We start from the raw sequence: 227,198 nt of genomic DNA, 5'->3' as shown, positions 1-227,198 counted from the left end.
TCGTTCAGATAGAGCTCAAGGATCCGATCCTTGGTAAAGGCGCGCTCGATCCGAAAAGCAAGAATTGCCTCCTTGATCTTCCGCTCGACCGAGACCTCGTTGCTCAAGAGAAAATTCTTGGCGACCTGCTGTGTGATGGTGGACGCGCCCACAGGCCGCGTGCCGCGAAACGAGTTCATCGTGTTCGTGACGAGGGCACGCACGATGCCGAGAAAATCGACCCCGGGATGAGAATAGAAATTCTTGTCCTCGGCCGCGAGAAAGGCCTTGATGATCCGCTTGGGCATGGCCTCGATCGGCACAAAGCTGCGCCGCTGGCGTGCGTATTCGGTGACGAGCCGGCCATCAGCGGCGTGAATCCGGCTCACCGTCGGCGGCTCGTAATGGGCGAGCTGGGCGTAGTCGGGGAGATCGCGCCCAAAGGAATACAGCACGTACAGGGCGCCGCCCGCCCCGAGAAGGGCGAGCAGGATGAAGACGAGAAAAGTGTTTTTCAGAACGCGCATCGCGCTCCCCGGAGACGCCGAGCGAGGCCAGGCTGGGCAGAGCCTCTGCCCCCTGCCTTAAAATCTCATTATGGCCGGTTTATGACCGGTTGAGCGCGGTTTTCCAACTGAAATAGCTGTCGATGCCGCGCACGAGGCCCTCGGCGATACCGGCGCGATACCGGGCGCTGCCGAGGTTCTTTTCCTCGCTCGGGTTGGACAGGTAGCCCATTTCCACGAGGATGGAGGGCACGTCCGGCGCCTTGAGCACCGCGAAGCCGGCGAATCTGTGGGTCCGGTTGAGCAAGCGCACGGATTTGGACAGTTCCTTGACCGCGAACCCGGCGAACCGGGCCGAATTATTCATGGTCTCGCGTTGCGCCAGGTCGATCAGGATCCCGGTCACGTCATCCGTCTCGCGCGAGAGGTCCACGCCCGCGATGAGGTCGGCCTTGTTCTCCCGCGCCGCCAGCCGGGCCGCCTCCCGGTCCGACGATTTCTCCGACAGCGTGTAGACCGACAGACCGCGTGTGGAGGATTTCGGGTGGCTGTCGGCATGAAGCGAGACGAAAAGATCGGCATTGGCCCGACGGGCCCGGGCGACCCGCTCGCGCAGGCGCAGAAAGACGTCCGCGTCGCGCGTCAGCACCACTTCGTAGCGCCCGGTGGCGTCGAGCTGGCGGGCCAGCTCCTTGGCCATGGCCAGCGTCACGTATTTTTCCTTGGTGCCGCCCTTGCCCAGTGCCCCCGGATCGACCCCGCCATGGCCGGCGTCGATCACGATCACGGGCCGGGCATTCTCGGCCCTGGCCTTGTCGCCGGGCCGGATCCCGAGCGGCCGCGGCGGGACCGGCGTGCTCGTCGCCACCGCTGGCGGATCGCTTCCGCCCAGGATTGTCGAGCCCGCCTCGCGCATGAAAGCGGCCTGGCTGATCTGCTCGAGATCGACGACGAAGCGGTACGGGTAGCCGCCATTGGGCTTCAGCGTGAACACCCGGTCTACGCGAACCGGCTTCTCAAGATCGAGAACCAGTCGCGATGTCCCGGGCGTGAAGAGGCCGAAGCGCAGGCCCGAGACCATGCCACCCGCCGCTTCCCCGGTCTTGTCCGACAGATTCCAGGCCAGCTCGTTGAAATCGAGGACCACGCGGTATGGCTCCGCCAGGGTGAAGATCTTGTGCGATATCTCCTGGCTGACATCGAGGACGATCCGTGTCCGGGTGCCGTGATCCCCGATGCGCAGGCTCGTGACCTCGGGCGCGCCGGGCGGGATCGGCTCGGCCCCGCCGTCGACCGGCACCGCCAGGCCAAGCACCGCCGCGGTCATCAGGATTGCCAAGCGCCTTAGAACACCGAACATTTGGGTATCTGCCCCCACTGACCCACTAGATGCAGCCCAGATATACTCCGTCGCTGGTCGGGGAAGCAACACTCGATCCGCCGTGGCCGCCCGAAAAACCCCTAAGAGTCAATCCCTTGCTCAGCTTATCCCCAGCCGGCCGCGGATGAAATAACTGATTGTGGAATAAGCCAGGAACGGGCTATGGTAACGGCGCGGACGCGGAACCGCCCGGCAGGCCCCCAACCTGGGGCCGGCGGCGGCCCGGGACAGCGGCTCACCCCTTTGATTCTCTTTGATATTTGGCTCCGCCACTATCGACAGACCAAAACCGGGGTGATCGGAACCGGGCGCCAGAGGCGATTCCGCAGCGAAGAAATTGGGGTATTTGCCCATCTTTAGGCACCGGGCGCCGCGTCGGGAATTCCCCCGCCGCCGGCGGCCCCCGGAGCAAAGACCCCCACATAAACCCGGCGCCCCTTCGAGCTTCCGCAGCTCGGGGGCCGGCGCCCAGGAGACATAAGCCTGATGGCTAAGCGGATGCTGATCGACGCCGCGCACCCTGAAGAAACCAGGGTTGTCGTAGCGGACGGAAACCGGCTCGAGGAATTCGACCTCGAGGCGTCAACAAAGAAGCAAATCAAGGGCAATATCTATCTCGCCAAAGTGACCCGGGTGGAGCCGTCGCTCCAGGCGGCCTTCGTATCCTACGGTGGCAACCGCCACGGCTTCCTCGCCTTCAGCGAAATCGATCCCGACTACTACCGGATACCGGTCGCCGACCGGGAGGCGCTCATGGCCGAGCAGCGCCGGTTGCACGCCGAGGACGACGAGATGGCCGAGGCTGGCGTGGCCGAGCCGAGCGAGTCGGGCTCCTCACCCTCCGGGGAAGAGGACGGGGACGACGAGGCCGGCGGACCCGCCGAGGCGGATAGCGGAGAAGCGCGCGAAGATACCGCCGAGGATGGCGGTGACGAAAAAAGCGAAGAACCGGACGAGGAGAGCAACGGGGGCGAAGCCGCCCTCGAAATCGTGGGCGGCGACGACGCCATCGACGAATCCCAAAGCAGCAAGCCCCGCCAGGTCCGGCGCTACAAGATCCAGGAAGTCATCAAGCGCAACCAGATTCTCCTTGTGCAGGTCGTCAAGGAGGAGCGTGGGACCAAGGGCGCCGCGCTGACCACCTACATCTCGCTGGCAGGGCGTTACTGCGTGCTGATGCCCAATTCGCCGCGCGGCGGCGGCGTGTCTCGCAAGATCACCAGCCAGCGCGACCGGCGGCGGCTGAAAAGCCTGCTCGAGCAACTCGACGTGCCGGAAGGCATGTCGGTGATCCTGCGCACGGCTGGCCTCAACCGCTCCAAGGCAGAGTTGAAGCGCGATTTCGATTACCTTTTGCGTACCTGGGACCAAATTCGTGAGAAGACGCTCGAATCGACGGCCCCATCCCTGATCTATGAAGAAGGCACGCTCATCAAGCGGGCAATCCGGGACCTCTACACACGCGACATCGACGAGGTCATTGTCGAGGGCGAAGAGGGTTACCGGACGGCAAAGGACTTCATGAAAATGATGACCCCGAGCCACGCCAAGCGGGTCCAGCAGTACAAGGACGAGACCGTCCCCCTTTTCCACCGCCACCAGATCGAGGATCAACTCGACGCAATCCACAGCCCGGTCGTCAACCTGAAATCGGGCGGCTCGGTGGTGTTCAATCCGACCGAGGCGCTGGTTTCGATCGACGTCAATTCGGGTCGGTCGACGCGGGAACGCAATATCGAGGAAACCGCGCTCAAGACCAATCTCGAGGCGGCGGACGAAATCGCCCGGCAGCTAAGGCTGAGGGACCTGGCCGGACTCGTTGTCATCGATTTCATCGACATGGAGCAGAACCGCAACAAGCATGCGGTCGAGCGTCGCGTCAAAGACGCGATGAAAGCGGACCGGGCCCGGATCCAGGTCGGCCGGATCAGCCCGTTCGGCCTGCTTGAGCTGTCCCGCCAGCGGCTCAGGCCCAGCGTTTATGAAAGCAGCGGCTCCACCTGCCCCCATTGCGGCGGCACAGGCATCGTGCGGTCAACCGAATGGTCCGCCCTGCAGATTTTGCGCGAGATCGAGCGCGAGGGCGTGCAGCGCCGGAGCCGCGAACTCACGGTCTTTCTTCCCGGACGGGTTGCCCTCTACCTGCTGAACGAGAAACGCCACGACCTGCTCACCATCGAACAGCGTTACGATTTCAAGGTGCATGTGGAAACCGATCCCGAACTAATCCCGCCGGCCTTCCGGTTCGATCGGGTGAAGGCAGAGCCGGACAGCGCGCGTGCGCCCAGAGACAAGCGCCGGGAGCGCGGCGCTCAGCCCAGCGAGGCAAAGGAAAACCAACCCGCAAAGGCGACCGAGGCAGCATCGGAAAAATCCGGGAGCGAGGATGCCGATCAGGCATCGCGGCGGCGGCGGCGCGGCAAGAGAGGCGGCCGGCGGCGGTCGCGGCGGCGCCCGGCCGAGGAGGGCTTGGCGGCGGCCACGACGGACGAACGGACGACCGAACCGGAGAGCAGCCAGGACGACGCACCGGACACCTCGGTCAGCGCGCCCGCACATGACGAAACCGCCACGACGACTGCCAGGTCGGCCGAGGCGGCCCCGGTGGTAAAAGCCGAGCCCGAGCTTGAGTCTGGTCCCGAGCCTGAGCCCGGGCCTGAGCCCGGGCCGGAGACAGAGGCGACGGCGGAAGAGGCGAAGCCCAAGCGCCGCAGCCGGAAATCGGCGAAAAAAGCCCCGGCGGCGCCGGCTGCCCCGGCGGCCCGGACTGCCAAGCGGCCGGCACGGAAGCGGCGCACGAAGAGTGCCGGAAAGGATGCGGATGCGGAGGCCAAACCGGGGACGGCAGAATCCGGGCCCGCAGCTCCCGACAAGCCGGCCGAAACGGGATCCGGCAATGGCCGGGACCGGGATATCTCGACCCCGGCGGATAACGGGTCGTCCGAGCCCGTCGTGGTCAAAAACGACGAGCCCTTGCCGACAACCGAGGACCGGGGGCCTAAAAAATCGGGCTGGTGGAACCGCGGAACCTAGGCCGCCGACCGGCTAGGGTTTCTGCCAGTCAATCAGGCGGCGAACGGCGCCCGCGACCACCTCGAGGGAGGTCGAGAAGGAAAAACGGACATAAGCCTGTCCGCGCTCCCGATCGAAATCGACTCCGGGGACGATTGCCACGCCGGTCTCATTGAGGATCCGCTCGCAGAACGCGACGCTGTCGTTTGTCAGATTCGACACGTCGGCATACAGGTAAAAGGCCCCCTGCGGGGCAGCAAACTTGTTGAAGCCCGCCTTCGGCAATTCGCGCAGCAGCAGGTCGCGCCGTTCCCGGTAACCGGCCACGATCCCGTCCAGTTCTGCCCGGCAGTCGAAGACCGCCAGCGCCGCATCCTGGGACAGTGTCGGCGGCGAGATATAGAAATTCTGGATCAGCCGACAGATCGGCGCCACGAGGTCCTCGGGCACAACCATCCAGCCAAGCCGCCAGCCGGTCATCGTGAAATATTTTGAAAAGCTGTTGATCACGATGGCTTCGTCACTGAGTGCGGCGGCGGTTGCGGCCGCGGCCTCATAAGTGATCCCGTGATAGATCTCGTCCGAGATGAGCCGGATGCCCTTGTCGCGGCAATACGCGGCCAACGCCGCCATCTCGTGGGGCGCGATCACGGTGCCCGACGGATTGCCGGGGCTGGTCACCATCAGACCCTGGATCGGCTCGCCCACCGCCTCCAGGAGAGCGACAGTCGGCTGAAAGTTTTCTGCCGGCCCCGCCTCGAGCAGCACCGGTTCTAGGCCAAGCGTGATCAGGGCATTCCGGGCCCCCGGATAATTCGGCGTGACCAGCGCAACCCGGTCACCCGGGTCGAAGGCAGCCAGGAAGGCGAGCATCAGGGCTCCTGACGAGCCAGTGGTCACAATGACGCGATCGGGCGAAAGATCGAGGTCGTAGAATTCGCCATAATGGCGCGCGATCCGCTGGCGCAGCTCTGGGTAGCCCGCTTCTTCGGTGTAGCCGAAACGCCCCGATTCGAGCGCCCGGGCGGCCGCGGCGAGCACGGGCGCGGGGGGACCCTCGCTGGGCTGGCCCAACTCCAGATGCAGGACATCCTTGCCCGAGACGGCCCGCCGATTGGCCTGGCGCAGCACCTCCATCACAATGAAGGGAGATACTTGCCTGCCACGGGAAGAAATCTTTACTGTCATGCCACCGTTCCGCCTTGATTGCGGCCTATACGACGTGAGGGGGCTAGGGTCAATCTCGACCAGCAGCAACTTGCGGGCCCGCTTGCCGGATACCCTGCGCGAGACCCGTCAAACCCAGGAGTACCCGACCCATCCAACCGGCCGAGACCAAATTGTGAGCCACGTCCGTCAACCCTGCGCCATCCTCCTGCTGGCGGCCGCGATCGTCGGCGCCCTGCTCACATCGCTGCCGCGAACGGCGGACGCCCAGGAAGGCATCGGCCTCGTCCGGGATGCGGAGATCGAAAACGCGCTCGAGAGCTATCTGGCGCCGATCCTGCCCGCCGCCGGCCTGAATCCGGAAAGTGTCGGCCTCTACATCGTCAACGATCCGCGGCTCAACGCCTTCGTCACGGGCGGGCAGAATATTTTCGTCACCACGGGCCTCATCATGCAGGCGGAAGACCCGAGTCAGGTGATGGGCGTGCTCGCCCATGAAGCCGGGCATATCGCGGGCGGGCATCTGGCCCGAACCGGTGACGCCTTGCAGGGCGCCACCGTCGTCTCCCTGCTGGGGCTGGTGCTGGGCGCCGCGGCCGCGGTCGCCGGCCGGCCCGACGCGGCGCAGGCACTCATTCTTGGCGGACAGGGGCTCGGGCAACAGGCCTTTTTCAGCTATAGCCGGGTCCAGGAATCGGCGGCCGACCAGGCGGCGCTCAAATATCTCGACCAGGCCGGCATCTCGACCAAGGGTCTCTATGAATTCATTTCAGTTCTCGCCCAGCAGGAACTTCGCCTGCCGGGGCGCCAGCACCCGTACATGCGCACCCATCCGGTAACGCAGGAACGCGTCGATATCATCCACAACCATTTGCAGAAATCCCCCTACAGGGACGAGTCGTTGCGCCCGGAGCTGGTTGAAACCCACGAACGAATCCGGGCCAAGCTGCGCGCCTTCATCGAAGACCCCGAGACGACGATCCGGCGCTATGAGGACGACCGCGGCTTCAACGGGCGATATGCCCGCGCCATCGCCTATTACCGGGACTCCAAGATCGACCGGTCCATCGAGATTACCGACGGCCTGATCCGGGAAAATCCCGAAAATCCGTATCTGCATGAATTGCGCGGCCAGATCCTCTTTGAGAACGGCCGCATAGCCGAAGCTGCCGAGTCCTACCAGCAGGCGGTGGCGCTTTACCCCCGGAACTCGCTCCTGCGCACAGCGCTTGGCCAGGCGCAGGTGGCGACAAACGATCCGGCGCTGGAAGCCAAGTCGGTCGTCAATCTGCGCGAGGCCGTACGCCTCGAGCAGGACAACGCCATGGCCTGGTATTTCCTCGCTGTCGCCGAAGGACGGAGCGGCAATATGGGCCTCGCCGCACTGGCCCAGGCCGAGCACGCCTTGCTGATCGGCAAACCGGGTGACGCCCGCTCGTTTGCGACCCGCGCCCAGCGCCATCTGGACGAACACTCACCCGCCTGGCTCCGGGCCGAAGACATCCTGACTGCCCTCAAGGCAGGCCGCGGGCGGCGCTAGGCTTCCGTCAGATGTAGTAGGATTTCAGTGGCTCGAAGCCGTTGAAACCGACCGACGCGTAAGTCGTGGTGTAGGCTCCCGTCCCCGGCAGGCGCACACGATCACCCGTCTTGAGCGCCCGCGGCAGGCGGTAGCCGGCCTCCCGGTAAAGCACATCGGCCCCGTCGCAGGTGGGGCCAGCGAGAACCACCGGGCCGGTATCATCCGCTTCGGGTGTGTCATCGTAGGGAGTCCTGATCGCGTAGCGGATGGCTTCGCCCTCCGTCTCGGCCAGGCCGCCATACTTGCCGACGTCGAGATAGATCCAGCGCACGTCACTCGCATAATCCTTCCTGGAGACGAGGACGACCTCCGCTTCGAGAATTCCGGCATCGGCGACCAGTGCGCGCCCTGGTTCAAGGACCACCTCCGGGAGGTGGTTGCCGAAATGAGTTCGCAGAGAACGATCGATAAGCTCGGCGAAATCGTCAAGCGGTGGCACGGGGTCGCGATAGGCCGCCGGCAGGCCGCCGCCGAGATTGACCATTTTGAGTTCGATCCCCCGCTCGCGCAGATCGGTAAACATGAGTGCCGTCTTTGCGATCGCGAGATCCCACTGAGCCGAATCGCGTTGCTGCGAGCCGACATGGAACGCGACACCGTATGGTTCGAGCCCCAGCTCCCGCGCCTGCGTCAGGAGATCCTTCGCCATCTCCACGGAACAGCCGAATTTGTCACCCAACGGCCAGGCAGCGCCGGGATTGTTGATCTGGATGCGGCAGAAGACGCGGGCGCCCGGCGCCCGGCGTGCCAGTTTCTGCAACTCCGCCTCGCTATCGAAGGCGAAAAGCGCTACGCCGCGCTCGAAGGCGCCGGCGATATCGGCTTCTTTCTTGACCGTGTTGGTATAGGCGATCGAGCCGGCCGGGGCACCCGCCGCCAGGCAATATTTGATCTCGGCCAGGCTGGCGGCGTCGAAGCTGCATTCGAGCCGGGCGAGCGTGACCAGAATTTCCGGCGCCGGATTGGCCTTGACCGCGTAGAAGATATGGGCACCCGGAAAGAGTGCGGTAAGCCGCCGATAGTTGCGGGCAACCACGTCAAGGTCCACCACGAGGCAGGGCGTGGCCGGCCTGCGCGTCGCCAGGAATGTGTCGATTTTGCGAGTCATGGGGCGGCCTCAACATGCCCGAACAGGGCCCCGATTTCAAATCAAGGGGCGCGGTATATACGTATCTGCCCCCGGATAAAAGCAAAATCCTCATCGACCGAAAGCCCGGCCGGCCGGGCCTTTCCTCGGAGCCCGGCGGCGATTGACGCTCGCCTCCGCCATTGCGCATCTGAGGTCCCGTGTTATAAATCCGGGCCGTGCCGGAAGCCGCCAGGCCCGCGCGACGGCCAGGGTGAAGACGGATGATCGAGCGTTCCTCACACATTTCGGGTAGCGAGTAAGGGCGGCCGAATCTCATGTCTTTCGACCTTCTCGTCCTCAACGGCCCGAACCTCAATCTTCTCGGCCAGCGCGAACCCGAGCATTATGGCGCGGAAACCCTGGATGACATTGCCCGCCGCACCGGGCGCCGGGCGGCCGAGTTGGGGGCCGAAGTCACTTTCCGCCAGAGCAATGACGAGGCGGAGCTTATCGGCTGGATTCAGGACAGCCGCAACCGCTTCGACGGGCTGGTGGTCAATGCCGGCGCGTTCACTCACACGTCCCTCGCCATACTCGACGCCCTCCAGTCCTTCGATGGCCCCATCGTCGAGGTACACCTGTCCAACATCTTCCGGCGCGAGGAATTCCGTCATCGAAGCTATGTGTCCCAGGTGGCGACGGGTGTGATTTGCGGGTTTCGCGGGCAGGGTTACATCATGGGCGTCGAGGCACTGGTGGCGCTATTGACCCAAAACGAACAGACGGACAAATAGCAAATGGCGCGATTCGAGCTTGATAAAACACTGATCCGCGAGATGGCGGACCTGTTGGAAGAGACAGGCCTCAGCGAGATAGAAATAGAGATATCCGGCCGCCGGGTCCGTGTTGCACGGGGCGGAGGCGCGACCGTCGTGGCCACCGCGCCGGCGCCCGCCAGCACCCCCCCCGGGGCTGCGCCCGGAAACGACGACATTGGCAGCGAGGCGGCCGACGCCGCCCATCCGGGCGCCGTCCCCTCGCCCATGGTCGGTACCATCTACATGCAGCCCGAACCGGGAGCGCCCGCCTTCGTCAAGGTCGGAGACGACGTGGAGGAAGGCCAGACGCTCCTGATCATCGAGGCCATGAAAACGATGAACCCGGTCATTGCACCGCGCGCAGGCAAGGTGACCAAGATTCCCGTCGCCAATGGGCAGCCGGTCGAGTTCGGCGACGTCCTGATGATCCTCGAGTAGCGGACAGCGATGTTCGAAAAGATTCTTATCGCGAACCGCGGCGAAATTGCCCTCCGGATTCACCGTGCGTGCAAGGAAATGGGGATCAGCACCGTCGCGGTCCACTCCACTGCCGACAGCGAGGCGATGCATGTGCGACTGGCGGACGAATCGGTCTGCATCGGCCCCCCCGCGCCGGCGGAAAGCTATCTGAATATTCCCGCCATCGTCTCGGCCGCCACGATTACCGATGCCGACGCCATTCATCCGGGCGTGGGCTTTCTCTCGGAAAATGCAAGCTTCGCCCAGATCACGGAGGACCACGGGCTGACCTTCATCGGCCCGACGCCGGAACAGATCGCCGTCATGGGCGACAAGATCGCAGCCAAGACCAAGGCCGTCGAACTCGGCCTGCCGGTCGTGCCGGGCTCTGACGGCGCTATTCGAGATCTTGCCGAAGCCAAGAAATTCGCGAGCGAAATCGGCTACCCGGTGCTGATCAAGGCCGCAGCCGGAGGCGGCGGGCGTGGCATGAAGGTGGCTAACACGCCCGAGGAACTGGCCGCCGGCCTGTCCACAGCCAAGAACGAGTCCAAAGCGGCCTTCGGAGACGACACGGTCTATCTTGAAAAATACCTGGCCGCACCCCGCCATATCGAGGTGCAGGTCATCGGTGATGGCCAGGGCCATGTCGTCCATCTCGGCGAGCGGGACTGTTCACTCCAGCGCCGACATCAGAAGGTGCTCGAGGAAGCTCCCTCGCCCGCACTCAATGATGCCGTCCGGCGCGAAATTGGCGACGTCGTCGTCCAGGCGCTCTCGAAGTTCAAGTATCTCAGCGCCGGCACGGTCGAATTTCTGTTCGAGGATGGCCGGTTTTATTTCATCGAGATGAACACGCGCCTGCAGGTGGAGCACCCGATCACGGAAATGGTCACGGGCGTCGACCTTGTGCGCGAGCAGATTCGTGTCGCGGCCGGCAACCCGATCAGTTTTTCGCAGGACGAGATTACTATTAACGGCCACGCGATCGAGTGCCGCATCAACGCCGAAGACCCCGAGACCTTCACGCCCGCACCGGGCACGGTCACGGACTACCATCCGCCGGGAGGGCTGGGGGTGCGCATGGATTCGGCCCTCTATGCCGGCGCGACGATCCCGCCTTATTACGACAGCCTGATCGGCAAGCTTGTCGTTCACGGGGCCACACGCAACGAATGCCTGCTACGACTGAAACGCGCCCTCGGCGAATGCGTGATTGGCGGCATTAAGACCACCATCCCGCTGCATGAGCGCCTGATTGCCGAACCCGACTTCATTAACGGCGACTATACAATCCACTGGCTCGAAAAGCTGATGAAGGAAGGCAGCCCGTAAGCGTTCTGGCCATCGCGTGTCTTCCGGGGACTGGCGGCCATGATAATTACGCCTGAAATCGTGCTGAAAGCCTACGCGCTCGGCGTCTTTCCCATGGCGGAAAGCCGCGAGGACGAGGATCTCCACTGGATCGACCCAAACCTCCGGGGCATCCTGCCGCTCGATGATTTTCACCTGCCGCGCCGCCTGGCCAAGACCTGCCGGCAGGGCCGGTTCACGGTGCGCATCGACCATGCCTTTCGCGACGTGATCGAGGCCTGCGCCGAAGCGACCGCCTTGCGGCCGGGAACGTGGATCAACCGCGACATCGTCGATCTTTATTCGCGTCTCCACGACATCGGGCACGCGCACAGCGTCGAATGCTGGCGCGACGGGCGGCTCGTGGGCGGGCTTTACGGCGTTTCCCTGGGGGCGGCGTTTTTTGGTGAAAGCATGTTCTCGCGCGAGCGCGATGCCAGCAAGGTGGCTCTCGTTCATCTCGTCATGCGGCTCAGATACGGCGGCTTCGAGCTACTCGACACCCAGTTCGTGACGCCTCATCTGCGCCAGTTTGGCGCCATCGATATTGGCCGCGACGCGTATCACCAGCTCTTGGGCAGGGCGCTGGCACGCGCGGCCGCCTTCCCGGCCGAGCTGCCCCAGGGTTTCGAGGCCGGTTTTCTGCACTCGATGACCCAGACATCGTAGACGGGATGCTCGAGCGCAGAGAGGGCGGGGCTCGAGGCGAACATCCACCCCTCGAACAGCCTGACCGCGGGCTCGCCCGGCCGCACATCCTCGATCACGAGAAAGGCAGCGCTTTCGGGCGGCTCCTCGGGCGGACGTTTCAGGCACCGTTCCACCCTCAGCCTGAGGCTGCCGAAACGGGTGTCCTCGCCGATCGGCGCCTCGAATTCCGAAACCCGGGCCGTCACCTTGTCGAGCCCGCCGAGCAGCGCGATCTCGGTATCGAATTCGTTGGCCGCCTCGGGCGCGGCCGGTGCCAGCACCGCAATGGCAATCGCGGGCAGCGCCGCAAGCGCAGAGCGCATCCCCCGGGACCAGGTCAGCCGGTTCATTTCTTCCCAGCCCCGGTCCGGTAGGGATTGTGCAGTTCGCTGATCAACTCGGCCAGAACGGCGCGGACCTGCGCCTCGTCGCAGCCCATCAGCAGGGCGTCCTCCAGCGCGTCCTGCGCCAGTTGGCGGATCTCCTCGATATTCTCGTCGAGCACCTTGAGCTTTTCCACGCACGAGAGCGGGTCGCCAGCCGGCGTGCGCCAGAAGGCGGTCTTCGGTTCATAGCGCCGCGTCCGGTCGGTAGGTGGCTTGTTCATCCGGCGATTCCAGCGTTCCTGGCCGGCGCGCGATTGCCCGCGGCCTCACCTCACAATAGGCATACCCAATGTGGCGAAAAAGAGGTTTTGCGGCGCTCGCGCGTCAGGGACAGACGGCCGCGAAGCGCAGGCGCACATAATCGACCCACCAGAGATCGGCCCCGTCCGCGCCCCCGCGGCGGCAGAGCGCCGGGGCCAGACCATCGCTCACCTCCTTGACAACCACCGGCCGGTCCGCCTCGGGCAGGGTCGCCAGAAACGCGCCCGCGAAGATTTCGAGCCAGTCCGCAAGCGTGCCTGGCAGATCGGTCGGCCGTTCGAACAGGACGCAGTCCGTGACGCGAAACCCGGCTGCCTCGAGCTGCCGACGGTACGCCTCGGCGTCGGGGAAATACCAGGGGTCGACGGTGGCCGCGTCAATTCCCCGGGCCTTCAGCGCGGCGTAAAGCGCCTGATGAACCCGTCCGACATTTCCCGCACCACCGCATTCAGCGACAAACCGCCCGCCCGGAACCAGCGCCCGGCGCACGCCGCGGACGACGCCAGCCGCATCCTTCATCCAGTGAAGCGCGGCATTGGAGAAGACGGCGTCGAATTCCCCCTCGAAATCAAGGTCCTGGGCGTCCATTTGGCGGACGTCCAGGCCGCGCGCCCGGGCGGCGTCGACAAATTCGGGGCTCGAATCGACGCCCACCACCTTGCACCCCGCCGCCGCCAGATCCATCGTCAGCCGGCCGTCGCCGCAGCCGAGATCGAGAATGCGCTCGCCCGGCCGGGGCGCCAGCAGTCCCACCACATCGCGCCCCAGCGCGCTGACGAATCCGGCGTCGCGTTCGTATTTTCCCGGATTCCAGGATTGCCCGGTCATTCGGGGACGCTATCACCCTCTTTGTCGTCGGCGGAATTGGAAAAGATGAACTGCCCCACGAGATCCTCAAGCGAGAGCGAGGACTGGGTAAACCGAATCTCGCCGCCCGGCTGGATCATGTCTTCCGCCCCGCCGGGATCGAGCGCCATGTATTTCGATCCCAGGAGCCCGTCGCTCGTCACTTTGGCCACCGTGTCGCTCGGCAGCCTGACCGACGGATCGATGATGAGCTCGGTCACAGCCTGATAGAACTCCGGATCGAGCGCCATGTTTGAGACCGTGCCGATCTTGATTCCGCCGATCCTGACATCGCTGCCGACCTGAATTCCATCGACCCGGTCGAACCGGGCGGTGACCCGGTAGCCATCGATATCGCGCACGTCGGCCGACGTGTAGGCGAAGACGCCGAACAGGACGGCGATCGCCAGGACCAGCGCGCCGATGACGGTTTCGATCACATTTCTACGCATAGCTTACCTGTTCTATTCAAGGCACGGGTTGGTGTGTCGCCGCTTCCGCCAAGTCGGGGCGCCCCGCTCAGGACGGGCGCCAAGGCTCGTAATCGCCGGTGGCGGACGCGTGCGCACCCTTGTTGAGGACGTGGCCCTCCGGCCGATAGGCCTCGGGCGATCCGGTGAGATTGGGCAGGTGTTCCTTCTGCCAGGGACGCTTGGCAGCCGCGGCCTCCTGCAGTGGCTCGTCGGTGATGTTGTGCAGCCATGCATGCCATTCCGGCGGCACTTTCGAGGCCTCGTCGCCGCCCCGATAGAGCACCCACCGGCGGCCGCGGCCGTAGCGCTTGAAATGGCGGCTTTCATAATAACGGTTGCCGAAACGGTCGGTCCCGACCTGGCGGCCGTAAATCCACGTGAAAAGATGTGTTCCCCAGCTCATACCCGTCCGATTCCGTTCCAATCCATGCGCGCGATGAAGCCCGAGACCCTGCGCCCGCGCCCGGGCGGGGGGAATATGGCATTCACCCGAAGGCAGGTCCATAGCGCACGGTGCCGCCATCAGCCCGCTCCTGGCTGACCGGCCCGGCCGCGCCCGGCGCCTCACCCGCCCGTCAATGACAGAAGCATTAAAATTTCACTACATCTCGCGGGTAAATTGGCCAATCACGCAAGATATTGTTGAAGCCACCATATCTTGGAGGTACTCTCGCGACTCCGGCCCAGCCATAGGGGACTTCTTGGGGATAACTCTGTGGAAAACCGCGGGACACCCGCGACGGCACGGATAAACCGGACCACGCGCACGAGTTGAGGGGGATGATTGGCCATGAAGATTGAACGCCGCTTTACGACCGCAGGCAGGGATCCATACGAAGCGATTGCCTTTCGCAGGACGTCGAGTGAAATCAAGAACCCGGACGGTTCGCTCGTCTTTCAACTCAGTGAACTCGAAGTCCCTGAATCCTGGTCGCAAGTGGCGAGCGACGTTCTCGCGCAGAAATATTTCCGCAAGGCGGGCGTTCCGGCCCGGCTGAAACGCGTGGCCGAGCCCGGTGTCCCGACCTGGCTGCAGCGCCATGTGGCGGACGAGGCGGCACTCGAGGCGCTCGATCCCGAAGCCCGCTATGTTGGGGAAAGTGCGGCCACGCAGGTTTTCGACCGGCTCGCGGGGACCTGGACTTACTGGGGCTGGAAAGGCGGCTATTTCGATACCGAGGCGGATGCGCGCGCCTTTTTTGACGAAATGCGCCACATGGTCGCGACCCAGAAATGCGCCCCCAACTCGCCCCAATGGTTCAACACGGGCCTGCACTGGGCCTACGGTATCGATGGGCCGGGCCAGGGCCACTACTATGTCGACCCCCAATCGGGCGAGCTCGTCCGCTCCGCCTCGTCCTACGAGCATCCCCAGCCCCATGCGTGCTTCATCCAGTCGATCGACGACGATCTGGTCAATGACGGCGGCATCATGGATCTCTGGGTACGCGAGGCGCGCCTGTTCAAATACGGCTCAGGCACCGGGACAAATTTTTCCAATCTCCGGGGAGATGGCGAGAAGCTTTCAGGCGGTGGAAAATCCTCCGGGCTAATGAGTTTTCTCAAGATCGGCGACCGGGCGGCGGGCGCCATCAAGTCGGGGGGCACGACACGGCGCGCGGCCAAGATGGTGATTGTCAACATCGATCACCCGGATATCGAGGACTTCATCAACTGGAAAGTCATCGAGGAACAGAAGGTCGCGGCACTCGTCACCGGCTCCAAAATCAATAACGAGCAGCTTAACGCCATCATGGCCGCCTGCAGCACCGAGGAGGTGGCGGAGGACGAGCGGTTCGATCCCAAGAAGAACCCGGCGCTGAAGGCGGCGGTCCGGCGGGCGCGCAAGATTGCGATCCCGGAAAGCTACATCGCCCGGGTGATCCAGTTCGCCCGCCAGGGCTACAGCCGAATCGAGTTCAAGACCTATGACACCGACTGGGATTCGGAAGCCTATCTCACGGTATCGGGCCAGAACTCGAACAATTCCGTCCGTGTGACGGACGAATTCTTCTCCCGCGTGCGCGAGGATGGGGAATGGGACCTGATCCGCCGGCTCGATGGCAAGACGGCGCGAACCTTGCGGGCGCGCGATCTCTGGGATCAGGTGGCACACGCCGCCTGGGCGAGCGCGGACCCCGGAATCCAGTACGACACCACGATCAACGCCTGGCATACCTGCCCCGAGAGCGGCCCCATCAACGCGTCCAACCCGTGCTCGGAATACATGTTTCTCGACGACACGGCGTGCAACCTGGCGAGCCTCAATCTGTTGACCTTCTGGTCGCGCGAAGACGGGTTCGACACTGAAGCGTTCGAACACGCGGTCCGGCTGTGGACCATCACGCTCGAGATTTCCGTCGCCATGGCTCAGTTCCCGTCCCGCGAAATCGCGCGCCTTTCCTACGATTACCGTACGCTGGGTCTCGGCTTCGCAAATATCGGCGGACTCTTGCTCGCCTCCGGGCTCGGATATGACAGCGACGCCGGCCGCGCCGTCTGCGGCGCGATTTCGGCCATCATGACGGGCGCATCCTATGCGACCTCAGCCGAGATGGCCGGCGAGCTGGGACCGTTCCCGGGTTTCGCGGCCAATCGCGAGGCCATGCTTCGGGTGATGCGCAATCATCGGCAGGCCGCCTATGGCGAGGCGGCCGGCTATGAGGGCCTCGCCAACGCTCCCGTCGCGCTGGACGCGGCCGCCTGCCCCGATGAACGACTGATCGCGGCCGCACGCACGGCCTGGGACCAGGCGCTCCGTCTGGGCGAAGCCCATGGCTACCGGAACGCCCAGGCCAGCGTGATTGCGCCCACGGGCACCATCGGACTTGTCATGGATTGCGACACCACGGGGATCGAACCCGATTTCGCGCTGGTCAAGTTCAAGAAGCTGGCCGGCGGTGGCTACTTCAAGATCATCAACCGCACCGTGCCGGTCGCGCTCGAAACACTGGGCTACGCCCCGGAAGAAATCGAGAAGATCATCCGTTACGCCGTCGGCTACGGCACGCTGAAGGACGCGCCCGGCGTCAACCACGAAAAACTCCGCGCGCTGGGCTTCACCGAGGCAGCGCTCCAGACAGTCGAGGATGGACTGGCGACGGCGTTCGACATCAAGTTCGTCTTCAATCGCTGGACGCTCGGGGACGAATTGTGCAAGCGGGTCTTCGGTTTCACCGACGAGCAGCTCAACGACGTCTCGTTCAACATGCTGGAGGCGCTCGGCTTTTCCAAAGCCGAGATCGAGGCGGCGAACACCTATTGCTGCGGCGCGATGACGCTGGAAGGCGCACCGGGGCTGAAGGACGAGCACCTGCCGGTTTTCGACTGCGCCAATCCCTGTGGCCGGATCGGCAAGCGCTTTCTGTCCTATGAGAGCCATATCCGCATGATGGCCGCGAGCCAGCCCTTCATTTCGGGCGCCATCTCGAAGACCATCAACATGCCCAACAACGCCACGGTCGGGGATTGCCGCGACGCGTACGACATGGCCTGGAGACTGGGCCTCAAGGCCATCGCGCTTTACCGCGACGGCTCCAAGTTGTCGCAGCCGCTTTCGGCCACCTTTGATCTGGGTGAGGAAGAGGACGAAGAGGCGCTTGAGGAAATCCTCGAGGCACCGGCCGGCGCGCGAGGCGCCATGGTGGCCGAACGCATCGTCGAGCGGATTATCGAAAAACGCGCCCGGCGCGAGCGCCTGCCGGCCCGGCGCAAGGGCTACGCGCAGAAGGCCACGGTGGGCGGACACAAGGTCTATCTTCATACAGGCGAATATGCCGATGGCAGCCTCGGCGAGATTTTCATCGACATGCACAAGGAGGGGGCGGCCTTCCGCAGCCTCATGAACAATTTCGCGATCGCGATCTCCATCGGGCTGCAATACGGCGTGCCGCTCGAGGAATTCGTCGACGCCTATACTTTCACGCGCTTCGACCCCGCCGGTATGGTGGAGGGGAACGAGGCCATCAAGATGTGCACCTCGGTACTGGACTATATCTTCCGCGAATTGGGGATCAGCTATCTCGGCCGCAACGACCTCGCTCATACCGAGCCGGCCGAGACCTATCCGACCACGCTGGGCGGCGGCAGCGACGAAGGCCGGGCGCCCGCGAACGCGGCTGATCTGCCCGTCAGCACCGGCTATGTGCGCAAGAATCTCTACGTTCTTCACGGCGGCGCCACCAAGGGCGCGGCAACGGCCACGGCAGCAGCGAGCGATATCGCTGAAACCGCCGGCTATGCCGCGAGCAGGGTGGAACAGCACGCCGCGACCGCCCTGGCGGGCGGAGGCACCACCGAAGTCTCCGCCGTCGGTGTCGCATACGCCCATGTGGAAACAGATTCCCGCGACCGCGTGCTCGAAGCGCGCATGCGGGGATACGAGGGGGACCCGTGTGGCGAATGCGGCAATTTCACCCTGGTCCGCAACGGGACTTGCATGAAGTGTGACACCTGCGGCGGCACCAGTGGCTGCAGCTAGTTCAGCAGCCTGGCTGCGGCTTTAGTCCTCCCTGGTCTTGAGGGGTGCGGCGGTGGCGCGCCCCTCTTTTTTGCGCCGGCGCTATCGCTTGCGCCATGATGAAAAGCTGAAGAGGACCCGGGCTTTACGTCTTGTACGGTCCGGCAGGACAGCTATGCTGGGCCGGTATCCGGACCTGGCTTGTGATCGAAGGAGACGACGTGACCGGAAAAATCGATGCGCGACTGAAAGAGCTTGGAATCGAGCTCCCCACCCCGGCCGTGCCCCGGGGAAATTATCTGCCGGTGGTGCTCTCCAACGGGTTTGCCCATGTCGCGGGACAGGTCCCGTTCTGGAACAATGAACTGCAATTCGTGGGGCAGGTCGGTACGGATTTCACCGTGGAAGAAGGTCAGCAGGCGGCCAGGTTGTGCGGCCTCAACATGCTGGCTCAGCTCAAGGTGGCGCTCGAAGGCGATCTCGACCGGATCAAACGCGCCGTGCGCCTTAACGGATTCATCCGCTGCGGGCCGGATTTTGACCAGCATCCGATGGTGATCAACGGTGTCAGCGATTTCATGGCGGAGATTTTCGGCGAGTCCGGCCGCCACGCACGGAGCGCTGTCGGTTGCGTCTCGCTCCCGCTGGGCGTCGCCGTCGAGGTGGACGGCACGTTCGAAATCGACTGAGGCCGGAGGCCCTTTCACGCCCCATTCATGCATGTGACCCCCGCCGTGCCTGACGGAAGCGACCTACCCACCGCACATACACTCGCCGGCATCTCGGAAATCGATGAGGCGGTATGGGACGCCTGTGCCGGGGGTGACAACCCCTTTGTCAGCCATGCCTTCCTCTCGGCGCTGGAGGAAAGCGGCGCCTGTGCTCCCGATACCGGCTGGCAGCCCCAGCATATGGTGGTCGAGGACCCGTCGGGCGAGGTCATCGCCGCCGCGCCCCTTTACCTCAAGGGACATTCCTACGGCGAATACGTCTTCGATCACGGCTGGGCCAATGCGTTCGAACGCGCGGGCGGGCGCTATTATCCCAAACTGCAATGCGCCGTTCCGTTCAGCCCGGTGACCGGGCCGCGGCTTCTGATCGACCGGGCACCGGACAAGGCGGCCGCCGCCAAAGCCCTCATCGCCGCCCTGGTACAGGCGACGCGGCAGTTCGAGGTATCTTCCCTGCACGTGACCTTCTGCCCCGAAGGCGAGGCACGCCGGTTCGCCGAGGCCGGGTTTCTGACCCGCGTGGGCGAGCAGTTCCACTGGCGGAACGAAGGCTACGGGAGTTTCGATGATTTCCTCGCCTCGCTCGTCTCACGCAAACGCAAGGCCATCCGGCGTGAACGACGCGAGGCGCGAGACGCCGGGCTTGAAATCCGTGCCCTGTCAGGGAATGACATCCGGCCGGAGCACTGGAGCGCCTTCCACCGCTTCTATCTTTCGACCGTGGACCGTAAATGGGCGCATGCCTATCTGAACGAGGCATTTTTTCATCTATTGGGCGAAAAACTGGGCGACAAGGTCGTTTTGATGGCCGCCTTCGATGGTCGCGAGATGGTTGCGGGCGCGCTCAACCTGAGGGGCACGAACGCGCTCTTTGGCCGCAACTGGGGCGCGCTTCGCCATTACCCGTTCCTGCATTTCGAGCTTTGCTATTACCAGGCCATAGAATACGCGATCGCGCACAAGCTCGACTGGGTCGAGGCGGGTGCGCAGGGCGAACACAAGATCCAGCGAGGCTACCTGCCCAGAAAGACCTACAGCGCCCATTGGATTACCAACCCCCAATTCCGCGAAGCGGTGGCGCATTATCTCGAACGCGAGATCGAGATGATGGATCACGAGATCGAGATGCTGAGCAGCTACTCGCCGTTTCGCCGGAAGGAAGACTGAAAGCCGCCGGTGGCGTCGCCGGTGACAGTGGAAAGGCCCCGGCAGGAACCGGGGCCTTTCCATCTCAAGTCATTGTTTTGTGGTGTTTTTACTCGACCAGCGCCGGTTCCCGCCGGCCGCCCTTGCCTGACCCGCCGGGCTTCTTGCCCTTCTTGTCCTTGGCGCCCTCGATCAGTTCGAAGACCGGCTTATCGTCCTTGATATCGACACGCACGAGGCCGCCATTGACCAGGTCGCCAAAGAGCAACTCTTCGGCCAGTGGCTTCTTGATGCTCTCCTGAATGACGCGGGCCAGCGGCCGCGCGCCATAGCGCTTGTCGTAGCCTTTTTTGCCAAGCCATGTCCGCGCTGCGTCGCTCAGCTCGATCGACACGTTGCGATCTTCAAGCTGCTGCTCGAGCTGCATCACGAACTTGTCGACCACCCGCGCGATGACCTCAGGCGGGAGGGAGGCAAACGGGATGATGGCATCGAGCCGGTTGCGGAACTCCGGTGTGAACATGCGGTTGATCGCTTCCGTGTCATCGCCTTCCCGCTCATCCCGGCCAAAGCCGATCGCCGGCTTCGCCAGATCCGCCGCGCCCGCGTTGGTGGTCATGATCAGGATCACATTGCGGAAATCGATGGTCTTGCCGTTATGGTCGGTCAGCTTGCCGTAATCCATCACCTGCAACAGGATGTTGAACAAATCGGGATGGGCCTTCTCGATCTCGTCCAGCAGCAGCACCGCGTGCGGGTGCTGGTCGATGGCATCGGTCAGGAGGCCGCCCTGATCGAAACCGACATAGCCCGGCGGCGCACCCAGAAGGCGCGAAACCGTGTGGCGCTCCATATATTCCGACATGTCGAAGCGGATGAGCTCGATGCCCTGGATCCGGGCGAGCTGGCGGGCAACCTCCGTCTTGCCGACGCCCGTCGGGCCCGAGAACAGGTAGCAGCCGATGGGCTTCTCACCATCACGCAGCCCGGCGCGCGCCAGCTTGATGGCGCTGGAGAGCTGGGTAATTGCCTCGTCCTGTCCGAACACCATGGTCCGGAGATCGCGTTCCAGGTTGGCGAGCCCCTCACGGTCGTCGCGCGAGACGCGCTTGGGCGGAATACGCGCCATCTTGGAGACGACCGCCTCCACTTCCTTGACGCCGATCGTCTTGCGCCGGCGGCTTTCAGGCAGCAGCATCTGCGCCGCGCCCACCTCGTCGAGCACGTCGATTGCCTTGTCCGGCAGCTTGCGGTCGCCAATGTAGCGCGAGGAAAGTTCCACCGCCGCCTTGATGGCTTCCGCCGTGTAACGCACCTTGTGGTGCTTTTCGTAGTACGGCTTCAGGCCACGCATGATCTTGATCGAGTCCTCGAGCGATGGCTCCTTGATATCGATCTTCTGGAACCGCCGGACCAGCGCGCGGTCTTTTTCAAAGTAATTGCGGTATTCCTTGTAAGTCGTCGACCCGATGCACCGCAGGGTGCCGGCCTGCAGGGCCGGCTTGAGCAGGTTCGAGGCATCGAGCGAGCCGCCACTGGTGGCGCCGGCGCCGATCACCGTGTGGATTTCGTCCACAAACAGGATCGCATCCGGATGCTCCTCCAGTTCGGAAACGACGGCCTTGAGCCGCTCCTCGAAGTCGCCGCGATAGCGCGTGCCTGCGAGAAGCGCTCCCATATCGAGCGCGTAGATCGTCGCGCCCGACAGCACGTCCGGCACCTCGTGCTGCGTGATCCGGCGGGCCAACCCTTCAGCGATGGCGGTCTTGCCGACACCGGGATCGCCTACCAGCAGCGGATTGTTCTTGGACCGTCGGCAGAGTATCTGGATCGTGCGCTCCACCTCGGCCTCACGGCCGATCAGCGGATCGATCTTTCCGTTGATCGCCTTCTGGTTGAGGTTCACGCAGTAATTGTCGAGCGCCTCATTCGACTGTGCCTTGCCGCCACGTTCGGTTGCCGTGGCCGTGGGACCGGCCGGCTTGTCCTCGTTCACGCCGGCGACCCGGCGCGGCTCCGAGCGGCCCGGCACCTTGGCGATTCCGTGAGCGATATAATTCACGGCGTCCAAACGGCTCATCTCCTGCTCCTGCAGGAAATAGACGGCGTGAGATTCGCGTTCCGAGAACAGCGCCACGAGCACGTTGGCACCCGTGACCTCCTCGCGGCCGGAAGACTGGACATGAATGGCGGCGCGCTGCAGGACCCGCTGGAAACCGGCGGTCGGCTTGGCATCGTCAACGCGGTTGGAGACCAGGCCGCTTAATTCGTCCTGCAGATACTGGCGCACATCCTTGCGCAAGCGGTCGAGATTGACGCCGCACGCGCGCAAAACGGCAACAGCGTCGTCATCCTCCGTCAGGGCGAGAAGCAAATGCTCCAACGTCGCGTATTCGTGGCGATGCTCGTTCGCGAAGGAAAGGGCGCGATGGAGGGTCTGTTCTAAATTACGCGACAACATGGACGCCTACTCCTTTTCCAAAGTCATTTGCAGCGGGTGCTGGTGCTTTCGCGCGAAATCCATCACCTGGGTAACCTTGGTTTCGGCCACCTCGTAGGTGAAGACGCCGCAGATACCGACCCCCCGTCGGTGAACGTGCAACATCACCTGAGTCGCGCGGTCCTCGTCCATTCCGAAGAACCGCTGCAGGACCATTATGACGAACTCCATCGGCGTATAGTCGTCGTTGAGCATCAAAACTTTGTACATCGATGGCTTTTTGGTCTTGGGCTTGGCTTTGACCACGACCCCGAGATCGGTGTCGCCATCGCCTGGAATCGATGGATCGCTCATAGGACAACATTATGCTCGTAGCGTTGCGATTTCGTTAGCCGGGCCAAGACGTAAGCAGCACGACCACATGATATGGGATACTACCTGCCGAAAAAAGGCTTATATGGTATCCAAAAGGGCCATTCCTGCCCTTTCCGCGGCGCCGTCTCGACTATCGGCCGCATCGGACGAGCCTTCAGGCCCGACTTATCGCCCGTGAGCGGCTCCTGGCCGCCCCGAGTTCCTCAATCATCATAGTATATGGGAAGGTCCCCCGGGGAGCGCAACGTGCGGCGGCGTAAACTTTCCGGGACCGGCGGCTCGAAGCCTCTGCCAGGCTGCGCTGGCGGCGATTTCCGGAACAGGCCCGCTCAGTCCTCTCCGGCCAGGGCCCTGTCCACGCCATGGGCCATGGCGACCCAGCTATCTGTCGCCATCTGGAACGCGATTTCCGACAGGCGGGCGTTACGCACGAGCGCGCGATCGATGCTGGCCTGGGCGAATTCGGCCTGCAGGCGCAGATAGGCGGCCGGCGTCACTTGCTCGAGGCCAGCCCGCAGATTGGCGGTGCCGGCCTCGACTGTCTCGCGCGCATGACTGGCGCATTGCTGCGACATTTCGGCCGTGCCCTGGAGCAGAGAATCGGTAATCCGGGCCAGAATCTCCAACTGGCGGCGCTGAGAGACGGCCATCGTGGCGAGCCCCGGGACCGATACGGAAGGCGCGGGGCCCATTGCTGGCGCGGGGGTTTTCTCGGCCGTCTTCCGGGCCGGTTTGCCGGCGGGGGCCGGTTTGCCGGCGGGGGCCTCTTTGCCGGCCGGGGCCGGCGCGCTGTCGGGCGCCGATTGGCCGGCCTTGCGGGCCCGCATCGCTTCGGCTTTTTTGGGCGCGGCCTTGGATTTGGCCTTGTTCGCCCGGCCGTTCGGGCGGGCGCGGCCCTTGGCCGCACCGCGCTTTGGAGCAGAAGTCTTCGAGGTCATGGCACTTTCCTCGGGTCGGTTGCCGATTCTATCGCACTGCAACAATTCCACGTTATCAAGCCGACGAGGAAAAGGGAAGGTTTATGTTGCAATGCAATATTCCGAGCGAAAATCAGGCCCGGATCCGGTTCGGTCGGGCGATGGCCCCGGCAGTCATCCCAGGGGCAAGAGCTTCGAGATAGGCTGGCTTGTGAACGCGTTGCCAGGTCTCGAGGTCCCACTCACCGCCCAGTCCCCGGCGTCGGCGGAAGACAAAGAGCCCCACCTGACAAATGCTCCCGTCGCCGAATTCGGCCATTACACTGCGAAAAAGGTATTCGGAGCCTTCGTAGCGCGTCAGACGCGCCCGGTCGCGGACGCCGACGCCCCGGAGAACGGCGCCGGAAAGCGTAGCGCCCCGATCAGGAACGGCGCCGGGATAGGGCCGGCCCGGCACTGCCAGGCGCCGGTAATCCGCCACGCTGGCCGGGATCAGCCGATCATCGGGAATGGCGCGGCCCAGAACCCGGTGCCGGATATCCGCGTCGAGTAATGTCCCGTAGAAAAAAAGATCGATCGCCATTTCACGCCCTTTCTTCCGGCCGCGCCCTTTCTTCCGGTCAGGCCCTTCCTTGCGGCCCGGGCGATATCAGGCCGGTTTAGAAATCGGGCGGCAACAAACCGCTCTCGGCCAGTCTGGCGCCAAGCTGCGTCTTCAGGCGGACGAGCCCGGCTTCGTCCGCCGCCTCGCAGCGGGCGACCAGAACCGCCTGGGTGTTCGAGGCCCGCAATAGCCACCAGCCGTCTTCCGTCGTGACCCGGACACCGTCGATATCGTTGACCACCGCCCCCTCAGCCGCGAGCCGGCGGGCGACATCGGCGACAATTTCAAATTTCCGCCCCTCGTCGCAGGGGAACCGGATTTCAGGCGTATTGACGCGTTGCGGAAGCCCGTCACGCAGGACCGACAGTTTCTCTTTGCCACGCGCCAGCACATCGAGCAGCCGGATCGCGACATAGAGCGCATCGTCAAAACCGTAATACCCGTCCTTGTAGAAGATATGCCCGCTCATTTCGCCCGCCAGCGGCGCGTTCGTCTCGACCATCTTGCTCTTGACAAGGGAGTGACCGGTTTTCCACATCAACGGCTTCCCGCCAAGCCGCGTAATCTCGTCAAACAGGACCTGGCTGGCCTTGACGTCAGCGATGATGGTCGCCCCCGGATGACGGGCCAGAACATCACGGGCCAAAAGTGCCATGAGTTGATCACCCCAGAGTATACGGCCCCGGTCATCGACCACGCCGATACGGTCGCCGTCGCCGTCGAAGGCGATGCCGAGATCGCAGCGATGCTCGGCCACAGCGGCCTGAAGCTGGGCCAGATTTTCGGGCACAGTAGGGTCCGGGTGATGGTTGGGAAAAGTGCCGTCGATTTCAGCATTGAGCGTGACATGGCGCCCCGGCAGGGCGGCCGCCACGCGGGCCATCGCGTCCCCGGCCGCGCCATTGCCCGCGTCCCAGGCGACCGTGAGCGGACGATCCGCCCGGTATCCTTCGAGAAGCCGGGCCACGTAGGACTCGAAGATTTCGAGATCCTCCGCCTCTCCCCGCGCGTCTCCCGCGAGGGCCTCATCCCAGTCACCCCGGGCCGCGATTTCGCCCAGGGCGCGGATGCGCTCGCCGAAAAACGAGGACCGGCCGAGCATCATCTTGAACCCGTTATGGTCGGGCGGGTTGTGCGACCCGGTGACCTGAATGCCCCCCGCCACGCCACATTCATGAACGGCGTAATACAGCATCGGTGTCGGACCTCGCCCGATACGCCGGATATCGACGCCGCTGTCGGCGAGCCCCTCGGCCAGGGCCGCTGCCAGCTCGGGCGAACTCAGCCTGCCATCGTAGCCCAGGGCGACGGCCGGCCGCCGGCCGCCGGTCCCGGGCTGCGCCGGCTGCTGTCGCACGATATGGCCGAACGCCCGGCCAATGGCGCGCGCATCGGCCGGATGCAGAGTCTCGCCGACGATGCCTCGAATATCGTATTCGCGCAGGATGCTCGAATGAAACTGGTGGCGGTCGGTCATGATCCGGTCTTATCGCCCATGGGCCGCCGGCCGATACCGACATAATCAAATCCCGCCTCGATCAGGGCGGCGGCATCGAAAATATTGCGGAGGTCAACGATGACGCGGCCTCTGAGGGCGGCGGCGATGCGCCTTGCGTCGAGCCCGCGAAACTCGTTCCATTCCGTCAGGACCACCAGCGCATCCCCCCCCGTCATCGCGGCCTCGGCCGACTCGCACCAGGTCACGCCCGGCAGAAGCGGTCCGGCCTCGCCCATGCCTTCCGGATCATAGGCCCGGATCCGGGCGCCCCTTTCCTGTAATCCCGGCACGATCACCAGGCTGGGGGCCTCGCGCATATCGTCCGTATTGGGCTTGAAGGTAAGTCCCAGGATCGACAGCGTCTTGCCCGAGACCGACCCGCCGCAGGCCGCCTCAATCTTGTCCACCATGGCTGATTTCCGCGCCGTGTTGGCCTCGATCACGGTTTCAACGATCCGCATCGGCGCGCCCGCCTCGCGCGCGGTCCGCGTCAGTGCGAGCGTATCCTTGGGAAAGCACGACCCGCCATAGCCGGGGCCCGGGTGGAGAAACTTGCGCCCGACCCGGCCATCGAGCCCGAGAGCGCGCGCCACATCGTGCACGTCGGCACCGACCTTCTCGCACAGGTCGGCAATCTCGTTGATGAACGTCACCTTGGTCGCAAGAAACGCATTGGTCGCATATTTGGCCAGTTCAGCCGTCTCGATACTGGTAAACAGGATCGGACGCTCGATCAGGTAAAGCGGACGGTAAAGGGCACGCAGGACCTCGACCGCGCGCGGGCTGTCGGTTCCGATCACTACCCGGTCGGGCCGCATGAAATCGCCGATGGCCGATCCTTCCCGCAGAAACTCGGGGTTCGACGCCACGTCGAACTCGGCGTCCGGCCGTGTCTCGCGAATAATCCGCGCCACCTCGCGCCCGGTGCCGACCGGCACGGTCGACTTGTCCACGACCACCGTATAGCCGTCGAGCGCGCCGGCGATCTCGGCCGCCGCGCCGTAGACATAAGACAGGTCGGCATGGCCGTCGCCGTGGCGCGAGGGCGTCCCGACAGCGATGAAGACCGCGTCGGCGCCGGCCACTGCGCTGGCCAGGTCAGTCGAGAATTCAAGCCGGCCGGCCTTGACGTTTGCATCTACCAGGTCCTCGAGGCCCGGCTCGTAGATCGGCATGCGGCCCGCCCTGAGGGACTCGATCTTCTTGTCATCCTTGTCGACGCAGACGACATCGACCCCGAATTCCGAAAAACAGGCTCCCGACACCAGGCCGACATAGCCCGTGCCGATCATCGCGATACGCATTTGTCTCCCGTTCCCCCACTCTCAGGCCAGATAACGCGGCCGGTCCCAGCCGGCACGCTCATCCACCGCCACCATAGGCCGCGAGCAGCCGTCGGGTCTGGTCGCGCATGTCGGGCCGCTCGAGCGCGACGGCAATATTGGCTTCGAGAAAACCAAGCTTGTTGCCGCAATCAAATCGCGTCCCCTCAAACCGGAGTCCGTGAAACGGTTGAACGCCGATCAATTTGGCCATCGCATCGGTGAGCTGGATTTCACCACCGGCGCCTTTCTCAATGGCGGCCAGGTGGGAAAAAATTTCGGGCTGAAGGATATAGCGTCCGATCACCGAAAGGGTGGACGGCGCGTCGGCCGGATCGGGCTTTTCCACGAGGCCTTTTATCGCCACCAGATTGCCCGCCGCCTCGCCAATGTCGAGGATGCCGTAGCGGCTCGTATGCGCGCGCGGCACATCCATTACCGCGACGAGGTTGCCACCGGTTTCGGCATAGGCCCCGGTCATCTGCGCGAGGCACGGGCGCGCGCCAGTCACGAGGTCATCCGGCAGGATTACGGCAAAGGGCCCGTCGCCCACGAGGTCGCGCGCGCACCAGACCGCATGGCCGAGCCCCAGCGGCGCGTCCTGATGCACCACGTGAAGACGCTCGTCCGGCAAAACGCAGGCATTGACCGCCTCCAGCGCCTCGCGCTTGCCGCGCACCTCGAGCACGACATTGAGTTCGCCCGCCCGGCGGAAATGATCCCGTGCGCCCGAGGGATGGCTGCCCATGACGAAGATCATCTCTTCGATTCCAGCCGCCAGCGCCTCCTCGACCCCGTACTGGATGAGAGGCCGATCCACCACCGGCAGCATTTCCTTGGCAACGGTCTTGGTGGCCGGCAGGAAGCGCGTCCCCAGCCCGGCGATCGGAAAAACGGCTTTTCGGACAGGTGCGGTCATCATGACGAGGCCAGTCGCGGTTGGCGGACCCGGTGTCGAGGCGCGCCGGTTGTTGTGACGACGTGGCGCCGGGTTTCCGACCTTGTGCCACAGTGTCGGGGACCGGGCAAGCTAACGCCCCAGCAGAACATCCTTGGCCTGATTGATGAGCGCGGCCAGATGGGAAGAGCCGCCGCGGTCGGGGTGGAGGTTCTTCTGCAGCCGCCGGTGAGCGTCACGAATAGCGGCCTCATCGTCGCCCTCCTCAAGGCCGAGAATGTCGAACGCCTGGGCCCGGCTCATGGGGCCGGACGAGGCGCCATAACCTGGTGGCTCCTGTCCCGCGGACTCGTTCCCGCCCCGCCAGCCCGGGCCCAGCCGCCGGTCGAGATAGGCTTCGAGGACCGCGACGGAGCGCGGATCGGCGGCCCGGCATTCATCGAACAGGGTCAGGAGTTCCTGGTCAGCGAGATCACCCAGATCGCGTCCGGCAAAGCGCCCCTTGATGACCTGCCCCGCGAGAGCCCCCGTTTCGTGATCCAACGCCATGTCGAGGAACCCTGTCCTGACCCGGGACGCGCCGCCGGGCGTCGGCCCCTTGCTCGCCTTGTATCGATTGTAGAAGGCCTGGCCCATTTTGAGGCGCCCGTACCAGTTCCAGGCGAGGCTCGCGAGACCAAGAAGCGCGGCCGCCGCGCCGACCAGTTTGCCGGTCATGAAGAGGTAGAGGCCGAGCCCAGCCAGCAGCGCGATCACCAGGTTGCGTGACAGCCGCTTGAACGTCTCGGGACGGGCCGTGGCAAGCCCCCGTCCGGCCAGCCAGATCACCAGCAAAAGCCCGATGCCAAGCGCAAGGAAGAGGATCACATTCACGACTTCGGCCCACCGATCAGCTTGAGCTGAGCCGCGATTTTCGCCACATCCGGGTCCGTCTGCCCTTCCAGGGCCGCGAGCCCGCCCGCTGCATAGGCCGCGACCGCGCGCAGCAGCGCCGTCAATTGCCGCGCGCTTCCCTGATCAAACGGCGCGTAGGCGCCGCCCGACAGGCGCGCAATCTGCCTGAAGGTCTTGGCCGCGACCGGATCATGGCCTTCGTGGAAGATAAAGGCGGGCAGGCCAAGGATCCCTAGCTCGCCCGCTTCGGCGCACAATGTGTCGATATCCTCCTCCATCGCATCCCCGATAAAGACGAGCGCCCTGACGCCCTGATCCGATTGCCGCGCCTGGCGCGCGTGGCGCAGCACCTTGCCAATCTGTGTCTGGCCACCGAGGCAGCGGACACGCAGCATCTTTCGCAGCAGTTCGTCCGAGCCGCTGAGCCAGGGAGTGGATTTGCATTCGCCGAAGCCGCGATAGAACACGAGCTGAATTTCGAGGCCGCCGAGAGACGCCGCGGCCGCGAACATTTCGCCCTGAATCTGGCACGCCATGTCCCAGCTCGGCTCGCGGCTCGCTGTTGCGTCGATCGCCATGATGAGCCGCGCCGGCGTACCGGCAGGACCCACCGGGCGGTTCGAGACGGCATGGAGGAACCGGGCGATCTCCTCGTCGGTCGAGACTGGCGGCCGCCCCGCCGGATCCTCATCGCTGGCGGGCACGTCGCGCCGGGCTCCGCGCCGGTTGTGGCTGGCTTGGTCGTCCCTGGCCATGACGGTGACGGGTGCTTCCTTTCCTCGCGAGGTCCGCGACCGGGTCAATCAGCGTCCTTTTTAGCGGCTTCCCGCGCCCGTCGCCAATCGTCTGCCGAGAGGCACGAGAGAAAATTGAACTGCCCCGCCCCCTTCAGCCATTCACCCCCGTCCAGCGTCACGACCTCGCCATTGAGATAAGCCATTTCGTCGGCCAGCATGAAGGCCGCCAGGTTCGCGAGCTCGTCATGCTTGCCCGCGCGGCCGAGCGGGTTTTGGGTCTCGAACATGCGGGCGAGGTCTGGGCCGCCCTCGAGCTTGGGGACCAGGCGCTCCCACGCGCCCTCGGTCGGAAACGGGCCCGGGGCGATGGCGTTGAACCTGACTCCCCGTCCGCCCCACTCCACCGCAAGGCTGCGCGTCATCGCCAGTAGCGCGCCCTTGGCCATGGCCGAGGGGACGACGTAGGCCGAGCCGGTGAAGGCATAGGTCGTAAGGATGCTGAGGACCTGCGCCTGCTTCTCCGCCGCCAGCCAACGCCGGCCGCAAGCCAGCGTGATATAGGCGGCGCCATGCAGCGTGGGAGCGAGAACGGCGTCGAGTGCCCGGTATGACAGCGATTCGGTCGGTGCGGCGAAGTTCCCGGCCGCGTTATTGATGAGGATGTCGAGACCGCCGCCGGCAAAAAGCGTGTCGGCCAGATCGTCCACCGCGGCCGGGTCCCGCAGATCGCAAGGGTGAGTGCCGATCGGCCCCCCGGTTTCGGCGCCGAGTTCGTCCGCTGTCCGACGAAGCACGTCGGCCCGGCGCCCGCAGATGGCGACACTCGCGCCGAGGCCCAGGAAACGCCGCGCCATGCTGCGCCCCAGCCCGGTGCCGCCGCCCGTGACCAGGATGCGCTTGCCCGCCAGAAGGTCAGTCCGAAACATCCGCCGGCTCCCCGCCGGACCCGGGCGCGGCTAGTCGTCCGACTGAAGCTGGATATAGTTTTGCAGGCCCATCTGCTCAATCCGGGTGAGCTGGGTTTCGAGCCAGTCCACATGTTCTTCCTCGCTCTCGAGAATTTTCTCGAACAGCTCGCGCGACGTGAAATCTTCCACTTTCTCGCAATGCCTGACGGCCGCGCGCAAATCCGGGATCGCTATTTCTTCCTGCTTCAGGTCGCATTTGAGAATCTCTTCGACATTCTCGCCGATCAGCAGCTTGTTCAGCGCCTGGAGATTGGGCAGGCCTTCGAGGAACAGGATTCGCCTGATCAGCTCATCCGCGTGCTTCATCTCGTCGATGGATTCCTTGTATTCGTGCGCCCCCAGTTCTTTCACGCCCCAGTCATCCAGCATCCGGGCATGAAGGAAGTACTGATTGATCGCCGTGAGCTCGTTCTTGAGGACCTTATTGAGGTGTTCGATAACCTCGCGATCGCCTTTCATATTCTCGTCCTTTCGTTAACCCCTGCGAGTGAGAGCCATCCGCAGCACGTTTGTCAGAAATGCGACGTCCCCGACTCGGTTTTCACCGCCCGGGGACTGGCTGATCTGTTGGCAGGATAGACGAGGGAAGGCGCGATCGCATCCAAAATTCGGCCCCTGGCCGAGAGATGGCGCGGGATCAGGCGACTCGCGGCGCGGCCCTGTGCATCGCGTCGCTCAGCTTGCGCTCGATATGGGTGTCGCAACTCCGGCACGAGGGTGTCGAGCCCAGCCGATGATGCACGGCTGACACGCTGTCAGCCCCGTCACGGATGGCTGCCTCGATGTGTTGGTCCTTGATCGCGTTGCAAAGGCACACATACATGGCGTCGCTCGCTCCTTTCCGGCCGGTCAACGGGGCTCGCCAACGAGCCCGCCCCGAGCTTCCGGATAAATATCGTCCTAATGAGAATGATTGTCAATTGCATAATTCTCAGTTTAGAAGCGGGATTCCCGCGCGGTGCCGGCCCCACGTCCGAATTTCCGGTCGCCTCGCCACCCGCCCCGCTCCTATAGTCCGGCTACCCGGCGCCGGGGACGGCCGGGGCCCGATCACCGAGGACGGCCAGGCCAGCATGTGCGGCATCACAGGGATCTTGGAGCGCGCGCCGCAAAGCAGCGCCGATGCGCTGGCGGCCCTGACGCGGCGGATGGCGGGCACGCTGGTCCATCGCGGCCCTGACAGCGACGGCGTCTGGACCGACGCGGCGCAGGGCATCGCGCTCGGCCACCGGCGGCTATCCATCATCGATCTGTCCCCGGCCGGACATCAGCCGATGATGTCGGCGAGCGACCGGCTCGTCCTCTCCTACAATGGCGAAATCTACAATTACCGCGCGCTCCGCCGCGAGCTCGAAGCTGAAGGCGTGCCGTTTCGTGGCAATTCCGACAGCGAGGTCCTGCTCGAGGCGATCGCACACTGGGGACTCGCGCGCACCCTGCCCAGGCTGGTGGGCATGTTCGCCTTCGCCCTCTGGGACCGCGAGACACGCGTGCTGACGCTGGTCCGGGACCGGCTCGGCATCAAGCCGCTTTACTGGGCCGAAATCGGCGGGCGCGTGGTTTTTGCTTCCGAGCTGAAGGCATTGCGCGGCGTTAAGGGCTGGACCGGCGAGATCGACCGCCAGGCCCTCGCCGCCTATCTGCGACACAATTACGTCCCGGCCCCGCACACCATCTACCGTGGTGTCTTCAAGCTCGAACCCGGCAGTCTTATGCGGTTTTCGCCCAGTCAGGCCAGCCCGGCGGATCAGGCCGAACGTTATTGGGACCTGCGCGCCATCGCGCGCAAGGCGGTCGACGCGCCGCCCGACATCACGGAAGCCGCCGCCATCGAGCGCGTTCATAACCTGATCCGCGAGGCGGTCAGCGCACGCATGGTGGCTGATGTGCCGCTGGGCGCGCTGCTGTCGGGAGGACTTGATTCCAGCGCGGTCACGGCCGTCATGCAGGCGGCGAGCGACCGACCGGTTCGCAGTTTTTCCATCGGATTCGGCGAGCGCGATTTCGACGAGTCCGATCGGGCGCGGGCCATCGCCGCCCATCTCGGCACGGATCACACGGAAGTCCGCATCGAGGGGCAGGAGGCGCTCGATCTGGTGCCGCGCCTGCCCGAAATCTGGGATGAGCCATTTGGAGATTCCTCGCAAATCCCGAGTTTCCTGGTAAGCCGCGTGGCGCGGCGTGACGTGACGGTGGCACTTTCGGGCGATGGTGGGGACGAGGTGTTCCTCGGCTATAACCGTCATCGCTGGGCCCCCGATTTGTGGGACCGGATCGAAAAAATGCCCCTCTGGCTGCGCCGGATGGCCGCGCGGGCGGGTGGCGTCCTGCCAGCCGATGTCTGGCGGGCCCTGGCGGGACTGGTCCCGGAGGCGCGCCGCCCGCGTCAGGCCGATCTCAAGATGATCAAGCTGCTCGGCGTCCTCGACGCGCCGCATCCCAACGCGATTTACCGTCGCCTGGTCAGTCAGTGGCCCGATCCCGTCGCCGTGATGCGCGGCGCGCGCGAGTATCGCGGCCTGATCTGGGACGGCGATGTGAACCGAGACCTTCCCGATTTCACGGACCGCATGCAATTCTGGGACATGGCAACATATCTGCCGGACGACATCCTCACCAAGGTGGATCGCGCCAGCATGGCGAACAGCCTCGAGGTGCGCGTGCCGCTTCTTGATCACCGGCTGGTCGAATTTATCTGGTCCCTGCCCCGCGCGATCCGCCATAGACGCGATCACAGCAAGTACCTGTTGCGCCGCGTGGCGGAAAATTACCTACCAGCCAATCTTCTCGACCAGCCGAAATCGGGCTTCGCCGTACCGCTCGGCGCGTGGCTGCGTGGCCCGCTGCGCGACTGGGCGGAAGAACTGCTGGCAACGGACAGGCTGGCCGAGGAGGGATTCTTTTTTCCCGATACGGTGCGCGAGGCCTGGGCCGGACTTCTGGCTGGCGATCCGGCCGCGGAGCAGGGGATCTGGGGTCTCCTCATGTTTCAGGCCTGGCACGAGAAGGAAAAGGCCGAAGGGCCCGAAGGGACTGCACTGTGAGCGGGACGCGGCGTGGCGTGGCGCGGGGCCCCGCCCACGCGCCGGGAGGCGGATCAGCCCGGCCTCGGCTTCTCTATGTCGTGACGGAGGACTGGTATTTTCTCTCACACCGCCTGCCCATGGCGCGCGCAGCGCGCGAGGCCGGGTTTGACGTGATCGTGGTGGCGCGCGATTCGGGTCGTGGCGAGGAGATCGAGCGTGCGGGGTTCCACTTCGCCCCCCTGCGCCTCGCCCGCCGGGGCCGCACGCCCTGGGGCGAGGCGCGGGCGATTCGCGACCTTGCAAGACTCTATCGCCTGCTGCGCCCGACCATCGTGCATCACGTGGCCCTCAAGCCGGTGCTGTATGGCTCCGTCGCCGCTGCGGCAACGCGTGTGCCTCATGTCGTCAACGCGCTCACGGGGCTGGGATATGTTTTCACGTCGCCCAGCCTGAATGCGCGGGTGCTCGGCGCCCTGCTGAAACCGGCGCTCCGCTGGGCGCTTCGCCGACGCGGGACGCGGGTCATCCTGCAGAACCGGGACGACCTGACGCTCCTGGAACGGCTCGGTCTGGTCGATCCGCGGCGCGCCACGCTGATCCGGGGCTCGGGCGTTGATACGGATTTTTTCCGTCCCGAGAAACGCGTTGCCCCCGAGAAACGCGCTGCCAATGAGGACGACGCATTGAAACCCGTTCGCGTGGTGATGGTGGCGCGGGCGCTGCGCGACAAGGGAGTTTTGGAATTCATCCGGGCGGCCGAAATCCTGGCCCGAGACGGCCTGCAACCGGCGGTCGAAATGGTCTTCGTCGGCGAACCGGATCCGGCCAATCCCGCGAGCGTCACCGAGGCGGAACTGCGCCACTGGGCCGGGTCGGGGACGTTTCGCTATCTTGGCAGTCGCGATGACATGGACCGCGTTCTGGCGGAAGCCGATATAGCGGTCCTGCCCTCGTACCGCGAAGGCCTGCCCAAGACGTTGCTCGAGGCGGCGGCCATGGCCCTCCCCCTTATCGCCACCGATGTGCCGGGCTGCCGCGAGATCGTCCGGCCGGACGAGACCGGTCTGCTGGTTCCCGCGGGCGACGCGCCGGCCCTGGCTGACGCCATTCGCGAACTTGCGAGCGATCCTTCGCGCCGCCGGCGGCTCGGCGACAATGCCCGGCGACTCGTAACGCGCGAATTCAGTGACGATGTCGTAGGTGAACAGACAGCCGGCCTGTATCGGCAATTGCTGGAAACGGCCGCTCAGTAAAAATCATGGGAGCGAAGCCGGATGGCTTCATCCGTCATGTCGTCCGCCTTCGCTGCCCCCATACGCGACACGGTCGCGAGAAGCGGCGTCATGTCCTCGAGACGCTCGACGATCACATGAATGACCAGCCCCTCGCGCTGCACCCGGCCCACTGCCCGCACCATGGCGGCACCGATCACCACGCGGCGAAACTTTTCCATTGTTCCGGGCCAGACAATGAGATTGGCGACGCCGGTTTCATCCTCGATGGTCATGAAGATCACACCCTTCGCCGTGCCCGGTCGCTGACGCACGAAAACCAGCCCCGCCACCTCGACACGGCTGTTGTTCGGCACATCGGCCAGCCGCGCGGCCGGGATCGTTCCGCCCGGCATGCGCGCGCGCAGCAGCGCCACGGGATGCGGGCGAAGCGACAGGCCCAGGCTGCGATAATCGCTGACCACATTTTCCCCCTGAGTGAGAGCAGGCAACGTGACGGCGGGCTCGGACGATCCGGCCCCGTCCCCGGCTTCTGCCGCGCCCCGTGCCTCCGCCGCCCGAAACAGGGGGAGCGGCCGGGGACCGAGCCCCCGGACCGCCCAGAGGGCCTGGCGCCGGTCCATCTCCAGCGAGGCCATGGTATCGGCCTCGGCCAGGCGGGCCAGCGTGGCCGGACGGGTCCCGGCCCGGGACCATATCTCGCGAATGGACCGGAACCGTCCTTCGGGTCTGGCTGCCCGGGCGGCAACCAGAGCCCGCGCTTCCTCTTCGTGCATGCCCCTGACCTGGCGAAAACCCAACCTCAGGGCCGCGTCCCAGGGCGCCGGGCCGATCCATTCAAGCGTGCAATCCCATTCGGAATGATTGACATCGACCGGGCGGATTTCGACTCCATGGCTGCGCGCATCGCGCACGATCTGGGCCGGGGCATAGAACCCCATAGGCTGGCTGTTCAATAGCGCGCAGGCAAAATGGGCCGGATGGTGGCATTTGAGCCAGGCCGAGACATAGACCAGAAGTGCGAAGCTGGCGGCATGGCTTTCGGGGAAACCGTATTCACCGAATCCCTCGATCTGGTTGAAGCAGCGTTCGGCAAAATCCCGCTCGTAACCACGTGCGATCATGCCCCTGATCATCTTGTCCCGAAAACCGGCCACCTGACCCGTACGCTTGAAGGTCGCCATGGCGCGCCGCAACCTGTCGGCCTCGGCCGGCGTAAAGCCGGCGGCGACAATGGCAATCTTCATCGCCTGCTCCTGAAAGAGCGGCACGCCCAGTGTTTTCCCGAGGACGCGCCGCAATTCCTCCGACGGGTAGGTGACGCTTTCCTCGCCATGGCGCCGGCGCAGATAGGGATGGACCATGTCGCCCTGGATAGGACCGGGGCGGACGATCGCCACCTCGATGACGAGGTCGTAGAAGTTGCGTGGCTTCAGACGCGGCAACATGGTCATCTGGGCGCGGCTTTCCACCTGGAACACGCCCAGCGAATCACCCCGGCTCAGCATTTCGTAGACGGCCGGATCCTCCGCCGGCACCGTCGCGAGGTCGTGGTCGAGCCCGCCATGCCAGCGCAGCAGCCCGAAGGCCCGGCGGATGCAGCTCAACATGCCGAGCCCGAGCACGTCGATCTTCAGCATGCCCAGCGCGTCCAGATCGTCCTTGTCCCACTGGATCAGCGTGCGATCCGCCATCCTCGCATTTTCCACCGGCACCATGTCGGCGAGCGCGCCACTGGCGATTACAAACCCGCCCACGTGCTGGGACAGGTGGCGGGGGAAGCCGATCAGCTCGCGCGATAATTCGAGGGTCAGGGCAAGGCGCGGGTCTTCTGGATCGAGGCCGAGATCGCGGATGCGTGCGGTGTCGAGCCCCCGCGAACTCGTCCCCCAGACCGTGCCCGCGAGCGCGCCCACCACGTCGAGGGACAGTCCCAGCGCGCGGCCGACGTCGCGAAGCGCGCTGCGCGTGCGATAGGTGATGACCGTCGCCGCCAGCGCGGCACGGTCGCGGCCGTATTTCGCATAGATGTACTGGATCACCTCTTCCCGGCGCTCGTGCTCGAAATCGACGTCGATGTCGGGTGGCTCGTTGCGCTCCGTGCTGACGAAGCGCTCGAACAGCAGATCGATCCGGTTCGGATCCACCGACGTGATGCCAAGACAGAAGCACACGGCCGAATTGGCGGCCGAGCCGCGTCCCTGACAGAGAATTCCCCGGTCCCGGGCAAAACGGACGATATCATGCACCGTCAGAAAATAGGGCGCGTAGCCAAGCTCTTCGATGAGCGCCAGTTCGTGGCTGATCTGGCGTTCCACTTTTTCCGGCACGCATTCAGGATACCGCTCGGCCGTGCCCTTCCCGACCAGGTGGACAAGCTCCTCCTGGGGAGTGCGTCCGGCGGGAACGGGATCGACGGGGTAGTCGTAACGCAACCCGTCGAGGGAGAAATCCAGCCGATCGGCGATTTCCATCGTGCGGCGGATCGCGTCGGGAAATTCGGCGAAGAGCCGGGCCATTTCAGCAGGCGGCTTCAGATGACGCTCGGCATGGGCTCCGAGGCGAAGGCCGGCCCGATCGATAGTGACGCGATCGCGAATGCAGCTCACGACATCAAGCAGGCGACGGCGCGCGGGATCGTGCAACCGCACATCATTCACGGCCACCAACGCCGCCCCGGTCCGGGCGGCCAGCGCGTTCAGCGCAGCCAGGCGGCGCCGGTCATCGCCCCGGTACAGGCAATGGGCGGCAAGATAGCAGTTGCCCGGGAACCGCGCGGCGAGATGTGACAGGGTTTTGCGAAACACCTCGCCCGCCGCGCCGTCCGACAGTTGTGCCGCCGGCAGATCGGGCGGGATGACGACGAAGATCTGCCCCTGGCCCCATTCCGCCGCGCGGGCCCGCAGGTCGGCAAGATCAAGCCAGCATTCCCCCTTGGGCGCGCGCCGGCGGCCCAGTGTCAGCAGGCGGCACAATCGCCCATAGGCTTGGCGGTCCTGCGGGAAGCACAGCGTGTCAGGCCCGTCGCGAAAAACCAGCCGGCAGCCGACGAGGAGGCGGATGTTCGCCTGCTTCGCTGCAATATGGGCGCGCACGATTCCGGCCAGGGTATTGTGATCGGCCATCGCCACCGCCCGGTAACCCAGCCGGGCAGCACGGGCCACCAGCTCTTCCGGGTGAGAACCCGAGTTGAGGAAGGTGAAATTGCTCGTCACTTCGAGCTCGGCATAAGCGGGCTCGAAAGGAAGCGCATCGGGTGGCTCGGGCTGGACGCACGCCATGGCTAGCCAAAGACGCCGTGGAGATACCAGCGCGGTCCGCCCCCGGGATGCGCGGCGCAATCGTCACCATACACGCCGTTGCGATAGACCCAGAAGCGCCGGCCGGCCGTGTCCTCGACCCGGTAATAATCTCGCAGCGCCGCCGTGTCCGCGCCGTCCGCCCGCCACCACTCGGGAGCGATGCGTTCCGGCCCCTCGGCCGCGCGAATGCGGTGCGTGGTGCCGCGCCACCGGATCAGGGCGGGCGGGCCGTCGGGGATGGGGGCCACCGCCTCGATGGCTTCGGGGCGGGCGAAAAGGCGCAGGGGACGCGGCTGCCCCGCCCCGCCGGGCGGCACACCGCTTTTTTTCGCGGTCCTGGACATGGAGCCATGGGCGGGGATAGCGATTTCCGCCCGCTCGGGAATATGGCTTTCCCGCTCCCTCAGCGCCGCCACCCGGTTGCGCCCGAGCCGGTTGGCCAGCCGGTCCACCAGAGCGTCGCATTCGCCCGTCCCGGGGCGATCCGGACGCGGGCTGTTTCTTGTCCCGAAATCGAGCTGCGCCGGTGCCAGCTTTTCCGTTTCGACGGCGGACAGAACCATCACCTCGATCCCGAAGCCGGGCGTCACGCGCTCCAGATGCATGCGCAGCAGATCCAGCAGATGCGCCCCGTCACGGCTGGCCCGTCCGGTGCCGACAGTGATGTGCTGCGCCTTGTTGTCGACACGGTAAAAGGCCAAATCCACCTGGCGCAATCCGCGCCCTTCCTGCCCGAGACGTCGGACGAGATCCGCCACGAGTTGCGCCGTTGCTCCCGCGATATCCGACGCCATCGCGATCGGCTCGGCAAAGGCAAGGCGACTGCGAAAGGGGGCGACGGGCCGGCGCGGCGTGATGGACTCGTCCCGACGGGCGAGAGCCTGATCGATCCGCATATTGAGAAGAGGGCCGAAACGGTTGGCGAGGGGCGCGCGGGCAATGGAATACAGCTCCCCGATGCGGCGCAATCCCATCCGGGCGAGCCCGTCGGCGATCGCTGGCGGCAGGCGGAGCGCCCGCACGGGCAACGGTGCCAGGGCGCGTCGAACACCGCCGGGGGGGATGATTGCGATTTCTTCCGCACCGAATCGCGATATCGCCCAGGCGGCCCCGGCAGAATCGGCAATGGCCGCGCGACAGGCGAAGCCGGCCACGCCGAAACGGCGAATGATCTCGAGGCCGAGCGCCTCCTCGCCGCCGAACAGGCCGGCCACACCCGTGATATCGAGCCAGATTCCCGGTGTCAGATAAGGCGCAAGATAAGGCGCGAGATATCCGGCCGCATCCTCGCTTCCTCCCGCCGCTGTTTTCCCTTCCCCCTCGCCCTCCAGCGAGACCCAGGGCGAATACCGTCCGCAACCATCGGCAAAGCGCGCCAGCAGATCGAGATCGCCTGCCGGATCGGCCGGATGCACCCGGAGACCGGGGACAAGCGCGCGGGCGGCGCTTAGCGCCATGCCCGGACGCAGCCCCGCCCCGAAGCCGCTGTCATCGACGGCGCGCAGCAGAACCTGGCCGCCGTCTTCCGCAACCAGAACCAGCGGTGGTCTGCGCGGCTTACCCGGCCCGGGAGAACCGGCCCGAGGCAGGCAATGCGTCTCCCTCGGGCCGGGCGCCGCCTGTGCCTTCCGGTGTTCGCGGCAATTGAAGCGGTCGATCGCCAAGCGGGGGAACCACAGCGAAAGAATCCGTCTCATTTTCGATGCTCCGGCATGACCATTGAACCGTCCAGCTGCCGGGCACGCCGCCCCGGCAGCGCGTGAGATCGACCCGCCAGCGCACATGGCCGGGCAGGCCCGACAGTGGCACGTCATCCCCGCTGGGGGCGGGCGCGATCCGCCAGGCCGTGACGGCGGCGGTGGGCGAAGTGGCGCGCGCCGGTATCTCTTCGTGCTTTTGCCGGTTTCTGCCCGGGTGTTTGCGGAACTCCCGCTGCGGAGTGCGCAGCAGGAAACCCGGCACGCCCCCCGCCTCCGCCGCCAGTTGCAGCCGGCGGCTGGCGGTGAGATCGAGGCGATCAAGCTCTCCCACCACGGCAGCCAGACCGCCCGCGCGCAGTCCTTCCTCCATCGCCCAGAGAGTTTCCGTCCGGTTGCGCCCGCGCACCAGGATCAGTGCCGCCGGGTCAAGCCCGAACGCCCTGAGACCGGGACCGTAGGGACGCGCCCGGTCGAGACACCAGAGAATGTGTCGCCCGCTCCCTTCACCTCCGGGCCTTACCCGCGGCGCCGGATGGCGCAACAGATTGGCCAGAATTACGGTCAGGAATCCGGCGGCGGCGCCGTCCCGCGCGCTTCCCCGGATATCGTGCAAGGCACCCAGCGGCAGCCCACCCCAGGGCAAGGCGGCATTGAGCCGCTCGTCGCCGAACGGCAGGATGGCTGGTATCCCCCCCTCTCCCGCCGCCAGGGGCGCCGTGCCGTCAATCGCGGCGATCCGGGCACGCAATTCCGCCAGCACGGCAGCGCGGCGGGAAGAAGAAGACGGCGCTTCGGCAAGGGATGTATCCGGGGGAAGCGAGGCCGCCATGCATCTGCCCGTTCAAGCGAGGTTTCGGGGGAGCCGGCCCCCGCCGCTGCCGCCGATCCTTCCAGGCCGTTTGGCCGGGACAGTGACGCCCCGGCTGGGGGAGCCGGGGCGTCGTTGGGGGACAGAGCCGGGAGGGGAACCGGCTGTCCGGGGGATCGGTTTCGACGGCGGGCGACGGGGGCCGGCCTGTTCGAGTGTCCCGTCAAATGTTCTGGTTTTGTTCTAGTCAGCACGCCGACCGGAGTCAAGCCGGAATCTGCACCGCCCGCCCGCCGCCCGCCGGCGCGCGTCAGCCGCCCGTCAGCTCTGGCGCGGGACGGTCGTGGCAGACGGCCGGGAACCTGTCCGGCGGGTGACGAAAAGGATTCCGGCGACGATCAGGGCAAAGCCGGCGAGCAGCGAGGGGGCCAGGGTCTCGCCCAGCAACAGGGCCGATCCCAGCATGCCCACCGCCGGCACGCCCATGAAGACCAGCGAGGAGGTCACCGCCGGCAGCGCCCGCGTCACGGTGACCGCAACCCAGAAGCAGAATGCGGTCGCAACGGGGCCGTTATAGAGGAGGATCACCACCAGTTCGGCCGACCAATCGATGGCCAGCGCCATCTCCCCTTCCAGCCCGCGGGCGAGCGGGATCAGTACGAGACTGGCCAACACCATCTGCCAGAACATCATCTGGAGGGGTGAACTGTCCCAGCGATGACCGCGCACATGCAGGATCGCCAGCGCCCAGGAGAACGCCCCGACAAGGATCAAACCGTTACCAAGCGCGAACCTCTCATCCGTCCAGTCGAAGCCGAGAGGGTTGAACAGCGTGGCCAGGCCCAGAAGCCCCAGGGCAAGTCCCGCGAGGGCCCACCGGTCGAGCTTTTCGCCGAGAAAGAGGAGCGCCCCCGGCGCGACCCAGAGCGGTGTCGTATAGGCCAGTACGGCGGCGCGAGCCGCGCCCACGAGATCAAGCCCGAGATTGACCAGCCCCACATAGCCCGCCAGTTGAAACAGGCCGACACTCGCGACCACCGCCAGGTCACGCCGGGTCGGCCAGACCAGCCGGCGCGTGACCAGAAGCAGCACCAGGATGCTGAGCGCCCCCAGCCCGAAGCGAAGGCCGGCGAACCAGAGCGGGGTGATGGACTGAAGCCCGATCTTCATGATCGGCCAGTTCATGCCCCAGATCAGGATCATCGCGACGAAAAGCGCGATCAGAACCGCCCTGCTGTGGGGCGCCGGCACAACTTCGGATCGGGACATGATCAATCCGACGCGGCCTGAAGGCCGGAGATGGTGAAGTTTGGCGTCAGGATATCGGGATCGGTGACGATTTCGATCAGCGCTGCCTTGCCGCTTTTCCGCGCGGCCCTGAAGGCGGGGCCGAAATCCCCTGTCCGCTCGACACGCACGCCGAAGGCGCCGAGACTTTCGGCCAGCGCCTTGAAATCAGGATTGACGAGATCGGTGGCGATGGGACGGCGGGGAAAGGCGCGTTCCTGATGCAATCGGATGGTGCCGTACATATTGTTGTTGATGACGAGGAAAATCGGTCTCGCACCATATTGCACCGCAGTCGCCAGTTCCATCCCGTTCATCAGCATGCCGCCATCGCCGATCACGCCGATCACCAGACTGTCGGGCCGGGTCAGTGCCGCCGAGACGGCGGCCGGCCCGCCGTAGCCCATGGCGCCATTGACCGGCGCCAGCAGCCTGCCCGGTCGTTTATACGTGAGATAACGCTGTGGCCATGCAGTGAAGTTCCCCGCATCCAGCGCGATGATCGCGTCCTCGGGCAGACTTTCTTCGAGCTCTTCCATGATCCGGCCAAGATCGGCGAAGTCGTCGCGCGCCGCCGGGGCCGGCCTGAGGCTTTCGAGATATTCGGCCCGTGCCTCTTCGCGCTGCGCGGCCCAGCCCGCACCCGGCGTGATATCGAGCGCCGCGAGCGCGGCCACGAATGGTTCGATGTCGCATTCGACGGCGAGGGTGGGTGTGAAGACACGGCCGAGTTCCGCGCGGCTCGGATAGACGTGAATGAGAGCTCGCGCCCGCGCGTCGTCCAGAAGGCGAAACCCCTGTGTGGTCGGCTCGTCGAGCCGCGCCCCGATCACCAGCAGCACGTCGGCCCCGCCGACGCGGCGAAAAAGTCGGGGGTCGGCATTGAGGCCCAGATAACCGGCATAGGCCGGATGGTCGTTGTCCAGAACGTCCTGCCGGCGAAAGGAACAGCAGGCAGCAAGTCCGCTTGTATCGAGGAAACGCACGAGATCGGCCCGCGCCGGATCGGTCCAGACGCTACCGCCGATCATGACCATGGGGCGCCTTGCGCGCGCAAGCGCATCCCGGATTGCGGCCAGCGCGTCCGGCGCGGGGGCGCGGGGCGGCTCGGGCACAGCCGGGACGAGGTCATCCGCCTGCGCCTCTTCGCGCAGCACGTCTTCCGGCAGGGCAATCACCACCGGACCCGGCCGACCCGTCGTCGCAAGGCGAAAGCCGCGGCGGACGGCCTCCGCAATATCCGACGCATCGTCCACCTGTTCCACATGCTTGGCGATCGGGCCGAAGAAGGCCGCATAGTCGACCTCCTGAAACGCTTCGAAGCCCAGATGGCGGCGCGGCACCTGTCCTACGAACAGGATCATTGGGGTCGAGTCCTGACGCGCCACATGAACGGCAATGGCCGCGTTCGTCGCCCCTGGGCCACGGGTGACGAAACAGAGCCCTGGCCGGCCGGTCAGCTTGCCATAGGCTTCCGCCATATAGGCCGCGCCGCCATCATGGCGGCATACATGGAGCGTCAGCCGGTCCCGGCAGTCATAAAGCGCGTCGAGAACGGCGAGATAGCTCTCGCCCGGCACGCAGAAGGCCCGATTTGCGCCATGGCGAAGCAGGGCTTCCACCAGAATCTCTCCCCCTCGGCGCAACGTGGTCAACTTTCTATTCACCCTTGAAATCGGGTTTGGTCTTGGCCACGAACGCGGAGATGCCAGTGCGGTAATCAGCCGTATCACACAGCACATAGCCGAGCTTTTCGTCCTCCCGGCCGAGGGGGGTGTGATCGCGCAACCGCCGGAGCAGCTTTTTGTGCATGCGATTGACGAGTGGCGCGCCCTCGAGAATGCGCGCGACCGTGGCGCCTGTCTCGGCCTCGAGCGCGTCATCGTCCACCACACGATTGACAATTCCCAGGCGCAGCGCGTCGTCGGCATCCAGAATCCGGCCTTCGATCAGAATTTCGCTGGCGCCGGTCGGGCCGACGAGATCGACGAGGGCACGCATTTCCGCCACCGGCATGGTGGAACCGAGCCGGCTGATCCGGGCGCCAAAACGCGCCCCCGCCCCCGCGAGGCGCAAATCGCACCGCGCCGCGATGGCCAGTGCGCTGCCCATGCAAGGACCGTGGATCATGGCCACCGCCGGATGGGGACATGCCTCGATCGCCTCGATCGCGGCCGTAAGCGGCTTGTTATAGGCGCGCGCCTCCTCGGCATTGCGGCGGATCTCGGGAAATTCCGTAATATCGGCGCCGGCAGCGAAGGCTTTTCGACCCTGGCCGCGAAACACGATGCAGCGGCAGCTATCGTCGGCGTTGATCTCCGCCACGACGCGGCCCAGTTCACCCCACATGGCCTGGCTGAGGGCGTTCATGCGATCCGGACGGTTGAGGACGACTGTCCGGATCGGGCCGTCACGTTCCACCAGAACATCGGACACGGTTTGCCTCTCCCTTCGGTTGACCGGGCCGCCGGCCCTCCATGACCGGACCCACAATCCGACCCATGATCGGCGCGGCGGCGCCCTGTCGCGGCCCGGGCCCGGACGCGACCGAGTATTGGATTGATTTATCGCAATAAAACGCCCTTGAAGCCAGCCGCCAATTCGTGATGATGGGGGCGTTTCCAAGAGCGGGCGTTATCACCTGCCACCAACGGAGTAATCATGTCGGACTTCCCCTTCAATCCCGTCACGAAAGCCAGGTTCCACGTGGGGCAGATCGTCCATCACGCGCTGTTCGGATATCGCGGCGTGGTGTTCGATGTGGATGCCTTTTTTTCGGGCACCGACGAATGGTACGACGAAATGGCTAAATCCCGCCCCCCCAGGGACGAACCCTGGTACCACGTCATGGTACATGACGAAGGCCACACCACCTACGTGGCCGAACGCAATCTCGAGGCCGACACCTCGGGAGAGGAGATATTTCACCCGGCCCTCGACGACGAGTTCGCGGCTTATGAAAACGGGCAGTACACCCCGCTTTTCAAGCCCAACTAAGCCGGACCATGGGCACCGTTGCAGATGACCGCGGCGCACGAACGGCGCGCATCCTCCTCGACATCAAGGCCGTCAACTTCAAGCCTGACGACCCGTTTACCCTGACCTCGGGCCGTCTCAGCCCGACCTATATCGATTGCCGCAAGATCATCTCCTATCCGGCGGCGCGGCGCGATGTAACGGCGATGGCGGCGGCGCTGGTCCGGGAGAAAATCGGCGCCACCAATCTTGACGTGATCGCCGGCGGCGAGACAGCGGGCATTCCCTTCGCCGCCTGGATCGCCGATGCGCTCGACCTGCCGATGGTCTATGTGCGCAAGAAGCCGAAGGGGTTTGGCCGAATGGCCCAGATCGAGGGTGATCTGGCGGAAGGCGCACGGGTGCTGCTGGTAGAGGATCTCGCAACCGACGGCGGCAGCAAGATCCATTTCGTCAAGGCGCTCCGCGCCGCCGGCGCGGCGGTAACGCACACGTTCGTGGTTTTCCATTACGGCGTCTTTCCCGAAAGCATCGGCGGACTGAGGGAGATCGGCGTCGATCTTCTGGCGCTGGCGACATGGCGGGATGTCATCGCCGAAGCCCGCAGGGGCGGTGACTTCCCCGAGACGGATCTCGCCAAGGTGGAGGAATTTCTGGCCGACCCGGTGGGCTGGCAGGACGCCCGGCAGTGACGGCCTAGGCGGTTTCTCCGTCAAGGGGAGCGATAAGTCCGGCGTCGCTGGTGGAAGCGCTCGCGTAGCGGCGCCGGGGCATGCGGCCTGCCTCGTAGGCAAGCCGGCCCGCTTCCACCCCCGCCTTCATGGCAGCCGCCATGCGTACCGGATCACGGGCGAGCGCGACGGCGGAATTGAGCAGCACCCCGTCGCAGCCGAGTTCCATGGCGAGGGCCGCGTCCGAAGCCGTCCCCACCCCGGCATCGACAATCACCGGCACGCGTACCTGCTCGCGGATAATCCGGATATTGTAGGGATTGCGCAGCCCCATCCCCGACCCGATGGGCGCGCCCAGCGGCATGACCGCGGCGCAGCCGATATCCTCGAGCTTGCGGGCTGTCACGGGATCGTCGTTGCAATAAGGCAGAACGATAAACCCGTCATTCACGAGTTCCTCCGCTGCGGTCAGCAGGTGCTCGACATCCGGAAAGAGCGTCTCGTCGTCGCCGATCACCTCAAGCTTGATCCAGTCGGTGCCGAGCGCCTCGCGCGCGAGCTTGGCGGTCAGCACGGCATCCTTCGCCGTGTAACAGCCGGCGGTATTCGGCAAAAGATGGAACCGCTCGCCCAGCAGGTCGAAAAACCCCTCGCCATCGCCGGCCACACCCACCCGGCGCATGGCGACGGTCACGACCTCGGCGCCGCTGGCATCAATCGCATCCAACATCACCTGCATGTTGGGATAGCGCGCCGTGCCGATAAAGAGGCGCGACGAAAAGCGCTTGCCCGCGATAACGAGGCCATCGGTCGGACGAGTCTCGGCGGAAGTGGAAGTGGACATGGTCAGCCGTTTCGCAATTCAGGTCAGTTTCTCAACCGCCCGCCAGCGGCTGGACGATTTCGACACGGTCGCCCGCTTCGATTCGCGCGCCGTCCCAGTCCGAGCGGGTGACGAGGGTCCCGTTGACAGCCACGGCGAGCCCCCGCCGGTCGGCCGCGATTCCAAGTTGATGGAGCAGCGCGCCGACGGTACCACCGTGAAACGCCACTGCGTCACCATTGACCAGCAATGTCGCATCCGTGGGCAGGGGAGATGTGTTTTCTTTCATGGCGATTGACCCTCAGGCGGCAAAACGATCGATCGTGAACGGCTGGATTTCGGGCAGAAGCTCTCCCGTCAGGACGAAATGGGCGATGCCCTGGGCGGTGATCGGCGCCAGCAGGATGCCGTTGCGGTGATGGCCCGTCGCGTAGACGAGCCCCGGCAGCGGACCCGGCCCCAGCACCGGCGCATCGTCGCGGCTCGTCGGCCTGAGCCCCGCCCAGCTTTCGGCGAGCGGCAGGTCGTGGATCCCTGGCAGGGTTTCCCAGCCGGCGCGCAGCAGATCGAGCATGCCACCCGCGGTCAGGGTAGTACTAAAATCGAGTTCTTCAACCGTGGCGCCGATCAGGAGGCGCCCATCATCGCGGGGAACCAGATATACGTCGGGCCCCCAGACGATGTGCGAGATCAGGGGCCGGTCGGGCGCGCCCTCCAGCGCCAGCATCTGGCCCTTGACCGGCCTGACAGGCGGGCGGGCATTCTCGGGCAGGCCCGGCAGCTTGCGCGACCAGGCACCGGCGGCGAGGATGACCTGATCGACCATGACGGCCTCACCCGCGACGCGCACGCCCGACGCGCGGCCATTCTCGACCAGGATCTCGTCCACCGCCGCATTCTCGCGCAACCGGCCTCCGGCCTGCCGGAACACCTTTTCCAGCGCTTCCATGACCCGCCGGTTATCGACCTGATGATCGCGCTCGCTGAGCATGGCGGCCTGCACCCGGCGCGACAGGTGCGGCTCGAGCTCACGCGCCTCGCGGCCTGATAGCCAGGCAACCGGAAGCCCCAGGCCGCGCTGATAATCGTAAGTGAATTTGAGCCGCTCGTGGTCATCCCGGTCGAGCGCCACGACCAGGATTCCGTCTTCCCGGTACCCGACCCCCTCGCCCGTCGCAGCCGTCAGCTCGCGCGCGAAGCCGGGCCACATCTCCTGGCCGAGACGCAGCAACGGCAGGAGGCGCTCTTCGCCCGGCTCCGCCTCGGCATTCGCCGCCAGCATGCCGGCGGCCGCCCAGCTCGCGGCGCGGCCCGCCTTGTCGCGCTCGAACACAGTGACGTCCCGGCCCGCCTGCGCGAGGCGCCAGCCGATCGAAAGTCCGCATATGCCACCACCGATGATGGCGATCATGTCATCGTCCCTGACGTCAGTGTCGCTGGGGTGGTCCGGGGCGGGAAAACGGCACCTGGCAAGCCGGTCGGCATGCGGCGCGCGGCTCCCTCCGCCGGTATCACCCGGATCAGGTTCATGGGTCTGCTCTCAGTCCCGGGCACGGCCCGGGACACCCCAGCCTTACGCGCCCCTAGACTGCGCCCGGACGACGGCCGGGTCAACTCGGGCGAAAGATGGGCTAAGCTGGCAGCCATGATCCGCTCCTGCTCCCCTCTCCCGGGCCTCGTCGCGACCGGTCGCCGGCCACGATGGGCCTTCCCCGTCATCCTTAGCCTTTTCCTGATTGCGGGCGGCCCCGCCGGCGCGCGCGACCTGCCCCCGCCGGCGCGGGAAGAGATCGTGATGGGCATTACCCAGTTCCCCCATACCTTTCATCCCAACATCAATTCCATGCTGGCGAAGTCCTACCTGCTGGGCTTCGTCATGCGCCCGATCACGGTGCACGGGCTGGACTGGCAGATCCGCTGCATGATGTGCACCGAACTGCCCAGTTTCGATAACGGCCTGGCACAACGGACCACACGGAAAGACGGCAGCACGGGCATGAAAATCACCTATCGCCTCGCGGATTGGGCCGTGTGGGGCGATGGCAGGCCGGTGACGACGAAGGATGTCCTGTTCACATGGCGCGCCGGCAGTCATCCGGAAAGCGGCGTCTCGAATTTCGAGCTCTACAAGCGGATCACCGATATCGAGGTGGTGGACGACAAGACCTTCACCATGCATATCGACCGGGTGTCCTTCGATTACGCGGCGATCAACGACTTCATGCTGCTGCCCGCCCATCTCGAGAAACCGGCTTTCGAGAAACCGGCCGAATACCGGAACCGCACGCTCTACGACACGGACATCACCAATCCGGGCCTGTTCAACGGCCCCTATGTCATCACCGACGTTCAGCCGGGCGCCCAGATCGTGATGGAGCGCAACCCCCACTGGCGGAAAACGCCGGGCCCCTTCGGGCGCATCGTGGTGCGGGTCATCGAGAACACGGCCGCGCTCGAGGCCAATCTGCGTTCGGGCGCGGTGGATTATATACCGGGCGAGCTTGGCCTCTCGATCGATCAGGCGCTCGCGTTCGAGAAACGGTTCGGCGCCGATTTCAATATCGTCTACAAGCCCGGGCTGATCTACGAGCATATCGATCTCAATCTCGACACCCCGATCCTGGCCGATCGTCGCGTGCGCCGCGCCCTGCTGCACGGGATCGATCGGGTCGCCATCAGCGAGCAGCTCTTCGGCGGGCACCAGCCGGTCGCCCACAGTTTCGTCAACCCGTCGGACTGGATCTATACCGAGGACGTGCGCCGTTACCGGTTCGACCCGGCCCGCGCCCGCGCCCTTCTGGAAGAGGCCGGCTGGCGTGTCGGTCCCGAAGGTATCCGCCACAACGCGCGAGGCGAGAAACTCGGCCTGGAACTGATGACCGGAACCGGGTCGCGGATTCGCGAACTCGTACAACAGGTCCTGCAAAGCCAGTGGCGGGATATCGGTGTTGAGACGCGCATTCGCAATCTGCCGCCCCGTGTCATGTTCGGTGAAATCACCAATCAGCGGAAATTCACCGGGGGCGTCATGTTCGCCTGGTTTACGGCGCCCGAGAACGTGCCGCGGACGATCCTCCACTCGGAAATGATCCCGAGCGAGGAGAACGGCTGGGGGGGACAGAATTTCACCGGCTTTAGCCACCCGGAGATGGACCGGCTGATCGACGAGACGGAAACCGAGCTCGACCCTGCCAGGCGAAAGGAAAACTGGGTACGCATGCAACAGATCTATGCCGAGGAGCTCCCCGTGCTGCCACTTTATTACCGGGCAAATGTCTTTATCTTTCCCAAATGGCTCGGGAACGTGCAGCCGACGGGGCACCAGTATTCCACCTCGCTCTGGGTCGAGACCTGGCGCGTGCTGTCGCCGGGGGGCACTGACTGACGTGCCGGCCATTCTGCCCGCGGATATCCAGGCACCCCTTCTCGAGGTCGAGAAGCTGCGCGTGACGTTTCCGACCGAGCAGGGCTTTTCGACAGTCGTGCGCGATCTCGATTTTCGCCTCGAGGCCGGCCGAACCCTCGGCCTTGTCGGCGAAAGCGGCAGCGGCAAGTCGGTCACGGCGCTCGCCCTGATGGGATTGGTGCCGCCTCCGGGGCACGCGACGCACGGCCGCATCCGGCTTGGCGGCGTGGACCTGCTGGGGGCGCCCGAAAAAGCGCTTCAGAAGATTCGAGGCCAACGGATGGCCATGATCTTCCAGGAGCCCATGACCTCCCTGAACCCGGTGATGACGGTGGGCGAGCAGATTGCGGAGGTTTTCCGGCTGCACCGCAAACTCGACAAGGCCAACAGCCGCGCAGCGGCCATCAACGCAATGAGTCGCGTCGGCATCGAGGCCGCGTACCAGCGATGCGGTGACTTTCCACATCATTTCTCGGGCGGGCAGCGCCAGCGGCTGATGATCGCGATGGCCGTAGCGGCGCGGCCCGATCTCCTCATCGCGGACGAGCCCACCACTGCGCTCGACGTGACGGTGCAGGCCCAGATCCTTGCCCTGCTGAAGGAGCTTCAAGCCGAAACCGGCATGGCGATGATCTTCATCAGTCACGATCTCGCGGTCGTGGCGGAGGTGGCCGACGAGATTCTGGTCATGCGTGACGGCGCCAGGGTGGAACATGGCCCGGCGCAACACGTCCTGCGCGAGCCCGAGGCCGACTACACGAAGACCCTTCTGGCCTCCCGTCCCCGGATCGGAAGCCATGGCGAAAAGAGCCGCCAGGCGGCGACGCCCCCGCTGCTGATCATAGAGGATGTCATTTTTCGCTATCGCGGCACCCGCAACCCGGCTGTGGACCTGACGGATACCGGACCGCTCACCGTGGCGGCAGGTGAGACGCTCGCGCTGGTGGGCGAAAGCGGCTCGGGCAAGACGACGCTGGCACGGCTCGCAGCCGGGCTATACCGGCCCGATTCGGGGGACATATCGTTTGCCGGCACGCCCGTCGGCCAGAACCGCGAGGCGGCGCGGCGATACGGGCGTGAGGTGCAGATGGTGTTTCAGGACCCGTACGGCTCGCTCGACCCGCGTATGAATATCGGCGCGCTCGTGGCGGAGCCGCTCGATATTCACCGGATCGGCTCACGCCAAACTCGGCGCGCGCGGGTCGCGGAGGTCCTCGCCCAGGTGGGGCTGACGCCCGAGATGACCGATCGTTTTCCGCACGAGTTTTCGGGTGGCCAGCGCCAGCGGATCGCCATCGCCCGGGCACTGGCGATCGGCCCCAGGCTTGTCATTTGCGACGAGGCGGTCTCGGCGCTCGACGTGACAGTGCAGGCGCAAATCCTGTCGCTCCTGATCCGGCTCCGGGAGACCTACGGCCTCGCCTATCTCTTCATCACCCATGACCTGGCCGTGGTCGACCGCATCGCGCACCGGGTCGCGGTCATGAAGGACGGCCGGATCGTGGAGCAGGCACCAAAAGACACGCTCTTCAGCAGCCCGGCGCACGCCTACACGCGCCGCCTTCTGAGTGCGGTGCCACGCCTTGCCATCGCGGAGGACCCGGCATGACGGGCTACGCGCTCCGCCGGTTCGTCGAGATGGCAATCGTGCTCGTCCTCATGTCCTGGGCGATCTACACGCTGATTGGCCTGATGCCGGGTGACCCCATTGACGTGATGATCAATTCCGATCCCAACCTGACTTCGGCCGATGCTGCGCGCCTGCGAGCGCTTTACGGGCTCGATCAGCCGCTCTGGCAACGCTATCTGAACTGGGCCACGGCGGCGCTCTCGGGCGACCTCGGCTATTCGCGCCTGCAGGCCTTGCCGGTGCTCGAGGTGCTGCCGCCCTATTTGTGGGCCAGCCTCAAGCTGATGGGGCTGAGTTTCGCGTTCTCTGTCGCTATGGCCATTCCCCTTGGCGTGTGGGCCGCGACCCGGCCGTATTCCAAACTGGACTACGCGATCAACCTGTTCTGTTTCGCCGGCATTTCCGTCCCCGCCTTCTGGCTGGCCTTGCTGATGATCATCTGTTTCTCGGTCTGGCTTGGCGTATTGCCGGCGGGCGGGACCCCGCCACCGGGCAGCCCGGGCTTATGGTCCGAAGTCAGGTACCTCGTCCTGCCGGTGGCGACGCTGACTCTTGCGCATGTCGGAAGTTACACGCGGTTCGTGCGTGCCAGCATGATGGAGGTGCTGCGCCAGGACTTCATTCGTGCCGCGCGAGCGAAGGGGGTCCCGGCGCGGCGTGTGATTTGGGTGCACGCGCTCCGCAATGCCATGATTCCGGTAGTTACCGTCATCGCGCTGAGTTTCGGCACACTGTTTTCGGGGGCGCTCATCACCGAGACGATCTTTGCCTATCCCGGCATGGGCAAGCTGATTTTCGATTCGATCCTCGGCAATGATTACAACCTCGCACTGACAGCACTTCTCTTCGCCACATTTCTCACCCTTGCCGCCAATTTTATCGCCGATCTGGTCTATGCCTGGCTGGATCCACGCATATCCCTGACCGGCCCCGGAGGCCAGCCGTGAGCGCGCGCGAAACCAGCCCTGGTCTGACAGGCGCCGGGCTGTCCGGTCGCGCCATTTTCTGGATGCGTTTCCGCCGCCACAAACTGGCGCTTGCGAGCCTGGCCGTTCTCGTCGTCCTCAGCGCCCTGGCCGCCCTGGCGCCGGTCCTCGAAGTGCTGATGGGGCTCGATGTGGCGCGCGTCGACCTCTACGCCCGGCTCGAGGGACCGTCCCTGGCGCACCCCCTCGGCACGGACGAGCTGGGCCGAGACGTATTCGTCCGGCTTCTGTATGGCGGCCAGATTTCGCTCGTCGTCGGGCTCGTCGCCGCGCTTGCCGCCGCCGTTCTCGGGACAGTCATCGGCCTCTGGGCCGGGTATTACGGGGGGCGCGTGGACGCCTTCCTGATGCGCCTCACCGATGGCGTCATCGCCCTGCCGCTCCTGCCGCTCCTCATCGTGCTGGCCGCGATCGACCTGACCAAGCTGGGGCTCACCGAAGAGTTTGCCCAGTCGCCCGCGGCGGGAATCTATCGCCTGGTCGTGATTATTTCGCTCGTGGGCTGGACCACGGTGGCCCGGCTGGTGCGGGCCGCGGCACTCAGCCTGCGTGAACGCGAGTTCGTTCTCGCCGCCCGTATCCAGGGGGCCTCCGATTTACGGCTCATGTTTCGCCACATCCTGCCCAATGTGGCCTCGCCGATCATCGTGGCCACCACCCTCTCCATCGGTAACGTGATCCTGTTCGAATCGATCCTCAGCTTCCTCGGCCTGGGCATCCAGCCGCCGCTGGCGAGCTGGGGCAACATGCTCACCAGCGCCCAGGACCTGATCTGGAGCGCGCCGCCCCTTGCCGTTTATCCCGGCCTCTTTATCTTTGTGACCGTGATCGCTTTCAATTTCCTGGGCGACGGGTTACAGGATGCCCTGGATCCGCGTTCCGGTATCGGGGGGCGCTTCGTGAAAAGCGGGGCCGGGCGGCACTTTCTGCGCCGACGTTAGCAGACCCGCCGGAAAGTCCGGGCCCGGCCGCCGCCCGCAACAAGAACAAGAGGGGGAAAAGATCGTGGCGCCGATTATTCCGGTAATCCTGTCGGGAGGATCGGGCAGCCGGCTCTGGCCATTGTCGCGCGCCCATTACCCCAAGCAGCTTCTGCCCCTCGTCTCCGACCGGAGCCTGTTGCAGGACACCGGCCTCAGGGTGTCGGACGCCCGGCTTTTCTCCCGCCCGCTTGTCATCTGCAATGACGAGCATCGTTTCATCGTGGCCGAGCAACTGCGTCAGGTGGACATCACACCCGAGGCGATCATCCTTGAGCCCGTCGGCCGCAACACTGCGCCCGCGATCGCCGTTGCCGCGCTTTTCGCGCGTGAAACGGCGGATGACGCGATGCTCCTTGTCCTGCCCTCGGACCATATCATCCGCCAGGAGGAGGCCTTTCTCGGGGCTATCGAAACGGCGGCGCGCGCGGCCGAAACCGGCGCGCTGGTTACGTTTGGCATCGCGCCCGACAGGGCGGAAACAGGATATGGCTATATTCGGGCGGGCGAGGAACTGGCGGCGGCACCGGGCTGCCGGCGTGTGGCGGTATTTCGCGAGAAGCCCGACCAGGCCACGGCCGAGTCCTATCTCGCCGAGGGCGACTGGAGCTGGAACAGCGGCATGTTCCTCTTTGACGCCGGACGTTACCTCGAGGAGCTTGAGCGGTTCGAGCCCGCAATCCTTGCCGGTGCACAGGACGCGTTCGCGGCGCGGCGCCAGGATCTCGACTTCCTCCGCCTGGACGAAGACGCATTCAGCCGGATTCCGGGCCTTGCCATCGATCACGCGGTGATGGAACGCACCGACCGGGCGGCTGTCCTGCCGGTGGAGCTGGGGTGGAGCGATGTCGGATCCTGGACCGCGCTCGCCGAGATCGCGGAAACGGACAGCGCCGGCAACACGGTGCTCGGCGATGTGCAATTGAGGGATGTGCACGACAGCTATGTCCGCTCGGACAAGCGGCTGGTGGCGGCGCTGGGCGTCCGTGATCTTGTTATCGTCTCTACCGATGATGTCACGCTGGTCGCCCACAAGGATCATGCCCAGGATGTCAAACAACTGGTCGAGGACCTCCGCAGGTCAGGCCGGCCGGAGGCCTCCTTCCATACGCGGGTTTACCGACCCTGGGGGTACTATCAGGGGATCGACGACGGGCCCCGTTTTCAGGTCAAACAGATCATGGTCAAGCCCGGCGCCAAGCTCAGCCTGCAGCGCCACATGCACCGCGCCGAGCATTGGGTGGTAGTGGCAGGCACGGCCTATGTCACCAATGGCGAGAAAGAATTCGAAGTGTTCGAGAATCAATCGACCTTCATCCCGATCGGCACCGTCCATCGGCTCGAAAACCGGGGCAAGGTGCCGCTGAAGCTGATCGAGGTCCAATCGGGCGGCTATCTCGGGGAGGACGATATCGAGCGTCTCGATGACACCTATGGCCGGGACTGACGCCAGCGGGCCGGATGAGCCCGGACGCGCCACAAAGACAGCGCTGCCTAGTCGCGCGGCGGTCCCTTTGCGTCGTGGGCCGGTGAGCCGGCGCAGCGGTCTTGCGGTTGCGGGGCCGCTTTCGCGACGGCCGCCGACTCGGCGCCGAGTTGGGGCAGGATCCGGCGCCGGTATTCGGCGTCGTGCATGGCCCGTTCGATATCGATCTCGGATTCTGTCATCGCCCTGTCCCGTGCCCTCGCCGACCATTCGCAAGCGTGTCTGGCAGGAGACTAATCCTACGGACGAATATGGCTCAAACAAGGCCGGGGCCTGCCGTGGCGGCCAGATTCTTGTGGAAAAAACGGGGGAAAACCTGTGTCCAATTTGGGGGAGTTGACACTTGATGTCAGCGCTGGCGCAGGCCTCCGCCCCGGCCTAACGTCTCGAGGGATTTTGATAAAGTTGAGCAACCAAGGTGCACCATGACCCAACCCGGAAATTCTCTCGCCAGCCGCGATCTGCGCAACCTGCTGCATCCGCAGACGAACCTGAAAATGCACCTCGAAAAAGGGCCGTTCATCGTTGTCCGAGGCAACGGGGTCGAGGTTTTCGACGAAGACGGCAAGGCCTATATCGAAGGGCTTGCCGGATTGTGGTGCACGTCACTCGGCTTTAACGAACCCCGGCTGGTGGCCGCCGCCACGCGCCAGCTCGAGACCCTGCCCTACTACCATAATTTCGGCAGCAAGGCGCATGATGTCGGGATCGAGCTGGCCGAAAAGCTCATCGACTATATCCCGGCCGACATGTCGAAGGTCTTTTTCGCCAATTCGGGATCCGAGGCCGTGGACACGGCGATCAAGCTCGCCTGGTACTACAACAACGGCCGGGGCCACCCGGAAAAAAAGAAGATCATTTCGCGCCAGCGGGCCTATCACGGGGTCACCGTGGCCAGTTCCAGCCTGACGGCGCTGGCGCCCATACAGCGCGATTTCGACGTGCCCATCGCCAACATCCTGCATACCGACTGCCCGCACCATTACCGTTTCGCCGAGACAGGCGAGGACGAGGAGGCCTTCGCGACGCGGCTGGCGGAAAACCTGGACAAGCTGATCGAGGCCGAGGGCCCCGAGACCGTCGCGGCCTTTTTTGCCGAGCCGGTCATGGGGGCGGGCGGCGTGATCGTCCCACCCAGAACCTATTTCGACAAAGTGCAGAAAGTGTTGCGCAAGCACGATGTGCTTTTCGTCTGCGACGAGGTGATCTGCGGCTTTGGCCGGACAGGCAACAAGTTCGGCTTCGAGACTTACGATATTCGCCCCGACATGATCACCATGGCCAAGGCGTTGTCGTCCGGCTACGCGCCGATCTCGGCCCTCGCCATTACCGAGGACATTTTCGATATCCTGGTCGAGCAAAGCGGGAAAATCGGCGTGTTTGGTCATGGCTTCACCTATTCCGCCCACCCGCTTTCCGCCGCAGTGGCACTGGAAACCCTGAAAATTTACGAGGAGCGGGACACCCTGTCCCATGTGCGCGACATCATCCCGCATTTCCAGGCCCGCTTGCGGGCCCTCGGCGATCATCCGCTCGTGGGCGAGGCGCGCGGGGTCGGGCTGATCGGCGCGGTGGAGCTGGTGGCCGACAAGGCCGGCAAGACACCCTTTGATCCCAAGGCGTTGACGGGCCTCCAGGCGGCAGCGGCCGCACAGGCGCGCGGGGTCATCGTTCGGGCCATTGGCGACGTTCTGGCCATCTGTCCGCCACTCATCATCGAGCCGGGACAAATTGACGCGCTTTTCGACCGGCTCACGCAAGGTCTCGACGATATGGGCGCAAAATAGGCAAAAAAGCCGGCCCAACGCGGCAAAATCGGGGCGCAGCGGGACACAACCTGGCCGAATTAAGCAAATCTTTGCCCTGTTGCGTCAAAACATTGGAACCGGGGCGCCTTGGCCTTATAAGTTAGGCTCTAGGCCAATCGGGAAACCGTCCATGGATCGGGCCATGGATTTCCGCCGGGTTTCGGGGCTGGGGCAGCCTGGAATCACGGCCGCGGGCACGAAACGGACGGGTCGGACGAATCGATGATGGATTATGAGGCGTTTTTCGCCGAAAAGATCGACGCACTGAAGCGCGAGGGCCGTTACCGCGTCTTTGCCGATATCGAACGCCAGGCCGGCCACTTCCCGAAGGCTGTCAATCACCACCGTGACGCGACCCGCCCGATCCGGGTGTGGTGCTCCAACGACTATCTCGGCATGGGCCAGCATCCGGTCGTGCTGACGGCGATGAAGGAAGCCATCGACCGCGCCGGCGCCGGCGCCGGCGGCACGCGCAATATCGCCGGCACCAACCATTACCATGTGCTGCTCGAGGAGGAGTTGTCCTCGCTGCACAACAAGGAAGCCGCGCTCCTGTTCAATTCCGGCTACATGGCGAACGAAGCGACATTGAGCACGCTGGGCGGCCTGCTGCCCGACTGCATCCTTTTTTCAGACGAGTGCAACCACGCCTCCATGATCCACGGCGTGCGCTATAGCCGGGCCGAAAAAAGGGTCTTTCGCCACAACGACGTAACGCATCTGCGCGAGTTGCTGGCGACGGCGGATCCGGACCGTCCCAAGATCATCGCTTTCGAATCTGTCTATTCGATGGATGGCGACATCGCCCCGATCGGCGACCTCATCGAGTTGGCAAAGACCTATAACGCGCTGACCTATCTGGACGAAGTGCACGCGGTCGGGCTTTACGGGCCCCAGGGTGGTGGCATTGCCGAGCGCGACGGCCTGGCGGACGAGATCGACATCATTCAGGGGACGCTGGCCAAGGCCTTCGGGGTGATCGGCGGCTATATCGCGGCCTCCGCCAGCCTGGTGGATTTTGTGCGAAGCTATGCGTCAGGCTTCATCTTCACCACAGCCCTGCCGCCCGGCATCGCGGCCGGCGCGCTCGCCGCCGTTCGCCATCTCAAGGCTCACGATGAATTGCGCCAGCACCATCAGGAGCGGGCGCAGATGCTGAAGGACCGGCTGGCGGGCGCCGGAATTCCGGTGCTGCCGTCGGCCAGCCATATCGTGCCGGTGATGGTGTGTGACGCGCGGCTCTGCAAGCAGGCCAGCGACGAGTTGCTGTCCGATCATGGCATCTATGTGCAACCAATCAATTATCCGACGGTGCCACGCGGCACCGAGCGGCTTCGGTTTACGCCGAGCCCGCTTCACACCGACGACATGATGGACGAGCTGGTGGACGCGCTGCAGCACGTCTGGACACGGCTCAGGATCGAAAAAGCGGCGTAGCCACTCGGGAGCAAACAGACAATGCTTCGTGACAATACGCTCATACCGACGGAAGCCATCCGGCTGGCAGCGCTTGGCATGCTGACGCAGGGGCCCCGCAGCTACGCCGAGCTCGCGGCCGAAGTGCGCTATTTCATCAGCCGCGTAATGGGGCCATCGCTCGAACTGCTGGGCACGTCCATCGAGCTTCTCAAATACGAGGGTTTCGTCGCGGCCAGGGACGAGTCGGCAGATGCGCCGCTGGAGCTCACGGCCGACGGGCGGGTCGAGCTGATACGCCTGCTCGGGTCGAACGTGCGCCCGCTCGCTAACGACCTCAACAAGCTCGTCATGGGACTCAAGATCAGATTCCTTCACCTGCTGCCGGACGGAGAGCAGGCGGCACAGTTCGATCTGATGGCAGAGGCTTACGAGGGCGAGGTCGCCCGACTGTCCGATCTGCGCGCTTGCGATGCCGGCGACGGCGGCCATCTGGGTGCCTGGCTGGATCACGAAATCGCCTTCGCCGAAGCACGACTGGCCTGGCTTTGCGAAGCCGCCCGGCGCAAGGGCGGGCAGTAGCGCGCCGGGACATCCCTCAGTACAGGTGCTGGCCGCCGGTGACAAAAATCTCCGAACCCGTGACATAGCCGGCATCGGCCGAACACAGATAATAGACCGTCCCTGCCACGTCTTCCGGCGTCCCCAGCCGATGCATCGGAATTCGCGGGATCAGGACCTCCGTTTCGGGCGACAGCATCTCCGTTTCGATTTCGCCCGGCGCCACCGCGTTGACCCGCACGCCCAGCTCCGCCATCTCGACCGCGAGTTCGCGCGTAAGCGCGGACAAGGCAGCCTTGGATACGCTGTAAGCCGATCCCGCGAACGGGTGGATCGCATGTCCCGCGATCGAGGTGATATTGACGATCACACCCTTGCCCTCCCTAAGCGGCTTGGCCAGGCGCCGCGCCAGAATGAGAGGCGTGAAGAAATTCAGCTCGAACACTCGCCGCCATTCCGCAATATCACCGTTCAGGCAACCGAGCCTTTCCTGATACGGGGTCTTGGGCGAGACGGCGGCATTATTGACCAGCGCATGCAGCGGCGCGCCGGCCAGGTGCTCGCCCACCTCCGCGAGAAAAGTCTCGATCCCCGCCTCTTCGGAAAGATCGGCCGAGATATGATGCGCCCAGTTCGGGTCCATCTTGCATTCGGGTGGAACCGCGTCACGACTGCAGGTGATGATACGCCAGCCCTGACGGCTGAACCGCTTGACCGTGGCATGGCCGATACCGCGGCTGGCGCCCGTGAGCACGATGGTCTGAACGCCGGGCGCGTTCCGGGCCGGCGCCGGCTGATCGGGGGATGTGGTCATGGGTCCTCCTCGGCCGGTCTAGCGCCGGCGGTCGCGCAGAAAGGACTGATGCGGCTCGAATATACCTGCCGGATCCTCGTGAATGATGACTTCGGCGTTGGGGAACTCGCGCAAGATCTCTCGCTCCACCCGATCGGCGATGTCATGTGCCCTGATCAGGCGCAGGTCGGGCGGCATTTCCAGATGAAACTGAATAAACACGTCGGGGCCGGCGGCGCGGGTTCGCAGGTCGTGCAGAGCCATTACTTCGGGATGGGACATGGCGATGGCGCGTATTTTATCGCGATCCGCCTCGTCGAGCTCACGATCGAGGAGCATCTGGAAGGCGCGCACCGCGATCCGCCACGCATTGTAGAGAATGTAGCCGGCAATCCCGAGTCCGAAAATCGGATCGGCCATATGCCAGCCCAGCTGGGTGGTCAGCAGAATGGCGATGATGACCGCCGAATTGGCCAGCAAGTCCCCTGTGTAGTGGAGAGAATCGGCGCTGATCGCGAGCGATTTTGTCCGGCGGACCACGTGGCGCTGAAACCATACCAGCGCAACCGTTGCCACGATTGAAAACAACATGACGGCGATCCCGAAGCCGCCGGCCCGTATCGGTTCAGGCTCCACCAGGCGTTCGATCGCTTCCGAGAAAAGAAGCAAGGCGGAGCCGCTGATAAAGGCCGCCTGAAACAGACCGGCCATCGGCTCAAGCTTGCCGCGGCCGAAACGGTAGGCGGCGGTGGCCGGCCGCAGCGCCTCACGCACGGCAATCAGGTTCACGGCCGAAGCCACCGCGTCGAGCAGACTGTCGATGAAGGACGACAGCAGGCTGACCGACCCGGTCAGGAACCAGGCGACCGCCTTGACCGCGGCCAGGAGCAGCGCGACGCCGACCGCCAGATAGGTGGCCCGGCGCAACAGCCGCTCGCCGGCGCGGGGATCGCCTGGCCCGGCATCGTCGGCCAGATCGGTCATGGATAAAGCCGCTCGCTGAGCCAGCCGCCCACCGGGGTCGCGCCGGCCGGATCGGGATCGCCCTCGGCCGTATAGAGGACGCGATCATGAAGGCGGGATGGGCCTTCCACCCAGAACTCCACTCTTTCCGGCCGAATGCGATAGCCCCACCAGTAAGGTGGCCGGGGCACCCGGTCCGATTGCGTTTCAGCTTTGAATCTGTCTCTGACGTCCGCCATGCGCGCATCGAGTGCGGCACGGCTCTCCAGTATGCGGGACTGGTCCGATGCCCAGGCACCCAGCTGCGAGTCGGGATGACGGCTTTGGAAATAAGCGTCCGCCTCGCGGTCGCTGACCACTTCAACCGTGCCCTCGATGCGGATCTGGCGCTTCAGCGCTTTCCAGTAAAAGCACAGGGAAGCCCGCGGGCGCGCCGCCAGCTCGCGCCCCTTGCGGCTTTCGCTGTTGGTGTAAAAGACGAAGCCGCGCTCATCGAGGCCTTTGAGCAGCACCATCCGCACCGACGGGTTGCCCGCCTGATCGGCCGTGGCCAGGGCCGCCGCATCGTAATTATAGGGCTCGGCCGTCCTGGCCTCAGCGAGCCAGGCCTTGCTGAGTTCAACGGGATTAGCGTCCATGGGAATAGACATGATATTCCGGTGACTACCTCGAAATTGACACGAGCCTACCTTGATTTGGTCAAATTTGCCGCTGACCCTGATTGTCAGGAGAATTCGGGGCGGCCCCCCATAATCCGGCTGACCTGTCTTTCGCCTCTTTTTCTACCCGATAGACGGAAGAGGAGACCAGAGCCGTTATTAAGCCCTGAGCAGATTCCTTCAGGCACGCAAAGCGCCGCCGCCACGCCCGGCCGCCCACCGCCTCGCGTTCGCGGTATCCCCAGGATCCCACATCGAAGAGGAACAAAAGCCATGAACCGCCTTTCCAAAATCGCCACGATCGGCGTCGTTCTCGTCTCCCTCACGGCCCTTGGCGCCTGCCAGCGCGGCTCGGAAAAACAAACCCTCGGCACGGTCCTCGGCGGCGCTGCCGGCGGGTGGGCCGGCTCCCAGATCGGGGGCGGCAGCGGCAAGATCGCGGCCGCCGCCGCGGGCACACTGCTGGGCGCCCTGATCGGCAGCGAAATCGGCAAGACCATGGACGAGGTTGACCGCCAGAAAGCGGCGCGAGCGACTCAGACGGCCCTCGAGACCAACCGGACCGGCGCGTCGAGCACCTGGTCGAACCCCGACACGGGTCATTCCGGATCGGTCACGCCGACCGAAACCTATCGGACCGACGACGGCCGTTATTGCCGCGAATTTCAGCAGACCGTTACGATTGGCGGCGAAACCCAGAATGCGTATGGCACTGCCTGCCGGCAGCCCGACGGGAGCTGGGAGATCGTCAGCTGACCCCCACTCTCATTTGAGAGGTTGGCAAAACATGGGCGGCGGCCCTGAACCCGGCCGTTACTGGGCCGCCTCTTCCCCGGCCGTCCGGTCCTTCGCCTGCCGATCGAGGAGTTCGGCCACGCTCATGCCCAGGGTTTCCTGCTGTGAGCGCCGCGCCTGATCGAGGACCGGATGCAGGGTCTGGCGCCAGGCGTCGAGCTCGGCCTGGCGAGACTGGAAGGGGTGGAAACTGTCCTCGGGGATGCCCATGCCGAGTGCGACGCAAAGATCGTTCAACGTGACGTCGCCCAGGTCGCGGGCCAGCATCCAGGCGCCCGCCGAAAAGCCGCGCGCCCAGTCGATTTCCTGCAGGGTCTCAAGCGTCCGTTCCGCCACCCCCCGCTTGAGGCCGGAGGCCGCCGCCACACCCGGCACCCGGATCTGCCGGCCGGCCCGGTGCGCCTGACGCAAGGCTCCCAGCACGGCGAGAGTCCGCTCGAGCCTGTCGGCATAACGCCCCGAGATATCGCGGCCGGCATATTTCTCGATCCGCCATTCCGGCACCGAGGCGGTGACCACGGCACCAAGCAACACCACCGCCCAGGACAGATACATCCAGATCAGGAACAGGGGCAGGGTCGCCAGCGCGCCGTACACGGTTTCGTAAGAGGCGCCGCGGACATACTGGCCGAACCCGAACTTGAGAAGCTGGAAAAATACTGCCGCCACCACCGCGCCCGAGACCGCGTGCAGCGCAGTCACACGCCGATTGGGGAGCAGAATGAAAATGACGCTGAAGGCGGCTATCTGAAGAGCGAGCGGGATAAGCTGGCGCAATACACCCTGTGGCCCGAGGCCCGCCGCCGTGGCGACCTGGTCCGCGCCCAGGACACTGGCCGCTTCCTGCAACTGGCCATTCAGTGACAGGCTGGCTCCGATCAGAAGCGGCGCCAGAGTCAGGATTGCCCAGAAAGTGGTGAGCCGGAACAGGATCCCCCGGGGGCGCTTGACCCGCCAAATTCGATTGAAGGCGTTCTCGATCGTTACGAACAACAAGAGGGCCGTGACGCCCAAAGCAGCGATGCCGACCCCGGTCAGCTTGCGGGTGTTGTCGATGAAAGCGGCAACGTGGGAATCGATATTGGCCCCCGCATGGGGAACCAGAACGCCCAGGATCTCGGTGCGGACCTGCGCCTCGACCTCCTCGAAGACGGGAAAGGCCGAAAAGATGGCGAACGCAATTGTCAGGAGCGGCACCAGGGCAAGCAGCGACGTGTAGCTGAGAGAGGCGGCGACGCGCAGGCAGTCATCCTGCCCGAACCGCCGCAGGACGAAGGCGGGGAAGGACAGCCCGTCCCTCAGGCGCTCTTTCCACCGCTCATGCATCGGCTTGTCTCCCCTGGCCAGGCTTCCAAAATTTTCTTGTTTATAAACGATTTAGGCAAAATGCCGCAATCATGCCGGAGGCCGGTCAGGGGGTTCCGCCCCCGCAGCTTTCGTGTAGGATGCCGCGCAATCCATCCAACAGGGCCGGTCGGGCTCTCAGACAGGGGAAAATCGGGGACGACATGAGCGACGGACGCGGAATCATGGCGGGCCGCAAGGGCCTCATCCTGGGCATAGCAAATGATCGCTCTATCGCCTGGGGCATTGCAAAGGCCATCGCGGAAGCGGGCGCCGATCTGGCCGTGACGTTTCAGAATGCGGCGCTCGAAAAACGCGTCCGCCCCTTGGCGGAACAGCTCGGCGCCAGTCTGGTGCTGCCCTGCGATGTCGGCGACGAGACCAGCCTCGACCAGCTCTTTGCCACGGTCGAAAAGGAATGGGGCAAACTCGATTTCCTGGTTCATGCAGTCGCATTTTCCGACAAGGAAGAACTGAAGGGCGGTTATCTCGATACCACGCGAGAGAACTTCCGCCAGACGATGGATATCTCGTGTTATTCGTTCACCGCCTGCTGCCGGCGCGCCGCGCCGCTCATGCGGGACGGCGGCAGCATGGTCACGCTGACCTATTTCGGCGCCGAACGGGTCATGCCGCATTACAATGTGATGGGCGTGGCCAAGGCGGCACTCGAGGCCAGCGTCAAGTATCTGGCCATGGATCTCGGCGATCGCGCGGTCCGCGTAAACGCGATCTCTGCCGGTCCGATCAAGACCCTGGCGGCTTCGGGCATCGGTGATTTTCGCTATATCCTGAAGTGGAACGAATACAACTCACCCCTGCGGCGCAATGTCTCGATCGACGAGGTGGGCGGCAGCGCCCTGTATCTCGTGAGTGACTTGTCCTCGGGCGTTACCGGCGAAATCCACCACGTCGATTGCGGCTACAACATTGTCGGTATGAAGCGCACGGACGCCCCCGACATTTCGGTGGTTTAGAAAGGCGCGGCCATGCCCGGCAACACATTCGGCCAGCTTTTCCGCTTCACCACCTGGGGCGAAAGCCACGGGGAGGCGATCGGCTGCGTCGTTGATGGCGTCCCGCCCCGGCTTTCGTTAAGCGAAAAAGACATCCAGGTCTGGCTCGACAAGCGCCGGCCGGGACAAAGCAAATTCACCACCCAGCGGCAGGAGCCGGACCGGGTAAAAATCCTGTCCGGCGTTTTCGAAGGACAGACCACCGGCACACCCGTCAGCCTGCTGATCGAGAATACGGACCAGCGCTCACGGGACTACGGCGATATCAAGGACCGCTTCCGACCGGGCCACGCCGATTACACTTACGATGCCAAGTACGGAATCCGGGATTACCGGGGCGGCGGGCGCAGTTCGGCCAGGGAGACCGCGATGCGCGTCGCCGCCGGCGCGATCGCGCGCAAGGTTCTCGGCGATGCGCTGGGCACGAAGCTGAAAATCCGGGCGGCCCTCGTCCAGATCGGCAAGCACCGAATCGAGCCGGCCAACTGGGATTGGGCACAGGTAAACAAGAACCCTTTCTGGTCTCCGGACGCCGATATCGTTCCCGTCTGGGAAAAACATCTGGAGCGCGTACGCAAGGCGGGTTCGAGCGCGGGCGCCGTGATTGAAGTCCGGGTCAGCGGCATGATTCCCGGCCTGGGCGAACCGGTCTACGACAAGCTCGATGCCGATATCGCAAAGGCACTGATGAGCCTGAACGCCGTCAAGGGCGTGGAGATCGGCAACGGCTTCGGGGCGGCGCTGCTCTCGGGCGAGGAAAATGCCGACGAAATGCGCGGCCGGCGGGGGAAGGTAACGTTCCGCACCAATCACGCGGGCGGAGTTCTGGGCGGTATATCCACCGGCCAGGACCTCGTGGCGCGGTTCGCGGTCAAGCCGACCAGCTCGATCCTGCATCCGAAGCAGTCGGTCACCCGCGACGGGCGGAATGTCGATGTCAGCACGAAGGGCCGGCATGACCCGTGCGTCGGCATCCGCGCCGTCCCGGTGGCGGAAGCGATGTTGGCCGTGGTGCTGGCGGATCACTGGCTGCGCCACAAGGCGCAGTGCCGCTAGCCCACCCGCTCGGCGCCAATCAGGAACTCGCGATTGCCTTCCGGCCCCGTGACGGGGCTTTCGGTCACCCCCCTGACCGCCCAGCCAGGCCGGGCCGCCAGCCAGGCCTCGATATCGGTACAGACCGAACGGTGCAATTCGGGGTCACGGACCACGCCCTTCTTGCCCACCTTGTCTCGGCCGACCTCGAATTGGGGCTTGATCAGCGCCACCAGCCAGCCACCCGGCGTGACCAGGTCGAGCGCTGCGGGCAAGACTGTTTTCAGGCCGATGAAGCTGGCGTCGCAGACGAGCGCCTCGATGGGCTCGGGGACTTCCCGACGGCTTAAATAGCGCGCGTTCACTCCTTCGAGCACTATGACGCGCGGATCGTTGCGCAGACCCCAGTCGAGTTGACCCCGCCCGACATCCACCGCATAAACCCGTCGCGCCCCGTTTTGCAGCAGGACATCGCTGAAACCGCCCGTCGAGGCGCCAATGTCGAGAGCCGTGCGCCCGCTCGCGTCGAACCCGAAATGATCGATCGCGTGGGCCAGCTTGAGCCCACCGCGCGAGACATAGGGGAGCGCCGCCCGGACTTCCAGGTCGAGGTCCTCGCCCACGCCATGTCCCGGCTTGTCGAGGCGGACCGTCCCGGCAAACACCTGTCCCGCGCGGATGAGCGCCTGCGCCTTGGCCCGGCTGGGTGCGAGGCCGCGAGCGACCAGCAACTCGTCCAGACGTGTTTTCCGGGGCTTATGAGCGCCCGAACGCGAACGGCCCCCGTCCGGGGGCCGTTGTCTGGAGGAAGGCGTCTTTCTTGTCGCCATGACGGCGAGGGCGCGCCGGCTACTTCGCGGCCGCCGCCTTCAGCAGGCTTTCAACTTCGGCCTCGCGACCGAGCGCCGCCAGAGCAGTGCACACGATGTTGGGCGCCCTGAGCCCGGCATCTTCGTACATGCCATCGGGCTTGCCGTGATTGATGAACCTGTCGGGAAGCGTCATGGGACGGAACTTGAGGCCATGGTCAAGCTCGCCGTTCAAGGCCAGGAATTGCATGACGTGGCTCGCGAACCCGCCGATGGCGCCCTCCTCGATCGTGATCAGCACTTCGTGCTCGCGCGCCAGCCGGCGCACCAGATCCTCGTCGAGCGGCTTGGTGAAACGGGCATCGGCCACCGTGGTGGACAATCCCTTCGCGCCAAGCTCTTCCGCCGCCACGAGCGCCTCCTGAAGCCGCGCGCCGTAGGACAGGATCGCCACCTTGCTGCCCTCGCGCACGAGCCGCCCCTTGCCGATTTCGAGTGGCACGCCGAATTCCGGCAACTCAATGCCGATCCCCTCGCCGCGCGGATAACGCAGGGCGGACGGCCGGTCGTCGATGGCCGCCGCCGTCGCCACCATATGCACGAGCTCCGCCTCGTCACTGGCGGCCATCAGAACGAAGTTCGGCAGGCAACCCAGATAGGCGATGTCGTATGAGCCCGCATGGGTGGGACCGTCGGCGCCCACCAGCCCGGCCCGGTCGATGGCGAAACGCACCGGCAGGCTTTGAAGGGCGATATCATGCACGACCTGATCGTAGGCGCGCTGCAGGAACGTCGAGTAGATTGCTGCAAAAGGCTTCATGCCTTCCGTGGCCAGGCCGCCGGCGAAGGTTACCGCGTGCTGCTCGGCGATGCCGACGTCGAAGGTGCGATCCGGAAAAGCCTTGCCAAACTGATCGAGGCCGGTGCCCGAGGGCATCGCGGCCGTGATCGCAACGATCTTCTCGTCTTTTTCCGCCTCCTTGATGAGAGACTGGGCGAACACCTTCGTGTAGGCCGGCGCGTTGGCCTTGGCCTTCTGCTGCTTGCCCGTGACCACGTCGAACTTGCTGACGCCGTGATACTTGTCGGCCGATTCCTCGGCCGGCCCGTAGCCCTTGCCCTTTTGCGTCACCACATGGACCAGGACCGGGCCTTTCTCTTTGGAATCCCTGACATTTCTCAGGACCGGCAGAAGGTGATCGAGATTATGGCCATCGAGTGGCCCGACGTAAAAGAAACCCAGCTCCTCGAACAGCGTGCCGCCGGTCACCATGCCGCGCGCATATTCCTCGACCCGCTCGACCGCTTTTTCCAGCGGGCGGGGGAAGCGCTTGGCGACTTCCTTGGCCGCGTGACGGATCGAACGATAGGGCTTTGACGAAATCAGGCGCGAAAGATAGGCGCTCATTGCGCCGACCGGCGGCGCGATGGACATGTCATTGTCATTGAGGATGACAACGAGACGCGAATCGGAATCGCCCGCATTGTTCATCGCCTCATAGGCCATGCCCGCGCTCATCGCCCCATCGCCGATGACGCTGATAACGTTGTTGGTCTTGCCGAGAAGATCGCGCGCCACCGCCATGCCGAACCCGGCCGAAATGGATGTGGAACTGTGCGCCGTGCCGAAGGGATCGTATTCGCTTTCGGCGCGCTTGGTAAAACCGTAGAGCCCGCCGGGCTGACGCAGCGTGCGAATCCGGTCGCGCCGGCCGGTCAAAATCTTGTGCGGATAGGACTGGTGACCTACGTCCCAGATGAGCCGGTCATCGGGCGTGTTGAACACATGATGTATGGCAACGGTGAGTTCCACCACACCAAGGCTGGCACCCAGATGTCCGCCAGTGACCGAGACCGCGTCGACGGTTTCGCTGCGAAGCTCGTCGGCGAGCTGTTTCAACTGGTCGTGGCTGAACGTCCGGGTGTCGGCGGGCGTCACCACCGTATCCAGGAGAGGTGTATGTCCGGTTTTCAACGTTCGCTCCTCTTAGCCGCGGCGATCGACCACATACCGGGCTATATCCCTTAGAAGGTCGGCCTTTTTTCCGAATAAATCAAGATGTTCCACTGCCTGCTCGGCCAGCATCACCGCCTGTCGCCGCGCCCCCTCGACGCCCAGGATCGAAACGAAGGTCGCCTTTCCCGCGGCCGCATCCTTGCCGACGGCCTTGCCCAAATCGGTTGCGCTGCCGGTTTCGTCCAGCAGATCGTCGGTGATCTGAAAAGCCAGACCGAGATCATGGGCATAGGCATGCAACGCCGTGCGCGCCTCGGCTGGAGCCGCCCCCAGTATCCCGCCTGCCTCGCAGGAAAACGCGATGAGCTCACCGGTCTTGAGCCGTTGCAGACGGGTAATGGCACCAACGTCGAGTTCCTGATGTTCCGCGGCCAGATCCATCATCTGGCCACCGACCATGCCCGATGCGCCGGCCGCCCTGGCCAGCGCAGCCACCAGCTCGGCGCGAACATTGCCATCCGGGTGAGTCTCGGGCTCCGCCAGAACGCCAAAAGCGAGCGTCAACAGCGCGTCGCCGGCGAGGATCGCCGTGGCCTCGTCGAACTGAACGTGACAGGTAGGCTGCCCGCGGCGGAGATCATCGTCATCCATGGCCGGCAAGTCATCGTGGACGAGCGAATAGGTATGAACCATCTCCACTGCGGCCGCGACCCGGCGCGCCCAGGCCTCCGGGACCTCGAAAAGCTCGGCCGATGTAAGAACGAAGAACGGGCGTAACCGCTTGCCGCCCGCAAACAAGGCGTAGGTCATGGCCTCGAAGACGCGGGAATCGAGTCCATCACCGGCCGGCAACAGGCTCTTCAGCTCGCTCTCGACGGACTCCACCGCCTGCGTCAGCGCTTCCCTTACCCGGGACACGTCCCCTCCCGTCGTCGGCTGAACCTCAGTCAATGTCGGCCGGCTCGGCGGCAGCCTCGCCCCCGGCACCAAGGACGATTTTTTCCACCTTGGCCTGAGCCTCGCGAAGCTTTTCCTCGCAATGCTTCTTGAGCGCCGCTCCCCGCTCGTAGGAGGTGATGGCGTCATCAAGCCTGGAATCCCCGCTTTCCAGTGCCTGGACGATCGCATCCAGTTCCTTCAAGGCGTCCTCGAAGCTCATTTTCGCGATATCGGCAGGCACCGTCTTGGTATTGGCCATTACTTTTCGCTCAAATTGCCCGGAGTCCCCGCCTGGCGGGAACGGGGGGTGAATGGGCGCGGAGTGTACTGATCGGGCCCCGCCCGGGCAACCGGAAACCCCCCGGAAATTGGCCGGAATTGAGGCAAAATCCCGCTAAAACACAAGCTGTCGCAAGAAGGCCACACTGCCGCCCGGCCCGGGCGATGTCACACGGTGGTGCCGGAGGCGCCGGCCGCAAGAAGAGCCCCCACATGGGCGGCCGCGCAATCCGCAAGGGCATCGAGATCGTAGCCCCCCTCGAGGGTGGACACGACGCGGCCGGCGGCCGGGGACGCGGCAACCTCGAGGATGCGGGCCGTCGCCCAGGCGAAATCCGCGGCCTGCAAATCGAGCATGGCGAGCGGATCCGCCGCATGGGCGTCGAAACCCGCGGAGATCAGCACGAGTTCCGGGGCGAACGCAGCAAGCGCCGGGAGGATGGTCGAGGTCATCGCGTCACGGAAATCGGCCGATCCCGCCATGGCTGGCAGGGGCATGTTGACCACGTTGCCGACACCGCACTCGTCGCGCGCACCGGTGCCGGGATAGATTCCTCCCTGATGGGTCGAGGCGAAGAAGAACGCCGGATCGCGCTCGAACATGTGCTGGGTACCGTTGCCGTGATGCACGTCGAAATCGACCATCGCGACACGCGCAAGGTCGTGTTCGGCGCGCGCATGATGGGCCCCGATCGCTATGTTATTGAACAGACAGAACCCCATGGCGTGCCCGGCTTCCGCATGGTGACCGGGCGGGCGCACGGCACAAAAGGCATTATCCGCCTTGCCCGCCATGACCGCATCGATCGCCTGGCATACTGCCCCCGCCGCCAGCAACGCCGCCTCGCCCGAGGCGGGCGAGAGAAACGTGTCGCCATCCAGGCCGATCCGGCCGGATTCGGGCACCTGGTCGAGCAGCCAGTCCACATAAGCCGCGTCATGCGCCCGTGCGACGGCCGCGCGCGTCGCCGGCGCCGCCTCGCACCAGACGAGTTGCGCAAAATCCGGCTGGCGCAACCGTCGGAGCACCGCGCGCAGACGGTCGGGCCGTTCGGGATGGCCCGGGCCCGGATCATGGGCGATACAGGAATCGTGCGTATAAATCGGGGTCATCAAGATTTTACTGCCTTTCCGCGATCAGGGGTGGAGCGGGTGAGGACCCGTCGGCACTCTGGACCGACCCCGCCGGTCCTGCCTGTTACGGGACGGAAAATGATTTTCGAGATTATCCCCTTGCGTCACGTAACGGGGTGTGGCAGAGTCTGGGGCACCATGCCGGACCTTCCATCAGCGACCATAGCAGTTCCGTTGGGGTTTGCCATTTCCGCATGGCGATGGCTGGCGAGGGTTTTCATGCCTAAGCCAGTATTTTCGCGTGATGTGAAGAAATCGCAATGGGTTGGCGCGAATAATGGCACGCAATGGGCTGTGAGTCTTTCGGTCAGAACCGGGGTGCTATTTTGGAAGAATAAGATCGAGAACTGCCGCCTCTATCTAATCCGTGGGGATTGGGGGCCGTCGGGCGAGCCAGAAGGCATATGGTTGAAATGGATTAAAAATGGCCAACCTATAGACGACCTCAAGGTCACATTGGATGCAAACGACAGTTACGAGGCAGTTGTTGTTGTGCGTGATGAGACTGAAGCCTCGGCATATATAGCTAACGAGCGCTTTATAGATACTCTAGGTGCTGAAAAAAAATGGGAACTAAAACCGGGGCGTCCGTGTGGAATTAATGATCCTGTAGGGCGATACACATTCTGGTTGGAAGTGCGGTCTGGACAAAGAAGACGATGGAGGAGTGAGCACTATTACATTGTCACTGTTCCGCCGTTGGGAACAAACGGCGGTCAGTTCGTTTTAAGCACCAAAATTCCACATGAGGAATAAATATGGCGCGCGGCAAATACTTCAGCCTCGAAGAAGCCCGCCGCACTGGGAAGATCGACCAGTTCTGCAAAGAGCATCCTTCGCGCGGCGATTGGAAACTGTTCGATGCAATGATGGATTCGATTGTTGGCCCCGATGCTAAAAAGACATCAAGAGCCGTGCGAACATCATCTCGGGCGCGTGGCGCGAATTCCAGCGGAACTCAAACTCGCCGAGGTACTTCGAAAGATGCTGACGGCTGACATGAATATGCGTGCCCCGGATCGACCGCTTGAGCATGGACCAGAAGCCCTCAATCGAGTTGGTGTGGTGGATACCGGAAACCCATTGATCGCGGGAGTGATCGACCCTGCCATGCTGGTAGCCATGACGCGCCAGTTTGCGATAGGCGATCCATTCGTCCGTGCTGATAGTTGTGCCGGAGTGGACATGCTCAAGAATGTGCCGCTCAAGCGTTGCCTTGCGGGCATTCGGAACAACGCGGGTCATAACATCGCCACCACGCTCAAGCATGCCGAAAACGATAGTCTTACCCGCCGCCCCGCGACCGCGTTTGCCGGGCCTGTATCCGCCGATCATGGTTTCGTCAACTTCGGTATGCCCGCCAAGCGGCGGATCGCCGTCAACTACGCCCATGTACTTGCGAAGTTCATGGCCCATGCGCCACGCTGTCTTGTAGGTCACACCCAACTGGCGCTGCAGTTCCTTGGCTGGAACGCCATGCCGGGAGGTCGTGAACAGATACATGGCATAGAACCACTTTGTAAGCGGCGTATGGGTCCGCTCAAAGGGCGTGCCTTCCATCGGACTGATCTGGTAGCCGCACCATTGGCAGCTATAGACAGGGCGCTTTTTCAGGCGATGAAACTTGCCGTGAACGCCGCAGCCTGGGCAGTCCAGCGACTTGCCATAGCGTACGGTCATAAGGTGATCCAGGCAGGTATCGTCGTCCGGGAAGCGCTGGAAGAATTCGTGAACCGTAGGTGCCTTGGCCATGTTCGTGCCCTCCTACCCATGAATATGGGGAGTGCGCCTACGTGAGTCAAGGGGATAATCGCGATGATTTTTTTCAATTATGCCACATCCGGGCCGAAGGTCCGACATTACACTGTATGTGGGGCCTAATTCGGTGTACGTCACGAATAGCGGGCTCCGAACGGGGCGCGCGCAAACCTCGGAGATCACGACCACCGGAAACGGGCAATCAGCAGAGTCATGACATTACGCATGCGAATTTCAGCCTTGGCAACGACCATCCTTCTGGCAGCAGCGGCGATCCTCCTGCCCACAAATCACACTCGGGCGCAGACGGCAAGCAGTGGTCCCACTAAGGTAGTGGTTGATGCGGTGATCAAGGAGGATGCGGCGCAGACGGCGGCCGTGATCGGTCGGGTCGTAGCGCGCGAAGCCGGCGATGTAGCGGCCCGGACGGGCGGACCGGTCGAGAGCGTCATGGTCCATGTCGGGGACCGGGTCAAGAAGGGCGACGTGCTGGTCTCGCTTGACGCCGATGTGCTGAACGCCTCGCTCGATCTGGCGCGGGCCGAGTTCTCGAGCGCGGTGGCACGGGTGGACACCGCCAGGGCAGGGCTTGCGCTTGCCGAACAAACCCTGGCCCGGCTTGAAGGACTTAAGGACTCGGCCGCGTTCTCCCAGGCTCGGTACGAGGATCAGCTGCGCGAAGTCGACCGTGCCCGGGCGGCCCTGACCGCGGCCGAAGCAGATGCGCTCAGGGCGCAGGCGGACAAGGATTTGGCCGAAATCGCACTGTCCTACGCCAAGGTCCGGGCGCCCTATGCCGGCGCGATCACGATGCGCCATATTTCGCCCGGCGACTATGTCGTCACGGGCGCACCCGTCATTACCATGATCAATGACCGCGATCTCGAAATCGAAGCCGATGTGCCCAATGATCGGATCTCGGTCCTCTCCCCCGGCATGTCGGTTGATATCGAGATCTCGGCCGAGCGCCGCTTTTCGGCCACGGTGCGTGCGATCGTGCCGGAAGAGAAGGATCGGACCCGCACACGGGCCGTTCGCTTCCAGCCGTCCGGCGGAGAACAGGTGCTTCACAACCTCGCGGTAAACCAGAGTGTCGTGGTTCACGTCCCCGTCACAGCTGGCCGGATGATCCTGACAGTCTCGAAGGACGCCATCCTGAACCGCCAGGGCGGCACCGTTGTCTATGTCTTTAAGGAGGGCACGGCCGAACTCCGGCCGGTTGAACTGGGGATCTCGCTCGGCAACCGTTTCGAGGTGCGGCGCGGGCTGTCCGATGGCGAACTCGTTGTCATCCGGGGGAACGAACGCCTGCTGCCCGGCCAGGAAATCCGCGCCGAAGGACACTCCTGATGGACCTCATCCGGATCGCCATCGACCGGCCCGTGGCAGTGATCGCCGGCGTCCTGATCGTCGTGGCGCTCGGTGTCGTCGCCCTGTTCAGTATCCCCATCCAGCTGACCCCTGACGTGCAAAAACCGGTCATCGTAATCGAGACGATCTGGCCGGGTGCGGCGCCGGCCGAGGTCGAGCGGGAAATCATTGTCCAGCAGGAAGAACACCTCAAGGGCCTCGAAGGCCTCACGCGCATGACAAGCCGTTCGCTGAATGGTCGCGGCGAGATAGAGCTGGAATTTGACATCAATCAGGACATGAACCGCGCGCTCGTACTCACGGCAAACCGTCTGAACCGGGTGCCGAGCTATCCGCAGGAGGTGGACGAGCCCACGCTCGACACCTCCAGTTCGGAGGACAGGCCGATCGCATGGTTCTATACCACCCGCCGCGAGGGCATAACGCGGCCAATCGACGAATTCGGGGATATCGTCGAAGACGTGGTCAAACCGCGGCTCGAACGCGTGCCTGGCATCTCCTCCGTCAATTATTTTGGCGGCAGCGAACGTGAGATGCGCGTCACCGTCGATCCGGAGCGCATGGCCCGCTTTCAAATCACCATCCCGGAAATCGTCACGGCGCTGCGCCAGGCGAATGCTTCTGTCTCCGCCGGGGATATCGACGAGGGCAAGCGCCGTTACGTCGTCCGCACAGAGGGGGATTTCGAAAATCCCGAGCAGGTCGAGCAGGTGGTCGTCCGCTCGATCGGCGGCGACCAGTCGGGCCGGATCGGCCGCGTGACCATCTCCGATATCGGAACGGTCGATTTCGCCTACAAGGAGCCGCGCGCCAATATTCGCCGCATGGGTGTCCCCGGCATCGCCGTGAACGCGGTCCGCGACAGGGGCGCGAACGTGATCGAAACAATGGAAGAACTGCGCGCGGCGGTCGCCGAACTCAACACCGTCACCCTGCCCGATCTCGGCCTCAAGATGGTCCAGGTCTATGACGAGACCACTTACATCAATTCCGCGATTGACCTGGTCCAGACCAATATCTGGATTGGCGGCACGCTGGCGGCGATCATCTTGCTGATCTTCCTGCGCTCGGGACGGGCGACCCTTGTGGTGGCCCTCGCGATTCCGGTCTCCGTCGTGGGTGCCTTCGTCGCCATGGCCTCGCTCGGCCGATCGCTCAACGTCATTTCGCTGGCCGGTCTTGCCTTCGCCGTCGGGATGGTCGTGGACGCGGCCATCGTTGTACTGGAAAACATCTATCGGCTGCGGCAGGAAGGCCGACCTATCCGGGAAGCGGCCTACCGGGGAACGCAGCAGGTCTGGGGAGCGGTACTGGTTTCGGCCATGACGACGGTGCTGGTTTTTGTGCCCATCCTGATCATGAAGCTGGAGGTCGGTCAGCTTTTCCGCGATATCGCTGTCGCCATTTCCGTCGCCGTCGTGCTGTCGCTTATCGTCTCGGCCACGGTAGTGCCGGCGCTCGCGAACTGGCTGCTGCGCGGATTCAATCCGGAAAAATCCACCAATATCCGGCTTCCCGGGATCGACGCTTTCGCCCGCTGGTTCTCGACCACCGTCGTGGGGATCACTCGGAAGGTCATCGCCTCGCGAAGCCAGTCTATCGGGCTGGTTTCGACTGTCACGCTGGCCGCGGCACTGGCGACCTGGGCGCTCATGCCCAAGCTGGAATACCTGCCCGAGGGCAACCGGAATCTCATATTCGGATTTATCATCCCGCCGCCCGGCTACAATCTTGAGACCACGACGAATATCGCCAACCGGATCGAAGGGGCCGTGGCGCATCTTTTTGTCGCGAACGCCGGCGATGAACCCGAGGGGACCGACCTGCCGGGCATCGTGCATTTCTTTTTCGTCGCTTTCGAGAACCAGACTTTCATCGGCGCCCGCAGCGCGGACAACAGCCGCGTCAAGGAACTCATCCCGATCATTTCGAGGCCCGCCTTCGAGGAACCCGGCACATTCGGCTTCGTCAACCAGCCCTCTCTTTTCGGCCGCGCCAGCAGCGGCACACGCCGGATCGAACTGAATATCTCCGGCACCGATCTCGAGGCCAATTTGGGCGTCGCGGTAAGGGCCGTGCAGCACGTCCAGAAGATTCTTCCCCGCGAGGAAGGCACGCAGCTTCGGCCGCGGCCCGGACTGGAGCTGGGCGCGCCGGAAGTCAGAATCGTCCCCGACCGGCTGAGTCTCGCGGATAACGGGGTTACGGCGACCGAACTGGGCGCGACGATCGATGCTTTCAATGACGGGCTCAGGGTCACCGAAATCACTGTCGACGGCGATCGCATCGACCTCATGGTCCAGGGGCCGGATCAAGGCCTGACAACGACCCAGTCGGTCGGAAATCTGCCTGTCGTCACGTCATCCGGCGTGATCCTGCCCGTCCAGCTTCTGGCCGATGTGGAAGTCACGGTCGGGCCGACGGAAATCCGCCACCTCGAGCGGGAACGTACGGTCACGCTCGATATCATTCCGCCGCCCCAGGTCCCGCTGGAACAGGCGGTTGAACTTATTCAGGAAAGCGTCATCGACCTGCTCACGCAGGAAGGGATCCCGCCGATCGTAAACCTGTCCATTTCCGGCACTGCCGATGAGCTTACCAAGACCTGGAACGAAATGGTGGTCGACCTGATTCTCGCTCTCGTGATCGTCTATCTGGTCATGGCAATCCTGTTCGACAATTTCCTCTACCCCTTCATCATCATGTTTTCCGTGCCCGTGGCCGCGGCCGGGGGCATCATGGGGCTGGGCGTCCTCAATTTCTTCGTCTATCAGCCGATGGACATGCTGACATTGCTCGGCTTCGTCGTGCTGATCGGGATCGTGGTCAATAACGCGATTCTGCTGGTGCACCAGACGCTGCTTCATCTGCGCGAGGAGGGAATGGCGCCTCTCGACGCCATTCTGACGGCCACGCGCAACCGCATGCGCCCGATCTTCATGTCGACCCTGACCAGTATTTTCGGGATGCTGCCTCTGGTGGTGTTTCCGGGCGCGGGCTCGGAGCTATATCGCGGGCTCGGCTCCGTCGTGGTTGGCGGCCTTAGCCTGTCGGCGCTGTTGACGCTGATGATCATTCCACCGCTTCTTTCGCTTTTCATCAGCCTGGGTGAACGGGCGAGTATCCGCGTGCGCCGGGAAAACGCGCCGATCCAGCCCGAAGCCGCCTGACCGGGCTTCAGGATTTCCGGATCACGAAACGGTAGCCGCCGTCGGTAACCTCGGCCGCCAGCAGCTTATCGCCCGTCATCTCGCAAAAAGCCGGGAAGTCCTTTTCCGCTGCCGGATCGGTTGCGCGAATTTCGATGGTTTCGCCGGCCGCCAGGTCTTTCATCGCCTTGCGCGCGCGCAACACCGGCAGGGGGCATTTGAGACCCGAAGCGTCGAGAAAGTGATCCGCCAAGCCGCCCCCTCGCCTCAGGACCGAAGCCGCCCGAGCCCCGCGAGCAGTAGCGCGAGCCAGCCGATCATGAAGCTGGCGCCGCCAACCGGCGTCAGGGGGGCAAGCCCGGCCGGGCCGCCAAGCGCGCTGGCGTAAAGACTCCCCGAGAACAGCACGATCCCCAAGACGAAACCGATCCCCGCCAGGGTCGGCAGGACCCCCGCCCGTGCCTCGCCCGGCGCCAGGGCCAGGGCGAGAACCGCCAGGCCGTGCCATATGTGGTAGGTGTGCGCCGTCTCGAAAAGGGCGGCCGCGGCCGGCTCCCCGTCGAAGCGGCCATGCGCGCCATACGCGCCCAGGACCACGGCACCAAGACCCAGAATGCCCGCGAGACCGAGCCAGACGCCCTGTCTCATACGCCCCTCCGCCTAGACCACCGCGGCCTTTTTAGGGCCGGCAAGCAGCCAGATGATGAAACCGATGAACGGCAGGATCAGTACCAGGACGATCCAGAGCACCTTCGCCCCCGTCCCCGCGCTGCTTTGCAGGATGCTGACAACGGCCCACACGACCAGAATCAGCAAAATCAATCCGACAAGACCACCCCCGAAATCACCCATCATTTTGTCCTCCCGAACCGCTGGCGGGCCGCATCCCCTGGCGCCCCGGTCGCGAAAACTCTGCCGGAACGGCGGCAATTTCGCAACGCCGCATGTGGAAAGATCCCGCCGCCGGGTCGTGCGTCCCTCCAATGGGCTGCCGCGGCGTTAAGAAATTATTGTATGATTTGTTTCCAAGCTTTCATCGCAACACACCGTCGGCGCAACTTGGGGAGGAAGCTCATGGCCGGCATTTCGGCACGGCAGACGGCACGCGGACACGGCCGACGCAAGGAGGCCGCGCTGACCCGCAACGACCAGATAGCGCTCAAGCTGATCCAGCATCTGGGCGTGGCGGGGGCCGAGGAGACGTGCGAGAAAAATCGGTGGGACAGTGTCCTTCGGGCCGTCCGCAAGCAGAAAGAACACGCTCTCGCTGCGGAAAAAGCCCGCCGGCTCCACTAAGCCCGCCCCCGATCCTGCCCGGACTGGCCCCGGCGCGGCGCGGACGGGCGCCCCTAAATGCAAAACGGGTCAGGTTTGCTGCTGTTTCTCCGGCCAGGGCCGTTGGTAAACTGCCCCCGAACCCCGTTTCCATCGCCACCCGGTTCATGGCAGCAAAGGGGAGAGGCGTCATGCACGTCGCGCAAATCATCGCCGAAAAAGGGGCGTCGGTCCTGACCGCCGGCGCGAACGACAGGATAACCCGGCTCCTGAAGTTGCTGGCATCGCGCAATGTCGGGGCCATCGTCATTTGCGACGCGGCTGGTGCCGTCATCGGCATCGTCTCCGAACGCGACATCGTCCGCGCCTTCGCAGACAACGGAGCCGCCGTGCTGGACATGACAGCGGCTGATTTGATGACCCGCGAGGTTGTGACCTGCAGCAAGGAAGATACGGTGATCGAACTCATGTCCGTCATGACCGAACGCCGTATCCGCCATCTGCCGGTCATCGACGACGGCGTGCTGGCCGGGGTCATCAGCATCGGCGATGTCGTCAAGTACCGGATCGCGGAAGCGGAGAGCGAACTGACGGGCCTCCGCGACTACGTAATGGCGCAAGGCTAGACGGGCAGGCCGTCGGGGATGGGGGCCACTGATACCGGCATCCTCCGCGGCCCGGGTACGCCCGTTTGCACATGCGGTGCATTGGGCTAAGCTCGGCACTCAACCCCGATCGGCTTTTCCGCCCATGCCGCCCGACACATCGAACGCCGGACTCTGGCCCTACCTGATCGATCCCCGCCACGCCCCGCCGGCGACGGAAGAGTGGCGCCGCCTCACCGCGCTCGCAGATCGCCTGGCCATGCTGACGAGCCCTCAACTCACGGCCCACCTTCTCGCCGCATTTCCCGAACTCCTGGCTGGCCGGCGGCTTACGGCCGACCGTCAATCGGCCAACCGCCTGATGACGCGCTTTTTTCGCCAGCGCGCGCTTCAATGGGTTTCGCGTATCGCCGCGCTGGAAATCGAAGTCGTCTATATGAAGGGGCTGGCCACCGCCCTCACCCTTTATCCCGATCCGGACCTTCGCAACATGTCCGATATCGATCTGCTCGTGCGCGAGGCTGATCTTGCGCGGTTCGTCAAGGCGATGACAGCGGCCGGGTTCACATTCCGCCGTTCCCGAAATCATGCCTGGGGACTGATCGGCGACGCCAGTTTCAAGCCTCTCGTCTCGCCGGACGGACACACGAATTTCGATATTCATGTCTACCCGGACAACTTCCCGACCCATCTGGGCCTATCGACCGAGGAGGTATTCGCTGCGTCCCGGCCGGTCGAGACGGGCCGCGTCGAATTAAGGGTGCCCGCGCCTGACCATACGCTCCTCATCGCCCTGATGAATGTCGTACGCGACAAGTTTCATCCCGGGGCGATCAACAGTCTGATTGACGCCATTCTCCTCATTCGTGAGCCGCCGGCGCCCGACTGGGATGGCATCATTGCGCGGGCCGAAAAAGGCGGGTTCGTGAAAGGCCTGGCCGCAGCTGTCACCCTGTTTGCCGCGCTCGGCATGCCCGATGGCAAGCTGCCACCAGCGCTGATCCGGGAGTATCGCGGCCCGGCCCGGCTGGTCTTCGATGCCACGCGGCAGGAATTTGCGCGTATGTTTCCGCGAAAGCCCCGGTTGATCCACGAGCTTCTTCGCGAGGTGCTGCTCTGCGCGGAGCCTCGTACGGTGTGGTGGAAAAATTATCGTCGGATCTCGGGGCTGGTCCAGCCCCGGCGGGGCGAGCCGGTCATGCCGGCCCGCTGACCACCAGCCCCCGCTTTTCCAGATCGCCCATCAGTTCCCGGACCTGATGGGCGACATCCTCACGGGGCTGGTCGGGAAAGGCGTCGCTGACCACCGCCGCTACCGCGTCGATCGATTGTGGCGCGGCCAGGAGATTCCAGATTCCCGCCCCCACCGCATTCAGATGGAAGATGCCGTCGGTGCGCGGATCGACAAGAAACATATCGTCTTCCACGGACGTGATCTGGATACCTGGCGCGCGGCGATACTGGGTCATCGCACCTGTTCCAGCGATTCCGGCGGCCGCGTCAGCGCCGGATCGCCAAATCGCGCCATCAGCAACCGGGCGGCGGGCGCCGCTTCTTCGTAAATCAGTGTATAGACAGGTATCCGCGCGACCAGGGCGTGAAGGCGCCGCATCAGCGTGCTGCTCCCCATCCTGATTCCCATGTTCTGTCCAATGACCTGTTTGAGGGCCTCCACCCGGGAAGCGGCTTCGAGCCGTGGCGGCGTCCCCGGCCCGGCGGCCTGCCGGTCGAGAATGACGATCGCGCCCGCCGGCGCTCGTGTCCCGAAAGGCGCGAGACGGTCGGCATCAAGCGTGACATAGGCATACCGCGTGCCGTCCGGCGGGGAATGGGACGCGATGTGGCGCGCGAGCGGGCTATCGGCCGGACCGGGCAGCGGCAGGCGCAGACGCGGCGCTATCCCGAGAGCGACCGCCTCCAGCGCTTCCCCGGCAAGCGGCACGACGTCATCCGAAAAGATGCGGCCGCCTGCCAGGCCCAGCTCCGCCGTCAGGGTGCTTTTGCCACTGCGCCCCTTGGCCGGGAACAGGACAGTCTTGCCACCAATCTCGACCGCGCCTGCGTGCAGCGACAGCCAATCCGGATCGCGATCGCAAAGCCAGGTCATCAGGTCGGCGAGGAAGGCGCAGATCGTCTTGATTGGCTGGTTGTATTTCTCGACCGGCCCCTCGAGGATTGCGCTCAGAAGATAGGAATGGGGACCGCCGTCACAATCGCGAGCGATAATGATCCCGGCTTCCGGCGCCGGCCCCTCCCAGAGCCGCGGACGCCAGCCCTGCAGAAGCGGACCGATATCCAGAAGAAAGGAATTCCAGCCGACGATTTGCACCGGGAAATCGATGGGTTCGAACCGGATCAGCATCGTTTGGGCAATTCCACAAATGCGGAAGATCGCGCCGGCATGGCCCGATCAGTGCCCGGGGCCGCCACCGCCGGAACCCCGCGAACCGCTGGGCCGGCTCGAGCGTGATGGCCGGCTCGAACGCGATGGCCGGCTCGAGCGTGACGGCCGGCTCGAGCGGGTCGGCCGCGTGGGCTGTGCCCAGGGCGGCGGCCCGCTTCCCCCGCCGCGGGCGTCAGCCGTATTCAGGGACAGGAGGACCGGTGCGGTATAGGCGACAGAAACGCCGATCCCGAGACGCCCCAGGGCGGCCCGGCGGGTCAGTGCACCCCCCTCGGCCCCCCCTGCAGGGCCGGCGTTATTTTCCTTGCCCAAAGGGGGCATGGTATCCTCTCAATCCGTGTCCCCCGCCGGGCCCTATTTGGCCGGGCGGGCATTTCCCTTACAGCCTTTTTAATCCGGCGTTTCAATACTATGCGGCCCATTTCCCAAAGGTAAAGCCCGAAGAGGCCGTCGGTGCGATGCTGGACGCCGGATGTCGCGGAAGGGATCCACGTGATACCCGCCTTGTCTCTAGGGACGGGACGGCTCGGATGATTTCGACGGCTTGGATGATTTCGACGGCTTGGTCGGCTTGGTGGGCTTGGTCGGTTTGGTGGGCTTGGTCGGCTTCACCCAGGGTGGCGCGCTGGCCGCCGACGTACCCTTCAGTGACAGCAGCACCGGGGCGCCATAGACCACCGAGGCCCCCAGCCCCAGCCGGCGCAGGGCGGCGCGGCGGTCGAGCCCGGAATTCTTGCGGTTTTCCGTCCCGGACGCTCGGCTGCCGGAATCGACGCGATGCATGATCTTCTCCCGAGGAAGTGGCGGCATTGTCGAATTATCTTTATCGAGCCGGCACCTTACAAGCCACCGGGCCCGCGTTCCCGACCACCCCTGTATAGAAAAAAGCCGTGGGCGGCCATCCCAATCGGGATCCCACTCCCCTTGAATAAAATCCCAAACTCTGGATGGATAGCCCCGAAACACGATCCGGGCGGCGGCCTGCGCGCCGCAATTTCCCGGATTTTCGGGGGGAGAGGGACTTCCGGCGGGGATGGCGAGTAGGTAGAGTGCGCCACCAAAACAACATATTGCGGTTTTATGGCGAGCATGGCGGGCATGCCGCTGCTCTCGGTCGAAAAAGGGAAGTTGGAATGAAATTTTGGAGTGGACGAACCCTGAGCCGGACCGGTGCGGCCTGCCGCGCACCATCGGACCGAAGCCGGGAAAGCCGCTTGGCCCGGAACCTGGCCTTTGGGCTGATCGCCCTGCTGGTACCGGGATTGGCGGGCTGCGGCGTCTTTCACCGAGGCACCGGCCAGCCCGATATCGTCGAAATCGTCTGGGAACAGGGCGAGCAGTATGTCCGGATCGAAAAACAGGACGAGATCGATGACCGCTCCCCCCCACCCAACAGCCATCCTGCCAACTTCCAGTCCATGCAGATCCGTAACGCGCTGAGCCGGGTCTTCTATCAGCCGACCGGCGATTCCATGTCAAAACTCTTCAATCCGCCCGAACTGAACTCGCTCAGCGTTCAGCTCGCCAACGCCCTGCGCGAGGCAGGTTCCGACGAGGATGTGACATTCCTCATCCATACCCGCGCCAAGGGCTGGATCGGTGGATATACCGGCCCGCCCCAGATCACCACCGGCCGTGTCTTCGTGAAGGACCGCGTGATCAACGTGATCTTCGGCGCCGTCCGCGTGTCAACTTCCAGCCAGCGCTTCGGGGAAAAGCAGGAAATCATGCCCGTCGGCTTCCGGCAAAAGGCGCTGGCCTCGAATACGGGACTGACGGCCGAACCCGATAGCGGCGTGTATCGCCCGCGCGGCCTGACGCATCGCAAGGACTGGCTGGTATTCTTCCCCACCGCTTATGAAAGTGGTCCGCTCCAGCCAGATACGTTCCGCGAAACCGCGCCGACAGTCTCGGCCGATGATCAACCAGCCACCGGCGGCGCGCCTGCGCGGCGCGCCCCGGCGCAGATTTCAGCCGAAGAGCGGCTCAAACAGCTCGAACGGCTGCGGCGCGACGGTCTCATTACCGATGAGGAGTATCAGTACAAGCGGGCCCAGATCCTGCAGGGGCTCTAGACCCGGCGCGGGCCGACGCTTTCACGACTCGCCGGGTCGCCCGAACTGACGATCGAGAAAATTCTCGAACCACTTGGACACGCCCGAGTCGAACTGGCGACAGCGCGCCACCTGCTCGGCCCGGGTCTGCGCGCCGGGCCGCGTCAGGCGGTCGCCCGCCGCGCGTGTCCATAGCAGCATCATTTCGCGCGTCACCTCGGGATGGAACTGAATAGCGGTAACGTTATCGCCGTAGCGATAAGCCTGGGTTTCGAAAATCTCACCTGTCGCCAGAAGCTCCGCGCCCGATGGCAGGCCCAGGGAATCGATGTGAAACTGATAGACGTGGAAGTCGGGATCGACGAACCCCGCGCCGGCCGGCCGCACATTGAAATAGCCGACCTCGGCCATACCCTCGGGATGGGGCGCAACCTCGGCCCCCAGCGCCTTCGAGACGAGCTGACCGCCAAGACAGACGCCGAGAAGCGGCGTCCCGGACTCGATGACGGTCGGGATCCAGTCCATTTCGGTTTTCAGAAAAGGCTTGTCGTTATCGTAGACGCTCATAGGGCCACCGAAAATGATGACCCCTTCGTAGTCCTCGAGCGAGGCCGGCAGGGCGTCGCCCTGAGCCGGGCAGCGCGCTTCAAGCAGGTAGCCCCGGCCGGACAGGATTTCGCCCGCCCGGCCGGGCGTGGACCGTCTCGAATGGACGACCGTCAGTATCCGATTGCCCATGATATGCGAACTCGAGCAGCGCGCCGGGTCAGCGTGCCTGGTATTGCGACTTCCCGAACAGCAGCTCCTTTGCCTTGTCGCTCATCGGCCCTTCCTGGCGAGATTCCTTGAGCACCGCGAGGCCGCGCTTGACGGCCGGACGTTTCTCGATACGTGCCAGCCATTTCTTGACGTTCGGAAATTGTCCGATGTCGATTTCCTGACCTTCATGCAGCCGCATCCATGGGAATATCGCCATATCTGCGATCGAGTACTTGTCACAGACGTAATCACGACCCTCGAGCCGCTTATTGACGACCCCGTACAGACGCTTGCCCTCATTAGTGTAGCGGTCGATGGCGTAGGGAATTGTTTCGGGCGCATAGCGTCGGAAGTGGTGCACCTGGCCCAGCATCGGGCCGACACCGCCCATCTGGAACATGAGCCATTGTATGACGTCGTAGCATCCGCGCACGTCCTTGGGCATGAACTTGCCGGTCTTTTCGGCGAGATAGATCAGGATTGCACCTGATTCGAACAGCGAATACGGCTTCCCGTCGGCTGATTCCTGATCGACGATCGCCGGCATCTTGTTATTCGGGCTGATCTTGAGAAATTCGGGATCGAACTGATCGCCTTCGCCGATGTTGATCGGGATCACCCGGTAAGGGAGGCCGGTTTCCTCGAGCATGATATGGACCTTGTGCCCGTTGGGCGTGGGCCACGTGTAAAGATCAATCATGGGTTTCCATTGGATTAGGGGTTGGGGGATCGGCGGCCGGGCAAAGGACGCTTGACCGCGTTTTCTCCCGGCGCACTCGGCCGGGCCCGCTTTCATAGCACAGGCACGCCTGCCCACGCCAACGGGAGCAGGGCAGCCCCGCCGGCCTGACGGGCCCGATCAGCCCCGATACTGACTTTGACGTGGCGGAACCCGGCCTGATAATCTCCGGTCCAGCCGTTTCACCCCAGAAAAAGGATAATGCCATGAGCCGGCCCGATGACACGCCCGCCCCCGGCGGATCGCCAGACCCCATCACGGAAACGCCCGGCGTCGGACGCGTCGATCTCTGGGCCAAGGTCATGCCCGCCAGTTGGGTGCCTGCTGTCATGCTCGGGCTTGCCGCCCTGTGCTACGGGGTGGTGCCCTCGATGAACAAGGTTGTCGGCGAGGCGGGGGTCAATCCGCTCGTCTACGCTTTCTGGTTCTCCTTCCTGGGCGCCACGGTCGCCGGCGCCATCTGCCTGTTCAGCCGGCGGCGGCCGCGTTTTTCCGCCGCACATATCAAGGCATATATCGCGACGGGATTTTTCGGCATTCCCCTGCCATTCATCTTCCTGACGCTGGCCGCCCCCCATCTGCCGGCCAGTGTCGTGGCGCTGCTGCTCGCCCTGGTGCCCGCCTCGACATATGTCATGGCTCTGATTTTCCGCATGGATCGCTTCCGCTGGCTCAGCGTGCTGGGGCTGACGACCGGCCTGGGCGGCGTGCTGTTTCTGGTGATCCCGGAAGGCGCGCTGCCTGAGGGCGACGCACTCGTCTGGATCGCGGTCGCCCTCGTCGCTCCGCTTTCATTTGCGATGTCGAACGTGCTGGCCGTTATCTTCCGGCCACCTGATTCGCCCTCCATCACCCTCGCCTTTGGCCTGCTGCTGGCGTCGGCCTTGGCCATGCTGCCGGCGGCCCTTTTCTTCGGCAGCGGCTACGCACCTCTGCCGCCCGTGACCGACGTGGATTTCGCGGTTCTGACCGTGGGCGGTGTCATGGCACTTTTCATCTTCTTCTTCTTCGAAGTGATCCATCGCGCAGGCCCCGTGTTTTTCTCCCAATTCAATTATTTTACGCTGATCACCGGCATCGCCTGGGCGAGCGTGATTTTTAATGAAGTGCCGAATTTCTGGTTCGTGCTGGCCCTGATCGCCATGCTGGCAGGGTTGGTCATGGTCAACGCCGGGACGCGCGCTTCGCGGAAAGCCGCCGGGTCGGCCGAGGACGCGGCGGAATCCTGACGGGTCCCTGGCGGAGCTGTTCATGGCCCGGTTCGCAGCGTCTTCCTATCCGCCGGCGCGGCCGATTATTCCCAAACCGCGGCGCGAGATCGGGTTTTTCGAATTTCTGCGTCAAAGCCAGGAAAATCCGCTGCGGAACTGGACAGCGGAAGCCTTCGAAGAAGGGGTCATCTATAACCGGCTCTTGTTCACCCGGTTCATTTTGCTGAACGAGCCCGAATGCATCCGGCACGTCCTGACGGACAATGCCGCCAATTATCACAAGAGCGTTATCGGGCTCCGGCTTCTGAAGCGCGGCCTCGGCAACGGCCTGCTGACAAGCGAAGACGACGTCTGGCTTCGCCAGCGGCGGATCATCAATCCCGCTTTCCATCACAGCCGCCTCAAGATCATGGCCGAGATCATGGTGGCGGAGACAGAAGAGACTGCCCGCCTCTGGGACGCGACCGCGGCCCGCGAGGAGGAACGCGACATTCTCGAAGACATGATGAACCTCACGCTTCGGATCATCGTGCGGACGATGTTCTCGAGCGATATTGGCCCGGCCGCGGCAGACGTGCATACGCACCTCTCGCGCATCCAGGAGCTGACCGGCCGGCCTGCCATCAGCGATTTGTTCGGCCTGCCCGACTGGATCCCCCGCCCCCGGGCGCGGCGGGCCGAAGCCTCGCAGCGGGTACTCGACGAGATCGTCGGCCGCCTTATTCGCGCGCGCCGGGACAATCCGGGCGAACAGGGCGACCTGCTGGACATGCTGATGTCGGCCCGCGACGAAAAAACGGGCCAGGGAATGAGCGACCGGCAGATTCGCGACGAGGTGATGACAATTTTCGCGGCCGGACACGAAACCACCGCCAACGCGCTCACCTGGACCATGTATCTCGTCTCCCAGCATCCCGAGGTCGAAGGCAGGCTTCTTGCCGAATGGGACGGGGTTCTGGGTGGCCGGCCACCTCTGTACGATGACGCGCGCAACCTGGCATACACGCGCCAGGTGATCGATGAGGCGCTCAGGCTGTATCCGCCCGCCCATACCTTTGGCCGCCATGCGCTCGGGCCAGACCGGGTTGGATCATATGACATTCCCCGGGGCGCCGAGGTGATGATCGCGCCCTGGGTCCTGCATCGACACAAGAGACTCTGGGAAGCGCCCGAGCGATTCGACCCCGACCGTTTCCGGCCGGAGGCCGTCAGGGCGCGCCACCCGTACGCGTATCTGCCTTTCGGCGGCGGCCCGCGCACCTGCATCGGAAAGAACTTCGCCCTCGTGGAGGCGCAGCTTGCACTCGTGAGCCTGCTTCAGCGTTACCGCGCCCGGCTGGCTCCCGGATTTCCGGTCGAACCTGTCGCGCTGATCACCCTCCGGCCGCGCTGGGGCATGGTCATGCGTCTTACCCGGCGCGCGTGAAAGCGCGCCTAATGGACCATATTCGAGCCCGGGTCGCCTTCCGTGTCCGAGCTCGAATCGTCGTCCATCGCCAGCTCACCCGGCACCATGTTGGCGGGCCCGGCCTGGTGATGCACCATCCGCCAGCGTCCGTCTTGCTTGACGAAGCCATTGCAGGCGACGAGCACGGTGCCGTCCAGAACCTCGTAGCAGATGACAAGCGCTGACTCGCCATATTGCTGAACTTCCGCGTGCCGGCATTCGATCTGGCCCCCGCTGCCATGGCGCAGGATGGCGGACCAGCCGCCCATGACGCGCTCCCGGCCGGTCAGCGCGGCCCAGCCGGGATGAATGCAGGACACGGGCGCGCGCTGCGCCCAGAGCGCATCCATGGCTGCGAGATCGCCTGTCCGGAAAGCGAGATAGAAGGCTTCGTTCGCGAACAGGACGGCGTCGCGTTCCCCGCTCATCCGTCTCCCTTCTAGGCTTTCGCCTGTTTGAGGGCCGCCACGATTTCGTCCGGCTCGAGCCGCGATGTGTAATCGGCGTCCACATGGGACAACAGCACGGCCCCGTCTTCATCAATCACGAAAGTCGCCGCCATCGGCAATTCATAATCGTCGGTCCCGTTGAACGCGGCAAGATCGACCCCCAGCTGCTTGTAGACCGGCTTGAGGTCTTCGCTTAACGAGAATGTCAGCCCGTATTTCCGTGCCACGGTGTTGCCAACGTCGCTCAGCACGGCGAAGGAAAGATTGTTCTTTTCCGTCATGGACAGGGAATGGTCGGGTGTCTGGGGGGATACGGCGACCAGGCTGGCGCCCAGCGCCTCGATTTCAGGCAGTTTCTTTTGCAGCGCGTTAAGTTCCAGATTGCAGAAAGGACACCATTCGCCGCGATAGAACGTCAGGACCATCGGCCCCTTCCCGCGCAACTCCGCTGACGAAACGGTTTTTCCCGTGGCATCGGGAAGATCGAAGTCCGGCGCCTTCGCGCCCGCTGCCGGCGCCTTCTTGTCGAGCCCGGCCGCGCGGATTTCCTCAATGGCCTTTCCCATGATTTCCCGAACCTCCGGGGGGATCTTTTCCGCCATGCCGGCCCTGAATTGATCGAGTTCTTCCTTCAGAGACATTTCCACCTCGCTTTTCCTTCAATGAGTGCCATGTTAAGCCATCCCCGGACGCCGGTGAGTCCAACTCAATCCCGCAACCGGGACGAGGCCCATCAATGCGACGGACCGCTTTGCGACGCGCGATCGACCATCCTTTTTGGCGCCATGCCCGTGTCCTTGCGACTGCGGCCGCAATCGGGCTTGTAATCTACGCCCTTCTGTACGGGCTTCATTTCATTCTGGCCTGGCTGTTTGCCACGATCGGCTGACTAGATTTCGAGAACCACCCGGAAACGTGCCCGGTTATCCATCATGTGCTGGTAGGCGGCAGCGACATCCTTGAGCGGAAACGTCTCGACCATCGGCCGGACCCCTGTAAGCGCGCTGAAGTTGAGCGTATCCTCGGAATCAACGGCCGAGCCGCTGGCCCAGCCGGCAACGGACCGGCTGCCCATGACCATGTGAACGGGGCTGATTTCCATGTTGCCGGCCGACACGCCGAGAATGAGAAGCCGGCCGCGCCGACCCAGCCCGCCCACGGCCGCCGTGAGCGGGGCCACGTCGGGCGCAGTACCCAGGATAACCTCGGCGCCGCCCAGCTTCATCAACGCTTCGGCCATGTCCTCGCGCGACGTATCGATGTAATGATGCGCGCCGAGCGTCCTGGCCAGGTTCTGCTTGTCGGCACTGCCCGAAATGGCAATGACGCGATAGCCCTGCCTGGCCGCGAACTGGATCGCGAGATGACCGAGTCCTCCCACGCCCAGCACGGCGACAGTATCGCCCGGCTGCGCCCCCGCATTGCGCAAGGCGTTGAATACGGTGATGCCCGCACAGCACAGGGGCGCCGCCTCGGCCGCGCTCAACTCCCCCGGGCGATGCGCCAGCGCTTCCTGTCGGACGATGGCGTATTCGGCGTATCCACCATCGACCGAGAGACCCGTGATGTCCTGGTTCTCGCAATGCACGAAATCACCTTTGCGACAGGCGCGGCAGACAAAACAGTGGCCTCCATGCCAGCCGACACCCACCTTGTCGCCGACCTTCCAGCCGGCAACCTCCGGTCCCAGCCTGTCGACGATCCCCGAGATTTCATGGCCGGGAATCCGTGGATAGGTGATCCCCGGGAAGAGCCCGTCCTTGATGATCTGGTCACTGTGGCAGATGCCACATGCCTCAACCCTGATGCGCACCTGGCGAGGCCCCGGCTCCGGCACGTCGCGCTCCACAAGCTCGAAATCCGCTCCCGCCGATGGAACCTGCACCGCACGCATTTTTGCCATTAGGATTGCTCCCGGGTCACTTCCTGTTGCACCTTGTCCGCCCGGCGGGGAAAGCCGGCCCGGGGGAGGCCCTGCTCCGTCAGACGGCGATCGGCATGAATCTGATGGAAGTGGGACTGCGCATGGGCACCTATCCCGGTCCCGCGCTGCCTTTTATCCCCGGCGTCGAATCGACCGGCGTTGTCGAGGCGGTGGGTCCCGGCGTAAGCGTGGTCAAGCCGGGCGACCGGGTCGGCTGCGCCGGACTGCCCGTTGGCAGCTACGCCGAAAAGAGGGTGTTCCCGGCCGACCGGCTGATCCCGCTGCCCGACGATATTCCGGACGAGACGGCGGCAGCGAGCATGGTCGCCGCCATGACCGCCGATTACCTGCTCAAGCGCACCTACAAGGTGGGACCGGGCACGAAGATGCTCATTCACGCGGCCGCCGGCGGTACCGGCCTCATGGTCTGCCAGATCGCGAAGCATCTGGGTGCCGAGGTCATGGGCACGGTGAGCAGCGAGGAAAAGGCCGAAATCGCCCGCCAGAACGGCTGCACGCACCCCATCATCTATACCCGCGAAAATTTCGCCGACCGAGTGCTTGAGATCACAGACGGGCGCGGCGCGGATGTCATCTATGATTCCATCGGCAAGGACACGTTTTACGAGTCAGTCCGCTGTCTTCACCGCTTCGGGACACTCGGGCTGTTCGGCGTGGCAAGCGGATTGCCCGAACCGCTTCAGCTCATGACTCTCGATCTTCTGACGGAACAGAAATTCACCCGGCCCAGCTTTTATGCACAGGTCGCCGAGCGCGAAGATTTGCTGGCGATTGCCGAGAACGTTTTTGGCTACCTGCGCGACGGTGTCCTCAAGGTCAGGGTCGATCGCAGCATGGCGCTCAGGGATGCGGCCGAAGGGCACCGCGCCGTGGAATCACGCCAGACCGTGGGATCGCTTGTTTTTGTTCCCTAAGGCCTGACGCCAAAGATCCGGGCGAGGAAATCGCCGCCGCGCTCCAGGCCCTCATTATCGATGCTGTGCGGCAGGCCGGGCCGAACCACGGTCTCCACCGCGACGCCCGCCGGGATGAGCTTTTTGGCCGCCTCGTCCAGATGCGCAATGGGGATGACCGGATCGGCCGCGCCGTGCACCAGCAGCATGGGCGGCTTGGCGGCGACGGTCGAGAAGTCGCCATCCGGGTCCGGCAGGCGCCCGGAATAGCCGACGATTCCGGCGATTTCGGGCGTGCGGGTCAGTGCCAGATGGAAGGACATGATCGTGCCCTGCGAAAACCCGATCAGCGCCAGATCGCGGTTGGCCAGGCCGTGCGACGCCAGCATTTCATCGAGAAAAGATTCGATGATCGGTGCCGCCGCCACCACCCGGGCGGGGCGGTTCTCGCGGGTAATGCCGCTGATGCTGAACCACTGATAAGCATCCGGCATAGGCTCGATATCGAACGGAAACGGTCCGTTCGGGGCGATAAAGGCCGCGTCCGGCAGGCGCGCCCGCCAGGCATCGGCCAGTGGAATCAGGTTCTCACCATTGCTGCCGACACCATGTAACAGCACGACAAGCTGGCGCGCCGGTCCGCCCGAGGCGGGCGCCCGCGACGGGCCGGTCAGTTTCGGTAATGTCCTGGCATCAAACGGTGTCGGTGTTTCGGACGGCACGAGTTCCTCCCCCGGGTCTTATGCACGCTTCTGCCTGTCTTGGGCGCCATCCTACCCACGGCCCGCCCGTGGAGGCAAAAAAGAAAGGCCTGGCCCGCTCCCGAAGGAGCAGGCCAGGCTTGGAGAGGAAGCCTGCGGGACGACATGTCCGGGCCGCCCGCAGACCTGGAGGAACCGCCCGGAAATTCCGGGCTGTTTTGGGGCCCACCTGGGGGAAAGGCCCCAAACCCTCGCGGCCGCCCTATTCGGCCGCTTTTTTCTTCTCGGCAATGGCCCGACGCAGAGCCGGCGCCACCTTGCGAGCGAAAAGCTCCTGATTCTTGATCGTCTTGTTCAGTTCCATGCCACCATAATTGCTGATGATGATCAGCTCGTCATACTGGATCGTGTCATACAACTTGAGGAACTGCTGCGTTACCTTCTCGGGTGTACCGACGAAGACGATTTCCATATCAACGAGATCCTGGAACGACAGGTCGCGCAACTTGAGAAAGTCGTCCACCGCATAGAAATGGAAGCCGCCGGCCCGGAGTCGCTCGCGCTTCTCCTCGGGGCGGTCCATTTCGAAAAGCGGCGAGGTATTGTATTCGATAAAGCGCATGGCGGCGGTTTCCGCCTCGCGCATCGCCACCTTCTCGTCCTCATCGAGATAAATCGCCTTCACATAGCCGACATTGGGCGTATTGCCGGCCGACTTGCAGGAATCGACATAGACGTTGTAGGGCTCGACGAAAAGGCTCGTCGGGGCCGGACCACCGATCACGATATTCCAGCCGCGCTGACCCGCCTGGGTGAACGACTTGGAGCTCGTCCCCACCTGATAGATCGGCGGATGTGGTTTCTGGATCGGCTTGGGCACGATTTCGAGGTTTTCGCAGGTGTAATACTGGCCGTGGAAATCGAAGCGCTCCTTCGTCCAGCCGTTGATCAGGATTTCAATCGCTTCGTTGAACCGGCCGAGACTCTCCTCGAACGGGATATTGGCGGGTTCCTGCAACCAGCCATGGCCACGCCCGATACCGCAATCGATCCGCCCGTTGGTCAGAATATCCGTTTCAGCGATCTCGCCGGCGAGCACCATCGGATTATGAAGCGGCAGGGTATGGCAAAGAGTGCGGAAGCGGAGATTGCGCGTGCGCTCGGCCAGTTTCACGAACAACGGCATCGGCGCCACGTTAATGGCGAATTTGGGAAACCACGGGTGTTCGAGCGTGTTGAAGCTTGAAAATCCGTGGTCGTCCAGATGCTCGGCCGCGGCAATCACGTCGTTGATGAGCTCGGCGTGATCCTGGCCCGGCGGGCACTGAAACTCGACATACATCCCGAATTTGAGATCAGACATAAGTGGAACTCCCCTCTCGTTGTGGCCGGTATCCCCCGGCTCACATTTTCTTGCCCGCGGGCAGGCGATGGCGATCGAGGACGGACGATAAACCAGCCCGGCGGGTCCGCAATCGGCCAAAGGGTGAAGAGGGGGGTGAATTTTTACCCGTTCTCGACCGGAGGGAGAAGTCCTTCATATTATTTTTATGTAAATAAAACAATATCTTAATGTTCTTCACCCTGGCCCCGGAGAACTTTGGCGCGATTTTGGCCCGGGCGGATGTCTGTCGCCGATCCGCGACGCCAGAAGCCTGCGAGCGCGGCGCCGGACAGGTTGTGCCAGATCGAGAAGATTGCGCCCGGCAGGGCGGCGGCGGCCGGGAAAAACTTGGCCGCCAGTGCCACGGCGAGGCCGGAATTCTGCATCCCCACCTCGATCGCCAGGGTGCGGGCTGTGCGCCGATCGGCGCCGAACAGACGGCTCGCGCCGTAGCCCGCCGCCAGGCCAATGGCGTTGTGGGCGAGAACCGCGAGAAACAGGGTCAGGCCCAGGATTTCGAGCTGGGCCCGGTTGAGGGCGAAAATCACCATCAGGATCAGAACCAGCGCGGCCAGGGAGATCAGCGGAAACACGGCCACAAGCGCGTGGCGATGGCGCCCGGCAACAGTATTGACCACCGTCCCCACCGCCACCGGCAGAAGAATGATGAGAATCATCGTCTCGAGCATCTCCCATGCCGGAACCGTGATCCGATGGCCGGCCAGCAACCATGTCAGGAGCGGCGTCAGGACAATGGCCACGAGGGTGGAGACCGTGGTCAGCGTGATTGAAAGCGCGACATCGCCGCGCGCGAGATATGTGACGATGTTGGAGGCTGTCCCGCCCGGCGCTGCGCCCACCAGAATGAGCCCCACGAGGAGCACGGGATCGAGATTGAGGGCAAGGCCGACGGCCCAGGCCGCCAGCGGCATGACCGAGAACTGAAGCCCAAGGCCCAGGAGAACGAAGCCTGGCCGGCGAACGGCACGCAGGAAATCCCCGGGCGTCAGGGTAAGCCCCATGCCGAGCATGATGAGACCGAGAAGCGGGCCTATCCAGCTCCCCAACCCCTCGAAAGGCCCCGGCCAGCTATAGGCGGCTGCGACCCCCAGCAGCGCCCAAAGCGGAAACAGTTGCACCAGACGATCGATCACCGGTTCGCCCCCCCTCCCCTTAACTACCCCTCCCTGCATCATTTTCGTGCCGGGCACCCCCGCTGTGCCGGCCCGAGAACAGGTTTGGGGAAAACTACAGACGGGCGCCCGGAAGAGCGCGATACAGCAACTCGACGAAGGGATTGCCGAAGCGCAGAGGCGCGTCCAGAACCGTCAGACAAAGGCACTCGCGGTCCGCGCCGGCCTTCGGCGTGTGATGCGTGGTCTCGTCCAGCACGGCGAGATCACCCCTGACGAATTTCTCGGCGCCGTCCTCGATATGACCGTCCAGCACCAGCGTATATTCGGAACCGCGATGGGTGTGAGCCGGCACCATGGCCCCCGGCGCGAGCCGCAACAGGCTGGCGCGCGCCTTTTTGTGCGGGCCCCGGCGCGTGGCGACAATGGGGAGAGTGCGCACCGACCGGCCCAGTCCGCGCCACGGTAAATCCGCAAGAGAACCGTTCAGGTAAGGCCAGACCGGCCGGGGCAGAAGCCGGCGGGTCTCGTCGTCCAGCGTCGCGCCATCGGCGGATGCCCTGCGGCTCTCATCCTCGGACGCCCCGGCGCCTGCCTCGATGGCATCGAGCACGGCAGCGAGCGCGCCGTCGTCCAGCGGAGCGGGCGGCGCCAAGTCCAGAAAAGCCGCCCCAATCTCCTCGAGCCTGGCAAGCTCGCGCCGGCATGTCCCACAGAGCGAGAGATGCGCGGCCAGGACGAGGGCCACGGGTTCGGCGGTCGTGCCGGCCGCGTATTCCATCAGGAGTTCATCAGACGGATGATGAGTGATCATGGCAAATCGTCCGGGTCCATTTGACTCTTCAACCGGACCAGTGCGAGCCGGATGCGCGATTTGACCGTCCCTAGCGGCAGGCCAAGCTCCATCGCGACCGCCTGGTGGGAAAGGTCCTCGAAAAAAGCCTTTTCCAGGACCTCGATCTGTTCGGGCGGAAGGCCGGCCATGGCGGTGCGGATTTTTTCGCGCCGGAGGCCGGCCTCATGACGTTCATCGGCCGGCTGGGCGGCAGGAGAAAGATCTTCAAGATCGTCGGCGCTCGGCATGGGGCGATTTTCGCGGCGCAGACGATCGATACGCTTGTTCCGCGCGATCGTGAACATCCAGGTCGAGACGTTCGCCTTGGACCGGTCATAAGTGCCGGCCTTGCGCCAGACCGTGACCATGCATTCCTGCACGATTTCCTCCGCCACCGCCGGATCACCACCGCCGCGCATGACATAGGCCTTCAAGCGGGGCGCGAAATGCCGGAAAAGGCGCGAAAAGGCGGCGCGATCCTGCTGCCGGGCGACAGTCTCCAGAAGATCGGCCAGCTCTTCAGGCGAGGTGCCGGGGGCCTGCGCGCCACCGGACACTTCCTTTTTCGTGGCGGCACGGGACATTCCGGACCGTGCGCCGATTTTAGAACCGATGGCCATCTTCCTTCGCCACAAACCGTCAAGCGTCGTGACGTCAAACCTATCGATGCAATCGGAAAAAGTCATCGCCTGGCTGCTCCGCCGCCCGGCACCGGCATCCCGGCACCCGAGGAGATCTCGCGAATAGGGGTGACAAATGCGCCGAACGCGTCATTCGGTGGGAAGCCCCGGCGGACGGCTGGTGCGGTTACAGGGCCCGCCTAGGGGGAGGGAGGGGCGGACCCCGTGAAACCGTCCAACCGGGGCCTCGCACCGGTCTCGAACAGGAGGACACGGCGCATTTGTCATGGAAGGATACGGCCGGCCGGCCGGGTCGGATCACCGGGTCGGATCACCGGGCCCGGTCGCCGGGCCGGTGCGGCAAATTCAGCCGATTTGGGGACAAGCCTGCTCGCGAAGCGGGGTTGGTGGTGCCGCGGGAGGGACTCGAACCCTCACGGGCTTTCGCCCACTGGTACCTGAAACCAGCCTGTCTACCAATTTCAGCACCGCGGCAGCGCCACCCCGGGGCCGAGGGCCCGCGAGAGGGGCTGTATACCGGTCCTGTCCCGCGATCACAACAGATAACCGCCGTTTTCCCATCCCGACCGATCCCCTGTCTTCCGGCCGCCGACCCCGCTTCACCGCCGTGCCACGCGGTCCAGAACGACCTCTTCGGCGCTGCGGCGCGGGCTTGGCGCGGCCGGTCGCACAGGGAATCCGGCGCGGAAAAGGAAATGAGCGGTCCGGCCGTTGGGGGTCAGTCTTTCGAGCCGGCGGGTGAATTCCGGGCTCAGGCCAAGGACCATTTCCCGATCCCGCATCTCTAGCGGCTGGTTGAGGGGCTGCATGGCGACGCCCCGCCGGGTTGCAAACAGGTGCAGGCGCTGCCAGAGCCGGCCCACGCGCAGGCTCGTCAACCGGTCGAGAGGGTTTTCGACTGACACAACGCCAAAGGCAGCGGCCGTCGCCACATGCACATCGCGCGTCGCTTCCAGCCACATCTCGTGCATCGTGGCCGCATCCGGCGCCGGCAGCATTTTGGCCAGCGCGGTCAGTGCCGGCGGCAGCGTCAGCGAATCCAGCGTCAGCCCGTCCCGGTGCGCCGCGACTTCGGCACGGTTGGGGCGGATCCAGGCGTCAGTGGCCCGCACCATTTCGGGCACAGCGATAATCGCTTCCGTCGCGTCGACGATGAGCGCCCCCAGTCTCTCGCGCGCGAGTCTGGGCACGAACACGGTCAGCGTGAGGTCGTCATACTTGTCCGCCATGCCGTTCAGCGTCGTGAGTTCCATGCCGGAAAGGGGCACGTCGGGCTGGTAGGGACCACGATTGGTGCGCCGGGCCAGTATGTAGTTGAAGAATCCGGACGTGAATTTCTCGCCCGCACCAAGATCAAGTCGCGCGACCAGTTCAGGGCCACTGGCGCGGGCGATCGCCTCGAGCGGGCCCGGCCTGACATCGAGGTCCACCTTGTAACCCGCGGGCACGGCGGCCAGCACCATGTTCTCGAGGCAACAGCCCAGGCTGACAAACATTTCCCGACGCATCGGGTCGAGCGGCCCCAGATTCCGCGCCGGGTCCGCATAGAGCTCGATCGCGTCCGGGTAGACCCGGAACAGCCACGGCTGGGTGTTGTGAGCGCTGGAAGCAAGGATGCCGGCACGCACCAGCGCCAGCGGTCCGGTTGCCATCTCGGTCGACCAGGCGCGCCACGGCTCGTACGCGACGCCTTCACCGGCGGAAAAGATACCGGTCGTCGTCGCGCGGTAGACCGCGCCGGCGGCGGCCAGAACCGTGAGGACGCCGGCTCCCTGAAGAACCCTTCTGCGAGAAATCATGGTCTCTCCCGGCCGCATCGGAACGGCCACGCCTCATGACGGTTTTTCGCCCCGGTCTTACTATCCGTAAGCTCGCGACCGGTTCTGGCCGGTCTCATTGACGAACGAATCAGCCTTCTTTTTTGGAATCGAGCGGACGGGGAGGGTAATTCAGCCATCGGCGGCCGTCGATGGTCAGCCGGCCGGACGGAGCACGAATTCGTGAGCAGCGGCCACGCTGCGCGAGGCCGATTTGGGCTCCTTGGGGAGCCGGGCGGATTGCGCGACCGACGAGGACTTATTAGTCTGGGCGGCTGGAACACTAGCCGGCAAGTGGCCCGGGCAAGACCCGGCCAAGGTCGTCACATCGGATTGCGAGGCAGGAATGAACGGGAGTTATCGGCGATTCGGAGCGGTCATGGCCGCGTTTTTTTGGACGGTCTCGACCGGACCGGCGGCGCTTGGCGCGCCGGCTGACGGCCCGTGCCCCGAAACAGCGGCCTGCATCGGCGATAAGATCACGGCCCAAAATCTCGACGATATGTTGGGCCGCAATTTTCAGGGGCACAAGCTTTCCGATGTCATGATCGAGCGGGTGGTCTGGCAGATCCGCGAGCATAATCTCGAAGTGACCCTGGGGAAGAGCCACCCTTTCGAGATCGATCCGCATTACGCCGCCCTCAACGAACGCAACCGCACGGCCGTCACCTACGACGCCAAAACACGCCGCCCCGTCGGCTGGATCGGTGGCGTGCCGTTTCCCGACATCGACCCGGCCGATCCGCATGTCGGCTGGAAAGTGGCCTGGAATCAGGCCTACGGGCGGAGCCATGGCGACAGCCTGCACCGGCGGCGATTTGTCTGGATCCTGATCGATGGACAACAGGGAGTCGAACGTGTCCAGCACTGGAACTTCCGGCGCATCTGGATGGCCGGACGCTACGGCGCGTCGAGCGACCACCACCTGCTGGGGGACGGCACGATCCTTTACAAGGAAATATTCTCCGCGATGGCGCCTCAGGACCTGAAGGGGGTGGGCACGTTCAATATTCGTTATAACACCGGCGCGTATGACGATACCTGGGCCTATATCCGCGACCTCCGGCGTGTCCGCCGGCTTTCAGGCGGCAACTGGATGGACCCGCTGGGCAGCACCGATTACCTGAACGACGATTTCGACGTGTTGGGCGCCTTCCCCACCTGGTACGAGGATTTCCGCCTTATCGGCCGCCAGATGCTGGTCATCGATGCGAAATCGACGGGCCACGTGCACTGGGAGGAGAATGCCCAGAGCCTGGACGAGACCTTTCCCACCCTTGAACTGGCCAAGGCGCCATACTGGCATCCCAAGAAAGAATGGGAGCTGCGCGAGACTTTCGTGGTCGAGGCGATCCCGCCAGCGGACCACCCCTATTCGCGGAAAATCGCCTATATCAACCCGGATATCTGGAACGCCAGCCACGGCGAAACCTATGACAAGTCGGGCGAATTCCATAAATGGCTGTATCAGCCGGCCGAGCGCTATACACCCGAAGACAATCCGGACGGGCACGCGTATTGGGCGGCCATGGGGGCGGCCATTGATTACCAGACCAATCATGGGACAATCTACGCGGGCCTGATCGAAATGATCTTCAACGGCCCCCTCACGTCGGAAGATATATCGCTTGGCGTTTTGGAGGCTGAGGGGCAATGATGCGGCCAACCCGGCCCAGCCGGGAAAACTGACGAGAGACAGCATCCTCCATGGCCAAACTGACCAGGTCCCCGTTCTCCGCGCTTGATACGGTCTTTGTCCCGATCCACCGGGCAGGATTTCCGTTCATCGCGGGCGGGGCGGCGCTTACGCTCCTTGCCGCCGCCCTCTCCGATACGCTGGGGCTCATCCTCGCGATACTGACGCTCTGGTGCGTCTATTTCTTCCGCAATCCCGACCGGGTCACGCCGGTGCGCGATGGCCTCATCGTGAGCCCGGCGGACGGGCGCGTCCAGATGATCGCCAGGGCGTCCCCGCCGGCCGACCTCGATATGGACGGCGGCGAGCGGACGCGGGTCAGTATATTTCTCAATATCTTTGACGTGCACGTGAACCGCGTTCCGGCCACCGGGCGCATCGACGAGGTGGTCTACCGGCCAGGCAAGTACCTGAACGCCAGTCTCGACAAGGCGAGCGAGGAAAACGAGCGTTCGGCCGCCAGCCTGGAACTCCCGGACGGGCGGAAGATCGCCTTCGTCCAGATCGCCGGACTGGTGGCGCGGCGCATCGTCTCCGAACTGAAACCTGGCCAGGAGGTCACGGCCGGCGAGCGCTATGGGCTCATCCGTTTCGGCAGCCGGGTTGATATCTACCTGCCCGAGGGGGTCGCCCCGCTGGTCGTGGCCGGCCAGCGGGTGCTTGGCGGCGAAACGGTGATCGCCGACCTTCAGAGTAACGAAACTTTACGAGAAGCTGTGATACATTAGTCCCTATGAGCACGCGCCGCCGATCCCATCTGCGCCGACCCCACGGCCTGTCCATCAACAGGATGCTCCCCAACATTCTGACCATGGTGGCGCTGTGCGCCGGGCTGACAAGCATCCGGTTCGCGCTGCAGGCCCATTGGGAGGCGGCCGTCGCAGCGATTTTCGTGGCCGCCCTCCTCGATGGCGTTGACGGCCGCATCGCACGGGCGATCGGCAAGACCAGCAAGTTTGGCGGCGAGTTCGACAGCCTGGCCGACATGGTGAGCTTCGGCGTTGCTCCCGCCCTCTTGCTTTACCTCTGGGCCGAGAGCGCGGCCGGCCCGCTCGGCTGGATTGCGGTCCTGATCTATACGATCTGCGCGGCGCTGCGCCTGGCCAAATTCAACGCGGGCCAGGCCGAGACCGACGACCGGCCGGCCTGGGTCTCGGGATATTTTATCGGCATTCCTTCCCCGGCCGCCGCGGGACTCGTGATGGTGCCGCTGCTCATCAGTTTCGAATTCGGCGCGGGACTTTGGTCGGACCCGATCGTGGTCGGACTTTGGGCCGTCTTCATCGCCGCCATGATGGTGGCGCCGATCCCGACCTTCTCGATGAAATCGGCGCGCGTGCCCCATGACTACATGCTGCCGGTCCTGATCGTGGTCGGGCTGTTCGTGGCCTCGCTTGTCAGCGCACCCTGGCCGACGATGCTGATTCTGGGCCTGATATACGTCGCGACAATCCCGGCCAGCATCAAACGCTTTCGCCGTCTGACACGCGAGATGCCGGTGCCGGTACAGCGCGCACCCGGTAACGGCAAGGGCGAAGCTGGCGACGACACGCCCGGGCCGGACGACAACGGCCCCGGGGCGACCGTTTTCTCCCTGCGCCGTCGCGGCGACGAATAGGCGTCCTTTCGGGTATGGGACAGGCGCAGCGGCCGTCCGACGTCTGAATCCTTCCGAGATTTTCCATCAGTTCGGCAATTTTCCGCTCGCGCAGTCTGTATCGCGCCACCCCCGAACCAGCGCCGCAAGCGACGAAACCGGGGCGAGCTGTTCGTCGGCGCCAATGATGCGCGCTCGGCCGCGCGCCAGCGGCCCTGCTGGACGGATCGGCCGCAAATCCCTATCTTGCGCCCGATCCAGACCAGTTGACCGATCCGGGGCCCACCCAATGCGACTCAGCGTTCTTGACCAATCGCCCATCAGCCGGGGCAAGACCGCCACCGACGCCCTCGGCGAGACCCTCGCCCTGGCCCGGGCAGCCGACCGCTGGGGCTTTACCCGCTACTGGTGCGCCGAACATCACAATACGAACTGCTTCGCCAGCGCATCACCGGAAGTGCTCATCGCCAAGATTGCAGAGGAGACCAGCCACATCCGCGTCGGATCAGGCGGCGTGCTGCTCAGCCATTACAGCCCCCTCAAGGTAGCGGAAGTCTTTCGCATGCTGGAGGCACTTTATCCGGGCCGGGTCGATCTGGGTATCGGCCGGGCGCCCGGAAGTGATCAGTTGACGTCGCGAATCCTGCAATACGGGCCCGGCGCGCTGGGTGGCGAGCATTTTTCGAGCCAGGTGCATGCCCTGTTAGGGTTTCTGACAGGCGGGTTCGCGCCCGACCACCCCTTTGCCCCCACCACCGCCGTCCCCCGTGTCGACGGCGTGCCGCCGGTCTGGCTTTTGGGGTCGAGCGATCAAAGCGCTGCACTGGCGGCCCATCTCGGTTGCGCGTTCTCGGGCGCGCATTTTATTAACGCCGACGGCGGGGCCGAGGTGATGCGCACCTATCATCGCGATTTCAAGCCGTCGGCCATATGGACGAAACCCACCGGCAGCATCGGTGTTTTCGTCATTTGCGCCGATACTGAAGAGCGCGCGCTTGCGCTGGGCGCCACCCGGGATTTGTGGCGGTTGCGGCTCAGCCAGGGCCGGCACGATCCGATTCCGACGGTGGCCGAGGCCGCCGCCTACGAATACACGGCGGAAGAGGCGGCCGAGGTGGCGCGCAACAGGCACCGCCATATCGTCGGTACGCCGGAACAGGTAAAGACCCGGCTCGACGCGGTGAGCGACGCTTACGGGGTGGACGAATTCGTCGTCATTTCCATTTGCCCGGATTTCGAGGATCGCCTGCGCTCTTACGAATTGCTGGCCGAGGTCTATGAACTGCAGCGTCCCGTCTCCGACCAGGCGGGGACGGGAACGGGAGCAGTCCTCAAGGCGGCTGCATCGCGCTGACATGAGCCCGTCGGCCGAGGATGGCAGCGACCGCCTGCCCACCCATCTCTGGGTCATGGCCCATCTGCGCCACTGCCACGGCCTGGGCGTGCCTGCCACTATCGCGCGCAAGGGCGATCCCATGGGCGGGCTGGTGATCCTCAAGCTCAACCAGCTCGGGGCCGGCTGCCGGGTCCTCAGCCAGACCCGCGATTTGGATGGGGCGCTCGCCTGGATCGGCGGGCTGGATGGCGCGCTGGTCCCGGAGCCCGAGGCGGACGCCTATATTGCCCGCCAATGCGCACGCGATCCGGATATCTGGGTCGTCGAGATCGAGCACCGCGAAGGCTGGCATCCCTTCGAGGGAAAGCGCCTCTAGCCCGCCGCGCAACACGGTCGACGCGGGAAGGGCGCCGTGTCATTCTTCACCTACGTAGAAACCGAAGCCCGCGGCACGCGGCCCGATTGGCCGGCGGCGCGGCCAGACCAGCAGCGACCGGGGGACGACATGCGCCTTTTTTACTCTCCGTTTCACAAATTCATTCACAAGGTTCTGGTGACGGCACACGAGGCCGGGCTCTGGGACGAGATGGAGCGCGTCGCGGTTTTTCCCTTCAAGACGCTTGCCGGGAGTGACGGGGGCGAGCCGTATTCCATCACCGCCATCAATCCGCTGAACAAGGTCCCCACCCTCGCCCTGGATGACGGCACGGTCATCTACGCCAGCCAGGCCATCGTGGAATATCTCGATTCGCGAAACCGCACCGGCCACAAGCTCTATCCGGCGCCCGGCCCCGCCCGCTGGAATGCGCTTCGGCGACTCGCCCTGTCGGACACGATTTTCGAGTCCATGGTCATGCTGGTGATGGAAGGCTGGTATGACGAAAAAACGCGTCACATGGCCACTTACGAATGGCTATGGCCCAAGATGATCCGCGGCCTTGATGTGCTGGAGGCCGAGTCAGCCGGTTTCGCCGATATCGATATCGGCCAGATCGCGACCCTCCATGCCCTCAGCTATTTCGACTTCGTCAAGGATTTCTATGATGCCGAAGACCCGATCCATCCCAATTACGACTGGCGCGAAGGACGGCCGGGGCTCGTCAAGTGGTACGAGAAGATGCTGAAGCGGCCTTCGGTCCAGTCGCACTACATGAAGGACTGGGAAGGCGATCAGGGGGACAATCCCGAGCGCTGCCAGGAGGCGGTCGCCATTGTCCTCGAGGCACAACGCCGGAACGGCACAAGCTAGGAGCCCGCCCATGATCGATCTTTACTACTGGCCGACACCCAATGGCCACAAGGCCTCCATCATGCTGGAAGAAACCGGCCTCCCCTATCGGGTAGTGCCGGTCAACATCCTCAAGGGTGAACAGTTTGAGCCGGATTTCCTGAAGATCAGCCCGAACAACCGCATGCCCGCGATCGTCGATCATGACGGGCCGGGTGGCAAACCGCTTTCCCTTTTCGAATCGGGCGCAATCCTGATTTACCTCGCGGAGAAGACCGGGAAGTTCCTGCCCGAGGACCCGGCCGCACGCTACGAGACCCTCCAATGGCTGATGTTCCAGATGGGCGGCGTCGGTCCGATGTTCGGGCAAGCCGGGCACTTCATGCATTACGCGCCCGAGAAAGTACCCTACGGGATCGAGCGCTATTCCAAGGAAACCCACCGTCTTTATGGCGTGCTCGACAAGCGGCTTGGCGAAGCCCCGTATCTGGCAGGCCCGTATTCCATCGCCGATATGGCCACATATCCCTGGATTCGGGTGTATCGCTTCCACGAGATCGACCTTGAGCGGTATCCCAACGTGAAGCGATGGAAGGAAGAGATCGAAACCCGGCCCGGCGTTCAGCGCGGGACCGCCGTTCTGGCGGAGGAGGAAAAGCTCGGCGATCCGACGGACGAGGCGCGCGAGGCGCTATTTGGCGCCAAGCAGTTTGACGCGTAAGGCGCCGCCTAGCCCTCAGGTACTTGTGCCGCCGCCGTCATGCGTTCAAGGCGCTGCATCAGCCCGCCCAGCCCCTCGCGCTCAATGACCGCCTGGAATTCGGCCCGCTTGGTCACGAGCAGGCTGGTGCCCTCCACCACCACGTCGAGCACGCGGTAGCCGTCGGGGGCCCGCCGGACCCAGAAATCGATTTGACGGTCGGGACGGGCGGGATGGACGATTTCGGTCTGGACCACGGAGAAATCCGCGTCGATCACCCGCGCCCGCAGAATCTGTATTTCCTCACCGTCAAAATTACGAAACTGCGCCAAATAGAGATCGGTCACATGCTCGTGCAGAAGACGCACGAAGGCGCGCCGGTCGGCGGCGCTCGCCAGCCGCCAGTGGCGCCCCAAAATGGGGCGCGCGAGGGCGGACAGGTCGAAGTAGTGGTTGAGGATACTGTGGAACCGCGACCGGCGCTCCAGCCCCGCGGGGGGTGTGGCGCGCAATGTCTCGACAACGGCGGCGGCAAGATGCGCTACGAAACGCGATTCTTCTCCCAGGCCCGCCTCCACAAACTCCGGGCCCTGGTCTCCTGGCGTGACCGGGGGGACAAGCCTGTGTGGACCCGCACCGGTGTTTCGCAGAGGATCCCCGGGTGTCGCCGCCAGCACGTCCCAGACGGCGAAACCCTGAATGAGCACCGCGACCAGTACCAGGATGGCCCAGACCCGATACCCGGAATCTTTCGGCCAGTGCCCGAGGGCCGGATTCAGGCGGCTCGTGCCGGCTTGCCACGAACGCGAGATACGTATCGTCACGGCCGTTCCCCCTTGCCATGGATGCCCCGGCACGCCCGGGACATCAGTTGGTCACAAGCTCGCCATAGCGGGCCGCAAAGGCATCGAGGGCCAGCGCACGTGGCCCTTCCCGATACAGGCTGCCCCGTGTGCGGAAATACTCCACACTGAAATGGACATGCGGGATGCCCTGAGCGTCCTTGGACAGACCATGAACTTGCGCCGTTTCCACGGTATGGTCCGGATGGGTGTGACGGAACATCTGGCCCGGCGTCACAATGACGTCGGGCGGTGGCTGGCGGTTCGCCCACAGGCTCGCGCCGAAAGCATGTCGGTTAAGCCAATTCATCGCGGAATCTCCAGATCAGGTTCGGCGAGGTCCATCCCCGCCTCGGAGAAAACTATCCCATCCCAAGTAAACGTCGGTTTAACTATTTATTCGTTTCAAGAATAAATGGTCCGATATTTGTTTTTTATTTGAGAAAAACTTTTCTAAAATTCTGCCTTGTGGTGGCCCGGGCCGCTGCGCCCACTTGAGTTTTCGATTTCAGACCGGGTAACTTGGGAATGTTGTCCGGCGACCTCCCTGTACCGGTGCCGGCTTTCAACAGGAGCGAAAACCTTGTCCCGACCCCGTCAGTTCAACCGCGACGATGTCCTCGAAAAGGCCATGCAGATCTTCTGGTCGCAGGGCTTCGCCGGCACCTCTATTCAGGACCTCGTGAAGGCCACCGGCCTCAACCGGGGCAGCCTGTACGGGGCCTTCCAGGACAAGGAAAATCTCTATGCCGAGGCGCTCGATCGCTATCTCGGCACGGAAATGCAGCGGTGCCATTCGGCACTCAAATCGGGCGCGCCCCTCAAGCCGGTGCTGCGCGACCTGTTCCTGTCAATCGCGCGCACTTCCGAAAGCGAACTGACGCGTCGCGGCTGTTTTGTCACGAACACGGCCGTGGAATGCCTGCCGGGTGAGGACAGGATCGGGCTTATGGCCCGGGATGCCATCCTCAACATGATCCACTCCATGACGGATGCGCTCCGCCGGGCGCAGATGGCCGGCGAGATCAGCCCGGCGCTGGACAGTGAATCACTTGCCTATTTCCTGGTGACATCCATTAACGGACTGCGCGTGATGGTCCGGGCCTTTGAGGACACGCACCAGCATGAGAGGACGGTCGGGCACATCCTGTCTGTCCTGGATGTGCCGCCCGCGACAATCAACTGAGACCGAGCCCATTGAGACCGAGCGCCGACGAGTTCGCCTAAAGACCCGTCATCCTCGCGAACCGGTCGCCTGGGCGGCCCGGATCTGCTGAGCGCGCTGCCAGATGATCGCCTCCAGCCCGGCGGCGGTGGCCTCTTCCGGTTCGCGTCCCTCCCAGTCATCTCCGGCCCGGACATCGCGCAGGACGACCACCTCGAGGGTGTCGCGCTCAAACTCTTCGCCGTAGAAGAAAACCCGGATCTTGAACCTCTCGCCGGGCGATTCCGGCAGGATCCGCCAGGGCGTTATCAGAATGCCTGCGTCGGAATCACCCCAGGGACCCACGAAATCGAGCGTCTCCATCGCCGCTTGCCAGAGATGCGGATTGATATCACCGGCCGGCTGCAGCGGCGGATCAGGCCAAAGACCGACGAGATCCGCCTCGTTGTCGCTGGCGCAGCCGCCAAGGCCAACGGCCAGCACCAGACCGGCCAGCATCGCCAGCAGGGTCCGAAGCCGGCGCGGGGTGGTCTCGATTTCACGGAAATCTGAGCCAGTTCTTCTAATCATGATGCGGTACTCTGAATGCCCCCCTGTGGCCATGACCGGCTTGTGGCCGGCCTATTCCGGCCAGCCCTGCCCCCGGCCAGGCCCGAAATGCCACTATACACAGGCCGGGCTTTCAAGGCATCCTCCGAACCCGGCAGCGGAGGCGGCGCAGCCCGCTCAATTGTTACAGTCCCAGGAATCAGACCGGTCCCATGGTTGAGAAAATCGAAAAGACTGAGACCCAGTGGCGAGAACTGCTGACCCCCGAGGAATTCCGTGTCTGCCGGGGGAAAGGGACGGAGCCTCCCTTTTCCGGCATCTACTGCGATGAGAAGCGCCCCGGTCAGTACAATTGCAAATGCTGCGGCCAGGCGCTGTTTCGCTCGGAGACGAAATACGATTCCGGCACCGGATGGCCCAGCTTCTGGGCGCCCATTCAGGACGACGCCATCGCCTGTCACCGCGACACGAACCATGGCATGGTTCGCGTCGAAGCCGTTTGCGGACGGTGCGGCGCCCATTTGGGCCATGTTTTCGAGGATGGCCCGGCGCCGACCGGCCAGCGATACTGCATGAACTCGCTCTCGCTCGACCTGGTGCCGGACGCGGATTAGACCTCGTGCGTCACCTCGGGCATGCGCTGGACGAGATGGGTCATGTAAGCCGCGCCCAGGACGGGAAGCATTAGGTTAACCAGCGGCACCAGCGCGAGGCCCGCCAGCGGAAGTCCCACCACCGTAATGCCCCCCCGAACACGCCGGCGGCGGCCGGCCAGCTCCCGTGCCGGGAAGCGGCGCAGCATGACAAGCTCGAATTGCTCGCGACCCAGCAGATACCCGTTGAGCCAGACGAACACGAAGGCATTGACCACGGGAATGAAATAAAATGGCAGCATCAGCAGGTTCAGGCCGATGGTGACGAGCGCGAACTTGATCGCAACGGCGAGCGCGGCACCCACGCCAACATCGGAGGCCGGCGGGAGGCTAGCGTAATGCCGGCGCTCCACCGCGGCAACGACCCGGTCAGCAAACTGGGAGGCGACAAGCTGCACAGCGGCCGGAAAAAGGACGACGGCCAGCACCATGACCCCCGCCCCGATGACCAGATCGATGGCCGTTTCCGCCCACCCGCTGGCCACGAACTCGACCGCGCCAGCCAACGCCCACACGCCCCATACCAGCAGGACGAGAAGCGCCAGGGTCAGCCAGATCGCCCACCACATGACGCGCCTGATCTCCGGATCCGCCAGATCCCCGAAGGCCTTGGACAAACTTGAAAACATGATCCCTCGATCGGGGTTGTGACGCTTAATCCAGCTCGAATGCATCCTTGTAGTCGGTCTCGAGCGCCGGGTCCTGATCCTCCTTGCGGAGCAGGCAATTCCCGATTGCGAGCACATCCAATTCGCACCCCATAAAACACCGGAACGCGTCCAGCGGCGTGCAGACAATGGGCTCGCCGCGCACGTTAAAGGACGTATTCACCAGTACGGGACATCCGGTTCGCGCCTCGAAAGCCTTCAGTAGCGCATGATAACGCGGGTTGGTGGCCGGCGTTACCGTCTGTATGCGGGCGGAATAATCGACATGCGTGACCGCCGGTATCTCGGAGCGGGGCACGTTCAGCTTCTCGATCCCGAAGAGCTGCTCTTCCGCATGGGTCATCTTCCGGCGGCGGTCTTCACGAACCTCGGCCACGATCAGCATGTACGGGCTGTCTTTGTCGAGGTTGAACCAGTCAGCGACATTTTCCCGCGCCACGCTCGGGGCGAAGGGTCGGAAGGATTCGCGGTACTTCACCTTCAGATTGAGCGTGCGCTGCATATCGGGCGAGCGCGGGTCCGCCAGGATGGACCGGCCACCCAGCGCCCGCGGACCGAATTCCATGCGCCCCTGAAACCAGCCGACCGCCTGGCCGTTTGCCAGTGCATCGGCCGTACGGGCGACGAGCACGTCATCGGACATGACATCGTACCTGGCGCCAGCCGCGTCCAGCGCCGCCGTGATCTCATCATTGGAAAAGCCAGGGCCGAGATAGGCGCCCTTCATGGCGTCTTCGCCCGGCCCGTTCGACGGCGGGGGGCGCTTTTGACCCTGGTTGAGATAATATACCGCGAGCGCCGCGCCCAGCGCACCCCCGGCATCCCCCGCCGCTGGCTGCACCCAGATATGATCGAAGGCACCGTCGGCCAGGACCTTGCCATTGGCGACGCAGTTCAGCGCGACACCGCCCGCGAGGCAGAGATTCCGCTGTCCGGTCTCAGCCGCCAGAGCGCGCGTCAAGCGCAGCACGATCTCTTCCGTCACCGCCTGGATCGAGGCGGCAACGTCCATGTGGAACTGTGTCAGCCGCTCCTCGGGACCTCGCGCCGGCTGGCCGAAGAGAGAGTCGAATTTCCGGTTCGTCATCCGAAGCCCGGTACAGTAGTCGAAATATGACTGATCCAGGCGAAACGTGCCGTCCGGCTTCAGGTCGACGAGATTGTCCAGTATGCGATCGCGATATTCAGGCACGCCGTAGGGCGCCAGCCCCATGAGCTTGTATTCGCCTGAATTGACCTTGAAGCCCGTGTAGTAGGTGAAAGCGGAATAAAGCAGGCCCAGTGAATGGGGAAAATGCATTTCCCGCGTGACCTCAAGCGAGCTCCCGCGTCCCAGCGCGGCCGACGTCGTCGCCCATTCTCCAACCCCATCCATTGTCAGGACCAGGGCTTCCTCGAACGGGCATGGATAAAAGGCACTTGCCGCGTGACTTAAGTGATGCTCGCTGAAAAGAAGCCGGTTCTGCCAGTCGAATCCCGAATGAAATTTCTGGAATTCCTTGCGCAGCAGATCTTTCTGAAACAGCTTCTCCCGCAGCCAGACGGGCATCGCCATGCGAAAGGATTGGAAGCCTTTTGGCGCGAAGGCGATGTAGGTTTCGAGAAGCCGCTCGAATTTCAGAAACGGCTTGTCGTAAAACGCCACAAAATCAATGTCTTCAAGACCGACACCTGCTTCGGCCAGACAGAACGAGATCGCCTTCTCGGGAAAGGCCGCATCATGTTTCTTGCGGGTAAAGCGCTCCTCCTGCGCGGCGGCAACGATATCGCCGTCAACAACGAGCGCGGCCGCACTATCGTGATAGAACGCGGAAACTCCAAGGACACGCATCACGTGGCCGCTAGAAAATCGTGTAGATGAAAGGCGCGACGGCAGAGCCCTGGCTGAGCACGATCAGGCCGCCAAAGAGCGCCATCATGAGCAGCACCGGCAGAAGCCAGAATTTCCGGCGGACCCTCAGGAAGGTCCAAAGTTCGACAAGGAAACCCATGTTAAATCCTTCTTCAGGTAGGCGGCCCCGGCCACCTCAAAACTGGTTCTTCATCGACTCGCCGCTTGGTCCCGGCGGATCACGCATAATCCAATAGCTTGACCGAGTGACATCGAACCGGCGCTGCAACGGGTCCTTGCCAAACAGCTTGAGCGCGACGCCGGTGGGCACGACGGTGCCGTAATAGAGAATGGCGAGAATGACCGGGCTGACAATCTTGTGCAGCGCCAGGCCAAAAGCCGTCCAGACTCGGTTCAAGGGGTGTAGCGCGCGCGGCCAGGCCAGGGCGAGCATTAGAAAGGCGGCCGCCAGAACGAGCGCCCAGGCGTAGGGCGGCGCGCCGCTCCAGACGGGGAAGAGCCCGATAATCATGAAGACGACCGCAAAGACGAGGCCGAAGCCCCGGTCGGACCCGCCGGCAGACGATGCCGGTCGCCGGAAATCCTCGTGGCCTTGAAAGTCCCGTTTCATGGGTCCCCTGCGCCCTTGCCTTGCCAGGCTGAAACTACTTGATTAGGAAATGAAAAGCCAAATTTTTCAGCGCCGTAGCGATCCGGAGCGGTTCCGGATCGGGTCCGGATCGGATCCTGCGGCCGGGTCCGGAGCGGCACCGATCATGGCCGATTTCATCTATCATCTGTGTCGCGCCGGAGACTGGCACGATGGCAGGACGCGCGGCGCCTATGGCGCGGCCCTGCTGCGGACGGGCTCGGGGTTTCTGCATTTCTCGACGGCCGCGACAGTGCGCGATAGCGCCCGGCTCCACTGCGCCTCTTGGCCGGATCTGGTGCTCCTCAAGGTTGCCACCGCCCCGCTCGGCGCGGCCCTGAGATGGGAGCCGTCGCGGGACGGACGCCTCTTTCCCCATCTCTACAGGACCCTCGATCCGGCTCATGTCGTGCGCTGGTGGACGCTGAGAGACGGACTTGGCCGCACCGATCATTTTCCCGATGAAATAGATTGAGCCGGTTCCGTGTCTGTCGGCGGTGCGATTTCCGACAGGACCAGATTCCTTGGAAAATGTAAGGCGACCGTTGTACCGATGCCGGCGGCACTCGTCACTTTCATCGTCCCGCCGAGCAGCTCGACGATCCGCTTGGACAGGGACAGCCCGAGGCCCGTGCCCCCGCGGCGGCGTGCCAGCCCCGTTTCGACCTGTTCGAAGGGGGCGAGGGCACGGGGGATCTCTTCGGGCGCCATCCCCACTCCGGTATCCGAGACCGTCACGATCAGGTCATTTTCTTCCGCCAGGCGCGCGCGGAAAACCACATCACCTCCTGCCGGCGTAAAGTCGATGGCATTGGCCAGCAGGTTGATCGCGACCTGGGTCAACCGGCGCTCATCCGCAAGCAGGGGCGGCAGGCTCCCATCGATCCGGGCCATCAGATCAACCCCGGCGCGCTCGGCTCGCGGTGCGACCATGCGCAAGGCCGTATTCCAGACCGCTCGCAAATCGACCCGCTCGGCATCGACGTCCATCCGGTCGGCCTCGATTTTGGCGAGATCCAGAATGTCATTGATCACTGAAAGGAGATGGCGGCCGCTTTCATGAATGTCGTCGGCATATTGCCGATATTTCCGGTCGAGCGGCCCCATATGCTCGTCCTTCATCAGTTCGGAAAATCCGATGATCGCGTTCAGCGGTGTGCGCAATTCGTGGCTGGTATTGGCGAGAAAGTGGGTTTTGGCCACATTGGCCTCTTCGGCCCGTTGCAGGGCAGTGCGAAGCTCCCGGATGAGGTCGCGGTTACGCCGGCCCAGGGTCAGATTGGCAGAGATGCTCCGGTTCAATTCCCAGGCACTTCCGATGGCGCCAGCCATACTCATGAGGGTCACGACCACCAGTACGTGAAATTCGGTGGCGCCGGCACCGATCAGCTTGACCAGGATTGGCCCGTTCAATGCCGCGCAAGTGACGGCAAAGACTCTGGGCGAAATGCTCAGTTTCATGCCGATCGGAAAGTTCAGGACAAGCAGGGAAACCGTCATGATGACGGCCGCGAATTTGTCATCTTCGGGCCAGAACAGAAAAAGAAGCGCGCTCCAGCCAAGGGTGATGACGCCGGCCAGCACGGCGACCATATTCTCAGTCAATTCCGGTCTGGAGAAGTGCAGCCGCCCGAGGCGCAGTCCCTGGTTGATCACGGCCGAGAGTCCCGCGCCGGCCGTCATCGCGCCAAGCCAGCCCAGAATGGCTGGTGGCGTCCCCAGTTCCAGCAGGTGGAGCGTCCCGGCAATCGCCGTCGCGAGAATGATGATATTGAGAGGGTCAAGACGCGTGGTCTTGTGCAGGATCGCCAGCCGCGACGCCCGGAGTCCGGCGTCAGTCGAGGCGCCTTCCGGCGCCTCACAGATTTCCGCTTCTTTCACCACATCAAACGCCTCTGGCCGGACTCGCCGTGCATGCCGTCGGTGTCCGGCGGACGATTGTCCGCCAGGCCGTTCCGGCAATCCAGAAGCCTTAATGCGTACAGGTTAAGACGAGGTCAAGAAGCTTGCAGACAGGCCCGCGATCGGGCGGGGGAACCTTCCTACTGTGTGGCCTTCCTGATGTAATCCCGAACGTTCACGTTGGGCGGGTGAAAGCGGATCTGCGCCTCGATCTCGAGATCGGCCGCGTTCCTGAAATGCAGGGTGACCGGCACCATCTTGCCCGCAATAAACGGCTCCTGTTTCTCGCCCATAAGGATGCCACCGACGCCGGGCTCGAGCGCCACGGTTTCACCGGGGGGCAGGATGAGCGTCAGGGCACCGGCTTCGCCCTTTTCCGATTCGGAGTCCGTTTCCCGGACGACACTCGCGCTCGTCGCCAATGGGGTCGACGCCCCCATCAGCTCGTCAGGCGCTTCGCCGAGGTTGCGCAATTGAAGGTAAAGACGAGCGTCACGGCTGCCGATCTTGCCCCGGATCCAGGGGTTGAGGACCCGGATTTCGGTCGATTCGAAAACGATATCGTCGAACGCCTTGTCGGTGGCAGCCTGCTTGTCGGCACCATTATCTTCGGAACAGGCCCAGAGCACCGGCAGCGCGAGCGCGAGGACCAGAGCCGGCCGGACGAGGCCCGCGAGGCCCCGTCCGGCGACTTGGATGAGTTTCCCAATAATCGTCAGTCTCCCGGGTGAATGCGGACGACCATGTTGTTCGCATCTGCCCGCCCGTAAATCTCGGGGTCTCTCGGTCCGATCGGGAAGTTGGAATACGACGTCCAGAGATCACCTGTCTCGTGATCGAGCTCGATCATCCTGAGGAATGCCTCGGCCCGGGGCAGCGGGTAGTGTGTCCACCGTTCGGTCTTGGGATCGAAACGATAGACCCGGTCGGAATTGGTGGTGCCGACCCAGACGACTTCGCGGCCGGGATCCCAGGTGATCGAATACGAGGCCCCTTTCCGGTCCGGCATATCATAGGTCGCGAGAATCTTGCCCTTTTCCGTATCCACCTTCACAAGCTGGCCGTCACCGTAGAGCGGCACCCAGAGCGTGCCGTTGGGTTCGATCGCCATGCGCCGCGGCGCAGCACCATACGGGAACGGGATGATGCGATCCACATAGCCTTCCTTGATGTTGAAGGAGCCCAGGAACCCATGGAGCTGGGTCCACCAGATGTGGCTCTTGTCGGGTTCGATGATCGAGCCATAGACGAAGGCATGAAACTTGGTCTCGTCCTCGGGGAGCGGTAGCGGATGCCGCTCCACTTCCTTGGTTTCCAGATCCACGCTCCAAAGCTCGTTGAGTCCCACCAGCGTCAGCCAGATGCGCCCTTCCTCGTCGGCCACCACGTGGCGGTTCGAATCGAAGGCCGTATCGTGGGTGATCGCGAACTTCACGCCCTCGGGCGGCGGGAAGATATCCCACTTGTCCGTCTTCGGGTTGTAACGTCCGATCGAATAGCTTTCCTCGAGCGCGGCCCAGAGGTTGCCGTCCGCATCGGCATTGAGCGTATGCGGCCCCTGCGGGCCCTCGCCCGGCACATCCACCCATTTTACGGAGCCGTCGGTCGGATCGAGCCGCCCGAGGCGGTCCTTGTCCAGTTCCACAAACCAGACATAGGGCGAGCCTGGCGCAACCGAGACTTCCCGCGTCCAACCGAAGGTGGGCAGGCTGTACTCCTCGATCACCGTGTCCTTGGTGACCCCGTACTCGCCGAGCTCCTCGATATCGTTATAGCCGGTCATGTAGTCGAAATTGTCCGGCAATTTGCGCGCCAGATAGGCAACGGACCAGTCCTCATCCTTGGGCATGAAGAAGCTGCCGTCGGGCGTAATCGCCGCCATGTATTCCTCGGACCCCTCGGTCAGGCCCCAGCGCAGATGCGAACCTTCATAGTCCGACGGCCCCATCTGCAGCGCCCGCTCGCGCATGTATTGCACGATGCCGCGCCAGGCCTGCTCCTTCTCCTCGACCGAGAGTCCGGCCAGGGATTCGGCCATGACCTTCATGCGCTCGGCCGCCATCTGATGGCAGCCGCCGCATTCGTTGATGGCGATGTGAAGGTCGCGGTCGCCGGGCTCTCCCCCGTACCAGGCCGAAGCCGGCACCTGATCCGCGACATTCTCCTTGGTTTTCAGCGTGACATTCAGCACGACATCATCGCCGTCAGCTTCCAGGTTTCGCTCGGCCTCCTCGAAGCCGATGCGGAACGTGGTCACGGCCATGGTCTCCGGATCGTAATCGGCCTTGAGGTCCGGGGTCTGGAATTCGCCGGTCGTATCGGAAAACACCGTCGTCGTCGTCGGGACCATCTGGTCCCCCTCCACGGTAACCCGAACATAGGGAACGGGATTGCCCGCCTCATCCACGATCTTTCCCGAAATCTGCGCCGCCGCCAGCGGTGACGAAACCAAGGCGAGCGCGCCGGCGACCATTGCCGCGCGACCGCTTCTTAAAATTGTTCCAGACATGTGCTGTAGGTCCTCCTTCGGATGCCGCCTGTCCCTTTGTGACACGGCCGGATTTAGACTGTACCGGTCCCTTTATCGATTGTGCCGCGGGGCCGCCCGAAAGGGCAGCCCCGCGATCAGATCCCCGAACTAGCTGTTGACGATCTCCATGCAGGCCCGCACCAGATGGCGGGGCGCAGATTCGGGATCGCACATCAGAACCGAATCAAGAGCGCCGGATTCGATCCCGGACTGGCTGGCCTCGAGCGTAACGGTATCCTCGCGGAACGCGTCGCGCAGCAGAACCTTGCCGTGCTCCTGAACCATGATGTCGCTCGGCTTCTCGGGCGGCAGGAAGTTGATGCTGCCGATCCAGCGGGTCGTGTTGACGTCGATTGGCCAGAATTCATGGCCATAATATCCGCCGATAAAGGGGTCGACGATCATGTTCGGGAAAACCCCGTTCAGGCTGAAGGCGAAATACGGATCGTCTTCAGGATTGGCGCCCGGGAACTCGTCCTTGATGTCGCCGCCGGCGGCGTACCAGGACGAGCCTCGCGAACGGGCCCAGATTTCGGCCGGAGGCGGTGCGTAGTCGGGTGAGACCATGAAGGTCACACCGCGATTGCCCTGTTCGTAAAGGCGGATCGAAGTGGGCCGGCAGAATTGGTTGAGCGCCCCGTTAAACGCCTCGGGGATGGTCCCGGCATGCACCGTGCTCACATGATAGCCTTCCTGGAAGGCGTCCAGCGCCACTTTCCAGTTACAGCGCACGGTCGACGTCCAGATGCCCACCTTCCGCATATTCTCGAACGGGAAGTCCTTGAGCACATCGGCGATCGAGCCCAACTGCTCCATCAGTGTCTGGCGCGGCTTCGGATCGAGGTTCATGAAGATGAAGTCCTTCCAGACCGCGCAGGGGACTTCCTTCAGACCGCGGCAGGATTTGTCGACCCCGCCAAAGAACTGCCCCTCGTCCGGCACATGCACCAGCTTGCCTTCGTTGTCATAGGTCCAGCCATGGAATCGGCAGGACAGGAACTTCCGGTGCGAGGTCGCCCACGTCTCCGTCTCGTCCCAGGCGACTTCGGTGCCGCGATGCTGGCAGGCATTGTAAAAGGCGCGGACCTTGTTGTCCTTGCCCCGCATGAAGATGAAGCTCGGGACTGTACTGTGCGGTTCGGCGCGCAGGACCTCGAATTTCTGGACGAAATAATCGCCCGGATTGGGAAGCCGCTCCATGCGCCCGGCATACAGCCACATTTTCTTGAAAATCTTTTCCCGCTCGGCCTCGAAGAATTCCGGAGAAACATAGGGCTCCACCGGAATGGGGTCGGTGTCCATCTCGGGATACCGTTCCTTGGTCCCGTGCCGGTCGGCCCAGTCATTGTCTCCTGGCATCGGGTGCCACTTTGGCAGATTGTCGAGTACGCTCATCTTGCTATCTCCTCTCCTGATATCTTCTACCGACAGCCTATTGGCGCACGGTGATCGGGTGGTCGGGCGATATGACGAAAAACTTCTCGAACGCGATGGAGTTGGGCACATCGGGCGTGCCGTAAACCTCGACCGAGGGCGTCACCTCCATAAACATGTTCGCCAGCCACAAGAGGCGGGCCGCCTCGATCGGTATGTCGTCCAGCGAGTACTGGTCGATATGATCCGAAATGGCGTCCAGCCTGGGCAGAACCGCGTCGTAAAGCTCCTGCAACTCCTCGATGGAGCGGGACGCGCGGAATCTGTATCTGTCGGCCTCGTGCGGGATCGCCCAATCTTCGGCGAATTTTTCGAGATCCTTGAAGTCAGGGGGAAGGAGGTTCCCCGTGGATTTTCCGGCCATGGCCGTTCCTCCCATTCTCGTTAGTCAATGGATAATAGGTGAATCTTGGTCATTTCCCTACCTTAACGCGCTTTTTCCTCAAGCATGCTGAGGCTGATGTCATCGGGCTCCAGATTCGGCGAGTTGTAGGTGATCCGGTCCGCGACGAAGGTCGTGGCGTGGAGCCGCTGGTAATCCACCGTGACGCCGTTGATGGGATAGACGATGTTGCGGTCCGGCGTGGTCGTCAGGCCGAAGCCACCAAAATCTACCGCCCGTCCCAGATCGCCACACCAGCACTTGTGGGCCAGGTTGATGGTTTTCCAGATCTCGCCCTTCTTGTCGAAGAACTCGCCAAACATGTTGGTCCACGGCCCCGGCGCGAAATACAGAAGCTTCCGGCTGTAGGGGTGGATCTCGGGCGGGATCGCCTCGACAATGACGACATCCCGTACCTGCCAGGGATGGGTGAGGTTCCAGTACGGGGGATTGGTCACATCCATACCCGTGTAGCGTTCGGCATGAGAATTCGCCTCGGGGTTGAGGACCGATTTCCTGATATCCGCCTGAACGAACATCTTCTGGCGCCCCACCACCTTGAAATCCTTGTACCAGGTGGGATGGGCGTTGAAGCCCTGGAAGTCATCCTGAAGCTGGTCCGTGCCGCCGATCGGATCGACCCAGGCGCCGCCCGACAGCCGGCGCACACGCCGGACCGTCCGGATATAGGCCCAGGTATCGTCGAGCTTGCCGGTCGAATAGCGGATCGTCAGCACGCCCGTGCCCTTGACGTCATGCGGGGCGAGCGCCGCCAGGATGGACTTGTTGAAGAGCGTGCCGTCTCCCAGCACATGAGGATGGTCCCGGCGCGTGTTGCCGATCCCGTGATGGGAGAAGAAATACCACTCCTGCTCGCGCTCGATCCCGCTGGTGCCGTCCGTCAGAACGAAGACGAACCATGGCAGTTCCGCGTTGTCTTCCTGCTGCTTGCCGTAGCGGAAGTTCCAGACGACCTTCCAGCCGGCGTCCTTGTCGTTCTCGAAATCGATCTCCGGAAACGGCACGCCGGTCACGTAATTGGAAATTTCTTTCGTCGATGGGTCGAGCTTGACCTGCGGCGAATACTGCCTGGTCAGCTCTTCAAGCACCTTGTCTTTGGGCCAGGCCTCGTTGGCCTCAAGCGTCATGCGCAGGTTCCAGTTCCGCACCATCCAGCGAATACGCTCGGGCAGGGCGTCGCCAACCCGTACGCCGTCATAGGTATGATCGAGCAGCGTGTCGATGTTGGACGCATCGATCGTCGTGCCCGGCGCCACTTCTTCGGCTGCCGCATCCCCCGTCATCAGTCCCGGCGCCAGACAGAGGGCCGCGCCGGCGAAAATGCTGGCAAGGGCCCGGCTAAAATGGGCGTTTCGCTTGGTCTGCATGTTTGCTCTCTCCTTAAGTCCCCAATTGGGTATATCCCGTTTCGGGTGCCCCGGCGCGGATATGCCCGGCTCAAGTCCCCCGTTTTGGTCGCCCGGCGGTCCGTGCCGGCGCGACCGCTTCAGCCATGGTCAGGGCGCACGGCGGCGCGCCTGTTCGCGAGCGGCATTCGACTGGTTTCGGATCTGGCCAGTTCCTCTCCCATCGTGCCGGCGGCTCGGGCCGCTTGATCTTCCCGATCAACCCCGGATTGGCTCTTTCTGGCCAATTTCCGCCCGGAGTCCGGCATGCGCTCGGAGTTGCGTGACCCGCCCCTGGCATCGTAGAATGCCAGCATCCCCTGGAACGCGGCGAGCCATGCGTCTCCGCCAATAGGAGTACGAGCGAGCCAAGGCCCCGTCACCTTCTGAAAGTATGGGAAACGGCGTTTTAGGTAGGGAAATACCGCCCGTCTTTAAATTGAGCACCAAAAGCGTAAAAAGAGGCGTCAAGTAAAGGCGCCGGCGGACGCAGGGCGGAGGAGGAGGCAGCGGGACGGCCGCCACAACGGACGGCCCCGAGGAGGTAAGTTGGCAAAAGCGGACCCGCATTTGCTGCAGGCGCGGTTCACGCCCCCCCTGAGCGACCTGCCCATGGTCGACCGGCACCGGCTGACTGCGCGCCTGAGCGAGTCGACCGCGCGCAAGCTGACCCTTGTGACCGCGCCAGCCGGCTACGGCAAGACCACACTTCTCGCGCTCGCCCACCGCGAGATGGTCCGCCGCGGCACGCCGGCCGCCTGGCTGACGATCGACCGCGATGAAACCGATTTCATGCAGTTCGCCCGCAGTATCCTGGGGGCGATCCAGACCGCCCGCCCCGAATTTGGCCGCTCGGCGGCGGCCCTGCTTCAGGCGGGCATCGGCATTACAGACCGGGCCATCCTGCTGTCTCTGGCCAATGAGCTGTCCGGCGTGCCCGAGTCGCTCTATCTCTTTCTCGACGATGCGCACGAGTTGTCCGCGACCCGTGCCCTCCCGGCACTGCGCGCCCTGATCACCGGAACTCCCCCCAACATCCATTTTGTCATCAGCAGTCGCAGTGAAATCGATATCGGGATCGGCCGGCTGCGTGCCACGGGTCAGCTCGACGAGATCGGCTGGACGGATTTGCGTTTTTCCACGGCGGAAACGCAGCAGTATTTTTCCAAGCTCAACGACATACAACTGGATTCGGGCGTCGCGGACCGGCTTTTGTCCAAGACGGAGGGATGGGCGGCGGGAATTCAGCTTGCGTCGCTGGCGATCAAAAACACCTCCGACATCGCCAATCTGGTGGATCGGATCACCGGGGACAATCGCGGAATCGCCGAATATCTGGCCGAGGACGTCCTGAAATACCTCGATTCCCGGACCCGGGATTTCATCCTCAAGATCAGCCCGCTCCGGCGATTTTCTCCGGCGCTCTGCCAGCGGGTCACGGGGATCGCGGACGCGGAGGAAATCCTCCAGGCGCTCGAGGCGGCGAACCTGTTTATCTTCCCGGTTGACCAGGCGCGCAACTGGTATCGTTTCCATTCGCTTTTCTCGGAATTCCTCAAGCGTCAGCTCGAAAAGTCCACGCCGAAGGCCGTCAACCGGATCCGTCTCGAGGCCAGCGCCTGGCTGGAGGAACAGGGCTTTTACGACGAAGCCGTGGAGTACGCCTTTCAGGCCGGAGATTCGGACTATGCCGCGCGCCTGATCGACCGCCACGCCTACGATCTGTGGCGCGCCGGCCATCAGTCCCGCCTCAACGGATGGGCGGGCCGCATCCCGGCCCTCGTCCGGGGGCGATACCCGCGGCTTCGCCTCATACAGGCCTGGGCGCTCATGACCGCCGGCCGCATCCAGGCGGCCGAAAACATCCTGGTGGACGTCAAGCACCAGATGGGTCTCGACAAGGACGACCCGGAAGAAGCCGGCATCAGGGACGACAATCACGACGTGATCGGCGACGTTCTCTTCGTGCGTCTGATGCTGGCCTATTTCGGCGACGATCCCGAGCGTTGCGAGGCGCTCGGCCGGCGCTGGCTGGAAGGGACCTACACGCCCGATCCGTTTCTTCAGGGGGCCGCCCTCTGCCTGGTCGCGAATTCCCGCGGCCTCATGTTCGACCTCGACTATGCGCGCCGCCATGCGGCCGATATCAGTCAGCTTTTCCAGGAGGCGGAAACCCAATACGGCACGATCTGGTCGCTCTCGATCATGGGCGCCACGTTCCTGATGGCCGGTTTCCTGGATGAGGCCGCGAAAATACTGAACGAGGCCCTCGCCGTCGCCGACAGCGTCGGCGGCAAGGGTTCGCCGCTGGCCGCGATGCCGGCGATGCTGATGGCGGAGCTGTCATACGAAAGCGATGACCTCGAAGCCGCTCGCGGGTTCCTGCAGGATTACCAGGGCGGCGTCGGTCAGCTCAGCTTTCTCGATCACATCATAAGCTGGTACACGGTGCAGGCCCGGTTGCGTTGCGCGGCCGACGGCCAGTTGAAGGACGCCCTGGTTGTACTGGACGAGCGCGGCCCACAAGCGGCAAGGAGCGTTTATCAGTCCAGCCGGCTGCGCGCCTCGCTCGTCCTGGAGAAGCTGCGCATCCTGACGCTGCTGGGACGCCCGGCCGACGTGCTGGAGCTCGCCCGGATGGAGGGGCTGACCGGCCCGATTGAGGATTACATGCCCGAGGCCGGCCAGGATTTCCGCGCCCTGCGCCTTGCCCAGGGTCGCATGCGCGCGCTTCTGGCAGAAGGGGCGGCCGACCAATGCCTGAGCCTGGCGCGAAAATGGCTCCACCTGCTTCGCGAATGCGACCTGCCGCGGCCCGAAATCCAATTCCGCATACTGGCCGCCCTCGCCTATCTGGCCTTGGAGGACACGCCGGCGGCCCAGCGCGAATTGCGCGACGCCATACGCTTGGGCGCGCGGCACAACATCGTGCGCGATTTTCTCGACGAACCCAAAGCCTTGCGCGCGGCTGTCGCCCGCACCTGTTCGGCGATGGAGGTGACCGACCCCGAGTTTCAGACATTCTGCCGCGCGCTTCGGGCGCGATTGCCGGAGGTCGCACCCAAGAGCCGGGAATCCGAACAGCGGGAAATGGCGACCGAGGACATGCCAAACGAACGACCCACTCGCCGCGAACTGGAAGTCCTGCGCCTGGTCGCCAGCGGCCTGTCGAACCGCCAAATCGGCGATGCGCTCGGCCTTACCGAGAACACGGTCAAGTGGAACCTGCAGCAGCTTTATCAGAAATTTGGGGTCCACAAGCGGCTTCAGGCGATCGAACACGCCCGCCGCCTTGGCCTCCTGACCGAGGCCTGAGCCCCCGTCCGCGCGGCTGAGTCGAGGGGCGGCCCGACCCCCGCCCGCACTTTCTTCGGACCCGGCCTCGAAGCCCCACAAGTCCGGGGGAAGCCGGGCCGGCCGGAGCAAAAATCAGGTTTCGCCGACGCAAGAGCCTTGCGGCGGCCCATCTGAAATTCTAGAGTTTCAGTTATCGCGACACGGCCGGGCCGAGCGCCCGTCCCATGACCCGGGAGCACCCATGAAGTTCAGCCTTTTGTTTCTGCCCTGCTATGATCCTGCCGCGCACGGATCGGAAAGCGACCTCTACAACCAGATCATCGACGAGTGCGTTCTCGCCGAATCCCTGGGGTTCGACACAGCCTGGGTTGCCGAACACCATTTCCATAAATACGGCGGTCATGTTCCCAATGTCTCGATCCTGCTTTCGGCGATCGCGCAGCGCACCACGCGACTCAACATTGCCGCCGGCGGATTATGCGTGCCGCTGAACTCTCCGATCCGGCTGGCCGAGGAAGTCGCGATGCTCGACACGCTTTCGGGCGGGCGCATGCGGGTCGGCATGGTGCGGGCGTTCCTCTCGCACGAATATGACGCATTCCAGGTCGACATGGCCGAGAGTCGCGCCCGCTACGAAGAAGGCATCGAGATCATGCGTGGTCTGTGGAGCAACAAGACTTTCTCCTACGACGGCCAGTTTACCAAATTCGACGAGATCGAACTTCTGCCGAAATGCATCCAGAAGCCCCATCCGCGCATTACCGTAGGTACGGTGATGAGCAAGGAATCGTTCGAGTACGCGGCGTATAACGGTTTCGATCTGATGGTGGTTCCCTACATCTTTCCCTTCGAGGCACTGGCAGAGAAAATCGGCTGGTACACCGATGCGCTGAAGGCGGCGGGACGCGATCCCAAGGATCACAACATCATGACGTCGTATTATTTCTACACGAACGAAAACGACGAGAAGGCCAGCGAGTATGCGCGCGAGCCCATTCTGGGATGCCTCGAATATCTCGCCGACGCGGCCAGCCCCGACAAGTGGTCAGCCGACTACAAGGGGTATCAGGGCATGTCCAAGATCGTGCGTGAAATGAAGGATTACGACCATCTCTATGCTGACAACCGGGTGATGGTGGGCCCGACCGGGAAGCTTCGTGCGCATATCAAGGCTCTGGAAGAGGTCGGCATCACCGAGGTCTCGATCCAGCCGTCGCTGCCCGGCATCTCCGCGGCCGAGGCTGAAAACGCAATCAAGGTCTTCGCCCGCGAAGTCATGCCGGCCTTCACCGGCGCCGCGGCAGCGGCGCAGTAAACGGAGGAGCCCAGCTCCAGGGCCATCTCGCCCCTGCCGGACGGAATGAACCGGCCCGAACCGGCCCGAACCAGCCCGAACCAGATCAGACGGGAGACGGGCTGGCGGGGAAATGGCGGCGCGTGCTGTTAGCGAAAGCCACCAGTGACAGCATGACCGGCACCTCCACCAGGACGCCGACCACGGTCGCAAGGGCGGCCCCCGAGGTCAGGCCGAACAGGCTGATCGCCACGGCGACGGCAAGCTCGAAGAAGTTGGAGGTGCCGATCAGGGCAGCCGGGGCGGCGATGTTGAACGGCACCTTCCAGAGCCAGGCGGCGAGGTACCCGGCCGCGAAAATCAGATAGGATTGCAGCAGGATCGGAACGGCGATCAGTGCGATCAGGAGCGGCTTGGCGACGATGGTCCCGGCCTGAAATCCGAACAACAGCACCACGGTTGCGAGAAGGCCGATAGCGGAAAGAGGCTTCATTCGGTCGGTAAATGCGACCACCTCGGCCTCGGCCCGCGCCGCCTCGTCGCCGGCACCCTCCAGCCGGCGCCGGGCCCGGGCCGCCAGCCGCTCACGCGTCAGCCACCCGGCCGCCAGTGGAATGATGACGTAGAGCCCGACCGAGAGAACGAGGGTTTCCCACGGCACGATCACCTCGGTCAGCCCCAGCAGCAATGCCACGATCGGCGCAAAGGCGAATATCATGATGATGTCGTTCAGCGAGACCTGGACCAGCGTGTAGGTGGGATCGCCGCGCGTCATGTGTGACCAGATGAAAACCATTGCCGTGCAGGGTGCGGCACCCAGCAGGATCAGACCCGCGATATACTGCGTCGCATCTTCGGCCGGAACGAGGTCGGCAAATACCACCTCGAAGAAAAGCACGCCCAGCCCCGCCATGGTAAAGGGCTTGACCAGCCAGTTGATGACGACAGTGATGACGAGCCCCTTGGGCCGGGCCCCTGCCCGCCGAAGGCTGGAAAAATCCACTCCCACCATCATGGGATAGATCATCGCCCAGATCAGGATCGCCACAACGATATTGACCGAGGCGTATTCCCAATCCGCGATCAGCGCGAAAATACCGGGCATCACGTTGCCAAGCCCGACCCCGGCGAAGATCGCAAGCACCACCCAGACTGAAAGGAATTTTTCGAAGAATCCTATGCCACCCGCCGCTTCGAGGGTGCCAGCCGCGCGATCCGTCATCGTAACTCCGTGGTGGTCCGGCGCAGAATGCCTGATACCGTTCAGGCGAGCTCAGCCGGCTGGCTGCCAATTTCGTCGAGGCGGCGCTGCAGGGACAGACGGTCCAGGGACCGGATCGGCAAATTCACGAAAATTCCGATCCGGTTGGACAGCATCCGATACGCTTCCGAGAACGCGAGCCGGCGCTCCGCCTCGGTCCCTTCGGCTACCACGGGATCCGGGATCCCCCAGTGGGCCTGCATCGGCTGGCCCGGCCAGACCGGGCAGACCTCGCGCGCCGCGTTGTCGCAGACCGTAAAGACGAAATCGAGCTTCGGCGCATCCGGCGCGACGAACTCGTCCCAGGACTTGGACCGCACGTTGTCCCTCGGATGGTTCAGCTTCGCCAGCAGATCGAGGACGTAGGGATGCACCGCGCCCTTGGGATGACTGCCCGCGCTGAAGCCTCGGAATTTGCCCTCGCCCAACCGGTTGATGATGGCTTCGGCGAGGATGCTGCGCGCTGAATTGCCGGTGCACAGGAACATGACGTCATAGGGCCGGTCGGTCATGAATGGTTGCCTTTCGTCGGAGAGGCGTATTCGACGCCGCAAAGCTCCGGACGACCGTGACAGCAATCTGCGGTCAGGAAGCGTACAAGCGCGCGAATACCCTCGGGAGAAACACGATAGAAGATCTGGCGCTGGCGACGTTCACCCGTAATCAGCCCGGCATGCTCCAACTGGCTGAGGTGAAACGACATCGTGGCCGGTGCGACGCCAAGCTCGCGGGCAATCTCACCGGCGGGGAGCCCCGCCGGCGAGTGGGCGGAGAGGCGGCGAAACACCTCGATCCGGGTTTCCTGGCCAAGCGCGGCCAGGGCGGTCACCGCATCGACCAGGAGAACGTCCGAAACGAAATCTTTGGCGTGAGCACTATTAATTTCCATATTTTTATAATTATCGAAATATCAGGGCCTGTCAACGGCCGGCGGAGCCAGCAGGACCAGCAGAGCCAGCAGGAAATGCGCCGCCGGCCGGTCCGATGGTCCCTCTCTAATGGGCCTTAATGGGCCGCGATGCCCTGTTTCTCGAAATAGCGCTGGTGGTAGTCTTCGGCCCGGTAAAATGCCGAGGCGGGCGTGATTTCGGTCACGATCTCACGCGCAAACCTGCCCTCGCCCGCAAGGCGCTCCTTGGACGCGCGGGCCTTTGCCGCCTGCTCGGGCGTGAAAAAGAAGATGGCGGAGCGATACTGGGTCCCGATATCCGGCCCCTGGCGATTAGGGGTGGTGGGGTCGTGAATCGTCCAGAAGAGGTCGAGCAGCGCCTCATAGGCGACAACCGCCGGATCGAAGGTCACGAGGACCACCTCGGCATGACCCGTGGTACCGCTGCAGACCGTTCGGTAATCGGGGTCGGGGACGTGCCCCCCGCTATAGCCCACCGTGGCGTCGCTGACGCCCTCGAGCGTGCGAAAGGCGGCCTCGACTCCCCAGAAGCAGCCCGCGCCGAACATTGCTTTTTCCATCGCCATCCGATCTGCCCCACTCTCGCAATAACCGACCAGTTCGCCCAGGAATCTAACGCCGGACAGGCGGTGTGACCAGCCGGCTTGTGGCGCCCGATTACCCCTTGTCAGCCGGGGGCTGTTCGGGCGAGTTTGGTAGCCCATCCTGTCCGCCCCGCCATTGGATTACCCTGCCACGTGAGCGACCAGCTTTTTCAACTCGGCCTGATCGCCTATGTGTTCGCCGCGAGCGCCTTCTTCGCCGGCGGTCTCATGAAAGGCGTCGTCGGCGTCGGGCTGCCGCTTGTCGTGGTCCCGGTACTTTCGCTCGCGGTCGATCCGCGCCTGGCGATTTCGGTGATGATGATCCCGATTCTGGCATCGAATTTCCTGCAGGCCATCCGCGGCCGGGACCGGCTGGCCACCCTGCGCCGCTTCCTGCCCCTGATCTTGACCCTCATGCCAACGACGTTTTTGGGCACCTACATGCTGGTGTCCATCACGGCGGAATCCGTGGCCCTTATCCTGGGCTCTCTTGTGATCCTGTATTGCGTGATGGAACTGGTGCCTCTCTCCTTCCACCTGCCCGAGCGGTTCGAGAAGCCCGCGACGCCGGCGGTCGGCCTGATCGCAGGCGCGGTCGGCGGCGTTTCCAGCTTTTACGGCCCCACGATCTTCATGTACCTGAACGCCCTGCGCCTTCACAAAGACGATTTCGTCACCGCGATCGGCATGATCTATGTCTCGGGCGCAGCCGCCCTTTACGGGGGGCTGGCCCTGCATGGCGTGCTCGATGCAGGTGCCGTCCTGGCCTCCCTCGCCGCCTCGCTTCCCGTCCTGCTGGGGCTTCTGGCCGGCCGCCGGTTGCGGCACCATATCAGCCAGCGCAATTTCGAGCGCTTGTTGCTGGCCATATTGTTCGTGATCGGGCTCACCCTGATCACACGCGGCATCAATGGCATGAATTAGCTGACACCCGAGGCGATGATGATCCGATATCCGAAGAAATCGCTTCCAGCCGCCCTCAGCCTGATGGCGATCGCCCTGATCGCCGGCGGCCTCGCGGCGGAGGAGCCGCACATGCCCCGCCCTCCCGCCGGCTATGGGTCCGGAGAATCGGATTTCAAAAACTATTGCGCAGCCTGCCACGGAGCGGACGCGGCCGGGCGACGCGTCATCGAGACGCCGGACGGCCCGCACCTCCTTGCCCGGCCGGCGGATCTGACCTCGCTCGCCCGGCGCAATGGCGATGCCTACCCGGCGGCGTATGTTTACCGGGTCATTGCGGGCGATCCGACACGCGATTCGCCACGCCTGATGCCCCATTGGGACGGCGAGTTCCGGGCCGAGCTCGGCAGTGGACTTCATGCCGCGCTGGTCACGCCGGGCCGCATTCACGCGATCGTGGATTATCTCGAAACCCTGCAAAAGTGACCTTTCCGGGCACCTGTCCGGGACCCGGAAGTTATTTATAATTTTCCCGATTCTTTGCTAACATGGCGGCGACCCCGTGCGGGGGCGCCCGGAAAACGGGGAAACCGCAGCTTAAATTAAGGGAGGGCCTCCGGGTGGCCACAGCCGGAGCACGATTCACGGCCGACCTGCCATCGGACGAGGCCGCCCTGCGCCAGGCATTCGATCTCCTGCCTTGCGCCGTCTGGCTAACGGACCCGCAAGGCAATTCCACCTATTACAACAAGGCCTATACCGATCACATCGGCCTGAGATCCAACCAGATCCTGGAAGACGGGTGGGAGAACTTTATCTATCCCGAAGACCGGGAGCGCCTGTTCAAAACCTTCTCGGAAGCGATCGAGCGCCAGAGCAGCTTCACGCTCGAGCATCGGGTGCAAAAACCGGACGGACAGCTCATCTGGTATTTCGTCCAGGCCGTGCCGCGGCGCGATTCGAAGGGCCGTTTCATCGGCTTTATCGGTACTTCCATCGACATCACGACCCAGAAAGTAGCCGAGCGCGAACTGATCAAGAGCGAAAACCGTTTCCGGGCCATTCTGGAAAACGCCCCGACATCCGTCTTTGTCCGCGACCTGAACGGCATCTATATCCTGGTCAACCAGAAGGTTCAGGAAAAGGCCCATGACCCGAGCCAGTCCCTGATTGGCAGGCGGGAGACAAATCCGGATTTTCTGCGTTCGGACCGCCTCGTTTTCGAGAGCGGCGAAGCGCTCGAGGTTGAGGAACAATTGAACTTCGACGGGGTCGAGCACACCTTCCTCTCGGTCAAGTTTCCACTGCATGACGCTGACGGCAAACCCTACGCCGTCGCCGCCATCGCGACCGACATCTCAGAAATCAAGGCGCACGAGCGCGAAGCCGTGGAAGCGCGCATGGCGGCCGAAAAAGCGACATCCCAGGCCAAGCAGGCGACCGAGGCCAGGACCCGCTTCCTGGTCAATATGAGCCATGAGTTGCGCACGCCGCTCAATGCCATCATCGGCTTTTCAGAAGTGATCGAGAACGCTGTTTTCGGCGAAGTTCCGGCCCGCTACCGGGACTATGCAAAAGACATCTCGTCGAGTGGCAAGCATCTTTTGCATGTCATCAACGAAATCCTCGACCTGGCTCGGGCGGAGTCGGGAAAGCTGGTCCTGCACGAGAGCGAGTTCGACATTGAATCGCTGTGCCACACCGTTCTCAGCATGACGCGCCTGGCCGCAGCCGAATCCGATGTCCGTATCGAAATTGTCCATGCCGAGGATGTCACCCGTCTTCGTGGTGACAAGCACAAGCTTATCCAGGCGCTCGTGAACCTGATCTCGAACGCTGTCCGTTTTTCTCCGGCTGGCGGCAGCGTCAAACTGTCCTGCGGCCTGTCGCGCGCAGGCGAGGCTGTTCTGACCGTGCGTGACGAGGGTATCGGGATGACCCCCGAAGGGATCGAAACCGCGCTCGAGGAGTACGGCCAGGTGCACGTACCCGACGACACCGCGCAGGGCGGCACGGGGCTCGGACTGCCCCTTTCCAAGCGTCTCGTGGAGCTTCACGGCGGGCATCTCGAGATTGAGAGCGAACCCGATCGCGGTACCACGGCCCGGATCGTGCTGCCGGCCAGCAGGGTGCGGCGCAGATAACCAAACTTCCGACACATTTCCGGCTAGACTCCCGTCACGAGGACCGGACGGGGCACAGCCCGAAGGGACCGAATGAAAGGAAGGGGCAAGAGATGACCGACCATACAGGGTCACGAGAATCGAAAAAGCCGCGCGCCCGGGTGCTGCTTCTGGCTCTTCTCCTCAGCCTGGCGACCGGGTCCTGGACCGGCGTCCTGGCCAACGACGGGGCCAACGACGGGGCCAACGACGCGACTGCGGCCGAGGAAAGCGGCTTCACGAAAAACGAGATCATCGAAAGCGCAAATTCCTTTTTCGGCGCGACGACAGCCGGGCTGGCCGATGTCGTGGAGAAGGCTTTTCAGGATCATGGGCGGCCGAACGCCTACATCACGGGAGAGGAAGTGAGCGGCGCAGTCGGTGTTGGCGTGAAATACGGGCGCGGCGATCTGAATTTCAAATCAGGCGGGACCCGCAAGGTGTTCTGGCAGGGCCCGACCGTCGGTTTTGATTTTGGCGGCAACGCGTCAAAAATTTTCGTGCTCGTTTACAATCTTGAGACGGCCGACGCGCTGTTTCAGCGCTTTCCCGGCGGCGAAGGGTCGATCTACGTCGTCGGCGGCGTCGGCATGCATTATCTGCAGAGCGACGGCGTGATCCTCGCCCCGATCAAGACCGGCGTCGGCCTCCGCGCGGGGGTGAATGTGGGATACATGCATTTTACCCGAGAAGCATCCTGGAACCCGTTCTAGCCGGGCAACACGCCGGGGCTGGCACGTCATGCGTGAAAGGACGGCCTTTGCGCGCGACCACGCACCGGGTAGGCTTGCCCGGTCAAGAGACAGCCTGAAAGACTTACAAAATCTGGGGAGATTGGCATGAGATCAGCGATGCGGCACGGCCTCGCGTCATGGGCGGCGATCCTTTCACTCATCACCGCGAGCGCCACGATGGCGGCGGACAACGGCACCGCGCTCTCTCCCGGAACCGTCATCACGGCCAAAAACATCGACCGGCTTCTCGAGGCCAGTTATGGCGGGCATCGCATACCGGACATGCTGCCCGAGCGGATCGTCTGGCAGATTCGTGAACATAACCTCACCATCCCGCTTGGTGAGATCCGCCCGCATCCCATCGACCCGCGCTATGCGGAGCTGACGCGCAAATACGCCGACCAGGCGCGGCTCGACGCGGACAAGAAACTCGTCGGCTGGGTTGGCGGCGTGCCTTTCCCCGAGCTTGACCCGAACGATCCGGACATCGCGTGGAAGGTCATCTGGAACTCACAGCGCGGGCGGCAAAGCGGCGATTCACTCGATCAGCCCAAATTCTCGTACCTCCTGATCGACGGCAATACCGGTGTCGAGCGCAAGCAGGTCTGGACCTATCGACTGATTCTGCTCAAGGGTCGGGTGACGGGAGGCGCGCCCTCGATCGGCGAACCCGATGCCTACCAGAAATCCCTGATCGTTGCCCTCGCCCCGCAGGACATCAAGGGCGTGGGCACCTTCGCTATTCGCTATAACACGGGCAAGGTGGACGATAGCTGGGCCTATGTGCGCGATGTCCGCCGGGTGCGCCGGCTATCGGGCAGCGCCTGGATGGATCCGATCGGCAGCACCGACGAGTTGGGCGACGATTTCGGCATTTTCGGCGCCTATCCCACCTGGTATGCCGATTACAAATTTCTGGGCAAGACCACGATTCTGGCCGTCGCCAACAGCATCAGCCCGCAATGGAATGAAGACGCGTCCAATATCGATGACGAATTCCCCGGTTTCGATCTGACCAACCGGCCGCACTGGAACCCCATCAATGACTGGGAGCCGCGCGAGGTCTACGTGATCGAGGGCACGCCCGAGCCCGAGCATCCCTATAGCCGCAAGGTCGGCTATATCGATGCCAAGACATGGAACGTCTATTACGGCGAAGCCTTCGACAAATCGGGTGAATTCTGGAAGTCGATGTATCAGGGCATCCGGGTCTGGCCCGATGCAAGCGATCCGGAAGGCGATATCGTCTGGCCCAACTGGGGCAGCACGATCGATTTCCAGAAATATCACGGCACGATCTTCACCTCGCACCCGTCCTGGCTGTTCGGGTCACCGGTGACGGAGGAGGATGTCTCGCTCACCGTTCTCGAGGCCCAGGGCCGCTAGGTCGGCCCGCAAGACCGGCCGCCGAGGGAACAAAACGTGACAAAAAGTTTGTACATTTTGAGGGGCGAGTTTGTACATTGGCGTCCCCTACGGGATTCGAACCCGTGTTGCCGCCGTGAGAGGGCGGTGTCCTAGGCCTCTAGACGAAGGGGACGAGAGGCGAGAGCCCGTCTGATACAGCCCCGCCCCGGTTTTCGCAAGTCCTCACTGGACCCGCTCCCGGCCTTCCAGCGCGCGGCGCGCAATCTCGAGCGCCGCCTGGATTTCGGACTCCGTCGTCTCGAAGCTGGTCAGAAGCCGGATCACCCCGGGGCCGAGCCTCGGCCAGGGATAGAAAAGTACGCCGGCGGCCTCGAAGGCCGCGCGGACGGGCGCGGGGAGTTCGAAAAACATCTCGTTCGCCTCGACCGGATAAAGCCGCCGCGCGCCGGGGAGCGCCGCAAGCCCGTCCGCCAGTTCGCGCGCCCGCGCATTCGCCCGGCCCGCATTCCGGAGCCAGAGTCCGTCCGCCAGATAGGCTTCAAGCTGGGCCGAAAGGAAGCGCATCTTGCTCAGGAGATGCCCCCCGCGCTTGCGCCGGAAGCCGGTTTCCCGGGCGCGGTCCGGGTTGAAAAAGATCACCGCCTCGGCCGCCATGGCGCCATTCTTGGTCGCGCCCAGGCACAGCACGTCCACCCCGGCGCGCCAGCTCATCTCGGCCGGGCTGGCATTCGTCGCCGCCAGCGCGTTGGCGAAACGCGCGCCATCCATATGCACACTGAGGCCCCGCTCATGGGCGGTATCACTCAGTGAGCGGATTTCGTCCGCCCGATAGAGCGTGCCCGACTCCGTGGCCTGGGTCAGGCTGAGCACGGCCGGCTGCACGTAATGCACCATGCCCGCCCCCGACCGGTCGAGCGCGCGCGTCAACGCGGCCGGATCGATCTTGCAATCTTCGCCATCGAGCGGAACCAGCTTCCCACCGGCGGTAAAGAATTCCGGCGCGCCGCATTCATCGGAATTGATGTGCGAGTCCGCGTGACAGTAGATCGCGCCATAGGGCGGTGCCAGGCTGGCCAGCGCCAGCCCGTTGGCGGCCGATCCCGTCACCACCGGAAACACGGCGAGATCGGTCTCGAACACCTCCGCGAATTGCGCCGTCAGCCGGGCGGAAACCTCGTCCTGCCCGTACGGCATGGCGGCACCGTCGTTGGCCGCCGTGATCGCGGCCATGATTTCCGGTGACACGCCAGAGACGTTATCACTGCAAAAATTGATCGCCATGGCTTACCGGTCCACGCCCGCGCCCGGCTCATCCTCCTCGTCCCCATCCGGGAGACGGGTGGGTTCCCCTTCCGCACCGATGCGGGCCACCACCCGTCCGGTCTCAAGATCCATCACGTAGACACTGGTCTCGCCCTCGAAGCCCTGGATTTCGACGATCAGCCGGTTGTCCGTCACCTCGAGGCCGCCGATCATCGCGCCCTCGGGCACGATCAGACGCACCGGCGTGTCGCCCGGCCCGCGCGAAACACTCGCCGGCCCCGACAGGGCGGGTGTTTCCTCGCTCGTGGCGCGACGAACGATTTCGTATACGAGCACCGCCGTTGCCGCGACAATCAGAACGGCGAGGAAAATCACGAGGCTCTTGAGTGCTTTCATCGTTGGGTCCAGTGTGAGTCCATGACGACGGACAAATCAGATACGCAGCCGGACGACGGCGGGATCGCCGAGGTTATCACGCTTTCCGTCCCGGGCGAGGCAATCGGCGGCGGGGACAGCGCGGCGCCGGTCGCGGGACGGCTCGACAAGGTGCTGGCCGACCGCACGGCGCTATCGCGAAACCGGCTCAAGTCGCTGATTTCCGGAGGTCTCGTCTTCGTAAACGGGCGGAAGATAGCGGACCCCTCCTACCTGGTCAAACCGGGGACAGAGCTTGTCGTCCGTGTGCCCGTGCCGATCGCCGCGACGCCTGCGGCAGAGACGATCGCTCTTGATATCGTCTACGAGGATGCTGCCCTGATCGTGATCAACAAGCCGGCCGGCCTTGTCGTCCACCCGGCGGCCGGCAATACCAACGGGACGCTGGTCAACGCCCTGCTCGCCCATTGCGGGGCGGAACTTTCCGGGATCGGCGGGGTGAAACGGCCGGGCATCGTCCATCGCCTGGACAAGGACACGAGCGGGCTTATCCTCGTCGCCAAGACGGACGAGGCGCATGTCCGGCTCGCCGCCCAGTTCAGCGCCCATACGATCGAGCGCAGCTATACGGCGCTGGTCTGGGGCGTGCCGGGACCGCTGTCGGGCGAGATTCACGGCAACATCGGGCGCAGCCCGACGCACCGGAAGAAAATGGCCGTGGTCACGCGCGGCGGCAAGCCGGCGCTCACGCATTACACGACAGAGCGCAGCTTCGACACATTGGCCAGCCTCGTGACCTGCCGGCTGGCCACGGGGCGGACGCATCAGATCCGCGTCCATATGGCCCATCTGGGACATCCGGTCATCGGCGACCCGCTTTATGGCCGCGTGCCGAAATGGGCAAGCCGGGCCCGGGGGGCTCGCGAGACGGCGATACTGGCCCGACTGCGCGCCTTTCCCCGCCAGGCGCTGCATGCCCGGACCCTGGGCTTCCGTCATCCGACCAGCGATGAGCTGTGCCGGTTCTCTTCCGAATTACCACATGATTTCAATGGATTAATTTATTCTTTAGAGTCGATATAAAAACTTGTTATAATTTCTTCAGCTTTGGCCACCAACCTAGGTCAATGCAGCGGGCCGTGGGACCGGCCACGATTTGGACACGAAGGCCGCCTACCGTCCCTCGAAACTGGCGCTCCCGGGGTTGGCCGGCCGCCACATCAGGCACAGGAAATCAGGCACAGGAAATCGGAACATCACGTGACAGGCTCGAACGACCAGCACAAAGAGACGACCGAGGGCACCGGCACGGCACTGACCAAGCGCCAGTTGCCGGCGCTCCAGTTCACACCGGAAAGCAATCTCAGTCGCTACCTGCAGGAGATCCGGAAATTCCCGATGCTGGAGCGGGAAGAGGAGTTCATGCTGGCGAAGCGCTGGCGCGACCATGGCGACGTGGAGGCGGCGCACAAGCTGGTGACCAGCCATTTGCGCCTGGTGGCCAAGATCGCCGTGGGCTACCGCGGTTATGGCCTGCCCCTGGCCGAACTGATATCGGAAGGCAATGTCGGCATGATGCAGGCGGTCAAGAAATTCGACCCCGATCGCGGCTTCCGGCTAGCCACCTACGCCATGTGGTGGATCAAGGCGGCCATTCAGGAATACATCCTGCATTCCTGGTCGCTCGTGAAGATCGGCACCACTGCCGCGCAAAAGAAACTGTTTTTCAACCTGCGGAAGCTGAAAAGCCGTCTGCAGCAATTCGAGGAAGGCGACCTGCCCCAGGAAAGCGTCTCGGAAATTGCCGATGCACTGTCGGTACCGGAAAAGGACGTGATCGAAATGAACCGGCGGCTGGCGGCGAGCGACAATTCCCTGAACGCGCCGTTGAAGGCGGAAGGTGAAGGCGAATGGCAGGACTGGCTCGTCGGCGAGGAACCGGATCAGGAAGAGCTTCTGGGTGAGCGGGAAGAAATGGGACGCCGGCGTGAGCTTATGGCGCGGGCGATGGAAGGCCTGAACGAGCGCGAACGCCATATTCTGAGCGAGCGACGGCTCAAGGAAAGCGCATCCACCCTGGAGGAACTCAGCCAGGAATACGGCATCTCGCGCGAGCGGGTGCGCCAGATCGAAGCGCGCGCGTTCGAGAAGCTGCAGGCGGCCGTGCGTGAAATGGCGGAGGCCGACGTCATGGCGTGAACGGCCGGGCGTGAACGGCCGGGCGTAAACGGCCGGGCGTGACGAGCCGCCGGCCCGGTCACCGGGCCAGACCTACCCGTCTTCGCGGGACGCGAGAACGTCCTCTCCCCATTCTGCCTTCAGGCCCTCGATCCGGGCCGCCAGAGTCTGGCGCCGACTGCGATTCTGCATCTGCGCCAGCGCGACGTTCACCACCGGCACTGCCAGATAGATCAGGAAGCCGACAAGCGCGCCCACATACATGGTCGCCAGGTGGACAGTGGTGGTGACGACCATGAGGGCGTTTTCGTAACTGTGGCCGCTCTCCCACAGGACCGTGACCACGTACAGGACGCCCACCAGATTAGCCGGAAAGACCGCGCGCATCATGGCTGCGCCAGGCGACTCGTCCGCCATTCTGACGAAAAACGTCGGCACGAGCCCGACGACCACGATTATGAAGGTCGGAAAGGCCGCTATCATCAGGCCCAGCAGCGTGACGGCCAGGAGAATTCGCGAATTATGCCTGCCGGGTGGCGCGGCGCGACCAGCCATTTCTGTCCTCCTACAACATTTTCATCATGAAGAGGCCAATGCCCGCGGCGATCGAAAGCGCGAGCGACACAACACCTGCCTGCGCCTGCCCTCTTAACCGTGCGTCTCGATGCAGCGTGCGCGCGGCCAGGCGAAAATGGTTGAGTTCCGCCTCGGCCCGACGTGCCTCCTGGACGGCATGGCGGTAATTCACATCGTCATTGTGCCGGATTGTCCGGTTGTCCAGCAGATCGACCAGTTTGGACAGGTTACCGCTGGCGGCAGCACTCTCGAGGCGCTCGTCGATATACTGGCGCAGGCGGACATTGTGAAGATCCCCCAGGGTGGGCTCGACAAATTTACGCAACCACCCGGAAAGGGCGCGGGCCTTGCGTCCGTTAGCACGGCGCTGGGCCGTAGCCAGTATTCGCAAGCTCGCGCGCTTGCCGGCGCTGTCCATGATTTCGGTCCGGGGTAATTCGCCATCGGGGAGCCCCCGGACCCGCGCCGCGACAAAAGCTGCCAGATGCCGATCGAAGATGCGCGTCAAATCGGATTTTTCGCCCACGCCCTCTTCAAGCGCATCGATCAGGGTTTCACAGGAAATCACATGGTATTTTTCGCCGAACATCGGGCTGAGGCACGGCAATTCCGGATTTAACGCATAAAGGCAGTATTCCATGCCGGCGCCATACTCGCGCGATGCGAGCTTGGCCGGCAGATTTTTGAGCCGGAGGGCCACACGGCTGGCCATGGCCGTATCGGCGCCCGGCAATTCCGCATGGTAGAGAAAAAATTTGTGTTCGAAGAACTGGCGCAGATCCTGCTGGAACGCTTCATCAGCGTGCCGTTCGGCGACGAGATCCCCGAGCGCGTCCGGCATTGCGGCGATACCCAGAAACCGCCACGGAGCCCTGGGATCGAGCGTCGCGAGCAGACGGGCAAAGATCAGCGCGCGCCAGCCGCTCCGGTCGGCGCGGCTCTTCTCACTGTTCCCGAGAAGCTGAAGAAGTTCCCGTGTCCGTCCAGCGAGTTCCGAATCTCCGAGCTTGCTTTCGATCCATTGCGGGAGGTGACAGGTCTTGAGCCAGTCGGGCCCGTTCTGCCAGTCACGCGAAAGGGCATGGGCGAGCGCGCGGAGGCTTTTGTACTCCTGCCCGTTGACCGTGATGCCATGCTCCATGGATCTGAGATGACTGGGCCGGGGAGATTTGCGGTTTTCCCGCACCATGCCCCCTTCGGCCCACTTGGTGAGCACGTGCAGGGTCCAGCGATTTTCCGGGTCGTCGTTAAGAAGCCCCCGAAGCGCCTCCTTGATCCCCATCGGCAGGCGATGGCCGTTGACCAGGGCGTTATAGGAGCCTTCGCGGATCTTCAGATCGAGAATCTGCTCGCTGGTCATTCCGGCCAGCGGATTCTTTCCGATCGCCAGATAAAGCATCGTGACGCCAAGAGCGTAAAGGTCAGCCGTGTGATCGCCGTCGCCGCGCGCCCAGGGGTCCGCCATAGCCAGTTCGACCGGCTCGCAAATCACCGGCTGGTCGACGCCCGGAGGTACCGTCACACCGTCGCCCAGCAAAAAAGGAGAATTTTCATCCGTGACAAAGAGATTTGTTGGCCGGATCCCCCGATGGGTAACCCCGCGCTCGTAACATTCGGCCAGGAAGTCAAGGGTCGGCAGGACGAAACGCCGCACCAGATTGCCGAGGCTGAGCGGCTCGATCTCGTCTGTCATATCGGAGACGAGGCGCGTGCCCTCCACTCGCGGATAGAAAATGGCGAATCGCCACCCGCCTTCCTCCGTCCAGCGGACGGGGCCACTTTCGATCGGCCGAAAAAAATGGGGGCTTGAAAACTGCGCAAAGACGTCAAGTGTCTCGATCCGCGCCTGACGCCGCGGATCGGCGAGATAGGCAATGAGCGGATTGCCGGAACGGGTATTACGCGCGGCGAAGGCAGGCGCATGGGGCGCGCTGAACCTGTCGAGGGGCGAGGACGGATCGATTTCAATATGCGAGCCGAACGGGATCACCCGCGCGGGCGGGACATCGCCCGGCGGACTCGGCACCGTGGTTTGCGCCTCGTTCAAGGCCATTCTCTTCGGTCCTCAGTTTCATGGCGAACGAGCTTCATGGCGAACGGGCGAGCCGCAGACATGGCTGTCTCGGCCCGCCGCCAAGCGTGCTCCTCCCCCCGAGGCAAACCTAGGACGGGGGTGGGAAATTATTCGTTAACGCTGGTGCCAAGGGCGCGGCGGCGAATTGCCGGAAACGGGCCAAAGCCCGGAAATCCGGGGGCGCTCAGCCGGAGAACGGGTCGGTCACGAGGATGGTGTCGTCGCGCTCGGGGCTGGTCGACAGCAGCGCCACGGGCACCTCGATCAACTCCTCGATCCGCCGGATATACTTGATTGCAGTCGCCGGCAGATCCGCCCAGGACCGGGCACCACGGGTCGAGTCCTGCCAACCTTCGAGGGTTTCGTAGACGGGCCTCACCGCCGCCTGGTCGGCGACGCCGCTCGGGAAAACCGAAAGCACCTCGCTGCCCAGGCGATAGCCGGTGCAGATGTTGAGCTGCGCCATCCCGTCGAGAACATCGAGCTTGGTCAGCGCGATACCGTGAATGCCCGCGATCCTGGCCGCTTGGCGCACCATCACCGCATCGAACCAGCCGCAGCGCCGCGGCCGTCCCGTCACAGTCCCGAATTCGCGACCCCGCTCACCCAGCCCGCGGCCGATTTCGTCCGACAGTTCGGTCGGAAACGGCCCGCTGCCCACGCGCGTCGTATAGGCCTTGGTGATGCCCAGAACGTAGCCCGGTGCCGCAAACCCCGCCCCCGCGCCGACCGAGGCCTCGGCGGCCACGGTATTGGATGAGGTGACGTAGGGATAGGTGCCGTGATCCACATCCAGCATGACGCCCTGCGCACCTTCGAAGAGAATGCGCTTTTCCGCCCGGCGCGCATCGTCGAGGAGTTCCCAGACCCGGGCGGCGAAGGGCAGGATGCGGGGGGCGATCGCACACAACTCGGCCAGCAGCGCCTCCCGATCGATTTCGTCGTGGCCGAGGCCGCGCAGCAGGGCATTATGATGCACCAGGAGCTGATCGAGACGGTGAGCCAGGAACGAGTGGTCCGCCAGATCGCCGACCCGGATCGCCCGCCGGGCGGCCTTGTCCTCATAGGCGGGCCCAATGCCCCGCCCTGTCGTGCCGATCCGGCCGTGTCCCAGCGCCTCTTCGCGCGCGCGGTCGATCATCGGATGGAACGGAAGGATCAGGCTCGCGTTTTCGGCGACCTTGAGCGTCTCCGGCGTGACGTCCACGCCTTTCTCGCGAATTGCCTCGATCTCCTTCAAGAGAGCCCAGGGATCGACCACCACCCCGTTCCCGATCACGGATATCTTGCCCGGGCGCACCACACCCGACGGCAGCAGGCTCAGCGCATAGGTAGTGCCGTTGATGACCAGCGTATGGCCGGCATTGTGGCCGCCCTGAAACCGCACCACAACATCGGCACGTTCCGACAGCCAGTCCACGATCTTTCCCTTGCCCTCGTCGCCCCATTGGGCGCCGATTACGGTTACGTTCCCCATGCGCTAGATTCCGTTCAGCCTTCCGCCGCGAGGACGCGGCCATCGATGACAACATGCGCGCAGCCAAGCCGGCGCGCCTCTTCTCTGGGATCGGCCACCGGACCGAGGCCCGATACCGTGATCCAGCCCTCTTCCCGCAGTCGCCGGCCGAGCGCCACGCCCTCGGGAAAGGGCAGATACAGCCGCGCCGTCTCCTCGGAGCGAGGGACTGCAGTCATCACGGTATCCATAAACAGCGTAAAGCCGGTTGCCGGCTCGGCGCTTGGACCCGGTACTTCATAGCGTCCACCCCGGCCAAGATCACCGGTGATGCCCTGGGCAAAAATCGAAAAGCTGACGCCGGTATGATATTCGAAGCCGCGATGCTCCACCGGATCGATGGTCAGCGCGAAGTCGTGCCCAGCCTCGAGGAGGCGCTGGGCACCCTCGACCAACCGGTCACAATCGGCGCGCGTGTTTGGCGGCAGGTCGAGCGCGCCGAGGGCCGCGATACTGGCATCGGCCGGCCCCATGGCCGCCACAAGCCCCTGCACCAGGCGCGCGGTTTCGCGGTCTCCCGAAAGGATGCGGCCGACAGCCTCAAGGTCCTTGCGATTAAGCGCCGCACGAAGCCTCGGCCGCACACCGTGGTCAACCGCCTTTTCATCCAGCAGAACCGGCACCAAGGTCGGCAGGTTGAGATCGACCGACAGATGTTTGATGCCAAGCCCCAGCAGCGCCTCGGCTGCGAGCGTCACGACCTCGACATCGGCCGAAACCTGCGCCGCCGTGCGCGCGGCGCCGATCAACTCGACGCCGACCTGCGCGAAACCGCGATTGGGCCGCATCTGCGACCCGCGCACGCGTAACACCTCGCCCGCATAGCTCAGCCGCAGCGGCCGCGGCACGCCGGCCAGGCGCGATGTGGCGATACGTGCCACCTGCAAGGTGAAATCGGGGCGCACGGCCATCATGCGGTGAGACAGCGGGTCCATGATCCGGAAAGTCTGGGTTGCCATTGCTTCGCCGGCGCCTTCGAGAAGCCCGTCCTCGAACTCCACCAGGGGCGGCTTGACCCGCTCGTAGCCGTATGTGTGAAAGCTCCCGAGCAGCGCCTCCACCGCGGCCGCCTCGCGGGCCGCGTCGGGTGGCAGGATGTCCCCAAGCCCCTGGGGCAGCAATGCCCGGCTGCCCGCCGTCTTCCCATTCGCAGGGTTGGTGTCCGATGCCATGGCCGTCTCGTTCCTCGCGCAACGGCCTCCCCGCCGCGCGCCAGCGCCTCTCTCTATCCTGTCCGCTTCAGACCCGCGGGCACGGCCGGGTCAGCGGCTACCTAAACCCGTTTAAGTCCCTGACGCAATTAGAATTACGGTACAGCCAGGAAGGCCCCGCCGACCGGCTTTGGGGGCCGGCTAAAAGGTAAGGCTCTTTACCTGCATGACGTCCGGAAGGGCGCACAGCGCCGCGATCAGCGCCTTGTCCAGGGGCTCGTCCACCTGAACCAGGCAGAGCGCGTCATCACCCGGCTTCACCCGCCCGAGGTGAAAGGTCGCGATGTTGACGTTATGGTCCGCCAGCGTGGTGCCGAGCCGGCCGATGAACCCGGGCCGGTCGGCGTTACGGACAAACAGCATATACCGGCCGAGCTCAGCCTCGACCGCGATGCCCTCGATATCGACGATTCGCGGCTTTGTGCCGCCCACCAGCGTACCCGCGATGGATCGCGTGCGGGTATCGGTCTCGACCGTCAGACGGATCAGCGTCTGGTAGTCGGGCTGATGCTCGTGCTTGACCTCCGTGACGTCGATATCGCGCTCCCGCGCCATCACGGGCGCATTGACGATATTGACACTGTCCAGAAGCGGCTTGAGCAGCCCTTCGAGCAGGGTCGCGACCAGCGGGCGCGTGTTCTGCTCGGCGGCGTGACCCTCGAATTCAACGCGAACCGACTTAATCCCGCTTTCCGTCACCTGGCCCGCGAAGCTGCCGAGCTGTGCGGCCAGGACCAGATAAGGCTTGAGACGCTGCGCGTCCTCGCCCGACAGGGAGGGCATGTTGATCGCGTTGACAACGGCGCCCGTCAGCAGGAAATCCGCCATCTGGTTGGCGACGTCCAGCGCCACGTTTTCCTGAGCTTCGGACGTGCTGGCGCCGAGATGCGGTGTGGCAATGAAATTTTCGATGCCGAAAAGGACGTTCTCCGTCGCGGGCTCAGTCTCGAAAACGTCGAACGCGGCACCGCTGACATGGCCCGAGTCGAGCGCAGCCTTCAGGTCCGGCTCGTTCACGAGACCGCCGCGCGCGCAGTTGATGATCCGCACGCCCTTGCGAGTCTTGGCCAGCGATTCCTTGTTCAGAATGTTGCGGGTCTGATCGGTCAGCGGTGTGTGAAGCGAAATGAAATCGGCCCGCGCGAGAACTGTATCCAGATCGACCTTCTGCACGCCGATATCCCGCGCCCGCTCGTCTGACAGGAACGGATCGTAGGCAATCACCTTCATTTTCAGGCCGAGCGCCCTGTCCGCCACGATCGAACCGATATTGCCGCACCCGATGATCCCGAGCGTCTTGCCCGTGACCTCGACACCCATGAACCGCGATTTTTCCCATTTCCCCGCGTGGGTCGAGGCGTTGGCCTCGGGAATCTGCCGCGCCAGCGCCATCATCATGGCAATGGCGTGCTCGGCCGTCGTGATGGCATTCCCGAAGGGCGTGTTCATTACGATCACGCCGCGCGAGGTCGCCTCCTTCACATCGACATTATCGACGCCGATGCCGGCCCGGCCCACAACCTTGAGGGCCGATGCCCTGGTCAGCACGTCGGCCGTCACCTTGGTGGCGGAACGAATGGCGAGGCCGTCATACGCGCCGATGACCTCCACCAGCTCGTCCGGGCTCATGCCCGGCTTGACGTCCACCTCGATCCCGCGCTCCTCGAAAATCTCGGCGGCGCGGGGGCTCATCTTGTCGGAAATCAGAACTTTCGGCATGGCTTCCTGTGCTTCTTTGGCTTCAGGCGGATTGATCGGCCTTGACCCGGGCATAAGCCCAGTCAAGCCAGGGGAGGAGCGCTTCGATATCGGATGTTTCCACGGTGGCGCCGCCCCAGATCCGGAGTCCGGCCGGTGCGTCGCGGTACCCGTTGATATCATAAGCGACGTTTTCTGATTCGAGGAGCGCGGCCATGGCCTTCGGCACCGCCGTCTGTGTCTGTTCGTCGAGCCCGTTGAACCAGGGGTCGTCAATCTTGAGGCAGATCGAGGTACACGAGCGCTCGCGAGGTTTTTCAGCGAGGAAGGCGGCCCAGTCGGATCGGGCCACCCAGCCGGCGATCGCCTCCAGATTGGATTCGCTCCGCCGAACAAGGCCGTCGAGCCCGCCCACGGAACGCGCCCATTTCATCGCGTCGAGAGCGTCCTCAACGCAAAGCATCGAGGGCGTATTGATCGTCTCGCCCTTGAAGATGCCCTCGTTCAGCTTGCCCCCCTTGGTCATGCGGAAAATCTTGGGGAGCGGCCAGGGCGGCGTGTAGCTTTCGAGGCGTTCGACCGCGCGCGGGCCGAGGATCAGGATGCCGTGCTGCCCCTCACCCCCCAGCACTTTCTGCCAGGAAAAGGTGACGACATCGAGCTTGTCCCAGGGCAGCCGCATTGCGAAGGCGGCCGAGGTCGCATCGCAAATGGTCAACCCGCCCCGGTCGTCGGGAATCCAGTCCCCATCGGGGAGGCGAACACCAGACGTGGTTCCGTTCCACGGAAACACCACGTCGCGCTCGAAATTGACGTCGCTCAGATTGGGCAAATCGCCGTAAGGCGCGTCGAACACCAGCGCGTCGTCGAGCTTGAGCTGCTTGACCACATCAGTTGCCCAGCCGGCGCCGAAACTTTCCCAGGCCAGCACATCCACACCGCGCGGACCCAGCAGCGACCAGAGGGCCATTTCCACCGCCCCGGTATCCGAGGCCGGCACGATGCCGATCCGGTACCCGTCGGGCACGCCCAGAATCTCGCGGGTAAGATCGATCACCTCCGCCAGTCGTGCCTTGCCCGGTTTGGAGCGGTGCGAGCGTCCCACCAGAGCGCCGGCCAGCGCGCTGACATCCCAGCCCGGCCGTTTGGCGCAAGGGCCCGAGGAGAAACAGGGGTTGGCCGGCTTGGCAGCGGGCAGGGGGCCGGCTGTCATGGAAACCTCGCTTGCTGGAACCTCAAGGAAAGTGCTGTTTCCTGCGCCTTTCCAGCGTTGGAAAGGGGCGGGCGGCGCGGATACTAGGTGGCGTGGCGGCGCCCGTCAACGCGGTGCACAATACCCCCGCAGGGCGCTTCCGCGGCCAATGGTCGCAAGCCTCTCCCGCAAGCCGCCGACGAAGGGGCGGCCCGCCTCAGAGGCCGAAATATCCTGGGGCGAACAGGGTGAAGACCAGCCACATCAGGAGCGTCATGGGCAGGCCGATCCGGGCGTAGTCGGAGAACCGGTAATGCCCCGGCCCCATCACCAGCAGATTTGTCTGATAACCGATCGGCGTGGCGAAGGAACAGTTGGCGGCGAGGACCACGGCAATGGCGAAGATCCGCGGGTCCACGTCGAGCCCCGCGGCAAGGCTGATGGCGATCGGCGTGAACAGAACCGCACAGGCATTATTGGAAAGAATGTTCGTCATCAGCGCCACGAAAAGGAAAAACACCGACAGCATTACCTCGGGCCCGAAATCGCCAAACCCGGCCACCAGGATGTTGGCCAGGAAGGCGGCCGTGCCGGTTTCCTGCATCGCGACACCGAGCGCCAGCGCCGAGGCGACCAGCATCATGATCTTGCGGTCGATCGCCCGGGCGGCCTGGCGCACATTGAGCGCGCCAGCCGCGATCATGCCCACCGCCCCCGCCGTGGCCGTCACCACGATCGGCATGAGTTCGGCCGCGGCGACCCCCACCACGGCCAGAAAGATCAGGCTGGCGCGCCGGGCCATTTCAGGTGCGCCGATTTCCGTCGCCGACCATTCCATCGGCACCACGTCGCGGCTCGCGCGAAGCGCCTCGATATCGCCTCGGTGGCCGAGAATAAGCAGAACGTCGCCGGCTTCGAGCCGGATTTCCGTCATCCGCGCCCGGATCATGCGCGATCGGCGCTGAATACCCAGCACGATGCAATCATAATTGTAGCGAAAACCGGACTGCTCCAGGTTCTGTCCGATCAGCCGCGAGGCGGGCGTGACCATGCCCTCCATCAGGATCATGTCGCTGCCGGCCAGGCCACCTTCCTCGTCCTCGGGCAGATCCGGGCCGAGCAGCCCCACGTCGCGCGACAGCACATCGAGAAGCGCCTTGCGTGTCGCGGCCACGATGATCACGTCACCTTCGCGCAGGCGGAACCCGTCGAAGGGCGGCAGTTCGGCGTGCTCGCCGCGCTGGATCATGCGCACGGTCACGTCCTTGAGGCCCGGAAATATACCTGCCTTCGCCTCTTCGCCAATGAGATCGGAATGAGCGGTGACGGTGATCTGGGCGATAAACTGCTTACCGCTTTCACCGACGAGCGCGCCCGCCAGGCTGGCGCGCGGCGGCAGCAGGCGCACCCCGATCACGATCAGGAAGACGAGCCCCGCCCCGCCAAGCATCAGCCCCGGGATGGAGAACTCGAAAAATCCGAGCGGCGTCTCACCCATGGCAGCCAGGCTGTCGGAGACCAGGAGGTTGGTGCTCGACCCGATCAGGGTGGTCATGCCGCCCAGGATGGCGGCGTAGCTGAGCGGAATCATAAACCGCGACGCGGATTGCCCGAAACGTTCGGCCAGGGCCTGCATGATCGGAATGAAAATCACCACAACCGGTGTGTTGTTGAGAAATGCGCTCAGCGCCATGACAGCGATGAGGATCAAGAGGAAGCAGATGAAGGCGTTGCCCCCACCCAGCCGGAGCGCCCATTCCGCCGTCTGGTCAAGCGCACCGGTCCGCACGAGTCCCTGGCCGACCACGAGGAGCGCCAGCACCGCGATCAGCGCCGGGTTGGCGAACCCGGCCAGGATCACACCGGGTGACAGCACATTCTGCCCCGATGCATCGAGCACAGGGAAGAACTGGAAATAGATCAACAGCGCGGCGATGATGCCGCCCGCTGTGAGCTCGATCGGGTATTTGTCCCAGGCGTAAATCGCGACCGCGCCCAGAACAAAGGCGAGAGTCGCCCAAATCTGCAGGGATGGATCGACTGCGAGCATACGAAAATCTCGAGAAGCGCCGTTCCGAAGCGCGGTTGACGGGGTGCGACCGGGCGGGCTTCAGCCCGGTCGGCCTGGCGGGACAAGCTCTCCCTATCCCAAAGCGACCAGCCTGGTCAATTACACCGAACGTCCCAGAGTGGCACAATACCCCTCGTCAGGGGCTGGTCATTCGCGCGTCCCGGTGCGAACACCGCTTTCCGCTCCGTTGAGGCCTCTTGACCGGTCGTCCGAGACGTCCGACCATGGGCGGTCCCTTGGGGGAGCCTCACAAGAGGCTGAGAGGCCAGGACCGATCTGGCGACCCTTCGAACCTGATCCGGCTGACACCGGCGTAGGAAAAGGACTGGCGTTTCGGGCATGCACCTGACAGACCATCCGCCCTGCCGCTTCCTCCTTGATTTTCCTGGCGCCCTGCGGTCCGGAGCCACCCGGAAGATCGCCTGACCCCAAGCCGTTTGAAAGAAAGAGGAGGCAGTGATGCCCGACGCCAGTCAAAAGAAATCCGACATCCCCCTGTCCGTCGAGACGGGCGCCATACCGGGCTCCCGGAAGGTCTATGCCTCGCCCGCGAACCGGCCGGAAATCCGGGTGCCGATGCGGGAGATCGCGCTCGACCCTTCAGCGGACGAGGCGCCGGCACTCGTCTACGACACATCGGGCCCCTATACCGATCCCGACGCCAAAATCGATATCACCCGCGGTGCTCCCCGGCTGCGCGCGGACTGGATTCTGGCACGCGGCGATGTCGGTCCGCACCCGGGCCGCGCGGTTCGGCCCGAGGATAACGGCCAGCTGAAACGGGATGACATGGTGCCGGCCTTTCCGGGCGCGGGCGAGCGTGTCCTGCGCGCCAAGCCGGGCGAAACGGTGACACAACTGGCCTATGCGCGGCGGGGCATCATCACGCCCGAGATGGAATACATCGCCATTCGGGAGAACGAAGGCCGCGAAGCTATCCGGGAGGCGGCCAAGGGGGGCGAGAGTTTCGGCGCGCAAATCCCCAGGCTGGTGACGCCCGAATTTGTGCGCGACGAGGTGGCGCGCGGCCGCGCGATCATTCCGGCCAATATCAACCATCCCGAAATCGAGCCCATGATCATCGGGCGCAATTTCCTTGTGAAGATCAACGCCAATATCGGCAATTCCGCGGTTACCTCTTCGGTTGCGAACGAGGTCGACAAGATGGTGTGGGCGATCCGCTGGGGCGCCGATACCGTGATGGACCTGTCCACGGGCACCAATATTCATAACATCCGCGAATGGATCATCCGCAACTCGCCGGTCCCCATCGGGACGGTTCCCATCTATCAGGCACTGGAGAAAGTGAACGGTGTGGCCGAGGACCTCACCTGGGAGGTCTACCGCGACACGCTGATCGAGCAGGCAGAGCAGGGTGTCGATTATTTCACCATTCATGCCGGCGTGCGCCTGCCCTACATCCCGATGACGGCCGACCGGGTGACCGGCATCGTTTCCCGCGGCGGCTCCATCATGGCGAAATGGTGCCTCTCCCATCATCAGGAAAGTTTCCTCTACACGCGCTTCGAGGAAATCTGCGAGATCATGGCGGCTTATGATGTCAGCTTCTCGCTCGGCGACGGGCTGCGGCCAGGCTGCATCGCCGATGCCAATGACGAGGCACAGTTCGCAGAACTCGAGACCCTCGGCGAATTGACGAAAATCGCCCACAAACACGACGTCCAGGTGATGATCGAGGGACCGGGCCATGTGCCCATGCATCTCATCAAGGAGAACATGGACAAACAGCTGGCGGCCTGCGACGAGGCTCCCTTCTATACTTTGGGGCCGCTCACCACGGACATTGCGCCCGGCTACGACCATATCACCAGCGCCATCGGGGCGGCGATGATCGGATGGTTCGGCACGGCGATGCTTTGCTATGTGACCCCCAAGGAGCATCTGGGGCTGCCTGACCGGGACGATGTGAAGGCCGGGGTGATCACCTACAAGATCGCGGCCCACGCGGCGGATCTGGCCAAGGGGCATCCGGGGGCGCAGTTGCGCGACGATGCGCTCAGCCGGGCACGTTTCGATTTCCGCTGGCGCGACCAGTTCAATCTGTCGCTCGACCCCGAGACGGCGCTCAACTTCCACGACCAGACCCTGCCGGCAGAAGGCGCCAAGGTCGCCCATTTCTGCTCCATGTGCGGGCCCAAATTCTGCTCCATGCAGATCACCCAGGAAGTCCGCGACTACGCCCGGAAGGGCATGGCGGAGATGAGCGAGAAGTTTCGCGATCGGGGCAGCAAAATCTACGTCGACGCGGCCGACAGCGAAGACCCGAACTAGCCCTGCCGCCACATATGGTTGAGGGGCCCGTGCCCGTGCCCGAAGCCGGGCGCGTGGCGGATCGCTCCCAGCACGTAATCCCGCGCCATTGCGACCGCGGCATCGAGCGCCGCGTGCCGCGCGAGACCAACCGCGATTGCCGAGGCCAGGGTACAACCGGTGCCGTGGGTATGGCGGGTAGCCAGGCGCGGGCCCTGAAACACTTCCGCGCCTGCCTCGGTCACCAGCACGTCGCTGAGCAGATCAGCGCCTGCCACGACGCCGGTGACGAGTACGTTCGCGGCCCCTTCGGCCTGGAGTACCTTGCCCGCGCGAGCGGCGTGATCGGGGGTGGTGATGGCAAGCCCGGTGAGAAGCTCCGCCTCGGCCACGTTTGGCGTCAGCAGATGGGCGCGCGGCACGAGGAGCGCCTTGAGCGCCGTCACGGCCGCTTCATCCATCAACCGGTCGCCGCTGCTCGCCACCATCACCGGATCAAGTACGAGTGGGCAATCGACCGCGTGATCCGCCAGGGCGGCCGCCACAGCCTCGATACAGCCGGTCGTGGGCAGCATGCCGATCTTGATGGCTTCCGCCCCGATATCGGCCAGCACCGCCGCCATCTGGTGCGCCACGATTTCGGGCGGCACAAGCATCACGTCGTGAACGCCGACGGTATCCTGGACCGTCAGGGCGGTGATCGCGGTGGCGGCATAACCGCCGAGCGCCGAGACGGTCTTGATATCGGCCTGAATGCCGGCGCCGCCTCCGGAATCACTGCCCGCGACGATCAGGATGCGGGGCATGGCGGCAGGTGGGGATGTTTCGGCCATGGGCCTCAGGCGGCCGAGGTCTGGGCCGTCTTTTCGAGCGCCCCGACGATATCGTCGACGACGCGGCCCACGAGATCGAGGTCGTCACCTTCAGCCATGACGCGGATAACGGGTTCGGTCCCGCTCGGACGAATCAGGAGCCGCCCGCTTCGGCCCAGCCGGCGCTCGGCCGCCACGACCGCCTTCTGCACATCCGGGCGATCCAGCGGCAGCCGTCCCTGATAGGGGACGTTTTTCAGGAGTTGCGGCACGGCATCGAACATATGGCCGACATGACTTACCCGGTCATCCTTGCTGACCAGCGCCGCCAGCACCTGCAGCGCCGCAATCAGCCCGTCGCCGGTCGTGGAATAGTCCGACAGGATGATGTGGCCCGACTGCTCGCCGCCCACGTTGAAGCCGTGGTCGCGCATATGGGCGCAGACATACCGGTCGCCCACCTGCGTTCGCACCAGCGTCAGGCCGAGACCATCGAGATAGCGCTCGAACCCGAGATTCGACATCACCGTCGCGACCACGCCGCCGCCCATGAGACGGCCCGTTTCCTGCCAGTTTTTCGCCACAAGCGCCATCACCTGATCGCCGTTCATCACCGATCCGGTTTCATCCACGATGATCAGCCTGTCGGCATCACCATCGAGCGCGAGGCCGATATCCGCCCCCTCGGCGACAACGCGTTTTTGCAGTTCCCCAAGATGGGTGGCACCGCATTCGTGGTTGATGTTCATCCCGTCCGGATCGGCCCCCATCGTCACGACATCGGCTCCGAGTTCCCAGAGGATGCGTGGCGCCGCCTTGTAGGCGGCACCGTTGGCGCAATCAACGACGATCTTGAGTCCGTCCAGCCTGAGCTGCTTGGGGAACGTATTCTTCACGATCTCGATATAGCGTCCCACCGCATCATCCAGCCGGCGCGCGCGCCCGAGTTCGGCCGGCGGCGCCAGCACATCGTCGAGCCCGTTCTCGACCAGATGTTCGATCTCGATCTCCACCTCATCAGAGAGTTTCCAGCCATCCGGCCCGAAGAGCTTGATTCCGTTATCCTCGAACGGGTTATGCGAGGCGGACAGCATGACGCCGAGATCGGCGCGCAGCGAGCGGGTAAGCATGGCGACGCCCGGTGTGGGCAATGGGCCCAACAGCATCACATCCATGCCCATCGCGATGAAGCCGGCCTGCAGGGCCGGTTCAAGCATGTAGCCCGAGAGCCGGGTGTCCTTGCCAATGACGACGAGATGCTTGTGATCGCCGCGCCGGAAATGATGGCCCGCCGCCATGGCGACCCGAAGCGCCGTCTCCGCCGTCATGGGCTCACGGTTGGCGGTCCCCCGAATCCCGTCAGTCCCGAATAGTTTTCGCATGCGCCCCTCAACATCCCGCTGCTGACAGAATTATATCACACCAGGACGCGCTCGACAGCAAAGCCCTCATTCCGGCCTTGCGGACCCGGCTCCAGCGTCCCGCCGGCTCCGGCGGCCGGAGTCTAGGCGGAGGAACGCGCCTTCCCGATCGCCTGCCAGACGGCGAGCGCCTGGCGGGTCTCCGCCACGTCATGCACGCGCACCAGATCGACGCCACGGTTTGCCGCGAAAAGGGCGGCGGCGAGGGAACCGCCTAACCGGTTGTCCACCGCCTCGCCCCCGCTGGCGCGGGCGATGAAGCTCTTTCGCGAGGCGCCCACCATGACGGCGCAGCCAAGAGCGCGGAACCGGTCGAGATGAGCGAGCAGGGTCAGGTTATGCGCGAGCGACTTGCCGAACCCGATACCGGGGTCGATGGCGATACGGGCGCGGTCGATCCCCACTGTCTCGCAAGCCCGCACGCGGGCGGCCAGAAAGTCCAGCACCTCGACCACGACATCGTCATACCGGGGGCCATCCTGCATGGTTTCCGGCGTCCCCTGCATATGCATCAGGATGACCGGGGATTGCCGCCGGGCGACGAGAGCCAAGGCCTCGGGATCATGGGTGAGCGCGGTCACGTCGTTGACGATAGCCGCCCCGGCATCGAGGGCGGCGGCCATCACGGCGGCGTGGCGGGTATCGATGGACAGCGGCACGCCGGCCCGCGCCAGCCCCGCGATGACGGGGAGAACGCGGCCGGCCTCCGCCTCGGGCGATAACTCTGTCGCCCCGGGGCGCGTGCTTTCACCCCCAATGTCCAGAATATCGGCGCCCGCCTCGATCAGCGCCCGCCCGTGGGCGATCGCGCGGACCGGATCACTGAATTCACCGCCATCGGAAAAACTGTCGGGCGTGACGTTGACGATGCCCATGACGGCCGGCGCGCCGGCGCGCCCGGCGAAGGGTCGCACGGCCGTCACGAATTCAGGTGCCGGGTTGCGGCTTCGGCTCCAGCCCGCCCGGCCCGGACGGCTTGCCGCTCGCGGGAACGGAGGCGCGCGGCCCCTTGGGGCCCGGCGGCTCCTCCGTCGGGGCGCGGGTGATCGTCTCGCCATTCAGCAGCTTGCGGGCCTCGTCACCTGTGAGCGACTCGTATTCCAGAAGCCCCTTGGCCAGATTCTCGAGGCCTTCGCGGTGCTCCTCGATCACCGAGCGCGCGAGGGTCTCGGCCGACTCGATGATGCGGCGCACCTCCTCATCGATCGTCTTGGCCGTCGCATCGGACATGTTTTTGCGCTGGGCGACAGAATGACCAAGGAAGATCTCTTCCTCGTTCTCGCCATAGCTGAGCGGCCCCAGAATGTCACTCATGCCCCATTCCGTCACCATTCGGCGCGCCAGGCTGGTGGCCTGCTTGATATCGTTGCCGGCGCCGGTGGTGACGTTGTCGTCGCCAAACACGATTTCTTCGGCGACGCGCCCACCGAACATCATGGCGAGGCGCGCCTCGATCTCGCGCCGGGAAATCGACAGACGATCCTTTTCCGGGAGCCCCATGGTCAGGCCGAGCGCACGGCCGCGCGGAATGATCGTCACCTTGTGCAGCGGATCGTTGCCCTCGACGAAGACGCTGACCAGCGCATGGCCGGCCTCGTGATAGGCCGTCAGACGCTTTTCATCTTCGCTCATCACCATCGAGCGCCGCTCGGACCCCATCATCACCTTGTCCTTGGCGTCCTCGAACTCCAGCATGGTCACGACCCGCTTGCCCCGTCGCGCGGCCAGCAGGGCGGCCTCGTTCACAAGGTTGGAAAGATCGGCGCCGGAAAATCCGGGCGTGCCGCGCGCGATGGTCCGCGGCGCCACATCGCTCGCGATAGGAACGCGCTGCATGTGGACCTTGAGGATTTTTTCCCGGCCCAGCACGTCGGGCATGGGCACCACGACCTGGCGGTCGAAGCGGCCGGGACGCAGCAGGGCAGGATCCAGCACGTCGGGCCGGTTGGTGGCGGCGATCAGGATCACGCCGTCATTCGCCTCGAACCCGTCCATCTCGACCAGCAGCTGGTTGAGGGTCTGCTCGCGTTCGTCATTGCCGCCGCCGAGCCCGGCACCACGATGCCGGCCCACGGCATCAATCTCGTCGACGAAGATGATGCAGGGGGCGTTTTTCTTGGCCTGCTCGAACATGTCGCGCACCCGGCTGGCGCCGACGCCGACGAACATCTCGACGAAGTCGGAGCCCGAGATCGTGAAGAACGGCACGTTGGCCTCGCCCGCGATCGCGCGGGCAAGCAGGGTCTTGCCGGTACCGGGCGAGCCCACGAGCAGCACACCCTTCGGAATGCGCGCGCCCAGGCGCTGAAATTTTTGCGGATCGCGCAGGAACTCGACCACCTCCTCAAGCTCGGTCTTGGCTTCGTCGATACCCGCGACATCGTCGAAGGTCACGCGACCGGTCCGCTCGGTCAGCATGCGCGCGCGAGATTTTCCGAAGCCCATGGCCTTGCCACCCCCGGACTGCATCTGGCGCATGAAGAAGATCCAGACGCCGATCAGCAGCAATATCGGGAACCACGAGACCAGAATGCCCAGCAGCGACGGGACGTTGTCGTCGGCCGGCACGGCCGCGACCCGCACGCCCTTTTCCAGCAGCCGGTCGACCAGCTTGGGATCGTTCGGCGTGTTGGTGGTAAACGCGCGCCCGTCGCCGAGATGGCCCTCGACGACGTCCCCCTGGACCGTGACATCGCGGACATTGCCCGCGTTCAATTCGGAGATGAACTCGGAATATTCGAGCTGGGCCTGCGCCCCGCGATTGGTTGGCCCCTGGAACAGGTTGAACAGCGCAACCAGCAGCAGACAGACGATGATCCAGAGGGCCAGGTTTTTTCCGAAATTGTTCACGCATCTACCTTTCAGAAAGCGGGCGGGACCGGCGCGGGGGCGTTTCCAGGGCGGGCAACAGTATAGCCGTTCCCTGAAGGTCCCGTTACCCCAGACAGATAATGCCTCGGGACGCAAAAACAATGCTTTCCCGGGCTCCCCCGGGCTCCCCCGGGCTCTCCCGGCCTCCCCCGGCCGGGAAACTTGCGGCCGGCGCCGGTCTTGGGACCCAATTCCGCCCCAGGGCAGGCTCAGGCGCTGGAAAACGGGGCCCCGACGAGCGGCACCCGGGGCCGGAAGCGGAACCGGGCGAAATCGCCCCCATCCAGATCGAGCCCCGCCATGGATACGATCCGGCCGTCACGGCGGATGACCGGCAGCGCCGCACGGGCCGGGGCTGGAACCTCGCGGGCGAAGGCGGTCAGCCGGCCGGGACCATCGGGCGCCCGCCCCGACAGCATCTGGCGCACCTGCCGCCAGCCCTCGGCCCCGAGCGCGCCGACCTGCATTCCCGCGCCGCCGCCCCCGGCCAGCGTCACGACGAACCGGCCATCCCAGTGTGGATCGCCCGCCGTCTCCGGCCGCGAGGAAACCACGAGGTCGAGTTCGGGCGCGACTGCCCCCGGCTCGCGGACGACCAGAAGCAGATCACCGTCGGCGCGCGCCTTGAGCCCGGTGGCAGCCCTTTGAGCCGTCATCAGGCGGCAGCCGCCCAGCGTGCGTGCGTGCCCGAGGCCGGTCGCCAGCAGGTCCTTACCCAGGCTGCGCACGCGCTGGCGGCGTGGGGGAAAGGCGCTTCCCGAAACGGTCTGCACGAGGCGGCTCAACACGGTCTCAAGCGTTTCGCCCGAAAGCCGGCGAACGCCGTCGCGCGACAGCACCGCAAATCCGAGAGGACTGAGATATCCGTTCGCGGCGAAGAACCGGGCCATGCCCCGGTCACTTTCGGCGCGCGCCGCGCCGGCCGCGATCGTTGCGGCATAAAGGCGATCGGCGCGCGCGGGTGAGGCGCGCAGAATCGCGCGCAACCGCACACGGGTAAACCGGCGGTCGCGGTTTGACGGGTCCTCGATCCAGCTCTCGCCGCGGGCGGCAAGCCAGGCGCGCACCGCGGTGCCGGGGACCGGAAGCAGGGGGCGCAGCAAGCGCAAATCGGGCGTTTCGCTGATCGCGGGCATGGCCGCCCGGCCGCGCGGACCGGTGCCGCGCTCGCGCCGGAGGAGTGCGGTCTCCGCCTGATCGTCGCGCTGATGGGCCACCAGCAGGTGCAACACGCCTTCCCGGCGGCACCAGCCCTCCATCAGCCCGTAACGCGCCGCCCGGGCCGCCGCCTGCACCCCGCTCGCGGGCTTCGGGCCGGTCCAGCGCAGAATTACATGAGCGATGCGGTGATCGCGGAGCCAGGCGCCAGTCCGCGCCGCCTCATCCGCCGAATCGGGCCGGAGCCCGTGATCCACGGTAAGCGCCGTTAGCCGCGCGCCGGGGCGCGCGACCACCCACTCCCGCGCCAGCAGGACGAGCGCCCGGCTGTCGGCCCCGCCCGAGACGGCAACGGCAATATGGGGGATCTCTTCGAACGGGCCGAGCGCAGCCATGCGCCCCTCGAACCAGGCCGGGCCGATATCACCCGCGGCCCGCGTGTCCCCGGTTTCAGGGGCAGCCAAGTCGCGCGCGTTCGCGGCTGGCATGTTGCTGAATGCGCGCAGGCGCCTCGGGATAGCGCCGCGCGAGTTCGGCGAAGGACTTGCAGGCCTCCTCCGTTTTTTCGAGCGACGCGAGCGACATACCGAGTTTCAGCAGGCTGTCAGGCGCCTTCGTACCGTCGGGATATTGCTTGTAGCTTTCCGCGAACCGGACGGCGGCCTCGGCGAAATTCTTGCGGACGTAAAAAGTCTCTGCCCGCCAATAAGCGGCATTGCTCGCAAGGTCATGCGTGCCATGGGCGGCGAGAAACGCCGCCAGCGCCTTTTCGGCCGCCTCGTAATCGGCCTGGATGACGAGAGAAAAGGCGTGGTTGTACTGCTCTTCCGCCGACCCGGGCGGCAGGACGGCGCCCGGCAAGGCCGCCATATCGGCCGTCTCGCCGGCACCGGTCGCTGCCGGTGGCACGGACGGGTTGGGCGTGACACCAAGGGGCATGACCTGCCCCGAGCGTCCGGCCGGGCGTTCGGCCGACCCTGGCCGGTCAACGCCGGAGCTGCCGGCGCTTCCGTCGGCGAAGTCCGCGGCCCCGCGGCCACCCTGGCGTTCGAGGGCCGAAAGGCGCATCTCGAGGTCGCTCTGCAACGTATCGATACGATGGCCGGTGCGTTCCAGCCCGTGCGCGATTTCCTCGACACGACCGGTCAGTTCCTGGATCTGAGTCTCGAGATCGCTCAGCTTCACCTGAAGCCGCGCCGCGACGGGGCCCGCCTGAAGCCCAGTGCCTGCGCCAGTGCCCACGCCAGTGCCCGCGCCAGTGCCCGCGCCATCGCTCGCAGGCGATACGGCGGACGGTTTCTCGCCACGGTAGACCTGTTTCTGGAGCGCGTTCAGGTCGGCCTCGAGCCGCTCGAGCCGGGTAACCACCGGCGCGAGTTCGCCCGACTGGGCGCACACCGGGCCAACTCCGCCCGAGACCGCCAGGGCCAGCCCGAGGATCGCCACAGGCATCACCGCCCGCCGCGCCGGACCGCGACGCCGACGGCGTCCCCCATGTTCTTGCATCACGCCGGGTTCTCGCATCATGCCGATCTCAATTGTTCCGCTCCCGGCCGCCAACCGCATTCGCTCCGCAACCGGCGGACATTGGGATCACCGGCCCGGACCCCGAATTATCGACCCGAATATGTCGAAAAGATGTGAGCCCCGGCAACCTGCTCGCCGGGGTTCAACAATTCCAGTAACGGATGGGAGCGATCCGGCCCGGGACCGGGCCGGGATCGCGGCTCGACCAGAAGCCGTCGTCAGCTCCGCGGCGAGGACGTGACGACCGTCACGGCGCGACGGTTTTTCGCCCAGGCCGCTTCGTTCGATCCCTCGACCGCCGGGCGCTCCTTGCCGTAGCTGATCGTGGTGATACGCCCATCGTCGATGCCGAGCGCCACGAGGTAATTCTTGACCGCGTTGGCCCGCCTCTCGCCGAGGGCAAGGTTGTATTCCCGCGTGCCCCGCTCGTCCGCATGGCCCTCGACGGTCACGGTGACCGACGGGTTGCTTTCGAGCCAGGCTGCTTGTGCCTTGAGCGTATCCTCCGCCTCGCCGTCGATATTGTAGCGGTCGAAGTCGAAGAAGACCCGGTCACCCGCCGCCTGCTCAAGCGCGGCCTGGCTGCCGGGCTGCGGCGTCGAAACGACCGAGCCGCCGGCACCGCCGCCGGACGTGCCGAAACCCGTTCCGCCAGCGCCTCCCGTTTGCGTGGGACTCGTCTGACAGCCGGATACGAACAGGAGCGCCGAAAAAAGCGCCGCCAATTTGAGTTTCATAGTTCAATTCCCCTGACAATGGCGCCCGTCTCCGGGCGCGAGAAACGGCAGGCGGCTACCGCAAACCAGCCCCGTTAACCATTCCATTTTCGCTGTGTTTTTCATACAACACCCCAGCAAAAGCGGCAATTTCTTTGTTTTCTATCTCTTAACGCGCTCTTTCCCCACCCGATGGCCGCTTCCGCCTAGGGCAAAAGCGGCGACCAGGCCGGGTCAGAAGCATTTAACGGCGTAAGTATTTCGCGTTCGTTATGCCCCGTCAGATCGATGGAAAAAAGCCGGGCCCCGCCGCTATCCGGCCCGGACTGGGGTTCCTGGCGGAAAAAGGCGAGAACCCGCCCGTTTGGCGCCCAGGTCGGCCCTTCCACCAGAAATCCCTTGGCCAGAAGGCGCTCCCCCGACCCGTCGAATTTCATCACGCCAATATAAAATTCACCCTTTAACATTTTCGTAAAGGCGACCAGATCGCCCCGTGGCGACCATACCGGAGTGGCATAGCGCCCCTCCCCAAAGCTGATTCGATGCACATTGCCCCCATCCGAATCCATGACATAGATCTGCTGGCTGCCGCCCCGGTCCGAATTGAAGGCGATGGATTCCCCGTCGGGCGAGGCGGAGGGCGACGTATCGATGGCCGGATTCTTGGTCAGGCGACGGACCCGACGGGTTCTGAGGTCCATGCTGTAAATTTCCGAATTGCCCCCCGTCGCCAAGCTCATGATGACCTTGTTGCCGTCGGGCGTGAAACGGGGCGCGAAGGTCATGCCCGGAAAATCACCCAGGATTTCCTGCCGTCCACTTTCAATATTATAGATGTAAACCCGCGGCTGATCGTTGACGTAGGACAGGTAGGTGATTTCCTGGGAGGTCGGAGAAAAGCGGGGCGTTAGCACCAGCGTGCCACCGTCGGTCAGAAAGCGGTGATTGGCGCCATCCTGATCCATGATCGCAAGGCGCTTGATGCGATTCATGGCCGAGCCGCTCTCCGAGACATAGACGATCCGGCTGTCGAAATAGCCGCTCTCCCCCGTGATACGCTCGTAAATCTTGTCCGCGATCTTGTGCGAAATCTGACGCCAGTTATCCTGTGTCGTCTGGAACGCCCAGCCGCTGATTTGCTGCTCGGCGAAAACATCCCAAAGCCGGAACTCCACGCGAAGCCGCCCGTCCGGCATGAGCTGCGCTCGCCCGTGCACCAGGGCCTGGGCATTGATGATCCGCCAGTCGCCGAACCGGGGACGCACCGCAAGCGAGGACAGTTGCTCGATGAAGGCGCTGCGCTCGATCGGGCGAAACAGGCCGGAGCGTTCCAGGTCGGCCGAGACCACATCCGCCACATCGCTGGCGAGAGATGTCTCCTCTTCCGTGCCGCCGGAAAACGCCGTCACGGCGATGGGGAGCGGGTCAATATTGCCCCGCGTGATGTCGATGCGGAGCTCGGCCCGGGCGGAAAAGTTTCCGAGCACGATGACCAGCAGCAGGACGGATAGACCGAAAGGGAGGGGAATGTGCCTAATCACGAGATGGAATCTTAGCTTCCGAACATTTCCTTGGGATTAAAGGCCAGTGTCATTGTGCGCCACACTTCATATTTTTCCGGCGGCAACCGCAAGGGCGAACATTGGGGGTTGAGAACCGCGCGCAGGGCGCTTTCGGCCGCGGCCCGGAAGAACGGGTCCCGGCCGGCCCGGTCCCGGTCCACGATCCTTGCGTCGCTCACCCGGCCATCCGGCAGCATCGCCACCCAGATCTCCACTACGAGGTTCTCTGCGTCCCGCGCGCCGGCGGGAATGTTCCAGCACCTGGCGATCTGGGCCCGGACAGCGTCGAGTTCGCTCATGGTCAGTCGCCTGGCGGGCGAAACACTGGGCTGGGACTGTGGCGGTTCTGGGGCGCGATCGGCCGATTCCTGCTGTTTTTCCTGGTGTGGCGCCTGGGATTTCAACTCCTCCACCGTCCTGAGGACGGACATGAACTCGTCGGCGGCCGGCTTCTGGCGCTCCGGCGCGGGTTTTTTTCGCGGCGCGGCCGCCGTTTGGGGGGCCGGAGACGGCCGCTCGGGCGGCGGCTTCGGCCTGGCCTCGGGCTTCGGCACGGGCGGCGGCACGGGCGGCGGGGCGGCCGGAACCACCTCGCGCGGGGCGGGTGACGGGGCCGGGCTGGGCGGCGCGGCGGGTGATGCGGCCGGCGGCGCCGGTTCCGGCGCCGGTGCCGGCGCGGGTGCCGGCTCGGGCTCGGGTTGGGGCTCGGGTTGGGGCTCGGGCTCGGGCTCGGCCATCGGGACCGGCGCGCGGGTCTCGTCGTCGATTGTCACCATTTCGACAGGGATGGGCGGCGTCGGGCCGATCCGGTCCTCGAGCACGCTTGGAATCCCGAAGACCGCGACCAGGAGTACCGCGACATGAACCAAGGCTGAAAAGAGTGCGCCGCGCCGCATGGTCCTCGCGCCGTTTCCCTGTCGGGGATGGTCGTCCGGGCGAGCCGCCGCGCCGGGCGCATCACCCGCATCACCCGCCTCACCTGCCCGATTGGTCAAGTCAGCCACGCCCTACTTCGGACGCGGAACTTCCGCCACGAGGGCGACCCGGTTGAAGCCGGCCGCGTTGACCGTCCCCATCACTTCCATGACCCGCCCGTAATTGAGCGTACGATCTCCCCTCAGATATATCCGGGTTTCCGGATTGTTCCCGGTTATCGCAGCCAATCGTGGCGCAAGTTCGGCAATCGTCGTTTCGGTTTCCTGGATGAAGATCCGCCCCTCCCCGTCGACCGAAACCACCAGCGGCTCTTCCGGCTGGGTGAGCGAGGGCGCATCCGCCTCGGGCAGATCCACCGGCACGCCCACGGTCAGGAGCGGCGCTGTAACCATGAAAACGATCAGAAGCACGAGCATCACGTCAACCAGCGGGGTGACGTTGATCTCACTCATCATGCCGGGCCGGCTGCGGGCGCGGCCCCGGCGGCCCGTGTTCTGGCCAACTGACACGCCCATCTCTATTTCTCCTCGAACTCGCGGGAGAGAATGGCGATGAACTCGCCGGCGAAGGCTTCGAGTCGGCCGGCATACCGGCCGAGGTCGCCCGACAGCTTGTTGTAGGCCAGGACGGCCGGGATCGCGGCGATAAGGCCAAGCGCTGTGGCGAAAAGTGCCTCGGCGATGCCGGGCGCGACGACTGCCAGGCTGGTGCTCTTGGTCATGCCGATCGCCTGAAAACTGTTCATGATGCCCCAGACCGGGCCGAACAGGCCGACAAAGGGTGCGGTCGATCCGACCGAGGCCAGAAACGGCATGTAGCGTTCGAGGCGCTCCATTTCGCGACCGATGGTGATGTCCATCGCGCGCTCGATACGTTGCTGGAGCCAGGCGCGCCCGGCGGGCGCGATTCCCTTGCGGGCGGCGCGTTCATACTCGCCCATCGCCGCGACGAAGACGGCGGACATCGGTTCCTCAGGCTCGCTTTTGGCATCCTTGTACAGGCTCTCGAGCGCCGTGCCGGACCAGAATTCGGCCTCGAAGGCGTCCGTGTCCCGGCGCAGACGGCGCAGGCGGAGTGATTTCTCGAAAATGATCGACCAGCTCCAGAACGAGGCCAGGACGAGAATGATCATGACGGATTTGACGATGAAATCGGCCTGGAGAAACAAGCCCCAGATCGACAGGCTGGCATTATCCATCGACCCGGCGAGCTGCACGGTATCAACGACTGCATTTTCCATTTGAGTTGCCCCTAACCCTTTTCTTCTGTCCCGCCGGCCCCGACCGTTGCGACAAAGGCTCCCAATCTGTCACGAACGTGATCCGGTATCCGGACCGGCTTTCCCTCGCCCGTGAGACAAACTAGAACGATATTCATTTCAACCAGCATCCGGCCTTCGCGTTTCACGCATTGGCGGGCGGTCATCGAACTGCCCCGCATTTCCAGGATTTCACTCTCGACCTCGAGTGCATCGTCCAGATAAGCAGGCGCGAGATAGTCAATCTCCGCATGGCGGATGGCGAAGATACGATCCTCCTTTTCCCAGAGATGACGGCTCTCCAGTCCGACCGTACGCATCATCTCGGCGCGCGCACGCTCGGCATGCCGGAAATAATTGGCGTGATAAACGATGCCCCCCGCGTCCGTATCCTCAAAGTAGATACGAAGCGGCATAATATGGGCATGAGTATGGCGACGTGTTGCCTCGCTCGTTCTCCGACCGGATCGTTCAGTCATCCGCCTCACCTTCGCCGGTCGCGTCTTCCGCGCCCAGGAGATCAAGTTGCCGGGCGAGCCCGGCCGGGATGCGCAGGCCCAGATGCTCGAACGCGCTCGCGGTCAGCAACCGCCCACGCGACGTGCGTTGCACAAAGCCCTGCTGGATCAGGAAGGGTTCCACGACGTCCTCGAGCACATCGCGCTGCTCGGACAGCGCAGCCGAAAGCGTTTCCACGCCCACCGGACCGCCGCCGTAGTTGGAAGCGATGCAGGAAAGGTACCGCCGGTCCATCGAATCCAGGCCGCGGCCATCCACTTCCAGCCGGTTAAGCGCCGCATCGGCCGCCGCCGCATCCACCTCCTTCGTGCCCGAAACGGCGGCGAAATCGCGGACCCGACGCAACAGCCGGCCGGCGACGCGTGGTGTCCCGCGGGCGCGCCGGGCAATCTCGCGCGCGCCGTCGGGAGTCAGGGCAAGATCGAGCAGCCCCGCCCCGCGGCTGACGATACGCTCGAGTTCGTCCGTCTGGTAGAATGCGAGCCGCAAGGGAATACCGAAGCGCTCGCGCAGGGGGGTGGTGATCAGGCCCGAGCGCGTCGTCGCTCCAATCAGGGTGAATTTAGGCAGATCGATCTTGACGGAGCGCGCCCCTGGCCCCTCCCCGATCATCAGATCGAGCTGAAAATCCTCCATCGCCGGGTAAAGGATTTCCTCGACCGCCGGATTGAGGCGGTGAATTTCGTCGATGAACAGCACATCGCCCGGTTCCAGATTGGTCACCAGCGCCGCCAGGTCGCCCGCCTTGGCGATCACGGGACCGGACGTCGCGCGGAACCCCGCCCCCAGCTCGCGCGCGACGATCTGGGCGAGTGTCGTCTTGCCGAGCCCGGGCGGTCCGTGAAACAGCACATGGTCCAGCGCGTCGCCCCGTTTCTTCGCCGCCTCGATGAAGACCCGCAAATTCTCGCGTAGCTTCGCCTGGCCGACGAAGGCCGAAAGGCTGGTCGGGCGCAGAGAGGTGTCGAGAGGGTCGCCCGGGACCTCGTCGGCGGCCATTGCCTTCCCCGCAACCAGTCGATCCGTGCTCACGTGCTCAGCTCCTTCAGGCCGTCCCGGATCAGCAGCTCGACCCCCGCGCCATCGCCCAGCCGGCTGGCCGCGCGGGCGACTGCGCCATAGGCCTCGCTGCGTCCATAGCCGAGATTGACGAGCGCCGATACCGCGTCGCCTTCAACCGTCCGTGCCGCCGGATCGTCCGCCGCCGCCCCGCCGGCCGCGGAAAACCCATGGCCGGTCTCCGGCGCCGGGGCCTTGTCGCGCAACTCGGACAGGATACGCGTCGCCAGCTTGGGGCCGACGCCGTCCGCACGGGTTATCAGTGCCTTGTCGCCGGCCGCGATCGCCCGCGCAAGATCCTTCGGCGGGAGGACCGAGAGAATCGCCAGCGCGACCCGGGCACCCACGCCCTGCACCGTGATCAGGAGACGGAACCAGTCGCGCTCGGACACGTCACGAAATCCATAAAGGGCAATCTGGTCCTCGCGCACCTGGGTCTCGATTTCGAGCGTCACGGGACTGCCGGGAGCGGCCAGGTCAGCAATGGTGCGGTTCGAGCAAAAGACCAGATAGCCGACACCGCCCACATCGAGCACCACGCGCCCATCGTCCGTATAATCCAGAAGCCCTTTCAGCCTGGCGATCATCCGAACCGTCCCGCAACCGCATCCGTCCGCCCGGCCGCAATGCGCGTCGCCGTCATCGACATATGCGCATGGCAGATGGCCACGGCCAGCGCGTCGGCCGCGTCGTGACCGCTGATCTCGGCCCGGGGCAACAGGGTGGTCACCATCATGGCAATCTGATCCTTGGTCGCGTGCCCGCTGCCTACGACCGATTTCTTGATCTGATTGGCGGAATACTCCGCCACCGCCAAGCCAGCCCTGGCCGGCGCCAGCAGCACGACCCCGCGCGCCATGCCAAGCTTGAGTGTCGAGCTGGGGTTCCGGTTGACGAAGGTCTCCTCCACCGCGGCACTTTTGGGCCGGTGCGCCGCCAGCACTGCCATCAGGCCGGTAAAAATCTCCTCGAGACGCCGGGCGAGTGGCGCGCTCGCCTCGCTTTCGACCGTGCCATTGGCGACATGGACGAGCGCGTTTCCCGTGACCTCGATCACGCCCCAGCCAGTGCGCCGCAAGCCGGGATCAAGCCCGATCAGTTTCATTGCGCGCCGCTCCCCGTCACCATCGCCGCCCCGTCAGGCCCCACGCCAGGGCCGAAGGGCCCCACGCCAGGACCGAAGGGCCCCGGTCATGCCGTCAGTCGTTCGAGGATGTCATCGGACACCTCGAAATTGGCGGCGACCGATTGCACATCGTCGTTGTCGTCAAGCGCGTCCAGCAGCTTGAGAAGTGTCGCCGCCGCCGCCTCATCCACCTCGACCGTGTTGGCCGGCCGCCAGACCAGTTCGGCGCTTTCCGGCTCGCCGAAGCGGGCCGCCAGCGTGTCGCGCGCGGCATGCAGGTCTTCGGGCGCGGTGATGACGTCGTGGCCGTCCTGATCGTGCGCGACATCCTCGGCCCCCGCCTCGATCACCGCCTCGAGGATATCTTCAGCCGAGCCCGCCTCCGCGGGATACCGGATCACCCCCCGGCGCTCGAACATGAAGCTCACGCTGCCGGTTTCGCCGAGATTGCCGCCATGCTTGGAGAAAATGGCCCGGACCTCGCCGGCGGTGCGGTTACGGTTGTCGGTCAGCGCCTCGACGATCACCGCCACCCCGCCCGGTCCATAGCCCTCGTAGCGGATTTCCTCGTAATTCGTGTCGTCGTCCCCGCCCGCCACCTTGGCGATCGCACGCTCGATGTTGTCGTTTGGCATGTTGGCGGTGCGGGCCGCGGCCACGGCGGCGCGCAGGCGTGGATTCTTGTCCGGCTCGGGCAGGCCGGTACGGGCGGCCACGATGACCTCCCGGATGAGGCGACTGAAGATCTTGGCGCGCTTTTTGTCCTGCGCCGACTTGCGGTGCTGGATGTTCTTGAATTTGGAATGACCTGCCATAGTCGTCCGACCCGTGCTCCGCCCATCGGAGATAGAGATATTGTAAGAATTGGCGGGATTTATACCAGATATAGGGTGAAATCCCAGCGCTTCCTCGGCCTGCCCACCCTAGGCCGGGCCGGCGGGTGCCAGAATGCCGCCCCGGCGCAACGGGGCGACGGTCCGGGCGAGCCCGGTCGCGTCGTCGGTTTCGACGAAGACGCCGCATAGCGTCGCCGGGCCGGTCGCCGGCGGGACCCGGCCCGTGGGCATCTTGCGGATGAACCGCCTCATGGCCGGCTCCTTCTCCATGCCGATCACCGAATCGTAATCGCCGCACATGCCGGCGTCGCTCTGATAAGCAGTGCCGCCGGGCAGGACATGCGCATCCGCCGTGGGTATATGCGAATGGGTTCCCACCACAAGCGAGGCGCGGCCGTCCAGATAATGGCCGATCGCCATCTTCTCGCTCGTCGCCTCGCCATGCACATCGACGATGACGGCGTCCACGGCTCGCCCCAGCCGGGCCGTCTGCAGTACCGTGTCAAGCGCGGGGAATGGATCGTCGAGCGGGTCCATAAAAAGTCGTGTCATGACGTTGACCACCAGGACCCTGCGCCCGTCCGCCAGCGAGTATGTCGCGGCCCCGCGGCCGGGCGTGTCTTTCGGGTAATTCACCGGACGCAGCAATCTTGCGTCGCCACCGATATAGCCGATGATTTCCTTGGCGTCCCAGACATGATTGCCCGTCGTGATGGCATCAACGCCGGTCTGGTACAGGCCCTCGCAGATTTGCGGCGTGATGCCGAACCCGCCGGCGGCGTTCTCGCCATTGACCACGACAAAATCGAGGCTTAACTCGGCCCGAAGGTCCGGCAAGGCCTCCATCAGCGCATCGCGCCCGGCGCGTCCCATGATATCGCCAAGAAACAGTAACCGCATGTCGTCGCCATCCGTTGTTCACATCAAGGGGAGAGCCGGCGCCAAGGTGGCGGACCGTCACACCGCCGGCCCTGTATAGACGGTTTTCTCCGTGACCACCGCATCGAGCCGCGCATCGTGGTCGGCCACCGGCAGGTCGTCGCGGCGCTGGCCGTCAAAAGCGAGGCCGACGGCGCGGCTGGCCGGAGAGATCCTCCGCAAGGCCGCCAGGGTCCGGTCATAATAGCCGCCGCCATAGCCGAGCCTGTGGCACCCGTCATCGAAGGCGAGAAGCGGCACGACCACCAGATCAGGCAGGAGCGAGGGTGCATTTTCGTCGGGCGCCGGGATCCGGAAGCGGCTGAAGGGGGGGCGTGTGTCCGGCGACCAGACACGAAAATCAAGGGGCGCTTCAGTCAGCCGGTTGGGGGCGATGGCGGGAAAACAGGTGGTCCAGCCGTCCGCCGCCAGAGACCGCATAAATGGCAGGGGATCGATCTCACTACCGTGTGGCCAGTACCCGGCCGCCACGCCCGCTCCCGTCAGGCCGAGACCCGGGAGAAGTTCAAGGAAATGCCGGGCGGCTGACGCCCCCGCGCCATCGCTGGCCGCGCCGGTGCTCTCGACTGCCGCGGCGGCGGCGCGGATCCCGTCGCGCCGGGCCCGGCATTCTGCGCGCAGGGCGGCTTTCTGCTCCTGAAGCGAGGCGGACGCGGCCAAGATCCATCCAATCTAACCCGCGGGACGCGGGACGGCCTGGCCCGCCGGAGGCGGGACGGCTTTGGCAGTGGGCGTGATCGGGGCCAGTCGGACCGTCGGCATTGATAACTCCCTTGGACCTGCACAAGCAGGTGGGCGCCGTGAATACCGGAACCAAGGCTCCGGCAGGGACAGCTCCCTAGGAATTATGAGTAGGCCCAGGTGTTAATCGCCTAACGAATCCACCAGCGCCGATCAGGCCCAATCTAGGCGCGCGACTGCCCGTCCGCAAGTGTGGCTGACAGCCGCTCCAGGCGCGCCGTCAGCCCGTCGAGCGCCGCCGCCGCCTCGTCCGCCGCGCCCGATGCCCCCGCCTCGAGAGCGGTCCTGACGGTTTCCAGCTCGTCATAGGTCTCGGCCAGTTCGTCGGCGACGAGAAGCGCGCCCATCAGGAGAAGCTGGGCGTCACTCACATGATGGCCGGCGCCTTGGGCGATCTCGCGCACCCGCTCGTCGACATAGGAAGCCAGGGTCGACAAATGGCCCTCCTGCCCGTCATCGCACGCGAGTTTGTATTCCCGCCCGTTGACCTGAACCGTGACTTGCGCCATCGCCCTATGCCTCCAAAAGCGATTTGATCTCGGCGATGGCGGCATCCAGGCGCTTGCCGAGCTGCCGGTTCCGGTCCCGGACCAGATCCGCCTCGGCCCGGAGCCGCGCGACATCGTCCTCCGATCCGCCCTTATTCGCGATGTTGCGCGCGGCCGCTTCGAGTTGGTCCACCGCGGCTGACAGCCGCGCCTGCGCCGATAAGAGACGTTCCATCGAGATCCTGTTTCGAGAAGGCCATTAGGGGGCGCATGGCCGAAGGCGCGCCCTGACTGAATTGAACCATACGATCGCGGCGAAATCACGGTCAACCGCGCCCGTGCATGGATGCGCGCCAAAAGCGGTGACGGATGGCGGCGGCACGCGGGAATCGGGTTGACGACCGGGGGCCGGCTCGGCACATTCCGCCCCAATACAGGCGCGCGACCCTGCCGTCGCCCGCCCGCCCCCAACCTCGCCCAGAATCCATATCAAGATCCGCACGGATCGTCCGAACAACTCCGAAAATCCGGCCTAAACGGCCGCAATCTGGAAATCCCGATGCCCGCCGTGAAGCACGCCGCCACCTCTTCTGAAAATAACCGGACCTCCGGTTTTTCGAGGCAGATGGCGAATGCGATCCGCGCGCTCGCAATGGATGCCGTCCAGAAGGCCAAATCGGGCCATCCCGGCATGCCCATGGGCATGGCCGATGTCGCGACCGTGCTCTTTACCCGGGTCATGAAATACGATCCGGCCCATCCCGAATGGCCAGACCGGGACCGGTTTGTCCTCTCTGCCGGGCATGGGTCAATGCTGCTCTATGCGGCGCTTTACCTGACCGGCTACGCGGATATGACGATCGAGGAGATCAAGAATTTCCGCCAGCTCGGCGCGCGAACCGCCGGCCACCCTGAATACGGCCACGCCGGCGGCATCGAGACGACGACGGGCCCGCTCGGGCAGGGTCTGGCCAATGGTGTCGGCATGGCCATGGCCGAGAAGCTTCTGGCCGCCCGCTACGGGCGCGGGATGGTGGACCACTTTACCTATGTCATTGCGGGCGACGGGTGTCTGATGGAAGGAATCAGCCACGAGGCGATTTCGCTTGCAGGCCACCTCAAGCTGGACCGGCTGATCGTGCTGTTCGACGACAACGGAATTTCAATCGACGGCCCAACCGACATGACCGTCTCGGACGATCAGTTGGGGCGGTTCCGGGCCAGCGGCTGGCACGTCCAGAGCGTGGACGGGCACGACCAGGACGCGGTGCTGAAAGCGATCGAGGCTGCCCGGGCGAGCGACGCCCCTTCGCTCATCGCCTGCAAGACGGTCATCGGTTTCGGAGCGCCCAGCAAGGCAGGCACAGCGGCGACCCATGGCGCACCCCTTGGCGAGGAGGAAATCGCCGGCGCGCGGGAAGAACTCGGCTGGCCCTACCCGCCCTTCGAGGTGCCGGACGACGTGCTCCGGGCCTGGCGGGAGGCTGGAAGGCGGGGCACCGAGGCATACCGGGAATGGCAACGCGCCCTTGACGGATATGACCGGCGCGCCGAGTTCGAGCGGGTCATGCGAGGCGATGCACCGGACGGGCTCGCCCAGGCCATTCAGGCCTTCAAGGAGAAAATCGGCGCGGAAAAGCCGATTTGGGCCACCCGCAAGGCGTCGGGCGAGGTGTTGAGCCATCTCGGGCCGGTCGTGCCGGAGCTGATCGGCGGTTCGGCGGATCTCACCGGCTCGAACCTGACCAGGGGTGCGGGACAGGCAACCGTTACCCCCGATGATTTTTCCGGCAGCTATATCCATTACGGGGTGCGCGAACATGCCATGGCGGCGGCCATGAACGGCATGGCGCTTCATGGCGGACTGATCCCCTACGGCGGCACCTTCCTGGTTTTCACCGATTACTGCCGGGCGTCCATTCGCCTCTCCGCCCTGATGGGCCTGCCGGTGGTCTATGTCATGACCCACGATTCGATCGGGCTGGGCGAGGACGGGCCGACACACCAGCCGGTCGAGCACCTCGCCAGTCTCCGCGCGATCCCCAATCTTTCCGTGTTCCGCCCGGCCGATCCGATCGAGACGGCGGAATGCTGGGCGCTGGCCCTGTCCAATCGGACGGGCCCGTCGGTTCTCGCCCTCTCGCGTCAGGGCACGCCGGTGGTGCGCGAGGCGACGACGGAGAACCTCTCGTCGCGCGGCGGCTACGTCCTGGCCCCGGCCTCGGGCGAGCGTCAGGCGACGATCCTGTCCACGGGCACGGAAATCCCCCTCGCCCTGGAGGCACGGCGCAACCTCGAGGCAGCGGGCATTCCGACAGCAGTGGTCTCGATGGTGTCTTGGGAACTCTTCGAGACGGAATCAGAAAGCTACCGGGCGAGCGTTCTGGGCCCGCGTGCCTCGCGGGTGGCGATCGAGGCAGCGGCCGTGTTCGGCTGGAGCCGCTATGTCGAGAGCGAGGACGATGTCATCGGCATGCGGGGCTTCGGCGCCTCGGCGCCGGCCGAGGAATTGTACGCACATTTCGGCATCACCGCCGAGGCGGTGGTGCAGCTTGTAAAGAGAAAGCTGCGCGGCTGACCGGCGGCGCGGCACAATAACTAGGGAGACGGCAATGGCGATCAGGGTGGCCATTAACGGATTCGGGCGGATCGGACGGCTTGTCCTCAGAGGCATCTTCGAATCCGGGCGCGATGATATCGAGGTCGTGGCGATCAACGATCTGGGCGACGCTGAAAGCAACGCGCACCTTCTGAAGTACGATACCGTGCACGGCACACTCAACGCCGATATCACGGTGGATGGCGACAAGATGGATCTCGGACGCGGCCCGATCAGGGTGGTGGCCGAGCGTGAGCCCGGCAAACTGCCGTGGAAGGACATTGGCGTTGATGTCGCGCTCGAATGCACCGGCCTCTTCACCAAGCGCGACGCGGCCGCCCAGCATCTGAGTGCAGGGGCAACGCGGGTCCTCGTTTCCGCGCCGGCCGACGGCGCCGACCTCACGATTGTTTACGGCGTCAATCACGACAAGCTCGAAAAGTCCCATACCGTGATTTCAAACGCGTCGTGCACGACCAACTGCCTGGCCCCCGTCGCCGACGTGCTGCACAAGACATTCGGAATCCGGCAGGGATTCATGACGACCGTGCATGCATTTACTGGTGATCAACGAATCGTCGACACGCTGCACAAGGATTTGCGCCGGGCACGCGCGGCGGCCAACAACATGATTCCCACCTCGACCGGCGCGGCCCGCGCCGTCGGCCTGGTCCTGCCGGAACTGAAGGGCCGGCTTGATGGCTCGGCCATTCGCGTGCCGGTGCCGAATGTTTCGATGGTCGATTTCAAGATCACGGCCGGCCGCGCGACCAGCGCCGAGGAAGTGAACGCCGCCATGGTCGAGGCCGCCAACGGACGCCTGAAGGGGATTCTCGGCATCGTGGATGTGCCGCTGGTCTCAAGCGACTTCAACCACAATCCCAACAGCTCCACCTTCGACGTCACCCAGACCGAGGTCATCGACGGCACGTTCGTCCGCGTGCTGTCATGGTATGATAACGAATGGGGTTTCGCCAATCGCATGGCCGATGCCGCCGTCGCGGTAGGCCGGCTGGGCTAGACCGTGGCGCAGAAGGACGCACCGCGCCGGATCATCGTTCAGGGCCGCGAGGAGGCCGAGGCGGCGCTTCGGGCGGCGCGGCGGCTGGACCGGCCGGTCTCCCTCGAAACCCCACCGGGGGGCGCCGGCGCCGGCGGCGCGCTCTACTGGATCGAGGTCTTCCGCCAGGCGGGCGAGGCGGTGCCCGAGGCCCGCTTCTCGGGCGTTATCGATGCCGCCGGAGATGCCGGGCTCGCCATGGCCTGCCTTCGCGCGGGCGCCAGGGCCGTGCGGTTCACGGGTCGCGCGGATATTCAAGAGAAACTCGCCAGCATGGCCCGTGCGACGGGTGCCAGCCTCCTGCCCGCCGACGCGGCGGGCAGCGATGAGGAGAGCCCCCTTGTCGTGGCCGATATCAGGACCCGAGCGGATGACGCCGCCCTGGTCGAGGCACTGGTATCGTGCTGTCGGGGCGACGGTTAGGTGCGGCCATGCCCATCTGCCGGGAGAGGCGAGAGCGGCGGAAACATGAGAGGCCGTTTGCATTGCCTCCGGGGCTGAGCTATTCAGAAACCGTGTGGGCGACAGAGCCGCAATCGGATGGGCCGCGCGTCCGTCTCGTCAACTTTCGACCCCTCTAATCCGGGAAAGCGACCCATGAAGGTCCCGCAGCGCGTCCGCAAAATCCTGACCAATTACGAAAGTGACAACCCGGGCACGAAGGCGAACCTGGCGCGCATACTGATGCAGGGCCGGTTGGGCGGGTCGGGCCGGCTGGTAATCCTGCCCGTCGACCAGGGGTTCGAGCACGGCCCGGCACGGAGCTTTGCGCCCAACCCGCCGGGCTACGACCCACATTACCACTTTCAACTCGCAATCGACGCGGGGCTGTCCGCCTATGCCGCACCGCTCGGCATGCTTGAGGCGGGCGCTGACAGTTTCGCCGGCGCGATCCCGACCATCCTGAAGCTGAATTCTTCGAACTCGCTTGCCAGCGCCAAGGATCAGGCGGTCACCGGTTCCGTGGGCGATGCCTTGCGACTGGGCTGCGCGGCCATCGGCTTCACGATTTATCCCGGCGCCGATGACCAGTTCGAGATGATGGAAGAGATCCGCGAGCTTGCCGAGGAGGCCAAGGCCGTCGGGCTGGCGGTCGTGATCTGGTCCTACCCGCGCGGCGGCGGCCTTTCCAAGGCTGGTGAAACAGCCATAGATATTTGCGCCTATGCGGCGCACATGGCTGCCCTTCTGGGCGCACACATCATCAAGGTCAAGCCGCCGACCGAAGTGCTTGAGCTCGAGGACGCGCGCAAGGTCTACGAGAAGCACGAAATTGACGTGAGCACGCTGGACGCGCGAATCCGCCATGTGGTGCAGAGCTGCTTCAACGGCCGCAGGCTTGTCGTTTTCTCGGGCGGTGCCGCCAAGGACACGGATGGTATTCTGGACGAGATCAGGAGCCTTCGCGACGGCGGTGCCACCGGTTCCATTATCGGCCGCAATACCTTCCAGCGCCCGCGCGAGGAGGCGCTCGCCCTGCTCGACAGCATCATCAAAATCTACCAGGGCAAGCTCTAGCACCATACCGGAGAAGCGGAGCTCCCTCATGAGCGACGCAATGAGCGACGCACAGACCGGCCTTTACCTCATCACCCCGCCCCGGCTTTTGACGGGGGAGCTCGACCTGCGCGACTTTGCCGATGATCTCGGCCGTGCCCTCGACGCCGCAGCCGTCGCCAGCGTCCAGCTCCGGCTCAAGGGAGTGGACGACGATACGCTGCGCCGGGCCTGCGATACTTTGCGCGCCGTGGCCCATGACCGCGACGTCGCGTTCCTCGTCAACGACCGGCCGGATATCGCGCAGGCGACCGGTTGCGACGGGGCGCATATCGGCCAGGAGGACATGGCGTATGAAGACGCGCGAGACATCCTGGGCGAGGAAGCGATATTGGGCGTGACCTGCCATGCCTCGCGCGATCTCGCCTTCCGTGCCGGCGAGGCGGGCGCCGATTACGTTGCCTTCGGTGCCTTTTACCCGTCGCCCACCAAGACCCGCGTTCATGCGCCCGAACCCGAGCTCCTCGCCTGGTGGCGCGAGGCAACGGTGGTGCCGTCGGTCGCGATCGGCGGCATCGGCGCGGAAAATTGCGCCCCTCTTGTCCGGGCCGGCGCGGATTTCATCGCCGTGTGCAGCTATGTCTGGGATCACCCCGAGGGACCGGCGGCCGCGATCCGCCGCCTGGCGTCGGCAGTGGTCGCGGCGAGCGACGGCAACAGCGCAATTGAAAGCGCCTGATCAAGCTGTTAGCTTCCCGCGCGCATCCGGGACCGGTCGGGGGCGGACCCCGCCGGACCGCGACCCGCCCCCGGGACTATCTGCAAAAATTGAAAATGGAATACGGTCATGAAGATCAGCGGGAACGCGATCCGCCCTGGCAACGTCATTGAGCACCAGAACCGGTTATGGCGCGTGGTCCGGACCCAGGCCACCCAGCCTGGCAAGGGTGGCGCCTATGCACAGGTGGAGATGAAGGACATCCGGGACGGGACAAAGCTGAACGAGCGCTTTCGCGCATCGGAGGAAGTGGAACGTGTCCGGCTCGACCAGATCCCTTACCAGTTCCTGTTTCAGTCAGGCGACATGCTGACCTTCATGAACCAGGAAAGCTTCGAACAGATCGAATTGCACCAGGACCTCGTGGCCGAGGATCAGGTGCCCTTCCTGCAGGAAGGCATGGTGGTCACGATCGAAAGTTTCGAGGAAGAACCTATTTCGGTCAGCCTGCCCGACACGGTGACCTGCGAGGTCGTCGAGGCGGACGCCGTGGTCAAGGGTCAGACGGCCTCGTCCTCCTACAAGCCGGCAGTGCTCGACAATGGCGCGCGCGTGATGGTGCCGCCTCATATCGAGGCGGGCACGCGGATCGTCGTGAATACCGCCGACAAAACCTATGTGGAGCGCGCCAAGAACTAGGCGCGCCGGAAACGGACTGTTCATGACCCGGCGATCAGCCACGGTGAATGTCATGGCGGGCGCTGCCTACAAGGCGGCGCGCCGGCTCGTGCGCGATTTTGGCGAGGTCGAGCAGCTCCAGGTCTCCCGGAAGGGAGTTGCCGATTTCGTCACCAACGCCGACCTGTCGGCGGAACGGACGCTTAAGCAGGAGCTTGGCAAGGCGCGCCCGGACTTCGCCTTTCTCATGGAAGAGGACGGTGCCAGCGGACCGAAGGATGCCACCGAGCGCTGGATCGTCGATCCGCTCGACGGAACACTCAATTTTATGCACGGCATCCCGCATTTCGCGATTTCGATCGCCTATGAGCAACGGGGCGAGATCGTGGCCGGCGTCATCTACGAGCCGGTGCGCGATGAACTGTTCTGGGCCGAACGCGGCATCGGCGCCTTTCTGAACGACCGGCGCCTGCGCATCTCGGCGCGTAGCCGCCTGCAGGACGGATTGTTCGCGACCGGCATCCCCTTCATGGGGCGGGAAACTCATCCCCGCTACCATGCCTCCCTTGAAGCCGTCGGACAGAATTCGACGGGCATCCGGCGCTTCGGCGCCGCTTCCCTCGATCTCGCCTGGGTCGCGGCCGGCCGTTTTGATGGTTTCTGGGAATTCGGCTTGAAACCCTGGGATATGGCCGCCGGCATCGTACTGGTAAAGGAGGCCGGCGGTTTCGTCACCGACATGACGGGCCGGAGCGGCATGCTTGCCTCAGGCGATATCCTGGCCGGCAACGACAAGCTGCACGCGCCGCTGCTGGCACTCGTGCAGAAAGCGCTCAGGGAACCCGCCGTCTGACCGCGCTCCAATCGGCCACCCGGCGTCACATCTTTGAAAAGCCCCGGTTTTTCGGCTTCGGCCCCTGCCAAACCAGTTGTTTGGCCGGGCCGGTCTGAGCTAAGGTGGGGCGCTATATGGGAGGGGCTGGCGGCTTTCGGCCGGGGTCCCGGGGAGCGGCATGTCGACATCTTTCACTGAGCCAGGCATTGATCGGACGATGCCGACCCGCCCGCCAGGCTCCGCGCGTCACGGCGCGCCCGCCCTGCCCCGCCTCATCATCCTCTCCGCCCTTGCCGGGAGTCTCGTCCTGGCAAGCAGGCCCGCGCCGGCGCAGGACGGCTATGGGTTGGCCGATCCGCCCACGATTGTGATTGGTGGCAGCGGGCGACCCGCGGTCGAACTCAACCTCGACGCGATCGACCAGCAGGCCGACCCCAAAAGGCCGCCCCGGCTTCTCTTTCCGGGCGTCGGCCCCAAGGGCAACCAGCCCATCACTTTGACCCCTCCGGACGGACACGGGGCGACCGGCGAACGGATCGTGCTCCGACCGCCCGGATCGGACGGCCCGGCGACGGCCGGGCTGCGCCAGCCGCCGGTGTTCGACTCGCCAGGCCTCACCGTTCCGCCGCGGCCGCAAGTAGCGCCGCCGGAGCCGAGTCCGCGGCCACAACCGTCCGGGTCCGCCGCACCAGCCAGGCTGACGCCCCAGCCCGAGGTCGCAAAGCCTGCGCCCGTTCCGCCCACGGCCCCGCCCGCGCGACCGGAACTGGCCGCGATCCCCGAGCCCGAGGCGGAACCCGCGCCCGCGCCCGCGCCGGAAATGACAGACGAGGCGCCGACCGACCCCGAATTCGTACCCACACCGCCGATCAGCGCGGAGAGCGACGCGGCGCGCGGCGACGACACAGCGGAAGAAGACGCGCCCGCCAGCGCTCCACCTGTGGCCGCCGAGACGGCCGCGATACCGGCCAGCGATGATACCGTGCCCGACGTGCTGCCGCCGGCCAAGACACCGGCGAACGAGCCCCCGCCACCGCCGGCCGTACCGACGGTACCGGTGGAGAGCGCGGCCCTGGCGGTGCCGGCGGAAGAGACTGCACCGGCCGCGGGCACGCAAACGGCCGCCTTGCCGCCGCGCACCACCTCGGTCGAGGGCGGCGTGCGGATCACTTTCAAGGGCGGCAGCGCGGCCCTGCCGGCCGACGCGGCCGAGGCGCTCGACGAGATCGTGGCCACGCTCAACGAGGACCAGAAGCGGCGCGTGAAACTCTCCGCCTATGCGGCGGCGATCGACGAGGACCCGAGCGACGCCCGCAGGCTCTCCCTCTCCCGCGCGCTGGCCGTGAGAACCTATCTGATGGATAACGGGGTGCGCAGCACGCGGATGGATGTGCGCGCGCTGGGAGACCGATTCGAACAGGGCCCGGCCGACAGGGTCGACGTCACCGTTACCGCCCCCTGACGGGCGTCCGTCATGGCGCCAGAAACCGCCGCCCGACCGCCCGGCGCGGCACGGAACCGTTTCTCGTCCACCAGCCGGAAGCAATTCGACCCATGACACGCCCCACCGCCTACATCCTGCGCATGATCGCCTTTCTGGCCCTCGTGGCCGGTGCGATCGTGGCCCTTCACCCGTTTCTCAGATCGGCGTTTATGGCGAATGTTGTCATCAACGGGATCATCTTATCGGCGCTTGCTCTGGGCATCCTTTACATCCTGCGCCAGGCCTGGTCTCTTGCCCCGGCCGCCGACTGGATCGAGACCTTTCGCCGTACCGGCGACGCCCGAAAGGCCGGGCCGCCGCCCGCCCTCCTGGCGCAGCTCGCCCCGATACTGGGCAGTTCGGCGGGCAGCGAGACGTTGGCCGCGCCGACCAGCCAGACGCTTCTGGTCAGCGTCCGCTCGCGCCTCGACGAAGGGCGGGAAAACTCCCGCTACCTCATCGGGCTCCTGATCTTCCTGGGGCTCCTCGGGACTTTCTGGGGTCTGTTGCAGACGATCCAGTCAGTCGGGGGCGTTCTGACGGGCCTCGAGCTGCAGCCCCGATCGCTCGAACAGTTCCTCGCCAATCTGCGCGAGGGCCTGACCGCGCCGCTCGACGGCATGGGCACGGCCTTCAGCTCCTCCCTCTTCGGCCTCGCCGGCTCCCTCGTGCTGGGCTTTCTCGATCTGACGGCAGGCCAGGCGCAAAACCGGTTTTTCAATAATCTCGAAGAATGGCTGTCCTCGATCACCCGCCACACCCTGCCCGCGGGCGTATCGGCGGGCGAGCGCCCGATGGGCTTCTCCGGCGAGATATCGCCGCCCGCCTATCTCGAGGCGCTCATGCAGCAAACGGCGGACAATCTCGATTCCCTTCAGCGCACCCTCTCGCGGTCCGAAGCGGCGGCGACCGAATCCCACAGATCCCTCGTCACCCTGGCCGAGCGCCTCGAAACCCTGAGTGACCAGATGCGCGCCGAGCAGAAGCTGATGCTGAAACTGGCCGAATCCCACGCCGATATCCGGCCCCTCTTCGTACGTCTCACGGAGCTGGCCGAGGCCGGCAAGCTGGGTCTGGATGAAGCCAGCCAGGATCATCTGCGCCATCTCGACGTGCAGCTGACCCGGCTGGTGGACGATCAGGTCATCGGGCGCGACCGGATGCTGGCCGATCTCAGGAGCGAAATCCGCCTGCTGGCCCGGACGCTTGGCGCGACCATCCGGGACGATGCGGCCGGCTCCGGCGCGACGCCGCCCCATAGCGGCTGAGAAAAAAAGGCAGCCAGCATGTATTACCCGAGCGTTGCCCGGCGATACCGCCACAGCGAGAGCACCTGGCCCGGCTTTGTCGATGCCCTGTCGGCGCTGCTCATCGTGCTCGTGTTCATGCTGCTCATCTTCACCGTGGCCCAGGTCTATCTCGCCCAGCAGGTCACCTCCAAGGAAGACGCACTCGACCTGCTGAGCGCCCAGATCGAGCAGCTGGCCGATCAGCTCGCACTCGAACGCAAGGCGGTCACCACGCTGACCACCGAGCGTGACCGGTTGAAGAGCTCCCTTGAAGCAACCCTTTCCGAACGGGACACCCTGGCCAGCACCGCCGAAGCGGCGGGCCAGCGCGCGCGGGTCGCCAGCACCGCGCTCGCCGCCTCCGAGGAGGCGCGGATAGACCAGGCGGAACGCATCGCCACGCTCGGCCAGCAGATCGAGGCGCTGCGCCGCCAGCTCTCGGCCCTCGAGGAGGTGCTGGCCGCGTCCGAATCCACGGTTGCGGCGCAGACTCTGGAAATCGAGGATCTTGGCAAGCGGCTCAATGTCGCGCTGGCCAAGCGGTCGCAGGAACTCGAACGCTACCGGTCCGAATTTTTCGGCCGGCTGCGCGAAGTCCTGGGCGAGCGCGCCGATGTCCGGATCGTGGGCGACCGCTTTGTCTTTGAATCCTCGGTCCTCTTCGCCACCGGCTCAGCGCGGCTGGGCGAGGCCGGCCAGGCGCAGATCCGTCAACTGGCCGAAACGCTGCAGGAAATATCCGCACGTATCCCCGATAATGTGTCCTGGCTTCTGCGCGTCGACGGGCACACGGACCAGCGCCCGATCCACAACGAGCGGTTCGAATCAAACTGGGAGCTCTCGACCGAGCGGGCGATTTCCGTCGTCCGGCACCTGATTGACAGCGGCATCCCGCCGAATCGGCTGGCGGCCACGGGCTTCGGCGAGCATCAGCCCATCGCCGAGGGCACGAGCCCGGAGGCGCTCCGGCAGAACCGGCGCATCGAATTCCGCCTGACCGACCGCTAGGGAGCCGCAAGGCCCGGATTCCGGGGCTGCCGGGGCGTCTTGCAGGGGACGGCCGGCTTCGCTATAACCGCCCCTCGTTTTGCGCCGCCGAGGCGCGCCGCGTCCAACGCGGCAGCGGGCCCCGAAAGCGGGGCCGGAAGGAAAAAAGGATGAAAAAAGACATTCACCCCAACTACCACGAGATCAACGTGGTGATGACCGACGGCACGACGTTCACGACGCGCTCTACCTGGGGCAAGCCCGGCGACACGATGAAGCTGGACGTGGATGCAAAGACGCACCCGGCCTGGACGGGCGGTTTCCAGCACCTGGTCGATACGGGCGGCCAGTTGGCGCGGTTCAAGAACCGGTTCAAGGATTTCGGCGTCGGCTGAGGGTCGTCGCCCAATTCTCCGCGCTCATGCGCGCGAAGGGCTGCCTCTGGCGGCCCTTTTTTTGTGCTCCTGCCGGCCAATGCGCGGCGGCTCAGCCCCGCCGCGCCGCCTGTGCGTTCGGCGCGCGGGTATAGATCATCTGGTCCAGCCGGTGCGCCCTCAGATAAAGCCGGTAGGACCGCTCGAGCAGGTGGCCGAGACGGGGCGGGATGGCGCCACCCGGATCGCGGGGCCGGACGAGATTGACCCGATGGCCGGCCAACCGGTTTTTCTGCCGGGCGTAATGGGCGGCGGAAATTTCACCCCGCGCGACTGCCTTTTGCTCGAGGCACCAGGCCATGACGCTGGTAATCCGGCTGGTCAGGCGGTGGAGCTCGCGGCTGAGCGCCAGCCGGCCGATGCCGTCGGCCGCGCCCGGTTCCGCCAGACCCAGGCCGCCCCGATCACGGGCGAGGCCATCCGAGAGATAGTCCCGCGCGTCCAGGAGCAGGTCGAACGCGTCGTCATACGTTCGACTGAAGAAAGCAACCGGGCCGTGTGTCATGGCCTGAGATTACCACGATCGGGACCCGATTTGTCGCAAAAACTCGCGGGTTTCCGGCCTTTTCCATTAACCTTAACGGGTGCGGCAGACTGCCTTGCGGACGCACGTCCCGCCCCTTGAAAATCTCCCGGCCCTACCCAGATTGTCGAACGGAGCGGCGTCCCGTCGGGGGCCGTTCCGGGCGGCCCACTGCCGAACCGATGGAGTGTCCGGCCTCCCTTTTTTCGGATTAACCATGTTGCTCATTGGAGGATATGGAAATGCAAGATATCGATTTCAGCCCGTTTTTCCGGTCCGTGATCGGCTTCGATCGTGTCGCGGAACTTCTCGACGCCGCGTCCCGCGATCAGATGCCGAGTTACCCCCCCTACAACATCGAGAAGGTCGATGAAGAGAGCTACCGCATCACCATGGCGGTGGCCGGCTTCAGTCGCGAGGACCTCGATATCTCCGTTGAGGGAGATGTCCTGACCATCGCCGGCAAGGCCAATTCCGACGCCGATACCCGCCATTATCTCCATCGCGGGATCGCCGGGCGCTCGTTCCAGCGCCGCTTCAACCTGGCCGAGCATGTCCAGGTCAAGAGCGCCGCGCTCGAGAACGGCCTCCTGCACGTGGATCTGGTGCATGAGGTCCCCGAAGCGCTGAAGCCCCGGACCATCAAGATCGAGTCCGGGTCCGGCAAGTCCTGGCGCAAGGCGATCACCGGCGAAGCCGCGTAGGCACGCCGCGCGCAGACTGGTGAAACGGGCCGGCCCCGGCCGGCCCGTTTCTCTTCTGGCCACACGGAAGCGGCCAAAAAAATGGGCCGCTCCCGAAGGGCGGCCCAGTTCTTACAGGGAGGCGTGATCGAGGGTTGGATCCGGCCCGGCATCCCGCACCAGAGCGGGGACGGGCCAAAAGGTCGAAACCTCAACCGAGCCTTGAGGCTAGCTCCCTAGTCTTGTGATTTGGTTAACGGCCGGTGGGCCGGTGGGCCGGTGGCGACCTGTCTTTTTTTCCGGCCTATTTCCGGAAAAGCGCCTCGGCGGCGCCCGCCTGACCGCGTTTTTTCCCGATCACGGTGCGCGCGCGATCGATCTCGGCCTCGAGCCGGGCGATGTAGCCTTCGATCTCCTCGATCGACATTTTCTCGAACGTCTCCGCACTGTGCGGAGACTGCCAACCGAGTTCCTCGTCTTCCATGCCGCCCCCGGAAACCGTTGCCCTCGCCGCGCGCGATCCGTTTCACGCCCCTGGTCTCGACACTTGTTTCGACACCCGTCTCGCCCCTTGTCTCGCTTCAGGGGACAGATTAGACCTCGAACCCTGTCTTGAGAACCCGGGAGGCGAGAGCCGTGGCCGATCTGCCTGACACCATGACCGTCATCGAAATTACCGAACCGGGAGGCCCCGAGGTGCTGAAACCGGCGGAACGGGCTGTTCCGGTTCCCGGTCCCGGAGACGTTCTGGTCAAAATCGCGGCCGCGGGCGTCAACCGGCCCGACGCGATCCAGCGCGCCGGCGCCTATCCACCGCCGCCCGGCGCGTCCGATATCCCGGGGCTCGAATTCGCGGGCGAGATCGTGGCACTTGGGCCCGAGGTGACGGGCTGGCAGGTCGGCGATCAGATCGCGGCGCTGGTCACGGGCGGCGGGTATGCCGAATACGCGCTGGCGCCCGCACGCCAGTGCCTGCCGGTGCCCCGCGGCCGAAGCCTGCTGGAAGCGGCTGCCCTGCCCGAGACCTACTTCACGGTCTGGACCAATCTTTTCGACCGGGCCCGGTTCGCCGAGGGCGAGCGCCTGCTCGTGCATGGCGGCTCGAGCGGGATCGGCACCACTGCCATTCAGCTTGCCCGCGCATTTGGTGGCACCGTCTACACCACCGCGGGCAATGCCGAGAAATGCGCGGCCTGCGAGAAACTCGGCGCCACCCGCGCCATCAACTATCGCGAGGAGGATTTCGTCGCGGTCATCGAGGAGGAGACCGAGGGCGCCGGCGTGGATGTCGTCATCGATATGGTGGGCGGCGACTATATCGCGCGGAACCTGAAATGCCTGGCGCCGGAGGGCCGGCTCGTCTTCATCGCCTTCCTGGGCGGCGCCAGGGCGGAGATCAATTTCATGCCGGTGATGCGCAACCGCCTGACGATCACCGGCTCGACGCTCCGCCCCCAATCCGTCGACGCCAAGGCCGCCATTGCCGACCGGCTCCGGTCCCGGGTCTGGCCCCTGATCGAGGCCGGCGAGGTAGGTCCGATCATCCACCAAAGCTTTCCGCTCACGGCCGCCGCGGCGGCTCATGAGCTCATGGAATCGAGCGCCCATATCGGTAAGATCATGCTCGTCCCGGCGGGCTGAGGCGCCAGGACACGCGCCGCGCCGCCACCCGCCTAAATCCTTGAACCCTGAACCGGAGCGCGTGTATATAAGCCATCCCCGTAGAGTTCATGGTGTGCGGCTCAATTCCGGCTCGGGCAGATGCCGGGAACCGTGGCGCACGTTCTGGAGGCCTGATGAGCGAGCTGTTGATGCCCAAGGCCACCGCCGTATGGCTGGTGGAAAATACCGGCCTGACTTTCGATCAGATCGCGGATTTCTGCGGCCTGCACCGTCTGGAAGTGCAGGCTATCGCCGATGGCGAGGTCAATACCAGCATGCGCGGCATGGACCCGATCGGGAACGGGCAGCTCACCCAGGAGGAGATCGCGCGGTGCGAACAGGACCCGACGGCCGAACTCGTCCAGGCTAAACGGAGCATCCCGCTGCCTGCCTGGAAGACCAAGGGTGCCCGCTACACGCCCGTGGCCAAGCGCCAGGACAAGCCGGACGCCATCGCCTGGCTGCTCAAGCATTACCCTGATCTGACCGACGCCCAGATTTCGCGCCTGATCGGCACGACCAAGCCCACGATACAGGCGGTGCGGGACCGCACCCACTGGAACGCCTCCAATATCACGCCGCGCGACCCGGTGGAGCTGGGGCTTTGCAAGGTCGTCGAGCTGGACCAGGCGCAGGCCCGGGCGGACCGGGCCAAGGCCCGCGCCGAGAAGGAGGCGGCCAAGGCCCAGCGCAAGAAAGAGGCCGAGGAAATGGCGACCGCGGCGGCCACGCTGACCGGCGGTTCGGAGGCAGACAAAGCCGAGGCGCATTGGCCGGAAGACCCCGACCAGCCGAAGCCGGCGAGCACGGAGGCCCCTGGGGCGGCGCAACATTGGCCGGAAGACCCCGAAAACCCCCCGACCAGCGACGGCGACGCGCAGGAGAACGACCCGGAGCAGTCCTCCTGATCGCGGGGCCGCGCAGCGCGGGAGTGGACTGATCCCGTGCTGACCGACCCCTGGTTCTACGCGGCCGCCCTGCCGGCGATCCTCATCACCGGCATTTCCAAGGGCGGCTTCGCCGGCGGTCTCGGAATTGTCGCCGTTCCCCTCGTCTCGCTCGCCGTGCCGCCGCTACAGGCCATCGGCATCCTGCTGCCCGTCCTGATCGTCATGGATGGTGTCGGCCTCTGGGCCTATCGCGGCAAATGGGACGCCGGCAGCGTAGCCATTCTTCTGCCGGCCAGCCTGGCGGGTGTCGGCCTGGGGTGGCTGCTCGCCGACTATCTTTCGGAAAACCTGATCCGGCTTCTCGTCGGGCTTATCGCCCTTGCCTTCGCGGTTGATTATTGGCTCGGCCGGCGGTCGGGCGCTTCGGCCGCGGCCGAGAGACCGGCCCGGCCACAGGACTGGCGCAAGGGGGGCTTCTGGGGGGCGGTCGCCGGACTGACCAGCTTCGTCGCCCATGCCGGCGCGCCGCCGGCCCAGGTCTACATGCTGCCCCGGCGCCTCGATAAGACCATCTATGTCGGCACGATGGTCGTGGTCTTTGCGTCAATCAATGCCGCCAAGGTCGTGCCCTACGGGTCCCTCGGGCTGCTCGACCGCACCAACCTGGCAACCGCCGCAGTGCTGCTGCCCCTCGCGCCGCTCGGCATGTATCTCGGCATTTGGCTTCACAGCCGGGTTAACCAGGCCCTTTTCTACCGGCTTTGCTATACCCTCGTCGTGATTGCCGGGCTTCACCTCATCGCCACCGGCCTCGGATTTCATCTCGTTTGAGGCTCGCCCGGACGGCGGGCGGGGTTTGCGACGAGCCGCCAGCCGGGTAAAGTCGGGCACCGCCGCCCGGCTGCCGGTCCGGCGGCCAGCCCGCCAACCACCACGGCCCGCGAGGACGGGCCGGAACAGGGAGACACGCCATGGCCGATTTGCCCAGCAAGAAAGTCCTTACCGCCAGCGTCGCCGTCACCATGATTTCGGCCGCCGAGGAGGCCGCCAACAAGATGGAAAAGCCGCTCAGCATCGCCATTGTCGATGACGGCGGCAACCTGCTGGCCTTCCTGCGCATGGATGGCGCACCCCTCCTCAGCGTCACGATCGCACAGCAGAAGGCCAAGAGCTGCGCCGGCTTCCCCATTGCAACGCACGAACTTTGGGATTTCATCAAGGACGACCCGATGCTGACCGTGGGATTGCCGGCCTCGGGGCAGGCGTCCGTGCTGGGCGGCGGCTACCCCATCATGGTGGACGGGCAGCTCATCGGCGGGATCGGCGTCAGCGGCGCCCATTACACCGAGGATATGGAGGCCGCTCAGGCTGCGCTGGCCAAGCTGAAATAGGAACGGGCGGCGCGAATTAGGGAACGACGGATCATGCTTGAACTCTATACGCACCCGATGTCGCCCTGCGCGCAGAAGGTGCGACTGGTGCTCGCCGAAAAGGCCGTCGATTACACGAAGCGCCACGTCAACCTGCCGGAAAAAGAGAACCTGAGGCCGGAATACCTGAAGCTGAACCCGGCCGGCGTGGTCCCGACCCTGGTGCATGATGGCCGCCCAATCGTGGAATCCTCTATCATCTGCGAATATCTCGAGGATTGCTTTCCCGAGCCCGCGCTTCGCGCGGCCGACCCATACGAAATCGCGCGCATGCGGCTTTGGATGAAGCATGTGGACAACAAGCTGCATCCCTCCTGTGGCGCCCTGCAATGGCCGCTTGTCATGCGCCCGAAGCTGATGGAACTCCCTGAAGCCGAGCGCGAGGCGATCCTCGATCGGGTGCCGGAAAAGCAGCGCCGCGAGCGCCAGAAACGCCTGGTGAAAATGGGCCTCGATGCGCCCGATGTCGCCGACGCCGTCGGCGTCTACGCTCAGACCATCGTGGATATGGAGGATGTGCTGCGCGACCGGCCGTGGATGAGCGGGGATATGTTCTCGATCACGGATTGTTGCCTCGCGCCATATTTCCAGACCCTCATCCAGTTCGGCTGGACGGCACTTTTCGAGGATGGACATCCTCGCGTCAGCGACTGGGTCGCGCGAGTGCAGGCGCGGCCATCTTACGAGGTGGCGATCGCGGACGATTTGTCCGACGAGATGCGCCGAAACCTGGCCGAGCTGGGCGCGCCGGGGTGGGCCAGGATCGAGGCCCATCTTCGCGCCGCCTGAGGCGGGCATCCCGGATCGCACGGCACGGAACGGCAGAACACGGTTTCCATTGGCATATCGGGGGGTACAGAACGCAAGATGACCGCACAGTCCAGCGTCTATGACGAGCATCTCGGCAGGAATGCAGCAAATTTTCAGCAACTCACGCCGCTAACCTATCTCGACCGGTCAGCCCGGGTTTTCCCCGAGCGGACGGCGATCGTCCACGGCGATTTGCGGCTGAGCTGGGCCGAGGTCTACACGCGATGCCGCCGGTTTGCCTCGGCTCTCGCCAAACGCGGGATCGGCAAGAACGAGACGGTCGCCATTCTGGCTCCCAACACCCCCGCCCATTTCGAGGCGCATTTCGCGGTCCCGATGGCGGGCGCGGTTCTCAATTCAATCAATATCCGTCTCGATGCCCCCATCGTGGCCTTTATCCTCGAACACGGCGCCGCGCGGATGCTTTTCGTCGATCGCGAATTTTCGGCCCTCGCCCACGATGCCGTCCAGCGCCTGGAGGAGCCGCCCGAGATCGTCCTCATCGAGGATCCTCTCTTTAAGGGAGAGGCCAGCCCCGATTTCGCCGCCACCGAATACGAGGCGTTTCTCGCCGAAGGCGATCCGGATTTTACCTGGGAGCCGCCCGCGGATGAATGGGACGCGATCACGCTGAATTACACGTCGGGGACGACCGGTAATCCCAAGGGCGTCGTCTACCATCACCGCGGCGCCTATCTCATGTCGCTGTCGAACATGGTGGTAGGTAATATGACGGAGTCGCCGGTCTACCTCTGGACCCTGCCGATGTTCCATTGCAACGGCTGGTGCTTCCCGTGGACCGTGGCCGCCGCCGCCGGGACTAATATCTGCCTGCGCCGGGTCGAGGCGGCGCCGGTCTTCGATGCGCTGGCGCAGCACAAGGTGACACATTTCTGCGGCGCGCCCATTGTGATGAACATGATCAACAACGCGCCCGAGACGGCAAAGAAGCCGCTTCCCCATACGGTCAATGTGATGACCGCCGGCGCCCCGCCACCAGCCGCCGTCATTCAGGGCATGGAAAGCCAGGGCTTCCGGGTGATTCACCTCTACGGCCTGACGGAGACCTACGGCCCCGCCACCATTTCCGAATGGCAGGAGCAATGGGACGATCTGGACGCCAGCGAAAGGGCCCGCCTCAAATCACGCCAGGGGGTCCGCTATCCCTCGCTCGAGGGTCTGATGGTGGCCGATCCGGAGACGCTGGAGCCGGTGCCGGCCGATGGCGAGACCATGGGCGAAGTGATGTTTCGCGGAAACATCGTGATGAAGGGTTATCTCAAGAACCCGAAAGCCACCGACGAGGCGTTCCGGGGCGGCTGGTTCCATAGCGGCGACCTCGGCGTCCTGCATCCCGACGGGTATATCGAGCTGCGCGACCGGTCCAAGGACATCATCATTTCAGGCGGCGAAAATATATCCAGCATCGAGGTGGAAGGTATCCTGTACCGCCATCCGGCCGTGCTGGAAGCCGCCATCGTTGCGCGTCCGGACGAGAAATGGGGCGAAACGCCCTGCGCCTTCGTCACCCTGAAGGATGGCAAGACGGCAACCGAGGAAGAGATTATCGCTTTTTGCCGGGACAATATGGCGCATTTCAAGGTGCCCAAGACGATCGTCTTCGCCGCCTTGCCAAAAACATCGACCGGCAAGATCCAGAAATTCAAGCTGCGTCAGCAGGCGGAATCGCTTTAGCCCGCCGGGCCCCCGGCGCCATCAGGTCTTGAGAGCGCGTATTTCGTCCTTGAGGCGGAGCTTCTGGAGCTTCAGATCTTTTAGCAGTGAGTCATCGGGGTGTGGTCGGTTGTTTTCCTGGGTGAGAGAATCGTCGATTTCCTTGTGGCGGGCTTTCAAAGTCCTGATCCGATCCGTTGCAGCCACAGCAAGCCTCCCTTCCTGACCATCACGACACCTTCCGGGGGATGATACGCCCCTCGCCGGCACAACTAAACCCCTGCCCCTAGGCCCGACTCGCGGCCGCGGCGCCCGCCTCCGGCATCGCACGCGCCAGCAGCGCCGTCAGGATATCGTCCAGGGCCGTTTCGGAAAGGCCCGGTGCCGCAGTGCGAAACGCAGCAGATACCGCGGCATAACGGCGGAAATTATGGTCGGCATCGGAGAGACGGCGCTCGGCCGGCAGCCCGCTCTCGGCCGGCTTCTCACCAAGCGTGCGCACAAGGATCATATGCTCGATCCGTTCGCCTTCGAGTTCCTGCGCGAGTATCTCCTTCCGGAAGTTGGTGGCCGCCTCCGCGGGCGCTGCGCCGGGTGCGTGTTTCAATGTCCGGCGGACCTGACGCAGCACCTTGACGACGCCCTCGTTCCACGGCGTCGTCGCTTTGAGACCGGCCTCGAGTTCCGCATCGCTCAGCCGCCCGCGGCCCGACAGCCCCATCCAGAACGCCAGCAGAACGTAATCGACATCGAAGCCGCCCTCGTCCTGAAGCCGCAGGCAGAGGTCACTGATCCCCTCCCGCCCGTAAAATTCGAGGGAGAATCCCCAGAACTCCTCGGTCACTGCCGCGCTCATCCCGCCGTTTCTCCCGTCGTTTCTCCCGCCGTTTCTCCCGTCGTCCGGCCGATATACACACCGAGCCCGCGGGCCGTCCCGACCAGCGTGCCGTTCACGTCGACCAGCGCCGGCCCGGCGGTGGCGTCCTCGAGGGGAACCTCGATAACCTGGCGCTGGTGCCAGGCGACCATGCGATCGAAGCGACCGGCGGCGATCATGTCCACTGCCCGCACGCCGAAGGCCGAGGCGATCAGCCGATCGATCGCCGTCGGCTCGCCGCCGCGCTGAACGTGGCCGAGGACCGTCACGCGCGTATCGGCGCCCGTCGTCTCGCCTATACGCCGGGCCAGATAGCTGCCGATCCCGCCATAGGTGGAAGCCCCGTGGGCCTGGGTCTGGGAGACGGTCTCGCCGGCCTCGGTCCGGACCGCTTCCGCGACTACGACAAGGGCGAAATTCCGCCCGCGGCGGCGGATTTCGCGGATATGGTCGGCGATCTCCCCGATCTCATAAGGAATTTCCGGAATCAGAATAACGTCGGCGCCTCCCGCGATACCGGCCGCGATGGCAATATGGCCGGCGTCGCGGCCCATCACTTCGAGCACCATGACCCGGCTGTGGCTGGCGGCCGTGGGCTGCAGCCGGTCGAGCGCCTCGGTGCCGACATTGACCGCCGTCATGTAACCCACCGCCAACTCGGTCGGCCCGATATCGTTATCAATGGTCTTGGGAATACCGACAAAGTTGATTCCACCCTGGCAGGCGAGGCGCTGAAGAATCCGCAAGCTGCCGTCCCCGCCAACCCCGATCAAGGCCTCGAGGCCAAGCGAGCGGAAGCCCTCGATCACCTCGGCCGACCGGTCGGTCGTGGTGCCGTCGGCGCCGGGATAGGAAAACGGGTTGCCGCGATTGGTCGTCCCCAGAATGGTGCCGCCCTGGCGCATGACCGGACCCGAAACGCGGTTGAGGGTGAGGACCTCATGCTCCACGGGGCGTGAGAGCAGCCCGGTTATGCCCTCGCGGATGCCGACAACCTCCCAGTCGTAGCCGTGAAGGGCGCGCCGGGTGACGGCCCGGATAATGGCGTTGAGGCCGGCGCAATCCCCGCCACTCGTGAGAATACCGATTCGCTTGCCTGGCACGCGCGCCCTCTCCTTTCCGATTCCCGAAAATCCGGTGCCCGCGGGCCCGGGGCGAAAGACGCTAGCCTAACGCCAATTCAGGCAACATGAAATGAGGTGGGATGGGCAGCGCGAAGCCCGAATGGGGCGAATCATTCCCCGTTGGGGCGCTTGTTCTCGTACATTGCGCGGTCGGCGGCGGCGATGGCCGAATCGGCGCTCTGATCACCACCCGCAAAAGTAAACGAGCCGGCCGAGACCTTGAGCAGGATCGTATCGCCGTTCCAGGCGAAGGGCTCGGCCTCGATCCGGGCGACGAGGCTCTGCATTTTCTCGAGCGCGGTCTCCTCATCGGCATTCACCAGGATGACGCCGAACTCATCGCCTCCCAGCCGGCCGATAACATCGAACTCCCGAACGTTGCGGGAAACCACATCCACGACCCACGTCAAAGCCGCATCACCGGCGCCGTGCCCGTAAGTGTCGTTCAACTGCTTCATGCGATTGATATCGAAGTAAATCAGGCTGCTTTTCGTCTCGTAGCGCTGAGTGTACGCGATCGTGCGGGTGAGCTCGCGGATGAAGGCCCGGCGGTTGAGCGCGGGCACCAGCGTGTCCTCATCCGCAAGTTTTTCCAGAAACGAAATCCGCGCCTGACTTTTCTTCAGTTCCTCGCGAAGATTGGCAACTTCGCGCATCAGCCCCTGAATGGCCGCCTGTACCTTGGGCGTCAGTTCGGCCGAGGGAATGTTCATGATCGAGGCCGTATCGCTGACCGGACGGAGGGCGGGCTGACCCCCTGCCGGCTGCGCGGACGGCGCGGGCGCAGCACCTCCCGCACCGGCGGCCGGTCGGCCCGGCGAGACGGGCTGTCGGCTGGAAATCTTCATGTTCTGGCGCACCCTCCCCACTTGGGCGGATTGCGGCCGACATCTCGCGGCCGGGTCCAGACGGACCCTAAGGGGGGATGCTTAAGGAAATCTTTCCGGGAAACGGGGCGGCCTGGCGCACGCCGACGGCCGTTTCGTGATCAGGGCCCGGCTTCCGGCCTTATCTCAGCGCTTGCGGCGGCCGCCCCTCACCCTATAATCCGCACTTTTTCCGGCCCCGGCCGGGCAAGGGGAGATCCAAGATGGCGGACAGCGCCGACGCGCCGGCGACGCCCAGGATCGGCATTATCATGGGAAGCCAGTCCGACTGGGCGACCATGAAGCACACGGCCGACATCCTCGACGAGCTTGGCGTTGTCCATGAAACGCGGATCGTCTCGGCCCACCGCACGCCAGACCGCCTATATGCCTATGCAACCAAGGCGCGCGATCGGGGAATCCGGGTCATCGTGGCGGGCGCCGGCGGCGCGGCCCATCTCCCGGGCATGGCCGCCGCCATGACCATCCTGCCGGTTCTGGGCGTGCCGGTGGAAAGCGCGGCCCTCAAGGGCCTGGACAGTCTGCTTTCGATCGCCCAAATGCCCGGCGGCGTCCCGGTCGGCACCCTCGCCATCGGCAAGGCCGGGGCCAGGAATGCCGGATTGCTGGCGGCATCGATCGTGGCGCTCGACGATCCGGCCTTGTCGGACAGGCTGGAAGCCTGGCGGCGCGCCCAGACGGAGGCGGTCGGCCTCGACCCCCGGAAACGGGATTGACCGTGGCGACAGGGCGCGACCCGAAACGATCAGCCGCGCTCGCCCCGGGTGCCGTGATCGGCATTATCGGCGGTGGCCAGCTCGGCCGCATGACGGCGCTGGCGGCCGCCCGCCTCGGGTTTCGCAGCCATGTTTTCTGTCCGCCCGGCGACGCGCCGGCGACGCAGGTCACGGATCGCGCGACGCGAGCCGCTTATGATGACCGGGCGGCGCTCGACGCCTTCGCCCGCGCGGTCGATGTCGTGACGTTCGAATTCGAGAATATCCCGCACGAATCGGTCAAGCTGCTGGCGGACCACGTACCGGTCCGGCCGGGCTGGAATGTGCTCAGGATTTCCCAGGACCGGGCGCTGGAAAAATCCTTCATCAAGGGCCTCGGAATCGCCACAGCCCCGTATGCCGAAATTACCTCGCCGGATGCTCTCCACACCGCAGCCAGGCAAATCGGTCTGCCAGGCATCCTGAAGACCAGCCGCTTCGGCTATGACGGCAAGGGCCAGCAGCGCCTCGAACCCGCCAGCGATCTTGATGCCGCCTGGCGGGCACTGAATACAGAGGCCGCGGTGCTCGAAGCCTTCGTCGATTTCAAGTGCGAGATTTCCGTCATCGTGGCGCGCGGGCTGGACGGCAGCGAAGCGCATTTCGATACGGTCGAGAACCGCCACGTCAACCACACCCTGGATACCACCATCGCGCCGGCGGACCCGACCATCGTCCCGGCCAGGGTCGCGCGGGAGGCGGAGCGCATCGCGGATGCCATCGCCGACGGGCTCGATCTGGTGGGGCTCCTCGCCGTGGAAATGTTCGTAACCCGCGACGACCGGGTGCTGGTCAACGAAATCGCCCCGCGGCCACACAATTCGGGGCATTGGACCATCGAGGCGGCCGAGACCAGCCAGTTCGAGCAACACGTCCGGGCCGTCGCCGGCTGGCCGCTTGGCTCGCCGCGCCGGCTGGCCGACGCCGAAATGAAAAATCTGATCGGCGATGAGGTGCGCGACTGGCAACGCCATGCCGGCACGCCTGGCGTCAAGCTTCACATTTACGGTAAGGACGCCCCTCGGCCAGGCCGCAAGATGGGACACATCACCCGACTGAAGCCGTTATCGAAGGGCTGAGTCCCGAAGTCAGCGTCCGGATGGACCCGGTGGGCGGCGAAAACTGCCGAGGATGCGAAACGGATCCGGCATGTGAGCCAGCGCGCTCTTGCACTGGCGGGTCAGTTCCCCGAATGCCCGGAGGCCGGCCAATCGGCGATCGAGGAAACGCCACGTCTCGGCATTGCCCTCAGAATTATCGGTAAGCCAGTAGAGCAGCGTGGCCCCGTATATGCCGGCCAGGGTCATGCGTTTCGTGTAATAGCTGAAATCAGCCGACCGGTCGCCGGCCGCCTGCCAGATCGTGTCCACGGTGCGGCTGAGGCATTTTAGAGCGGTGGGCGCGTTTTGCGGCAATGCCTGAAAGGACGCGCCGCGCGAGACGGCTTCCTTGTAGGGGGAGACGATCTCGATCCGCCGGCGCACCAGTGCCGATACCCGCTCGCGCAATCCTTTTTCCGCCCATTCCGGATCGCCACCCCAGCCGGCGGCCTCCGCTTCAAGCTGACGATCCGCCCAGGCGCTGAAGCAGTCGAGGGTGCCGATCGGTCCCTCCGGAAAGGCGCGGTCCACGTCAGCGCCTTCGAGGCCGAGATCCGCCGCCGCCATCTCGAGCGCCGCCCGGCTCCAACCTTCGAAGGTGACGTGGGGCAGGGCCGCCATCATCAATTTCCCCCTAAGGGCATCCAGCGCGCTCGGCGTCTCGGTATCGGACGGCGGTGTCATGGCTCTCCTTTCGACCAGGCGCCCGGGGACGCCTGTATCGGTATTTTACGCGGCGGGCGGGATATTCGCCCCGGGACAATCTTGCCCGAGCCAGGGGGGTCGCTGCAACGGACCAGACGGCGCAGGGTCCGAATCGGGCGGAAATCCCGGGGAAACGCTCGGCACCAGGCGCTTTTTGCACTTTCGTCGCCGCCTCTTCCATGGTCTGTGGGAGTGTGTTAGAAAGCCGGCCCCGGCGCGGGACAAACCTGCCCATCGGCTGCCATGGAATCATGGAGTGGGCCGGCGGGCCAGCGCAGGGGGAACGGCCCGGGGAAAAGACGGGCGCAAACGGGATCCGAAAATGCCCGGACATGATCCGGGCGCAGACTGGAGTGAGAACCATCGTTAACGTCGTCGTTCGCGATAACAATGTCGATCAGGCCCTGCGCGCGCTGAAGAAGAAAATGCAGCGCGAGGGCATCTTCCGCGAAATGAAGCTGCGCCGGAATTACGAGAAGCCGTCGGAGCGACGCGCCCGCGAGCGGGCCGAAGCCCTGCGTCGGCACCGCAAGCTGATGCGCAAACGCCTGGAGCGGGAAGGCTACTAGATCGCCAGGGCGGCACGCCCCGCCACCCGCCTCATCCAGAACAAAAAAGCCGCCCCGGCATAGCCGGCGCGGCTTTTATCATTCCAGGCCATTCGCCGGCCGTCTATTCAAACGCCTTGACGATGTCCTCGCACATTTTCTTGGCGTCACCGAAAAGCATCATCGTCTTGTCGTTATAGAAGAGCGTGTTGTCGATCCCGGCATAGCCCGGCGACAGCGAACGCTTGACGAACAGGACCGATTTGGCCTTGTCCACATCCAGGATGGGCATGCCATAGATCGGACTGGTGGGGTCATCGCGCGCGGCCGGATTCGTCACGTCGTTCGCGCCGATCACGAACACCACGTCGGTCGAGGAAAAATCCCGGTTGATATCTTCAAGCTCGAAAACCTCGTCATAAGGGACACTCGCCTCGGCCAGCAGGACGTTCATGTGTCCTGGCATGCGGCCCGCGACGGGATGGATGGCATAGCGCACCTCTACCCCGGCGCCTTTGAGCAGATCCACCATTTCGCGCAACGCGTGCTGCGCCTGGGCGACCGCCATGCCGTAGCCTGGCACGACGATGACGCTTTCGGCATTCTCCATCAGGAAACGCGCGTCCTCCGCACTACCCGATTTAACGGTCCGGTCCCCCATGTCCACGGCCCCGGCCGACCCTTCCGCGCCGAAGCCCCCCAGGATCACGTTGAAAAAGGAGCGGTTCATCCCCTTGCACATGATGTAGGACAGGATGGCGCCGCTGGCGCCCACCAGCGCGCCGGTGACGATCAGGAGATTGTTGCCCAGGGTGAAGCCGATGCCACTCGCGGCCCAGCCCGAGTATGAGTTCAGCATCGAGATCACGACCGGCATGTCGGCGCCGCCGATCGGCACGATGAGCAGCACGCCGATGACCAGCGCCAGGAAGGCGATCGCCCAGAACAGCTCCACCGATTGGCCGAGGCAGAACAGCACCACAAGTGCCACCAGCCCGAGACCGAGGGCAGCGTTAAGCGGATGCTGCAGCGGAAACACGAGCGGGGCCGAGGTGATCAGCCCCTGCAGCTTGCCAAAGGCGATGATGGAGCCGGTAAAGGTGACCGCGCCGATGGCCACGCCGATGCTCATCTCCACAAGGCTGACCGTCTTGATATTGCCCGCGACGCCGATGCCGTAGGCTTCCGGCGCGTAAAACGCGGCGGCTGCCACCAGAACGGCCGCCAGCCCGACCAGGGAGTGAAAGGCGGCGACGAGTTGGGGCAGCGCCGTCATCGAAATCCGGCGTGCGATAATCGTGCCGATCGTCCCGCCGATCAGAACAGCGATGGCGATGTAGGTGTAGTTCAGTACTTCGTTGCTGGCCAGCGTGGCTGCCACGGCGATGGCCATGCCCGCGATGCCCAGAAAATTGCCCTGGCGCGCGGTTTCGGGCGAGGACAGTCCGCGCAGCGCGAGGATGAAGCAGATCGAGGCCAGCAGATAGGCGAAGGCCGTAAGATTCTCCGACATGGCGCTTCCCCTACTTCTTTTTCTTTTTGAACATGGACAGCATGCGCTGACTGACGATAAAGCCCCCGAAGATATTGACCGAGGCCAGCACCACCGCGATCAGCCCCATGACGGACGACAGGCTGACGTCATTCGGACCCGCGGCGATAAGGGCGCCCACGATGATGACGCTGGAAATGGCGTTGGTCACCGACATCAGGGGCGAATGAAGGGCCGGCGTAACACTCCAGACAACGTAATAGCCGACGAAAATGGCCAGCACGAAGACCGTGAAGGCGAGCACGATCGGATCAGCCCCGGCATGGACCGAGGTGGCAGTGGCATCCGCGACTTTCGAGAGGGATTGGAATTCCATGACCTAGCTCTCCCCGCCAATGAGAATCGGATGGACGACCTTGTCATCCCGGGTCAGGGCCGTGCCCTTGAAGACGTCATCCTCCCAGTCGATGACCGGCTGGTCCTCCTCGGGCTTGACCATGAGGGTGACGAAATTGGCAAGGTTTCGCGCGAAAAGAGAACTCGCATCAGCCGGAATGCGCGCCGGAACGTTGAGGTGGCCGACAATGGTCACGCCGTGGGCCTCGATGATCTCCCCCGGTCGTGTCAGTTCGCAGTTTCCCCCGGTCTCGGCCGCCAGATCCATGATGATCGCACCCGGCTTCATGCTTTCGACCATTGCCGCCGACACGAGCCGCGGCGCCGGCTTGCCCGGAATGAGCGCCGTCGAAATCACGACATCCTGGCTTTTGACGGTCTCCGCCACCAGTTCGCCCTGCCGGCGCTTGTAGTCCTCGCTCATTTCCGATGCGTAGCCGCCCGCGGTCTCGCCCTCCTCGCCTTCCTCCACCGGCACTTCGATGAATTTACCGCCCAGGCTCTGCACCTGCTCTTTTACCGCGGGCCTCACATCGAAGGCGGAGACGACCGCGCCCAGGCGCTTGGCGGTGGCGATCGCCTGAAGTCCGGCCACGCCGGCCCCCAGCACCAGCACCCTTGCCGGCGGCACGGTGCCGGCGGCCGTCATCATGAGCGGAAAGGCGCGCGGCAGCATGGCGGCCGCATCGACGACCGCCTTGTAGCCGGCCAGATTGCTTTGCGAGGAGAGCGTGTCGAGGGATTGCGCCCGGCTGATGCGCGGCATCAGCTCCATGGCAAACGCCGTCAGCCCGGCTCGCGCATAGGCCTCGGCCGCCTCGCGATCGCCAAAGGGCTGCAAATTGCCGACAAGCAGCGCGCCCTTCGGAATAAGTGCCAGTTCGTCGACCTCGCCCTCGCCCGCCTTGAGGGGCCGCTGCACCTTGAGCACGATGTCGGCGTCACGCAAACAGGCCTCGAGATCGGGCGCCATGGTGGCACCGGCCTGGGTCATCGCGTCGTCCGGGATCGCGGCGCCGGCGCCGGCGCCCGCTTCCACGACAACCTCCGCACCGAGCGCGATGTATTTCTTGATCGAATCGGGCGTCACCGCCACACGGGTTTCGCCGGCGCGGCGTTCTTTCGGTATCGCTATCCGCATGCTTTATCCTGATCCCCCGAAACTCTTGATCTCCTGACTCGCGTATCCGGAGCCTTCGGCAGCCCGGAAAAGGTGCCGAAGGACGTCGCCGGGGCCGAGGCGAGCACGCGGTCAGGTGCGGCAGCGCAAACATGCGCGAAGCCCGGCCCCGCTTCAAGGCCTTTCCACTGGATGCCTAATCCACCTCCTGGTCGGCCGCCTCGAGCTCGTCGATGAAGCCCTCGAGGACGCCGAGCCCCAAGGCCCAGAAATCAGGGTCGGAGGCATCGAGGCCGAAGGGTGCCAGCAATTCCCGATGGCGCTTGGCGCCACCCGCGCGGAGCATGTCGAGATAGCGTTCGGCGAAACCCGGCTCGCCTTTTTCGAAGACGGCGTAGAGCGCGTTTACCAGACAATCGCCAAACGCGTAGGCGTAGACGTAAAACGGAGAATGGATGAAGTGCGGGATATAGGCCCAGAAGTGCCTGTACTGGTCGTCGAACCTGAGCGCCGGCCCGAGGCTTTCGCCCTGAACCTCCATCCAGATCCGGCCGAGATCCTCCGGGAGCAGCTCAGCCTTCCTGCGCTCCGCATGAACGCGGATCTCGAACTCGTAGAACGCGATCTGGCGGACGACCGTGTTGAGCATGTCCTCCACCTTCTGCGCCAGCATCGCGCGTCGCCGGCGGGGCTCACTTTCCTTATCCAGCATGGAACGGAAGGTAAGCATTTCGCCGAAAACGGAGGCGGTTTCGGCCAGGGTCAGCGGTGTATCCGCCAGGAGATATCCCTTGGGTCCGGCCAGCATCTGATGGACACCGTGGCCCAGTTCGTGGGCGAGCGTCATCACATCGCGTGTCTTGCCCTGGTAGTTGAGAAGGATATAGGGATGCACCGTTGGTACCGTGGGATGGGAAAAGGCACCCGATTCCTTACCGGGCCGGACTTGCGCGTCGATCCAGTTCCGGGCGAAGAAGGTTGCTGCAGTGTCCTGCATCACGGGCGAAAACCGGCCGTAGGCATCGAGCACGGTGGCTTGCGCTTCGGCCCAGGGAATGACCCGGTGATCCTCGTCCGGCAGGGGGGCGTTGCGGTCCCAATAATCCAGCCGATCCCCGCCGAACCATTTGGCCTTCAGGGTGTAATAGCGGTGAGACAATCGCGGATAGGCACCGCGCACGGCAGACCGCAACGCCTCGACCACCTCATCCTCCACGAGATTCGAGAGATGGCGAGGTGACATGGGGGTAGGATATTTACGCCAGCGGTCCTCCACCTCCTTGTCCTTTGCGAGCGTATTGGTAATGAGCGTGAAGACCCGCACATTTTGGGCCAGCACATCTCCGACCGCATGAGCAGCCTCGCGGCGAACCGCAACATCCGGATGAGAGAGACGGTCCAGTGTTTCCGCGATCGTAAGGTCCCTGCCGTCGAGCCGGAAGCGGAGGGCGGCCATGGTTTCATCGAACAACCGGATCCAGGCATTCGCCCCCGCAACGGATTTGTCGTGCAGCAGCCGCTCGATCTCGTCGGAAAGCTGATGGGGCTTGTGAATGCGCGTATTCTCGATCCATGGCCGATAATGTGCGAGGCCGGGCTCGGCCAGCAGGCCTGCCAGGTGATCTTCCGCAAGACAGTTGAGCTCGAGCTCAAAGAACAGCGTGTGGCTCGAGATGTCGTTGGCCCGCTCCTGCATGGACTGGAGGAAGCGGCCGTTCTCCGCCAGGCTGACATCGCCGGCATATCGCAGATAGGCGTAGCCCAGGACGCGCGAGAGCGTCTCCGCGATAGTCTCGTAGGCGCTGATTGCAGCCTCCAAGCCCCGGGCATCCAGCCTGGCGAGGCAGCCCTTGTATTCCGTCTCAAAATCGCGCGCCGCCGCCTCGGCCCCGGCCAGATCGTCCACAAGCTCCGGCGCGTTCGGGCTGCGATAGAGATCCGTAAGGTCCCACAAGGGCAGGGCCTCCGACGCCTCAGGGGCCTCAGGGGCCTCCGGGGTCGCGGTTTCGGTCGTCATCTTCTCAACGGGCGGTTTGGCGGTCATTGGTTACTCCTTCACGATAACTCATATAAGATGGCAGCCGCCTGCCGCCAAGAAGCGGTGCCGGAGGGCGAGAGCGCTGCAAGGCGGCAATCTCCGGCGCATCAGGCGGAATTGGCACGGAGGAAGGCGCCGGACCAGACCGGGCCGCGAGCAGCACAACGACCGGGGAGCGTCATGGCGAAACCGCCCGATTACAGCCAGATTACCTCATTGACCCAAATGTTTTTCGACCGCGCGGCGGAACTTGGCGACAAGCCCTTCCTCTGGACCAGGCGGTCGGGAAAGTACCATCCGGTCACCTGGCAGGAAACCGCCGCCCAGGCCACGGCCATGGCGCGCGGGTTGCGCCAGCGCGGGGTGCGCGACGGCGACCGGGTGGTGCTCTGTTCGGAAAACCGGCCCGAATGGCTGATCGCCGATCTCGCCATCATGGCGGCGGGTGGCGTCACTGTGCCGGCGTACACGACCAACACGCTGACCGACCATCTGCACGTTCTGGACGATGCCCACGCCAAGGCGGCGATCGTCTCCTCGCGCCGGATATCGCGCCACCTGCTGCCGGCCGCCTACAAATCTTCGCAGACCCGTTTTGTCGTCACGATGGACGATGCCGATGTTGACCAGCAGGGTGATGTCCCGGTCTATGGCTGGCAGGACACGCTTGAGGCCGGCGAAGGCATCGAGGATTTCGTCGCGGCGCGCGTGAGCCAGACGGCGCGCGACGATCTGGCCTGTCTCATTTACACATCCGGCACCGGCGGCGCGCCCAAGGGTGTGATGCTCAGCCACGGGGCGATCATCTGCAATTGCATGGGTGCTTACGGGCTGCTTCGGGAAATGGGGCTCGGCAATGAGATATTTCTCTCATTCCTGCCGCTTTCGCATTCCTACGAGCACACGGCCGGCCAGTTTTTCCCGATCTCGATCGGCGCCCAGATTTATTATGCCGAGGGGGTCGAGACGCTGGCGACCAACATGCAGGAAGTGCGCCCCACCATCATGACGGCCGTCCCGCGTCTCTACGAATCGATGCGCGCGCGTATCCTGCGCGGGCTGGAGCAGCAGCCCGCGAGCCGGCAGCGGCTGTTTTTCAAGGCCGTCGAGCTGGGGCTCAAGCGTAAGCACGAGCCCGAAAGCCTGAACCTGGGCGAGCGCATACTCGACAAGCTGCTCAACCGGCTCGTGCGCCGAAAGGTCAAGGCGCGGTTCGGCGGGCGACTGAAGGCGCTGGTCTCGGGCGGCGCGCCCCTCAATGTCGAGGTCGGCGAGTTTTTCGAGGCTTTGGGGCTGCGTCTGCTGCAGGGCTACGGCCAGACCGAGGCCGCGCCGGTCATCAGTTGCAATCCGCCTTTCGCGGTCAAGATGCACACGGTAGGCCGGCCGCTCGACGGGGTCGATCTGCGGATCGCCGAGGACGGTGAAATTCTCGTCCGTGGCGAGCTCGTGATGCAGGGCTACTGGCAGAACCCGGAAGCCACGGCCGAGACCATCCGGGACGGCTGGCTTCATACCGGCGATGTCGGGGCGCTGGACGAAGACGGCTACCTCGAGATTACCGACCGCAAGAAGGACATCATCGTCAATTCGGGGGGCGACAACGTCTCACCCCAACGGGTCGAGGGCTTCCTTACGCTGCGGGCCGAGATCAGTCAGGCCATGGTCTATGGAGACAAGCGCCCCTATCTCGTGGGACTGATCGTGCCGGACGAGGATTTCATCGCGTCGTGGCTCGAGGAAAAAGGCCGAACGGGTGAGGCCGATCTGGCGGCACTGGCCGAGGATGCGGAGTTCCGCAAGGCCATCGGCACGGCCATCGAGGAGGTCAACAAGACACTTTCCCAGGTTGAGCGCGTGCGGCGGTTCATGATCGCAAAGGAGCCCTTCACCATCGAGAACAGCCTGATGACGCCGAGCATGAAAATCCGCCGCAACGAACTGAAACGCCTTTATGGCGCGGAGCTCGACGGCCTGTACTAACGAGGATCGGGGACCCTTCTAAACGCCGTAATAATCGCGATACCACGCGACGAAGCGCGGCAATCCGTCCTCGATCGTGGTTCGGGGATCAAACCCGAAATCGCGCCGGCTGGCCTCGATATCGGCGAAGGTTTCGGGCACGTCGCCCGGCTGGAGCGGCTCGAAAATCTTTTCGGCCTTGCGGCCGAGCGCACTCTCCAGCACCTCGATGAAGTGCATGAGGTCCTCGCTGCGGTGGTTGCCCAGATTGTAGACCCGTTGCGGCGCGCCTCCGTCGATGCTTTGTGGCGGCTTGTCAAGGACCGCCAGCACGCCCGCGACAATATCGTCGATATAAGTGAAATCGCGCTTCATCCGCCCGTGGTTGAAAACCCGGATCGGCTCGCCTGCGAGAATGGCGCGCGTGAAAAGGAAGGCAGCCATGTCGGGCCGGCCCCAGGGACCATAGACGGTAAAAAACCGGAACCCCGTGGCCGGAATATCGAACAGATGGGCGTAAGTGTGGCTCATCAACTCGGTCATGCGCTTGGTCGCGGCATACATCGAGACCGGAGTATCGACCCGATCCTCGACCGAGAACGGGATCTTGGTGTTGCCGCCATAGACCGAGGACGAGCTCGCGTAGATCAGGTGGTCGAGCCGGTCGAGCCGTCGGGCGAGCTCGAGCAGGACGAGATGGCCCGTGACATTGCTGTCGACATAGGAAAACGGATTCTGAAGCGAGTAGCGCACGCCCGCCTGAGCGGCAAGATGAACGATCGTATGAACGGCCGGATGCTCACGTGCCAGTTCGTCGATCAGCGCCCGGTCCGAAATATCGCGTTCCAGGAAGCGAAAATGCGGCCCGGCGGCCAGTTTTTCGAGCCGCGCCTTCTTCAGCCCGACATCGTAATAGGGGTTGAGGTTGTCGATCCCCACGACATCGGCGCCCCGCTCCTGCAGTGCCCTGCACACATGAGCGCCGATGAACCCGGCCGCCCCGGTCACGAGAATCGTCACGGGCGCCTCGGCGCCGGCCTGGACCGGTTCTCAATCTTGCCGCTCTTGATCATGCCATGGTCATAGCGGCAATCGGGCCGTAAATCATCCCCTTCCGTCGCCAGGGCCATCGCCGGCGCGGCCCGCTCCGGCCCGCCCCGGGCCCCAGGCGCGCACCCGTCCCGGGCAGGCGGAATACCGGTTTCCAGCGGGCTTTGCCACGGCTAGGGTAGGCCCGAGACAAGCTCGGATACATTCATGCCGCTCGATAACATCAGTTACGAGGACAAGTTTCTCGTCGATGAAGGCCGCGTCTACCTGACCGCCATGGAGGCGCTCACACGTCTGCCGCTCATGCAGCGCCGTCGCGATCTCGCTGCCGGCCTCAATACCGCGGGCTATATATCGGGCTATCGCGGCTCTCCGCTGGGGCGGTTCGACACAACACTCTGGCAGGCGGACCGCTACCTGCGCGCGCATCATGTAATCTTCCAGCCGGGTGTCAACGAGGACCTCGCCGCCACGGCGATTTCGGGCACCCAGCAAACCCAGATTTTCGGCAACGCCAAGTATGACGGCGTGTTCGCCCTCTGGTACGGCAAGGGGCCCGGCGTGGACCGGGCGGGCGACGCGCTCCGCCACGCGCAATTCGCCGGGACAAGTAACCATGGCGGGGTGCTGATGGCGGTCGGCGATGACCAGGGATGCAGTTCGTCGACCCTGCCGCAATATTCCGAACACGCCTTGCGCGCCTTCCACATCCCGATCCTTTACCCGGCAACCGTGGCCGAGATGATTTCCTACGGGCTTTTGGGATGGGCGGCCTCGCGTTTCGCCGGGCTTTGGGTCGCGATGAAGCTGGTGGCCGATCTCGCGGATGCGGCCCAGCCGGTCGAACTCGACCAGATGCGTCCCCCGCGGCTGCCGGAAGAGATCGCGCGCCCCGAGGCCGGCTTCGGGATGCGCTGGCCGGATCCGCCGCTCGCCCAGCAGGACCGGCTCTGGCAGGCGCGCATGCCGGCCCTGAGCGCCTTTTTCCGCGCTAATGGCGTGGACCGGACCAGTCTTGGCACAGGCGGCGGCGGGCGGCTCGGCATCATCGCCGCCGGCAAGGCACATCAGGATGTGCTGAGCGCGCTCCAGGCAATGGGGCTTGGCGAACAGACCGCCCGCCAGCAGGGAATAGCCGTCTACAAGCCGGGGCTCATCTGGCCCCTCGACGCGGCAGGTCTGCGCGCCTTCGCGGATGGCTTCGAGGCTGTCCTCGTGGTCGACGAGGGGATGGGCTCGCTCGAGGCGCAAGTGCGCGAGGCGCTCTATGATCTGCCCGACGCCCGTCGCCCGCGCGTCCTGGGCAAGCGCCAGCCCGGCGCGCCCGAGGCATCGGGGCCGGTCCCCATCCTGGGCGAGTTAAGCCCGGCCAGGATCGCACGTATCCTCCAGGGCATCCTGGGGAACGGCACTTCCGACACCGCCGGCGCTTATCTTGAGGCGTTGGCCCGACGCGAGGCCCAGATCGCATCCCCCCGCGAGAAAATGGCCCGCACACCTTATTTCTGTTCGGGCTGCCCGCATAACACCTCGACCCGGGTGCCCGAGGGCAGCCAGGCCTTTGCCGGGATCGGGTGTCATGTGATGGCGCTCAACATGGACCGATCGACGCGCACCTGGACTCAGATGGGCGGCGAAGGCATGACGTGGTGTGGTCTCGCACCCTTTTCCAGGACCGAGCACGCCTTCGTGAATCTCGGGGACGGCACGTACTATCATTCGGGCTACCTTGCGATCCGCGCGGCCGTGGCGGCGGGCGTGAACGTCACTTACAAGATTCTTTACAACGATGCGGTGGCCATGACCGGCGGTCAGCCCATGGACGGCCCCCTCAGCCCACAGCAGATTTCCCGCCAGATCGCGGCCGAAGGCGTGCAACGGATCGCCATCGTCACCGACGAGCTCGAAGACCTGCCGCCGCGCCATCTCTTTGCAGAGGGCGCCACTTTCGATCACCGCGACGATCTCGACCGCGTGCAGAAGGAACTCCGCACCCACAAGGGCGTGAGCGCCCTCGTCTACGTGCAGACCTGCGCGACTGAAAAACGCCGGCGGCGCAAGCGCGGCCTGATGGCGGATCCCGATAAGCGGGTCATCATAAATGATCGCGTATGCGAAGGCTGCGGGGATTGCGGCGTGCAATCAAACTGCCTGTCCGTCGTGCCGCTCGAGACCGAATTCGGGCGCAAGCGCGCCATCGATCAATCCGCCTGCAACAAGGATTATTCCTGCCTCAAGGGGTTCTGCCCCAGCTTCGTCACCGTCGAGGGCGGGGAATTGCGCCAGAAGGAGGGCGTGGCCCCACCGGTTGACAGGTTCGAGTCCCTGCCCGATCCGGAACGGCCCGGCACGTCGGCCCCTTACGGCATCATCCTTGCCGGCATCGGCGGCACCGGCGTGGTCACGGTCAGCAGCCTCGTGGCCGTCGCCGCCTATCTGGACGGCAAGGGTGTCAGCCAACTCGACCTTACGGGCATGGCGCAAAAATTCGGCTCCGTCCTGAGCCACATCTGGGTGGCCGACCGGCAGTCGGATCTGCATGCCACGCGAATCCCCGAACTGGGCGCGCGGCTGCTGTTTGGCCCTGATCTCGTGACCAGCGCTTCGGACGATGTCCTGGCTTCCTGTCGGCCGGGCGTCACAGCGGCCATTCTCAACGAGTATGCCCAGGTCACCGGAGACTTCACCCGGAACGAGGACTTGCGCGTACCCTCGGACAGCCTCCTCGAGGCGGTGCGCGCGGGCTGCGATGACGGGCGTGTTCATACCACCGATGCGACAGGCCTCGCGGTCGCGCTCATGGGTGATGCGATCGGCGCCAACATGCTGCTTTTGGGCCTGGCCTATCAAAAAGGTCTGGTGCCGGTCAGCGAGGACGCCCTGTTCAGGGCGATCGAGTTCAATGGCGTCGCGGTCGAGTTCAATCGCACGGCCTTCCGCTGGGGCCGGCTTGTCGCCATCGATCCGGATTTCGTCGCCGCCGAAGCACGCGGCCACAGTTTCACGCCCGACAGCCAGCGTTTCTCGCACGACCTGGACGAGCTGGTGGCCCGGCGCGAGGCCGATCTCACGGCCTATCAGGATGCCGCCTATGGCGCGCGCTATCGCAGACTCGTCGATCGGGTAAGGACGGCAGAGAAGGAGCGCACCCCGGGCCGCAAGGGCCTGGCCGAGGCAGTCGCAAAATATTTCTACAAATTGCTGGCCTACAAGGATGAGTACGAAGTGGCGCGCCTCTTCAGCGAGACCGACTTCGCCGGTTCCCTGGCCGGCCGTTTTGTCGGAAACTATCGATTGCGGTTTCACATGGCACCGCCACTGCTGGCGAAGCGCGATGCCAACGGCACGCCGCAAAAGCGGGAATTTGGCGCATGGCTGCTACCGGCCCTCAAACTCCTGGCCCGCATGAGGCGGTTGCGCGGGACGCCGTTTGATCCATTTGGCTATACGGCCGAGCGGCAGGCCGAAAGACGGCTCATCGAGGATTACGAGGAGACCACGGATTGGCTGCTCTCGCGTCTCGATCATGACAATCATGCCTTGGCGCTGGAAATCGCCAGCGTACCGGAGCACATTCGCGGCTTCGGCCACGTCAAGATCCGTCACTTGACTGAGGCGAAACAGCGCGAGGCGGAATTGCGCCGAGCCTTCGAGACGCAGCGGCCAGCCAGCACCGCCGCCGAATAAACGCCAGCGCACTCAATCGAGAAGGAGACCGTCATGCCTGGAACAATTGTCGTCGTGGGCGTCGGCCCCGGGATCGGGGCCTCCGTCTGCCGCCGCTTCGCGGCCGACGGCTACAATGTGGCCGCAGCCTGCCGGAATCCGGAAAGCATCGCCGATTTGATGGCGACGCTCGGCGACAGGGCCAGGGCATATGCGGTGGACGCTGGCCAGGAAGCCGATGTGCTTGGCCTTTTCGACGCGGTGGAGAAGGATTTCGGTATTCCCGATGTCGTCGTCTTCAACGCTGGCGCCTTCGAGCGGGCTGCGGTCGTGGACATTGCGGCGGAAGATTTCGAGCGCTGCTGGCGGGTCGGCTGTTTCGGTGGGTTCCTCGTCGGGCGCAGCGCGGCCCGGGCGATGCTCAGGCGCACGGACGAGGTCAAGGGCACGATCATCTTCACGAGCGCGACCGCCGCCAATCGCGGGAGCGCCAATTTCGTCAATCTCGCCATGCCCAAATTCGGACTCAAGGCGGTCTGCCAGAGCATGGCGCGCGAATTGGGCCCCAAAGGCATCCATGTCTGCCAGGTCGTCGTGGACGGCCAGGTGCTGTCCGAGCGCTACGCCCATCTGGCGGACGAGCGCGGCCCGGACGCCCTTCTCGACCCGGACGCTATCGCCGAGACGTACCACCACCTGACACGTCAGCACCGCAGTGCCTGGACGCTCGATGTCGATGTCCGGCCGTGGTTGGAGAAATTCTGAGCCGGGCCTACATCTAAAACGCGTGCCGGCCTTTCGTTGCCTCGAATTTCTCGAGCTGTTCCGCCGTCGCCTCGGTCTGGTACTTCGCCTTCCATTCGCCATACGGCATGCCGTAGACGATTTCACGCGCGGCGTCGTAGTCCATCTCGATGCCCAGCGTGCGCGCGGCGCCCATATACCATTTGGCGAGGCAGTTCCGGCAGAACCCCGCCAGATTCATCAGATCGATGTTCTGCACGTCGCTGCGAGCCTGAAGATGCGCGACCAGCCCGCGAAAGGCCGCCGCTTCGATTTCGGTGCGGGTAGCGTCGTCGAGTGCCATGAAAGCCTCTCCTTTTTTCAGAACAAACAAATCTCCGCCTAGACGACGGCGATCCGGCGCAATTCCGGTTCCGCCAGAAGCGGCGCCAGCGCATCACCGATCAGGGTCGCATAAGCCGCCTGACCTGCTGCATCCGCGATGACGTCCTGGCGGATTTCCAGTTCCACATGGGGATAGCCCCGGATGAGCGCATGGATATCGTTGGTATGGGTCAAGCCCTCGAAGCCCGAATAAGGCTCGTTATCCCCCACGATCAGGCCCGCCGCGGCCAGGGCCCGGATCAGCGGACGCGCCAGCCGGTCATCGCGATTCCAAAGCACGCTCACCTGCCAGGGACGTTCCGCGGCCGGCCCCGCCCGAAGTTCCGGGGTAAAACTGTGGATCGAGATGAGCACAGGTATGTCGCCCGATCCGGCCATTTCCGCGAGCGTTTCCTCGATGGCGTCGTGATAGGGCTGCCAGAGGGTTTCGATCCGGGCCCGGATTTCGGCCGTGCTCAGGTTCCGGTTGCCGGGAATGACCGTGCCGTCGCTCTCCAGCGGCACGAGCCCCGCCTGATCGAGCGCCCGGTTGGGGTCGATCACGAGGCGCGAAAACCCGGCCATCAGCGCGGGCGCGCCGAAGCGCCGGGCGAGGTATTCCGTGACCGGCGCCGCGCCCGGATCGAAGGCGATATGTCGCTCACGGTCGGCCGTTGTCAGGCCAAGATGGTCCAGGCGCATCGGGATGGCGTTACTGGCGTGGTCGCAGACGAACAGCACGCTGGCCTGCCCGCCGACGCGACCCGCTTCCCGGATCCGATGCACCGCCGGGCCGTCACCCGGCAAGAGCAGTGGTGTTGCGGTTACGGTCCCCGCGTCGTCGTCCCGGCGTGCCAAGTCCTCGGGCAGTCCCGTCAAATGCCGCGTCCCTCGATCTGCAGGGTCAGCTTTTCCTCAAGCGCGATCATCGCCTCGAGATGGGGATGCACCTCGAGCGTCCGGCGGATCGCCGCCAGAGCGGCCACGTCGTCACCCATTTCGTGATGCACCATGGCCAGGCCGGACAAGGCGCCGAAATGACGCGGCTCCAGTTCGAGCGTTCGTTCGACGTCGGAGATCGCCCCTTCATACTCGCCGGCCAGGTAGCGCACCGTTGCGCGCTTGTTCCAGGCTTCGGCGAAATCGGGCGCCAGCTCTGTCACTTTGGTGAAGGCCGCTTCCGCCTGGTCATATTCCGCCGCTGCCATCCCATCCAGCCCGCGCTGCATCAGCAGATCGACGGTAGCGCTGCCGGTTTCGAGCCAGATGCGCCAGATCGCCGCCTCGAGAATGGCGATTTCGCGGTCCCCCGTCGTGCGCTGCAATTCGCCGAAAAGGCGGTCGAGCCGGGGATCCGTCTGATCGGCCCACCCGACGGGCGGCGCGACCGTTCCCAGAACCAGCGAGATCAGGAGACCTGCGGCAAGGCGGGCGGCGCGGGGGAAACGATAGATCATGGGAAATCTTGGCGTGCACTTGGCGATCAGTCCAGACCGAGAATGCCCGGACGGGCGTGCCGGTCACAGAAAAGGGCGCCATTGGCGCCCTCGTCGTGCGGTCGGGGACTGCCCGGGTCAGCCCGGAGTCAGCCCGGGTCAGCCCGGTGTCAGCCTTGGCGCGCCTTGAAGCGGGGATTGCGCTTGTTGATCACGAAGACGCGGCCGCCGCGGCGCACGATGCGGCAGTTCTTGTCGCGCTTCTTGGCGGATTTGAGAGAATTCACCACCTTCATGATCTTCAGTCCCTGGTTGTGCTGCGGCCGACCTGTTTGCGGCTTTGCCACTGCCCCGCCCGGCGCCTCGAGGCGGGCGGACCTTAGTGAGGGGGCCCGGTCCTGTCAAGCCGGCCAAACCCGCCGGAAAACGGCTCCTTTTCCTAGGTCCTGATGGCAAAAATCCGGAAGAGCCGCAGCGACCCAGAGGCCAGCACATCGGCCCGGCGCGCCCAGAGCTCCGCCTCGGTCAGGACAGCAAGCGTAAGCTCGGGATCCATTTCCCGCGGCTTGAGGCCGGCAATGGCGTTTTTCCACGCGCTCGTGATCTGCTCGAGATGGGGGCCGGTCACATCTTCGACCGTGCGGCAATTGAGCCCCGCCGCTGTCGCCAATTTTTCGAGCTCGCCGGCGGTGGACAGGTGAGGAGGGATCGGCTCACCCTTCTCCCAGGCGGCGAGTTCATCCTCGTTTGCACCATCGCCCTTTACGTAGTCCGTCATCACGATCTGGCCGTCGGGCTTCAAGGCCTGGGCGACGGCCTTCATCAGATCTTCCTTTTTTCGCACCTGAAACAGGAGTTCCTTTGAAAAAGCGCGGTCGAAGCCCTTTTTCTTGAGGAGCGGCGCCTCGGCGTCGAAGGAAGAGATCGGCGCGCGCTTGAACATTCCCAGATCACGGCTCTCCGCGTTGCCGCGGGTCGCAAGATCGGGGGTCATTTCCTTCCCCGTGACCCAGGCGCCAAAGGCTTCGACAAGCGTGCGCGCCGGCCCGCCCAGCCCCGCGTGAAGATCGAGGATGCTATGCTCGGGCATGAGGGCGAGCGGCGTGGTCAGTTCCAGTATGTATTCGGCGCCGCCAGGCGAAATGAAGCCGGGGCCCCAGACGCGCTCGGCCGCCCGAATGCGATTTTCCGGCCAGGCATGCTCCCAGGGCGATGTCTGAAGCTCCGCCTTTTTTTTGGGCCCTTTTTCGACAGGTGGCGCGGCGGCGCTGTCGCGCGCCGCCGGATCAGAGCCGGAGCCGGCCGAGGCGCGCGCCACATAAGCATTGGCGTCGTAGCCTTCCCACCAGGCCTTGAGGCGCAGCGAGAGCGGCACGGCCGCTGCACGGGATTCTTCCTCGGGCGCGCCTTCGTCGTCTGTCGCGGCCAGGTCTTCCGGCGGCGGCACCACTTTCTTCAGGAACGGCAGTTTCGCCAACACGTCTGATTGCCTTCTCGTCGGGGGACCAGACCGTGCCCCCGCACCGGTCCCGCATACATCTGCGCGCCCGTCCCGATCATCGCGCCATAGGCTTAAGTCGGGGTTAACTTGCTCTGTCCTGGGGTCCGAACCCCTTGGAAATTGGGAAAGAATGCGGATCGGCTGAAAACCGGGTCCCGAACGGGACGGCGGCGGCGAAATGGTGGGCGGTACTGGGATTGAACCAGTGACCCCTACGATGTCAATGTGGGAGAGAAAGCCAAAAAGACTTTTTATTTCAAACTATTGGGCAGACAATCCCACCTGACTGCCGGAGAATTGCCGCATGATGAGACCTCTCCTGAGAATACTCTGTCTCATTCTTCTGGCCGCGACCCCCGCCCATGCTGCCTACGCCATCACCGGCCCGGCGATGGAGGCGGACTCTGAGGGCGGAGAACAGAATCAGAAAGGATCGCGGCTGTGCCTTAATATTCTGTCTGCCACGAGGTCGGAGCCTAGCCTGGTTTGCTCGGCTGACGTTCAAGTGGCGCACGACCGGAAATGGGGAAATCAAGGGCGGTAGAGAATTACTGCCGCCACTGGCTGTTCTGGATTTCGGAAAGCACGCTCAGGCCGCGGCCTGTCTCTCTGCTACGAGATTGACGAAGTCACGCAGGGGCCATATCCATCCCTGCTGTTCGCTGGAATAACTATCGCGAATATGGCCTGGCACAATTAGCTGAACGCCGGATTCTTTCATCATGGTGGTCTGGGGAACAGAAATACCGGGCTCGAGCGTTACCAGGTGCTTCACGGGAATGCGCTCCGCCTCGGGCAGAATCTGTGGCCACCGGTCCTTGCAGGTGGATTTCGCGGCCAGCATCGTAAGCAAGCTGACGTTGGAAGCCGGATCGGTATATTCCTTCGCGCCGGGGAAAATGAAGTCCGGTTTCTTGCCCTTTTCGGTGATGACCTGGTGATCATACCGGAGCTCGAAGGCATCAAAAACCGCTCTCAGATGATTCTCGAACGATCGCCCCATCCGTGACTTGCGGCGGTTCTGGACACCCAGCGAATACTTGATGAAGGCATCGACATCGACCTTTCCGTCGACTACCCAGCCCTTTCTTATATCCTCACCAACAATCCTGTTTTCGAGCCGCCGGAACATGGCTTCTTCATGATCGAGCCACGCAACGAGCGCACGGTCCGGATCGTCACGTGCATCCATATGGGGCAAAGTCAGTCTGGCAAGGTTCGAGAATTCTATTGTACCCGGAAAGCTGGTACCGAACCGCTCGATAATGGAATCCAGCGTATTGGCATTCGGGTCTTCAAACTCGATCCCGATTTCATCCAGAATGAAGCGCGAGATGAAATCAAGCTCCCCGTCATCCGCACCCGAAAAGTCCTGAACGGTGAACTGCAGCTTTGGCTGGGCGTCCATGCCAAACAGCCAGAGAAGCTGGTTCTGGATAGTGCTGTCTGCCGGCACCACAATGAAGAGGATGCTCTTGTCGGGCCGGATGGCAAGAAACAGGGTATCACCTGCCGACATGGTTTCCGTGACGGGATTTGATGGATAGTAGAACCGGTATTCTGCTGCGCGGGGCTTGCCTGCCCTTGAATCGTAGTGTGTGGCCCGGCCTCGTTCGGTGATAGTTTCCTGCTCGTCGCTGAGCCAGAGATAGGTCACATTAAAGCGACTTTTCCCGGTGCCAAGGAATTTTCTCATGGCCGCAGTGGTGCCGATTTCATGCTGGTTGGAGGATTTCGGCTCGGCATCGACGGCCGAGAGCGTCTTCACACCCACACCTTCGAAATATCCGGAAAGATGTCCTTTATCCATGGCCGCTAATTTCCAGTTCCGGCTTGTTACCCGCCAGCCAGGCGGCACACCGGTCAAGAACCTCATCAGGTGAACGGCGCGTCTTTCCCTTGAGGGCACATTCCCAGATTCGTCCGACCCGCCATCCCTGCTTCCGCAACACTGCAAGGTTTGCAGCATCACGCTTTACATTCCCTGAAATCTTTTCCCTCCAGAACTCCTCGCGCGTCTGCGGCCATTTGAACAGATGGCAGTCATGGCCATGCCAGAAACAGCCGTTGACAAGAATAACCGCACTATGTTTGAGGAACACAAAGTCGGGTTTTCCCGGAAGTTTTCGGGAATGCAGCCGGAACCGGAATCCGCGCCTGTGCAGGCCGCGTCTCAGAACCAGTTCGGGGCGGGTATTGGTGCCCCGGATGCCGGACATCATCCGGCTTCTCACCTCTTTGCTTACAACGTCAGCCACTCTTCCTTCTCAACGGCAATTCAATCTGAGCAGGCACTTCATCCCGCAAGGCCAGTGCCTCGACCAGATTCGGCTTCAGCAGGGTAGCGACAGCGCGCACAACAGGAACGACGACCGCATTCCCGAATTGCCTGTATGCCTGCGTGTCGGATACCGGGATCTTGAACTCCGCTTCACCCGGTGCGTCAAACCCCATGAGCCGCGCACATTCGCGGGGCGTAAGCCGTCTTGGCCTCCTGCGCGTCTGCCGCACAAGGATCTCGGAGCCATCCTTGTAATAGCGGGCAGACAGCGTGCGTGTCACGTCTTCGGGGCTGAACAGGGAATATCCGAACCCGTTGCCGGCGTTGTTGTGCTTCTTCTTGTAATTCTTGAGATAGTTCCAGAGCTTGGGTGTCAGCGTGTATTTTGGATCGACGGACGGCTCCAGGATATCGCCCAGCCTCGGGCGATTGCGGTCCGGAATATCGAGGCCATCAAAGTCGAATGAGCCGGGATATCTGAACCCCACTATGAAGATACGCTCTCGCTTCTGCGGAACCCAGGGGTCCGAGTTGATGACCTTTGTGTGAATGTGATACCCGAGTTCCTTTTCGAGGACATGGCGGATCGTGGCAAAGGTCTTGCCGCCATCGTGCCGTTCCAGGTTTTTGACGTTTTCGAGAACGAAAACAGGCGGCTTGTGATACTCGATGATCCGCGCGAGATCGTAGAAAAGCGTCCCCTGCGTATCACACAGGAAACCATGCGGCCTGCCGAGGGAGTTTTTCTTCGAGACACCGGCTATCGAGAAGGGCTGGCAGGGAAAACCCGCCAGAAGGACATCATGGACAGGGATGCGGTACGGCGCCCTCGCAAATGGCCGGATATCGCCCGCGAATTCGTGCGCTTCGTCATCCGTGAAATTCGCGGCGTAGGTCTGCCGTGCAAACCGGTCCCATTCGGATGTGAACACACAGTGTCCGCCGATTTCCTCGAACGGGATGCGGAGTCCGCCAATTCCGGCAAAGAGATCAATGAACCGGAAGCTTGTCTTCTCGTCAGTGTCGCGGCGGATGCGATCGGATACTGCGCGCTTGAGTGCCTCGATCACCAGCACCGGCGGCACTGAACCTGACGGTCCCTTCGCTTCATAGCGCCTGACAGTACGTGCTGACTTGCCGAGAAGAAGGGCTGCCTCATCGATTGAGAGGCCTGCCTTTTCGCGAAGGGTCGAAAATTCGGTGGTCTGGAGCATCTGTTCCGACTCTCGTTGGCTGGGAGGTTTTTGGACACAGTGTCTAAATTTTTCCCAGCATACCACAAGAAAATCGGAACATAAAAAGAACACATAGCAGATTTTCCCTCATGTCGCGATTATCCGTCGCATGATGCGCTCTCCCCCAGTCAGGGTCGCAAAATACCATAGGCGCCGGGCTCCCTGCTTCCTTGACTGTATAATGTGTATGGTGTGTGGTTTTTCATTGCTGCCTTGCGTGTTCATGTGTATATTGTACACATGAACAGCCGGGAAATCATGAAACTTCTGAAGGCGGACGGATGGTTCGAGGTTGACCAGATCGGAAGCCACAAGCAGTTCAAGCATCCGGCTAAAAAGGGCCGGGTCACGGTCCCACATTCAAAGCGTGATCTCCCGATCGGGACTTTGAAGTCTATCGAGAAACAGGCGGGAATCAGGCTTCGCAAGAGATAGGAGAAGTCAAAGCCATGTCCAGCTATATCGCCCTCATCCGCAAGGAACCGGACTCCGACTACGGAGTCGAGTTTCCGGATTTTCCGGGCTGTGCAACGGCCGGAAAGACCCTCGACGAAGCCTATCGCTTCGCGGCCGAGGCGCTGGCTCTGCATGTAAAGGGAATGCGCGAAGACAACGAAGGTCTGCCGGAGCCGTCATCCGATTCCGATATTCTTGCCTTGGCTGAGTCCAAGGGCGCGATTCTCGCGTGGATACAGGCGCCGCCGCTCGATGATCCGACGGTGCGGATCAACATTACCCTGTCATCCCGGACGTTGGAGAAGATCGACCGCTATATCAGTGACCACGGGATCAGGAATCGGTCCGCCTTCCTGGTCAGCGCGGCCGAAAAGGAGGTCAGTGGCAAGGATGCCGCTTGAGGATGGTGGCGCCGCTACCTATCCCCCAAGCGTTCCCGTCACGGATTTCGTGATATGCCCTTTAGAGGCGCTCAAGGAAGCGATCCTGCAGGCGGTCCTCAATTACACCGCCTTTGATCTCCGCTATTCCCCACTCACTGCGGCTGCCTCATATCCGGTTCAGCAATCAGCGTGTTCGGTGGCTGACCCCGGCCGATGCTGATCACGATCCGCGATCTGGGCGGTTGGAAAGACCTGCGGATGGTCGAGCGATACGCTGGCGTATCGCCAGCCCACCAGGCGAGAGCCGTGGCGCGCGCCAGATGAACATCGCCGGAACAAATTGCCGGGATTTTGTCAGGTTTTTTTCGGCAATTCGTATTCTGTTCACGTCGATTGGCGGCGACTTGCGTCGATTGACGGAAGCAGAAGGGGCCGGGGAAATCGGGAAATGCCTTTGTTTATCAAGGCTTGGAATGGTGGGCGGTACTGGGATTGAACCAGTGACCCCTACGATGTCAACGTAGTGCTCTCCCGCTGAGCTAACCGCCCCCGCAAGGCCGGCCGTGCCGGCCGCTCGCTTGTTCCGGTTTTATAGCGCCAAACGCCGTTTTGGCAAGGCTCCACGCCCCGCCCGGCCGCGCGCTGGCGGCGCGCCGGTCCTCCGGGCCAGGACCGAAGCCGGGACCGAAACCCTTGTCCCTCAGGCCACCGGCTGTCGGCCGCCCGCCAGCACCGTATCCACCTCCGTAGCCAGATCCTTGAGATGAAACGGCTTGGACAGGACGGTGGTCTGGCCACCCAGGGCCGATTTCGCCTTCAGGGTCATGGCCGCGAACCCGGTGATGAACATGACCCGCATGGCCGGACGCATAGGCCGGGCCCGGCGCGCGAGCTCGATCCCGTCCGTGCCCGGCATCACCACATCAGCCAGGAGGAGGTCGAAATCGCGCGTGATCACCCAACGCATCGCCTCCTCACCGTCGCCGACGGCAACGACTTCGTGCCCGGCGCGCTCGAGCGACACCTTGAGAAAATGACGTAATGCGTGATCGTCCTCGGCGAGAAGTATCGTCGCCATTCCACCTGCCCCGTTCGGCCGGGATCCCGTCCCGTCCGGAATCCTACCAGCCCAAGACCTAAAACACCCTTAGCCGGCGGTCAATTTTCCCGGACAAATCCGGCGTGACATGCCCCCGTCCGGGCCGCCGGACGCGACCCTCCAGATAATCGCCGATTTCCCCCGGTTTGCCTAAAAGACCGGCGGGTCGCCAGGTGGCGGCGTGACGACGGGGCCGAATTGTTCTAAAGACAAAAGATGCACGGCAACATCGATATGACCACCCGGGCCGAGCCCCTCATGCTCAGTGCCCCCGAGACCCAGACCCTGCCGCTGGTCTTCGCCTCGCCCCATAGCGGGCGGGATTATCCGGCCGATTTCGTCGCGCAGTCACGCCTCGATATGGACGGGCTTCGCAAATCGGAAGACGGATTCGTCGACAGGATTTTCGACTTCACGCCCGGGATCGGGGCGCCCCTCCTCTGCGCCCTGTTTCCGCGCGCCTTTGTGGACCCGAACCGCGAGGCGTACGAGCTGGATCCGGAGATGTTTTCCGACGTCCTCCCGGCTCACGCGAACACCACCTCGAGCCGGGTCGCGGCCGGATTGGGGACGATCGCACGGGTCGTGTCCTCGGGCGAGGAAATCTATCGCGACAAGCTTACCTTTGCCGAAGCAGAAGCCCGGATCAGGCGCTTTTATCGGCCCTACCACCACGCACTGGAAAAGCTCGTCAAGGCGACGCGGGCGGAATTCGGCCATTGCATCCTTGTGGACTGTCATTCCATGCCATCGGCCGGGCTATCGACCACCGGGCGACAGGACGCCTCACGGCGGGCGGATTTCGTCCTCGGGGACGTTTACGGCAGCGCCTGCGCGCCAGCCATCACCGATCGCCTGGAGGAGACGCTGCGTGAACAGGGCTATCTCGTGGCGCGCAACACGCCCTATTCAGGGGGCTTCACGACCCGTCACTACGGCCAGCCGCACACGGGCGTCCACGCAATTCAGATCGAGATCAGCCGCCACCTCTATATGGACGAAACCACGTTTACCGCGACCCCCTATCTCGATGCCCTGGCGCGGCATCTGAAGACGGCGGCATTGAGGCTGGCACAGGTTCCGGGCGGGCTTCTGACCCCCGGCACCTGAGCCGGCCGCACCCCCGGTCGGCAGAGCGGGCGACGGCCGAAAAAAAGGGGCCGTGCCCGCAGGCACGGCCCAAGTTTAGGGAGGAAACGCCCAAGGAGGGCTGCGACATAGAATGCCACGAGGGATGTGGCTATGTCGCAATGCAGTATATGCAATCTCTGATAACCCGATGCAAGAGCAAAAATAATCCATTGAAAAACAATGGTTTTATTGTGGCATTTTGACGCATCGCTGTCCCGGCCATCCTCGAATTGCTGCGACGCAAAATTTTCTGCCGGTGCCCCGGCCAGGCCGAGCGGCATTAACCATTGGCTTACCCCTGAGGCTTAGGCTGGGGTCCCGAAACGGCGCCAAGTAGGCGAGACCCGTTGCCACGAAGGTAAGCGTGCCAGAACCATGCGAAACGCACTCAGCCCCCAGATTCTTGCGATCATTATCCTGATTCTCCTGGCCGCCGCCGGGCTGCCTCCGAGCGCCAGCGCGGCCGAGCGGGATTTCCTTGTGGTCGAGGGCGGGAAATGCGCGGCCGCGCTCGCGGCGGCAGAGGACGCGATGGACATTCCCAGGCATCTGCTGGTGGCCCTTGCCGTCGCGGAATCGGGACGGTACGAAAAGAAAAGCCACGGCATCCAGGCCTGGCCCTGGACGGTGACGTCGGGCGCGCAAAGCTGGTACCTCGACAGTCGCGAGGCCGCGATCGAAAAGGTCCGCCACCTCCAAGGCCAAGGGGTGCGCAACATCGACGTCGGCTGTGTGCAGATCAATCTGCACTACCACAAGAACGCCTTCGATAACCTTGAGACCGCCTTCGACCCAGGGGCGAACGTGCGTTACGGCGCCACCTTCCTCAAGCGCCTCCATGGCGAAACGCGCTCCTGGGTGCGGGCCGTCAGCCACTACCACTCGCGCACCCGGGAATTCTATATCCCCTATCGCCGCAAGGTGTTCCGGTATTGGAATCTCGTCCGCCGCACCGCGAATTTCGAGCATCGCCTGGCAATGCAGGAGAAGTTCGCCCGGGCTCGGGCCGCGCGCGACGCGGCCGGCGACGAAACGGGTCACTGACCCGGCCGCAGATCCCCAAAGCCGTCTGAATTCAACCATTTATTTATAAACTGGGCGCCTAATGCAATCTGTGATTGCAAGAGGCCAAGATGATACCAACCGCCGCGGGGCCGGATCGCGCGAATATCGCCGGGCAGGGTGACGGAACGGCAGCAGACAAGCCGGGGCTGATCACGACTCATTTGCCCCGGGCGATGGCGGACCGGCTCCGGGACCGGCTCGCCGCTGCCGGGCTCGCGGACGATGGTGCTGGCCCGAGCGGCGAGACGGGCGGCGAGACGGGCGGCGAGACGGGGGGCGCAGTCTGGCTGGTGCCCCTTGGTGACGTGCAGCCGGAGGCGGCCCTTCCCGGGGACGCAGCCGTCCTGTTCATAAGGCAAGATACCTCTCCGGCAGACCTTGCGCGCGTGGTGGCGCGTCTCGAGGGGATGTCCCAAACCTGGGAGGTCATTGCCGCCGACGCATCGGCCGAGGAATTTGCCCTGCGCGCCCGTCACCTCATGTGGGAAACTCGCCGGCGGCGGAAAGAGTCCGCCCGGCTCGCGGAACTGAAGCACCTTCTGGCCGAACGCCGGGCGGAGCGCGACGAAACCGTGAACGTCTTGCGCCAGGCGGCGCATAAACTCGAAAACGGGCTGCGCGCCAGTGAAGCGCTGGTCGAGGCGAAAACCCGCCAGATGGCAGAGCTCGGCCACGAGATGCGCACGCCACTCAACGCCATTCTCGGCTTCAGCAGCATTATGCGCGATGATCCCCGCGCCCCCATCGAGCCGCCGGAGTACCGGGACTATATCGCCCATATCGCCGATGCCGGCCAGCACCTCCTCGCGCTCGTCAACAACAGTCTGGATCTGGCCAAGGCCGAGTCGGGAGAAGATAGGCTCAGACTTTCCGACGTGGACCTCCGCCAGGCGGTTCGGGCCTGTGTGACCTCTCTCGGCCCCATGGCGGTGGAATGCGGCGTAAATCTGCAAATGACACTGCCGGCGGATTTTCCGGTGTTTCACACCGATGCCATGAAATTTCGCCAGATCCTCACCAATGTGATTTCGAATGCCATCAAATTCACCCCGGAAGGCGGCAGCGTTCGGGTATCCGGGCGCCACTCTCCGGACAAGGGGGCCTTCATTTTCGTCGTTTCCGACACCGGCGTCGGCATGACACCACGCCAGATGGAAGCGGCCTTCAAACCCTATGTCCAGGTGGAGAACGCTCTCCAGAACCGGAAAAAGGGCACCGGGCTGGGGCTTCCGCTGACCCGGAAACTGGTCGAGGCCCTGGGCGGCAAGATGCATATCGAGAGCAAGCCCCGGATCGGCACCACCGTCACCCTGTCCTTCCCGGAGACCGTCCTGGCCCGGCAGCAACCGCCGCCGCCGCCGCAGGATGGCCAGGATCCGGGCCCCTGATCCGGCCAGCCCTGCCGGCCCCCCGCCCGGGAAAAACAATTGTTACTCTTTTTACGCGTATGAAAAGCGTCCTAAAAGTCCATGAAACGGACATTCTTCCTATATTTGAAATATTTTATTTACCTTTTATTAAAACCTTTGGTTGTATCCATGAGATCGAGAGTTGGGCGACCGGGATTGCTGACACGCGGATCGAACTTCTCTCAGCCACCATACCTAAGACGCCGGGGTCCTTGCTAGTTCGCCCAACTTGCCCCAAGCCCGGTGTTTTTCCCGAGAATGGCGGCTCCAAATCGGCACCGGCTGTTGCCCACAGCCGGTGCCTTTTTGTGTGCGCCGGCCGGGATCGTCAGCCGGTGGCGCCGATAAGGCTGATGATGCCGGTGCTGATGCGCCGCACCAGGGCGTAATGCTTGGCCATCGGGACGAAAATCTGGCCATGCTGCGTCTCGTAACCCCGTGTGGTCGTACTGCGATAGGTTGCCGGCTCGCCGAAATCCTCGAGCAGCGAGAGGTTCTGGTCCGGCGGAAAAATTTTCTCCAGCAGATTCATGGCCCGCTCGATATCGAGATGGGCAATCATCCGGATCAGGCTTTTCGGCGTGGTGCCATGCTGGACGCTGAACTCGGGAATACGAGTGGCGATCACATAAATCTGGCGGATCAGGGCCACCCGCAAGGCATGCAGGATCACAAGACGGTCGCGCAGGTCCGGATCTTCCTCTGGAAACAGGCTTGAGGCCCGTTCCGCCGGGGCGGCGACCTGGCCGTCACCATCGTCCATGGCGCGAGCCATGAACCGGTCAAACTCGATCACATCCCGATGCAAATTGCGGAACACGGCATTGAGCGGGACATGAACATCCAGCTCTTCCAAATTCTCCGCAACCGTCATGACTTCGGAAAATCGCTCCGAATCGCCGATCGAGACACTGCGCGCAAGCCACAACTCGGGATCGGTGAGATTAATGTAGGACTTGAGCGCGTCGATATCCGAGAAGACCAGGCCCCACCGCGCCATGCTCAGGATCAGGCGGAACCGGGGGGAGGCCTGATACAGGCTGCGGAAACCGTCCGGATCCTTGGCAATGGCCCGGCCGACCCCTCCGACGCTGTTTGCGAGAAACCCCATCTGCTGGAGGATCGAATTGTGGGAGATGGCGCGAAGCTGCATCGGATGGGTCACTTCCCGGCCCGGCGCCAGCGGATCGTCACTCTGGCGGGTCAGGGAGCGCGATCCCGCCGGATAGAGAAGGTTGGTCCCGAACATGCCCAGGAGCGCAGCAAAATTCGGGTCCTGCATGAGACCGCGGTTGAACTGGTTGATCGTGGCGAAGAACTCGACCACATAATCCCACTCTTCATAGAACGGGTCCGGTGGCTCTGCCGGAACCGGCCGCGGCAACGCGCGTTCGAGGATCCGGCAAATCGACGCATAGGCCAGATCCGGGGTGATGAAGTGGACGTAACCGTCACCCCCCTGAAACGAGATTTCCTGTTTGAGCGCAATGCCGGCCCCGTCGGCCCGCCACCGGCTCTCCGGCGTCATGATGTAGTCGAGCCGCGCGCCGAAATCACCCGGATGCCCGCCCCGGCCCACGGCCTCGCCATGGGTGTCGAACACCACGAGTTGGACATCCTTGAGACCCTCCTCGGCCAGAAGCTCGGTCAGTCCCAGTTTCAGCCGTTCCATGCCGGCCGCGGCCGTGGTTTGGCCGAGGAGACGGCCGGCATCCGAGAACCCGGTCTGGATGCAGAGCCGGCCGCGCCGCTTGACGTAGGCGCGGTAATGTTCGTTGGCCAAGAGGTCGCGCATGATCCGCACGCCCCTCTCCAGGCCCTTCTCGGTCTCGAACAGGGGTGAAATATCAATCCGGTCCTCGATATCGAAGAGCTTGGCGAAATAGAGCGCAATGAGCACCGTGAGCGTGGTGTCCGATTCGGCGATGAGGAAACGCACCGGCGTTGTCGAATCGACATATTTGATCAGTTGCGTGACCACCATGAAAAGCCGGCGGGCCGAGGCGCGTTCGGCAATGATGGTGCCGAAATTGATGGTCACTGGCTGGACCTTGTCCAGCAGGTCGTTGATGGCGGCGAGATAGCTGCGTCGGAAGGCCGGGTCATCCGGCGCGGCTGTCAGGCCGATTTCGGAATTGATCGCATTGTGAAGCTGGGTTGCGTTGAGGCGCACGTGGGTATGGGCCATGGCGAGGCCGTAATTGGCCAGCTCGGCACGCAGGATACACAACCGACCGATCAGATCGTCATCTTGCGCCGCCAGAATGCCTTTCGAGATCAGTTCCACAAGATGGCCCGATTCCACCAGGCGCAGCGAGAGGCCTTCGCGCATCTGCTTGGCGATCCGCTGTATCTGGGCGTAATCGGCCGCCGCCTCGGCGGCGCCGAAAACATTCATCTCGTCCTTGATTTCCTTGATGGCGAGCGCCAGGCGCGATTCGACAAGTTCCAGCGTCTGCACCAGCTCGGCCGAATCGGAGCGATCTCCCGCGGGCCGCTCCCTGGCCTGCTGATGAATGTCGCGCACATAGTCGAGATAGGTTTCGAGCTGCCGAAGCTGGACACGCAGCCGGGTATGGAGCGTCGCAGTCCAGGTGATATCGGAGCGGCCGTCCAGATCGTAGCCGACCCAGCTGGCCACGGTCAGGAGGCGCGGACACAGATCCTGCCAGCGGTTGGGATAGAGATCCCGGGCTACGGCAAAAACATGCTCGTAGACCCGCCGCAGGCCGTTCTGGATGTTGCAGATCGCTTCGAGCGAGAGATCCTGCTCGGTCTTGAGGTCAATCGGCTGGTCAGAGCGGTGCTCCAGCGCGGCCACTTCCTGAAACAGGGCATCGAGCTCGCCCTCGTCCAGCTTGTGGCCGGTGGAATCCTCGCCCGCGATGACCGCACCCAAGGCACGGATCAGACGCGAGGACAGGCTGAACGTGGGGTGGGCCGTTATGACGATCCCGAACAGCTCGGACTCGACCCGCGACTGGAAGGCCTCGAACGGGACCGGTGTGCCGTCGGGATCCGGTCCCAGCGCAACCGCGCGGACCAGATCCACGATGCGGGCATCGTTTGCCGCCCGGTCCATTTCCCCGACATATCTTCGATGTCGGGCGGCCCGGCACACGAAAGCTTCCGCAACCAGCCGCTGGATCAGGGTCTCGACCACGCCGATGGAAATCTCGCCGCTTTCGAGAAGACGGATGATCTCCACCGCAAGAAACCGGGTCGGATTCTTGAGCACATTGCGGTCCGTGCTTGCCCGATATTCCTTGAGGTAACTGCGCAGCCGGTTGAGAACGTCGAGATCGGACACCCGGCCGTCATCCTCGAAGCATCGGGCTGCTTCCGGTGACCTGGGCAGTGCGCCGGCCGCCGCCTGGAAGCGCGCCAGCAGCCGCTCCCTGGCCTGGATGCTATCTTCCGATCCATTTTCCGACTGATTTTCGGGGTCGTTTCCCGAGTACGAGATTTTGGACATGTCAGACATGATTACACGTTGTTTCATCGGTTCGCTGCATGGGCGTGTCGCGACCAGGCCAGGTCACGAATGTCCGCCTGGCAATCGTGGCTTCAGGCGTGCAGCCTTGACCGCACGATCGGCCGCGCGGAAACGGTGCCGGCCGTCAGGTCGTCGCTGGCGCGTCGAGCAAGCCCGTGCGGCCGAATTTCGGTCCCGCCAGGCCGGACTGGCCCGCAAGCTGCCGCCCCCAGACGAGGTCGCGTGTCACCGCGGCAATATGCTCACCGTGAATTTCGGCCGTTCGCCGGTCGCTTTCCGGCGGTACCACGGAAGTGTCCTCGTCGATATTGGCTTGCGCCATGACGCCAAGATATCCCGCCATCCGGTTGAGATCCTCCTCGCTGCCGGCAGTGGAATAATTGCCTCCCAGAAGCGGCTGGTTCACCCAGATCATGCCCATTTGCCCGGCAAAAATCACAAGCTGCATCAGGCAGTTCAGCTTGTCGCCGCTGCGTCCGGCCGAGACTGTGAACCCGGCGGCGATTTTCCCCGTCCACATCCGGTCAAGCCAGATGGGCCCGTTCAGCTTTTCGATGAAGGCCTTGAACTCGGCCGCGACAGATCCGATGAACGTCGGCGTCCCGAACACGATGGCATCAGACTCATGCAGGACGTCCCAGTTCTTGTCGGCTTCGTAGATGTCCATGGCGCTCACTTCCGTGCCCGATACCCGGCCCGCGCCCCGCGCGATGCAATCGGCGAGAACACGGGTATGTCCCTTGTCACTGTAGTAGACGATGGCGACGCGAGTTTGCGGGAAATCGGTGCTCATGGAGTTCTTTCCTTTCGGGGCCGGGCCGCACCACCCTGTTTGGATGATCTCGCCGACCGTAAGCTTTGAGGCATTCTACGTATTGGCCCACAGCCGTCCACCTCCCTTAGTGGAAAAGCCGTGAATTGCAAAATTTAACTGCGAAAAGAAATGGAAAATCCGCTAGTTTGCCCCGGATTCCCCCGGCAACGAACTCACGGGCCGGGGACCCGGCGCGATCGATCCCTCCAGAGAGACAAGCATGCCAGCCCCAGGTAACGACGCGGATTTCCCGATCCTGACACCGATCACACAGCTTCAGGCACGCCTTGCGAGTGGCAAGGCGCGGGCCGAGGGTGTGCTGGAAAATTCCCTCGCGAGGATAGGCGACCGCACGGGCGAAGGGGCGCGGACCATGACCCTTGTCCTTGAGGCGCGCGCCAGGGCAGAGGCGCGGGCGAGCGACGCGCTGCGGCGGGCTGGCGGCGCCCTGCCGCCGCTGTCGGGCTTGCCGATCACGGTCAAGGACCTGTTCGACATCGCGGGCGAGGTGACGCGGGCTGGCTCACGAGTGCTCGGCGATGCGCCACCGGCGCAATGGGACGCCCCCGTGGTCGCGCGGCTGCGCCAGGCGGGGGCGGTCATCCTGGGCAAGACGAACATGGTGGAATTTGCCTTTGGCGGTGTCGGCACCAATCCCCATTACGGCACGCCGAAAAGCGTTTTCGACCGCGGAACCGGCCGGGTCCCCGGCGGTTCGTCCTCGGGCGCGGCGATTTCCGTCGCCGACGGCATGTGTGTGGCTGCGATCGGCACGGATACGGGCGGGTCCTGCAGGATTCCGGCCGCCTTGAATGGGCTGTGCGGATTCAAGCCGACCTCGGGACGCATACCGCTGGCCGGCGCCTTTCCCCTCTCACCGAGTCAGGACACGGTAGGTCCCCTGGCCCCCAGCGTCGCCTGCTGCGCCCTGATTGATGCAGTGCTGTCAGGCGGCGACCCGCGGGTACCCGAAGCGCTGCCGCTGAAGGACCTGCGTTTTGCCGTGCCCGAGACGCTCGTCTTCGACGATATTGAACCTGTTGTCAGCGATGCATTCGGACGGGCGCTCACGCGTCTGTCAAATGCTGGTGCGAAGATCACGACGATCAGGCTCGGCGCGCTCGCCGAACTGTCCGACCCGTTGCGGCGCCACGGTATCGCGGCGGCCGAATCCTTCGCCATTCACCGCCCGTATCTCGAAACCCGCCAGGACATGTATGACCCGGAAGTCCTCAGCCGCATCAATCGCGGCCAGTCGCTGCTGGCGGCCGATTATATCGATCTGCTCGCCTGGCGCGGCAGGTTGAGCGGCGCAATTCTGGATCAGCTTGCCGGCTTCGACGGGGTGCTTCTCCCGACGGTTCCAATCGTGGCACCAGCCATCGCGGATATGGCCGATTCGGAGGCTTACAGGCGCGCCAATCTGGCGCTCCTGCGCAATACTACCGTCGGTAATTTCCTCGATGTGCCGGCCCTCAGCGTTCCCTGCCACGAGCCCGACGAAGCGCCGGTAGGGTTGATGCTGTTTGGCCAGCCCGGCACCGATAGCCGCGTCTTCGCGATCGGGCAGTCGCTGGAAGCCTGCCTCTCTCCAAGCGCCCGCGCCTAGGCGCCGGTGGCGCGGGTGGCGCGGGTCATTTGGACGGGCCGCTGGCCTTGCTCCCTCCCGGCCTGGCCGGCGCGGCCCCGTGGCGCGAGTTGGCGTTGGGCCTGTCCTGCTGGTAGGTCGCGGCCACGCGTCCGGCCGCGTCATAAAGGCCGGTCATGATCTGCAGGAAATCCGCCGCGCCTTGCATTCGCTCCTCGGCGGATTCGATCGCATCCGTCAGCGGGACCAGAACCTCGCGCCGGATCTCGGCATAGGCATCCGTTACCCGCACGCCGAGCTCGGTCGCCGAATAGAGGAATGTTTTGCGTGCGGGATCGCGCGTTTTAGCGATCAGCCCGGCCTTTGACAGCTTGCGCAAGCCGTACTGGATGTTGGGCGTATCATCACGATTCAGCAGTCGGGCGATGGTCGTCAGACTCTTCGGCCGGTCCTGCATACGCACGATGTGCAGGATCGTCGCTTCGGCATAGGTGATATCGACTCCGCCCCCCGAGGCCAGCCCCTGCGAGGTCCACCGCCCAAAGGCCTCCAGCATGCGCATACCGGCATATTCCAGCTCGGTCAGGGCCATTTCTCGCGGAGATTGGGAGAGGTGCCAGAACCTGTTCAGGATCGGCTCCTCGATGGATTTTCCCGCTTTAACCATGGTTTACCCGCTCCGTTCTCGCGCCACTTCGAAAATATTTACCATTTAGCGTCATAAATCATAGACTTAAAAAAGGATTTCCGACCGCCGCGCGTTTCCTGCCCGGCTCTGGCCGAGATCCGGACAGCCGAGCAACCTTCCGAGCGGCGATAATATGGGCGAAAAAAGCATACCAAGCCCAAACCACGAAGTCTTCGCGCGCGGAGCGGAAGCCTATCCGGATCCACGCGCGGAACAGGTAAAACTATGCTTCCGTAACCTGCCGATCGGAAGCCTCGCAAACATTCTGAACGTGTTTCTGGTCGTCGGCGTTCTCTGGGCCGAAGCACCTTCGGGCCTGTTGCTGGGATGGGCCGGCCTTCTCGTCTTCCTGTCGCTCATGCGGCTGTGGAGCTGGAACAGGTTCTGGCATGAGGCAACCAGCGACGCGGCGATCCTTGGCTGGTCGGGCCGTCTCATAACCGGCAATCTGATTGCCGGCCTCCTCTGGGGCCTAGGCGCAGCGGCGCTCTTTATCCCCGGCGCCATCATCTATCAGGTCTTTCTGACCTTGGCCGTGTGCGGGATGGGCATCGGTGCCCTCGCCGCGTTCGGCCACTATCCCCCCGCCTTTTACGCCTTTTTCGGGCCATCGGTATCGATCCTGGTGGCGCGCTTTCTGGTCGACGGGGCCGAGTCCTCATTCGCCGTCGCCGCGATGATCGTGATTTACGCCGTCGCCTTCATCGCCCTCGGGCGTAACATGCGTCAGGCTGTAATGCGCGGCCTGGCGCTGCAACAGGAACGCGATACGCTCCTGGATAACTGGCTCACCGCACAAACGACCCTGATTGCCGCCCTCCAAAACGTGTCTGAAGGGTTTGCCCTGTTTGACGCGGATGATCGGCTGGTGCATTGCAACCAGCGTTTTCGCGAGAACTACGCGAAGGTGCTGGAACTTACCGAGCCCGGCACCCGTTTTGCGGAAATCTACGAAGAAGCGATCCTTAGGGGCCAGTTTGCCAGGCCGGGCCCCGAACGTCGCGATCCGGCCTCCCGCCTCAGCCGCCGGCTGGAACAGCACCACAAGCCCTCGGGTCCATTCGAGGAGCATCTCGCCGACGGCCGCTGGCTCCTTGTCACGGAGCAGACTCTCCTCGATGGCGGGACCGTCATGGTGCAGGCCGATATCACCGACTTGAAGCGGCGCGAGGACGATCTCAAGGTATCAGAAGCGCGCAAATCCGCGATGTTCAATTCGGCGCTCGACGCTATTCTGACGCTGGACGAAGACGGGCTGATCGTGGAGTTCAGTCCGTCGGCGGAAGTCATGTTCGGCTACAAAGCGTCCGAAATCATCGGCAAGTCGGCGGTCGGCACATTGATGGTCGAACGCGATCGCCCCCGGTTTTTCCGCCTCTATGACCGTGCGATGCGTGAAGCCGGACCCGACTGGGGCGGCGCGCGGCTCGAGACAGCGGGAATCAGGCGCGACGGTCGCGAGTTTCCGGTCGATTTCGCCCTGACCGGGGTCGCGACGGACGACCATCGGCTGTTCACCGCTTTTATCCGCGACATCACAGGTCAGAAGCTTGCCGAAGCCGATCTCAAAGCCGCCAAGGAACAGGCGGAACATGCCAATCAGGCGAAATCCGATTTTCTCGCCATGATGAGCCATGAGATCCGGACACCGATGAATGGCGTTCTGGGGATGCTCAATCTTCTGACCGATACGGCACTGGATCAGAAGCAGGAGCGCTACGTCCTGACCGCGAAGGAATCGGCCGAGGCGCTGCTTACGATTCTGAATGATGTACTTGACCTTTCCAAGATCGAGGCCCGCAAGCTTTCCCTTCACAAGCGGCCCTTCGCATTGCGCCCCATGCTTCAAAGTGTCATCGACCTGCTGGCCCCGATGACAGACGTCAAGGAAATCGGATTTGGCGCGTATGTCGACGACGACGTACCAAACATGGTTTACGGCGATAACATGCGTTTGCGTCAGGTGTTGCTCAATCTGGTCGGGAACGCCGTCAAGTTCACCTCGGCGGGCGAGGTGCGTCTGAACGTCAGCATGATTTCGGCTGCCCAGAAAGTCGTTCGCTTCGAGGTCACCGACACGGGACCCGGCATCGGGGATGAGGTCCGCCAGCGTCTGTTCGGTGATTTCATTCAGGCCGACACCTCCCTGTCGCGCCGCCACGGCGGCACAGGGCTCGGGCTTGCGATCTCCAAGCGACTGACGGAACTCATGGGCGGGCACATCGGTGTCGAGAGCAAGGTCGGCCAGGGCAGCACCTTCTGGTTCGAGATACCGCTCGCGCCGGACGCCGCCGGCGCCAGAAGAAACCGCGAGGAAATGAACGCTCGCGGACGGATCGCCTCGCTGCTTGATGCGAGCGACGAAGTCCTCGCCCCCGACAAAGCCCCGACCGTGCACGGCGTATCCGAAGCGCATCCCCTGATGGATCCCGCCCGGCTTGGAGTGCCAGCACGGGATAAAGGCGGGCAAGCGGAGGCAACAGCCGGCCAGGGCGGGCGCATCCTTCTGGCCGAAGACAGCGCGACGAACCGGCTGGTGGCGACGACCATCCTGGAATCGGCCGGATATGAGATCGTCGAGGCGGCGAATGGCCGCGAAGCGCTGGAAATGGTGCAGACAGAAGATATCGATCTGGTCCTGATGGATATTTCCATGCCGGAAATGGATGGGATCGAGGCGACCGAAAAGATTCGTGCACTGGGCGGTCGATTCCAGACCCTGCCGATCATCGCCCTGACGGCGATCGCGCTCGACGGCGAACAAGACCGTCTTTTGCGCCACGGCATGAACGGCTACCTCAGCAAACCCGTGCCCAGACCCACTCTTATCGCCGAGGTGACCCACTGGATCTCCCAGGGCCGGAGGACGCCAGGGCGAAGCCCGGGCGGGGAGGAGATTCCGTCCGCGCGTACGCCGGAACCTCGACCGAAACCCCCGGGGCCCGGTGACCGCCCGGTGCTCGACGAGGATGTGCTGGCCCTGCTGCGCGAAGAAGTCACGGCCGAGGTGCTGCCCCGTCTGCTCACGGCCTATCTGACAGAGGCCGAAAATCGTGTCAGCCGCCTTAAAGCACTGGGTACGGCGGGTGACTGGGCCACAGCCGGGGGCGAGGCACATGCCCTCAAGGGCAGTTCGCGTACTTTCGGCCTCGTCCAACTTGCCGACCTGGCCGCCCGAATGGAAGACGCCGCGCACGGGGGCGATGCGGAAGGCGCGCGCCAGGCGCTGGCGGGAATACGGGAACACGCGCCGGCCGCGCTGGCGCGGCTTTCCGCCTGGATGCAGAGCGAGGCGGCGGTGGAAGTACCCCAGACCACGACCGGATAATGGCCTGAGGTATCACTCAGTAAGCCGGTCAGCGCCCTTCTGGTCGGCCTTTTCCCAACTCCGGATTTTCCGGTAGATCGTCGAGGCGCTGATCCCCAACTCCGTCGCTGTCCGCGGCACATTCCCGTCGAACAGTCGCAGCGCCTCTTCGATGGTCTCCCGCTCCACCTCCGCCAGCGGCCTGAGCACACCCCGCGCCGGCAAGCGGGCGTCCGACACCCGGCCGCCCCCGGCGGGCAGGTTGCCGCCGCCCGGCCTTTTACCGTCCGACGCCGCGCCATCGAGCCCGGCACCCGTTGCCACGGACCCGGCGTGAGACAGCATATTCAGCGGCGGTGGCAGGTATTCGGGCGTCACCAGCCCGCCCGCATTCATGACGACAATGTTACGGATAACGTTCTGAAGCTCACGCACATTGCCGGGCCAGGAGTAGGCCCGCAGGATCGCTTCCGCCTGCGGATCAAACCCGTCGAAGCTGCGCCCCTCCTCGGCCGCGAAGCTCTCGAGGAAGAACCGGGCCAGATCGAGCACATCCGTCTCACGCTCGCGCAACGGCGGAAGCGGTATCGGGATGACGTGCAGCCGGTAATAAAGATCCTCGCGGAATCGGCCGGTTTCAACCTCGACCAGCGGATCCCGGTTGGTCGCGCAAAGGAAGCGGACATCAACCTTCTGCATTGCGTCACCGCCCACACGCGAGAACGTCCCGGTCTGGATAAAGCGCAGAAGCTTCGTCTGGAGGTTGATATCCAGTTCGCAGATTTCATCGAGGAAGAACGTCCCCCCGTCCGCCTGCTGGGCAGCGCCGTCGCGGTCGCTGATGGCGCTGGTGAAGGCGCCCTTCACGTGACCGAAAATCTCAGACTCCATCAGGTCCTTGGGTATCGCCGCGCAGTTCAGCGCGACGAAGGGCCCTTCCCGCCGGGAACTTCTCTGGTGAATGGCCTCGGCGCAGAGCTCCTTGCCGGTGCCACTCTCGCCGGTGATGAAAACCGTGGCCCGGCTGGGCGCAGCCGCATCGATCATCCGGTATACCGCCTGCATGGCGAGCGAACTGCCAATAAATCCCGCAAATTCGTGGCGCGCGAAGGTCTCCTGGAAGACCTCGACAATTTTCAACAGGCGCGATTTTTCAAGGGCGTTCCGGAGCGTCACCCGCAGACGGTCGGCCGTAAACGGCTTCATCAGAAAATCGGCCGCGCCAAGACGCATGGCTTCGACGGCCACGTTTACAGAGCCGTGCGCCGTTATGACGATAATGATTGCCGGACTGCGTGCCTTCTGCAGGGCTTCGAGGATCTCGATCCCGTCCATGTCGGGCAGCTTGAGGTCGAGGAGCACCACCGCCGGGTTGAGTGAACCGATCTGAACCAGCGCTTGCTGCCCCGTTGCCGCGTGCACCAGTTCAATGGCCTCGTCGCGCAGATACTCCTCGTAGGTCGCCGCCAGGGATGGCGAGTCCTCGACCATGAGGACGGCAGGATGTGTTGTATCACCCATCATCGGTTTTCTGAAACAGGGCCCCCAAGGCATTAGGATAGCGTCCCCGACCCAAGGAACAAGTACCCATTGAGATCATTCGCCGGTCGCCCGGCTTGACCGGAATTTACGGTATGCCACAGGCATCAGGGAGAGAACCGCCAGCCCGACCAGGGCTGTAACAATTTGCGGCGTCAGGATGCCCGTCAGGCTGAACGCCTGGTTGGAATCGAGTATGCTGCCAAGCCCGACCCCGACATAGGTATAGACGAGCGAGCCCGGTATTATCCCAAAGAAAGTGGCAATCACGTACGTTCTGAGTGGCACACCGAGAAAAGCCGGGACGATGTTAACCACGAAAAAGGGGAAAATGGGTATCAGTCGCAGGACCAGGAGATAGTTAAGCGCGTTCTCGTTGAAGCCCTTTTCCATTCTCCGCAAGGGGCCGCGGGCACGGGCGCGCAGATAATCCCCCAGCGTCGAGCGCGCAATCAGGAAGACGATCGTCGCCCCGATCGTCGCCCCGACAACGGCGAAGCCGGCCCCCAGGACGGGCCCGAACAGGAAACCGCCGGTCACGGTCAGGAGCGCGCCACCCGGCACGGACAAGGCTGTGGAGGCGGCATACACGAGCATGAAGAGAAGGGCGGCCGCGGCCATGTGACTCGCCACAAACCCCGTGAGAAAGGCCCGGTTCTCTTTCAAAGTCTGAAAGCTGAGATAACGGTCGAGGTCGAAATAAAACACTGCCGCGATGGCGAGGGCGAAAAGGCCGAGCACGAAAATTTGCTTCATCCCGAACCGGGGAGCCCGGGCGCCCTCTTCTGGCGGCAGATTTTCCGTTTCCATTTCTTGAATCCTTCAGGCGAATTTCATCAGGAACCGAACGATCC

Annotated in this window: 218 protein-coding genes, 3 tRNA genes, 1 other RNA gene and 2 riboswitches (2 of these 224 running past the window's edge); of the genes, 87 read left to right on the top strand and 135 right to left on the bottom strand. The window is 64.1% G+C overall.

The features are described from left to right. On the bottom strand, positions 1 to 506 hold the beginning of the coding sequence (locus RLQ26_01690; protein ID MEQ9087438.1) for a penicillin-binding protein 1A. It extends 1,969 nt beyond the left edge of the window; the window shows 506 of its 2,475 coding nt (coding positions 1–506); its start codon is at positions 504 to 506; its stop codon lies off the left edge, out of view. A 79-nt stretch (positions 507 to 585) separates the two neighbouring features. Then, on the bottom strand, positions 586 to 1,845 hold the full coding sequence (locus RLQ26_01685; protein MEQ9087437.1) for an N-acetylmuramoyl-L-alanine amidase: 1,260 nt from the start codon (positions 1,843 to 1,845) through the stop codon (positions 586 to 588). 507 nt (positions 1,846 to 2,352) lie between these two features. Here RLQ26_01685 and RLQ26_01680 point away from each other — a divergent pair. Next, positions 2,353 to 4,899: a ribonuclease E/G gene (locus tag RLQ26_01680; GenBank protein ID MEQ9087436.1), complete on the top strand. Its 2,547-nt coding sequence runs from the start codon at positions 2,353 to 2,355 to the stop codon at positions 4,897 to 4,899. Between the two features lie 12 nt (positions 4,900 to 4,911). Here RLQ26_01680 and RLQ26_01675 read toward each other — a convergent pair whose 3' ends face one another. Next, on the bottom strand, positions 4,912 to 6,066 hold the full coding sequence (locus tag RLQ26_01675) for an aminotransferase class I/II-fold pyridoxal phosphate-dependent enzyme (GenBank protein MEQ9087435.1): 1,155 nt from the start codon (positions 6,064 to 6,066) through the stop codon (positions 4,912 to 4,914). Between the two features lie 154 nt (positions 6,067 to 6,220). Here RLQ26_01675 and RLQ26_01670 point away from each other — a divergent pair, with 154 nt between their 5' ends. Beyond that, the gene (locus tag RLQ26_01670; protein ID MEQ9087434.1) at positions 6,221 to 7,585 is read left to right on the top strand and encodes a M48 family metalloprotease; all 1,365 of its coding nucleotides are present in this window, start codon (positions 6,221 to 6,223) and stop codon (positions 7,583 to 7,585) included. 7 nt (positions 7,586 to 7,592) lie between these two features. Here RLQ26_01670 and RLQ26_01665 read toward each other — a convergent pair whose 3' ends face one another. Further along, a complete protein-coding gene (locus tag RLQ26_01665; GenBank protein ID MEQ9087433.1) occupies positions 7,593 to 8,735 on the bottom strand; it encodes a type III PLP-dependent enzyme in 1,143 nt (380 codons plus the stop codon). A 296-nt stretch (positions 8,736 to 9,031) separates the two neighbouring features. Between RLQ26_01665 and aroQ the strand changes: the two genes are divergently transcribed. Genes aroQ through aat form a run of 4 tightly spaced genes read left to right on the top strand, consistent with a single transcriptional unit; the run spans position 9,032 to position 11,995 of the window. Further along, positions 9,032 to 9,490 carry a type II 3-dehydroquinate dehydratase gene (aroQ, locus tag RLQ26_01660; protein MEQ9087432.1) on the top strand — a complete coding sequence of 153 codons (459 nt, stop codon included), beginning with the start codon at positions 9,032 to 9,034 and terminating at the stop codon, positions 9,488 to 9,490. Positions 9,491 to 9,493: 3 nt separating this feature from the next. Beyond that, positions 9,494 to 9,952 (top strand): acetyl-CoA carboxylase biotin carboxyl carrier protein subunit, encoded by a 459-nt coding sequence (locus tag RLQ26_01655; protein MEQ9087431.1) that lies wholly within the window; start codon positions 9,494 to 9,496, stop codon positions 9,950 to 9,952. A gap of 9 nt (positions 9,953 to 9,961) precedes the next feature. After that, positions 9,962 to 11,308 carry an acetyl-CoA carboxylase biotin carboxylase subunit gene (accC, locus tag RLQ26_01650; protein MEQ9087430.1) on the top strand — a complete coding sequence of 449 codons (1,347 nt, stop codon included), beginning with the start codon at positions 9,962 to 9,964 and terminating at the stop codon, positions 11,306 to 11,308. A gap of 39 nt (positions 11,309 to 11,347) precedes the next feature. Beyond that, positions 11,348 to 11,995, top strand: coding sequence for a leucyl/phenylalanyl-tRNA--protein transferase (aat, locus tag RLQ26_01645; protein MEQ9087429.1), 648 nt, complete (start codon positions 11,348 to 11,350; stop codon positions 11,993 to 11,995). Here aat and RLQ26_01640 read toward each other — a convergent pair. From RLQ26_01640 to RLQ26_01620, 5 genes are all read right to left on the bottom strand, one after another. Continuing rightward, a complete protein-coding gene (locus RLQ26_01640; GenBank protein ID MEQ9087428.1) occupies positions 11,890 to 12,366 on the bottom strand; it encodes a DUF2155 domain-containing protein in 477 nt (158 codons plus the stop codon). The two genes, aat and RLQ26_01640, sit on opposite strands and share 106 nt — an antisense overlap. Further along, positions 12,363 to 12,623, bottom strand: coding sequence for a hypothetical protein (locus RLQ26_01635; protein MEQ9087427.1), 261 nt, complete (start codon positions 12,621 to 12,623; stop codon positions 12,363 to 12,365). The genes RLQ26_01640 and RLQ26_01635 overlap by 4 nt, the downstream gene beginning before the upstream one ends. 103 nt (positions 12,624 to 12,726) lie before the next feature. Beyond that, a complete protein-coding gene (locus tag RLQ26_01630) occupies positions 12,727 to 13,491 on the bottom strand; it encodes a methyltransferase domain-containing protein (GenBank protein ID MEQ9087426.1) in 765 nt (254 codons plus the stop codon). Then, positions 13,488 to 13,961, bottom strand: coding sequence for an outer membrane lipid asymmetry maintenance protein MlaD (gene mlaD, locus RLQ26_01625; GenBank protein MEQ9087425.1), 474 nt, complete (start codon positions 13,959 to 13,961; stop codon positions 13,488 to 13,490). The genes RLQ26_01630 and mlaD overlap by 4 nt, the downstream gene beginning before the upstream one ends. Positions 13,962 to 14,028: 67 nt before the next feature. Beyond that, a complete protein-coding gene (locus RLQ26_01620; protein ID MEQ9087424.1) occupies positions 14,029 to 14,385 on the bottom strand; it encodes an NADH:ubiquinone oxidoreductase subunit NDUFA12 in 357 nt (118 codons plus the stop codon). Positions 14,386 to 14,772: 387 nt separating this feature from the next. On the opposite strand from RLQ26_01620, the gene RLQ26_01615 reads away from it, so the two are divergent. The 3 genes from RLQ26_01615 (at position 14,773) to RLQ26_01605 (ending at position 20,339) form a co-directional block, all read left to right on the top strand. Then, positions 14,773 to 18,462, top strand: coding sequence for a vitamin B12-dependent ribonucleotide reductase (locus RLQ26_01615; GenBank protein ID MEQ9087423.1), 3,690 nt, complete (start codon positions 14,773 to 14,775; stop codon positions 18,460 to 18,462). Positions 18,463 to 18,662: 200 nt separating this feature from the next. Then, positions 18,663 to 19,130 carry a RidA family protein gene (locus RLQ26_01610; GenBank protein ID MEQ9087422.1) on the top strand — a complete coding sequence of 156 codons (468 nt, stop codon included), beginning with the start codon at positions 18,663 to 18,665 and terminating at the stop codon, positions 19,128 to 19,130. Between the two features lie 27 nt (positions 19,131 to 19,157). Then, on the top strand, positions 19,158 to 20,339 hold the full coding sequence (locus RLQ26_01605; protein MEQ9087421.1) for a GNAT family N-acetyltransferase: 1,182 nt from the start codon (positions 19,158 to 19,160) through the stop codon (positions 20,337 to 20,339). Positions 20,340 to 20,427: 88 nt separating this feature from the next. Here the strand turns inward: RLQ26_01605 and clpA are convergent, their stop codons facing one another. The 12 genes from clpA to RLQ26_01545 form a co-directional block, all read right to left on the bottom strand. Next, positions 20,428 to 22,779: an ATP-dependent Clp protease ATP-binding subunit ClpA gene (gene clpA / locus RLQ26_01600; protein MEQ9087420.1), complete on the bottom strand. Its 2,352-nt coding sequence runs from the start codon at positions 22,777 to 22,779 to the stop codon at positions 20,428 to 20,430. Between the two features lie 6 nt (positions 22,780 to 22,785). Further along, entirely contained in the window at positions 22,786 to 23,112 is a 327-nt protein-coding gene (clpS, locus tag RLQ26_01595; GenBank protein MEQ9087419.1) for an ATP-dependent Clp protease adapter ClpS, read from the bottom strand. Between the two features lie 350 nt (positions 23,113 to 23,462). Then, a complete protein-coding gene (locus RLQ26_01590; protein MEQ9087418.1) occupies positions 23,463 to 23,783 on the bottom strand; it encodes a phasin family protein in 321 nt (106 codons plus the stop codon). A 400-nt stretch (positions 23,784 to 24,183) separates the two neighbouring features. After that, entirely contained in the window at positions 24,184 to 24,633 is a 450-nt protein-coding gene (locus tag RLQ26_01585; protein ID MEQ9087417.1) for a gamma-glutamylcyclotransferase family protein, read from the bottom strand. Positions 24,634 to 24,709: 76 nt separating this feature from the next. Continuing rightward, positions 24,710 to 26,131: a phosphomannomutase/phosphoglucomutase gene (locus RLQ26_01580; GenBank protein ID MEQ9087416.1), complete on the bottom strand. Its 1,422-nt coding sequence runs from the start codon at positions 26,129 to 26,131 to the stop codon at positions 24,710 to 24,712. Next, the gene (locus RLQ26_01575) at positions 26,128 to 27,456 is read right to left on the bottom strand and encodes a UDP-glucose/GDP-mannose dehydrogenase family protein (protein MEQ9087415.1); all 1,329 of its coding nucleotides are present in this window, start codon (positions 27,454 to 27,456) and stop codon (positions 26,128 to 26,130) included. Before RLQ26_01575 ends, RLQ26_01580 begins: the two co-directional genes overlap by 4 nt. Positions 27,457 to 27,514: 58 nt before the next feature. After that, entirely contained in the window at positions 27,515 to 28,393 is an 879-nt protein-coding gene (locus tag RLQ26_01570; protein MEQ9087414.1) for a UTP--glucose-1-phosphate uridylyltransferase, read from the bottom strand. A 111-nt stretch (positions 28,394 to 28,504) separates the two neighbouring features. Then, the gene (locus RLQ26_01565; GenBank protein ID MEQ9087413.1) at positions 28,505 to 29,245 is read right to left on the bottom strand and encodes a molecular chaperone DnaJ; all 741 of its coding nucleotides are present in this window, start codon (positions 29,243 to 29,245) and stop codon (positions 28,505 to 28,507) included. Next, the gene (locus tag RLQ26_01560; protein ID MEQ9087412.1) at positions 29,242 to 30,021 is read right to left on the bottom strand and encodes a VWA domain-containing protein; all 780 of its coding nucleotides are present in this window, start codon (positions 30,019 to 30,021) and stop codon (positions 29,242 to 29,244) included. The genes RLQ26_01565 and RLQ26_01560 overlap by 4 nt, the downstream gene beginning before the upstream one ends. 44 nt (positions 30,022 to 30,065) lie before the next feature. Further along, complete coding sequence (locus RLQ26_01555) at positions 30,066 to 30,929, bottom strand: SDR family oxidoreductase (protein MEQ9087411.1); 864 nt, start codon at positions 30,927 to 30,929, stop codon at positions 30,066 to 30,068. A 30-nt stretch (positions 30,930 to 30,959) separates the two neighbouring features. Beyond that, positions 30,960 to 31,430, bottom strand: a complete 471-nt coding sequence (bfr, locus tag RLQ26_01550) for a bacterioferritin (protein MEQ9087410.1) — start codon at positions 31,428 to 31,430, stop codon at positions 30,960 to 30,962. Positions 31,431 to 31,608: 178 nt separating this feature from the next. Further along, the gene (locus tag RLQ26_01545) at positions 31,609 to 31,794 is read right to left on the bottom strand and encodes a (2Fe-2S)-binding protein (protein MEQ9087409.1); all 186 of its coding nucleotides are present in this window, start codon (positions 31,792 to 31,794) and stop codon (positions 31,609 to 31,611) included. Between the two features lie 250 nt (positions 31,795 to 32,044). Between RLQ26_01545 and asnB the strand changes: the two genes are divergently transcribed. Both asnB and RLQ26_01535 read left to right on the top strand, forming a co-directional pair. Next, a complete protein-coding gene (gene asnB, locus RLQ26_01540; protein MEQ9087408.1) occupies positions 32,045 to 34,015 on the top strand; it encodes an asparagine synthase (glutamine-hydrolyzing) in 1,971 nt (656 codons plus the stop codon). Between the two features lie 17 nt (positions 34,016 to 34,032). Beyond that, positions 34,033 to 35,250, top strand: a complete 1,218-nt coding sequence (locus RLQ26_01535) for a glycosyltransferase family 4 protein (protein ID MEQ9087407.1) — start codon at positions 34,033 to 34,035, stop codon at positions 35,248 to 35,250. Here the strand turns inward: RLQ26_01535 and RLQ26_01530 are convergent. The 6 genes from RLQ26_01530 to RLQ26_01505 form a co-directional block, all read right to left on the bottom strand. Next, a complete protein-coding gene (locus tag RLQ26_01530; protein MEQ9087406.1) occupies positions 35,244 to 38,510 on the bottom strand; it encodes an error-prone DNA polymerase in 3,267 nt (1,088 codons plus the stop codon). The genes RLQ26_01535 and RLQ26_01530 overlap by 7 nt on opposite strands. Positions 38,511 to 38,512: 2 nt before the next feature. Next, a complete protein-coding gene (locus tag RLQ26_01525; protein MEQ9087405.1) occupies positions 38,513 to 39,988 on the bottom strand; it encodes a DNA polymerase Y family protein in 1,476 nt (491 codons plus the stop codon). Between the two features lie 100 nt (positions 39,989 to 40,088). After that, on the bottom strand, positions 40,089 to 41,060 hold the full coding sequence (locus tag RLQ26_01520; GenBank protein MEQ9087404.1) for a hypothetical protein: 972 nt from the start codon (positions 41,058 to 41,060) through the stop codon (positions 40,089 to 40,091). A 300-nt stretch (positions 41,061 to 41,360) separates the two neighbouring features. Next, positions 41,361 to 42,308: a DMT family transporter gene (locus RLQ26_01515; GenBank protein MEQ9087403.1), complete on the bottom strand. Its 948-nt coding sequence runs from the start codon at positions 42,306 to 42,308 to the stop codon at positions 41,361 to 41,363. A gap of 2 nt (positions 42,309 to 42,310) precedes the next feature. After that, the gene (locus RLQ26_01510) at positions 42,311 to 43,981 is read right to left on the bottom strand and encodes a thiamine pyrophosphate-binding protein (GenBank protein MEQ9087402.1); all 1,671 of its coding nucleotides are present in this window, start codon (positions 43,979 to 43,981) and stop codon (positions 42,311 to 42,313) included. Between the two features lie 4 nt (positions 43,982 to 43,985). Then, on the bottom strand, positions 43,986 to 44,762 hold the full coding sequence (locus tag RLQ26_01505; GenBank protein ID MEQ9087401.1) for an enoyl-CoA hydratase-related protein: 777 nt from the start codon (positions 44,760 to 44,762) through the stop codon (positions 43,986 to 43,988). 225 nt (positions 44,763 to 44,987) lie between these two features. On the opposite strand from RLQ26_01505, the gene hspQ reads away from it, so the two are divergent. Then, positions 44,988 to 45,323 carry a heat shock protein HspQ gene (hspQ, locus tag RLQ26_01500; protein ID MEQ9087400.1) on the top strand — a complete coding sequence of 112 codons (336 nt, stop codon included), beginning with the start codon at positions 44,988 to 44,990 and terminating at the stop codon, positions 45,321 to 45,323. An 8-nt stretch (positions 45,324 to 45,331) separates the two neighbouring features. Further along, complete coding sequence (locus RLQ26_01495; GenBank protein ID MEQ9087399.1) at positions 45,332 to 45,994, top strand: orotate phosphoribosyltransferase; 663 nt, start codon at positions 45,332 to 45,334, stop codon at positions 45,992 to 45,994. 4 nt (positions 45,995 to 45,998) lie between these two features. On the opposite strand, the gene RLQ26_01490 is transcribed toward RLQ26_01495, so the two are convergent. From RLQ26_01490 to thiO, 3 genes are read right to left on the bottom strand one after another with little or no spacing between them, the layout of a single operon-like run. Continuing rightward, positions 45,999 to 46,817 carry a thiazole synthase gene (locus RLQ26_01490; GenBank protein ID MEQ9087398.1) on the bottom strand — a complete coding sequence of 273 codons (819 nt, stop codon included), beginning with the start codon at positions 46,815 to 46,817 and terminating at the stop codon, positions 45,999 to 46,001. Between the two features lie 31 nt (positions 46,818 to 46,848). Beyond that, positions 46,849 to 47,085 (bottom strand): sulfur carrier protein ThiS, encoded by a 237-nt coding sequence (gene thiS / locus RLQ26_01485; protein ID MEQ9087397.1) that lies wholly within the window; start codon positions 47,083 to 47,085, stop codon positions 46,849 to 46,851. Between the two features lie 12 nt (positions 47,086 to 47,097). After that, positions 47,098 to 48,207 carry a glycine oxidase ThiO gene (gene thiO / locus RLQ26_01480; protein ID MEQ9087396.1) on the bottom strand — a complete coding sequence of 370 codons (1,110 nt, stop codon included), beginning with the start codon at positions 48,205 to 48,207 and terminating at the stop codon, positions 47,098 to 47,100. Positions 48,208 to 48,276: 69 nt separating this feature from the next. Further along, a riboswitch (TPP riboswitch) is annotated at positions 48,277 to 48,376 on the bottom strand. A gap of 65 nt (positions 48,377 to 48,441) precedes the next feature. On the opposite strand from thiO, the gene RLQ26_01475 reads away from it, so the two are divergent. The 5 genes from RLQ26_01475 (at position 48,442) to RLQ26_01455 (ending at position 55,245) form a co-directional block, all read left to right on the top strand. Then, positions 48,442 to 50,181, top strand: coding sequence for a peptide ABC transporter substrate-binding protein (locus tag RLQ26_01475; GenBank protein ID MEQ9087395.1), 1,740 nt, complete (start codon positions 48,442 to 48,444; stop codon positions 50,179 to 50,181). A gap of 1 nt (position 50,182) precedes the next feature. Next, entirely contained in the window at positions 50,183 to 51,811 is a 1,629-nt protein-coding gene (locus RLQ26_01470) for an ABC transporter ATP-binding protein (GenBank protein ID MEQ9087394.1), read from the top strand. After that, a complete protein-coding gene (locus tag RLQ26_01465; protein MEQ9087393.1) occupies positions 51,808 to 52,779 on the top strand; it encodes an ABC transporter permease in 972 nt (323 codons plus the stop codon). Before RLQ26_01470 ends, RLQ26_01465 begins: the two co-directional genes overlap by 4 nt. Then, on the top strand, positions 52,776 to 53,759 hold the full coding sequence (locus tag RLQ26_01460; protein MEQ9087392.1) for an ABC transporter permease: 984 nt from the start codon (positions 52,776 to 52,778) through the stop codon (positions 53,757 to 53,759). Before RLQ26_01465 ends, RLQ26_01460 begins: the two co-directional genes overlap by 4 nt. 64 nt (positions 53,760 to 53,823) lie before the next feature. Beyond that, complete coding sequence (locus RLQ26_01455; protein ID MEQ9087391.1) at positions 53,824 to 55,245, top strand: mannose-1-phosphate guanylyltransferase/mannose-6-phosphate isomerase; 1,422 nt, start codon at positions 53,824 to 53,826, stop codon at positions 55,243 to 55,245. A gap of 47 nt (positions 55,246 to 55,292) precedes the next feature. Here the strand turns inward: RLQ26_01455 and RLQ26_01450 are convergent, their stop codons facing one another. Continuing rightward, on the bottom strand, positions 55,293 to 55,466 hold the full coding sequence (locus RLQ26_01450) for a hypothetical protein (GenBank protein MEQ9087390.1): 174 nt from the start codon (positions 55,464 to 55,466) through the stop codon (positions 55,293 to 55,295). A 243-nt stretch (positions 55,467 to 55,709) separates the two neighbouring features. Between RLQ26_01450 and RLQ26_01445 the strand changes: the two genes are divergently transcribed. The 3 genes from RLQ26_01445 (at position 55,710) to RLQ26_01435 (ending at position 59,090) form a co-directional block, all read left to right on the top strand. Then, positions 55,710 to 57,071, top strand: a complete 1,362-nt coding sequence (locus RLQ26_01445; protein MEQ9087389.1) for an aspartate aminotransferase family protein — start codon at positions 55,710 to 55,712, stop codon at positions 57,069 to 57,071. Between the two features lie 246 nt (positions 57,072 to 57,317). Beyond that, positions 57,318 to 58,529: a 5-aminolevulinate synthase gene (gene hemA / locus RLQ26_01440; GenBank protein ID MEQ9087388.1), complete on the top strand. Its 1,212-nt coding sequence runs from the start codon at positions 57,318 to 57,320 to the stop codon at positions 58,527 to 58,529. A gap of 21 nt (positions 58,530 to 58,550) precedes the next feature. Further along, positions 58,551 to 59,090: a hypothetical protein gene (locus RLQ26_01435; protein MEQ9087387.1), complete on the top strand. Its 540-nt coding sequence runs from the start codon at positions 58,551 to 58,553 to the stop codon at positions 59,088 to 59,090. A gap of 16 nt (positions 59,091 to 59,106) precedes the next feature. Here RLQ26_01435 and RLQ26_01430 read toward each other — a convergent pair whose 3' ends face one another. Genes RLQ26_01430 through pdxH form a run of 3 tightly spaced genes read right to left on the bottom strand, consistent with a single transcriptional unit; the run spans position 59,107 to position 61,475 of the window. Next, positions 59,107 to 59,883, bottom strand: coding sequence for an SDR family oxidoreductase (locus RLQ26_01430; protein MEQ9087386.1), 777 nt, complete (start codon positions 59,881 to 59,883; stop codon positions 59,107 to 59,109). Positions 59,884 to 59,901: 18 nt separating this feature from the next. After that, positions 59,902 to 60,846, bottom strand: a complete 945-nt coding sequence (locus RLQ26_01425) for a cation diffusion facilitator family transporter (protein ID MEQ9087385.1) — start codon at positions 60,844 to 60,846, stop codon at positions 59,902 to 59,904. Next, positions 60,843 to 61,475 carry a pyridoxamine 5'-phosphate oxidase gene (gene pdxH, locus RLQ26_01420; protein MEQ9087384.1) on the bottom strand — a complete coding sequence of 211 codons (633 nt, stop codon included), beginning with the start codon at positions 61,473 to 61,475 and terminating at the stop codon, positions 60,843 to 60,845. Before pdxH ends, RLQ26_01425 begins: the two co-directional genes overlap by 4 nt. Before the next feature lie 282 nt (positions 61,476 to 61,757). Here pdxH and RLQ26_01415 point away from each other — a divergent pair, with 282 nt between their 5' ends. Continuing rightward, positions 61,758 to 62,240, top strand: a complete 483-nt coding sequence (locus RLQ26_01415) for an RT0821/Lpp0805 family surface protein (GenBank protein ID MEQ9087383.1) — start codon at positions 61,758 to 61,760, stop codon at positions 62,238 to 62,240. A 57-nt stretch (positions 62,241 to 62,297) separates the two neighbouring features. Here RLQ26_01415 and RLQ26_01410 read toward each other — a convergent pair whose 3' ends face one another. Further along, positions 62,298 to 63,605 carry a YihY family inner membrane protein gene (locus RLQ26_01410; GenBank protein ID MEQ9087382.1) on the bottom strand — a complete coding sequence of 436 codons (1,308 nt, stop codon included), beginning with the start codon at positions 63,603 to 63,605 and terminating at the stop codon, positions 62,298 to 62,300. A gap of 182 nt (positions 63,606 to 63,787) precedes the next feature. Here RLQ26_01410 and fabI point away from each other — a divergent pair, with 182 nt between their 5' ends. Both fabI and aroC read left to right on the top strand, forming a co-directional pair. Then, positions 63,788 to 64,600, top strand: coding sequence for an enoyl-ACP reductase FabI (gene fabI, locus RLQ26_01405; GenBank protein ID MEQ9087381.1), 813 nt, complete (start codon positions 63,788 to 63,790; stop codon positions 64,598 to 64,600). Positions 64,601 to 64,612: 12 nt separating this feature from the next. Next, positions 64,613 to 65,695 (top strand): chorismate synthase, encoded by a 1,083-nt coding sequence (gene aroC, locus RLQ26_01400; GenBank protein MEQ9087380.1) that lies wholly within the window; start codon positions 64,613 to 64,615, stop codon positions 65,693 to 65,695. Here aroC and RLQ26_01395 read toward each other — a convergent pair. From RLQ26_01395 to RLQ26_01375, 5 genes are all read right to left on the bottom strand, one after another. Next, positions 65,692 to 66,405, bottom strand: coding sequence for a TlyA family RNA methyltransferase (locus RLQ26_01395; GenBank protein ID MEQ9087379.1), 714 nt, complete (start codon positions 66,403 to 66,405; stop codon positions 65,692 to 65,694). The two genes, aroC and RLQ26_01395, sit on opposite strands and share 4 nt — an antisense overlap. A 118-nt stretch (positions 66,406 to 66,523) precedes the next feature. Further along, on the bottom strand, positions 66,524 to 68,458 hold the full coding sequence (dxs, locus tag RLQ26_01390; GenBank protein MEQ9087378.1) for a 1-deoxy-D-xylulose-5-phosphate synthase: 1,935 nt from the start codon (positions 68,456 to 68,458) through the stop codon (positions 66,524 to 66,526). Positions 68,459 to 68,470: 12 nt separating this feature from the next. Further along, on the bottom strand, positions 68,471 to 69,358 hold the full coding sequence (locus RLQ26_01385) for a polyprenyl synthetase family protein (GenBank protein ID MEQ9087377.1): 888 nt from the start codon (positions 69,356 to 69,358) through the stop codon (positions 68,471 to 68,473). Positions 69,359 to 69,383: 25 nt separating this feature from the next. Continuing rightward, the gene (locus tag RLQ26_01380; GenBank protein MEQ9087376.1) at positions 69,384 to 69,638 is read right to left on the bottom strand and encodes an exodeoxyribonuclease VII small subunit; all 255 of its coding nucleotides are present in this window, start codon (positions 69,636 to 69,638) and stop codon (positions 69,384 to 69,386) included. Between the two features lie 188 nt (positions 69,639 to 69,826). Continuing rightward, the gene (locus RLQ26_01375; protein ID MEQ9087375.1) at positions 69,827 to 70,774 is read right to left on the bottom strand and encodes a histone deacetylase family protein; all 948 of its coding nucleotides are present in this window, start codon (positions 70,772 to 70,774) and stop codon (positions 69,827 to 69,829) included. A gap of 96 nt (positions 70,775 to 70,870) precedes the next feature. Here RLQ26_01375 and RLQ26_01370 point away from each other — a divergent pair, with 96 nt between their 5' ends. After that, positions 70,871 to 71,548, top strand: coding sequence for a hypothetical protein (locus RLQ26_01370; GenBank protein ID MEQ9087374.1), 678 nt, complete (start codon positions 70,871 to 70,873; stop codon positions 71,546 to 71,548). Between the two features lie 138 nt (positions 71,549 to 71,686). Here RLQ26_01370 and RLQ26_01365 read toward each other — a convergent pair whose 3' ends face one another. Then, entirely contained in the window at positions 71,687 to 72,544 is an 858-nt protein-coding gene (locus RLQ26_01365) for an IS1595 family transposase (GenBank protein ID MEQ9087373.1), read from the bottom strand. 219 nt (positions 72,545 to 72,763) lie between these two features. On the opposite strand from RLQ26_01365, the gene RLQ26_01360 reads away from it, so the two are divergent. Then, on the top strand, positions 72,764 to 73,900 hold the full coding sequence (locus RLQ26_01360) for an efflux RND transporter periplasmic adaptor subunit (GenBank protein ID MEQ9087372.1): 1,137 nt from the start codon (positions 72,764 to 72,766) through the stop codon (positions 73,898 to 73,900). Further along, on the top strand, positions 73,900 to 77,091 hold the full coding sequence (locus tag RLQ26_01355) for an efflux RND transporter permease subunit (protein ID MEQ9087371.1): 3,192 nt from the start codon (positions 73,900 to 73,902) through the stop codon (positions 77,089 to 77,091). Before RLQ26_01360 ends, RLQ26_01355 begins: the two co-directional genes overlap by 1 nt. A 7-nt stretch (positions 77,092 to 77,098) precedes the next feature. Here RLQ26_01355 and RLQ26_01350 read toward each other — a convergent pair whose 3' ends face one another. Genes RLQ26_01350 through RLQ26_01340 form a run of 3 tightly spaced genes read right to left on the bottom strand, consistent with a single transcriptional unit; the run spans position 77,099 to position 77,922 of the window. Further along, a complete protein-coding gene (locus RLQ26_01350; protein MEQ9087370.1) occupies positions 77,099 to 77,323 on the bottom strand; it encodes a sulfurtransferase TusA family protein in 225 nt (74 codons plus the stop codon). 14 nt (positions 77,324 to 77,337) lie between these two features. Continuing rightward, positions 77,338 to 77,718, bottom strand: a complete 381-nt coding sequence (locus RLQ26_01345; GenBank protein MEQ9087369.1) for a DUF423 domain-containing protein — start codon at positions 77,716 to 77,718, stop codon at positions 77,338 to 77,340. A gap of 12 nt (positions 77,719 to 77,730) precedes the next feature. Continuing rightward, entirely contained in the window at positions 77,731 to 77,922 is a 192-nt protein-coding gene (locus tag RLQ26_01340; protein ID MEQ9087368.1) for a PLDc N-terminal domain-containing protein, read from the bottom strand. Positions 77,923 to 78,144: 222 nt separating this feature from the next. Here RLQ26_01340 and RLQ26_01335 point away from each other — a divergent pair, with 222 nt between their 5' ends. From RLQ26_01335 to RLQ26_01325, 3 genes are all read left to right on the top strand, one after another. Beyond that, positions 78,145 to 78,366 (top strand): hypothetical protein, encoded by a 222-nt coding sequence (locus tag RLQ26_01335; GenBank protein MEQ9087367.1) that lies wholly within the window; start codon positions 78,145 to 78,147, stop codon positions 78,364 to 78,366. 170 nt (positions 78,367 to 78,536) lie between these two features. Continuing rightward, a complete protein-coding gene (locus RLQ26_01330) occupies positions 78,537 to 78,971 on the top strand; it encodes a CBS domain-containing protein (protein MEQ9087366.1) in 435 nt (144 codons plus the stop codon). Between the two features lie 124 nt (positions 78,972 to 79,095). Then, positions 79,096 to 80,163 (top strand): nucleotidyltransferase family protein, encoded by a 1,068-nt coding sequence (locus tag RLQ26_01325; protein MEQ9087365.1) that lies wholly within the window; start codon positions 79,096 to 79,098, stop codon positions 80,161 to 80,163. Here the strand turns inward: RLQ26_01325 and RLQ26_01320 are convergent. Both RLQ26_01320 and RLQ26_01315 read right to left on the bottom strand, forming a co-directional pair. Beyond that, a complete protein-coding gene (locus RLQ26_01320; protein MEQ9087364.1) occupies positions 80,147 to 80,419 on the bottom strand; it encodes a PqqD family protein in 273 nt (90 codons plus the stop codon). The two genes, RLQ26_01325 and RLQ26_01320, sit on opposite strands and share 17 nt — an antisense overlap. After that, the gene (locus RLQ26_01315) at positions 80,416 to 81,312 is read right to left on the bottom strand and encodes a hypothetical protein (GenBank protein MEQ9087363.1); all 897 of its coding nucleotides are present in this window, start codon (positions 81,310 to 81,312) and stop codon (positions 80,416 to 80,418) included. Before RLQ26_01315 ends, RLQ26_01320 begins: the two co-directional genes overlap by 4 nt. A 19-nt stretch (positions 81,313 to 81,331) precedes the next feature. Between RLQ26_01315 and RLQ26_01310 the strand changes: the two genes are divergently transcribed. After that, the gene (locus RLQ26_01310; GenBank protein ID MEQ9087362.1) at positions 81,332 to 81,565 is read left to right on the top strand and encodes a hypothetical protein; all 234 of its coding nucleotides are present in this window, start codon (positions 81,332 to 81,334) and stop codon (positions 81,563 to 81,565) included. A gap of 299 nt (positions 81,566 to 81,864) precedes the next feature. Here the strand turns inward: RLQ26_01310 and RLQ26_01305 are convergent, their stop codons facing one another. Next, a complete protein-coding gene (locus RLQ26_01305) occupies positions 81,865 to 82,137 on the bottom strand; it encodes a hypothetical protein (protein ID MEQ9087361.1) in 273 nt (90 codons plus the stop codon). A 431-nt stretch (positions 82,138 to 82,568) separates the two neighbouring features. On the opposite strand from RLQ26_01305, the gene RLQ26_01300 reads away from it, so the two are divergent. Next, a complete protein-coding gene (locus RLQ26_01300; GenBank protein MEQ9087360.1) occupies positions 82,569 to 83,429 on the top strand; it encodes an SHOCT domain-containing protein in 861 nt (286 codons plus the stop codon). A gap of 21 nt (positions 83,430 to 83,450) precedes the next feature. Here RLQ26_01300 and RLQ26_01295 read toward each other — a convergent pair whose 3' ends face one another. After that, on the bottom strand, positions 83,451 to 84,146 hold the full coding sequence (locus RLQ26_01295) for a glutamine amidotransferase (GenBank protein MEQ9087359.1): 696 nt from the start codon (positions 84,144 to 84,146) through the stop codon (positions 83,451 to 83,453). A gap of 28 nt (positions 84,147 to 84,174) precedes the next feature. Continuing rightward, a complete protein-coding gene (locus RLQ26_01290) occupies positions 84,175 to 84,867 on the bottom strand; it encodes a glutathione S-transferase N-terminal domain-containing protein (protein ID MEQ9087358.1) in 693 nt (230 codons plus the stop codon). A gap of 245 nt (positions 84,868 to 85,112) precedes the next feature. Here RLQ26_01290 and RLQ26_01285 point away from each other — a divergent pair, with 245 nt between their 5' ends. Both RLQ26_01285 and RLQ26_01280 read left to right on the top strand, forming a co-directional pair. Continuing rightward, positions 85,113 to 86,135: a DMT family transporter gene (locus RLQ26_01285; GenBank protein ID MEQ9087357.1), complete on the top strand. Its 1,023-nt coding sequence runs from the start codon at positions 85,113 to 85,115 to the stop codon at positions 86,133 to 86,135. A 22-nt stretch (positions 86,136 to 86,157) separates the two neighbouring features. After that, positions 86,158 to 87,543 (top strand): cytochrome P450, encoded by a 1,386-nt coding sequence (locus RLQ26_01280; protein ID MEQ9087356.1) that lies wholly within the window; start codon positions 86,158 to 86,160, stop codon positions 87,541 to 87,543. An 8-nt stretch (positions 87,544 to 87,551) separates the two neighbouring features. On the opposite strand, the gene RLQ26_01275 is transcribed toward RLQ26_01280, so the two are convergent. Both RLQ26_01275 and RLQ26_01270 read right to left on the bottom strand, forming a co-directional pair. Next, complete coding sequence (locus RLQ26_01275; GenBank protein ID MEQ9087355.1) at positions 87,552 to 87,992, bottom strand: nuclear transport factor 2 family protein; 441 nt, start codon at positions 87,990 to 87,992, stop codon at positions 87,552 to 87,554. 11 nt (positions 87,993 to 88,003) lie between these two features. Continuing rightward, complete coding sequence (locus tag RLQ26_01270) at positions 88,004 to 88,654, bottom strand: peroxiredoxin-like family protein (GenBank protein ID MEQ9087354.1); 651 nt, start codon at positions 88,652 to 88,654, stop codon at positions 88,004 to 88,006. Positions 88,655 to 88,749: 95 nt separating this feature from the next. Here RLQ26_01270 and RLQ26_01265 point away from each other — a divergent pair, with 95 nt between their 5' ends. Next, complete coding sequence (locus tag RLQ26_01265; protein ID MEQ9087353.1) at positions 88,750 to 88,902, top strand: hypothetical protein; 153 nt, start codon at positions 88,750 to 88,752, stop codon at positions 88,900 to 88,902. Here the strand turns inward: RLQ26_01265 and RLQ26_01260 are convergent, their stop codons facing one another. Beyond that, a complete protein-coding gene (locus RLQ26_01260; GenBank protein MEQ9087352.1) occupies positions 88,903 to 89,916 on the bottom strand; it encodes an alcohol dehydrogenase in 1,014 nt (337 codons plus the stop codon). On the opposite strand from RLQ26_01260, the gene RLQ26_01255 reads away from it, so the two are divergent. Beyond that, positions 89,886 to 90,872, top strand: coding sequence for a quinone oxidoreductase (locus tag RLQ26_01255; protein MEQ9087351.1), 987 nt, complete (start codon positions 89,886 to 89,888; stop codon positions 90,870 to 90,872). The genes RLQ26_01260 and RLQ26_01255 overlap by 31 nt on opposite strands. Here the strand turns inward: RLQ26_01255 and RLQ26_01250 are convergent. From RLQ26_01250 to RLQ26_01220, 7 genes are all read right to left on the bottom strand, one after another. Beyond that, on the bottom strand, positions 90,869 to 91,573 hold the full coding sequence (locus RLQ26_01250; protein MEQ9087350.1) for a dienelactone hydrolase family protein: 705 nt from the start codon (positions 91,571 to 91,573) through the stop codon (positions 90,869 to 90,871). The genes RLQ26_01255 and RLQ26_01250 overlap by 4 nt on opposite strands. A gap of 241 nt (positions 91,574 to 91,814) precedes the next feature. Then, entirely contained in the window at positions 91,815 to 92,915 is a 1,101-nt protein-coding gene (locus RLQ26_01245; GenBank protein ID MEQ9087349.1) for an LLM class flavin-dependent oxidoreductase, read from the bottom strand. 206 nt (positions 92,916 to 93,121) lie between these two features. Next, positions 93,122 to 94,090 carry a bile acid:sodium symporter family protein gene (locus RLQ26_01240; GenBank protein ID MEQ9087348.1) on the bottom strand — a complete coding sequence of 323 codons (969 nt, stop codon included), beginning with the start codon at positions 94,088 to 94,090 and terminating at the stop codon, positions 93,122 to 93,124. A 94-nt stretch (positions 94,091 to 94,184) separates the two neighbouring features. Continuing rightward, a complete protein-coding gene (locus tag RLQ26_01235) occupies positions 94,185 to 94,883 on the bottom strand; it encodes a ChrR family anti-sigma-E factor (GenBank protein MEQ9087347.1) in 699 nt (232 codons plus the stop codon). Beyond that, positions 94,880 to 95,590: a sigma-70 family RNA polymerase sigma factor gene (locus RLQ26_01230; GenBank protein MEQ9087346.1), complete on the bottom strand. Its 711-nt coding sequence runs from the start codon at positions 95,588 to 95,590 to the stop codon at positions 94,880 to 94,882. The genes RLQ26_01235 and RLQ26_01230 overlap by 4 nt, the downstream gene beginning before the upstream one ends. Before the next feature lie 342 nt (positions 95,591 to 95,932). Further along, positions 95,933 to 96,019: transfer RNA gene (locus tag RLQ26_01225), tRNA-Leu, on the bottom strand. A 125-nt stretch (positions 96,020 to 96,144) separates the two neighbouring features. Continuing rightward, positions 96,145 to 97,344 carry a hypothetical protein gene (locus RLQ26_01220; GenBank protein ID MEQ9087345.1) on the bottom strand — a complete coding sequence of 400 codons (1,200 nt, stop codon included), beginning with the start codon at positions 97,342 to 97,344 and terminating at the stop codon, positions 96,145 to 96,147. 397 nt (positions 97,345 to 97,741) lie between these two features. Here RLQ26_01220 and RLQ26_01215 point away from each other — a divergent pair, with 397 nt between their 5' ends. From RLQ26_01215 to RLQ26_01185, 7 genes are all read left to right on the top strand, one after another. Then, the gene (locus RLQ26_01215) at positions 97,742 to 99,019 is read left to right on the top strand and encodes a DUF1329 domain-containing protein (GenBank protein MEQ9087344.1); all 1,278 of its coding nucleotides are present in this window, start codon (positions 97,742 to 97,744) and stop codon (positions 99,017 to 99,019) included. A 50-nt stretch (positions 99,020 to 99,069) separates the two neighbouring features. Beyond that, a complete protein-coding gene (locus RLQ26_01210; protein ID MEQ9087343.1) occupies positions 99,070 to 99,786 on the top strand; it encodes a phosphatidylserine decarboxylase in 717 nt (238 codons plus the stop codon). 5 nt (positions 99,787 to 99,791) lie between these two features. After that, entirely contained in the window at positions 99,792 to 100,676 is an 885-nt protein-coding gene (gene pssA, locus RLQ26_01205; GenBank protein ID MEQ9087342.1) for a CDP-diacylglycerol--serine O-phosphatidyltransferase, read from the top strand. A gap of 268 nt (positions 100,677 to 100,944) precedes the next feature. Then, positions 100,945 to 102,009, top strand: coding sequence for an LLM class flavin-dependent oxidoreductase (locus RLQ26_01200; GenBank protein ID MEQ9087341.1), 1,065 nt, complete (start codon positions 100,945 to 100,947; stop codon positions 102,007 to 102,009). Position 102,010: 1 nt separating this feature from the next. After that, positions 102,011 to 102,367: a DUF1491 family protein gene (locus tag RLQ26_01195; GenBank protein MEQ9087340.1), complete on the top strand. Its 357-nt coding sequence runs from the start codon at positions 102,011 to 102,013 to the stop codon at positions 102,365 to 102,367. Between the two features lie 36 nt (positions 102,368 to 102,403). Beyond that, the gene (locus RLQ26_01190; GenBank protein MEQ9087339.1) at positions 102,404 to 103,240 is read left to right on the top strand and encodes a glutathione S-transferase family protein; all 837 of its coding nucleotides are present in this window, start codon (positions 102,404 to 102,406) and stop codon (positions 103,238 to 103,240) included. Positions 103,241 to 103,250: 10 nt separating this feature from the next. Beyond that, positions 103,251 to 103,940, top strand: coding sequence for a glutathione S-transferase N-terminal domain-containing protein (locus RLQ26_01185; GenBank protein ID MEQ9087338.1), 690 nt, complete (start codon positions 103,251 to 103,253; stop codon positions 103,938 to 103,940). A gap of 8 nt (positions 103,941 to 103,948) precedes the next feature. On the opposite strand, the gene RLQ26_01180 is transcribed toward RLQ26_01185, so the two are convergent. Continuing rightward, a complete protein-coding gene (locus RLQ26_01180; protein MEQ9087337.1) occupies positions 103,949 to 104,743 on the bottom strand; it encodes an ABC transporter substrate-binding protein in 795 nt (264 codons plus the stop codon). A gap of 43 nt (positions 104,744 to 104,786) precedes the next feature. Continuing rightward, positions 104,787 to 105,071, bottom strand: coding sequence for a hypothetical protein (locus RLQ26_01175; GenBank protein ID MEQ9087336.1), 285 nt, complete (start codon positions 105,069 to 105,071; stop codon positions 104,787 to 104,789). Between the two features lie 273 nt (positions 105,072 to 105,344). On the opposite strand from RLQ26_01175, the gene RLQ26_01170 reads away from it, so the two are divergent. Continuing rightward, positions 105,345 to 105,947 carry a TetR/AcrR family transcriptional regulator gene (locus tag RLQ26_01170; GenBank protein ID MEQ9087335.1) on the top strand — a complete coding sequence of 201 codons (603 nt, stop codon included), beginning with the start codon at positions 105,345 to 105,347 and terminating at the stop codon, positions 105,945 to 105,947. Between the two features lie 48 nt (positions 105,948 to 105,995). On the opposite strand, the gene RLQ26_01165 is transcribed toward RLQ26_01170, so the two are convergent. Beyond that, on the bottom strand, positions 105,996 to 106,496 hold the full coding sequence (locus tag RLQ26_01165; protein ID MEQ9087334.1) for a DUF3576 domain-containing protein: 501 nt from the start codon (positions 106,494 to 106,496) through the stop codon (positions 105,996 to 105,998). A 191-nt stretch (positions 106,497 to 106,687) separates the two neighbouring features. Here RLQ26_01165 and msrB point away from each other — a divergent pair, with 191 nt between their 5' ends. After that, complete coding sequence (gene msrB / locus RLQ26_01160) at positions 106,688 to 107,089, top strand: peptide-methionine (R)-S-oxide reductase MsrB (GenBank protein ID MEQ9087333.1); 402 nt, start codon at positions 106,688 to 106,690, stop codon at positions 107,087 to 107,089. On the opposite strand, the gene RLQ26_01155 is transcribed toward msrB, so the two are convergent. Genes RLQ26_01155 through RLQ26_01140 form a run of 4 tightly spaced genes read right to left on the bottom strand, consistent with a single transcriptional unit; the run spans position 107,086 to position 110,258 of the window. After that, positions 107,086 to 107,757, bottom strand: coding sequence for an EI24 domain-containing protein (locus RLQ26_01155; GenBank protein MEQ9087332.1), 672 nt, complete (start codon positions 107,755 to 107,757; stop codon positions 107,086 to 107,088). The two genes, msrB and RLQ26_01155, sit on opposite strands and share 4 nt — an antisense overlap. 25 nt (positions 107,758 to 107,782) lie before the next feature. After that, positions 107,783 to 109,627 carry a carbamoyltransferase gene (locus tag RLQ26_01150; protein MEQ9087331.1) on the bottom strand — a complete coding sequence of 615 codons (1,845 nt, stop codon included), beginning with the start codon at positions 109,625 to 109,627 and terminating at the stop codon, positions 107,783 to 107,785. A 10-nt stretch (positions 109,628 to 109,637) separates the two neighbouring features. Next, complete coding sequence (locus RLQ26_01145; protein MEQ9087330.1) at positions 109,638 to 109,787, bottom strand: DUF5989 family protein; 150 nt, start codon at positions 109,785 to 109,787, stop codon at positions 109,638 to 109,640. A gap of 36 nt (positions 109,788 to 109,823) precedes the next feature. Next, entirely contained in the window at positions 109,824 to 110,258 is a 435-nt protein-coding gene (locus tag RLQ26_01140; GenBank protein ID MEQ9087329.1) for an SxtJ family membrane protein, read from the bottom strand. A gap of 145 nt (positions 110,259 to 110,403) precedes the next feature. On the opposite strand from RLQ26_01140, the gene RLQ26_01135 reads away from it, so the two are divergent. Continuing rightward, positions 110,404 to 110,751: a DUF952 domain-containing protein gene (locus RLQ26_01135; GenBank protein MEQ9087328.1), complete on the top strand. Its 348-nt coding sequence runs from the start codon at positions 110,404 to 110,406 to the stop codon at positions 110,749 to 110,751. Here RLQ26_01135 and RLQ26_01130 read toward each other — a convergent pair. The 6 genes from RLQ26_01130 to RLQ26_01105 form a co-directional block, all read right to left on the bottom strand. Next, the gene (locus RLQ26_01130) at positions 110,727 to 112,157 is read right to left on the bottom strand and encodes an ATP-binding protein (protein MEQ9087327.1); all 1,431 of its coding nucleotides are present in this window, start codon (positions 112,155 to 112,157) and stop codon (positions 110,727 to 110,729) included. The two genes, RLQ26_01135 and RLQ26_01130, sit on opposite strands and share 25 nt — an antisense overlap. A 161-nt stretch (positions 112,158 to 112,318) precedes the next feature. Then, positions 112,319 to 112,807, bottom strand: a complete 489-nt coding sequence (locus RLQ26_01125) for a copper chaperone PCu(A)C (GenBank protein ID MEQ9087326.1) — start codon at positions 112,805 to 112,807, stop codon at positions 112,319 to 112,321. 86 nt (positions 112,808 to 112,893) lie between these two features. Next, a complete protein-coding gene (locus tag RLQ26_01120; GenBank protein ID MEQ9087325.1) occupies positions 112,894 to 114,687 on the bottom strand; it encodes a carboxypeptidase regulatory-like domain-containing protein in 1,794 nt (597 codons plus the stop codon). A gap of 129 nt (positions 114,688 to 114,816) precedes the next feature. Beyond that, entirely contained in the window at positions 114,817 to 116,103 is a 1,287-nt protein-coding gene (locus RLQ26_01115) for an SRPBCC family protein (protein MEQ9087324.1), read from the bottom strand. 37 nt (positions 116,104 to 116,140) lie between these two features. Continuing rightward, positions 116,141 to 116,506, bottom strand: coding sequence for a hypothetical protein (locus tag RLQ26_01110; protein ID MEQ9087323.1), 366 nt, complete (start codon positions 116,504 to 116,506; stop codon positions 116,141 to 116,143). 62 nt (positions 116,507 to 116,568) lie between these two features. Then, positions 116,569 to 117,912, bottom strand: a complete 1,344-nt coding sequence (locus RLQ26_01105) for a DUF1329 domain-containing protein (protein ID MEQ9087322.1) — start codon at positions 117,910 to 117,912, stop codon at positions 116,569 to 116,571. A 567-nt stretch (positions 117,913 to 118,479) separates the two neighbouring features. On the opposite strand from RLQ26_01105, the gene RLQ26_01100 reads away from it, so the two are divergent. Both RLQ26_01100 and RLQ26_01095 read left to right on the top strand, forming a co-directional pair. Then, entirely contained in the window at positions 118,480 to 121,245 is a 2,766-nt protein-coding gene (locus RLQ26_01100) for a LuxR C-terminal-related transcriptional regulator (GenBank protein MEQ9087321.1), read from the top strand. A gap of 223 nt (positions 121,246 to 121,468) precedes the next feature. Then, complete coding sequence (locus RLQ26_01095; GenBank protein ID MEQ9087320.1) at positions 121,469 to 122,542, top strand: LLM class flavin-dependent oxidoreductase; 1,074 nt, start codon at positions 121,469 to 121,471, stop codon at positions 122,540 to 122,542. Between the two features lie 85 nt (positions 122,543 to 122,627). Here the strand turns inward: RLQ26_01095 and arsB are convergent, their stop codons facing one another. The 4 genes from arsB to msrA form a co-directional block, all read right to left on the bottom strand. After that, the gene (gene arsB / locus RLQ26_01090) at positions 122,628 to 123,743 is read right to left on the bottom strand and encodes an ACR3 family arsenite efflux transporter (GenBank protein ID MEQ9087319.1); all 1,116 of its coding nucleotides are present in this window, start codon (positions 123,741 to 123,743) and stop codon (positions 122,628 to 122,630) included. Between the two features lie 41 nt (positions 123,744 to 123,784). Then, positions 123,785 to 124,294 (bottom strand): arsenate reductase ArsC, encoded by a 510-nt coding sequence (locus tag RLQ26_01085; GenBank protein ID MEQ9087318.1) that lies wholly within the window; start codon positions 124,292 to 124,294, stop codon positions 123,785 to 123,787. Beyond that, positions 124,291 to 124,671 (bottom strand): metalloregulator ArsR/SmtB family transcription factor, encoded by a 381-nt coding sequence (locus RLQ26_01080; protein ID MEQ9087317.1) that lies wholly within the window; start codon positions 124,669 to 124,671, stop codon positions 124,291 to 124,293. Before RLQ26_01080 ends, RLQ26_01085 begins: the two co-directional genes overlap by 4 nt. Before the next feature lie 116 nt (positions 124,672 to 124,787). Further along, positions 124,788 to 125,252, bottom strand: coding sequence for a peptide-methionine (S)-S-oxide reductase MsrA (gene msrA / locus RLQ26_01075; protein MEQ9087316.1), 465 nt, complete (start codon positions 125,250 to 125,252; stop codon positions 124,788 to 124,790). Positions 125,253 to 125,429: 177 nt separating this feature from the next. Here msrA and RLQ26_01070 point away from each other — a divergent pair, with 177 nt between their 5' ends. The 5 genes from RLQ26_01070 (at position 125,430) to RLQ26_01050 (ending at position 130,461) form a co-directional block, all read left to right on the top strand. Beyond that, positions 125,430 to 126,200, top strand: coding sequence for a sulfite exporter TauE/SafE family protein (locus RLQ26_01070; GenBank protein ID MEQ9087315.1), 771 nt, complete (start codon positions 125,430 to 125,432; stop codon positions 126,198 to 126,200). An 18-nt stretch (positions 126,201 to 126,218) separates the two neighbouring features. After that, positions 126,219 to 126,665: a cytochrome c gene (locus tag RLQ26_01065; GenBank protein MEQ9087314.1), complete on the top strand. Its 447-nt coding sequence runs from the start codon at positions 126,219 to 126,221 to the stop codon at positions 126,663 to 126,665. Between the two features lie 134 nt (positions 126,666 to 126,799). After that, entirely contained in the window at positions 126,800 to 128,323 is a 1,524-nt protein-coding gene (locus RLQ26_01060; GenBank protein MEQ9087313.1) for a PAS domain S-box protein, read from the top strand. A 92-nt stretch (positions 128,324 to 128,415) separates the two neighbouring features. After that, positions 128,416 to 129,054 carry a DUF1134 domain-containing protein gene (locus RLQ26_01055; protein MEQ9087312.1) on the top strand — a complete coding sequence of 213 codons (639 nt, stop codon included), beginning with the start codon at positions 128,416 to 128,418 and terminating at the stop codon, positions 129,052 to 129,054. Positions 129,055 to 129,180: 126 nt separating this feature from the next. Beyond that, entirely contained in the window at positions 129,181 to 130,461 is a 1,281-nt protein-coding gene (locus RLQ26_01050) for a DUF1329 domain-containing protein (protein MEQ9087311.1), read from the top strand. Between the two features lie 78 nt (positions 130,462 to 130,539). Here RLQ26_01050 and RLQ26_01045 read toward each other — a convergent pair. The 3 genes from RLQ26_01045 to RLQ26_01035 all read right to left on the bottom strand — a co-directional run bounded on the left by RLQ26_01045 (position 130,540) and on the right by RLQ26_01035 (position 132,102). Beyond that, a tRNA-Glu gene (locus RLQ26_01045) sits at positions 130,540 to 130,615 on the bottom strand. Positions 130,616 to 130,665: 50 nt separating this feature from the next. Further along, a complete protein-coding gene (locus RLQ26_01040) occupies positions 130,666 to 131,724 on the bottom strand; it encodes a low specificity L-threonine aldolase (GenBank protein MEQ9087310.1) in 1,059 nt (352 codons plus the stop codon). 3 nt (positions 131,725 to 131,727) lie between these two features. Beyond that, positions 131,728 to 132,102 carry a hypothetical protein gene (locus RLQ26_01035; GenBank protein ID MEQ9087309.1) on the bottom strand — a complete coding sequence of 125 codons (375 nt, stop codon included), beginning with the start codon at positions 132,100 to 132,102 and terminating at the stop codon, positions 131,728 to 131,730. A gap of 21 nt (positions 132,103 to 132,123) precedes the next feature. Here RLQ26_01035 and RLQ26_01030 point away from each other — a divergent pair, with 21 nt between their 5' ends. After that, complete coding sequence (locus tag RLQ26_01030; protein ID MEQ9087308.1) at positions 132,124 to 133,164, top strand: RluA family pseudouridine synthase; 1,041 nt, start codon at positions 132,124 to 132,126, stop codon at positions 133,162 to 133,164. A gap of 231 nt (positions 133,165 to 133,395) precedes the next feature. Next, on the top strand, positions 133,396 to 134,280 hold the full coding sequence (rpoH, locus tag RLQ26_01025) for an RNA polymerase sigma factor RpoH (GenBank protein ID MEQ9087307.1): 885 nt from the start codon (positions 133,396 to 133,398) through the stop codon (positions 134,278 to 134,280). Positions 134,281 to 134,352: 72 nt separating this feature from the next. Here rpoH and RLQ26_01020 read toward each other — a convergent pair whose 3' ends face one another. The 7 genes from RLQ26_01020 to RLQ26_00990 form a co-directional block, all read right to left on the bottom strand. Then, positions 134,353 to 134,814 (bottom strand): hypothetical protein, encoded by a 462-nt coding sequence (locus RLQ26_01020; GenBank protein ID MEQ9087306.1) that lies wholly within the window; start codon positions 134,812 to 134,814, stop codon positions 134,353 to 134,355. A gap of 10 nt (positions 134,815 to 134,824) precedes the next feature. Continuing rightward, positions 134,825 to 136,888: a hypothetical protein gene (locus RLQ26_01015; GenBank protein MEQ9087305.1), complete on the bottom strand. Its 2,064-nt coding sequence runs from the start codon at positions 136,886 to 136,888 to the stop codon at positions 134,825 to 134,827. 205 nt (positions 136,889 to 137,093) lie between these two features. Continuing rightward, the gene (locus RLQ26_01010; protein ID MEQ9087304.1) at positions 137,094 to 138,386 is read right to left on the bottom strand and encodes an adenylosuccinate synthase; all 1,293 of its coding nucleotides are present in this window, start codon (positions 138,384 to 138,386) and stop codon (positions 137,094 to 137,096) included. Positions 138,387 to 138,400: 14 nt separating this feature from the next. Next, positions 138,401 to 139,597, bottom strand: coding sequence for an ATP phosphoribosyltransferase regulatory subunit (locus RLQ26_01005; GenBank protein ID MEQ9087303.1), 1,197 nt, complete (start codon positions 139,595 to 139,597; stop codon positions 138,401 to 138,403). Positions 139,598 to 139,777: 180 nt separating this feature from the next. Beyond that, on the bottom strand, positions 139,778 to 141,355 hold the full coding sequence (gene serA, locus RLQ26_01000) for a phosphoglycerate dehydrogenase (GenBank protein ID MEQ9087302.1): 1,578 nt from the start codon (positions 141,353 to 141,355) through the stop codon (positions 139,778 to 139,780). Positions 141,356 to 141,377: 22 nt separating this feature from the next. Further along, positions 141,378 to 142,547 carry a phosphoserine transaminase gene (locus tag RLQ26_00995; protein MEQ9087301.1) on the bottom strand — a complete coding sequence of 390 codons (1,170 nt, stop codon included), beginning with the start codon at positions 142,545 to 142,547 and terminating at the stop codon, positions 141,378 to 141,380. Positions 142,548 to 142,743: 196 nt separating this feature from the next. Continuing rightward, positions 142,744 to 144,576 carry an SLC13 family permease gene (locus RLQ26_00990; protein ID MEQ9087300.1) on the bottom strand — a complete coding sequence of 611 codons (1,833 nt, stop codon included), beginning with the start codon at positions 144,574 to 144,576 and terminating at the stop codon, positions 142,744 to 142,746. A gap of 249 nt (positions 144,577 to 144,825) precedes the next feature. Next, a riboswitch (TPP riboswitch) is annotated at positions 144,826 to 144,934 on the top strand. A gap of 122 nt (positions 144,935 to 145,056) precedes the next feature. On the opposite strand from RLQ26_00990, the gene thiC reads away from it, so the two are divergent. Further along, positions 145,057 to 146,889, top strand: a complete 1,833-nt coding sequence (thiC, locus tag RLQ26_00985; protein MEQ9087299.1) for a phosphomethylpyrimidine synthase ThiC — start codon at positions 145,057 to 145,059, stop codon at positions 146,887 to 146,889. On the opposite strand, the gene thiD is transcribed toward thiC, so the two are convergent. The 21 genes from thiD to RLQ26_00880 form a co-directional block, all read right to left on the bottom strand. Continuing rightward, the gene (gene thiD, locus RLQ26_00980) at positions 146,886 to 147,701 is read right to left on the bottom strand and encodes a bifunctional hydroxymethylpyrimidine kinase/phosphomethylpyrimidine kinase (GenBank protein MEQ9087298.1); all 816 of its coding nucleotides are present in this window, start codon (positions 147,699 to 147,701) and stop codon (positions 146,886 to 146,888) included. The genes thiC and thiD overlap by 4 nt on opposite strands. 5 nt (positions 147,702 to 147,706) lie before the next feature. After that, a complete protein-coding gene (gene glmM / locus RLQ26_00975) occupies positions 147,707 to 149,062 on the bottom strand; it encodes a phosphoglucosamine mutase (protein ID MEQ9087297.1) in 1,356 nt (451 codons plus the stop codon). Between the two features lie 122 nt (positions 149,063 to 149,184). Then, positions 149,185 to 150,024 carry a dihydropteroate synthase gene (gene folP / locus RLQ26_00970; protein MEQ9087296.1) on the bottom strand — a complete coding sequence of 280 codons (840 nt, stop codon included), beginning with the start codon at positions 150,022 to 150,024 and terminating at the stop codon, positions 149,185 to 149,187. Between the two features lie 4 nt (positions 150,025 to 150,028). Then, positions 150,029 to 151,951 (bottom strand): ATP-dependent zinc metalloprotease FtsH, encoded by a 1,923-nt coding sequence (ftsH, locus tag RLQ26_00965; GenBank protein MEQ9087295.1) that lies wholly within the window; start codon positions 151,949 to 151,951, stop codon positions 150,029 to 150,031. A 230-nt stretch (positions 151,952 to 152,181) separates the two neighbouring features. Beyond that, positions 152,182 to 153,618, bottom strand: a complete 1,437-nt coding sequence (gene tilS, locus RLQ26_00960) for a tRNA lysidine(34) synthetase TilS (protein MEQ9087294.1) — start codon at positions 153,616 to 153,618, stop codon at positions 152,182 to 152,184. Next, complete coding sequence (gene ybgF, locus RLQ26_00955) at positions 153,581 to 154,582, bottom strand: tol-pal system protein YbgF (protein MEQ9087293.1); 1,002 nt, start codon at positions 154,580 to 154,582, stop codon at positions 153,581 to 153,583. Before ybgF ends, tilS begins: the two co-directional genes overlap by 38 nt. A gap of 293 nt (positions 154,583 to 154,875) precedes the next feature. Next, positions 154,876 to 155,394, bottom strand: a complete 519-nt coding sequence (gene pal, locus RLQ26_00950) for a peptidoglycan-associated lipoprotein Pal (protein MEQ9087292.1) — start codon at positions 155,392 to 155,394, stop codon at positions 154,876 to 154,878. A 185-nt stretch (positions 155,395 to 155,579) separates the two neighbouring features. Beyond that, positions 155,580 to 156,902 carry a Tol-Pal system beta propeller repeat protein TolB gene (gene tolB / locus RLQ26_00945; protein ID MEQ9087291.1) on the bottom strand — a complete coding sequence of 441 codons (1,323 nt, stop codon included), beginning with the start codon at positions 156,900 to 156,902 and terminating at the stop codon, positions 155,580 to 155,582. Between the two features lie 23 nt (positions 156,903 to 156,925). Beyond that, the gene (locus tag RLQ26_00940) at positions 156,926 to 157,939 is read right to left on the bottom strand and encodes an energy transducer TonB (protein MEQ9087290.1); all 1,014 of its coding nucleotides are present in this window, start codon (positions 157,937 to 157,939) and stop codon (positions 156,926 to 156,928) included. A gap of 3 nt (positions 157,940 to 157,942) precedes the next feature. Further along, entirely contained in the window at positions 157,943 to 158,386 is a 444-nt protein-coding gene (gene tolR, locus RLQ26_00935) for a protein TolR (protein MEQ9087289.1), read from the bottom strand. A gap of 2 nt (positions 158,387 to 158,388) precedes the next feature. Beyond that, a complete protein-coding gene (gene tolQ / locus RLQ26_00930; GenBank protein ID MEQ9087288.1) occupies positions 158,389 to 159,111 on the bottom strand; it encodes a protein TolQ in 723 nt (240 codons plus the stop codon). Between the two features lie 11 nt (positions 159,112 to 159,122). Beyond that, positions 159,123 to 159,608, bottom strand: coding sequence for a tol-pal system-associated acyl-CoA thioesterase (gene ybgC, locus RLQ26_00925; GenBank protein ID MEQ9087287.1), 486 nt, complete (start codon positions 159,606 to 159,608; stop codon positions 159,123 to 159,125). Beyond that, entirely contained in the window at positions 159,601 to 160,647 is a 1,047-nt protein-coding gene (ruvB, locus tag RLQ26_00920; protein ID MEQ9087286.1) for a Holliday junction branch migration DNA helicase RuvB, read from the bottom strand. Before ruvB ends, ybgC begins: the two co-directional genes overlap by 8 nt. A 29-nt stretch (positions 160,648 to 160,676) precedes the next feature. Further along, on the bottom strand, positions 160,677 to 161,294 hold the full coding sequence (gene ruvA / locus RLQ26_00915) for a Holliday junction branch migration protein RuvA (GenBank protein MEQ9087285.1): 618 nt from the start codon (positions 161,292 to 161,294) through the stop codon (positions 160,677 to 160,679). Beyond that, complete coding sequence (gene ruvC, locus RLQ26_00910) at positions 161,291 to 161,812, bottom strand: crossover junction endodeoxyribonuclease RuvC (GenBank protein MEQ9087284.1); 522 nt, start codon at positions 161,810 to 161,812, stop codon at positions 161,291 to 161,293. Before ruvC ends, ruvA begins: the two co-directional genes overlap by 4 nt. An 86-nt stretch (positions 161,813 to 161,898) precedes the next feature. Further along, positions 161,899 to 162,648 carry a YebC/PmpR family DNA-binding transcriptional regulator gene (locus RLQ26_00905; protein MEQ9087283.1) on the bottom strand — a complete coding sequence of 250 codons (750 nt, stop codon included), beginning with the start codon at positions 162,646 to 162,648 and terminating at the stop codon, positions 161,899 to 161,901. 108 nt (positions 162,649 to 162,756) lie between these two features. Further along, positions 162,757 to 163,569, bottom strand: coding sequence for a TIGR00282 family metallophosphoesterase (locus RLQ26_00900; GenBank protein ID MEQ9087282.1), 813 nt, complete (start codon positions 163,567 to 163,569; stop codon positions 162,757 to 162,759). Positions 163,570 to 163,626: 57 nt separating this feature from the next. Then, positions 163,627 to 164,268 (bottom strand): 5-formyltetrahydrofolate cyclo-ligase, encoded by a 642-nt coding sequence (locus RLQ26_00895; protein MEQ9087281.1) that lies wholly within the window; start codon positions 164,266 to 164,268, stop codon positions 163,627 to 163,629. 76 nt (positions 164,269 to 164,344) lie between these two features. Continuing rightward, positions 164,345 to 164,502: non-coding RNA, 6S RNA (ssrS, locus tag RLQ26_00890), on the bottom strand. Between the two features lie 11 nt (positions 164,503 to 164,513). Beyond that, the gene (locus RLQ26_00885) at positions 164,514 to 164,858 is read right to left on the bottom strand and encodes a cell division protein ZapA (GenBank protein MEQ9087280.1); all 345 of its coding nucleotides are present in this window, start codon (positions 164,856 to 164,858) and stop codon (positions 164,514 to 164,516) included. Between the two features lie 4 nt (positions 164,859 to 164,862). Then, entirely contained in the window at positions 164,863 to 165,072 is a 210-nt protein-coding gene (locus RLQ26_00880; protein ID MEQ9087279.1) for a hypothetical protein, read from the bottom strand. A gap of 390 nt (positions 165,073 to 165,462) precedes the next feature. On the opposite strand from RLQ26_00880, the gene tkt reads away from it, so the two are divergent. The 11 genes from tkt to rpmE all read left to right on the top strand — a co-directional run bounded on the left by tkt (position 165,463) and on the right by rpmE (position 176,378). Then, entirely contained in the window at positions 165,463 to 167,415 is a 1,953-nt protein-coding gene (gene tkt, locus RLQ26_00875; GenBank protein ID MEQ9087278.1) for a transketolase, read from the top strand. 34 nt (positions 167,416 to 167,449) lie between these two features. Continuing rightward, positions 167,450 to 168,457: a type I glyceraldehyde-3-phosphate dehydrogenase gene (gene gap, locus RLQ26_00870; protein ID MEQ9087277.1), complete on the top strand. Its 1,008-nt coding sequence runs from the start codon at positions 167,450 to 167,452 to the stop codon at positions 168,455 to 168,457. 3 nt (positions 168,458 to 168,460) lie between these two features. Next, a complete protein-coding gene (locus tag RLQ26_00865; protein MEQ9087276.1) occupies positions 168,461 to 168,919 on the top strand; it encodes a hypothetical protein in 459 nt (152 codons plus the stop codon). Positions 168,920 to 169,093: 174 nt separating this feature from the next. Continuing rightward, positions 169,094 to 170,014: a class I fructose-bisphosphate aldolase gene (locus RLQ26_00860; GenBank protein MEQ9087275.1), complete on the top strand. Its 921-nt coding sequence runs from the start codon at positions 169,094 to 169,096 to the stop codon at positions 170,012 to 170,014. A 28-nt stretch (positions 170,015 to 170,042) separates the two neighbouring features. After that, a complete protein-coding gene (thiE, locus tag RLQ26_00855; protein MEQ9087274.1) occupies positions 170,043 to 170,732 on the top strand; it encodes a thiamine phosphate synthase in 690 nt (229 codons plus the stop codon). 108 nt (positions 170,733 to 170,840) lie between these two features. Beyond that, complete coding sequence (efp, locus tag RLQ26_00850) at positions 170,841 to 171,410, top strand: elongation factor P (GenBank protein ID MEQ9087273.1); 570 nt, start codon at positions 170,841 to 170,843, stop codon at positions 171,408 to 171,410. Between the two features lie 22 nt (positions 171,411 to 171,432). Further along, entirely contained in the window at positions 171,433 to 172,242 is an 810-nt protein-coding gene (locus RLQ26_00845) for an inositol monophosphatase family protein (protein MEQ9087272.1), read from the top strand. 160 nt (positions 172,243 to 172,402) lie between these two features. Then, positions 172,403 to 173,686, top strand: a complete 1,284-nt coding sequence (locus RLQ26_00840) for an OmpA family protein (protein MEQ9087271.1) — start codon at positions 172,403 to 172,405, stop codon at positions 173,684 to 173,686. 92 nt (positions 173,687 to 173,778) lie between these two features. Beyond that, a complete protein-coding gene (locus RLQ26_00835) occupies positions 173,779 to 174,975 on the top strand; it encodes a flagellar motor protein MotA (GenBank protein ID MEQ9087270.1) in 1,197 nt (398 codons plus the stop codon). Positions 174,976 to 174,993: 18 nt separating this feature from the next. Beyond that, positions 174,994 to 176,004: a peptidoglycan -binding protein gene (locus RLQ26_00830; protein ID MEQ9087269.1), complete on the top strand. Its 1,011-nt coding sequence runs from the start codon at positions 174,994 to 174,996 to the stop codon at positions 176,002 to 176,004. A 149-nt stretch (positions 176,005 to 176,153) separates the two neighbouring features. Next, positions 176,154 to 176,378 carry a 50S ribosomal protein L31 gene (rpmE, locus tag RLQ26_00825; protein ID MEQ9087268.1) on the top strand — a complete coding sequence of 75 codons (225 nt, stop codon included), beginning with the start codon at positions 176,154 to 176,156 and terminating at the stop codon, positions 176,376 to 176,378. 91 nt (positions 176,379 to 176,469) lie between these two features. On the opposite strand, the gene RLQ26_00820 is transcribed toward rpmE, so the two are convergent. Further along, positions 176,470 to 176,922, bottom strand: coding sequence for a DUF1465 family protein (locus RLQ26_00820; GenBank protein MEQ9087267.1), 453 nt, complete (start codon positions 176,920 to 176,922; stop codon positions 176,470 to 176,472). Positions 176,923 to 177,182: 260 nt separating this feature from the next. Between RLQ26_00820 and RLQ26_00815 the strand changes: the two genes are divergently transcribed. Beyond that, positions 177,183 to 177,644, top strand: coding sequence for an Hsp20 family protein (locus tag RLQ26_00815; GenBank protein ID MEQ9087266.1), 462 nt, complete (start codon positions 177,183 to 177,185; stop codon positions 177,642 to 177,644). A 283-nt stretch (positions 177,645 to 177,927) separates the two neighbouring features. Here RLQ26_00815 and RLQ26_00810 read toward each other — a convergent pair whose 3' ends face one another. Further along, positions 177,928 to 178,107 carry a DUF1192 domain-containing protein gene (locus RLQ26_00810; protein ID MEQ9087265.1) on the bottom strand — a complete coding sequence of 60 codons (180 nt, stop codon included), beginning with the start codon at positions 178,105 to 178,107 and terminating at the stop codon, positions 177,928 to 177,930. 173 nt (positions 178,108 to 178,280) lie between these two features. Between RLQ26_00810 and RLQ26_00805 the strand changes: the two genes are divergently transcribed. The 6 genes from RLQ26_00805 (at position 178,281) to RLQ26_00780 (ending at position 184,110) form a co-directional block, all read left to right on the top strand. Then, complete coding sequence (locus RLQ26_00805; GenBank protein ID MEQ9087264.1) at positions 178,281 to 179,264, top strand: NAD(P)H-quinone oxidoreductase; 984 nt, start codon at positions 178,281 to 178,283, stop codon at positions 179,262 to 179,264. 155 nt (positions 179,265 to 179,419) lie between these two features. Then, on the top strand, positions 179,420 to 180,193 hold the full coding sequence (locus RLQ26_00800; protein MEQ9087263.1) for a DUF1013 domain-containing protein: 774 nt from the start codon (positions 179,420 to 179,422) through the stop codon (positions 180,191 to 180,193). Positions 180,194 to 180,229: 36 nt separating this feature from the next. Beyond that, positions 180,230 to 181,006: a sulfite exporter TauE/SafE family protein gene (locus RLQ26_00795; protein ID MEQ9087262.1), complete on the top strand. Its 777-nt coding sequence runs from the start codon at positions 180,230 to 180,232 to the stop codon at positions 181,004 to 181,006. A 140-nt stretch (positions 181,007 to 181,146) separates the two neighbouring features. Further along, positions 181,147 to 181,566 (top strand): heme-binding protein, encoded by a 420-nt coding sequence (locus tag RLQ26_00790; protein MEQ9087261.1) that lies wholly within the window; start codon positions 181,147 to 181,149, stop codon positions 181,564 to 181,566. A gap of 33 nt (positions 181,567 to 181,599) precedes the next feature. After that, positions 181,600 to 182,394, top strand: a complete 795-nt coding sequence (locus RLQ26_00785; GenBank protein MEQ9087260.1) for a glutathione S-transferase family protein — start codon at positions 181,600 to 181,602, stop codon at positions 182,392 to 182,394. 78 nt (positions 182,395 to 182,472) lie between these two features. Next, positions 182,473 to 184,110 carry an acyl-CoA synthetase gene (locus tag RLQ26_00780; protein ID MEQ9087259.1) on the top strand — a complete coding sequence of 546 codons (1,638 nt, stop codon included), beginning with the start codon at positions 182,473 to 182,475 and terminating at the stop codon, positions 184,108 to 184,110. 21 nt (positions 184,111 to 184,131) lie between these two features. Here RLQ26_00780 and RLQ26_00775 read toward each other — a convergent pair whose 3' ends face one another. The 4 genes from RLQ26_00775 to RLQ26_00760 form a co-directional block, all read right to left on the bottom strand. Next, on the bottom strand, positions 184,132 to 184,296 hold the full coding sequence (locus tag RLQ26_00775; protein MEQ9087258.1) for a DUF465 domain-containing protein: 165 nt from the start codon (positions 184,294 to 184,296) through the stop codon (positions 184,132 to 184,134). Between the two features lie 79 nt (positions 184,297 to 184,375). Further along, the gene (locus tag RLQ26_00770) at positions 184,376 to 184,945 is read right to left on the bottom strand and encodes a TIGR02444 family protein (protein ID MEQ9087257.1); all 570 of its coding nucleotides are present in this window, start codon (positions 184,943 to 184,945) and stop codon (positions 184,376 to 184,378) included. Further along, complete coding sequence (locus RLQ26_00765) at positions 184,942 to 186,069, bottom strand: ATP-dependent 6-phosphofructokinase (GenBank protein MEQ9087256.1); 1,128 nt, start codon at positions 186,067 to 186,069, stop codon at positions 184,942 to 184,944. The genes RLQ26_00770 and RLQ26_00765 overlap by 4 nt, the downstream gene beginning before the upstream one ends. Positions 186,070 to 186,200: 131 nt before the next feature. After that, positions 186,201 to 186,803, bottom strand: coding sequence for a GGDEF domain-containing protein (locus RLQ26_00760; GenBank protein MEQ9087255.1), 603 nt, complete (start codon positions 186,801 to 186,803; stop codon positions 186,201 to 186,203). 377 nt (positions 186,804 to 187,180) lie between these two features. Here RLQ26_00760 and purE point away from each other — a divergent pair, with 377 nt between their 5' ends. Together purE and RLQ26_00750 are read left to right on the top strand one after the other, a co-directional pair. Beyond that, a complete protein-coding gene (purE, locus tag RLQ26_00755) occupies positions 187,181 to 187,693 on the top strand; it encodes a 5-(carboxyamino)imidazole ribonucleotide mutase (GenBank protein MEQ9087254.1) in 513 nt (170 codons plus the stop codon). 2 nt (positions 187,694 to 187,695) lie between these two features. Then, positions 187,696 to 188,811 carry a 5-(carboxyamino)imidazole ribonucleotide synthase gene (locus tag RLQ26_00750; GenBank protein MEQ9087253.1) on the top strand — a complete coding sequence of 372 codons (1,116 nt, stop codon included), beginning with the start codon at positions 187,696 to 187,698 and terminating at the stop codon, positions 188,809 to 188,811. A gap of 9 nt (positions 188,812 to 188,820) precedes the next feature. Here RLQ26_00750 and RLQ26_00745 read toward each other — a convergent pair whose 3' ends face one another. Next, on the bottom strand, positions 188,821 to 189,516 hold the full coding sequence (locus RLQ26_00745; protein MEQ9087252.1) for a COQ9 family protein: 696 nt from the start codon (positions 189,514 to 189,516) through the stop codon (positions 188,821 to 188,823). Between the two features lie 383 nt (positions 189,517 to 189,899). Between RLQ26_00745 and rpsU the strand changes: the two genes are divergently transcribed. Then, entirely contained in the window at positions 189,900 to 190,106 is a 207-nt protein-coding gene (gene rpsU / locus RLQ26_00740; GenBank protein ID MEQ9087251.1) for a 30S ribosomal protein S21, read from the top strand. Between the two features lie 103 nt (positions 190,107 to 190,209). On the opposite strand, the gene RLQ26_00735 is transcribed toward rpsU, so the two are convergent. The 4 genes from RLQ26_00735 to RLQ26_00720 form a co-directional block, all read right to left on the bottom strand. Continuing rightward, positions 190,210 to 191,598 carry an NAD(P)(+) transhydrogenase (Re/Si-specific) subunit beta gene (locus tag RLQ26_00735; GenBank protein ID MEQ9087250.1) on the bottom strand — a complete coding sequence of 463 codons (1,389 nt, stop codon included), beginning with the start codon at positions 191,596 to 191,598 and terminating at the stop codon, positions 190,210 to 190,212. Positions 191,599 to 191,608: 10 nt separating this feature from the next. After that, positions 191,609 to 191,953, bottom strand: a complete 345-nt coding sequence (locus RLQ26_00730; GenBank protein ID MEQ9087249.1) for an NAD(P) transhydrogenase subunit alpha — start codon at positions 191,951 to 191,953, stop codon at positions 191,609 to 191,611. A 3-nt stretch (positions 191,954 to 191,956) separates the two neighbouring features. Then, on the bottom strand, positions 191,957 to 193,114 hold the full coding sequence (locus tag RLQ26_00725; GenBank protein MEQ9087248.1) for a Re/Si-specific NAD(P)(+) transhydrogenase subunit alpha: 1,158 nt from the start codon (positions 193,112 to 193,114) through the stop codon (positions 191,957 to 191,959). Between the two features lie 175 nt (positions 193,115 to 193,289). Beyond that, positions 193,290 to 195,110 (bottom strand): M3 family oligoendopeptidase, encoded by a 1,821-nt coding sequence (locus RLQ26_00720; GenBank protein MEQ9087247.1) that lies wholly within the window; start codon positions 195,108 to 195,110, stop codon positions 193,290 to 193,292. A 201-nt stretch (positions 195,111 to 195,311) separates the two neighbouring features. On the opposite strand from RLQ26_00720, the gene RLQ26_00715 reads away from it, so the two are divergent. Further along, positions 195,312 to 197,114, top strand: coding sequence for a long-chain fatty acid--CoA ligase (locus tag RLQ26_00715; GenBank protein MEQ9087246.1), 1,803 nt, complete (start codon positions 195,312 to 195,314; stop codon positions 197,112 to 197,114). Between the two features lie 18 nt (positions 197,115 to 197,132). Here RLQ26_00715 and RLQ26_00710 read toward each other — a convergent pair whose 3' ends face one another. Continuing rightward, positions 197,133 to 198,113 carry an NAD-dependent epimerase/dehydratase family protein gene (locus tag RLQ26_00710; GenBank protein ID MEQ9087245.1) on the bottom strand — a complete coding sequence of 327 codons (981 nt, stop codon included), beginning with the start codon at positions 198,111 to 198,113 and terminating at the stop codon, positions 197,133 to 197,135. A gap of 237 nt (positions 198,114 to 198,350) precedes the next feature. On the opposite strand from RLQ26_00710, the gene RLQ26_00705 reads away from it, so the two are divergent. Both RLQ26_00705 and RLQ26_00700 read left to right on the top strand, forming a co-directional pair. After that, the gene (locus RLQ26_00705) at positions 198,351 to 201,830 is read left to right on the top strand and encodes an indolepyruvate ferredoxin oxidoreductase family protein (GenBank protein ID MEQ9087244.1); all 3,480 of its coding nucleotides are present in this window, start codon (positions 198,351 to 198,353) and stop codon (positions 201,828 to 201,830) included. 33 nt (positions 201,831 to 201,863) lie between these two features. After that, positions 201,864 to 202,574, top strand: coding sequence for an SDR family NAD(P)-dependent oxidoreductase (locus RLQ26_00700; protein MEQ9087243.1), 711 nt, complete (start codon positions 201,864 to 201,866; stop codon positions 202,572 to 202,574). A gap of 13 nt (positions 202,575 to 202,587) precedes the next feature. Here RLQ26_00700 and RLQ26_00695 read toward each other — a convergent pair whose 3' ends face one another. The 8 genes from RLQ26_00695 to dcm all read right to left on the bottom strand — a co-directional run bounded on the left by RLQ26_00695 (position 202,588) and on the right by dcm (position 209,348). Beyond that, positions 202,588 to 202,896, bottom strand: a complete 309-nt coding sequence (locus tag RLQ26_00695) for a DUF1244 domain-containing protein (protein MEQ9087242.1) — start codon at positions 202,894 to 202,896, stop codon at positions 202,588 to 202,590. 38 nt (positions 202,897 to 202,934) lie between these two features. Beyond that, positions 202,935 to 203,795, bottom strand: a complete 861-nt coding sequence (locus tag RLQ26_00690) for an N-formylglutamate amidohydrolase (protein ID MEQ9087241.1) — start codon at positions 203,793 to 203,795, stop codon at positions 202,935 to 202,937. Further along, on the bottom strand, positions 203,792 to 204,373 hold the full coding sequence (locus RLQ26_00685; GenBank protein MEQ9087240.1) for a tetratricopeptide repeat protein: 582 nt from the start codon (positions 204,371 to 204,373) through the stop codon (positions 203,792 to 203,794). Before RLQ26_00685 ends, RLQ26_00690 begins: the two co-directional genes overlap by 4 nt. 149 nt (positions 204,374 to 204,522) lie before the next feature. Continuing rightward, positions 204,523 to 204,648 carry a type B 50S ribosomal protein L36 gene (gene ykgO, locus RLQ26_00680; protein ID MEQ9087239.1) on the bottom strand — a complete coding sequence of 42 codons (126 nt, stop codon included), beginning with the start codon at positions 204,646 to 204,648 and terminating at the stop codon, positions 204,523 to 204,525. A 143-nt stretch (positions 204,649 to 204,791) separates the two neighbouring features. Continuing rightward, positions 204,792 to 205,829 carry a methyltransferase domain-containing protein gene (locus tag RLQ26_00675; GenBank protein ID MEQ9087238.1) on the bottom strand — a complete coding sequence of 346 codons (1,038 nt, stop codon included), beginning with the start codon at positions 205,827 to 205,829 and terminating at the stop codon, positions 204,792 to 204,794. Positions 205,830 to 206,442: 613 nt separating this feature from the next. Further along, the gene (locus RLQ26_00670; GenBank protein ID MEQ9087237.1) at positions 206,443 to 207,663 is read right to left on the bottom strand and encodes a type II restriction endonuclease; all 1,221 of its coding nucleotides are present in this window, start codon (positions 207,661 to 207,663) and stop codon (positions 206,443 to 206,445) included. Next, positions 207,656 to 208,111 carry a very short patch repair endonuclease gene (locus RLQ26_00665; GenBank protein ID MEQ9087236.1) on the bottom strand — a complete coding sequence of 152 codons (456 nt, stop codon included), beginning with the start codon at positions 208,109 to 208,111 and terminating at the stop codon, positions 207,656 to 207,658. The genes RLQ26_00670 and RLQ26_00665 overlap by 8 nt, the downstream gene beginning before the upstream one ends. After that, the gene (gene dcm / locus RLQ26_00660) at positions 208,104 to 209,348 is read right to left on the bottom strand and encodes a DNA (cytosine-5-)-methyltransferase (protein MEQ9087235.1); all 1,245 of its coding nucleotides are present in this window, start codon (positions 209,346 to 209,348) and stop codon (positions 208,104 to 208,106) included. The genes RLQ26_00665 and dcm overlap by 8 nt, the downstream gene beginning before the upstream one ends. A gap of 261 nt (positions 209,349 to 209,609) precedes the next feature. On the opposite strand from dcm, the gene RLQ26_00655 reads away from it, so the two are divergent. Then, entirely contained in the window at positions 209,610 to 209,804 is a 195-nt protein-coding gene (locus tag RLQ26_00655; protein MEQ9087234.1) for a type II toxin-antitoxin system HicA family toxin, read from the top strand. 14 nt (positions 209,805 to 209,818) lie between these two features. Beyond that, positions 209,819 to 210,226, top strand: coding sequence for a type II toxin-antitoxin system HicB family antitoxin (locus tag RLQ26_00650; protein ID MEQ9087233.1), 408 nt, complete (start codon positions 209,819 to 209,821; stop codon positions 210,224 to 210,226). Positions 210,227 to 210,682: 456 nt separating this feature from the next. Here RLQ26_00650 and RLQ26_00645 read toward each other — a convergent pair. Then, positions 210,683 to 210,757: transfer RNA gene (locus RLQ26_00645), tRNA-Val, on the bottom strand. Between the two features lie 151 nt (positions 210,758 to 210,908). Then, complete coding sequence (locus RLQ26_00640; GenBank protein MEQ9087232.1) at positions 210,909 to 211,286, bottom strand: response regulator; 378 nt, start codon at positions 211,284 to 211,286, stop codon at positions 210,909 to 210,911. Positions 211,287 to 211,523: 237 nt separating this feature from the next. Between RLQ26_00640 and RLQ26_00635 the strand changes: the two genes are divergently transcribed. The 3 genes from RLQ26_00635 (at position 211,524) to RLQ26_00625 (ending at position 214,891) form a co-directional block, all read left to right on the top strand. Further along, positions 211,524 to 212,417 (top strand): N-formylglutamate amidohydrolase, encoded by an 894-nt coding sequence (locus RLQ26_00635; GenBank protein MEQ9087231.1) that lies wholly within the window; start codon positions 211,524 to 211,526, stop codon positions 212,415 to 212,417. Positions 212,418 to 212,813: 396 nt separating this feature from the next. Continuing rightward, a complete protein-coding gene (locus RLQ26_00630; protein ID MEQ9087230.1) occupies positions 212,814 to 213,482 on the top strand; it encodes a transglycosylase SLT domain-containing protein in 669 nt (222 codons plus the stop codon). A gap of 89 nt (positions 213,483 to 213,571) precedes the next feature. Beyond that, positions 213,572 to 214,891, top strand: a complete 1,320-nt coding sequence (locus tag RLQ26_00625) for a HAMP domain-containing sensor histidine kinase (GenBank protein ID MEQ9087229.1) — start codon at positions 213,572 to 213,574, stop codon at positions 214,889 to 214,891. Positions 214,892 to 215,240: 349 nt separating this feature from the next. On the opposite strand, the gene RLQ26_00620 is transcribed toward RLQ26_00625, so the two are convergent. Next, positions 215,241 to 218,414, bottom strand: a complete 3,174-nt coding sequence (locus RLQ26_00620; protein ID MEQ9087228.1) for a phosphoenolpyruvate carboxylase — start codon at positions 218,412 to 218,414, stop codon at positions 215,241 to 215,243. 118 nt (positions 218,415 to 218,532) lie between these two features. After that, on the bottom strand, positions 218,533 to 219,201 hold the full coding sequence (locus RLQ26_00615) for a flavodoxin family protein (protein ID MEQ9087227.1): 669 nt from the start codon (positions 219,199 to 219,201) through the stop codon (positions 218,533 to 218,535). 241 nt (positions 219,202 to 219,442) lie between these two features. Here RLQ26_00615 and RLQ26_00610 point away from each other — a divergent pair, with 241 nt between their 5' ends. After that, positions 219,443 to 220,831 (top strand): amidase, encoded by a 1,389-nt coding sequence (locus RLQ26_00610; protein ID MEQ9087226.1) that lies wholly within the window; start codon positions 219,443 to 219,445, stop codon positions 220,829 to 220,831. Positions 220,832 to 220,856: 25 nt separating this feature from the next. Here the strand turns inward: RLQ26_00610 and RLQ26_00605 are convergent, their stop codons facing one another. Continuing rightward, positions 220,857 to 221,477, bottom strand: a complete 621-nt coding sequence (locus RLQ26_00605; GenBank protein ID MEQ9087225.1) for a winged helix DNA-binding protein — start codon at positions 221,475 to 221,477, stop codon at positions 220,857 to 220,859. A gap of 154 nt (positions 221,478 to 221,631) precedes the next feature. Here RLQ26_00605 and RLQ26_00600 point away from each other — a divergent pair, with 154 nt between their 5' ends. Then, the gene (locus RLQ26_00600; GenBank protein ID MEQ9087224.1) at positions 221,632 to 224,826 is read left to right on the top strand and encodes an ATP-binding protein; all 3,195 of its coding nucleotides are present in this window, start codon (positions 221,632 to 221,634) and stop codon (positions 224,824 to 224,826) included. A 12-nt stretch (positions 224,827 to 224,838) separates the two neighbouring features. On the opposite strand, the gene RLQ26_00595 is transcribed toward RLQ26_00600, so the two are convergent. From RLQ26_00595 to RLQ26_00585, 3 genes are all read right to left on the bottom strand, one after another. After that, positions 224,839 to 226,326: a sigma-54 dependent transcriptional regulator gene (locus tag RLQ26_00595; GenBank protein MEQ9087223.1), complete on the bottom strand. Its 1,488-nt coding sequence runs from the start codon at positions 226,324 to 226,326 to the stop codon at positions 224,839 to 224,841. Between the two features lie 75 nt (positions 226,327 to 226,401). Next, entirely contained in the window at positions 226,402 to 227,154 is a 753-nt protein-coding gene (locus RLQ26_00590; GenBank protein ID MEQ9087222.1) for a TVP38/TMEM64 family protein, read from the bottom strand. Positions 227,155 to 227,166: 12 nt separating this feature from the next. Further along, on the bottom strand, positions 227,167 to 227,198 hold the end of the coding sequence (locus RLQ26_00585) for an FAD-dependent oxidoreductase (GenBank protein MEQ9087221.1). Its footprint extends 1,426 nt past the window's final position; only the last 32 of its 1,458 coding nucleotides appear in the window; the start codon falls outside the window, past its right edge; the stop codon is at positions 227,167 to 227,169.

It is taken from the genome of Alphaproteobacteria bacterium (genome assembly GCA_040220875.1).
Lineage (GTDB): Bacteria > Pseudomonadota > Alphaproteobacteria > JAVJVX01 > JAVJVX01 > JAVJVX01.
The sequence above is the reverse complement of the archived record's forward strand: the minus strand, read 5'-3'. Positions and strand labels throughout refer to the sequence as shown.

Bases quoted from the DNA above. Each gene is read 5' to 3' on its own strand.
- RLQ26_01685 (MEQ9087437.1), bottom strand. From the start codon at position 1,845: ATGTTCGGTGTTCTAAGGCGCTTGGCAATCCTGATGACCGCGGCGGTG.
- RLQ26_01680 (MEQ9087436.1), top strand. From the start codon at position 2,353: ATGGCTAAGCGGATGCTGATCGACGCCGCGCACCCTGAAGAAACCAGG.
- RLQ26_01675 (MEQ9087435.1), bottom strand. From the start codon at position 6,066: ATGACAGTAAAGATTTCTTCCCGTGGCAGGCAAGTATCTCCCTTCATT.
- RLQ26_01665 (MEQ9087433.1), bottom strand. From the start codon at position 8,735: ATGACTCGCAAAATCGACACATTCCTGGCGACGCGCAGGCCGGCCACG.
- aroQ (MEQ9087432.1), top strand. From the start codon at position 9,032: ATGTCTTTCGACCTTCTCGTCCTCAACGGCCCGAACCTCAATCTTCTC.
- RLQ26_01655 (MEQ9087431.1), top strand. From the start codon at position 9,494: ATGGCGCGATTCGAGCTTGATAAAACACTGATCCGCGAGATGGCGGAC.
- accC (MEQ9087430.1), top strand. From the start codon at position 9,962: ATGTTCGAAAAGATTCTTATCGCGAACCGCGGCGAAATTGCCCTCCGG.
- aat (MEQ9087429.1), top strand. From the start codon at position 11,348: ATGATAATTACGCCTGAAATCGTGCTGAAAGCCTACGCGCTCGGCGTC.
- RLQ26_01640 (MEQ9087428.1), bottom strand. From the start codon at position 12,366: ATGAACCGGCTGACCTGGTCCCGGGGGATGCGCTCTGCGCTTGCGGCG.
- RLQ26_01635 (MEQ9087427.1), bottom strand. From the start codon at position 12,623: ATGAACAAGCCACCTACCGACCGGACGCGGCGCTATGAACCGAAGACC.
- RLQ26_01630 (MEQ9087426.1), bottom strand. From the start codon at position 13,491: ATGACCGGGCAATCCTGGAATCCGGGAAAATACGAACGCGACGCCGGA.
- mlaD (MEQ9087425.1), bottom strand. From the start codon at position 13,961: ATGCGTAGAAATGTGATCGAAACCGTCATCGGCGCGCTGGTCCTGGCG.
- RLQ26_01620 (MEQ9087424.1), bottom strand. From the start codon at position 14,385: ATGAGCTGGGGAACACATCTTTTCACGTGGATTTACGGCCGCCAGGTC.
- RLQ26_01615 (MEQ9087423.1), top strand. From the start codon at position 14,773: ATGAAGATTGAACGCCGCTTTACGACCGCAGGCAGGGATCCATACGAA.
- RLQ26_01605 (MEQ9087421.1), top strand. From the start codon at position 19,158: ATGCATGTGACCCCCGCCGTGCCTGACGGAAGCGACCTACCCACCGCA.
- clpA (MEQ9087420.1), bottom strand. From the start codon at position 22,779: ATGTTGTCGCGTAATTTAGAACAGACCCTCCATCGCGCCCTTTCCTTC.
- clpS (MEQ9087419.1), bottom strand. From the start codon at position 23,112: ATGAGCGATCCATCGATTCCAGGCGATGGCGACACCGATCTCGGGGTC.
- RLQ26_01590 (MEQ9087418.1), bottom strand. From the start codon at position 23,783: ATGGCCGTCTCTCAGCGCCGCCAGTTGGAGATTCTGGCCCGGATTACC.
- RLQ26_01585 (MEQ9087417.1), bottom strand. From the start codon at position 24,633: ATGGCGATCGATCTTTTTTTCTACGGGACATTACTCGACGCGGATATC.
- RLQ26_01580 (MEQ9087416.1), bottom strand. From the start codon at position 26,131: ATGACCGACCGCCACCAGTTTCATTCGAGCATCCTGCGCGAATACGAT.
- RLQ26_01575 (MEQ9087415.1), bottom strand. From the start codon at position 27,456: ATGCGTATCGCGATGATCGGCACGGGCTATGTCGGCCTGGTGTCGGGA.
- RLQ26_01570 (MEQ9087414.1), bottom strand. From the start codon at position 28,393: ATGACCGCACCTGTCCGAAAAGCCGTTTTTCCGATCGCCGGGCTGGGG.
- RLQ26_01560 (MEQ9087412.1), bottom strand. From the start codon at position 30,021: ATGGCCAGGGACGACCAAGCCAGCCACAACCGGCGCGGAGCCCGGCGC.
- RLQ26_01555 (MEQ9087411.1), bottom strand. From the start codon at position 30,929: ATGTTTCGGACTGACCTTCTGGCGGGCAAGCGCATCCTGGTCACGGGC.
- bfr (MEQ9087410.1), bottom strand. From the start codon at position 31,430: ATGAAAGGCGATCGCGAGGTTATCGAACACCTCAATAAGGTCCTCAAG.
- RLQ26_01545 (MEQ9087409.1), bottom strand. From the start codon at position 31,794: ATGTATGTGTGCCTTTGCAACGCGATCAAGGACCAACACATCGAGGCA.
- asnB (MEQ9087408.1), top strand. From the start codon at position 32,045: ATGTGCGGCATCACAGGGATCTTGGAGCGCGCGCCGCAAAGCAGCGCC.
- RLQ26_01530 (MEQ9087406.1), bottom strand. From the start codon at position 38,510: ATGGCGTGCGTCCAGCCCGAGCCACCCGATGCGCTTCCTTTCGAGCCC.
- RLQ26_01525 (MEQ9087405.1), bottom strand. From the start codon at position 39,988: ATGGCGCTAAGCGCCGCCCGCGCGCTTGTCCCCGGTCTCCGGGTGCAT.
- RLQ26_01520 (MEQ9087404.1), bottom strand. From the start codon at position 41,060: ATGGCGGCCTCGCTTCCCCCGGATACATCCCTTGCCGAAGCGCCGTCT.
- RLQ26_01515 (MEQ9087403.1), bottom strand. From the start codon at position 42,308: ATGTCCCGATCCGAAGTTGTGCCGGCGCCCCACAGCAGGGCGGTTCTG.
- hspQ (MEQ9087400.1), top strand. From the start codon at position 44,988: ATGTCGGACTTCCCCTTCAATCCCGTCACGAAAGCCAGGTTCCACGTG.
- RLQ26_01495 (MEQ9087399.1), top strand. From the start codon at position 45,332: ATGGGCACCGTTGCAGATGACCGCGGCGCACGAACGGCGCGCATCCTC.
- RLQ26_01490 (MEQ9087398.1), bottom strand. From the start codon at position 46,817: ATGTCCACTTCCACTTCCGCCGAGACTCGTCCGACCGATGGCCTCGTT.
- thiS (MEQ9087397.1), bottom strand. From the start codon at position 47,085: ATGAAAGAAAACACATCTCCCCTGCCCACGGATGCGACATTGCTGGTC.
- thiO (MEQ9087396.1), bottom strand. From the start codon at position 48,207: ATGATCGCCATCATCGGTGGTGGCATATGCGGACTTTCGATCGGCTGG.
- RLQ26_01475 (MEQ9087395.1), top strand. From the start codon at position 48,442: ATGATCCGCTCCTGCTCCCCTCTCCCGGGCCTCGTCGCGACCGGTCGC.
- RLQ26_01465 (MEQ9087393.1), top strand. From the start codon at position 51,808: ATGACGGGCTACGCGCTCCGCCGGTTCGTCGAGATGGCAATCGTGCTC.
- RLQ26_01450 (MEQ9087390.1), bottom strand. From the start codon at position 55,466: ATGACAGAATCCGAGATCGATATCGAACGGGCCATGCACGACGCCGAA.
- RLQ26_01445 (MEQ9087389.1), top strand. From the start codon at position 55,710: ATGACCCAACCCGGAAATTCTCTCGCCAGCCGCGATCTGCGCAACCTG.
- hemA (MEQ9087388.1), top strand. From the start codon at position 57,318: ATGGATTATGAGGCGTTTTTCGCCGAAAAGATCGACGCACTGAAGCGC.
- RLQ26_01435 (MEQ9087387.1), top strand. From the start codon at position 58,551: ATGCTTCGTGACAATACGCTCATACCGACGGAAGCCATCCGGCTGGCA.
- RLQ26_01430 (MEQ9087386.1), bottom strand. From the start codon at position 59,883: ATGACCACATCCCCCGATCAGCCGGCGCCGGCCCGGAACGCGCCCGGC.
- RLQ26_01425 (MEQ9087385.1), bottom strand. From the start codon at position 60,846: ATGACCGATCTGGCCGACGATGCCGGGCCAGGCGATCCCCGCGCCGGC.
- pdxH (MEQ9087384.1), bottom strand. From the start codon at position 61,475: ATGTCTATTCCCATGGACGCTAATCCCGTTGAACTCAGCAAGGCCTGG.
- RLQ26_01415 (MEQ9087383.1), top strand. From the start codon at position 61,758: ATGAACCGCCTTTCCAAAATCGCCACGATCGGCGTCGTTCTCGTCTCC.
- RLQ26_01410 (MEQ9087382.1), bottom strand. From the start codon at position 63,605: ATGCATGAGCGGTGGAAAGAGCGCCTGAGGGACGGGCTGTCCTTCCCC.
- fabI (MEQ9087381.1), top strand. From the start codon at position 63,788: ATGAGCGACGGACGCGGAATCATGGCGGGCCGCAAGGGCCTCATCCTG.
- aroC (MEQ9087380.1), top strand. From the start codon at position 64,613: ATGCCCGGCAACACATTCGGCCAGCTTTTCCGCTTCACCACCTGGGGC.
- RLQ26_01380 (MEQ9087376.1), bottom strand. From the start codon at position 69,638: ATGGCCAATACCAAGACGGTGCCTGCCGATATCGCGAAAATGAGCTTC.
- RLQ26_01370 (MEQ9087374.1), top strand. From the start codon at position 70,871: ATGATTTTCGAGATTATCCCCTTGCGTCACGTAACGGGGTGTGGCAGA.
- RLQ26_01365 (MEQ9087373.1), bottom strand. From the start codon at position 72,544: ATGGCCAAGGCACCTACGGTTCACGAATTCTTCCAGCGCTTCCCGGAC.
- RLQ26_01360 (MEQ9087372.1), top strand. From the start codon at position 72,764: ATGACATTACGCATGCGAATTTCAGCCTTGGCAACGACCATCCTTCTG.
- RLQ26_01355 (MEQ9087371.1), top strand. From the start codon at position 73,900: ATGGACCTCATCCGGATCGCCATCGACCGGCCCGTGGCAGTGATCGCC.
- RLQ26_01345 (MEQ9087369.1), bottom strand. From the start codon at position 77,718: ATGAGACAGGGCGTCTGGCTCGGTCTCGCGGGCATTCTGGGTCTTGGT.
- RLQ26_01340 (MEQ9087368.1), bottom strand. From the start codon at position 77,922: ATGGGTGATTTCGGGGGTGGTCTTGTCGGATTGATTTTGCTGATTCTG.
- RLQ26_01335 (MEQ9087367.1), top strand. From the start codon at position 78,145: ATGGCCGGCATTTCGGCACGGCAGACGGCACGCGGACACGGCCGACGC.
- RLQ26_01330 (MEQ9087366.1), top strand. From the start codon at position 78,537: ATGCACGTCGCGCAAATCATCGCCGAAAAAGGGGCGTCGGTCCTGACC.
- RLQ26_01325 (MEQ9087365.1), top strand. From the start codon at position 79,096: ATGCCGCCCGACACATCGAACGCCGGACTCTGGCCCTACCTGATCGAT.
- RLQ26_01320 (MEQ9087364.1), bottom strand. From the start codon at position 80,419: ATGACCCAGTATCGCCGCGCGCCAGGTATCCAGATCACGTCCGTGGAA.
- RLQ26_01315 (MEQ9087363.1), bottom strand. From the start codon at position 81,312: ATGCTGATCCGGTTCGAACCCATCGATTTCCCGGTGCAAATCGTCGGC.
- RLQ26_01310 (MEQ9087362.1), top strand. From the start codon at position 81,332: ATGCGGAAGATCGCGCCGGCATGGCCCGATCAGTGCCCGGGGCCGCCA.
- RLQ26_01305 (MEQ9087361.1), bottom strand. From the start codon at position 82,137: ATGCATCGCGTCGATTCCGGCAGCCGAGCGTCCGGGACGGAAAACCGC.
- RLQ26_01295 (MEQ9087359.1), bottom strand. From the start codon at position 84,146: ATGGGCAATCGGATACTGACGGTCGTCCATTCGAGACGGTCCACGCCC.
- RLQ26_01290 (MEQ9087358.1), bottom strand. From the start codon at position 84,867: ATGATTGATCTTTACACGTGGCCCACGCCCAACGGGCACAAGGTCCAT.
- RLQ26_01285 (MEQ9087357.1), top strand. From the start codon at position 85,113: ATGAGCCGGCCCGATGACACGCCCGCCCCCGGCGGATCGCCAGACCCC.
- RLQ26_01280 (MEQ9087356.1), top strand. From the start codon at position 86,158: ATGGCCCGGTTCGCAGCGTCTTCCTATCCGCCGGCGCGGCCGATTATT.
- RLQ26_01275 (MEQ9087355.1), bottom strand. From the start codon at position 87,992: ATGAGCGGGGAACGCGACGCCGTCCTGTTCGCGAACGAAGCCTTCTAT.
- RLQ26_01270 (MEQ9087354.1), bottom strand. From the start codon at position 88,654: ATGTCTCTGAAGGAAGAACTCGATCAATTCAGGGCCGGCATGGCGGAA.
- RLQ26_01265 (MEQ9087353.1), top strand. From the start codon at position 88,750: ATGCGACGGACCGCTTTGCGACGCGCGATCGACCATCCTTTTTGGCGC.
- RLQ26_01255 (MEQ9087351.1), top strand. From the start codon at position 89,886: ATGGAACCTGCACCGCACGCATTTTTGCCATTAGGATTGCTCCCGGGT.
- RLQ26_01260 (MEQ9087352.1), bottom strand. From the start codon at position 89,916: ATGGCAAAAATGCGTGCGGTGCAGGTTCCATCGGCGGGAGCGGATTTC.
- RLQ26_01245 (MEQ9087349.1), bottom strand. From the start codon at position 92,915: ATGTCTGATCTCAAATTCGGGATGTATGTCGAGTTTCAGTGCCCGCCG.
- RLQ26_01235 (MEQ9087347.1), bottom strand. From the start codon at position 94,883: ATGATCACTCATCATCCGTCTGATGAACTCCTGATGGAATACGCGGCC.
- RLQ26_01230 (MEQ9087346.1), bottom strand. From the start codon at position 95,590: ATGACTTTTTCCGATTGCATCGATAGGTTTGACGTCACGACGCTTGAC.
- RLQ26_01220 (MEQ9087345.1), bottom strand. From the start codon at position 97,344: ATGATTTCTCGCAGAAGGGTTCTTCAGGGAGCCGGCGTCCTCACGGTT.
- RLQ26_01215 (MEQ9087344.1), top strand. From the start codon at position 97,742: ATGGCCGCGTTTTTTTGGACGGTCTCGACCGGACCGGCGGCGCTTGGC.
- RLQ26_01210 (MEQ9087343.1), top strand. From the start codon at position 99,070: ATGGCCAAACTGACCAGGTCCCCGTTCTCCGCGCTTGATACGGTCTTT.
- pssA (MEQ9087342.1), top strand. From the start codon at position 99,792: ATGAGCACGCGCCGCCGATCCCATCTGCGCCGACCCCACGGCCTGTCC.
- RLQ26_01200 (MEQ9087341.1), top strand. From the start codon at position 100,945: ATGCGACTCAGCGTTCTTGACCAATCGCCCATCAGCCGGGGCAAGACC.
- RLQ26_01195 (MEQ9087340.1), top strand. From the start codon at position 102,011: ATGAGCCCGTCGGCCGAGGATGGCAGCGACCGCCTGCCCACCCATCTC.
- RLQ26_01185 (MEQ9087338.1), top strand. From the start codon at position 103,251: ATGATCGATCTTTACTACTGGCCGACACCCAATGGCCACAAGGCCTCC.
- RLQ26_01175 (MEQ9087336.1), bottom strand. From the start codon at position 105,071: ATGAATTGGCTTAACCGACATGCTTTCGGCGCGAGCCTGTGGGCGAAC.
- RLQ26_01165 (MEQ9087334.1), bottom strand. From the start codon at position 106,496: ATGATTAGAAGAACTGGCTCAGATTTCCGTGAAATCGAGACCACCCCG.
- msrB (MEQ9087333.1), top strand. From the start codon at position 106,688: ATGGTTGAGAAAATCGAAAAGACTGAGACCCAGTGGCGAGAACTGCTG.
- RLQ26_01155 (MEQ9087332.1), bottom strand. From the start codon at position 107,757: ATGTTTTCAAGTTTGTCCAAGGCCTTCGGGGATCTGGCGGATCCGGAG.
- RLQ26_01150 (MEQ9087331.1), bottom strand. From the start codon at position 109,627: ATGCGTGTCCTTGGAGTTTCCGCGTTCTATCACGATAGTGCGGCCGCG.
- RLQ26_01145 (MEQ9087330.1), bottom strand. From the start codon at position 109,787: ATGGGTTTCCTTGTCGAACTTTGGACCTTCCTGAGGGTCCGCCGGAAA.
- RLQ26_01140 (MEQ9087329.1), bottom strand. From the start codon at position 110,258: ATGAAACGGGACTTTCAAGGCCACGAGGATTTCCGGCGACCGGCATCG.
- RLQ26_01135 (MEQ9087328.1), top strand. From the start codon at position 110,404: ATGGCCGATTTCATCTATCATCTGTGTCGCGCCGGAGACTGGCACGAT.
- RLQ26_01120 (MEQ9087325.1), bottom strand. From the start codon at position 114,687: ATGTCTGGAACAATTTTAAGAAGCGGTCGCGCGGCAATGGTCGCCGGC.
- RLQ26_01115 (MEQ9087324.1), bottom strand. From the start codon at position 116,103: ATGAGCGTACTCGACAATCTGCCAAAGTGGCACCCGATGCCAGGAGAC.
- RLQ26_01110 (MEQ9087323.1), bottom strand. From the start codon at position 116,506: ATGGCCGGAAAATCCACGGGGAACCTCCTTCCCCCTGACTTCAAGGAT.
- RLQ26_01105 (MEQ9087322.1), bottom strand. From the start codon at position 117,912: ATGCAGACCAAGCGAAACGCCCATTTTAGCCGGGCCCTTGCCAGCATT.
- RLQ26_01095 (MEQ9087320.1), top strand. From the start codon at position 121,469: ATGAAGTTCAGCCTTTTGTTTCTGCCCTGCTATGATCCTGCCGCGCAC.
- arsB (MEQ9087319.1), bottom strand. From the start codon at position 123,743: ATGACGGATCGCGCGGCTGGCACCCTCGAAGCGGCGGGTGGCATAGGA.
- RLQ26_01085 (MEQ9087318.1), bottom strand. From the start codon at position 124,294: ATGACCGACCGGCCCTATGACGTCATGTTCCTGTGCACCGGCAATTCA.
- RLQ26_01080 (MEQ9087317.1), bottom strand. From the start codon at position 124,671: ATGGAAATTAATAGTGCTCACGCCAAAGATTTCGTTTCGGACGTTCTC.
- msrA (MEQ9087316.1), bottom strand. From the start codon at position 125,252: ATGGAAAAAGCAATGTTCGGCGCGGGCTGCTTCTGGGGAGTCGAGGCC.
- RLQ26_01065 (MEQ9087314.1), top strand. From the start codon at position 126,219: ATGATCCGATATCCGAAGAAATCGCTTCCAGCCGCCCTCAGCCTGATG.
- RLQ26_01055 (MEQ9087312.1), top strand. From the start codon at position 128,416: ATGACCGACCATACAGGGTCACGAGAATCGAAAAAGCCGCGCGCCCGG.
- RLQ26_01050 (MEQ9087311.1), top strand. From the start codon at position 129,181: ATGAGATCAGCGATGCGGCACGGCCTCGCGTCATGGGCGGCGATCCTT.
- RLQ26_01040 (MEQ9087310.1), bottom strand. From the start codon at position 131,724: ATGGCGATCAATTTTTGCAGTGATAACGTCTCTGGCGTGTCACCGGAA.
- RLQ26_01035 (MEQ9087309.1), bottom strand. From the start codon at position 132,102: ATGAAAGCACTCAAGAGCCTCGTGATTTTCCTCGCCGTTCTGATTGTC.
- RLQ26_01030 (MEQ9087308.1), top strand. From the start codon at position 132,124: ATGACGACGGACAAATCAGATACGCAGCCGGACGACGGCGGGATCGCC.
- RLQ26_01020 (MEQ9087306.1), bottom strand. From the start codon at position 134,814: ATGGCTGGTCGCGCCGCGCCACCCGGCAGGCATAATTCGCGAATTCTC.
- RLQ26_01015 (MEQ9087305.1), bottom strand. From the start codon at position 136,888: ATGGCCTTGAACGAGGCGCAAACCACGGTGCCGAGTCCGCCGGGCGAT.
- RLQ26_01010 (MEQ9087304.1), bottom strand. From the start codon at position 138,386: ATGGGGAACGTAACCGTAATCGGCGCCCAATGGGGCGACGAGGGCAAG.
- RLQ26_01005 (MEQ9087303.1), bottom strand. From the start codon at position 139,597: ATGGCATCGGACACCAACCCTGCGAATGGGAAGACGGCGGGCAGCCGG.
- serA (MEQ9087302.1), bottom strand. From the start codon at position 141,355: ATGCCGAAAGTTCTGATTTCCGACAAGATGAGCCCCCGCGCCGCCGAG.
- RLQ26_00995 (MEQ9087301.1), bottom strand. From the start codon at position 142,547: ATGACAGCCGGCCCCCTGCCCGCTGCCAAGCCGGCCAACCCCTGTTTC.
- RLQ26_00990 (MEQ9087300.1), bottom strand. From the start codon at position 144,576: ATGCTCGCAGTCGATCCATCCCTGCAGATTTGGGCGACTCTCGCCTTT.
- thiC (MEQ9087299.1), top strand. From the start codon at position 145,057: ATGCCCGACGCCAGTCAAAAGAAATCCGACATCCCCCTGTCCGTCGAG.
- thiD (MEQ9087298.1), bottom strand. From the start codon at position 147,701: ATGGCCGAAACATCCCCACCTGCCGCCATGCCCCGCATCCTGATCGTC.
- glmM (MEQ9087297.1), bottom strand. From the start codon at position 149,062: ATGCGAAAACTATTCGGGACTGACGGGATTCGGGGGACCGCCAACCGT.
- tilS (MEQ9087294.1), bottom strand. From the start codon at position 153,618: ATGCCAGCCGCGAACGCGCGCGACTTGGCTGCCCCTGAAACCGGGGAC.
- ybgF (MEQ9087293.1), bottom strand. From the start codon at position 154,582: ATGCCTGTGGCGATCCTCGGGCTGGCCCTGGCGGTCTCGGGCGGAGTT.
- pal (MEQ9087292.1), bottom strand. From the start codon at position 155,394: ATGAAACTCAAATTGGCGGCGCTTTTTTCGGCGCTCCTGTTCGTATCC.
- tolR (MEQ9087289.1), bottom strand. From the start codon at position 158,386: ATGGGCGTGTCAGTTGGCCAGAACACGGGCCGCCGGGGCCGCGCCCGC.
- tolQ (MEQ9087288.1), bottom strand. From the start codon at position 159,111: ATGGAAAATGCAGTCGTTGATACCGTGCAGCTCGCCGGGTCGATGGAT.
- ybgC (MEQ9087287.1), bottom strand. From the start codon at position 159,608: ATGACTGAACGATCCGGTCGGAGAACGAGCGAGGCAACACGTCGCCAT.
- ruvB (MEQ9087286.1), bottom strand. From the start codon at position 160,647: ATGGCCGCCGACGAGGTCCCGGGCGACCCTCTCGACACCTCTCTGCGC.
- ruvA (MEQ9087285.1), bottom strand. From the start codon at position 161,294: ATGATCGCCAGGCTGAAAGGGCTTCTGGATTATACGGACGATGGGCGC.
- ruvC (MEQ9087284.1), bottom strand. From the start codon at position 161,812: ATGAAACTGATCGGGCTTGATCCCGGCTTGCGGCGCACTGGCTGGGGC.
- RLQ26_00905 (MEQ9087283.1), bottom strand. From the start codon at position 162,648: ATGGCAGGTCATTCCAAATTCAAGAACATCCAGCACCGCAAGTCGGCG.
- RLQ26_00900 (MEQ9087282.1), bottom strand. From the start codon at position 163,569: ATGCGGTTACTGTTTCTTGGCGATATCATGGGACGCGCCGGGCGCGAT.
- RLQ26_00885 (MEQ9087280.1), bottom strand. From the start codon at position 164,858: ATGGCGCAAGTCACGGTTCAGGTCAACGGGCGGGAATACAAACTCGCG.
- RLQ26_00880 (MEQ9087279.1), bottom strand. From the start codon at position 165,072: ATGGAACGTCTCTTATCGGCGCAGGCGCGGCTGTCAGCCGCGGTGGAC.
- tkt (MEQ9087278.1), top strand. From the start codon at position 165,463: ATGGCGAATGCGATCCGCGCGCTCGCAATGGATGCCGTCCAGAAGGCC.
- gap (MEQ9087277.1), top strand. From the start codon at position 167,450: ATGGCGATCAGGGTGGCCATTAACGGATTCGGGCGGATCGGACGGCTT.
- RLQ26_00860 (MEQ9087275.1), top strand. From the start codon at position 169,094: ATGAAGGTCCCGCAGCGCGTCCGCAAAATCCTGACCAATTACGAAAGT.
- thiE (MEQ9087274.1), top strand. From the start codon at position 170,043: ATGAGCGACGCAATGAGCGACGCACAGACCGGCCTTTACCTCATCACC.
- efp (MEQ9087273.1), top strand. From the start codon at position 170,841: ATGAAGATCAGCGGGAACGCGATCCGCCCTGGCAACGTCATTGAGCAC.
- RLQ26_00845 (MEQ9087272.1), top strand. From the start codon at position 171,433: ATGACCCGGCGATCAGCCACGGTGAATGTCATGGCGGGCGCTGCCTAC.
- RLQ26_00840 (MEQ9087271.1), top strand. From the start codon at position 172,403: ATGTCGACATCTTTCACTGAGCCAGGCATTGATCGGACGATGCCGACC.
- RLQ26_00835 (MEQ9087270.1), top strand. From the start codon at position 173,779: ATGACACGCCCCACCGCCTACATCCTGCGCATGATCGCCTTTCTGGCC.
- RLQ26_00830 (MEQ9087269.1), top strand. From the start codon at position 174,994: ATGTATTACCCGAGCGTTGCCCGGCGATACCGCCACAGCGAGAGCACC.
- rpmE (MEQ9087268.1), top strand. From the start codon at position 176,154: ATGAAAAAAGACATTCACCCCAACTACCACGAGATCAACGTGGTGATG.
- RLQ26_00820 (MEQ9087267.1), bottom strand. From the start codon at position 176,922: ATGACACACGGCCCGGTTGCTTTCTTCAGTCGAACGTATGACGACGCG.
- RLQ26_00815 (MEQ9087266.1), top strand. From the start codon at position 177,183: ATGCAAGATATCGATTTCAGCCCGTTTTTCCGGTCCGTGATCGGCTTC.
- RLQ26_00810 (MEQ9087265.1), bottom strand. From the start codon at position 178,107: ATGGAAGACGAGGAACTCGGTTGGCAGTCTCCGCACAGTGCGGAGACG.
- RLQ26_00805 (MEQ9087264.1), top strand. From the start codon at position 178,281: ATGACCGTCATCGAAATTACCGAACCGGGAGGCCCCGAGGTGCTGAAA.
- RLQ26_00800 (MEQ9087263.1), top strand. From the start codon at position 179,420: ATGAGCGAGCTGTTGATGCCCAAGGCCACCGCCGTATGGCTGGTGGAA.
- RLQ26_00790 (MEQ9087261.1), top strand. From the start codon at position 181,147: ATGGCCGATTTGCCCAGCAAGAAAGTCCTTACCGCCAGCGTCGCCGTC.
- RLQ26_00785 (MEQ9087260.1), top strand. From the start codon at position 181,600: ATGCTTGAACTCTATACGCACCCGATGTCGCCCTGCGCGCAGAAGGTG.
- RLQ26_00780 (MEQ9087259.1), top strand. From the start codon at position 182,473: ATGACCGCACAGTCCAGCGTCTATGACGAGCATCTCGGCAGGAATGCA.
- RLQ26_00770 (MEQ9087257.1), bottom strand. From the start codon at position 184,945: ATGAGCGCGGCAGTGACCGAGGAGTTCTGGGGATTCTCCCTCGAATTT.
- RLQ26_00760 (MEQ9087255.1), bottom strand. From the start codon at position 186,803: ATGAACATTCCCTCGGCCGAACTGACGCCCAAGGTACAGGCGGCCATT.
- purE (MEQ9087254.1), top strand. From the start codon at position 187,181: ATGGCGGACAGCGCCGACGCGCCGGCGACGCCCAGGATCGGCATTATC.
- RLQ26_00745 (MEQ9087252.1), bottom strand. From the start codon at position 189,516: ATGACACCGCCGTCCGATACCGAGACGCCGAGCGCGCTGGATGCCCTT.
- RLQ26_00735 (MEQ9087250.1), bottom strand. From the start codon at position 191,598: ATGTCGGAGAATCTTACGGCCTTCGCCTATCTGCTGGCCTCGATCTGC.
- RLQ26_00730 (MEQ9087249.1), bottom strand. From the start codon at position 191,953: ATGGAATTCCAATCCCTCTCGAAAGTCGCGGATGCCACTGCCACCTCG.
- RLQ26_00725 (MEQ9087248.1), bottom strand. From the start codon at position 193,114: ATGCGGATAGCGATACCGAAAGAACGCCGCGCCGGCGAAACCCGTGTG.
- RLQ26_00720 (MEQ9087247.1), bottom strand. From the start codon at position 195,110: ATGACGACCGAAACCGCGACCCCGGAGGCCCCTGAGGCCCCTGAGGCG.
- RLQ26_00715 (MEQ9087246.1), top strand. From the start codon at position 195,312: ATGGCGAAACCGCCCGATTACAGCCAGATTACCTCATTGACCCAAATG.
- RLQ26_00705 (MEQ9087244.1), top strand. From the start codon at position 198,351: ATGCCGCTCGATAACATCAGTTACGAGGACAAGTTTCTCGTCGATGAA.
- RLQ26_00700 (MEQ9087243.1), top strand. From the start codon at position 201,864: ATGCCTGGAACAATTGTCGTCGTGGGCGTCGGCCCCGGGATCGGGGCC.
- RLQ26_00695 (MEQ9087242.1), bottom strand. From the start codon at position 202,896: ATGGCACTCGACGACGCTACCCGCACCGAAATCGAAGCGGCGGCCTTT.
- RLQ26_00685 (MEQ9087240.1), bottom strand. From the start codon at position 204,373: ATGATCTATCGTTTCCCCCGCGCCGCCCGCCTTGCCGCAGGTCTCCTG.
- ykgO (MEQ9087239.1), bottom strand. From the start codon at position 204,648: ATGAAGGTGGTGAATTCTCTCAAATCCGCCAAGAAGCGCGACAAGAAC.
- RLQ26_00670 (MEQ9087237.1), bottom strand. From the start codon at position 207,663: ATGGATAAAGGACATCTTTCCGGATATTTCGAAGGTGTGGGTGTGAAG.
- dcm (MEQ9087235.1), bottom strand. From the start codon at position 209,348: ATGCTCCAGACCACCGAATTTTCGACCCTTCGCGAAAAGGCAGGCCTC.
- RLQ26_00655 (MEQ9087234.1), top strand. From the start codon at position 209,610: ATGAACAGCCGGGAAATCATGAAACTTCTGAAGGCGGACGGATGGTTC.
- RLQ26_00650 (MEQ9087233.1), top strand. From the start codon at position 209,819: ATGTCCAGCTATATCGCCCTCATCCGCAAGGAACCGGACTCCGACTAC.
- RLQ26_00640 (MEQ9087232.1), bottom strand. From the start codon at position 211,286: ATGGCGACGATACTTCTCGCCGAGGACGATCACGCATTACGTCATTTT.
- RLQ26_00635 (MEQ9087231.1), top strand. From the start codon at position 211,524: ATGCACGGCAACATCGATATGACCACCCGGGCCGAGCCCCTCATGCTC.
- RLQ26_00630 (MEQ9087230.1), top strand. From the start codon at position 212,814: ATGCGAAACGCACTCAGCCCCCAGATTCTTGCGATCATTATCCTGATT.
- RLQ26_00625 (MEQ9087229.1), top strand. From the start codon at position 213,572: ATGATACCAACCGCCGCGGGGCCGGATCGCGCGAATATCGCCGGGCAG.
- RLQ26_00620 (MEQ9087228.1), bottom strand. From the start codon at position 218,414: ATGAAACAACGTGTAATCATGTCTGACATGTCCAAAATCTCGTACTCG.
- RLQ26_00615 (MEQ9087227.1), bottom strand. From the start codon at position 219,201: ATGAGCACCGATTTCCCGCAAACTCGCGTCGCCATCGTCTACTACAGT.
- RLQ26_00610 (MEQ9087226.1), top strand. From the start codon at position 219,443: ATGCCAGCCCCAGGTAACGACGCGGATTTCCCGATCCTGACACCGATC.
- RLQ26_00605 (MEQ9087225.1), bottom strand. From the start codon at position 221,477: ATGGTTAAAGCGGGAAAATCCATCGAGGAGCCGATCCTGAACAGGTTC.
- RLQ26_00600 (MEQ9087224.1), top strand. From the start codon at position 221,632: ATGGGCGAAAAAAGCATACCAAGCCCAAACCACGAAGTCTTCGCGCGC.
- RLQ26_00595 (MEQ9087223.1), bottom strand. From the start codon at position 226,326: ATGGGTGATACAACACATCCTGCCGTCCTCATGGTCGAGGACTCGCCA.
- RLQ26_00590 (MEQ9087222.1), bottom strand. From the start codon at position 227,154: ATGGAAACGGAAAATCTGCCGCCAGAAGAGGGCGCCCGGGCTCCCCGG.